A 225,881-nucleotide genomic window follows, 5' to 3' on the forward strand; every position below is an offset into this window, starting at 1 on the left:
CCGGCAGCCAGGGCCCGGGACGGCCGTCCAGCACCAGCAGCCGCCGTACGGCGGGCGCGGACGCCACCGCGCGCAGCGTGTCCGCGAGCGCGGCCTCGGCGAGCGCGGCGGCCTGCGCGGGCGAGAACGGCGGGGTGAGCCGCGTCTTGACCCGGCCGGGGCGTGGTTCCTTGGCGATGACGAGGAGAGTGGTCACCGGTGCCTCCGGAGGCCGGGTCGTGCGGGGCACGGGAGGTTCCGGCCCGCTCGGCGGTGGTGGGTGGGACGCGTCCCGGGCCGCGCGCTCACCGGCGTCCGCCCGCCGCCGTGCGCTCCCGCTCCCCCGCCGGGGCCTCGCGCAGCACCCGGCTCATGTCCCGTACCGCCTGCCAGGTGCCGCGCCAGGTGCCCGTCACCTTGGAGGCGCCGGTGCGCGGCAGATACGGCACGTCGTGCTCGGTGACGCGCCAGCCCGCGTCGGCCGCGCGCACCACCATCTGCAGGGGGTAGCCGCTGCGCCGGTCGGTCAGGCCGAGCCCGAGCAGCGCCTCGCGGCGGGCGGCGCGCACCGGGCCGAGGTCGCGCAGGGCGAGCCCGGTGCGGCGGCGCAGCAGCAGCGAGAGCGCGAGGTTCCCGGCGCGGGCGTGCGCGGGCCACGCGCCCCGCCCCTGCGGGCGCCGCCTGCCGAGCACCAAGTCGGCCCGCCCGGCCCTGACCTCCTCGACGAAGGGCACCAGCAGCGCGGGGTCCAGGGAGGCGTCGCAGTCGCAGAAGCAGACCACGTCGGCGGTGGCCGCGAGCAGCCCGGCATGGCAGGCGGCGCCGAAACCGCGCCGCTCCTCGCGGACGACCGTCGCGCCGAGGGAGCGGGCGATCTCCGCGGAGCCGTCGGTGGAGCCGTTGTCCACGACGAGCGCGCGCCACCCGGCCGGGACGCGCTCCAGCACCCAGGGCAGCGCCCCGGCCTCGTCGAGACAGGGCAGCACGACGTCCACGCCGGAACGGGCGGGAGAGGGGGAGTTGGTCACGGCCTTCACCCTACGAACCCGAACCGGGGCGAACCGGACTTCGGCTCCTTACGAAACGCGGACGTCGGGGCCGGGCCGCGCCCCGCCCGGCGGCGCGGTGCGAGGCTGGAGAACATGCAGCAGCCGTACCCCGCCCCTCGCCCCGGACCCGCCTCCGCACGGGCGCCCGAGGCCACCGGCCGGATCCTGGTCGTCGACGACGATCCGACCGTCGCGGAGATCGTCACCGGCTATCTGGTCCGCGCCGGACACCTGGTGGACCGCGCCGACGACGGCCCCGCCGCCCTCGCCCGCGCCGCCGCCCACTGGCCCGACCTCGTGGTCCTGGACCTGATGCTGCCCGGCATGGACGGCCTGGAGGTGTGCGCGCGGCTGCGCGAACGCGGCCCGGTGCCGGTCATCATGCTCACCGCGCGCGGCGACGAGGACGACCGGGTCCTCGGCCTGGAGGTCGGCGCGGACGACTACGTCACCAAGCCGTTCAGTCCCCGCGAACTGGTGCTCCGGGTGGAGTCGGTCCTGCGCCGCACCCGGCCCGCGCCTGCGGCCGTACCGGCTCCCGCCCCGCTCGCCTCGGCCGGGCTCGCCGTCGACCCGGCCGCCCGCCGCGCCACCAAGCACGGTACGGAACTCGCGCTCACCCTGCGCGAATTCGACCTCCTCGCCTTCTTCCTGCGCCATCCCGGGCGTGCCTTCGGGCGCGAGGAGCTGATGCGCGAGGTGTGGGGCTGGGACTTCGGCGACCTGTCGACCGTCACCGTCCATGTGCGGCGGCTGCGCGGCAAGATCGAGGACGATCCGGCGAACCCGCGGCTCATCCGGACGGTGTGGGGGGTCGGCTACCGGTTCGCGCCGCTCGACGGCCCCGGCGGCTCGGCGGGGGACGCGGGGGCCGGTGAGGGCGCGGTGTCCGGGCTCGCCTCCGAGGAGTCGGGGGGCGACGGTGCCGGGGGCGGGCCGCGTGCGCACGGGGCCGCCGTGTCCGGGGCCGACGCCGACGGATCTTCCGCGACCGGCCCGCGTGCCGACGGCCCCGCCGTCCGCGAGGAGGGCTGACATGCGCGACATGCTGCTCATCGCCCTCTACGCCTTCCTCGCCGCCGCGGCCACCGGCCTGGCCGGGGCGGCCGTCCTGCGGCTCATCCGGCGCCGTTCGCTGACCGCCTCCCTCGCCGTGGTGGCGGGCGTCGGGGTGTTCGCGATGCTGGCGGGCACCATGGCCGTGGCCTGGGCGATGTTCCTGTCCGCGCACGACCTCCGGGTGGTCACCACCGTCGTCGCGATGGCCGCCGTCGTCTCCCTGCTCAGCGCGCTGCTGCTCGGCCGCCGGGTGGTGGCACGCAGCCGGGAACTCACCGACGCCGCGCGCAACTTCGGGGACGGGGACGCCTTCGCCGCGCCCGCCGCCCCGGCCACCGCCGAACTCGACGAGCTGAGCCGCGAACTGGCCGCCACCAGCGCCCGGCTCGCCGCCTCCCGCGCACGCGAGCGCGCCCTGGAGGCGTCCCGGCGCGAACTGGTCGCCTGGATCTCGCACGACCTGCGCACCCCGCTCGCCGGACTGCGCGCCATGTCGGAGGCGCTGGAGGACGGGGTGGCCGCCGACCCCGGCCGCTACCTCCGCCAGATCCGCACCGAGGTGGAACGCCTCAACGACATGGTCGGCGACCTCTTCGAGCTGTCCCGCATCCACGCCGGGACGCTCCCCCTCAACCCGGCCCGGGTCTCGCTGTACGACCTGGTCGGCGACGCCCTCGACGGCGTCGGCCCGCTCGCCCGCGAACACGGGGTACGGCTGGTGGGCGACGGGGTGCAGCCGGTGCCGGTCGAGGTGGACGGCAAGGAGATGAGCCGCGTCCTGGCCAACCTGCTCGTCAACGCCATCCGCCGCACCCCCGCCGACGGCACGGTGGCCGTCGCCGCCCGGCAGGCCCCGGAGGGCGTGGTGCTGACGGTGACCGACGGCTGCGGCGGCATCCCCGAGGCGGACCTGCCGCGCGTCTTCGACACCGGCTGGCGCGGCACGGACGCGCGGACGCCTCCGGCGGGTGCCGGGCTCGGGCTCGCCATCGTGCGGGGCATCGTGGAGGCCCACCAGGGCCGGGCGAGCGTCCGGAACATCCCCGGCGGCTGCCGCTTCGAGGTGACGCTGCCGGCTCCGGCTCACTGAGACCGGCGAGCGCCACGGGGGTCAGCGGGCGTCACGGGGGTCGGCGCGCGTGCGCGAACTCCGCGGAGGCATCAGCGGCCGTGCGCGAACTCCGCCATCCCCTCCGCGAATCCGACCTCCGGCTTCCAGCCCAGCTCGGCCCGCAGCCGCGAGGAGTCGGCGGTGACATGCCGGACGTCCCCGAGCCGGTACTCGCCGGTGACCACCGGCTCCGGCCCGCCGTACGCCCCGGCCAGCGCCCGCGCCAGCTCGCCGACCGTACGCGGCTCACCGCTGCCGGTGTTGTACGCGCTCAGCGTGCCCGGCCGCTCCGGCGCCGCCAGCGCGGTCACGTTGGCGGCGGCCACGTCCCGCACGTGCACGAAGTCCCGCCGCTGGCCCCCGTCCTCGAAGACCCGCGGTGCCGCACCGCGCTCCAGCGCCGAGCGGAAGAACGCGGCGACCCCTGCGTAGGGGGTGTCGCGGGGCATCCGGGGGCCGTAGACGTTGTGGTAGCGCAGCGAGAAGGCGGTGCCGCCCGTGGCGCGGGCCCACGCGGCGGCCAGGTGCTCCTGGGCCAGCTTGGTCGCCGCGTACACATTGCGCGGATCGGCCGGGGCGTCCTCGCCGACCAGGCCGGGGACCAGCGCCTGACCGCAGCGCGGGCACGGCGGCTCGAAACGGCCCGCCGCCAGGTCGGCCTCCGCGCGCGGGCCCGGCCGTACGTCACCGTGGGCCGGGCAGGCGTAACGGCCCTCGCCGTACACCACCATCGACCCGGCGAGCACCAGCCGTCCCACCCCGGCCCGGGCCATCGCGGCCAGCAGGACGGCGGTGCCGAGGTCGTTGCGGGAGACGTACTCGGCCGCGTCGGACACCCCGTCGCCCAAGCCGACTTGGGCCGCCTGGTGACAGACCGCGTCCACGCCGGTCAGCGCCCGGGACACCGCGTCCGCGTCTCGCACGTCGGCGCCGGGATCGTCGCGCACGTCGTACACCACCGGTTCGTGCCCGTGCGCCCGCAGCGCGTCCACGACATGAGACCCGATGAACCCGGCACCGCCGGTGACCAGTACCCGCATACGGCCACGCTAGGCCCGCGCGCCGCCCGGCTCCCGTCGTGACGTCCGTACGTCACGACTCCGTAAGGACGCGGTTCACGGCGTCCACCGCCACCCCGAGGCGTGCAGCGCCTCCGCCCGGTCGACGGCGATCTCCACGCGCAGCCGGGCCTCCTCCTCGTCGCGGAAGTCGGCGGTGGCGGTGTGCTGGGTGGGGTGCTTGCGGTAGAGGGTGCCGGGGGCCGACTGCATCCAGCCGGGGCTGACCGCCTCGCAGCTCAGCACCAGGGCGCCGTCCTCGAAGGCGGGGAGCGCGGGCCAGCCGCCGAGCAGCCGGACCAGGGTGGTACGGGCGGTCAGCGTGGTGCCCACCACCGGCATCTCGCCCCGCTTGGCACCGTCCAGGAGGGCACGGGCGGGCAGCGGGCCGGGCGCGGGGTCGTACGGTCCCGGCACCAGGCTGCCGTCGGGCAGCAGATCCAGACAGGGGGCGACGGTCCAGCTGTAGGCGGGGTGGGCGGTCAGGACCTCGATGTCCCGGGCGAGCGTGGCGGGGTCGGGCAGCAGATCGTCGGCGTCCACGCAGCGCAGCAGGGTGCCGGTGGCGCGGGCCAGACCGAGGGTGCGGGCGCGGGCGGCGCCGCCCTGGCGGCCGGTGCCCCGGGAGATCCAGGGGGCGTCCGGCACGGCGGCCAGCGGGGTGCCGGTACGGCCGTCCTCCTGGAGCACCCACTCAAGGCGCCAGCCCTCGGGCAGCCGTTGCCCGGCCAGACAGTCGTGCAGCTCGCGCAGATACGCGTGCCCTCCGTCGTGGACAGGCGTGAGCACGGTGAGCGTCGGCATGGACGGCGCTTCCCTTCGGCGGGCTCGGTGGGCTCTGAGGCTCTGCAGTCCTCCGGCCTTACGGACGACGTCGGCGGAACCGCAGCGGTTCCGCCGACCCCATCGTGCCCTCCGCAGCGGCTGTCAGCCGAGCGGGGATGTTTCACGTGAAACGGACAAGGTTTCACGTGAAACACCGAACGGGACATCCCCGGCCAGCGTGATCCGGTGCATGACCCGGTGCTGGTCGCCGTAGTCGCGGTTGGCGTAGTGCGCCGTGCTGCGGTTGTCCCACAGGGCGACATCGCCCGGCCGCCAGCGGTGCCGCACGATGTGCTCGGGCTTGGTCAGGTGGGCGTAGAGGATGTCGAGCAGCCCCCGGCTCTCGTACTCGGAGACCCCGGCGATGTGCGAGGTGAAGCCCGGATTCACGAACAGGCCCTTACGGCCGCTCTCGGGGTGCACGCGCACCACCGGGTGCTCCACGGGCACGAGTTCGGTGACGACCTCGCCGTCCCAGAGGTTGCCCTGGCCCTGTCGCCGCTGGGCCAGGTAGTAGCCGAAGGCGCGGTTGCCGTCGTGCACGGCGGTGAGTGTGTCGAGGTGGGCGCGCAGGCCGGGCGACAGCGACTCATAGGCGAGCTGGCTGTCCGCCCAGGTGGTGTCGCCACCGTGCGGCGGCAGGACGACCGCGCGCAGGATGGAGATCGCGGGCGGACGCCGTACGAAGGTGACATCGGTGTGCCACACGTCGGAGAAGCCGTTGTCCTGGCTGTCCAGGGCGTACACCTCCGGTGCCACGTCACCGGAGTCGTGGACCGGGTGCCCGGCGGTGACCTCGCCGAGGCGCCGGCCGAACTCGATCTGCTGGGCGTCGTCGAGGTTCTGGCCGCTGACGAAGAGCACCTTGTGCTCGACCAGGGCCGCGCGGACGGCGGTCACCTCGTCGTCGGTGAGCCGGGCCAGGTCGATGCCGTCGATCTCGGCGCCGAAGCTCGGCCCGAGCTTGGTCAGCGGAAGCTGGACGGCGGTGGCGGGGGAGCGGTCGCTGGTGATGCTCAACGGGGGCTTCCTTTCCTGGAGTTCCGGAAGGGTTCCGGAGGGATTCCGGAGGGGTGCCGTGACGCACGGCTCCCGGTTTCCGTGCGGTCGGGGTCAGGCGGCGGCGGACTTGACGGCGTGCGAGACCCGCGCGCGCAGCTCGGCGAACTCCCGTGACTCGCGCAGCGCGTCGGCGTCCACCCCCGCGCGCGGGAGCGGCACCGGCAGGTCCAGGGCGACGGTCCCGGGGCTCTTGGAGAGCACGACGATGCGGGAGCCGAGGAACACCGCCTCGTCGGCGGAGTGGGTCACGAACACGGTGGTCCGCCCGGTGCGGGCGGTCACCTCGCGCACGTCCTCCTGGAGCCGTTCCCGGGTCAGTGCGTCCAGCGCGGCGAACGGCTCGTCAAGGAGGAACAGCGGATGCTCGGCCGCGAGCGCGCGGGCGATGGCCACGCGCTGACGCTGCCCGCCCGAGATCTCCCACACCCGCCGCCGCTCGGTCCCGCCGAGCCCGACCCGCTCCAGCAGCTCCGCCCGCCGCTCGGGCCACGCGGCGCGCTGGACGCCCGCGTAGCGCAGGGCCAGGTCGACGTTGCCGCCGACCGTGCGCCACGGGAACAGCCGGGGCGTCTGGAACACCACGCCCGCCGCGTGACCGGGCCGGGGCTCGGCGCCCGCCACCCGCACCGCGCCGTCGGTGGGCCGCTCGAACCCGGCGATCAGCCGCAGCAGCGTGCTCTTGCCGCAGCCGGAGGCGCCGACCAGCACCAGGAACTCACCGGCGGGCACCGTGAGATCGACGGGTCCGACGGCGGTGAAGGCGTCGCGCCCCTGGCCGTAGCGATGGCTGACCCGCTCCAGCCGTACGGCCTCCGTGCGGACGTCGTTCCCGGACTTCCCGGACTTCCCTGACTTCGCGGTCAGCTCACTCGAGGCCATCGGGCAGTCCCTTCAGATAGAAGGCCGAGCGGACGGCCCGCTCGGTGGGCGCGGCGTCGATCTGCTTCTGGTCGGCCAGGAAGCGGCCGGTGTCGAGGATGTGGTCGAGCAGCTTGCCGGGGTGCCCCTCGGTGCCGAGCCAGTCGGCGGACGCGACCTGCTCCGGGGTGAGGAACACGCCCTGGGAGAGCTGGGCCTTGGCGTCCGAGGTGCTGATGCCCAGCTCCGTGGCGACGTCCTTGACCGAGTCGTCCGGGTCCGACCTGAGCAGCCGCAGCGCCTCGGCCTCCGCCTTGCGCCAGGCGTCGACCACCTCCGGGGCCTTGGCGATCAGGTCGTCGGACACCACCGAGAGGTCGAGCGTCGGCTTGCCCCCGCTGCCGATCTCCTTGCTGCTGGTCAGCTGGGTTCCGGTCGTGCGCAGCTCGTCCAGCGTCGGCAGCCAGACGTACGCCGCGTCGATGTCCCCGCGCTGCCAGGCGGCCAGGATCGCCTGCGGCTGGAGGTCGACCAGCTTCACGTCGGACGCCTCGAGCCCGGCCTTGTCGAGTGCCGCGAGCAGGCTGTAGTGCGAGGTGGACGCGAACGGCGTCGCCACGGTGCGCCCCTTGAGCCCGGCCACGTCCTTGATGCCGAGCTTCTTGCGCGCGACCAGCGCCTCGTTCTCCCCGGCCACGTCGAGCACGAACGCGACCTTGTACGGGATCGGCGAACTCCCCGCTATCCCCCGCGCGAAGGGGCTGGAGCCGAGCGCCGCGATGTCCAGGGACCTGCCGAGGAACGCCTGGTTGACGCTCGCGCCCGAGTCGAACTTGACCCAGCTGACCGTGTAGCCGGGCAGCGCCTTCTCCAGCAGCTTTCTGTGCTTGACCAGCAGATCGCCGCTGGGGAAGGCGAAGTAGCCGATGCGCAGCCGCTTGCTCTGGCCCGAGGAGGCATCGCTGGCCGAGGAGCAGCCGGTGACGGCGAGGGCGGCGGTGCCGAGCGCACCGGCGAGGAGCAGCCGACGGGAGGGACGGGAGAGGGAGGACGACATGGGGCGACCGTTTCTTTGACGGGGAGGGACGGCGGATCGGAGAAGAAGGAAAGGGTGTTCAGTCCCGTCCGCGCCACGGCACGACGGCGCGTTCGAGGCGGAGCAGCAGGGTGTCGATGACCAGCCCGGACACCCCGATGGCGATGATGCCGACGAGCACGACGGGGGTGTTGTTGTAGTTGGCGGCGTCCTTGACCATGCCGCCGATCCCGGGCAGGCCGTTGACCAACTCGGCCGCGACCAGGGAGGAGTAGGCCACGCCGACGGCCAGCCGCACGCCGGTGAAGGTCTCCGGCAGCGCGGAGGGCACGATCACGTCCTTCACCACGTCCCAGCGCGAGGCGCCGAGCGCGCGGGCCGCCTCCACGAGCGCGCGCGGCACCGCCGCGACGGCCGCTGTGGTCGACACCGCCACCGGCGGGAACGCGGCCACCGCGAGCAGCGTGATCTTCGGTTCCTCGTCGATGCCCAGCCAGATGATGAGCAGCGAGAAGTACGCCAGGGGCGGCAGCGTGCGCAGGAAGGTGATCCAGGGCTCGAACAGCGCGCGCAGCGGGCCGACCGTCCCCATCAGCAGCCCGAAGACCACTCCGGCGACGATGCCGAGCCCGGCGCCGAGCGCGATGCGTCGCAGGCTGATGCCCAGGTGCTCGATCAGCGTGGTGCCGTTGTAGCCGCGCGTCCCGTCGTGCGTGGTGGAGACGTCGACGAATGCCTTCCACACCTTGGCCGGGGGCGGCACCAGCGTCTCGCTCCAGGTCCCGGCCGCCGCCACCGCCTGCCACAGGACGAGGAACAGCAGCAGCGAACCGACCGGCAGCGCGAGCCGCCGCACGCGCGGCCACACGGCACGCGCCCGCCCGCCGCCGGGCACGCCGGGTGTCCCGGGTGTCGTGGGCGTCTTGTCGGGGACGGCTTCGGACAGGGAAGTGGACACGAGGAACCTCCACACGGCACCGGACGACGGCGCTGGAGATCAACAGGAAGGAGCCGGACGGCACCCGCGCGGACACGGGCCGTTCAACGGCCAGGAAAGGAAAGAAAGAGAACGCCGACTACGCGGGAACGCCGACTACACGGGAATCAGCAGCATCCGCGCCGGTGGGGCGAGTTCAGCGACAACACGCGGCCGGGCGTCGGCACAGGTCGATGACCAGGCGTCGCACCAACGGCTCGTGATTCATGGCGCCCATTTGTACAGCAGCCACCCGCGCCCATCAACAGTCCGCCCACTCTGTGGACAGTCCGTCCCACGTCAGAGCAGCGCGCTCGCCCGCAGATGCCCCGCGATCCCCAGCCACCGGTCCGCCGCCGTACGCGCTTCCGGGAGGGTGCCGGGGCGGTCGCGCACCTCGGTGAGGAGTCCGTCGCGCGAGCCCATGCCGAGGGCGTAGACCAGGCTGACCAGGGTCGCGGCGCTCACCGGGTCGCGCCCGCGCAGCCACGCGGCCTGATGGCGGGCGACGGCCTCGCGCAGGAAGGCGTCGGTGGCCTGCCCGGCCGCGACATGACCGAGCGCGCGCACGGCGGCGTACGCGGTGCCACGCGGGACGCCCGGACGCACCGCCAGCGTCTGGAGCAGCCCCCGGTGCCGCCGGTCGCCGAGGACACGCAGCGCCTCCAGGAGCGGCACCGCCACCTCCTCGTCCCGGATCGCCGCGGGCCGCGCCAGCTCGGCGGCGCACGCGTCGGCCAGCGGGGCGCGGTACGGGGTGGCCGCGAGGAGGAACGCGGCATGGAGCCGTACATCGAAGACCGGGCTGGTCAGCGCCTCGCCGACCAGCGTGACCGGCACGGCGGTGCCGCTCGTGCCGTCCGGCTCGACGGACCGGACCCGGGCCGCCACCCGTCGTACGACCGCCTCCAGCGAGGCCGGTGCGGCGCCCGGCGGGGGAAGCGGCGCGGGGGCCCGGCCCAGCAGCGCGCGCAGGTGTTCCGGGTGCGCGGCGGCGACATGGCGGCGCAGCGGCTCGACCTGGTCGCCGACCGGCCCGGAGTCCTGGATGTCGCGCAGCGCGCGGGTCAGCAGCCGTACCTGCTCGGGGTCGAAGTGCCGGTAGCTGACCTTGCGGAAGCAGGCCATCACCGCGCCGCGATGCGCCAGCCGCCCGCTCGGGGCGGTGAGTTCGGCGAGGACGCGCGCGGCGGCGTCCGGGTGGCCGCAGTTGTCCAGCGCGCAGACGATCTCGACCGCCGTCAACCGGGCCCGGCCCGCCGCGAGTTCCGCGCACGCCGCGATGACCGTACGGGCGCCCCGCGGATGGTTCAGCAGCCGGTTCAGGGACTCGAAGCGCAGCAGCCACGGCAGGCCGTCCGCGATCACCATCTCCTCGACGAGCCGTTCCGCGAGCCGGTACCAGGTCCCGGACGGCATCAGCACCACATCGGGCCGTACGCAGATCCCCTCGGCCGGCTGGTCCCAGTCGTCGCCGGTCATCACATCGGCGGAGACGGCCTGTTCGAGCAGGTCCTCCAGGTCGCGGGCGGCGGGTCCGGCGGGGGCGGTGTCGAGGACGGGGCCGGGGGCGAGGTAGCGCCAGACGGTGCGCGCGGTGGCGGTGAGCAGGTTGCGGGGCAGCCCCAGCAGCTCCTCGTACCGCCGCACGGCCGCCCAGGGCACCGGGGTCACGCCCGTCTCCCACCGCGAGACGGTGCTGACGCTCACCTCGCGCCCGTACGCGCCGCCCCGGAACGCCGCCGCGAACCCGGGCAGCGAGCGCAGCGCGGTGTCCTGCCCGAGCAGCCGGTTCACCCGCAACAGCCACGCGACGCGCATCCGCCGCCCCGGCACCCCCGCCGCGCTCCCGCCCCCCAGCGTGCTCATGTCGGACAGTTTGGCAGGAGTGCGGCCACAACGGCCCAAGGGCGGCGAACCTTTGCCGAGGGCAGGCCCCTTGCCGACGGCGGACCTTTGCCGACGGCGGATCGCTGCCGACCGGTGATACCTCAAGTCCCGCCCCGCTCCCCCGCGCGTTGCAGCGCCCGGCGAGCTGTGCAACGCCCCGGTGCGGGGCGCGGGCCGGGCGGTACGAAGGAGGCACCCGCCGCGACGACGACCGGGCGGCGGGCCGGACCAGGGGACAAGGGGAGGAAACCGATGGGGACGGCGTTCGCGCTGACGCACTTTCTCGGGATCGCGGTCGCGATGTGGACCTTCAACGCACGGGCCGGGGGCTCCTTCTGGCACGGGGTACCGCCCCGGCTGATGCTGATCAGCCCCGAGTGGACGGCGGTGAGCATCGGCAAGGCGTTCCTCTGGGAGGTCACGCCGGCCGTGTGGCTGCTGGGCGGCCGGCCGTCCTCGCCCTGGGGCGTACGCGCCGAGAGCCGTTCCGGCCGCGTCACCCGGCTGAGCCCCGCCGAACGCGCCGCCCGCGACCGCGCCACCACCCACTGAGGAGACCACCATGCGCTACACCGGCGACAAGGACGTCCACTGCCCCGACCGCGCCTGCGGCAAGCGGGTCCGCGCGATCCGCTGCCCCCGCTGCCAGGGCAAGGTGAGCGCCTGGACGACGTGCGGGCGGTGCGGGAACTCGGGCTATGTGTGCCCGAATTCGCGGGACGACTTCCACGCGAAGGTGGGGTGAGCGCGGCCCATGGACATTTTCCGCAGACTCTTCGGCCCCGCACAGCTCCCGCCCACCCTGCACGGCTACCAGGCCCCGCCCGGCGCCCTGGCCACCGGCTGGTCCTGCGACGACCCGGAGTGCGGGGGCGGGGGCTGGTTCCCGGACCCGAGGCCCGCGATCCCGCGCCGCTGCGGTCTGTGCGGCAGCGGTACGCACCCCCACCACGCCTGGCCCTGGCAGCACGACGAGCGCCGGGCCGAACTCGACGCCCTGCTGCACCGGGCGGAACACGAGGGCGATGTGCACCGCGCGCCGCTCACCCGGCTGTACCTGATGTGCTGGACGTTCGAGGACCACCTGATGCGCCGCGACCGGGCCACGGCGCTCACCTCCCTGGCCGAGGCGGACGCCCGCCTGCGCAGGGAGATGAAGGAGAACCGCCACCTCACCGAGGGCTCGTTCCGCCTGCTCCTCGTCCTCGGCGCCCTGCGCAGCGGCGACCCGGACATCGCCCTGACCGTCCTGGAACCCTGGGTCACCCTGGCCCACGCCCAGGCCCCCGGTTACGGCACCGACCTGGCCCGCGACAACGCGAGCCGGACCAACTACCGCAGCCTCGTCTCCTCCTGCCTCGACTGGCTCGACGACCCCCGCACCACCACCCACCGGGCCCGCCCCACCGTGACGGCCTGGGCCCTGACGACGGCCCGGGCCCCGCACGTACGCGACTACCTGACGGCCCAGCACCTGGACCGCCTCTCCCAGCTGACCTGACCCCACGGACAGGGGGAGCGGCGCACACCCGGCGGAGCCACGGGGGAGCACCGCCGGGTCAGGTGCGCGCCGCTCCCCCACCCGTCAAGCGGCGGCCCGCCGTGCCACGACGACACTCGCCTCCCGCTCCTCGCACTCCACCACCCACGCGTCGAGCCCGGCCCCGGCGAACATCCCGCGCGTGAGCGGAGCCTGCCGCGCACTGGTCTCCACGAGCAGCCGCCCCCCGGGCGCCAGCCACTCCACCACCCCCTCGGCAAGGCGTCGTTGAACGGCCAGCCCGTCCGCCCCGCCATCGAGACTGAGGACCGGCTCATGGTCACGGGCCTCGGTCGGCAGGGTGGCGAGGGCAGCGCGGGGGACATACGGGGCGTTGGCCACCAGCAGCTCGACCCGACCGCGCAGCACGGCGGGCAGGGCGTCGTAGAGGTCCCCCTCGTGCACGGTCGCCCGGTCCGCGAACAGCGCGAGATTACGGCGCGCGTACGCCGTCTGCACCGGGTCGATGTCGGCGCCGTGCAGCTCGGCCCGCGGCAGCCGCACGGCCAGCGCGGCGGCCAGCGGCCCCGCCCCGCAGCACAGATCCACGACCACCCCCGCGTCCCGCCCCACCCGCAGCGCCTGCTCCAGCAGGAACTCGGTACGCCGCCGAGGCACGAACACCCCCGGCCCCACCGCGATCCGCAGCCCCCCGAACGCGGCCCACCCCACGACATGCTCCAGCGGCTCCCCGGCACACCGCCGCTCCACCATGCCGTCCTCGGACTCCGCCGTCCGCGCCGCGGCATCAAGAATCATCCGCGCCTCCTCCTCCGCGAACACACACCCGGCGGCCCGCAACCGCGAGGCAACAGAGGAAAGAGAAGAAGCGGACCCTACGAAACCCGAAGCATCACCAGCCGCACGAGCGGCATCCACCACCATGTCGTCCACGACAAGCCCTCCAGCAGGGAATCCCGACCATCACCGCGTTGATGGGACTCACCTCCTCGGGCCACCGCCGACCTCCCGCCGACGTACACGCGCGCCCACTATAACGACGCCCTCCTCGGCGAGCACGGTGCGAGGGAGACCGACGCCGAACACGTCGCCGTCGCCCCCGCCATGTCACAGGCGGAGGCGGCCCCGGCCTCGCGCTGCCGCTCGTCGAGCCAGGACCTGACCACCGTCGGGACGTACGCCGAGATGCTGTCCCGCATCGCCGAACCCGCCCTGCTCGGCCTCACGTTGCTCGCGACCCGTGGCCGCGTCAAACGGTGACGGCCGCACCGCGCCTCCCCCCTCCGGAGGACGGGACGCGCGGTGCGGCCCGTCGGCGGCTACCAGGTCAGGGCGTCCGCCGCGTTGTCCTGCCAGTACGTCACCGCGGCGGCGCTGTTGAAGAAGACGCCCCCGTTCGGGAGGTTCAGGGTCTTCTCCTTGGTGGTCGCGGTGCCCTTCTTGTCGGTGAAGAGGACGCCGAGGGTCTTCTCGGTGGCGCCGCCCTCGCCGTCGGGGGAGGACGTCAGGATGCTCGCGTACGCCGACTGGCCCGGCTTGATCGTCACCACGGCCTGCGGCTTGCTGTCCTCGATCCAGGCCAGCGGGGCCTGTGCGTCGGCCCCGGCGCGCAGGAAGGGGGCGTAGTGCGCGTTGCAGGTCGCGGTGCCGGTGTTGGTGGCCTTGAGCAGCAGGTGGTTGATCGGGCGGGAGACCTCGGTGACGGTCAGCTTGGTGTTCGCGGCGGTGCAGGTGACCGTGGACGCCTTGACGGCGGCGGAGGCGGTCGCCCCGGCGGCCTGGACGCCGACGAGGGCGAGCGCCGCGGCGACGACCGCAGAAGAGGCGACACGGGCGGTGAAACGCGTGGTGATACGCATGAGTTGACTGTTCTTTCTGTGCCTGTGGTGTGGGGCCGGAACACGCCTGCGGCGCGGCCCGTGAAGCAGAGCCCAGCGGGGGCCGTCACCGTCTCCGGTGGGGCTCCGTGCTTGGATGGCCCCAGCCTGTGCCACCCGCCGTCCCACCCGCCATTCCACCGGGAGTTTCGGGACGCTGGGATGCTCGCACCGGCTCTGACCTGGGGAAACGTGATCCCTCTGGGATGCGGAACGGGATGCCGAACGGGATGGGGGACCGGTGGGGGCGGCTGACGAGATCGCCGAATTCGCCGCGCTGTTACGCGACTTGAAGCAGCGGTCCGGGCTGAGCTACGAAGCCCTCGCGAAGCGCGCGCACATGAGTACGTCGACGCTGCACCGGTACTGCAAGGGGGAGGGCGTACCCGCCGACTACGCCGCCCTCTCCCGCTTCGCCCACCTGTGCAAGGCCACCCCCGAGGAACTGGTCGAGCTGCACCGGCGGTGGGTGCTGGCGGACGCGGCGCGGGAGCGGGGGCGGAAACCTGCGGTGGAGCCGGTAGCTGACCCGACGGGCGAGCCCGGGAACACCCCTGTGCCCGTAGCCGACCCGTCCCCGGAGGAACACCCGTCCCCGGAACAACAAGAGAAGGCCACCCCCAGCCCCCGTCCTGCCCGCAAACGCTGGATCCCGATCGCGGCGGCCGTAGCCGTCGTGATCGCCGTGTCCACCGCACTCGTACTCGACCCGAAGGACTGGGGAACGAAGCCGACGGCGCACGGCCGACCGACCGGCACCACGACCTCCGCCCCTCAGCCGACCCCCACACCCCACCCCTCGGCATCGCCGTCCCAACGACCGACCGACTCCAGGCCCCCCGCTCCCACCACCCCCGCCCCCAAGCCACCCACCCACCCCACCGACCCCCCGCACAACGACGCCGTCCCTCTCACGGTCAGCACCCGTACCTACGGCTGGGACGACCCCCAGTGCGAGGCGAAGTACCTGATCAACCGGCCCCCCGACCAGGTCGCACCCCCGGTGATGGGCCAGGACGTACCGGGCTGGGTCGCGGCGCACGGCGCCATCGCCGCCGACGAACAGCGGGTCGCGCTCACCGTCCAGGGCACCGGAGACGAGACCGTCGTCATCGAGTCGATGCACGTCGTCGTGGTCGACTCCAGCACCCCGCCCGCCTGGAACGCGTACCTGGGCTCGTCAGGCTGCGGCGGAGGCGTGGAGACGCGGTCCTTCGCCACGGACCTCGACGCCGGCCACCCCGTCATCGTCCCGAAGGCCGGCCAGCGCGGCTTCCCCTACAAGGTCAGCCAGTCCGACCCCGAGGTCCTGTACATCACCGCGGGCGCCGACTCCCACGACGTGCGGTGGTACGTCGACCTCCAGTGGAACAGCGGTGGCCGCCAGGGCACCCTCCGCATCAGCGACCACGGCACCCCTTTTCGCACCACCGGCAGCCACGGCCGCCCGACGTACGAGTTCCCGGTCGGCGGCACCCACTGGTACCGGGTCGCCGAGAACTGACGCGCCGAGAACTGACGTATAGAAAACCGGCGTTGAGGGTGGCACTGCCAGTGGCAGTCTCCCCGGTGCTGCCGTCAAGGAGGACCTGGCCGGTCCGAGCCCCACCCCGGAGCCTGGGGCCATGACCACCGCAGACGGCACCACAAGCACCACCAACACCACAGGCACCACCAGCACCCAAGGCACCACCAGCCCCACCAGCGCCACAGGCACCCCAGCACCCCGCATGCCCGCCCGCCAAGTCACCGCCCTGATAGTCCTCCTGGCGTCCCAGTTCATGATGGCCGCCGACTTCTCCGTACTGAACGTCGCGCTCCCCGAAGTCGGCACCGCCCTCGGCTTCTCCACCGGCGCCCTGCAGTGGATCACCACGACGTTCGCCCTGTGCGCCGCCGGATGCACCCTGGTCCTCGGGCGGGTGGGCGACCACCTGGGACGCCGACGCGTCTTCACCGTCGGCATGGCCGTACTCGCCGTCTCCTCCCTGGTCGGCGGGGTCGCGGAGTCCGCCACGACGCTGCTGGTCGCCCGTACGCTGCAGGGCCTGGCCACCGCCGCCGTCACCCCCGCCGCGCTCGCCCTGCTCACCACCGCCTTCACCGAGCCGTCCCTGCGCACCCGCGCGCTCGGCCTGAACAGCGTGATGATGAGTTCCGGCTTCAGCGTCGGCGCCGTCCTCGGCGGGTTCCTCACGGACGTGTTCTCCTGGCGCTGGGCGTTCTTCATCAACATCCCGGTGGCCCTCGCGGCGATCCTGGTCGTACCGCTGGTCGTCGACGAGAGCAGGGCCGAGCGGCGCGCCCGGATCGACCTGCCCGGCGCCGTCCTCGTCACCCTCGGCCTGTTCACCGGGATCTACGGCGTGACCCGCGTCGGCGAGGAGGGCTTCGACCTGGTCGCGGGCGTCGCGCTGCTCGCCGCCGCCGTACTCCTGGGCGCCTTCTGGGCGGTGGAGAGCCGTACCGCCGACGCCCTGGTGCCGGTGCGGGTGCTGCGGAAGCCCGACCTCGCCTTCGGCAACCTGGCCGCCCTGTTCATCTTCGGCGGCGAGACCGCGCTGATCTTCTTCACCGGCCTCTACGTCCAGGACGTGCTCGGACTGTCGTCCCTCGTCGCCGGACTGGTCCTGCTCGGCATCGGCCTGGGCCAGATCATCGCCGGTACGGTCGGCCCGCGCCTCCTCCAGCGCGTGCCCCCGCGCACCCTGCTCGGCCTCTCCCTCTTCCTCCAGGGCGCGTTCATGCTGCCCGTGCTGTGGGCCACCGCCGACTCGCGCTGGCTGATCCCGCTGATCGCCACGCAGTTCGTGAACGCCTTCTTCTCCATGACGGCGGCCCTGTCCTTCATGGTCATCGCCACCTCCTCCGTCGGCTCCGACCTGCAGGGCATGGCGACCGGCATGGCCACCCAGAGCCAGCAGACCGGCATCGCGATCGGCATCCCGCTGATCAGCGCGGTGTTCGCGGGGGTCGTCGGAAGCGGGACGGTGACGGCCGCGGAGGAGCTGAGCGGCATCCGTACGGCGGTGGGGGTGGCGGGAGGCTGCCAGGTGGCCGCGGGCCTGCTGCTGTGGAGGGCGCTGCGGAGCAGGACGCTCTCCTGATCGGCCGGGACTTCATAATCGGGGGGATGGAGCAGATCGTGAACACGGACCTGGGCGGCTATCTCCGGCAGATGCGCGAGCGGGTACGGCCCGAGCAGACGGGCCTCCAGACCTTCGGTTCCCGGCGGGTTCCGGGGCTACGACGCGAGGAGGTGGCCACGCTCGCCGGGGTGAGCCAGACGTACTACACCCGCCTGGAACAGTCCCAGACCGCCCACGCCTCCCCACAGGTCCTGCTCTCCCTCGCCCGCGCCCTCCGACTGAGCCCCGACGAACGGGACTACCTGCTGAAGATCGGCACCCCGCTCCAGAACCCCCAGGAACGAGCGCCCGGCGGCGACCAGGTCAGCCCCGCCACGCGCATGCTGGTGAAGTCACTGGGCAACGTGGCGGCAGCCGTCCTGAACCACCGCTGCGACATCCTCAGCTGGAACCCCCTCTACCACCGCCTCCTCGCCCCCCACCTCGACTTCACCGCCCCCGACCACCCCGCCCAGCGGCCCAACGTCATCAAGCTGAACTTCCTCGACGCCACCGTCCGCTCCCTCTACGCGGACTGGCCCGCCGAGTCGGAAGCCAACGTCACCTACCTCCGCTTCCTCTCCGGCAACCACCGCCACGACCCCCAACTCGCGGAACTCATCGGCGAACTGACCATCCACAGCGAGGAATTCACCTCCCTGTGGTGCCGCCAACGAGTCTCCAGCTGCATCGAGGGCACCAAACTCCTCACCCACCCGACCGCAGGCACCCTGGAACTCCTCTACCAATCCGCCCACCTCCAGGACGGCAACATCCTGAAGCTCTACTACGCCGAACCGAACTCACCCCACGAGACGGCCCTCCAACTGCTGACGACCGACGACGACCGATCCTCAGGCCGCTGACCTGGGAGAGCGGAGTTCACGACCTCGGCAGTCCGTCCAGTGGCAGGCTCTTGACAACCTCCCACCGGTAACTCCGCCCCTCGCGCCGCAGCTCCACCAACTGCACCTCCCGGACGTGCAGGTCGACCGGGGGAAGGTCGCGCAGTGCGGTGACGGACTCGATCACCGGGGCGGCGAGGCGTGGGCGGTTGTTGTAGGCCAGGCTCAGGTGCGGGCGGAACAGGGCGGTCGGCTTCTGGGGGGTGAGGTCCCGCGACGTCATGGCTTCGCCGAGTGCCGCGTGCAGTGCCAGTACCGGGAGCCATGGTGCGACCGTCAGGCGTACGGCTCCCCGAGAGCCCGCGAGCGGGACGGCGCGCAGGCGGAAGGCCGTCGGGAGGAGAGGGAGCGCCGCGGTGATGACGTCGTCGAGGAGGCCGGGTGGGAGCGCCCCGGCCGGGCCGACGCGCGTGAGGGTGATGTGCAGTCCGTCGGCGGGCACCGGGTCCAGGCCGAGCGGAGCGAGATGCCGCTGGCAGCGACGGGCGAGATCGGCCAGCGCGGGGCTGTCGGGAAAGGTGAGCATCCAGTAGTACGACCGTGTCCGCGCCGTCCAGCCGGGCCGGTCCCAGTGATCGACCATGGTCTCCACGGCGTCGAAGGCCGCCTGGTCGTGCGCCGTGATCACCGCCGGGTCGCGCAGGTCGGTCGGCGGCCGGGCGGGGAAGGCGGCGGGATCGGGGCTGAGCGGTATGTGCGGCCAGGGCACCCGGGCGACTCCTTCACGATCCCCCTGCCGCGGCAGGGGGAGCTGACAGCCGAACAACAAGAAAGGCCCCGGTCGATGACCTGGGCCTTCATGGAGCGGGTGACGAGAATCGAACTCGCGCTCTCAGCTTGGGAAGCTGATGTTCTACCATTAAACTACACCCGCGTAAGACGGACATATTGAGCAAATCGCCCCGATGTCCGAACGCTCGCTCACTGTACCCCATCCCCCGCCCCGGCCGCCCGGACCCCCGCGTGTCGGGGGTGTATCGCGGTACGGGGGTGCGGAGTTGGGGCGTACGGTGGGGGCTTCGGAGAGGGCTCGGGTGAGGGCGGAGTGCCGCCTGGAGGGGCTTCCCGGTCATCCCGTAATGTGGCTTTTGTCGTCGGGGTTGATGGCCCGACGAGGCTCCTGGGGAAGGGACTTGAGGGACTTGATGGAACGCACCGTCGTCCGCTGCGTGGACGGCCACGTCTTCAGCACCGCTTCGTTCCCGATGCAGCAGGCCGAGCGGCTCGGCCCCGGCCGGCTCCTGCGGTGCCCGCGGTGCGCCCGGCTCCGCAGCGTCGTACCGGTCACGCTCGAGAAGCGGTAGTAGCAAGCGGTAGTAAGCAGCAACCGCGGTAACAACAGAACAGGCATCTGCGCGGCCGTCTCCACCCCCGGAGACGGCCGCGTTGCGTAGCCGCCCGGATACGCCCCCGTACACGCCCCCGCCACGATTGTCCGCCCTCCGCACCCCTTGCGTATCCTCGGGACGTGCTTCTCTCAGACAAGGACATCCGGGCCGAGATCGACGCCGGACGGGTGCGGATCGATCCCTACGACGAATCCATGGTGCAGCCGTCCAGCATCGACGTGCGCCTTGACCGCTACTTCCGGGTGTTCGAGAACCACCGGTACCCCCACATCGACCCCTCCGTCGAGCAGACCGACCTGACCCGGCTGGTCGAGCCCGAGGGGGACGAGCCCTTCATCCTGCACCCCGGTGAGTTCGTGCTGGCCAGCACGTACGAGGTCATCACGCTCCCCGACGACCTGGCCTCCCGCCTGGAGGGCAAGAGCTCGCTCGGCCGCCTGGGCCTGGTCACGCACTCCACCGCCGGGTTCATCGACCCGGGCTTCAGCGGCCATGTGACCCTGGAGCTGTCCAACCTCGCCACCCTGCCGATCAAGCTCTGGCCCGGCATGAAGATCGGCCAGCTCTGCATGTTCCGGCTCAGCTCGCCCGCCGAGCACCCCTACGGCAGCGAGCGCTACGGCTCCCGGTACCAGGGCCAGCGCGGCCCGACCGCCTCCCGCTCCTATCTGAACTTCCACCGGACCCAGGTGTGAGCATGAGCGGCATACGGGAGAACCTGACCTACGAGCGCTTCGGCGAGGCCGTCCGCGAGCTGGCGCAGACCATCGCGGACGACGGCTACGAGCCGGACATCGTGCTGAGCATCGCCCGCGGCGGCGTCTTCGTGGCCGGTGGCCTCGCCTACGCCCTGGAGTGCAAGAACATCCACCTGGTGAACGTGGAGTTCTACACCGGCGTCGGCACCACCCTGGAGATGCCGGTCATGCTGGCGCCCGTCCCGAACGTCATCGACTTCTCCGACAAGAAGGTCCTGATCACCGACGACGTCGCCGACACCGGCAAGACGCTCAAGCTGGTGCGGGACTTCTGCCTGGAGACCGTCGCCGAGGTCCGCACCGCCGTCGTCTACGAGAAGCCGCACTCGCTCGTGAAGTGCGAGTACGTCTGGAAGCGCACGGACGCCTGGATCAACTTCCCGTGGAGCGTGCTGCCTCCGGTGCGCAGGCAGGGTGAGCCGGTGACGCCGTCCAAGGACGCCCTCTGATCTCGGCCGAGGACCGTCGGCCGTCCGAGGACCGCGTCGCCCGCATGCGCCTCGGTCAGGCGCGGCGCACCTTCACGCCGTTCGCCTCGAAGTCGTAGACGCTGTTGTTGATGCGCAGGCCGTCCACCGCGCCGGTCCACAGGTAGTCGCGGCCCTTGCCGACGGCCGCCGTGTAGATGACCGGTGCCGCGCCGCCGTCGTTCAGCGACGCCTTGACCTGCGCGAACGTGCAGGGGGCGGCCTGGGTGCAGGCGGTCTCGCCGCCCGTCAGGTACCAGGTGCCGGTGGTGGTGGCGTCCAGGTAGCCGCTCCAGCGGTCGGTCGTGGTGACCGGCCCGGGCACCCACACCAGCGTGGAGTACGTGTCACCAGGGTGGGCGGCGACGTTCGGGTTGATCTCGAACTTGATGTTGGGCAGGTTCCGGGGACCGCCGTACGAGACGTTCTCGCCGGTCTGGAAGACGCGGAAGCCGACCTGGGTGAGGCCGAGCACCGGCTTGCCGTAGAAGTCGACCTCGTTGCCGAAGTCCACCTTCTCGCTGGGCGGCGTCAGCGAGGTGGAACGGTCCGCCACCTCGATGCCGAGGCTGCCGGTGCCGAAGGGCGGGCGGGCGGCGGCGCCGGTGACGCCGAACGACCCGTAGGGGCCCTCCCGCAGCGCGGCCACCGGCGAGCCGATGGTGTTGCGGGTGATGACACCCCAGTGGTCCGCGCTGGTTCCGCCCCCGGTGCCACCGGCGGCCGTGGCCGGTACCTGGAGGGCCGTCGCGGCGAGGGCGGACAGTGCGGCGATCGTGAGCGCCTTTGCGCGGCTCACGCCAAAGCGAGCTTTCACACTCACTCCCTGATTCGTCTCGAAGAAGAGGCACGCGCCGGCTCCTCGGCCGGCGCGGCGTTCTCAACGTATCGGGAGATAAAGGGACATATGGGATCTACATATGCCGTACGGGTGTATGTCGTACGGGTGTTTTTCGAGCGCGTGTCCGCGTGTCGAACTAGAACGTGCCGAGCTTCACGATCGACAGCAGCGCGATCAGCTGGATCGCGGACGCGCCCAGCGCCTTCGGCCACGGCAGGTCGTGGGAGCGGGAGACCATCAGCGTGAGCAGGACGCCCGCGCCGAGCCAGGTCGCCCAGCCGATCGCCTGGACGAAGCCCGCGTCGCCGCCCGCGAACATCGCGAAGACCAGCCGGGGCGCGTCCGTGAGCGACATGATCAGCATGGACAGGCCGACGGTCGGCTGCCAGTTGCCGTTGCCGCCGAGCTGGCGGGCCAGGGTGTGGGTGACCACGCTCAGCACGAAGATGCTGAGCACCATCGCGACGGCGGTGACCAGCACGATCGGTATCGCGTTGGTGAGCGTCGCGCCGATGGCCTCCGCGCGGGCGCCGTCGAAGCCGAAGACGGCGAGCAGGCCGTAGAGGAAGGTGACGATGAGGGCGGGCCCCCACATCGTGTAGTCGCGCATGCGCAGGAAGGTCTGGTTCGGGGACAGGACGATCCCCTTCAGCAGCTCCTTCCAGTGCAGCGGCGGGCCGATCGGGCCCGCGGGCTCGGCGGCACCGGCGTGGTAGGTCTCGCCCTGGGTGTAGCCCGCGGCGTCGTCGACCGAGAACGCCTGGGTGTGGCCCGGGTTGTCGGCCGCGTAGGGGTCGTGCGGCGCGCGCTGCCCCGGGTGGTGGCCGCCGTCACCGAAGTACTCCGGGCCGTCGGCGGGCGGGCCCGGGTAGCCGTACGACGGGCCGCCGGGGCCCGGCTGTCCCGGCCGGGGGTACGCCTGCTGCTGCGGGTACGCCGGGCCGCCCTGCGGGTAGCCGTACGACGGTCCCTGCTGTCCGTGGCGCGGGGCGGGTCCGCCGCCGTACGACGGGCCCTGCGGCGCCTGCTGTCCCTGCGGGGAGCGATGGTCGTGGTCCCCGCGTCCGATCCTGAATCCAGCCACCCGTCGAACGTACCTGGTCCGCGCCGGTCACGGGCCGGGCCCAGGGTGCTGGACCCGGCTTTGCGGCCGACCTGTGACATCCCCTAAGGGACCGTCAGGGGTGGAACCAGGGGTGGGTCAGGGATTCAGTTCGCGAAGGAGGCGCCCAGTTCGGGGGTGCCTGAGGTGGAGATGCCTGCGTCGCCGACGTTGGTGAGGTGGGAGCCGGTTGCGGTGATCTTCGTGCCGGTGGAGGGCAGGTAGGTGACCGAGCCGTTGCCGCTGTTCTCGTCCGAGCCGACGACCAGGTCGGCCCTGCCGTCGCCGTTGACGTCGTCGAGCTTGACGTCCATGCCGAAGTGGTCGTTCTTCTCGTCGCTGCCGGGGACGCCCGCGGTGCTCTGGGCGAGGGCCTGGCCGCCGGAGGTGGTGTTCACGCCGCTCGGGGAGCCGTACAGGACGGTGACCTGGCCGGTGTCGGTGACGCCGCCGAGGTTCTCGAAGGGGCTGCCGATCGCGATGTCCTGGTAGCCGTCGCCGTTGACGTCGCCGAGGTCCAGGTCCCAGCCGAACTCGTCGCCCTTCTCGGAGCCGCCGGGGACGTTGCCGGTGTCCTGGTTGACCACGGCGGTCGAGGCGGGGCCCGAGGCGGACCCGTAGGTGATGTTGACGCGGCCACCGGTGGAGGCGTCCGGGATGGTGGTGCCGTCGTCCAGCGTGCCCGCGTCCCAGCCGACGCCGCTGACGATGTCGCCGTAGCCGTCGCCGTTGATGTCGCCGATGCCGGTGACGATGCCGGACCTGAGCGTCTTGACCGAGGACGCGCTCAGGCCACTGGCGGTGCCGGGCAGCCAGTAGTTGGTGTTGAAGCCGTAGGCGGTCTTGGTCTCCCAGCCGTTGACCACGAGGTCGCTGCGGCCGTCGCCGTTGACGTCACCGGCGACGAGGTGCACCGGGCCGAAGGAGTAGTCGGCGGTGCCCGGGTGGATGGGCAGCTTGAAGGTGGAGCGGGTCGGGGCCGTGCCGGAGGCGGTGAAGCCGCCCCGGTAGACGTAGAGGGTGGCGGCCGTGCTGCCGACGACCAGGTCGGCCCTGCCGTCGCCGTCGAAGTCGCCGGAGGCCAGGGTCTGGCCCCACTTGTCGTGCGAGCTGGGGGCCGGGTCGGCCAGGGTCACGCCCTTGCCGGTCAGACCGCTCTTGGAGCCCCACAGCAGGGCGACGGTGCCGCCGTTCGCGTCGGAGCCGACCTTCTCGCCGGGGGTGCCGACGGCGAGGTCGTCGTAGCCGTCGCCGTTGAAGTCGCCGTAGGCCTGCGCGTAGCCGAAGCCGTCGTTCGCCTCGGAGGTGCCGGGGACGCCCGCGGAGTTCTGGCTGAGGGTGGTGTGCCTGGCGCCGGAGACGCCGGAGGCGCCGCCGTACAGGACGGCGACCTGGCCGGCCTTCTTGAGCCCGCCGACGTAGCTGCCGGGGGTGCCGGCGACGATGTCGCCGTAGCCGTCGCCGTTGAAGTCGGCGTGCGCGACCTTGACGGAGTCGGCGGCCGAGGCGGACGCGGCGGCGAAGGTGAACAGACCGCCCGTCAGCGCGGCGGCGGTGGCCGTCGCGAGGGCGAGCCTGTGAGGTGCGTACATGCGGTTTCTCCTGCGGCATACAGGGGACGCCGGGTCGGGCATCCGCAGTCGAATGAGGCCGCCCGCCGCGCTCCCCCTCGGTCCGCCCGAGGGGGGCTGCGCGGCGGTCGGCGATCATGAGACCGGCGTCAAGGCGCAAGGGTTGTACTGGAGTTCGGGAAAACTTCGGTCTGCCGTGGCCGGGGGGACGGGTGGGGCGGTCGTGCGCGCCCGTGCGCGCGGGCGCTCGCCGGTGTCGGGGGCGCGTCGCGGGGGCGGCGGGGGCAGGATGGGGGCATGAGCGTAGTCAAGATCAATGTGCTGACCGTTCCCGCCGAGCAGCGGGAGGTGCTGGAGAAGCGGTTCGCCTCGCGGGCCCACACGGTGGAGAGCTCGGACGGCTTCGAGTGGTTCGAGCTGCTGCGGCCGGTCGAGGGGACCGACCAGTACCTCGTCTACACCCGCTGGCGCGACGACGCGGCCTTCCAGGCGTGGATGGAGGGGCCGATGAAGGCGGCCCACCAGGGGGCCGGGGGCGGCGGCGAGGGCGGCGAGAAGCAGCGGCCCGCCGCGTCCGGCTCGACGCTGTGGTCCTTCGAGGTGGTGCAGCAGGCGGCGCCGAAGGAGGCGTAGTTCCTTCCCGGCGGTGAGATTCTGCCGCTGATACGACAAGGTGCCCCCGGCCAGCTGTGGCCGGGGGCACCTTGGTCGTCGTACCGCTTACTTCACCGGCTCGGGCTCCGGCTCGTTGGCGGGCTCGTCGTCCTCGGCCGGGTCCACCGGGGTCTTGACGGACTCCAGCAGGAGCTGGGCGACGTCCACGACCTTGATGGACTCCTTCGCCTTCCCGTCGTTCTTCTTGCCGTTGACCGAGTCGGTCAGCATGACCAGGCAGAACGGGCAGGCGGTGGAGACGATGTCCGGGTTGAGGGAGAGGGCTTCGTCGACGCGCTCGTTGTTGATGCGCTTGCCGATCCGCTCCTCCATCCACATCCGGGCACCACCGGCGCCGCAGCAGAAGCCGCGCTCCTTGTGGCGGTGCATCTCCTCGTTGCGCAGGCCCGGGACCTTGCCGATGATCTCGCGCGGGGGCGTGTAGATCTTGTTGTGGCGGCCCAGGTAGCAGGGGTCGTGGTACGTGATGATGCCCTCGACCGGGGTGACCGGGATCAGCTTGCCCTCGTCCACCAGGTGCTGGAGCAGCTGGGTGTGGTGGATGACCTCGTAGTCGCCGCCGAGCTGCGGGTACTCGTTGCCGAGCGTGTTGAGGCAGTGCGGGCAGGTGGCGACGATCTTCTTGGCGGACTTGGGCTTCGCCGACTCGGGCACGACCTTGCCGTCGTCGTCCATCTCCTCGCCGAAGGCGGCGTTGAGGGACATGACGTTCTCCATGCCCAGCTCCTGGAACAGCGGCTCGTTGCCGAGGCGCCGGGCCGAGTCACCGGTGCACTTCTCGTCGCCGCCCATGATGGCGAACTTGACGCCCGCGATGTGCAGCAGCTCCGCGAAGGCCTTGGTGGTCTTCTTGGCGCGGTCCTCCAGGGCACCGGCGCAGCCGACCCAGTACAGGTACTCGACCTCGGACAGGTCCTCGATGTCCTTGCCGACGACCGGGACCTCGAAGTCGACCTCCTTGGTCCACTCCAGGCGCTGCTTCTTGGCCAGGCCCCAGGGGTTGCCCTTCTTCTCCAGGTTCTTGAGCATCGTGCCCGCCTCGGACGGGAACGCGGACTCGATCATCACCTGGTAGCGGCGCATGTCGACGATGTGGTCGACGTGCTCGATGTCGACGGGGCACTGCTCGACGCAGGCGCCGCAGGTGGTGCAGGACCACAGGACGTCCGGGTCGATGACGCCGTTCTCCTCGGCGGTGCCGATGAGCGGGCGCTCGGCCTCGGCCAGCGCGGCGGCGGGGACGTCCTTCAGCTGCTCCTCGGACGCCTTCTCCTCGCCCTCCATGGTCTTGCCGCCGCCCGCGAGCAGGTACGGCGCCTTGGCGTGCGCGTGGTCGCGCAGCGACATGATGAGGAGCTTGGGGGAGAGCGGCTTGCCGGTGTTCCAGGCGGGGCACTGCGACTGGCAGCGGCCGCACTCGGTGCAGGTGGAGAAGTCCAGCAGGCCCTTCCAGGAGAACTGCTCGACCTGGGAGACGCCGAAGACGTCGTCCTCGCCGGGGTCGGTGAAGTCGATCGGCTCGCCGCCGGAGGTCATCGGCTGGAGCGCGCCGAGGGCGGTGCCGCCGGTGGCCTCGCGCTTGAACCAGATGTTGGGGAAGGCGAGGAAGCGGTGCCAGGCGACGCCCATGTTGGTGTTGAGCGAGACGACGATCATCCAGATGAACGAGGTCCCGATCTTGATCATGGCGACCAGGTAGACCAGGTTCTGCAGGGTGGTCACGCTCAGCGCCTTGAAGGCGAGGACCAGGGGGTACGACGCGAAGTACGCCGCCTCGTAGTGGTCGACGTGGTGCAGGGCGCCTTCGAGGCCGCGCAGGGTGTAGATCGCGAGGCCGATGGTGAGGATGACGTACTCGACGAAGTACGCCTGGCCCGCCTTGGAGCCCGCGAAGCGGGACTTGCGGCCGGGGCGGGACGGCAGGCTCAGCAGCCGGATGACCATGAGCACGGCGATGCCGAGGACGGTCATGACGCCGATGAACTCGATGTACAGCTCGAACGGCAGGAAGTCGCCGATCAGCGGCAGCGTCCAGTCGGCCTTGAAGAGCTGGCCGAAGGCCTGGGCGAGCGTGGGCGGCAGCGTCAGGAAGCCGACGGCCACGAACCAGTGGGCGATGCCGACGATGCCCCACCGGTTCATCCTGGTGTGGCCGAGGAACTCCCGCACCAGGGTCACGCTGCGCTGGTACGGGTTGTCGGTCCGGGTACCCGCGGGCACGGGCTGGCCCAGCTTGAAGTACCGGACGAACTGACCGATGGCGCGGGCCAGCAGCGCGACGCCGATCACGGTCAGGACCAGCGACACGATGATCGCGGCGAGTTGCATGAGGGGCTCCTGAGGCGGCCTCGAAATTACTAAGTGGTAACTTATGCAGTCCGTCTGAGACTACCCCCATCTTCCGCCGCGATGCAGCCGCGCGCGGGGTGACGTGGATCGCTGAGGCTAGCCTTTCCCGGCCCGGGGGGTTCGGGGGGTGGGGGTGGAATTCTCCCACTTGGGGGTGGGGGTGCGGGGACGTGATCGGGCGGCCTGCCGCTCGTCCCGGCCCCCTGCCGGGGGTGGCTTCGGCGGAGGCCGGGGGTGCCGGGGGGTTGCCGCACATCGGCGGCGCCGGACCGGCTCCTGGACGCGGCTCACTGGTACGGCTGGGTGATGCGGGGCGCCGGGAGCGTGCGGGCGATGCCGGGACGGGGCTCGCGTGGGGCGTCGGGCGGTGCCCGAGGTGGCCCGCGGCAGCGCCGCGATGCCCACGAGGGCTCGAACGGGTCCTTCGGCGAGGTGCGGCCGACTCTCCCCTGTCGTGGACATCGTGCCGCGCACCCGCGTTCGGGGGTGGCCCCGCAGCGGCATCGGCACCGAGTGGCCCTGGGGGGTGTCACACCCCGCGCCCCTCAAGATCGGCCTTGTGTCTTCCCGCGCCCGCGCGCGGCAAGGTCAAGGCTGCGCCGCAGCCCCTCCCGTGCCCGCGCCTTACGGCCTCGCCCGCGCCCGGTCCTGAGGATGGTCCGCTGCTGTCACGTCCGCCCCGCTCCTCAAGCGGCCCCCTGCATCCGCATCCACCGGACACCATGGCCCCGGAGTCGGCCCCATCCGCGCCCCACAAGCCAGCCCCAGGCCCTCCGGCACCTCCCGCTTCAAGGCCCTCAAGCTCCCCAGCCGCACCCGTCAAGCCGCCCCCGCATCCGAACCCGCCCCGGAACACGCCCCCGTCAACCCGCCCCCCACACCCCCCCACCTGCGAAGATCCCCCCATCTCGCCCCCGTCCGGAGGGTGTTGCGTGTAGGGGTTGGATAAGAGTTGAGTCTGGGGGGCTCATGTCTGTTGACTCAGGGGGTGAGGAGTGTCATGCTTGAGTCCGTTCCACTCAAGTCAGCTGGAGGAATCAACCATGGCACGTGCGGTCGGCATCGACCTGGGCACGACTAACTCCGTCGTCAGCGTTCTGGAGGGCGGCGAGCCCACCGTCATCACCAACGCCGAGGGTGCCCGGACCACGCCGTCCGTCGTCGCCTTCGCGAAGAACGGTGAGGTGCTCGTCGGCGAGGTCGCCAAGCGCCAGGCGGTCACGAACGTGGACCGGACCATCCGCTCGGTGAAGCGCCACATGGGCACCGACTGGAAGATCCAGCTGGACGGGAAGGACTTCAACCCCCAGCAGATCTCCGCGTTCATCCTGCAGAAGCTCAAGCGCGACGCAGAGGCCTACCTGGGCGAGAAGGTGACCGACGCGGTCATCACCGTCCCGGCGTACTTCAACGACTCCGAGCGTCAGGCGACGAAGGAGGCCGGCGAGATCGCCGGTCTGAACGTCCTGCGCATCGTCAACGAGCCGACCGCCGCCGCCCTGGCGTACGGCCTCGACAAGGACGACCAGACCATCCTCGTCTTCGACCTCGGTGGCGGCACCTTCGACGTGTCCCTCCTGGAGATCGGCGACGGCGTCGTCGAGGTGAAGGCCACCAACGGCGACAACCACCTCGGTGGTGACGACTGGGACCAGCGCGTCGTCGACTACCTGGTCCAGCAGTTCAAGGCCGGTCACGGTGTGGACCTCGCCAAGGACAAGATGGCCCTCCAGCGCCTCCGCGAGGCCGCCGAGAAGGCCAAGATCGAGCTGTCCTCGTCCTCCGAGACCTCGATCAACCTGCCGTACATCACGGCGTCCGCCGAGGGCCCGCTGCACCTGGACGAGAAGCTCACCCGCGCCCAGTTCCAGCAGCTGACCGCGGACCTCCTGGAGCGCTGCAAGACCCCGTTCTTCAACGTCATGAAGGACGCCGGCGTCTCCATCAACGAGATCGACCACGTCGTCCTCGTCGGTGGCTCCACCCGTATGCCCGCCGTCGCCGAGCTGGTCAAGGAGCTGACCGGCGGCAAGGACGCCAACAAGGGCGTGAACCCGGACGAGGTCGTCGCCATCGGCGCCGCCCTGCAGGCCGGTGTCCTCAAGGGCGAGGTCAAGGACGTCCTGCTGCTCGACGTCACCCCGCTGTCCCTCGGTATCGAGACCAAGGGCGGCATCATGACCAAGCTCATCGAGCGCAACACCACGATCCCGACCAAGCGGTCCGAGATCTTCACGACGGCCGAGGACAACCAGCCGTCCGTGCAGATCCAGGTCTACCAGGGCGAGCGCGAGATCGCGGCGTACAACAAGAAGCTCGGCATGTTCGAGCTGACCGGTCTGCCCCCGGCGCCCCGCGGCGTCCCGCAGATCGAGGTCGCCTTCGACATCGACGCCAACGGCATCATGCACGTGACCGCGAAGGACCTGGGCACGGGCAAGGAGCAGAAGATGACCGTCACCGGCGGCTCCTCGCTGCCGCGCGACGAGGTCGACCGCATGCGCCAGGAGGCCGAGCAGTACGCGGAGGAGGACCACCGCCGCCGCGAGGCCGCCGAGACCCGCAACCAGGGCGAGCAGCTGGTCTACCAGACCGAGAAGTTCCTCAAGGACAACGAGGACAAGGTCCCGGGCGAGATCAAGACCGAGGTCGAGGGTGCCGTCGCCGAGCTGAAGGAGAAGCTCAAGGGCGAGGACAGCGCCGAGATCCGCACGGCCACCGAGAAGGTCGCCGCGGTCTCGCAGAAGCTCGGCCAGGCCATGTACGCCGACGCCCAGGGCGCCCAGGCCGCCGGTGGTGCCTCCGCCGACGCCGGTGACGCCAAGGCCGACGACGATGTCGTGGACGCCGAGATCGTCGACGACGAGCGCAAGGACGGTGCCGCGTGACGGAGGAGACCCCGGGCTTCGAGGAGAAGCCCGACGTCCCCTCCGGCGCCACCCCCGAAGACGCCGAGCCGAAGGCCGCCCCCGCGGAGGGGGCGGCCCCGGCCGGGGACGCAAGCCAGGACGTGGCCCTGGTGGCCCAGCTGGACCAGGCGCGCACGGCGCTCGGCGAGCGCACGGCCGACCTCCAGCGCCTCCAGGCCGAGTTCCAGAACTACCGCCGCCGTGTCGAGCGCGACCGGGTCGCGGTCAAGGAGATCGCCATCGCGAACCTCCTGACCGAGCTGCTGCCCGTGCTGGACGACATCGGCCGCGCGCGGGAACACGGCGAACTGGTCGGCGGCTTCAAGTCGGTGGCCGAGTCGCTGGAGACCGTGGCGGCCAAGATGGGCCTGATGCAGTTCGGCAAGGAGGGCGAGCCCTTCGACCCGACCGTCCACGAGGCCCTGATGCACTCCTACGCGCCGGACGTCACCGAGACGACCTGCGTGGCGATCCTCCAGCCCGGGTATCGCATCGGCGAGCGCACCATCCGCCCCGCGCGGGTGGCCGTGGCCGAGCCGCAGCCCGGCGCCCAGACCGTCAAGGCGGAGGACGCCGAGGAGACCGCGGCGGACGACAAGGAGAACGGTGGCCCGGAGGAGGGCTGACGTAATCACGAAGGACAGGAAGGAGGGACGTCGGGGATGAGCACCAAGGACTTCATCGAGAAGGACTTCTACAAGGTCCTCGGCGTCCCCAAGGACGCCACCGAGGCGGAGATCAAGAAGGCGTACCGGAAGCTCGCCCGCGAGTTCCACCCGGACGCCAACAAGGGCAACGTCAAGGCCGAGGAGCGGTTCAAGGAGATCTCCGAGGCGAACGACGTCCTCGGCGACCCCAAGAAGCGCAAGGAGTACGACGAGGCCCGCGCCCTGTTCGGCAACGGCGGTTTCCGCCCGGGTCCGGGCGGCGGCGGCCAGTTCAACTTCGACCTCGGCGACCTCTTCGGCGGCGCCGGTGGCACGGGAGCGGGCGGCGGCGGCCAGGGCGGCTTCGGCGGCGGCATCGGGGATGTCTTCGGCGGCCTGTTCAACCGGGGCGGCGGTGCGGGCACGACCCGTACGCAGCCGCGCCGGGGCCAGGACGTCGACACCGAGGTGACCCTCAGCTTCACCGAGGCCATCGAGGGGGCGACGGTCCCGCTGCGGATGACGTCCCAGCAGCCCTGCAAGGCGTGTTCGGGCACCGGCGACAAGAACGGCACGCCGCGCGTGTGCCCGACCTGTGTCGGCACCGGACAGGTCGCGCGGGGCTCGGGCGGCGGCTTCTCGCTCACCGACCCGTGCCCCGACTGCAAGGGCCGCGGCCTGATCGCGGAACACCCCTGCATGGAGTGCCACGGCAGCGGGCGCGCCCGTTCCTCGCGCACCATGCAGGTCCGCATCCCGGCGGGCGTCACGGACGGGCAGCGCATCCGGCTGCGCGGCAAGGGCGCCCCGGGCGAGCGCGGCGGTCCGGCGGGCGATCTGTACGTCACCGTGCACGTGGGTGACCACCCGGTCTTCGGCCGCAAGGGCGACAACCTCACGGTCACCGTCCCGGTGACGTTCGCGGAGGCGGCGCTCGGCGGCGAGGTGCGGGTGCCGACGCTCGGCGGTCCCGCCGTCACGCTGAAGCTGCCGCCGGGCACGCCCAACGGCCGCACCATGCGGGCGCGGGGCAAGGGCGCGGCGCGCAAGGACGGCAGCCACGGCGATCTGCTGATCACCGTCGAGGTGAGTGTTCCCAAGGACCTCTCGGGGAAGGCTCGTGACGCGCTGGAGGCGTATCGCGAGGCGACCGCGGAGGAGGACCCGCGGGCGGAGCTGTTCGAGGCCGCGAAGGGAGACTGAGCCCCAATGGACACACCCGGCCGTCGCCGTAATCCCTATGAACTGACCGAGGACACCCCGGTCTACGTCATCTCGGTGGCGGCGCAGCTCTCCGGTCTCCATCCGCAGACCCTGCGTCAGTACGACCGCCTCGGTCTGGTCTCCCCGGACCGCACGGCGGGCCGTGGCCGGCGCTACTCGGCCCGTGACATCGAACTGCTCCGCCAGGTGCAGCAGTTGTCGCAGGACGAGGGCATCAACCTGGCCGGTATCAAGCGCATCATCGAACTGGAGAACCAGGTCGCCGCGCTCCAGTCCCGCGTCGCGGAGCTGGAGTCGGCCCTGGACGGCGCGGCGGCCACGATGCGCCAGCGCGAGGCCGCCGTCCACGCCTCCTACCGCCGCGATCTGGTGCCGTACCAGGAGGTGCAGCAGAGCAGCGCGTTGGTGGTGTGGCGGCCCAAGCGCCAGCAGTCCGCCGACTGACAGCCGTTGACAGCCGTGTCCGAAGGGGCCGGGAGGAACACTTCCTCCCGGCCCCTTCGGCATACCCGGTGGCCCAACTCCTCGCAGGGGGCGGTAAGTTGAGGCCATTACGCCGCATAGCGCTGCATCTGGCCGAGTTCGTTCGTTCAGGAGTGCGGAATTGGTGGAGAGCGTGTGGCTGGGGGTCGGAATTTGGTGAAGAGGCGGTGACCTGGGTTTACAGGGAGTGGCGTACGGGTTCGCGATCTCTTCACGTTGTCGACGCAGAGTGATGTTGCCATCTCGTTAAGTTGTATTGCTTGACGGCGGGTAGCGCCTCCAAGTTGTCTTTTCAGACACCCGGGGCGGAAGCATCACCTCCGTGGCCCCCTCCTCTTGAACGCACCTGAAGTGAGCCCTCGCATGCGTCGTATCGCCATATCCGTGGCCGTATCCACGATGTCCCTCTCGCTCGCCGGCTGCGGCGTGCTGAACGCGGCGGGGGACGGCGCGAGCGCCAGCCCGACGATGGGGGACAACGTCACCGTCGGCCTGCTGCTGCCGGAGAAGGCGAACACCCGCTACGACAAGTTCGACTACCCCATCATCGAGAAGAAGGTGGCCGAACTGACCAAGAAGAAGGGCAAGGTCACGTACGCCAACGCGGACGCGAACGCCGCCAAGCAGGCCGAGCAGATGCAGCAGATGATCGACGACAAGGTCAACATCATCCTGCTCGACGCGGTCGACTCGCACGGCATCGCCCCGCAGGTCAAGAAGGCCAAGGACGCGGGCATCCCGGTCATCGCGTACGACCGCCTGGCCGAGGGCCCGATCGACGCGTACATCTCCTTCGACAACGAGCTGGTCGGCGAGGTGCAGGGCCGCTCGCTGCTGGAGGCGCTGGGCCCGGGTGCCGGTCTCTCCGACAAGATCGTCATGGTGAACGGCTCGCCCACCGACCCCAACGCCAAGCAGTTCAAGGAGGGCGCGCTCTCCGAGCTGAACGGCAAGGTGACGATCGCGGACACCTCCGACACCAAGGAGTGGAAGCCGGAGATCGCCCAGGCCCACATGACCGAGGTGCTCAACAAGGTCGGCAAGGCGAACATCGCCGCCGTCTACGCCGCCAACGACGGCATGGCGGGCGGGGTCATCAAGGCCCTCAAGGCCGCGGGCGTCACCAAGATGCCCCCCATCACCGGCCAGGACGCCGAACTCGACGCCGTGCAGCGCATCCTGACCGGCGAGCAGTACATGAGCGTCTACAAGTCCTACCCGGACGAGGCCGAGGCCGCCGCGCAGATGGCCGTCGCCAAGGTCCAGGGCAAGGACATCCAGTTCGACGCCCTGACCCAGGACCACGTGGACAGCCCCACCCAGAAGGACATCCCGGCCCAGCTCGTCCAGGTGAGCGCGCTGACCAAGAGCAAGATCAAGTCCACCGTGGTCGCCGACGGCATCTACTCGGTCGAGGAGATCTGCACCGCCGACTACAAGGCCGCCTGCGCCGCCGCCGGACTCCACTAGTCCTTCCGTCCAGGGCCCCCGGCCGCCGTGCGGGACAAGCCGGTCGGCGCCCCCACCGGCTCCGTCGGGCCGCTCTCCGGGGGTCCGGGCGATTTGGGGGCATACCCGTACTCCGCCCTTCCACAGGCGCGGAGAGCCGTGTTGCGGACCCGCACGGGTCCGCGCATAGTTGCGCTGCGGAAGTGGCAGCAACCGGGGGTGGAATGGTCGATGGCCGGGCACGCGACGGAGGAGCATCCCCACGGCGCCGACCGGCTGTGCGGGCCGGGAGAGCGCGTGTACACCCTCGCCCTGCGCCGGGGCCGGGTGCCGCGCGCGGAGGCCGGACCGGTGCCCTGTCTGCTGGACCTGGCCCTGCTGCACCCCGACCCGGACGACATGGACTGGCTGGTGCCCACCTCCCCGCAGGAGGTCATGTCCCGGCTGCTGCGCGAGCTGTACGACGACGTCACCGAGAGCCGGCGCCGGGTGGGCTCGGCGGTCACCGCCTTCGACCGGTACGCCGGACTCGCCGGTGAACCGGCCGGAAGCGCCGCGCCCGCCGAGGGCACCGCGATCCGGGTCCTGGACGGACTCTCCCGCATCCAGGCCGCGATGGACGCGGCGACCGAGGCGTGCACCACGGAAGTGCTCACCGTCCAGCCCGGCGGCATCCGGCGCGAGGCCGAGCTGACGGAAGGTCTGCACCGGGCGCTGGAACTGCGCGGCCGGGGCGTCAGGATGCGGGACCTCTACACCCATGTCGCCCGGCACGGGCAGGGGTTGCTCACCTACCTGGAGCTGATGGGCGACGCGGTCGAGGCGCGCAGCCTGGACGAGGTCATCGACCGGCTCATCCTCTTCGACCGCACGGTGGCGTTCATTCCGGCCAACACCGACCGCACGATGGCGCTGGAGCTACGGCACCCCGCGCTGGTCGAATATCTCGTGACCGTCTTCGAGCGGCTGTGGCGGCTCGCGATCCCGCTGACCGCCCCGCTGCCCGACACCGGCATCGAGGGCATCTCCCACCGCGAGCGCTCCATCGCCGCGCTGCTCGCCGAGGGCCACCAGGACGCGGTGATCGCCGAGCGGCTCGGCATCAGCGTGCGCACCTGCCGCGCGCACATCGCCCGCCTCTCGGAGACCCTGGGCGCGACGAGCCGTACGCAGCTGGGCGTACGGATCGCCCAGGCGGGCCTGGAGGGGCCGCCGCGCACGGCCGCGGCGGCGGGGCTGGAGCGGGAGGCGTGAGGCGGCGACACGGGGCGTGAGGCGGCCTGGGCGGGGTGTGCGGCGCGTGGGAGGCCGGTCAGTTCTCCTGGTTCAGGATGCCCGACTGGGCGATCAGGAAGCCGAGCTGGGCGCGGCTGCCGCTGCCGAGCGCCTGGGCGAGCTTGGCGATGTGGGCGCGGCAGGTGCGCACGTTCATGCCGAGGCGGCGCGCGATGGCCTCGTCGACATGACCTTCCACCAGCAGCTTGGCGATGGAGTGCTGGATCTCGGTGATGCCGTCGGGGGCGGTCTCGTAGGGGGTGCCGGCGGTCAGCGGGACCGCGCGGTTCCACATGAACTCGAAGACCTTGATGAGGTAGAGGACCAGGCCGGGGTGGCGGACCTCCAGGGCGACCTGGCGGTCGTCGCGTATCGGCACGAAGGCGACCGTCTCGTCGCAGATGATCAGCCGCTCCACCAGCTCGTCGATCGTGCGGTACTCCGCCTTCCCGGCCGCGAACCGGTCGACGTACGCGAGGCGTTCGGGGCTGTAGCGGGCGGTGTGCTGGTACAGGGTGCGGATGCGCACACCACGTTCGATCAGGGTGCGGTCGCGCTCCAGGCCCTCGATGACGCGGCGTTCGGGGTGACGGGCGCTGGGCTGGACGGTCAGCATCTCGGCGCGGCACTGGTCGGTGGCCAGGTCGAGGGCCGCGTTGATGCGGTCCAGGCCCTCCAGGACGGCTATGGAGTGAGTGGGGGTCGCGCCCTGTGCCGTGAGCGCCATGAAGGGCTCGAACGCCTCCGCCAGCTCTATCGAGGTGCGTCTGCGCTCGGAGATCTCCCGCTCGATGGGGTTGAGCCGCTGGGCCAGGGCGATGGACGGGGCGACCGGGCGGAGCAGGTCCGCGTCGTCCAGATCCGGCTGGAGCAGGGCGAATTCCATGAGGCAGGGGGCCTTCTCCGCGTCCGCGCGCGCGATGTGGCCGGTGCGCAGTGCGGTGGCGTACAGCCGTCTTCCCTCCTCGCACAGTTCAGTGAGCGCATGGGGATGTGTCGCATCTGCCGGATTTACTGTCAAATCTCCACCCCCCAGGGTCCTGAACATGCAGGAACATGATGCACTGATTGTGTGGCGATGACGTGCCTGAATGAGCCATCGTCTTATCCGACGGGGGAGTGAGGGGACCTTCAAGTGAGGACGAAGCCGACTATGCGTAAGAGAATGCTTCGCTCGGTGTTTGTCGCCGTCTTCTCCGCCGTTGTGGCCTTCGGGACTCTGAGTGGCCTCTCCGCGGGGAAGAGTGACGTACGGGCGGACAGTATTTGGTCCGTGGTGGCGCCGCATGCGGCGAGTGCGGACGACGCGGGCACGGTGTACAGGCCGAACGACAGTATCTGGTCCTGACATGACGACGCCGCCTGACGACCGTTCCTTCCGGCGAGAGATGGCCACGGCCTACCGGTCCGGCTGGCACTTCATCGACCTGGTCACCGCCATCCCCCACAGTGGTGACTCGTTGATGGTGACGGTGTTCGGCGAACCGGTCGTGGTCACCCGCGACGAGGACGAGGACGTCCGCGCCTATCGGTGCCTGCGCAAACCGCGCGGGGCGCCGCAGCCGGTGCGGTGTGCCGTCCGGTACGGCATGATCTTCGTCAACCTGGACCAGCGCGACCACCGGCTCACCTCCCCGGAGGTCGCCGACCTGAGAACCATCTCGGCCACCCCCCGCAGTGCCTGACGCGATTCCCCCGTCGTAAAAGATCGCTCAGGCGCTTCCCCCCGCAGCGGCGTCACCGTGACCTGAACACGGTGACGCCGCTGCAGTTTCTGCGGATATTTCACCGTATGCCCCACCTGACCAACTGGCCGAAACTGTTCATTGTTGGATTTCAGGGGGGTGTCGGGGACGGGGGGTTCGGGGCGGGGTGGGGGCTTGGCTGGGGGTGTGGGGTGGAGGGTGCGGGGGCGCCTGTGCGGGCGTCTGCGGGGGGCGGTCGGGTGCCGCGGGGGCGGCCGACGCGGGGTGTCGCTCGCGGGGGCGCTGTCGAGTGTGGCGGTGCGCGGGGGCGCCTGCGGGGGTGTGGCCGGGTGCCGCGTGGGTGGCCGACGTGGGGCCGCTCGCGGGGGCGCCGTCGGGTGTCGCGGTGCGCGGGGCCGCCTGCGCGGGCATCTGCGGGGGTGCCGTCGGGTGTGGCGGTGTGAGGGGGCGGGTTCGCGGGCGGTATGAGGGGACGCGGGGTATCGCTCGCGGGGTCGCCGTCGGGTGTCGCGGTGCGCGGAGGTGGGTTCGGGGGCGGCGTGCGGGGATGACGCCGGGTACCGCCGAGGCTCCGCCGACTGCTCCGACGTGAGCGGCACCCAAGGCTCTGCCCCCCTCGGCCCGGGTCGTCCGCGCCGTCTGCTGCGGCCTGGTCGCCGCCCCGGCAATGGGCCTTCCGTCTCGGCCGACTTCTGGCCCCGTACGGCCTCTGCCGACCGCTGGGCTCCGCCAGGTGCCCGGTGCGGGCTTGCCCTGGCTACCTGCCGAGCCTCCTGATCCGGTCCCTGTCGCTTACGGTCCGGGGAGTGAGGTGTGCCGCTGCTGGGTCCTGACTTGGGCTTCCCCGGCCCTGCCTAGGCCCTTTACGGACACATCACGCATGGCGAGCGCCGCGCCTGGCGGTGCCCCTGCCCACGCACAGAGGGCAGCCGTGCCCGTCGATCAAGTCGCTCGAGAGCGGCCGACGCGGGCCTCCCGCAGCGAGCGTGATGACTCCCGCTGTCACCGGCTTTCCCGCCCTGCGGGCTGCCGCAGGGCCCCGGTTGCGGGGCTGTCCCGCCCTGGCGGCGCCGTAACGCCTTCGGCTGGCGGGCCGCCCCGACCCCGTTCGCCGGTGACGTGGAGTCCTGCCCCCTGCCGGGCGTGGTCGTCGCCTGGTGTGCGAACTCGGCGTGCGTGGGCCCCTGACGTGTCGGGCGCTCCGGCTCGGTCGCGTCCTGGTGTCGCCCGCAGCGTTCTCGGCTGCTGTCCGGTGGGGCGGTGAGCGGCGTGGCTCTTGCGGTCGTCGGCTGGCCGACCTCGGTGTCGCCGCGCCTCCTCCGGCGGCCGGGCCTCGGTGCCGGGCGGCGCTGTTGGGCCCGGCGACGCCGATCCTGTCGCCCCGGTGCCCAGCCGACCCTGCCGCCCCGGTGCCCAGCTGACCCCGGCCCCGAGGCATGCCGAACCGCCGGAGGCGGGTGTCAGGCGTGGCCCAGCATGCGGTCCACCGTGATTTCCAGGACGACCCGCGTCGGGTTCTCGCGGGGGACGCGGCCGTAGCGCTCGGCGTAGCGGTGGACGGCGTCGGCCACGCGGGCCGGGTCGGTGACCACGTGGGCGGTGCCCTCCAGGGTGGCCCAGCGGCGGCCGTCGACCTGGCAGAGGGCTACGCGGGCACCGGCGGAGCCCGAGGCGCGGATGTGGGCCGCCTTCGCGGTCGCGGCGTCGGTGATGACGCGGGCCAGGGCGGTGGCGGGGTCGTACGTGACGCCCACCGGGACCACGTGGGGCGTGCCGTCGGGGCGGAGGGTCGTCAGGGTGCTGAGGTGCCGTTCGCGCCAGAAGGCGAGGTACGGCTCGTCGGGATGCAGGGAGGTCATGGCCGAAACCTAGTCAGGTTCAAACGACCTCCGCTTAATTGAGTGCACTAGGCTCAAGTTTGTGTACACTGGTTAAGTCATCAGTAGAAGGACGTGCCGAGGAGGAGAACACGAACGTGGACGCCGAGCTGACCAACAGGAGCCGGGACGCGATCAACGCGGCCAGCCAGCGGGCCGTGACCGAGGGGAATCCGGACCTGACGCCCGCGCACCTGCTCCTCGCGCTGCTCGCGGGGCAGGAGAACGACAACATCACCGACCTGCTCGCGGCCGTCGAAGCCGACCAGGCCGCCGTCCGCACGGGCGCCGAGCGCGTCGTCGCCGCCCTGCCCAGCGTGACCGGCTCCACCGTCGCCCCGCCGCAGCCCAGCCGGGACCTCCTCGCGGTCCTGGCCGACGCGGACCAGCGGGCCAAGGAACTCGGCGACGAGTTCCTGTCCACCGAACATCTGCTGATCGGCATCGCCGCGAAGGGCGGCGCCGCCGGAGAGGTGCTCCAGAAGCAGGGCGCCGACGCGAAGAAGCTGCAAGAGGCCTTCCAGAAGGCCAGGGGAGGACGCCGCGTGACCACTGCCGACCCCGAGGGCCAGTACAAGGCCCTGGAGAAGTTCGGCACCGACTTCACCGCCGCCGCCCGCGAGGGTCGCCTGGACCCGGTCATCGGCCGGGACCACGAGATCCGCCGGGTCGTGCAGGTGCTGAGCCGTCGTACGAAGAACAACCCCGTCCTCATCGGCGAGCCGGGCGTCGGCAAGACCGCCGTGGTCGAGGGCCTGGCCCAGCGCATCGTCAAGGGCGACGTCCCCGAGTCCCTGAAGAACAAGCGCCTGGTCTCGCTCGACCTCGGCGCGATGGTCGCGGGCGCCAAGTACCGGGGCGAGTTCGAGGAGCGCCTGAAGGCCGTGCTCTCGGAGATCAAGGACTCCGACGGCCAGATCATCACCTTCATCGACGAGCTGCACACGGTCGTCGGCGCGGGCGCGGGCGGCGACTCCGCCATGGACGCGGGCAACATGCTCAAGCCGATGCTGGCCCGAGGCGAGCTGCGCATGGTCGGCGCGACCACGCTGGACGAGTACCGCGAGCGGATCGAGAAGGACCCCGCCCTGGAGCGCCGCTTCCAGCAGGTGCTGGTCGCCGAGCCCACCGTCGAGGACACCATCGCGATCCTGCGCGGCCTCAAGGGCCGGTACGAGGCGCACCACAAGGTGCAGATCGCGGACAGCGCGCTGGTGGCCGCCGCGACCCTCTCCGACCGGTACATCACCTCCCGCTTCCTGCCCGACAAGGCGATCGACCTCGTCGACGAGGCCGCGTCCCGGCTGCGCATGGAGATCGACTCCTCGCCTGTCGAGATCGACGAACTCCAGCGCTCCGTCGACCGGTTGAAGATGGAGGAGCTGGCGATCGGCAAGGAGACCGACCCCGCCTCCCGCGAGCGGCTCGAGCGGCTGCGCCGCGACCTCGCCGACAAGGAGGAGGAGCTGCGTCACCTCAACGCCCGCTGGGAGAAGGAGAAGCAGTCCCTCAACCGGGTCGGTGAGCTGAAGGAGCGCCTGGACGACCTGCGCGGCCAGGCCGAACGCGCCCAGCGCGACGGCGACTTCGACACCGCCGCCAAGCTGCTCTACGGCCAGATCCCCGAGCTGGAGAAGGAGCTGGAGGCCGCCTCGGAGGCCGAGGAGGAGGCCGCCCGCGACACCATGGTCAAGGAGGAGGTCGGCTCCGACGACATCGCGGACGTCGTCGCCGCCTGGACCGGCATCCCGGCCGGGCGCCTCATGGAGGGCGAGACGCAGAAGCTGCTGCGCATGGAGGACGAGCTGGGCAAGCGGCTCATCGGCCAGCGCGAGGCGGTGCAGGCCGTGTCCGACGCCGTACGCCGCGCGCGGGCGGGCATCGCGGACCCGGACCGTCCCACCGGTTCCTTCCTGTTCCTCGGCCCGACGGGTGTCGGCAAGACCGAACTCGCCAAGGCGCTCGCGGACTTCCTTTTCGACGACGAGCGGGCCATGGTCCGCATCGACATGTCGGAGTACAGCGAGAAGCACAGCGTGGCCCGCCTGGTCGGCGCGCCTCCCGGGTACGTGGGGTACGAGGAGGGCGGTCAGCTCACCGAGGCCGTGCGGCGCCGTCCGTACACCGTGGTGCTGCTCGACGAGGTGGAGAAGGCGCACCCCGAGGTCTTCGACATCCTGCTCCAGGTGCTGGACGACGGCCGCCTCACCGACGGCCAGGGCCGCACGGTCGACTTCCGCAACACCATCCTGGTGCTGACCTCCAACCTGGGCAGCCAGTACCTGGTCGACCCGGCGCTGGACGACGCGGACAAGCGGCAGCGGGTGCTCGACGTGGTGCGGGCCTCCTTCAAGCCGGAGTTCCTGAACCGGCTCGACGACCTGGTGGTGTTCTCCGCGCTGGACGAGCAGGAGCTGGCCCGGATCGCCCGCCTCCAGATCGACCGGCTCGCCAAGCGGCTCGCCGAGCGGCGCCTCACCCTGGACGTCACCCCCGACGCCCTGGCCTGGCTCGCGGAGGAGGGCAACGACCCGGCGTACGGCGCCCGTCCGCTGCGCCGCCTCGTCCAGACCGCCATCGGCGACCGCCTCGCCAAGGAGATCCTGTCCGGCGAGATCAAGGACGGCGACACGGTCCGCGTGGACCGCTTCGGCGACGAGCTGATCGTGGGCCCGGCGACGGCGAAGACGCTCTGACGGCGGCCCCGCACGGCATGGCGGCCCGTCCCCTTCACGGAAGGGGGCGGGCCGCCGTCGTATTGCCCGTCGGCCGTCTCATTCGGTGAACGCGGAGTACGCCACCTCGGCCTCACCCGCCCTCATGAACCGCACATCCACCTCCGCGCGGTCCGCCCCGAAGCCGTCCCCCTGGCCGAAGCCCAGGCCGAGGCAGAGGTCGTAAGGCGGACGGCAGGTCCCGGACGGCTCCGGGGCGTCCGGATACGTCGCCTTCAGCCAGCTCCGCAGCTCCGCGCGCGGCATCCGGAAGCGGGCGTCGTACTGGGTGTCCTGCCACGACAGGACCGTGCAGCGCGCATCCCGGGCACCGGCGGGCAGCCGTGCCCCGCCGTAGGCGAGCGCCCGCGCGCACGGTACGGCGGTGGGCCGGGGTGCGTCGGACGAGTCCGGGCGAGCCCCCAGCCCGCCAGCGTTATGACCGCCGCCACCCCGATCAGCAGCGGCGCGGACAGCACCAGGACGAGCCCGGCGCGCCCCCGTCCGCTCACCACGACTCCGCGGTGCGGAAGAGGTCCCAGGCCGTCCAGGCGGCCCAGAGGACGAACAGCAGGCAGGCGGTCCACAGGGTCCAGAGGGCCCATCGCCCGGCTCTTGATATGCGCATGTCGGAATCATGACGTACGGGGCGCCGTCCGTCCGGGAACTTCGTGTCCGCCGAGGGCTTACAGGGTGCGGCGGGGCTTGCCAGGGGCCTCCCCTTCTGGGGGAGGATGGCGGTATCCGTACGAAGGGAAAAACACGGTGAGCATCGACCCGTCCTCGATTCCGAACTTCGGGGGCCAGCCCGACCCGCAGCCCCAGGGACCTGTGGGCCCCGTCGTCCCGGATCAGGACCTTGTGAAGCAGCTCCTGGAGCAGATGGAGCTGAAGTTCGTCGTGGACGAGGAGGGCGACCTCGCGGCTCCGTGGGAGCAGTTCCGCACGTACTTCATGTTCCGCGGTGAGGACGAGCAGGCGGTCTTCTCGGTGCGGACCTTCTACGACCGTCCCCACAAGATCGACGAGAAGCCGCAGCTGCTGGAGATCGTCGACGAGTGGAACCGCCGCACCCTGTGGCCGAAGGTGTACACCCACACCCACGAGGACGGCACCGTCCGCCTCATCGGCGAGGCCCAGATGCTGGTCGGCACCGGCGTCGACCTCAACCACTTCGTGTCCTCCACGGTCAGCTGGGTCCGCGCCGCGATCGAGTTCGACAAGTGGATCGTGGAACAGCTGGGTCTGGAGCAGGAGGTCGACGACGCGGAGGACTCGGGCGGGGACGTGGAGTAGGTCTCCCGACCCGTCCCGCGCGGACGAGAGCCCGGCCGGCTCGCCGACCGTCACGGTCGCGGGGCCGGCCGGGCTCATTTCCGGCCTTCTCAGGTACTGGCCGATTGCGGTCAGGTACATTGCCCCTTTGTTGCACGGCCAGTAAGAATCGGCTGTGCAGAAAACGGAGAAACAATACCTGCAACGTCGTCCCATGGCCATGCCCGCAGGAACTCTGGCTGCGAATCCCGAAGTGGTGGAGGCTCTTTCCGGCCTCTCGTTCGGTTCGCTCGGCTCTGCGGAGATCTTCTCCTTTCCCGGACGCAATGACAACTGGTCGGGTGTGACGGACGAAGGCCATGCGATCTTCGTGAAGCAGCTCGCCGGGAAAACACCGGAATCCCTGGCCAGATTTCGCCGTGCTCTCGCGTTCGAGCGGGAAGCGGCTGCCGAACGTATTCCGCATCCCCGGCTTCTCGGCGCGGACGAGAAGAACCGGCTGCTGGTGTTCGAGCTTCTGGAGAATGCCCGGTCCGGTAATGAACTGGCGGCGGACGACGCGTTCACTCCCGGGATTTCCCAGCAGGTCGGCGAAATCCTGGCCGCGCTCCACGGGGCGATGCCTACCGGTGTGCCGGACGTGGTGGACGATCCGCATCCCCTGCCGCCGGTCGCCGAACTCCGGGCGCTGCCTCTCGCGGCCTATCTCTCCGCGTCCGGCGCCTCTCTCCAGGCATGGGCCATGCTCCAGCGGGACGTCCCGCTCGTCAGCGCGCTGACGGCACTGCGGGAGGGGGAGCGCACGACGCCCCGGGTGCCCGGCCACGGGGACTTCCGGCTCGATCAGCTGCTGGTCCAGGATGCGGTGGTCCACCTGACCGACTGGGAGGAGTTCCGGCTCATGGACCCGGCACGCGATGTCGGGGCCTATGTGGGGGAGTGGCTGTACCGGGCGGTCCTCCGCATCCCGGTGACGGACGGCGCGGACACGGCGTTCGGGCAGACCCTCGGGCACACCGAGATCCTCACACGCGGCCAGCAGGAGATCTCCCGGGTGATCCCGCTGGTCACCGCCTTCTGGACCGCGTACCGGGCGCACCGCCGGACCGCCGATCCGGAGCTGGCCACGCGGGCGACCGCGTACGCGGGATGGCATCTGATCGACCGGCTGCTCGCCTCGACGCGGGAGAGCGCCCGGCTCTCCGCGATCGTCCGGGCCGCGGCGGGCATCGGCCGGACCGCCCTGCTCGATCCACAGAGGTTCACCGGCGCGGTGGGACTGGGGGAACAGCGATGACGGCCATCGTCGAACGGGACGGTCTCGGCGCGGGGCTCGCGACCGCGGCGGAGGCCGTCGAGGTCGCCGCCGACGCGCGTACGGCCCGGGTGGGCGCCACCGAGGTGACCGCGGAGGGCCCGGCCGAGATGCGGGCCGTGCTGGCCCGGCGGATGTACGAGATCCTGCACACCGGGCGGGACGCGAGCGGGGATCAGCCGTCCCGCACGCTGCGCGACCGGGAGTTCGAGGCCGAACTGAGCCGGGTGACGCCGCACGACGAGGTGTTTGTGCCCTGTGTACCCGGTGGTGGCGACCGGGTGGTGGAACTCGACGGGCTGCGGGTCCGGGTGCCCGCCGATGTGGAGATCACCGAGACCGGCCCTGGTGCGGCCGGTCTGCGGCTGCCCGCCGCCCGCCCGGCGCTCTCCCCGGGTTTCTTCCTCGCGGACGGCTCCGCCGGGCGTCCGGGACGGGGTGCCGTGCTGCGCGTCTACGTGCGAGTGCCGGACCCGGACGCGGCACGGGAGCTGTGGCGCGGCGTGCTCGGGGCGCTGGAGGAGCGGTCGGTCCGGTACCGCGCCAAGGTCGTCTCGTACGCGGGCGGACTTCCGCGCAACGACGGCCTGGTGGTCTACCTGGGGCCCGAGTCGTACGGAGCGGTGGGCGACATCGCCGCCGCGTCCCGGCGGGCCGGGGCGGCCGGCGGAGGTGCCTCCGCCTTCGCCCGGACCCTGGTGCCCGGAGTGGCGGTGGCCTGGGAACCGGCCGACCGCCGACCGGGGATGCGGGATCTGAGCTTCGGTGAGCACCGCGCGACCGTGCTGGCCCGCGCCTTCACGGAGGCGGCACTGGACGGCCGGGGCCGCCCGGCACCGGGTGAGCTGGCCGCGGCTCTCCGGGCGGCGAACGCCGATCCGCTGGACCCCGCCCGCAACGTGGACTCACCGCCCTGGCCGGACGCCGGACGGGACCTCGGCTTGCTCAAATGAACCTCAAGTGCCTCGAAGCCCAGCCGCCCCATCCTTTACCGTATCTATGAGATCGCTTGGCCTGGTCATTACCAAGTGGTCGGCCTGCTGATTTCGGTGTGTTGCCGTCGGCAGTGCACCGGGGGAATGGAAGGGTGATCCGTATTTCAGTCGACACCTGCGCCACTCGAGCGTACGGGCAGAAATTCGGACGGAACGGGGGCCTGGAGAGGAATCATGTCCATGTGCTCTCTCTCGTCTCTCAGGGCTGCACCATGGGGCAGGTGGCTCGGAGACTGGACATCAGTGACCGCACCCTGCGAAGAATGATGCGGGTCATATGTAGCAATGTCGAGGTCGAGACGCCGATAGAGGCGGTCGTCTGGGCAGTGCGACGGGGTCTGATCTGAAATTTCCACTGTCCGCCATCGGCCGATGTCCGATGGCGGACGTTTTTCTTGTTCCGCACTCCGGTGATCCGGAGACTTGCCGTCGACCGATGTCAGGCGAGAGGAACAGCAATGGCGAGAGACGGAACCGACGGCCTGCGCATCCTTCCCGAACTGGTCCGGGGACGTAAGGCCCTGGTCGGCTCGGCGGTGGTGCTGAGCCTGCTGTCGGCGGCGGCCACGCTCGTACTGCCCCTCCTGGTGCACGACCTCGTGGTCGCCCTCACCGGGGGCCACGCTCTGCTCGGTCCGGTCGCCAGGATGGCGGCGCTCGCCCTCGCGGCCGCCGTGGCCTCGGCCCTCTCCGGATATCTGCTCGCCCGCGCCGGTGAGAGCATGGTCGCGGGGATCAGGTCCGCCGTCGTGGGCCATGTCCTGCGGATGCGGCTGGGCGACGTACGGCGCGAGGGCACCGGCAACCTGGTCGCCCGGGTCAGCTCCGACAGCTCCCAGCTGCGGTCCGTGGTGGACGTGGGCGCCGCCCAGCTGCCCAGCTCCGCGGTACTGGTCGTCGGAACCCTCGTGGTGATGGGCTTCCTGGACTGGGTGCTGCTGCTCGTCGTCGCCGGGACCTTCGCCGTCGCCGCGGCCGGGATCGGTCTGCCGATGCGTGCGCTGCGCCGCGGGGTGGAACGCCAGCAGACCGCCATCGGCCGGATGTCGCAGCAGCTGACCGCCGCGGTGCTGGCGCTGCCGACCATCAAGGCGTTCAAGGCCGAGCGGCAGACGGCGGCGGAACTGTCCGGCAGCGTCGACGGAGCCGCCGCCGCCGCGGTGTCCGTCGCCCGGACCCAGGCGCTCACCGGTCCCGTCATGCAGTTGGGACAGCAGCTGGCGATCGTCGGCACCATGGTGGCCAGCGGGGTGCGGCTGGGCGACGGGACGCTGTCCGCGGGGGACTTCGCGGCCTTCCTCGTCTATCTCCTCCAGCTGATCTCACCCCTGACCACACTCATCGCCGGCGTCGCCCGGATGCAGACCGGGCTGGCGGCACGGGGGCGGCTGGGCAGCGTCCTGGCCATGCCGACGGAGCAGAGCGAGGCGGACGGGGGACGGCACGAGGGCCTCGGCGGGGAGGAGGCACGGACCGCACCGGTGGTTCCGGCCGAGACCCCCGCCGTGGTCTTCGACCGGGTCTCCTGTGCCTACGAAGGCGCGGGCTCCGAGCGGCCCGTCGTCGACCAGGTCTCCTTCACCGTCGGCAGGCGCGGGCTCACGGCGCTCGTCGGCCCCTCGGGTGCGGGCAAGACCAGCCTTCTCTCGCTCGTCGAGGGCTTCCTCCGGCCGACGGAGGGCCGACTGAGCGTCCTCGGCCGGGAGGTGACGGAGTGGCCGCTGGACGAGCTGCGGGACCGGATCACCTACCTCGACCAGGGCTTCACCCTGGTGGAGGGCACGGTCCGGCACAACCTCACGCTCGGCGGCCGACGGCGCCCCGCCGACGCGGAACTCTGGGAAGCGCTCGGCCGCGTGGGGCTGCGGCAGGCCGTGGAGCGGCTGCCGGAGGGGCTCGACACCGAGCTGGGCCGCACCCGGGATCTCTCCGGCGGCCAGCGGCAGCGGCTCGCCGCGGCCCGTATCCTCCTGCGCCCGGCCGACCTGTTCCTCCTCGACGAGCCCACTTCCCAACTGGACAGCGAGAACGAGGAGTTGCTGCGTGAACTGCTGGGCGGCCTCGCGCGCACCGGTGCGGTGCTCGTCGTCGCCCACCGCATCTCGACCGTCCAGGCGGCCGACCGCATCGTGGTCATGGAGGCCGGGCGGGTCACCGCCACCGGCAGCCACGAGGAGTTGATGCGGGACTCCGACTGCTACCGCCGCCTGGTCGAGGGCCAGGCGCTGCACGGGACCTCCGCCGACACCGCCCCGGTGGGGGCACAGTGAGCGGCGTGGACCGGCCCGTGGAGCACACCGGGGCCGCCCCGGCCGGGCAGCCCCCGGCCCTGGGCCTGGAGCGGCTGCTCCTCATCGGCACCGGCTCCATCGGCGCGGCGCACCTGCCGTACTGGGTCACCTGGCTGCGGCTCTACCACCCAGGTGTCGAGCTGCGGATCGTGCTCACCGCGGCCGCCGAGCGGTTCGTCACCCGGCAGGCGCTCGTGCCGCTCGCCCACGCCCCCGTGCTCCAGGACCGGTGGCCGGACGAACCGGCCGAACAGCCGCTCCACGTCGACCTGTCGCTGTGGGCCGACGCCGTGGTGGTCTGCCCGGCCACCCTGAACTACGTCGCCCGCCTCGCCCTCGGCCTGGGCGACAGCCCGTCCGTCCTCGCCCTGCAGTGCACCGGGGCGGCGGTCGCCGTCGCCCCCGCCCTGCCACCGGGCGGCGCGCGGAGCCCGGCCTACCTCGGCCACGTCCGTGCCCTGCGGGAGCGGGACAACGTGGTCGTGGTCCCGCCGGTCCCCGGCCACAGCGCGGCCACCGGCCGTCGCGACGGCTGGCCCGCCGCCCCCCTGCCCGCGGTGCTGCGCGAGGTGGACGCGCTGCGCACCCGGCTCCGTACGCCCTCTCATCCGCCGAGTACCGCCACGAACACGGAGGCAACCGTATGACCACGCAGACCCCGCCCACGACGGCCGAGCACCCGGCGCAGGACCCGGCATCCGGGACGCGGGACAGCGGCGCCTACGGGGATTCGCTCGCCGGGATCTACGACCTGCTCTATCCGGCCGGTCCCGAGGTCGCCCTCGTCGCCGACTTCGTGCACAGCCTGCGCCCGGCCCCGGCGACCCTGCTGGAACTCGGCGTCGGAACCGGCCGGCTGGCCGTTCCGCTGGCCGAGCGCGGCTTCCGCGTGCACGGGGTGGACTCCTCGCCGCAGATGCTGCGCAGACTGGCGGAGAACGACCACACGGGCACCGTCACCAGCAGCGTGGGCGACTTCGCGGCGAGCACGGTCGGACGCCGGTTCGACGTGGTGCTGCTGGCGCTCAACACCCTCTTCATGCTGCCGACCCAGGAGCAGCAGATCGCCGCGCTGCGCAACATCCGCGAGCAGCTGGCCGACACCGGCGTCGCCGTGCTGGAGATGTACGAGCCGATGGTCTTCCACGGGCTGGACGAGCCGTCCGTCAAGGTGCACCACCTGGCGCCGGACTCCCTGGTCGTCGACACCGTGCAGGTGAGCCGGTCCCAGCAGACCGCCCTGGTGGTCCACACCGTCCTCGGACCCGGCACCGTCCGCAAGGTGCCGGAGGTCAGCCGGTACGCATGGCCGTCGGAGTTCGCGCTGATGGCGCGGCTGGCCGGGCTGCGGATCACCGGACGCTGGAGCGACTGGCAGCGGACCCCCGTCACCGAGCAGTCGCAGCGGTACATCTGCGTGCTGGAGCGGGAAGCGTGACGGCCGCGGAGAGCGCCCGGCCCGGTGCGGACGGTACGAAGGACCTGTCCGTCCTCTTCCCCGTGTCGCCGACGGAACCCGGCGCGGTGCTCGACTTCGCGCGACTGGTGGGGAGTTCAGGCGCGCGCAGGCTGTGGCTGGGTCAGTCGCTGACGCTGGAGCCGCACCAGGTCATGGCGTACGCCGCCGGGGCGGGCGTCCGGGTCGCCGTGGGCACCAGCGTGACGCTGGCCCCGCTGCGCCACCCCTACGAGGCCGCGCTCCAGGCGCGCAGCGTCGCCGCGATGACCGGGCAGCCCTACGTCGCCGGGTACGGCGCCGGGGCGCCGGTGTTCCAGTCGGCGCTGCGCGGCGGCCCGTACGCGAGTCCGCGGACGGCCATGCGCGAGTACCTCTCCGTCGTACGGGCGCTGCTCGCGGGAGAGCGGGTGCGGTTCGGCGGTGACTACTACTCGCTGCACGCCGGACTTGTCGGCATGGAGCATCCGCCGGTGGAGGTCGGCGCCGGGGTGTTGCGCCCCGCCATGGCGCGCACGGTCGGCGGCGTGGCCGATGTGGCGATCACCTGGATGACGCCGCCCGGCTATGTGGAGAAGACCCTGCTTCCGGCACTGGCCGAGGGCGCGGAGCAGGCCGGGCGGGAGACGGTTCCCCGGGTGGCGGCGGTGGTCCATGTGGCCGTGGAGCGCGAGGACCGCGACCCCGGCCGACTGGCCCTCCTCGCCGCCTCCGCCCACCTGAGCGCACCCCACTACACCGACATGCTGCGCCGTGCCGGTGTCCCCGTGGACCCGGCCGACCCGGCGGCGGGCGCCCGGATGCTCGTCGACTCCGGGGTTTTCGTCACCGGCACCCCCGCGCGGATCGCCGAGGCGCTCGTCGAGTACCACCGGGCGGGGGTGGACGAGATCGTCCTCAACGCGGCCGGGGTGCTCTTCGGGGAGGGACACGTCGCCGCGCTGACCGACCTCGGAACGGTCCTGGCGGAGTGGCGGCGGCGCGGCGGCTTTGGAGGTGAGTGACCGGGACTCGCCTCTTCTCACGTACGGGACCGGGCTGGTGCGCACCTCCGTGTTCCGCGTGGACGACGGGCGGTTCGCCTGGGAGCGGGCGCCGGGCCCCACGCCGGGCGCCGCCCTGGCGTTCCCGGCCCCCGAGGCGGCGCGCGCGATGGCGGAGGCGGGGCGGACCGGTGGGGTGCGGCCCGCGCTGCCGTCCCGGTGCGGCCGCCCCCACGTCCTGCGCTACGACGTCCCCGGTGTCTTCTCCGCGGCCCGGCTGCTGCGCATGCCCGATCCGGCGGTGCCCGCCCTGGTGGCGGAGGCACTGCGGGGCACCGGGCGGCTGCTCGCCCTGCTGCACCGGGCCGCCCCGGTGGGCGTGGCCGACGGGCCGCCGCCGGGGGTGCGGCGGCTGCGGCGCTGGCTGCGCACCGGCGACGGACCGGGCGCGGCGCCCCGGTTGTACGAGGCGCTGGCGGCGCGGCTGGGTGAGCGCCGGTGGCGGCGGGCCGGGGAGCTGGGCGACTGGACGGTGTGGGAGGGCGGCACACCGCTGCACGGAGCTCCCGGTCTGGGCGGTCTTGTGCCCTCCCCGTACCTGGGCCGGGCCGCGCTGCTGACGGGTGAGGAACTCGCCACCGGGATACCGGAGTTCGACGTGGGCTGGCTGCTGGGCGAGCTGGCCGAGCTGCGCGCCGCCGCCCGGCTCGGCCTCGGTGGCGCCGCGCCCCACGACTATGCGGCCCTGGCGCGGGCCGTCCACGAGGGGTACGGCTCGGCCGCGCCGGACGGGCTCGTGCGGACCGCGCTCGGCGGGGCGGCGGTGCTGCGGGTCCTCACCCATGTGCACGACTTCGCCGCCTACGTCGGCTGGCACGACGACCTCACCGCCTACCTGGAGCTCCTGGCGGATCTCCTTGACTCGGACGGTGCCGCCGCCACGTGCTGGTGACGAACCATTTCATTGAGAAAACTCGACAAAGTGTTGTGTTAACGCAACGCTCTTGTCAGTGTGGTGACACAGGGGAATCTCGACCCAGGGGAAGCACATGCTCGACAAGACAGACGCGATGCTGGACATCGTCGGCATCGGCAAGAGATACGGCAGGCGCCCGGTCCTGGAGGACATGTCGTTCTCCGCGCGGCCCGGCGAGCTGTTCGGGTTCGTCGGCGGCAACGGCGCCGGAAAGACCACGACGATGCGGATCATCCTCGGGGTGCTCGCCCCGGACTCCGGCGAGGTCCGGTGGAAGGGCGGGCCCGTCACCGTCGAGTCCCGCGGCCGGATCGGCTACATGCCCGAGGAGCGCGGCCTCTACCCCAAGATGGGCGTCCTGGACCAGCTCCGCTACCTGGCGGAACTGCACGGCCTGCCGCGCCGCCGGGCCCGCGCGGCCGCACGGCACTGGGCGGACCGGCTCGGTCTCGCCGACCGTCTCGGCGACGAGGTGCAGAGCCTCAGCCTCGGCAACCAGCAGCGCGTCCAGCTGGCCGCCGCGCTGGTCCACGACCCCGAACTCCTGGTGCTCGACGAGCCGTTCTCGGGCCTCGACCCGTCCGCCGTCGATGTGATGACCGAGGTGCTGCGGGAGAAGGCCCACGACGGCGTCCCCGTGCTGTTCTCCAGCCATCAGCTCGACCTCGTGGAGCGGGTGTGCGACCGGGTCGGCATCGTCAGCGGCGGCCGGATGGAGGCGTGCGGCACCATCGGCGAGCTGCGCGGGACGCGCGGCGTCCGCCTGGTCGTGGACGCGCCCGAGGCGCCCGTCGGCTGGGCCGACGGCATCGACGGGGTGCGCGCGGCGCGCCGCGACGGCACCCGCACCCATGTGGAGCTGGCACCTGGCGCGGACGACCAGGCCGTCCTGCGGGCGGCCGTCGCCACCGGGCCGGTGCACGAGTTCGCCCGCGAACACCCGCGGCTGAGCGAGCTGTTCCGGGCGGTGGTGACCGCCTCGGCGGACCCCGGCGACCCACCCGGCGACCGGGCCGCGACGACCCCGCTGAGGAGTGCGGCATGACCGACGCGTCCACCCCCTGCGGACTCTCCCCGGCCCGGGGAGTCGTCCTCGTCGCCCGCCGGGAGATCAGTACCCGGCTGAAGACCAGGGCGTTCGTGGTGAGCACCCTCGGGCTGCTGTGCGCCCTCGCCGTCTACGCGCTCGTCGTGGTCTTCGTCGGTGACGACACCCGGACCGTGGGACTCGACCAGCGGGCCCGGGAGCTGCGGCCCGTGCTGGCGGCCACCGCCGAAGGACAGGGCCAGGAGATCGAGTTCCGGCAGGTGCCGGACCGCGCGGCCGCCGAGGAGCAGCTTCGCGACGGCGACCTGGACGCCTACCTGTACGGACCGCCCGACCGGCCCGGTGTCCTCGTCGAGCGCGCCCTGCCCGACCGTCTCGGCCGTGTCGTCCGGGCCGCCGTGCAGCAGCGGGTGGTGGCGGAGGAGCTGGCCCGGGCCGGAATCGGCCAGGAGCGGCTGAGCGACCGGGCCGAGCGGTCGGCGCCCCGGACCGAGGCGCTGGAGGACTCCCCGGTCGACACCGGTCGGCTGGTCCTCGGTCTCGGCGCGAGCGGCCTGCTCTACCTCTTCCTCGTCCTGTTCGGCATCGTGGTCGCCCAGAGCGTGGTCGAGGAGAAGTCCAGCCGGGTGGTCGAGCTGCTGCTGTCCGCCGTACGGCCCTGGCAGTTGCTCATCGGCAAGGTGATCGGCGTGGGCGTGGTCGGGGCGGTCCAGCTCGTCGTAGTCGGCGGCGCGGCCGTCACGGCCGTCCAGGCCGCCGGTCTCCTGACGCTGCCCGACCTGGGTGTCGGCACCCTGGGCTGGGTGGCCGTCTGGTACGTCCTCGGCTTCTTCCTCTTCGCCACGATGCTCGCCGCGGCCGCGGCCCGCGTGTCACGGCAGGAGGAGGTGCAGTCCGTGGTCCAGCCGGTGATGCTGCTGATGGCGGCGCCCTTCGTGCTCGGGATCAGCCTGCTCACCAAGGACCCGATGCACCCGCTCGTCGAAGCGCTGTCCCTGATCCCGCCGTTCAGCCCGATCCTCATGCCCACCCGCATGGTGATGGGGACCGCGGCGCCCTGGGAGGCCGTGCTGGCGGTGGTGCTGACGCTGGCGGCCGTCGCCGTGCTCGTCCGGTTCGGCGGCCGGATCTACTCCAACAGCGTGCTCCGCACCGGTGCGCGCGTACGTCTCGGCGAAGCGCTCTCCCGGAAGGCGTGAGGGCCCGGCACCCGCCGGGCCCCGAGGAACCACAACTGGAGGAAACCCATGTCCACACCCATCGTGATCGCCATCGCCATCGCGCTGATCATCGCCGTGCTGGCGGGCAACAAGGCCCGCAGGAAGCGCTGACCGGCGCCCCCTCAGCACCATTCCGGTGTCGAGAGCCGATGCGGTGACGCCCCGGAGGCCGCCGCATCGGCGATCACCACCCCGGTGAAGGCGGCGGGGTCGTAGAACTCCACTGCCAGCTCACCGACCTGACGTTCAGTCACCTCATGGAGCCGCCGCGCCTGTTCGTGGAGCCAGGATGGTCCGACGCCCACCTCGATGAGGTTGGCCAGGGCCATCGCCAGGGAGCCCGGCGCCCCCATCGCGGTCGCGGTGGAGCCGATGGCGTAGCGCCGGGCCGACGTGATCTCCGCGGCGGACGGCGGCTCCTGGACGAAGCGCCGCAGCACCCGCCGGATCTCCGCCAGCGCCGCCACGGTGTGTTCCGCCGAGGTGTCCGTCTCGATGACCAGCGTGCCCGAACCGGGCGCGGAGTCGATGCCGGACCGGGCGCCGTACGCGTACGACTTCCGTTCCCGCAGGCTCGTGACGAGCCGGGACGCGAAGTAGCCGCCGAGCACCAGATCGGCCAGTTGCAGCGCAGGGAAGGCGGGGTCGGTGCGGGGCAGCGCCCGCGCGGTGAGCCGGATCTGGCTCTGGGCCGCGCCCGGCCGGTCGTACAGCCGCAGCCCGCCACCGCGCACCGGCGGCGGCCCCGGCGTCCGGGCGGCCGTCCCGCCCCGGGGCCAGTGCCCCAGGGCCTCGGTCACCAGGGCGAGCGCCCGGTCCGGATCGAGGTCACCGGCCAGCACCAGTACCGAGCCCGCCGGCCGTACCGCCGTCTCGTGCAGGGCGCGCAGCGCCTCGACCCCGGTCCCGTCCAGGTGCGTGGGATCGGGGATCTCCAGGGCCGCGTAGGCCTCGCCGAACCGGTGGCGTTGCAGCGCCGCCCGTGCCGCGGCCGCCGGATGGGACCAGGCCACGCGCAGCCGGGCGGCGAGCCTCGCCCGCTCCTGGGCGAGCGCCTGTGGCGGGCAGCGGTATCCGAGCACGGCGTCGGCGCAGGCGTCCAGCAGCACGGGAAGCCCGTCGCGCAGCGCGAATCCCGAGACGATCAGCCGTCGGGCGTCCGTGCCCGCCTGGAGTTCGGCGCCCACATCGGCCAGCGCACCGTCGGCCTCTTCCGCGTCGGGGCGGTGGAACAAGGTCGCGGCGAGCAGTTCGGCGCGCGCCGCGTCGTGCGGTTCCAGCCGACCGCACGGCACGATCAGCCGCAGTTCGACGAGCGGCACCACACGGGTCCGGACGACGACGACCCGCAGTCCGTTGTCCAGGACGGTGTCGATGCCGGGAAGGGGCGGGGGCGGCACCGGTCGGTCCGCCGTGGCGGCGGCGAGGGCGGCGTGCACGGTTCAGGTCCTCCGGAGTGCGCGGGGAGTCGGATCACGGCGGGGCAGGGTGGGGCGGGGCGGGGCGGCCGGGTCAGACCGGTGACGGCGGGGCGGACCGGCCGGGTCAGACCGGTGACGGCTGGGCGGCCGGTTCGATCACCGCCACGGCCCGTCGCCCGGCGAGCATCCGGGCTGCCGCGCGGGCGATCCGCTCCGGGGTGACCGCGCGCACCAGACCGGGCAGCCGGGACGGCAGCGTGCCGTCGCCGTGCAGCAGTTCGGCGCCGCCCGCGGCCCGGGCGCGGGCCCCGGCGTCCGCGGAGCCTCGGTGGAACGCCGAGGTCCAGCGGGCCGTGACCCGTGCCAGCTCCGTCGCGCCGACCGCGCCGCGTGCGACGGCGGCCAGTTCGCCGTCGAACGCGGCGAGCAGGTCCTCGCGACGGCTTTCCTGGCCGTGCACGGCCAGGCAGGCCACCAGGTCCGGATGGCGGGCGTCGAAGGGCACGCCGAACAGTCCGCTCGTCATGGAGACGTCGACTGCCCCGGCCCCGGCCAGCCGTCGCCGCAACCGGCCCGTCCTGCCTTGGGCGAGGACAGCGACGAGCGTCAGGTGCGCGATGCAGGCGTCGGGCTCGGCCGCCGGATCGGGGAGCTGGTGGCCGATGGCGAGCGCGGGCAGCGACACATGGCGGTCCGCGACGCGCACCTCCGGGGCGCGTCCGGAACCGGTGGCCCCGCCGGGAGGTCGGGTGGCCGGAACCGGCCGTGACGGCACGCCGTCGAAGTGCCGCCGCACCAGGGTCCGGGCCTCGGCCGGGTCGAAGCCCCCGGCGATCGTGAGCACCGCGTTGCCCGGCGCGTAGGAACGCGTGAAGAACTCCATGCACTCGGGCACGCCGAATGCGCCGAGACCGTCGACGTCATAGCCGCCGCGGGTGTTTTCCGCGCCGGGGAACAGCGCCCCGGGAAGTATCCAGGGATAGGCGCCGTACGGCCGGTTCACGACGTTGAGCAGCCGCTCCTCGCGTATGACGCGGACCTGGCTGTCGAGATTCTTCTGGGTTATCCGCGGACCGCGCATTCGGTCTGCTTCCAGGGAAAGGACGAGTTCGAGGGCGGACACCGGGATCACCGAGTGATAAACGGTGCAGTCCTGCCGGGTGTGCGCGTCACAACCGCCGCCGGCCGCCTGTACGAGCCGTGGATGTTCTCCGGGGCCGACCTTTCCGCTGCCCTGGAACATCAGATGCTCGAAGAGATGGGAAAGGCCGCCGTACTCCCCGGGTTCGGAGCGGAACCCCACGTCGTAATGGACGGCCACGCCCACGGAGGGGAGATCGCGGTCCGGGAGGAGAAGCACCCGCAGGCCATTGTCCAGAACGAGGCGGTGCGGCCCGGCCGGGCGTTCTCCGATCATGCCGGAACGCTATCCAGGGCCTCGCCGATGACACAACGTCAAGTTCTGTCCGATGTCGGCCAGCTGGGACCGCGACCGAATGCGGACATGTGTCTTGCCTCGTGTTCGAGAGGCTGGAAAAGATGTTCCCGCCGCTTCGGGACACGGCCCGTTCCGTCTCCGGGCGGCGGAAAAGAAACCCACTCATGAAGGGAGTCCCTCATGGACTCGCAGGCTCTTGTCGGCGGTTACGCCGTTTACGCGTCGGCCGAGGAGATCGTGGCGGGTGCCGAGGCGCCCGCCGCGTCGATCACCATCACGGTGACCTCGTCGCAGGCGTGCATCAGTGCCGCCTCGGCGATCAGCGCCGTGTCCATCGACAACACCTTCGACCACGGCTGCTGAGGCACCGATGGACTCGCAGGCTCTTGTCGGCGGTTACGCCGTTTACGCGTCGGCCGAGGAGATCGTGGCGGGTGCCGAGGCGCCCGCCGCGTCGATCACCATCACGGTGACCTCGTCGCAGGCATGCATCAGTGCCGCCTCGGCGATCAGCGCGGTCTCGGTGGGTAACACCTTCGAGCACGGCTGCTGACGGACGGCACACCCGGCACATCTCCTGTGCCATACGGAGCGGGCGCTCGCCGCCGGAATCGGCGGGCGCCCGCTTCGCGCGTTCCAGGGTGCCGTCAGTCCTCACCGTCGTCCAGTTCGTCATCGGGCGGGGCCCAGCCCAGGATGACCGTCGGAAGGGACGCCGCCGCCAGCATCAGGGTGGTCAGCACCCCCGGCGCCCGGTCGAGGACCGCCTCGTCGTTCTGGAACGCGACCAGCATCAGCACGACGGCCATGCCGGACCCGACCGCGAACTGGTACCCGATGAAGCCGACCCGGTTACGGGTCGCGCGTTCGCGTTCGTCGAGGACCTCGGCCGGGCGCTCGGCGACGGCGCGGGTCAGCGACCGCAGGGCCCCCCACAGCAGCAGCCACAGGAACAGCCCGACGATCCACGCGGTGTGGGTGAACGCGCTGCCGTCCGTGACCAGCGAGAACACCAGCATCCCGGCGAGCAGCGCGACCATGGCGGCGCAGAGGCCGCGGCGGTACCTGAGGCGCGCGGGAACCCGGCCGCCGGTCCGGTCGGTGTGCGGCTGGGGCTGGCTCACGTGCTTCCTCCGTCGGTCGACTGGTAGACCTGAGTGGACAGCGGAGCGAAGGGGCGGCGGCTGAACACCGCCTCGACCGGCAGCCCGAAGACCTCACAGATACGGAAGGCCAGGTCGAGGCTGGGGTAGTAGTTGCCGCGCTCCAGTGCGCCGATCGTCTGCGGGTTGACGTCCACGGCGGCGGCCAGCGCCGCCCGGCTGAGGCCGCGCTCGGCGCGCAGCACCTTCAGTTGGTTGTAGATGGGCGGACTGTCGCCACGGCGTACGGGGCTCACACGTCAAAGTGTGCTGAAAACACAACGATGCGTCAAGGTTCCACAACCAGCCCGGGCCCGCTCAGAGCGCGCGCAGCCGTGTGACCGCCTCCTCCAGCACCTCTTCCTTCTTGCAGAACGCGAAGCGGACGAACGGCGCTCCCGCCTCGCGGTCGTCGTAGAAGACGGCGTTGGGGATGGCGACGACGCCCGCGCGTTCGGGGAGGGCGCGGCAGAAGGCGAAGCCGTCCTTTTCGCCGAGGGGGCGGATGTCGGCGGTGACGAAGTAGGTGCCTGCGGGGCGGAAGACGTCGAAGCCCGCCTCGGTCAGGCCGGTCGCGAGGAGGTCGCGGCGGGTGGCCATGGCGCGGCGGAAGTCGTCGTAGTACGTGTCGGGGAGCGCGAGGGCTTCGGCCACGGCGTACTGGAAGGGGCCCGCCGAGACGAAGGTGAGGTACTGCTTCGCGGAGCGGACCGCGCTCACCAGCTCCGGCGCGGCGGTCACCCAGCCGACCTTCCAGCCGGTGAAGGAGTACGTCTTGCCCGCGGAGCCGATGGTCACCGTGCGCTCGCGCATCCCGGGGAACGTGGCCAGCGGGATGTGCTCGGCGTCGTCGAAGACCAGGTGCTCGTAGACCTCGTCGGTGACGACCAACAGGTCCCGCTCTACGGCGAGTTCGGCGATCGCGGCCAGTTCGGCGCGAGTGAGGACGGTGCCGGTGGGGTTGTGCGGGGTGTTGATCAGCAGGAGGCGGGTGCGGTCGGTGACGGCGGCGCGCAGCTCGTCCAGGTCGAGGGTGAAGCGGCCCGCGTCGGGGCGCAGCGTGACGGGGACGCGGCGTCCGCCCGCCATCGCGATGCTCGCGGCGTACGAGTCGTAGTACGGCTCCAGGGCCACGACCTCGTCGCCCGGCTCGAGGAGTGCCAGCAGCGTCGCGGCGATGGCCTCCGTGGCGCCCGCCGTGACCAGCACCTCGGTGTCGGGGTCGTACGTCAGGCCGTACCGGTGCTGCTGGTGCGCGGCGATCGCGTTCCGCAGCTCGGGGATGCCCGGACCCGGCGGGTACTGGTTCCCGCGGCCGTCCCGCAGCGCCCGTACCGCCGCCTCCCTGATCTCCTCGGGGCCGTCGGTGTCGGGGAATCCCTGGCCGAGATTGATCGCGCCGGTCGTCACGGCGAGGGCGGACATCTCGGCGAAGATCGTCGTCCCGAACTCGGCGAGCCGGCGATTGAGGTACGGGCGTGCGCTGGAGGTCATGCGGGCCATCCTGCGCCCCCGCCGGTGGCTTCCTCAACCTGTGTCCACCCCCGGGTCCACTCCGTGGCGGGCGCCCCGGCCGGTCGGCCGCCCGCGCTACGGCACAGGTCAGGGGGTGCTCGCCGGGGTGCTTGCCGGTCGGCACCCTCAGAAGTTGCTCAACTCTGCTTTGGCCGTACGGCGGGGCGGGCATCCCCCGGTCACCGCGCCGCACGGCGCGGTGGCGAGGCGCCCACGGGGGGCCGCTTCGGGGGAACGGAAGGGGGCTGACGCCATGATTCTCGGCATCGTCCTGTTGGTGGCGCTGGTGATCGTCGTGACGAGCGTGGCGAAAACACGCGGGTCGCGGCGCGGGCGCGTTTCGCTGGGCAAGACGCGTGTGCGGTCGGGCCGGTCGGGGTATCGCTCCTCCTCGTCGTCCTCGTCCGACTCCGGGACGAGCTGGTGGGCGACCGACTCCGGCTCAGGCGGCCACCACGGTGGCAGCCACCACTCCTGCGGCGGCGGCCATTCGTCGTGCGGCGGCGGCTCGTCCTGCGGCGGTGGCGGCGGCTGCGGAGGCGGCAGCTGAGGGAGCCCGCCGGGACCACGTGGGCACGACTCCAGCGGCAGCCGGGGGGCGGCGCGTCGCACCGTCTCCGGCGGCCCGCACGGAGGGGGCGCACCGCGTCACCGTGGCGGGGCCTCCCCGCACCCGCCCGTGCGGCCGACGTGGTCCGGGCCCGGAGACCGCGCCCACAGCGCCGATGCGCAGCACGCGCACCCGCTCCGGCCTCACCGCGCAAGCTTGGCGGGTCGGCCGCGCGGAGCCGCCGCGCTCGGCTCCCGCCCAGCGGCCGAACTCGGGCCCCTGCCCAGCTGCCGTCTCCGGCCCTTGTCCGGCCGCCGCACCCGCATCCGGGCCTCACCGCGCAAGCTTGGCGGGTCGGTCACGCGGAGCCGCCGCACCTGGGCCCCTGGCCAGCCGTCGCATCCGCGTCCGCCTCCGGCCGCGCGCCGCGCAAGCGTGGCGGGTGGGCCATGCGGAGTCGCCGCACCCACTCGCACCTGCACCCGCCTCCGGCCGCGCCGCGCAAGCTTGGCGGGTTGGTCGCGCGGAGCCGCCGCACCTGGGCCCCTGGCCAGCCGTCGCATCCGCGTCCGCCTCCGGCCGCGCGCCGCGCAAGCGTGGCGGGTGGGCCATGCGGAGTCGCCGCACCCACTCGCACCCGCACGTGCCTCCGGCCGCGCCGCGCAAGCTTGGCGGGTCGGTCGCGCGGAGCCGCCGTACCTGGGCCCCTGGCCAGCCGCCGCGTCCGCGTCCGTCTCCGGCCGCGCGCCGCGCAAGCTGCGGAGTCGCCGCACCCACTCGCACCTGCACCCGCCTCCGGCCGCGCCGCGCAAGCCAGGCGAGTCGGTCGCGCGGAGCCGCTGCACTCGACCCCCGTCCAGCCGCCGCACTCGACCCCTGCCCAGCCGTCGCACTCGGGCCCCGCCCAGCCCCCGCATCCGACCCCTGCTTGCCCGCCGCACCCGACTCCACCCACCCGCCCCAACACCCCCGCTCAGCCCCTTCGCCACCCCCAGGAGGGGCTGGTTGAACAGTTGAGCTGTGGGGCCCTCTGAGGGATGGAAACCCTACGAAGTTGGGTAAAAACGCTGTGGCACGGCCACAGTTCATGATTCCCTCTAAATCACCACCGCAGCCCTCGGGCGTCCCAAGGACACCCCCCTCCAGCCGGGCCGAGCGGGCCGACCGCCCCGGTGTCCGCCGAGGTGCGCCGGACTGCCCTCTTCCTCATGCGTGTTAGCGGAGCCGATCCATGCTCACGACCCTGAACACCTCCTACACAGATACGCGCGCTGCCGACCTCGCCTGGGCCCTCGGACGCGAACCGCTCCCGGCCCTGGCCACCCTCGATCTCGAACTGAGCGGGGCGAGACTCCAGTTGAGGCTGCTCGGCGCCTCCCACCAGGTCCTCCTCGAAGAGGAGAACGGCAGTTGCTCGGAGACCGTGGCGTGCATCCCCGGCTCCAGCACCCCGCTCCCGCTCGGCGTCGCCAAGCGGATCGGCGACTGGGAGTACGAGTTCGCGGCGCGCGTGGAGATGCTGACGCCGGGCTCGTTCGCGGGCCGCGCCCAGGAGTTGCTGGCCCTGGTCGCCGACCACCCGCACGGTCTTGCCGGTGTCTTCCCCGGCAGCCCGCACGCGTTCACCGCGCTGCTCGCCCAGCGGCAGGGCGGTCAGGTGCACTGGCGCACCTGGCACGCCTACCCGCAGGACGGCCAGTTGGTGGCGACCAGGACCCGCGTCGGGGTGCGCGTGCCCGCCGGACAACCCGGCTGAACCCGGACCCGAGTCAACCCACTCTGGCCGCCGTAAACCGATCGCGCTGCCAGGCACCCGAGTTCCACACGTGTGGGTGACGAAGCGTACGTACGCCGTGACGTAACGTCGCAACGTGATCGAACCCCACGCCCCCGTGTCCCCGGGTGCCCCGCCCTGGGCCGAGCCCGCGTGGCTGCCCGTGCGGCCCGGCACCGGGCGGTTCCTGGTCCTCGCGTGCGTCTTCGTCTGCGCGGCCTGCGGACTGGTGTACGAGCTGGAACTCGTCGCGTTCGCCTCGTACTTGATGGGTGACTCGGTCACCCAGGCGTCCGTCGTGCTGTCCGTGATGGTGTTCGCGATGGGCATCGGCTCGCTCGCCGCCAAACGCCTGCGCTGGCACGCGGCCGTCGGCTTCGGCGCGATCGAGACCGCGCTCGCGCTGGTCGGCGGCTGCAGCGCGATGGCGTTGTACGCGGTCTTCGCGTGGACCGGCGGCTGGGGCGGCATGTGGGCGGACGGACCGCGCTGTCTGCTGGTCGGATTCTCGCTGGCCATCGGGTTGTTGGTGGGGGCCGAGGTGCCGTTGCTGATGGAGCTGATCCAGCGCATCCGGCGCCAGGACGCGGGCGGCGCGGTGGCCGACCTCTTCGCCGCGGACTACGTGGGCGCGCTGGTCGGCGGACTCGCCTTCCCCTTCCTTCTCCTGCCGTTCCTGGGCCAGTTGACCGGCGCGCTGCTCACCGGCTCGGTGAACGTGGTCGCGGGCAGCGCGCTGGTGCTCGGCCTGTTCCGCCACGACCTGAGCCGCCGCGCGCGCTGGACGCTGCTCGCGGTGGGCCTCGCGGTGCTCGGCGTCCTCGCCTCGGCCGCCGCCCTCGCGGGCGACTTCGAGCGGGCCGCGCGGCACGCGGTGTACGGCGGTGACGTACGGGTCGCGCTCCAGACCGACGTCCAGGAGGTCGTCCTCGCCGGGGGCACCGGCGGCAGGCCGCTCGACCTCTTCCTGGACGGGCGCCTCAGGGTCGGCGGCCGGGACGAGCGGCAGTACCACGAGGCGCTGGTCCACCCCGCGATGTCCGGCCCGCACGCGCGCGTGCTGATCCTCGGCGGCGGGGACGGCCTGGCCGCGCGCGAGGTGCTGCGCTACGGCGGGGTCGAGCGCGTGGACGTGGTCGAGCTGGACGCGGGCCTGATCCGGCTCGCCCGCAGCGACCCCGGACTCGCCGCGCTCAACGGGCACGCGCTGGCCGACCCCCGCGTCCACGTCACCACCGCCGACGCGCTCGGCCGACTGCGCCTCACCCCCGCCGGGCGGTACGACGTGGTGATCGCGGACCTCCCCGACCCCGGCATCACCGCCAGCACCAAGCTGTACTCCCAGGAGTTCTACGGCCTCGCCCGCCGCGCCCTCGCCCCCGGCGGCCGTCTGGTGGTGCACGCGGGCCCGGTCACCACCCGCCCCCGCGTCTTCTGGACGGTGGCGACGACCCTGCGCGCGGCGGGCTTCTCCACCTCCCCCTACCGCGTCCTCGGCCAGGACTCCGGCTTCCCCGCGGGCCCCGACCGCTCCGCCGCCCGCGCCGGAACCCCACCCGACTGGGGCTACCTCCTGGCCGCCCCGGGCCCGCTGACGCCCCGCCTCCACCTCACGGGCCCCCGCCCCCGCACGCTGACCGACACCGAGCTGACGGCGGACGCCCGCGCGGCCCGCCGTACGAGAGTGCCGGGACTGGCGGCCTCGACGCTGGCGCACCCGAGGTACTGACCCGAGGTACTGAGGGGGAGCCGTCAGGGAGACGGCCGCACTCCAGGGTGAAAAGCGGCGCCCACTGGGTAGGCTCGGGCGACATGGAGCACCAGGTCTTCGTTCCGGTTCCGGCCGACCGGCTCAGGGAGGCGCTGGCGGACCCTGTGCGGGTGGCCCGGGCGGTACCCGGGCTCCAGCAGGACGCCACCGCCGACCCGCTGACCGGCAGGCTGAAGCTGCGGGTGGGCGGGCACTCGGTGACGTACCGGGGGACGGCCGGGGTCACGCGCCACGAGGACGGCAGTTACACCGTCCAGGGCGAGGCGACCGAGTCCCGGGGCACGGGCAGCGCGGAGTTCACGGTGACCGTACGGCTCGCGGAGGCCGCGGACGGTACGACGGCCGACCTCACCGCGACGGCGACGACCACGACGGGCGCCCGGACGGCCGAACTCCCCGCGGACCAGCTCGCCTCGGCGGCGGCCCGCCTGCTGACCCGTTTCCTGGAGGGCCTGGCCGAGGAGCCGCAGGAGCCGGTCACGCCGCCGGTGCCGGAGACGCCGGAGGAGCTGGAGCAGCCGGAACAGCCGGAGGTGCCGGAGGAGCCCGGTGCCGAGGAGACGGCCGCCGACGCCCACACCTCCGTCTTCGACACCGAGGTCCCCCCGCCCTCCCTCACCCCCGACCCCGCCGAGCCCCCCGCCGGGCCTCCGGCGGAGGCCGCGCACGCGCGCCGCACCATGATCGGCCGCAGCGCCGAAGAGGTGGACCACGCCCCGCCGCGCGGCCGGTACGCCCCCGTACCCGCCCCCCAGGCGGTCACCGCGCACTCGACCCTGCGCTGGGCGGCCCCCGCCGCCGCCTTCGCGCTCGCCTCCGCGATCGTCGTCACCCGGGCGCTGCGCAAGCGCCGTTGAGGCGGCGGCCGGGCGGGGCGGTCGTACCCGAGTAGGGTCGTCCCGTGAGTGACGAAGACATTGTGCTGACCGCGGGTGACGCGGAGGTCGTGGTCCGGCCCGGCAACGGCGGCCGGGTCGCCGGGCTGAAGGTCGGCGGCACGGAGCTGCTGCGCCAGGGCGAGCGGTTCGGCTGCTTCCCGATGGTCCCCTGGTGCGGCCGGATCAGGGACGGCCGGTTCCTGGACGGCGGTGTCGTACGGCAGATGCCGCTCAACTCGCCGCCGCACGCCATCCACGGCACCGCCCGCGACGGCGCCTGGCGCACCGCCCGCGTCTCGGCGGACGAGGCCGTCCTGACGTACGACCTGACCGACCCCTGGCCGCACCCCGGCAAGGTCACCCAGATCGTCAGCCTCGGCGAGGACGGCCTGACGCTGACCATGGCGGTGGAGACGTACGAGGACTCGTTCCCGGCGCAGATCGGCTGGCACCCCTGGTTCAACCGGACGCTCGGCGGCGAGGGCGTGCGCATCGACTTCACCCCGGCCTGGCAGGAGGAGCGCGGCGCGGACCACCTGCCGACCGGCAACCGGATCGACCCGAAGCCGGGCCCGTGGGACGACTGCTTCGGGATGCCCGACGGTGTGGACGTCACCCTGACCTGGCCGGAGCAGCTGGAGCTGCGGCTGACCAGCCGCGAGCAGTGGGCCGTCGTCTACGACGAGCAGGACGCCGCCGTGTGCGTCGAGCCGCAGACCGGGCCGCCCGACGGGCTCAACACCGCGCCCCGCCTGGTCACTCCGCTGGAGCCGCTGGAGGCGTCCACCACCTGGCGCTGGCGCCGCCTCTGAGCCGTCCGCCGCCGTGCCGGTGCCGCCTCTAAGCTGGCGGTATGACGACCGACGCGCGTGGCGAACTGCTGGAACAGATCAAGGACAAGGCCGTGGTGCACGGCAAGGTGACCCTCTCCTCGGGGCTGGAGGCCGACTACTACGTCGACCTGCGCCGCATCACCCTCGACGGCGAGGCCGCCCCGCTGGTCGGCCAGGTCCTGCTCGACCTCACCGACGACCTGGACTTCGACGCGGTGGGCGGTCTGACCATGGGCGCCGACCCGGTGGCCGCGGCCATGCTGCACGCCGCCGCCGCGCGCGGGAAGCGGCTGGACGCCTTCGTGGTGCGCAAGGCCGCGAAGGCGCACGGTCTCCAGCGCCGGGTGGAGGGTCCGGACATCGCGGGCCGCCGGGTGCTGGTGGTCGAGGACACGTCCACGACCGGTGGTTCGCCGCTGACCGCCGTCGAGGCGGTGCGCGAGGCCGGTGCGGAGGTCGTCGCGGTGGCGACGATCGTGGACCGGGCGACCGGTGCCGCGGAGAAGATCGAGGCCGGTGCGGGCGTTCCGTACCGGTTCGCCTTCTCGAAGGATGAACTGGGTCTGGACTGACGGCCCGCCACGGCGTGGACTTTTCCTGGCCTCGCCCGCCAGGCCGCCCGCCGGGCCATGTCTGGAAAGATGGGCACGACGCTGACGTCGTCGCCCCCTGGGTCCAAGTTCAGGGCCGCCACGCAGAACGCCCACCCGCAACACGAGGAGCGGACAGATGCCCATCGCAACCCCCGAGGTCTACAACGAGATGCTCGACCGGGCGAAGGCAGGCAAGTTCGCCTACCCGGCCATCAACGTCACCTCCAGCCAGACCCTGAACGCGGCGCTGCGCGGCTTCGCCGAGGCGGAGAGCGACGGCATCGTCCAGATCTCGACCGGCGGCGCGGAGTTCCTCGGCGGCCAGTACAGCAAGGACATGGTGACCGGCGCGGTCGCGCTCGCGGAGTACGCGCACATCCTCGCCGAGAAGTACCCGGTCAACATCGCGCTGCACACCGACCACTGTCCCAAGGACAAGCTGGACGGTTACGTGCGTCCGCTGCTCGCGCTGTCCGAGGAGCGCGTGAAGGCGGGCCGCAACCCGCTGTTCCAGTCGCACATGTGGGACGGCTCGGCCGAGACCCTGGCGGACAACCTGGAGATCGCCCAGGAGCTGCTTGAGCAGGCCCGCCGCGCCAACATCATCCTCGAGGTGGAGATCACCCCGACCGGTGGCGAGGAGGACGGTGTCTCGCACGAGATCAACGACTCCCTCTACACCACGGTGGACGACGCGATCCGCACCGTCGAGGCGCTGGGCCTGGGCGAGAAGGGCCGCTACCTGCTGGCCGCCTCCTTCGGCAACGTGCACGGCGTCTACAAGCCGGGCAACGTCGTGCTCCGCCCCGAGCTGCTGAAGGAGCTGAACGACGGCGTGGCCGCCAAGTTCGGCAAGCAGTCCCCGTTCGACTTCGTCTTCCACGGCGGCTCGGGCTCCTCGGAGGAGGAGATCCTGACCGCGCTGGAGAACGGCGTCGTGAAGATGAACATCGACACGGACACGCAGTACGCGTTCACCCGTCCGGTCGCGGGCCACATGTTCTCGCACTACGACGGCGTCCTGAAGATCGACGGCGAGGTCGGCGACAAGAAGGCGTACGACCCGCGCACCTGGGGCAAGCTGGCCGAGGCGTCGATGGCCGCGCGTGTCGTGGTGGCGGCGAAGAACCTGCGGTCGGCGGGCAACAAGATGAAGTAGCCCTGCGGGGTTGGTTGTGTGTGGTGGACCCGGGGCCCTTCGGTGGGCGCCGGGTCCTTCACATAGGTGGGCCGCGTCCATGGTGGGCTCGCACATGTGGGCCGGCTCCATGGCGTGTCGGCACATGTGGGTCTGCGGTATATGTGGGGTATGCCCGATGTCCGGCTGGCCTCGCCCCAGGGCAGATGGATCCTGTTCACCACTGTGCTCGGCTCCAGCATGGCCCTGCTGGACTCGACCGTCGTCAATGTCGCGCTGCCGCGTATCGGCCGTGACCTGGACGCGAGTCTCGCCGCGCTCCAGTGGACGGTCAACGCGTACATGCTCACCCTGGCCGGGCTGATCCTGCTCGGCGGCTCGCTGGGCGACCGGTACGGCCGCCGCAAGGTGTTCATGATCGGCGTGGTGTGGTTCGCGGCGGCCTCGCTGCTGTGCGGGCTCGCGCCGGACCCGGCCGTACTGATCGGCGCCCGCGCCCTCCAGGGCATCGGCGGCGCGCTGCTCACCCCCGGCTCGCTCGCGCTGATCCAGGCGTCCTTCCACCCCGACGACCGCAGCCGCGCGGTCGGTCTGTGGTCGGGGTTCGGCGGGGTGGGCGCGGCGGTGGGGCCGTTCCTGGGCGGCTGGCTGGTGGACGGTCCCGGCTGGCGCTGGGTGTTCCTGCTGAACGTCCCGCTCGCGCTGGTGTGTGTCCCCGTGGCGCTGCGGCACGTACCGGAGTCGGACGCGGCGACCTCCGGCGAGGGGGCGCCGCCCGGCCGTTTCGACGTGCTCGGCGCGGTCCTCGGCGCGCTGGCGCTCGCGCTGCTGACGTACGCCCTGATCGAGGCGCGCTCGGCGTCCGTGGGCGTGGTGGTGAGCGCGGTCGCGGGCGTGGCGGCTGCGGTGGCGTTCGTGTACGTCGAGAAGCACCGGGCCGATCCGATGCTGCCGCTGGACATCTTCTCCTCGCGGCAGTTCACGGCGGTCAACGTCGTCACGCTGTGCGTGTACGCGGCGTTCGGCGGCTTCTTCTTCCTAACCGCGCTCCAGCTGCAGGTGGTCGCGGGGTACTCGCCGCTCGAGGCGGGTACGGCCCTGCTGCCGACGACCGTCCTCATGCTGCTGTTCTCGTCCCGCTCGGGCGCGCTGGCCGACAGGATCGGGCCCCGGCTGCCGCTGACGGTGGGGCCGCTGTTGTGCGCGGTGGCGATGCTGATGATGGTGCGGGTGGGTCCGCACGCGAACTATCTGACCGACGTGCTGCCCGCGCTGCTGGTGATGGGCGCGGGCATGGTCACCCTGGTGGCCCCGCTGACCGCGACCGTCCTCGCCTCCGTGGACACCGCCCGCGCGGGCGTGGCCAGCGGCATCAACAACGCGGCGGCGCGGGCGGCGGGGCTGATCGCGGTCGCCGCGCTTCCGCTGCTCACCGGGATGGGCCCGGACGCGTACCGCTCCGCCCCCGCCTTCAACCGCTCCTTCGACCGCGCGATGCCGATCTGCGCGGGCGTACTGGTCCTCGGCTCGATCCTCGCCTTCACGCTGGTACGCCGCCGCCCGACCCCGGACTGCCCGCACCCGGAATGCCGGACGCATGGGAACCTGACGGCTCCGCCGCTGGAGACGGGGCGGGCCGCGGGGAAGGGCTGAGCGGCACCGGGGGTCGCTAGCATCATGTACATGCCGGACGTATGGATCGGTCTCAGCGCCGCCGCGCGGCGGCGGAACTGGTGGCGCACCGGCGCCGTGGCGCTGATCGCGGCCGGTGGGACGGTGGCCGTGGGGCTGGCCGAGCGGGGGCCGGAGCGGTGGTGGTGGACCGGGGGCGTCGGGGTGTTCGGCCTGGTCGCGGTGTTCGACATGGTCGACCGCACCTACGGCCGGGCGCTCGTTTCCGGCACCGGGATCGAGTTCCGCACCTTCGTCAGCCGCCGCTCGATCCCGTGGTCCGAGGTCGCCGGTGTCGAGAAGCGGGCGCGGACGGTGCGGAGCGGCACCTGGTGGTATCTGCGGGTCGTCCGGGTGCGGGGGCGGTCGCTGATGGTGCCCGGGACGTTCACCAACCGGTGGGAGGACGTCGAGCTGGAGCGGAAGCTGGTCGCCGTGCGTGAGCGGTGGGGCCGGGCGGGCGGCGGAGGGGGCCCGGCACCGGGGGCGGGGTGAGCCCCCTGGCGCCTGGCCGCCGGTACGCCGGGGCGGTTACCGCATCAGCTCCTCGTACGCCTCCTCGCTGCTGTCCCGCAGGAACTGGCGGCAGCGCTCCGCCTCGTCCTTCTCGCCGATGGAGTCGGCGGCGCGGGTGAGGGCGGCCAGGCAGCGCAGGAAACCGCGGTTGGGGCGGTGGCTCCACGGGATGGGGCCGTGGCCCTTCCAGCCCGCGCGGCGCAGCTGGTCGAGGCCGCGGTGGTAACCCGTACGGGCGTAGGCGTACGACTCGACCACGCGGCCCGCCTCGAAGGCGTCGTCGGCGAGCATGGCCCAGGCCAGGGAGAAGGTCGGGTACTTCGCCACGACCTCGGCCGGAGCGAGCGAGTCCTCGGCCAGCAGCCGGTACGCGTCCTCGTTCTCCGGAAGGTGAGTCGGCTCCGGGCCGCCGAGCAGGTTCTTGTGCGTCGTCATGGGTGCAGTCTGCCACTGGGGGTGGGGGCGCCGAGTTTCCCTACGGGGGCGCTCGGGCTGCTGGTGGATCTTGGGGGAGGGGTGCCCGGGGTTTTCTTTTCCGGGGGGCGCTCGGGCTGCTCGTGGACCGTTGGGGGAGCGGCGCCCTGGGTCTCCTTCCCGGGCTCTCCCGGGGTCACGCCGACCGCTCGTAGACCGTCACCCGGCGCCCGCGTACCCATTCGTCCGCGACCGGCGTGAAGTACCGCTCCAGCACGTCCCGTTTCGCCCGGTCCCGGCCTCCCGCCACCGGCCGCGCGACCTCCGGGGCGTCCGAGACCAGCAGTATCCGCCGCTCCCGCAGCATCGCGTCCCGTATCCGCCCGGGGGCCGCCTCCACCCCCTTCAGCGTGCCGGACTCCACGGGCCCCTGCGCGAGCGCGATGTCCCGCAGCCCGGCGAAGGCCCCCGGAGACACCAGCGCCGTGTCACGCCGGGCGGCCGGTACGAACAGCACCGCGTTCCCGTCCCGCTTCCACCGCTCCACCCGCCCGGCCACCGCGAACACGTCGTCCACCCGGCTGGCGGGGGCCCGCTTGGCGAGGGAGTACGGCAGCAGCGCCGCGACGGCGACGGCCAGGACGACGGGGACGACGAACGGCGCGGCCCCGGGAAATCGTGGCCGCACCACCCGCACCCCCACCCCGAGCCCGGCCCCGACCAGCACCGCGAGCCCCAACTGGCTGAACAGCACATACCGGTCCAGAAACAACGGCTTGACCAACGAGAGAAACACGAGCCCGACCTGCGGGACGGCGAGGAGGGGGAGACCGACGGCGGCAAGGGAAAGGGGCCGGTGGCCCCGCTGCCCCGCACGAAGGTGCTCCGCGTGGGACCGGTCAGCGGCCGGAAGCTCGTCGCCAGCTACACCCGGCTGTTCCGCACCCGGACGCCCCACGTGCGGCTGCTCCACGCCAAGGGGCCCACCACCAGGCTGTCCCGCGGAAGGCTTTTCCACGCGTCCCGCCTCAGCCTGCTTGGTGCGGAAGCCCCCTGCCTGGGGCTGGTTCGCAGGCATTCCCTCGGCTGTCTGCTCCGTACGCGGTCGCACCACGCGAGGCCGGTCCGCGCCCGGCCGCCCATCGGCAGGCAGCCGCGCGCCGGGCCGTCCCGTGCGAGCTTCCTCCGCGTGCCCCGCACCGGGCTGTTCCGCGCGAGGGCGTCCTGCCTGGGGCTGGTCCGCGTCGGGCGGTCCTTCGCTCGGCTGCCCCGTGCGCAGGTGCGTCACGTGGAGCGGGCTCCCGCCCGGCAGCCCCTCGCCCGCCTGTTCCGGGTGGGGTCGCCCCATGTGAGGCTGGTCCGCGCCGGGCAGCTCACCGGTCGGCTGCTCAGTGAGAGGGCGCACCACGCGAGGTACCTCCGTACCAGCTCGCCCCGCACCACCCCGTTCTCTGCCGAACCGGTCCGCCAGGGCTGCCAGTCCGCCTACTGCCACCAGCACCGCCGGGCCGATCAGCATGTGCCAGGTCAGGGGTGGGATCCAGGAGATCTGGGTGGACTGGTGGCGGCTGAAGAGGATCAGGGGTGCCGTGGCCGCTGCGGCGGCGGCAGAGGCTGTCGACCAGCGGAGCCATGTGGCGCGGTCCGCTCGGGAGAGGGCCAGCGTGAGGGCGTGGGCGGGGAGGGTGAGGAGGGAGAGCCAGTTGAGGAGGGCGCAGAGGAGGAGCGTGGTGCCGTAGAGCACCCAGCGGGTCGTACGGGGGCGGTCGGTCAGCTGGGTCACCAGGAGCAGGGTGGACAGGCCCGCACCGGCGGTGACCAGGGCGTACGGGCGGCCCTCCTGGAGGTAGGACTGCACCGCCGGGAGCAGGCCGAGTGCCAGCCCGGCGGCCAGGCCCGCCCACCGGTCGGCGAGCCGCGTGCCGATGGCCGTCACGCAGGCCGCCGCCACCGCCATCGCCAGGACGGACGGCAGTCTCAGGGTCGTGGTGCCGGGGCCGAAGCAGGTGAAGAGGGCGTGCATCAGGAGGTAGTACAAGGCCGTGCACGGCGTCGACCTGGCCGAGCATGTGCCAGATGTCGGCGGTGTCGCGCAGGGCCACCTGCCAGGTCGCGGCCTCGTCGCGCCACAGGCTGTGCCGCCGGGGCAGACCCCACAGGCCGAGGGCGGTCGTCCACAGCATGGGGACGAGCCAGAGCGGTATCCGGCGCGTACCGGGGGAGGTCATCGGCCGGTGCGGGGGACGGAGCGGCCGGGTCCTGCGGTGCGGCTGGGTCCTGTCGTGCCGCCGGGCCCTGTTGTGCTGCCGGATCGTGCGGTGCCGCCCGGCATTGCCGTGCCGCCGAACCCTGTCGTGCCGCCTGGCCTTGCCGTCCCGCTGTCCGGTCCCCCCGTGCCGCCTGGCGTTGCCGTACTGCCCGGTCCCGCCGTGCCGCCCGGCCCTGCCGTATCGCCTGGCCTTGCCGCGCTGCCCGGTCCCGCCGTATCGCCCGGCCCTGCCGTACCGCCCCCCGGCCCCGCCATCCACATGCGCGCGTGCAGCATCGCGTCCCCCCGCGTTCCCCGTAGCCGTTCGTTCCCCGTGATCCCCGCCGCGACGATAGGTGATCACGTGCGGCAAGGGAATGAGTGTGCGGTGACGGGCGGGGCTCGTGGGGTGGCTGGTGGGGGAGGCAGCTCTTGCCGTATCCGGAGGGATTGCGCAGGATTCGAGCTGGGGACCGGGGCCCCCGTGCCGGCATCGGCAGGGGCGGACCGCTACCCGTAGTTCGACAGGAGACAGCGATGTCCCACCAGGCTCACCCCCCTTCCCAGGCCCCCGAAGAGGCCGCTGAGCCCGAGACCCCGCATCTCGATTTCGCGGGCACGACGCCGTACGAGGACTACGTGCGGGCCGACGTGCTCACCCACCTCCAGCACACCCTCTCCGACGACCCCGGCGAGATGGTCTTCCTGGTGACGACCCAGGTGATGGAGCTGTGGTTCACGGTGATCACGCACGAGTGGGAGACCGCCGCGAAGGCGCTCCGCTCGGACGACGTGCCGACGGCGACGGCCGCACTGAAGCGTTCCGTGCGCGAGCTGGAGGCGCTGAACGCGTCCTGGCGCCCGCTGGCGCAGCTGACCCCGGCCCAGTTCAACTCGTACCGCTCCGCGCTCGGCGAGGGCTCCGGGTTCCAGTCCGCGATGTACCGCCGGATGGAGTTCCTGCTCGGGGACAAGTCGGCCTCGATGCTCGTCCCGCACCGGGGCACCCCGCGCGTGCACGCGGAGCTGGAGAAGGCGCTGCACGAGCCGAGCCTGTACGACGAGGCGGTACGGCTCCTCGCGCGCCGGGGCCACGACATCCCCGCCTCGGTGCTGCACCGGGACGTGTCCAAGCGGTACGAGCCCGCGCCGGAGGTGGAGGCGGCCTGGACGGCGGTGTACTCCGGCGACCCGGACGCCGAGGTCGCCCGCCTGGGCGAGGCGCTGACGAACGTGGCCGAGCTGGTCTGGCGCTGGCGCAACGACCACCTGGTGGCCACCCGCCGCGCGATGGGCGCCAAGGCGGGCACCGGCGGTTCGGCCGGGGTGGCGTGGCTGGAGAAGCGGGCCCGGAACACCGTGTTCCCCGAGCTGTGGACGGCGAGGTCGTATGTCTGAGTCGAGCGAACTGGCGCTGCTGGCGGAGAAGTTGGACGCCGCCGACGAACTGGCCGCGCTGCGAGGGAAGTTCACCCTGGACGACGTGGTCTATCTGGACGGCAACTCGCTGGGCGCGCTGCCCGCGCACGTCCCCGACCGGATGCGGGACGTGCTGTGCCGCCAGTGGGGCGAACTGCGCATCCGCTCCTGGGAGGAGTCGGGCTGGTGGACGGCGCCGGAGCGGATCGGTGACCGGATCGCCCCGCTGATCGGCGCGGGTCCAGGGCAAGTTGTCGTGGGCGACTCGACAAGTGTCAACGTCTTCAAGGCACTTGTGGCCGCCGTCCGGATGGCCGGGGACGACCGCGACGAGATCCTGGTCGACGCGACGACCTTCCCCACCGACGGCTACATCGCCGAGTCGGCCGCCCGCATGACCGGCCGCACGCTCCGCGCGCTCACCCCGGCGGAGATCCCGGCCGCGCTCGGCCCCCGTACGGCGGCGGTCCTGCTGAACCACGTCGACTACCGCACGGGCCGTCTCCACGACCTGCCCGCGCTGACGGCGGCGGTCCATGAGGCCGGTGCCCTGGTCGTCTGGGACCTGTGCCACAGCGCGGGCGCGCTGCCGGTCGGTCTGGACGCGCACGGGGTGGACCTGGCGGTCGGCTGCACCTACAAGTACCTGAACGGCGGCCCGGGTTCACCGGCGTACCTCTACGTCCGCCGCGACCTCCAGCCCCGCTTCGACTCCCCGCTGCCGGGCTGGAACTCGCACGCGGAGCCGTTCGGGATGAGCGCGGAGTACCGGGCCGCGCCGGGTGCGGTGCGCGGGCGGGTCGGGACGCCGGACATCCTCTCCATGCTGGCGCTGGACGCGGCGCTCGACGTGTGGGACGGGGTCGCGGTGGAGGCCGTGCGCGCCAAGTCGCTCGCGCTGACGGACTTCTTCCTGCGCTGCGTCACGGAGTACACGGAGCCGGGTCGGCTCGAGTGCGTCACCCCGCTGCGGCACGAGGAGCGGGGCAGCCAGATCGCGCTGCGCTGCCCGGACGCGGCCGAGGTCATGGACCGGCTGATCGAGCGGGGCGTGGTGGGCGACTTCCGCCACCCTGATGTGCTGCGCTTCGGCTTCACCCCGCTGTACGTGGGCTTCGCGGAGACGGAGCGGGCGGCACGGGTGCTGGCGGGGGCGCTGACGTAGTCCGGCGGGGTCCGGGGGTCGCTCGCGGGGCGGCTCCCGGACTCGCGCGGAGGTACAAAACCGGCAGGTGCTCCCATTAGGTGACCCTGCGTCACATCCGCATGTCGGGGCATGTGTCCGGCCTGGTACCGTCCGGCCAACGGCGGGGTGGGTGGCCGTGACCCCGAGGGGTGGCCGCACCTGTCGGGTGGCCGTACCCGATCCCCGAATCCCGTTCCTTCGCTGAGAGGTTGGACATGCCGGACGACGTCGCCGCAGCCCGCGCCGCCGCCGAGGAGGAGTCGGCGTTCTCGCACGCGCCGGTCGAGCCGGATGCCACGGCCGCGTACGGGGACCACTCCGACCAGGTGATCGACTTCTACGCGCCCCGGACGCGGGCGGCCGAGCCGCTGTCGGCGCCGCTGGTCGTCGTCCTGCACGGCGGTGCCTGGCGCGCCCGCTACGACCGCCGTCACATCACCCCGTTCGCGGACTATCTGGCCCGGCGGGGGTTCGCGGTGGCCAACGTGGAGTACCGGCGCGGGAGTTCGGCGGACGGCGACGGCGCGGGCAGCGACGGCGACGAGGCGGGCCGCTGGCCGGAGACCTTCGACGACGTGGCCGCCGCTCTCGACGCGCTCCCCGTACTGGCCCGTGAGGCGCTGCCGCAGGCGGACACCCGCCGTACGGTCCTGACCGGTCACTCGGCGGGGGGTCACCTGGCCCTGTGGGCGGCGGCGCGGCACGTCCTGCCCGCCGACTCGCCCTGGCGCACGGACCAGCCCGCCCCGCTGCGCGGTGTGGTGGCCCTCGCCCCGATCGCGGACTTCACCCTCGCGGCGAAACTGGAGGTCTGCGGCAACGCGGCGATCCAACTCCTCGGCGGTGCCGATCTGTTCACCGACCGCCTCCCGCACGCCGACCCCTCCCTCCTCCTCCCCACCGGCATCGCCACCACCCTGGTCCAGGGCCGTACCGACCTCGATGTCCCCGAACCGGTCTCCGAGGCGTACGCCGACGCGGCGGCCAAGGCGGGCGAGGTCGTCGGCCTCACGCTCCTGGAGGACGTCGGCCACTTCCCGCTGATCGACCCGGCGGCGGACGCGTGCGCGGTGGTGGCGGAGGAGATCGCCCAACTCGCTTGGTGAGGCGGTGGCGTGCCTCGCTGGCAGCTCAACTGGGCATGCTCCGGGCCTGCTTCCGCAGCAGGAGGGCGAACACCGTGCCGAACCCCGCGAACAGCGCGCCGATGCCGCCGAATATCAGCGGCAGCAGCCACAGGGAGAGGAAGCCGTTGATCCTCGCGTCCTCGGGCGAGTCCGCGCGGTAAAGGATCTCGACCCGCTCTCCCTCCTCGTACGCGGGCGGGTTCGACCCCGCGTCGCTTCGGAACGTCCGCCGCTCACCGTCCTTCGTGGTGAACGCGACCACCGGGTACGCCGAGGGGCCACTGCTCCGCCGGTGCCGCGACACCCCGCTGGAGTGGCCGTCCCGCCACTCCAGCGCCACCACCGTGCCCTGCGCCCGCTCGGCACTCGCCAGATACGAGACGGAGACCCCCGCCACCGCCGCCCCGATCCCGAGGAACAGCACCCCGAACGCGATGAACCCCCGCGCCATCCACCGGAGCCCCTTCTTCCCCAACGCCTTCTTCGCCACGACACCCCTCTCACCGGCAGCGGCCCCTGTGGCCCGCCCGGAGTGATGAGACCGTGAACGCCAGCGGATGATCAAGCGCGCCCGGGCGCCCCGCTACTCCTTGACCGGGTCCGCACCCGGCCGCTTGACCAGCCGGTCGCCGACCGTGACCTCTTTCCAGAGCCGACGGCGAATCCTGACCTTCTTCGACTCGCCGTCACTGAGCCGGAGTTGGACGAAGTGATACATGTTCGAGCCGTCGAGCATGCCTCGGGACTTGTCGGTGACGACGCCTTCCCAGGAGTCGTCCCGTCCGGGTTTGCGGGATGTGAACATGCGGCGAGTCTAGGAAGACGGCCCTCCGCCGGGGCAGTGCCCGGGGACACCTCCTGGGGATGACACCTGTCACCCCGGGAGCGGGGCCATATCTACCGTCGCCGCCGCGCACGGGCTAGCGTCCCCCCATGTCAGCGACCTTCGACCCCGCCTCCCCCGGCTTCCTCGCCGACCCGTACCCCGCCTACGACGAACTCCGGGCGCGGGGGCGGGTGATCAGGTATGAGCCGACGGATCAGTGGCTCGTGCCGCACCACGCGGACGTGTCCGCGCTGCTCAGGGACCGGCGGCTGGGGCGGACGTATCAACATCGGTATGCGCACGAGGAGTTCGGGAGGACGCCGCCCCCGCCGGAGCATGAGCCGTTTCACACGCTCAACGATCACGGGATGCTGGACCTGGAGCCGCCGGACCACACGCGGATCCGGCGGCTGGTGGCGAAGGCGTTCACGCCGCGGACCGTGGAGCGGTTGCGGGGGTATGTGGAGGGGCTGGCCGGGGAGTTGGTGGGGCGGCTCGTCGCGGAGGGGGGCGGGGATCTCGTCGCCGAGGTGGCCGAGCCGCTGCCCGTCGCGGTGATCGCGGAGATGCTGGGGATTCCGGAGGGGGAGCGGGGGCCGCTCAGGCCGTGGTCGGCGGACATCTGCGGGATGTACGAGCTGAACCCGGCGCCGGAGGTGGCCGCGCGGGCGGTGCGGGCGTCGGAGGAGTTCTCGGGGTATCTGCGGGGGCTGATCGCGGCCCGCCGTGCCGACCCCCGCGACGATCTGATCTCCGCGCTGATCGCCGCCCACGACGAGGGCGACCGCCTCACCGAGCAGGAGCTGGTCTCCACCGCCGTCCTCCTCCTCAACGCGGGCCACGAGGCGACCGTCAACGCCACCGCCAACGGCTGGCTCGCCCTCTTCCGCCACCCCGCCCAGCTGGCCGCCCTCCGCGCCGACCACACCCTGATCCCGTCCGCCGTGGAGGAGCTGCTGCGCTACGACACCCCGCTCCAGCTCTTCGAACGCTGGGTCCTGGACGACATCGAGATCGACGGCACCCGTATCCCGCGCGGCGCCGAGCTCGCCCTTCTCTTCGGCTCCGCCAACCACGACCCGGCCGTCTTCGACACCCCCGCCGACCTGGACCTCACCCGCCGCGACAACCCCCACATCTCCTTCAGCGCGGGCATCCACTACTGCATCGGCGCCCCCCTCGCCCGCCTGGAGCTGACCACTTCCATGCGGGCCCTCCTCGAACAGGCCCCCACCCTCACCCTGGCGTCGGAACCGCACCGCAAACCGGGGTTCGTCCTGCGCGGCCTGAACGAACTGGAGGTCTCCGTCGTCTGAGGAGCGTGACCGAGCGAGCGTGACCGAGCGGACCGGCGGAGGGGTGGCACGGATGAGGCAGTACCGAAGGGCGTTCCTGGCGGCAGTCGTCGTGGCGCTGTGCGCGTCCTGCGCGGGGGCGCCCTCCTCGAACGGCGGGGGCGCGGCGGCGGACTGCGCGTACCGCGTCGCGTACGACGGGCGGCAGTACGCGGGCCTTCCCCACGCCGAGTTCGAGGTCGGGGAGAAGCTGGGCCCCGCCGTCCTCCCGCCCTGCGACGACACCCCGAGCGACGGGGACGGTCCGGAGACGCCGGAGCCGAGGACCGCGTACGCGGTGAAGGGGGTGGACCCCCGCATCGCCATCACGCTGGAGGACGCGCCCGGGGGCGTCCTTCTCGTCGCCGTCGACGCGAGAAAGGCGCTGCCACCGGAGGTCGCGAAACTGCTCCGGCGTCAGTGAGGGCGGCGTGTAGTACCTGAGGCGGACCCCTGGAAACCCCTCTGCGAGGGGACGACCGCACCCCCCGCCCCCGCCTACCGTCTCTCACGTGACCGAGACGACGACGCACACGCAGACGCCGCCCCCGCAGGCCGAGGACAGAGCCCGTAGCCCCGAGTTCCGGCTTGCCGCGGGGGCGTTGCGGGGGTTGCGGGAGGATTTGTTCCGGGAGGTCCTGGCGTACCGGCCGATGCCGCGTGCGGCCGTGGACGGTCCGGTGGGGCGGATGCTGCCCGGGCGGCTGAAGGAGTACGCGGGGTGGGCGCCGCACATCGCCGTCGGGGCCCTCGGCGGTCTCGCGGCGCTGGTGTCGCTGTCCCGCACCTACGGCGGCGTGGGCGCCCTGCTGTGCGCGCTGCTGGCGCTCGCGCCGGTGCTGCTCACCCTGGCGCGTCCGGTGGCGGCCTTCTGGCTGTCGCTGCTGGCGACGACGGTGACCGCGGTCGCCATGGACGGCTACTGGGGCGTCTGGCCGTGGCTGCCGGGCAGCTTCCTGTCCCATCTGACCGTGCTCACGGTCGTCGCGATACGCACCCGGCCGCGCACCGCCGCGTGGATGTGGGCGATCACCGCGCTGTACGGCTTCCTCGCGGAGAACGGCTTCGCCTGGCACGAGTCCTCCGACGTCGCGCCGATGCTGTTCCTGTCCGCGCTGATCCTGCTGGCCGTCACCGTCCGGCACACCCACCGCCAGGCCCGCCAGGAGGTGAGCGCGCAGCAGACGGCGACCGCGCACGAACGCTCGCGGCGCACCCTGCTGGAGGAGCGCTCGACCATCGCGCGTGAGCTGCACGATGTGGTGGCCCACCACATGTCGGTGGTCGCCATCCAGGCGGAGGCCGCGCCGTACCGGGTGGAGAACCCGCCGCCGGAGCTGGAGCAGGCGTTCGCCACCATCCGGGAGAACGCGGTGGCGGCGCTGACCGAGCTGCGCCGGGTGCTCGGTGTCGTCCGCGCGGAGGACTACGAGGCTCCGGACGCCCCGCAGCCCACCCTCGCCGACCTGGACACCCTGCTCGCCAACGTGCGGGAGACCGGCCTGGAGGTCGGCAAGACGGTGACCGGCGCGGTACGTGAACTCCCGCAGGGCGTCGAGCTGTCGGCGTACCGGATCGTGCAGGAAGCGCTCAGCAACACGCTGCGGCACGCGCCGGGGGCGACGGCACGCGTCGAAATCGCGTACGTGCTCGGCGGGTTGGGCGTCCGCGTGGTCAACGGGCCGCCGCCCGCGCCGAGTCTGATCAAGCCCTCGCCGGGCGCCGGGCACGGCATCACCGGCATGCGGGAGCGGGTGACCATGCTGAACGGCGAGATGACCGACGGCCCGACGGACGACGGGGGTTACGAGGTCACCGTGTTCCTGCCGGTCCCGGCGCCGGGCACCGACAGCGAGCTGTTCGAGGGCCGGACATGACGATCCGGGTGGTGATCGCCGACGACCAGATGATGGTGCGCGAGGGCTTCTCCGTCCTGCTGAACGCGATGCCGGACATCGAGGTGGTCGGCGAGGCGGTCAACGGGCGCGAGGCGGTCGCGCGGGTACGTGAACTCGCCCCGGACGTCGTCCTGATGGACATCCGCATGCCGGAGCTGAACGGCATCGAGGCGACCCGGGAGATCGTCGCGGCGGACGCGGCGGCGAAGGTGCTGGTGCTGACCACGTTCGACCTGGACGAGTACGTGTACCAGGCGCTGCGCGCGGGCGCCTCCGGCTTCCTGCTGAAGGACGCCTCGGCGCGGCAGCTCGCGGACGCGGTCGCGGTGGTGGCGTCGGGGGAGGCCCTGCTGGCCCCCTCCGTCACCCGCCGCCTGATCCACGAGTTCTCCCGCCTCTCCGACACCCCCCGCCTCATGCCCTCCGCCCACGCGGCCTACGGCGAACTCACCGAACGCGAGACGGAGGTGCTGGTCCTCATCGCGCAGGGCCTGTCCAACGCGGAGATCGCCGCGCGGCTGATCGTCGCGGAGTCCACGGTGAAGACCCATGTCAGCCGGATCCTGGTCAAGTTGGGGCTGCGGGACCGGACCCAGGCGGCGGTGTTCGCGTACGAGGCGCGGCTGGTGACGCCGGGCTGAGCGAGCGCCCGGATACCCTGCGCGGAGCGTCCCCGAGCAGAGTGCGAGCGTGTGCCATGACCCGAGATCTCCACCACGTCGAGATACGACCCGCCGAGGACGGCGTCACGCCGCTGACCGAGGAAGAAGAACTCCGTTACCGCAACCTCCTGTTCAGCGAACTCGGCCACCAGATCTCCGCCCACGGCTGGACCCGCTACCCCGCCCACACCCCGGAGGACCGCCGCCGCCTGATCGCGGTCGCCCAGCGGCTCACCGCCCACTGGGGCCAGGAGGTCTGCTACGAGGCGGAGGACCCGACCCGGTTCCGGCTGTACCTCCGGGGGTTCACCGGATGAGCCAGGACTTCCTCCTCGGCGACGAGACCCTGTGGAACCCGTCCAACGGGGCGGCGCGGCTGTTCTGCCAACAAGTGGAGCTTTTCGAAGCGGAGTTGGGCCTGCCGTCCGGCATCGGCCCCATGCACAGCGACGAGTCCCAGCTCGACCCCTCCCTCTTCACCCCCTTCGTCCACGCCCTCCTCACCCGCCACCGCCACACCAGCCACGCCATCATCCTCACCCTGTCCGAAGGCTTCACCGCGACGGTGCTGGTCCTGGCCGAACGCGCCGGAATCGCCCTGAACTGGGCGGAGTTGGCGGCCCGCCCGCAGGGTGCGCGCAGTGACATACAGGTCGGGGCGAGCACGGGGATGTCGCTGCCCCCGGAACCGGACGCCTGGGCGGCGTCCCTGCGGGAGAAGGCGGCGCACTTGAGCCGGCGCATGCCCCGCTGACCGTCCGCGCCCGCCCCGAGGGCAGGTGCTAGCCGGCCGCCGGTACGAAGACCGTCTCCGACGTGGCCGACTGGAAGGTGTCGTCGGCGTCGAAGACGGCACGGTAATAACCCGCCCCGCTCTCATCGAGGTCCGCGGCGAAATCGTTGCCGTCGCCGCCCCAGCGGGCCTCGACCGTGGTGAGCGTCGACCAGTTCACGCCGTCGGACGAGTGCTGGAGGTGGACCTGGATCGTGGCGGGCGTCCACCCGTCGGGGAAGTCGATGAGCCCCTCGGCATGGACCTGTCCCGCCTCGGAACGGGTGGCCGTGAAGGCCGTGAACTTCGCTCCCCGGTGCACATGGACGACGTCGCTGTTCCCGGTCCCGGCCTGGAGGAACGGGTCGTCGCCGGTGTCCAGCGCGGTCCGGAAGTAGCCGCCCTGCCAGGGGGTGTACTCCATCGTGAAGGTGCCGTCGTCGGCGGTGGTGAAGCGGCCCACGAGGTCGGTCTGCGCGTCGTCGGGCCCGAACAGCACGCCCCCGGAGCGCCCGGCCAGCGGCACCCAGCCGTCGGCGGTCTTCTGCTCGGCCTTGACGCGCAGCGTGACCGGCTGACCGAAGTCGACGTCGGTCGCGCTCACCGTGGACGTGATGCGGGTGGGAGTCTGGTCGACGCCGATGTCGACCGGCTCCGACTCTCCGTACAGCACCGGCGGCGTGCCACCGTCCATGCTGAACACGGCCTGGACGGGCGCGGCGGCGNCGAGCCGTACCGAGGCGGTGAAGTGCCCCCGCGCGTCGGTGGTCACCGTGGTCTGCGTCCAGTAGTCGACATTGATCGCGACCTGGCGGGCGGCGAGCGGCTTCACCTGGCGGGTCGGCCAGCGCCCGTACAGCGTCCCCTCGACCCGCACGTCACGGTGATCCCGGTCGATGGCGGTGCGGTCGACGCCGAGCGTGCCGAACCGCGCGGCGACGTAGTAGGCGAGGTTCCCCGCGGACCGGCTCAGCACATGGCCGCCGTCGGCGTCCGTCACCTCCACGTCGATGCGGTACGAGCCGAGCTCGGGCAGGCGCAACGGCTTCCTGGTACGCCAGTTGCCGTCCTTGGCGGTGCCGGAGAAGAGCCGGAAGTCCTTGGTCCCGACCTCGGCGACCTCGGCGACCTCGGTGTCCGAGGCGTACGAGATCAGGTGCGCCGTGATGCTCGTGATGTCGGCCCCGGAGCGGGCCTGGATCTGCAAGGTCCCGAGGTCGTCCGACACGCTCGACGCGTAGGTGACCTGCGGTGGGTCAGCGGCGTGCGCGGTGGTGACTCCCCCCGTGCCGAGCGCGGCGGCCGTGACGGCCACGGTGATCCATCTGCGTATTCTCCCCAGCGACACGTTCGATCCCCACCCTGACGTGTTCGAGACGGCGGGGCTCCTCCCGGAACGCCCGCCCGGCCGTCCGCTTTTATATCCACCGCTCGGCGTGGGCGCACGGCAATTAGACGCGGCGGGCGGATTCCATGAGGCGCGTCGCGAACTCCTCTACCAGCGTGCGGAGTTCGGCTGGGCTTTCGATCGTGAACGGGTGGTTCAGGGCGGCGAGGGTGGCGGGGAGCCAGGTGAGGTGGGTGACGTGGAGGGTGACGTGGGACCAGGTGTCGCCGGGTGGGGGTGGGGTCACCGTTGCCAGGCCGGGGGGTAGGTGGGGGTGGATGCGGGCGGGGGGTGCCTGGATGCGGAGGGACACCTGGTGGCGGTGGGGGGCGGTGGCGAGGGAGGTCAGGACGCGTTCGGCCGGGTCGATGCCGGGGGGTGGGGTGAAGGTTCCGGGCAGGGGGCGGGCGTCGGTGATGCGGTCCAGGCGGAAGGTGCGGTCCGCGTTGGAGAGAAGGTCCGCCGCTGTGACGTACCAGTGGCCCGCGTGGGCCACGACTCCGTACGGGTGCAGGGTGCGTTCGGTGCGGTGGCCGTCGGCGGCGGTGTAGCGGATCGCGACCGGGTGGTGATGGTGCACCGCGTCGGCGAGCGGGAGGAGGATCGCGGGGTCCGGGGCGGGGGCCGTCTTGGCGGGCGGTTCCGTGAAGGCGAGGGAGCCGAGTACGGCGTCCAGCTTGCGGCGCAGGTGGTGGGGGAGGACCCGGCGGATCTTGGCCGCCGCCGTCTCCCTCGCCGTCTCCCGCGCGGTGTCGCTCGCCCTGTCGCTCGCCGCATCGGCCGCCGTGTCGCCCGCCCTGTCGCTCGCCGCGTCGGCCGCCAGACCGAGCAGCACGGCCAGCGCTTCGTCGTCGTTCAGCATCAGCGGCGGCATGCGGTAGCCGGGGCCGAGCCGGTAGCCGCCGTAACGGCCGCGCACCGACTCCACGGGGATGCCGAGGTCGGCGAGCTGGTGCGCGTAGCGCCGTACGGTGCGTTCGTCGACGCCCAGGCGGCCCGCGAGTTCGGGGACGGTCCGGGTGCCGCCCGACTGCAGCAGCTCCAGGAGGGTGAGGACGCGGGCGAGGGGTCGGGGCATGGCCGGAATTCTCCCGTGGATACCGGGCGGGTTCCGTCCGGTATCGGCCGTAGCGTGCGAGAACGAAGCCACCAGGTCACCGGGCCACCGGACCACCAAGTCACCCGGTGACCAGCCCCTACCGCACAGGAGAACCCCCGTGTTCGTCTCCACCCGCGTCATCACCGACGACGTCCCCCGCCTCGTCCGCTTCTACGAGCGCGCCACCGGCGTGTCCGCCACCTGGGCCACCGAGGACTTCGCGGAACTGAGGACCCCCTCGGCCACCCTCGCGATTGGCTCCACCCGCACGGTCCCCCTGTTCGCGCCCGGCTCCGCCCGCCCGGCCGACAACCACAGCGTCATCCTCGAGTTCCGCGTGGACGACGTGGACAGCGTGTACGCCGACCTGCGCGCCTTCGTGGCGGACTTCGTCAACGAGCCCACCACCATGCCCTGGGGCAACCGCTCCCTCCTCCTCCGCGACCCCGACGGCAACCTCGTCAACTTCTTCACCCCGCCCGCGCCCCGCGCCGCCGCCACCCCCGCCTGACGCGCGCCCCGGCGTCTACGACCGCCGCCGCGCCCCGCCGTACACCTCCTCCGGCACCGCCTCGCCCCACACCGTCTCCGGAGACCCGTCCCCCGTCCCCTCCCACAGCGCGATGTGCTCCATGAAGTGGTCCGGGGCGGCCCCGTGCCAGTGCTCCTCACCGGGCGGGCAGGCGACCGTCTCCCCGGCCCGCGCCTCGAACACCGCGCCGTCCCGCGTCCCGATCAGCGCCACCCCCGACACCACGTGCAGGGTCTGCCCCACCGCGTGGGAGTGCCAGTGGGTCCGCGCGCCCGGCGAGAACCGGACCAGATTCGCCCGCAGCCGGGACGGCGCCTCGCCCGCGACGATCACGTCCCACCACACGTCCCCGGTGAACCAGTCGAAGGGGGCCTTGCTGGTGGCGGTGCGCTCGACGAATTCCATGGTGTTCCTCCAGAGGGTGTGAACGGGTGGGTGAGCACCGGGCCACGCGAGGGCGGGACGCCGGTGGGGCGGGCTCAGTCGGGCATCGGTTCCGCCCACTCCCGGAACCCCTCCCGCCCGAGGTGCAGGGCGTAGAGCCGTTCCGCCAGCGCCTCGGGGCTGGAGTGCTCGGCGTCCGGGCGGATCGCGCCCGGGACGATGAGCTGGGCGGCGTGGATGTTCTCCGGGGCGAGGGCGTCGTGGAGCAGCCGGGCGTACGCGCTCTCGGCGGCGAACGCGACGGAGGTCCCGGCCCGCTCGACATGCGGCCGTACCGCGCTGCCGCCGTTGACGAACAGCAGCGTGCCGCGTCCCAGTTCCCGCATCCCGGGCAGGACCGCCTGGACGCAGGTGACCGGCCCCTTGACCGAGAAGGCCAGCGGCGCGTCGAGGTCGGCGGCGGTGGTGTCCAGGACCGGCTTCATGAAGTCGGCCCGGGGGACGGGGCTGTACTGCAGGATCTCCACCGGCCCCAGCTCGTCGGCGGCGCGTCGTAGCGCCGTGGTGAGGGAGGCGGGGTCGAGGACGTCGGCGGGGTAGCCGCGGGCCCGGACGCCGTCGGCGGCCAGCTCGGCCACGAGGGCGTCGAGCCGGTCGGCATCGCGGGCCAGGAGAGCGACGTCGTACCCGGCCGCACCGAAGCGGCGGGCGGTGGCCAGCCCCAGTCCGGGGCCGGCGCCGACGAGGGCGTAGGTGGTCATACGGGGTCCTCCAGAGGGGGCTGCACGGGCTGCGGGGTCACGGAAACCGGGCTTCTGGGAAAGAGGCCGCGCAGGCCACGGCTTCAGCGCGGCACCGCCTCGACAGCGCCTTGCTCGCCCGCCGAGAGACGAAAAGACGAACGGGGCGGCGGGACGCGCACCCCACGGGACGCGCACCCCACGGGACGCGCCCCCCACGGGACGCGCACCCCGCCACTCCCCCATACAACGCCCCTCCCGCCCCCGCAGCGAGTCACCGGCAAGGGGTGTACCAGCAGTACATCCCTCCCCCCGCCCCCGCGACGTACCGTCGATGCCGTGGACAACCGTGCGGAGGTCCGCGAGTTCCTCACCTCGCGGCGAGCGAAGATCAGCCCGGAGCGGGCGGGGCTGCCGACGGGCAGCAGGCGGCGGGTGCCCGGGCTGCGGCGCAGCGAGGTCGCGGCGCTGGCGGATGTGAGCGTGGAGTACTACGCGAAGCTGGAGCGCGGGAACCTCGCGGGGGTCTCCCCGTCCGTGCTGGAGTCCGTCGCCCGCGCCCTTCAGCTGGACGACGCCGAGCGCGCCCACCTGCTGCACCTGGCGCAGGCCGCCGACGGCTCCGACGCGCTGACCCGCCCCCGGCGCCGGGTGACCCGCCAGTGGGCCCCGAGGAGCAGCCTCCAGTGGACGCTGGACGCGATCACGGCGGGCCCGGCGTTCGTACGGAACGGCCGCCTGGACCTGCTCGCCGCGAACCCGCTGGCCCGCGCCTTCTACGCCGGTCTCTTCGCCGGTCCCGAGCCCCCGAACCTGGCCCGTTTCAACTTCCTGGACCCCGCGTCCCGGCGCTTCTACCCGGACTGGGACCACTTCGCCGACATCTCGGTCGCGATCCTGCGCACGGAGGCGGGCCGCGACCCCCACGACAAGGACCTGCACGACCTCGTCGGTGAACTCTCCACCCGCAGCGAGGAGTTCCGCACCCGCTGGGGCGCCCACGACGTCCGCCGCCACGGTACGGGCACGAAGCGCTTCCACCACCCAGCGGTCGGCGATCTCACCCTCGCCTACGAGGGTCTGGAACTCACCGCCGAGCCCGGCCTGACCCTCACCGTCTACACCGCCGAACCCGGCTCCCCGGCGGAGGAGTCGCTACGGCTGCTGGCGTCCTGGGCGGCGACGGAAGCGGCCACGGGGACGGCGGCGAACGCGGCCACGCAAGACGCCAGGGACGCGACCGGCGCGGGCTGATCACCCGGTCACCGCGCCGCGCCCCGCCCCCTCACCCCGCCAGATCCCGCCGCCGTACCCCCGCCAGCCCCGCCCCCGTCAGCACCACGGCCAGCCCGACCAGCGCACTCACCGGCAGCCACTCCAGCTGTCCGCCGGGGAGCCGGGGCAGGTGGGCGTAGGGGGAGAGATCGAGGAGGAGTTGGGGGGCGTCGAGAGCCGGGCCCACCCAGCCCAGGAGCAGGGTCGCCGAGGCCACCGCCCAGGCCGCCCCGGCGCCTCGGGGCAGCAGGCCGTAGAGCAGGACCGTCACGCCGCCCAGCACCCAGATCGCGGGGAGCTGGATCAGGCAGGCGGCCAGCAGGGCCCCGGGGCGTTCGCCGTAGCCCGCCATGAAGCCCAGGGCGGCCACCAGCATCAGCAGGGTCGCGCCGCCGAAGGCCAGGAGCAGGTGGCCGCCCGCCCAGCGCAGACGGCTCACCGCGCCCGCGAGGACCGGTTCGGCGCGGCCGGAGGACTCCTCGGCGGACAGGCGCAGGACGGACGAGACGATGTAGAGGGCGGCGACCAGGCCCAGCATCCCGGTCATGGCGGACAGGAACGCGTCCTCGGCCCCCGAGCGCCCGCCCATCCGCTCCAGGACCTGCCGTACGCCCGCGTTGTCGCCCATCATGTCCGCCGCGCCCCGGGTGAGGCCGCCGTAGATCACCCCCGCGAGGAGGAAGCCCGTGCTCCAGCCGAGCAGGGCGCCCCGCTGGAGGCGCCAGGCGAGGGCGCCCGCGCTGCCCAGGCGGCCCCGGGCCGGACCGGGCCGGGTGGGCAGGAAGCTCATGCCGAGGTCGCGGCGGGCGGCCAGGGTGAAGGACAGCGCGCCGAGCAGCAGGACCGCGGCCGTGAACAGCAGCAGCACCCACCACCGTTCCCCGGCGTACGGCCGCAGGTTCTCCGCCCAGCCCAGCGGGGAGAGCCAGGTCAGCGGGGACGAGCCGTCCGTGCGGGAGGAGTCCCCGGCCGCGCGCAGCACGAAGGCGGCGCCCAGGACCGCCGAGGTCAGCCCCCGCGCCAGCCGCGCGCTCTGGGTGAGCTGGGCGGCCACCGCGGCGACCCCGGCGAAGACCAGGCCGGTCCCCGCGACGCCCAGCGCGAGCGCCACCGCACCGGCGAGGCCGTACGACGCCATGCCCACGACGAGCAGCAGCGCGAGGACGCCGTTCGCGACCGCTGCCGCCAGCAGGGCGGCGGTCAGGGGGGCGCGCCGCCCGACCGCCGCCGAGGCGACGAGTTCCGCGCGTCCGCTCTCCTCCTCGTCCCGGGTGTGCCGTACGACGATCAGGAGGCTCATCGCGGCGGCGAGCAGCCCGGCGTACACGCCCGCGCGCCAGGCGGTCAGCGCGCCCACGGAGTCCTGGAAGAGGGGTCCGGTGAGGGCGCGCAGCGCGGCGTTGGCGGTCAACTGGTGCCGCAGGTCGGCGCGTTCGGGGGCCGTGGCGTACAGGCTCCGCAGGGTGCCCGGCATGGAGAGGACCATCAGGGCGTTCACCCCGGCCCAGACGGGGATCTGGACGCGGTCGCGGCGCAGGGCGAAGCGGAGCAGGGGGGTGGTGCCGGTGAGGGTGACGGCGCTCATCGCGAGCCCACCCCCGCCTCCACCCCGGGGTCCACCCCGGCCGGGTCGTCCTCGTAGTGCCGCAGGAACAGCTCCTCCAGCGTCGGCGGGGTGGAGGTCAGCGACCGCACCCCCACGGCGGTGAGCGCCCGCAGGACGCCGTCCAGCTGGTCGGTGTCCACCTGGAGGTGGACGCGGTGGCCCTGGACGTCGAGGTCGTGCACCCCGGGGAGTCCGGTGAGGCCGGCCGGGTCGCCGCGCAGCTCCGCACGGACGCTGGTCCGGGTCAGATGGCGCAGCTCCGCCAGCGAACCGGTCTCCACCGTGCGGCCCTTGCGCACGATGGAGACCCGGTCGCACAGCGTCTCCACCTCGCTGAGGATGTGGGAGGAGAGCAGGACGGTACGGCCCCGGTCCCGCTCCTTCGCCACGCAGGACTGGAAGACCTCCTCCATCAGGGGGTCCAGGCCCGAGGTCGGCTCGTCCAGGATCAGCAGGTCCACGTCGGAGGCGAACGCGGCGACCAGGGCGACCTTCTGCCGGTTGCCCTTGGAGTAGGTACGGCACTTGCGGGTGGGGTCCAGCTCGAACCGCTCGGTCAGCTCCGCGCGGCGCCGCTCGTCCAGTCCGCCGCGGAGTCTGCCGTAGAGGTCGATGACCTCGCCGCCGGAGAGGTTGCGCCACAGGGTCACGTCGCCGGGGACGTAGGCGATGCGGCGGTGGATCTCGACGGCGTCGGTCCACGGGTCGTGGCCGAGGACCTGGGCGGCGCCGGAGTCGGCGCGCAGGAGGCCGAGCAGGACGCGGATGGTGGTGGACTTGCCCGCGCCGTTGGGGCCGAGGAAGCCGTGCACCTCGCCGGTGGCGACGGTGAGGTCGAGGCCGGTGAGGGCGGGGGTACGGCCGAAGGACTTGTTCAGTCCGGAGGCCGTGATTGCCTTCGTCATGGAGGCGAACGTACGCTTCTTTCAGAAATTTGTGAAGTTAAGGAATCGTATAAATCAGGGCTAGGGTGGAGACATGACGGAGGCGAGGGTGGAGAGCGGGGGCGGGCGGGGCCCGGAGCGTGATTCGGAGCGCGATCCGGGGCGTGACCCGGAGGTCGTGTCGCGGTTCGTGGAGCGGTTCGCGGCGCAGCTGGTGGAGGCGGGGATGCCGCGGATGCCGGGGCGGGTGTTCGCCGCGCTGCTGGCCTCCGACACCGGGATGCTGACCTCGGCGGAACTCGGTGAGCAGCTGCGCATCAGCCCGGCGGCGGTCTCCGGCGCGGTCCGTTATCTCGCCCAGGTCCGGCTGATCTCCCGCGAGCGCGAGCCTGGTTCCCGGCGGGAGCGCTACCGCGTCCACAGCGACCAGTGGTACGAGGCTCTCACCAACCGGGAGGCCATCATCAAGCGCTGGGAGGACGCCTTCCGTGAGGGTGTCCGCTCCCTGGGCCCGGACACCCCGGCGGGGCGGCGTCTGGCCGAGACGCTGGAGTTCTTCGAGTTCATCGAGAACGACATCGCGGGGATCATGGAGCGTTGGCGCGTCCACCGGGAGAAGCGGGACGCCTGACCCCGGCGGTGTCCTTGACCTCAAGTCCGCTTGAGTTTTTACGGTCGGTCCTGTCCGAGCTGTTCACGACGGAGAGGGAGAACGGCCATGGAGTATTCGCACCCCGACGCCGAGTTGATCCGGCAGCCCATCGGGTACTGGAGCTGGGCCGCCTACGACGCGGTCGTCGGCCGTATCCGCGTCGCCCTCTCGGGGATCGGCATCACCCAGCCGCAGTGGTGGGTGCTCGCGCAGGTCGCGGGGGCCGAGACCCCGAAGACCCGGGGTGAGGTGGCCGGGCTGCTGCGGAACTACCTCGCCACCGGCACCACCACGATGGACGAGGAGATCAACCGCGTCATCGCCCTCGGCTGGGTCACCCAGGACGAGCACGACCGCCTCACCCTCACCCCCGAGGGCCACGCCGTCCACGCGAAGGCGGCGGCCCTCCAGGACGAGCTGTGGGCGGAACGGCACGCGGGCGTGTCCGACGCGGAGTACCTGACCACCCTCAAGGTCCTCCAGCGCTTCATCCACAACACGGGCGGCCACGCCTGGCACCACTGAACCCACCGGCCGGGCCCCGCCCCTGCCGAGGTTGTCCGGAAACGGAGGGGTGGCCGACGGGACGAGCCGGGGAACGATCATCATCGGTTCCGTCGCGGGGCCGCGGGGCGGGGCCACGCCGAGCCGGTGACGCTGCCGGTGACGCCGCCCGATCGCCGCGGGCGACCGCCTGAAGCCGTACCCGGCCCGCCGGGCCGCCTGACAACTTAGGGAGAGACACATGGCCGCGGACACCATCATCGAGTGCGGCAAGGGGCACGTCTTCTGGGGAACCTGGATTCCCGGCGCCTCGCTGACCACCATCCGGCTCGGCCCGCGCAGGCTGGGCCTGTGCAAGGCGGGCCGCCACCTGTCGCTGCTGCGCCGCGTGGACGAGCGGGAGCTGACGGCCGAGCAGCGCGCCACCCTGTTCGACGCGCCGTGACGGGGGTGCACCTGGAGGGGGTCGTCGCCGGGTACCGGGGCCGTCCCGTGCTCGGCCCGGTCGACACCGAACTCGCCCCCGGCGTCCACGCGTTGCTCGGGCGCAACGGCGCCGGGAAGACCACGCTCATGCGGGTCATGGCCGGTGTCCTGCCGCCGATCGCCGGGCGGGTGCTGATCGGCGGCACCGACCTGGCCGCCGACCGCGAGGCGAAGCGGGCGATCGGCGTACTGGCTCACCGGGCCGCGCTCAGCCCGCAGTTGAGCGTGCGGGACAACCTGGAGTTCTGGGCGCGGGTACGGGGCCTGGACGGGGCTCGGCGTGCCGTACGGATACGGGAGGCGGCCGAGCGGTTCGACATCGAGGGGCTGCTCGACCGGCGTACCGCCCGGCTCAGCCGGGGTCAGCTCCAGCGGGCCGACCTGGCCAGGCTCACCCTGACGGATCCTCAAGTCCTGCTGCTGGACGAGCCGTTGACAGGGCTCGACCCGGTCAGCGCGGAGCGCACCCGTGAACTCGTCCGTTCCTGGGGCGCGGACAGGACCGTCCTGTACTCCACCCACAGCGTGCCCGAGGCGTTGACGCTCGCCTCCCGGATGCTGGTCCTCGGCGGCGGGACGCTCACCGCGCTGCCGGTGGCTCAGGACCCGGCGGGCGAGGCGGAGCCGTCCGCGTACGACCTGCGCACCTCGCGCCGTGCCGGGGCCTGGGAACGGGCCGAGGTGGGACCGGACACGACGATCGGCGCGTACATCGCGGGCCTGGTCGCGGCCGGCGTCGAGATCACCGACGTACGCCCCGTCTCCACCGGCACCCCCACGACCCGCCCCACCCTCGAAGCCTCCATCCACCAACTCCTGGACGACCCCTCATGACCACGGACGGAATGCCCTCCGGCGGAATGACCCCGGACGGAACGCCCCCTGGCGGAACGGCTTCTGGCGGAACGCTCCCGGACGGAACGGCCCCTGGCGGGATGGCTTCTGGCGGAACGCCTCCCGACGGAACGGCTTCTGGCGGGATGACCCCGGACGGAATGACCCCGGACGGAACGGCCCCTGGCGGGATGACCTCTGGCGGAACGCTCCCCGGCGGAAAGGTCTCTGGCGGAACGCTCCCGGACGGAACGGCCCCCGGCGGGACGACCACAGACGGAACGACCCCTGGAGGAACGAGCACGAGCGGAATGACCTCTGGTGGAACGCCTCCCGGCGAAACGGCCTCTGACGGAACGCTCCCCGGCGGAACGACCACGGACGGAATGACCCCCGGCGAAACGCCCCCCAGCGAAACGCCCCCCGGCGGAATAACCACCAGCGACCTCCTCGGCGCCCTGCTCATCCGTACCTGGCGTCACCAGGGCAGGCAGGCATTGCTCGTCCCCGCGGCGGCAGGCACCGGTCTCGTGGCCCTGTTGCTCGTTCTGCCGCACGTGTTTCCCGGTGCGGTTCACGGAGAGCTGGTCGCCGCCGACAACGGCCTGGTCGCGGTGGCCGGGCTGCACTCCGCCACGTCCCGCGCGCTGAGCACCGCGCTGCTGGTCGCGCCCACGCTGCTCGGGGTGGCCGCCGCGCTGATCACCGGGGCGGTCAGCCGTGCCGTCGTCTCCGGGGACCTGGGCAGCGGCTCGATGGAGGCGCTGCTGGCCTCACCGGTGCGGCTGCGCTCGGTGTACCTCGCCTACACCGCCTGCGCGCTGATCACCGGCGCGCTGTCCTGGCTCGTGCTCGTCGTCGCCTTCACCGGCCTGGCCTGGGTGGCGCTGACGTGCGGCGGCAGCAGCGTCCGGCTCAGCTCCGGGTACCTGCTGCTGGGGCTGCTCGTCCCGGCGGCCTCCGTGCTGTGGGCCGCCTCCGCCACCGTGTTCACCGGCTTCCGCTGGCCCACCGGCCTGCGCCCGACGGCGGGCCTCGGCGGCGGCCTCGCCCGCGCCGTCGCTCTCCTCCCCGCCCTGGGCGCGACGACGGTCAGCAGCATGCTCCCCGACGCGTACACGACGATCACCGGCTGGTACGTCGGCGGCACCCTGGCCCTGACGGCCGTGCTGCTCGTACTGATGCCACTGGTCTTCCGCGTGGAACGCGTCCTGGAGTAGCCGGGGGTACGGAAATCAGCCGATCCCGCCGCCGACAATCGCACTGACGTACGCAGGGTTACTGGGCACCCAGAAAAGTGACGCGGCAGGCCAGGAGACGGCCCAGGACCTCTCTACCCGGCGGGATACGCCCCGTCTCTACCCGGCGGGAGCCGCCCCGTCGCTGCCCGCCGCCTCCTCCACCCACCGCCGCGCCTCCAAGAGGTTCGCGGCGGTGCCCACAGGCCGGTACGAGAACCCGTCCCACTCCTCCAGCACCCGACCCTCACCGGGCCGCACGTGCCCACCCCCGCCATGCACCGGCCGGTGCCGCCGCTGAACATCCATCGGCGCCCGCCGCCGCTTGTCGTACGCCGCGAGCGGATCGCCCCCGTCCACCCGGGGAACGGCCCGCGACGGCTGATTCGGCGGCCCGGGCCGCGCATGCTTACCCATGCCCTCGACGCTCTCAGGCCGCCCCGCAACGAGATCCGCTACGCGGGCCCGGTACGGGCGGGCAGCATCCAGCAGGCCCTACGACTAGCCGGTCCGGAGACGATCACTCTGCGTATCCACGGCAGCGGTCAGCACCCCCTGCCGCGAAGTGCACCCCCGTCAACAGCCCCCTCAGGAGGACCACACGCCCTAGTGACGCTGGCCGATGCGCCAACTTGACCGGTCACCCCCACAGCCCGCCCCCGGCACCCCCTTCAGCCCCGCAGGCTGCGCCTAGCACCCTTCAGCCCCGCAGGCTGCGCCTAGCACCCTTCAGCCCCGCAGGTCGCGCCCGGCGCCCTCCTCAGCCCTGCAGGTCGCACCTGGCACCCCCTTCACCCCGGCAGACCGCTCCCGGCACCCCCTCACCCCCGAGGCGCCACCCGCCCGCCCCGCCGCTGTGAAGCGCGCCCCTGTCAACGGAACCCCCAGGGGGATCACGCGTCCTGGTGGCGCTGGCCGGGGCGGCAGCTTGACCGGCCGCCCTCGCAGGCCGCCCCCCGGCACCCCCCCTCAGCCCCGCAGGCTGAGCCCGGCACCCCCTTCAGCCCTGCAGCCCGCCCCGGCACCCCTCACCCCCGGAGGCACCCCCACCTGCCCGCCCCGCCGCTGTGAAGCGCACCCGCGTCAACAGGGCCCCCAGGAGGATCACGCGTCCTGGTGACGGTGGTCAGGGCGGCAGCTTGACCGGTCGGCCCCGCAGGCCGCGCCTGGTATCCCCTTCACCCCGGCAGGCCGCATCCGGCGCTCCCCTCACCCGGCACCCCCTTCAGCCCTGCAGGCCACGTCCGGCGTCCTCCTCAGCCCTGCAGGCCGCGTCCGGCGTCCTCCTCAGCCCTGCAGGTCGCGCCCGCCCCCCTCACCCCTGCGGGCCGCACAGGGCACCCCCTCACCCTCGCGGGCCGCCACCCGGCGCCCCTCATCCCCGAGGCACCCCCCCCATGCCCGCCTCGCCGCCGTGAAGCACACCCCCGTCAATAGATCTCCAGGAGGACCACACGTCCTGATGGCGCTGGCCGGGGCGCCAACTTGACCAGTCGGCCCCGCAGACCGCGCCCGGCACCCCCTCACCCCGGCAGGCCGCACCCGGCACTCCCCTCACCCGGCGCCCCTTCGGGCCCCGCAGGCTGCGCCTGGCACCTCCTTCGGCCCCGCAGGTCGCGCCCGGCGCCCCCCTAACCGGCAGGCCGCACCTGGCACCCCCTCACCCCTGCAGGCCGCCCCGGTACCCCCTCACCCCCGAGGCACCCACCTGCCCGCCTCGCCGCCGTGAAGCGCACCCCCGTCAACAGCCCCCAGGAGGACCACACGTCCTGGTGGCGCTGGCCGGGGCGCCAACTTGACCAGTCGGCCCCGCAGGCCGCCCCCGGCACCCCCGCAGACACCCCCCTAACCCCCGCGGCCAGCGGACCCTCACCCCCGAGACCCTCCCGGCACCACCAACCCCCAAGCCCCCTCAGCCACCCGCCAAGTCCGCCGCCGGACCGGACCGGAGGGCACCCCGTCGGCGTGGTAGTGGAAGTTTTCGCCGGTCACGGTGATGGTGTGGGCGGAGGTGGGGAGGGTGGGGGAGGGGTGGATCTGGACCGAGGCGAGGCCGTGGCCCAGGGGGGAGATGGAGACCGTTTCGACGGGGTGGTCCAGGTCGGTGACCGTTTCGCCGTCGAGGTCCACGCGGAGGCGGACCGCCCCGCCGTGCACCACCCGGCGGACCAGGGAGCGGAGCCAGGGATGCCCAGGCAGCACCCCGACCGGTTCCGCGGCCGGGGGGATGCCCAGGCAGCCGAGGACCACCCCGTCGCTGTCGTCCACCAGGAGGTCCAGCCGCCGCACCGAGCCCTCCAGCACCGCCCGCGCCGCGGCCACCGCGCCCGGCGGCACCCCCAGCGACCGCGCGAGTGAAGCCGGGCCCACCGGCACCACCGACAGCGCGCAATCAGAAAGCTCCCGGTGCCGGTGCAGAAGACTCACCGCCCGCACCAGCGCCCGGTCGTCACCCACCACCACCGGCCGCCGAGACCCCCGTCTGCCCAGGACCCGCGCGAACTCCTCGGGAGAGTCCGGCAGGCACACCTTCGCCGCCGCACCCGCGCTGAGCACGTCTTTCGCTATCCGCACGGACTCCCCGTCCCCCTGCCGTGCCGCCGGGTCGATGATCACCAGGAGCTGATCGGACGTCGCGGAAGTCGCCACCTCGGTCCTGCCTCGCTTCCTCGGGTAGCATCTTTGTGCAAGAGCCCCTTGCGCTATTGCGCCAGGGGCTTCGTCTATTCCGGGGCATCCGGTCCGACGGGTTGTGCGGCCAATGACGGTCGCGGGCGGTACGTGGTGACGAGGCGACGAAACCTCTCGCCCACGCCCCGACCTTGGACATGCCCCGCCCGGAAGGGGTGTACGCGCGTGCCCGCACTTGTGCTGCTCGGTGCTCAGTGGGGTGACGAAGGCAAGGGGAAGGCGACCGACCTGCTCGGTGGCTCGGTGGACTATGTAGTGCGCTACCAGGGCGGCAACAACGCCGGCCACACGGTCGTCGTGGGCGACCAGAAGTACGCGCTCCACCTGCTCCCTTCCGGAATCCTCTCACCCACCTGTACGCCGGTCATCGGCAACGGTGTCGTCGTCGATCCCTCGGTCCTGCTCTCCGAGCTGAGCGGTCTGAACGAGCGCGGCGTCGACACGTCGAAGCTCCTCATCAGCGGAAACGCGCACATCATCACGCCCTACAACGTGACGATGGACAAGGTCTCCGAGCGCTTCCTCGGCAAGCGCAAGATCGGCACGACCGGCCGCGGCATCGGCCCGACCTACGCCGACAAGATCAACCGCGTCGGCATCCGCGTCCAGGACCTCTACGACGAGTCGATCCTCCTCCAGAAGGTGGAGGCCGCGCTCGACGTCAAGAACCAGATGCTCACCAAGCTCTACAACCGCCGCGCCATCGCCGCCGAGCAGGTCGTCGAGGAGCTGCTGGGCTACGCGGAGCAGATCAAGCCGTTCGTCGCCGACACCGTCCTGGTCCTCAACCAGGCCCTGGACGACGACAAGGTCGTGCTCTTCGAGGGCGGTCAGGGCACCCTGCTCGACATCGACCACGGCACGTACCCCTTCGTCACCTCCTCCAACCCGACCGCCGGTGGCGCCTGCACCGGCTCCGGCGTCGGTCCGACGAAGATCAGCCGCGTGATCGGCATCCTCAAGGCGTACACCACCCGCGTCGGCTCCGGTCCGTTCCCGACCGAGCTGTTCGACGAGGACGGCGAGGCGCTGCGCCGCATCGGTGGCGAGCGCGGTGTCACCACCGGCCGCGACCGCCGCTGCGGCTGGTTCGACGCGGTGATCGCCCGCTACGCCACGCGCGTCAACGGTCTCACCGACTTCTTCCTCACCAAGCTGGACGTGCTCACCGGCTGGGAGGAGATCCCGGTCTGCGTCGCCTACGAGATCGACGGCAAGCGGGTCGAGGAACTGCCGTACTCCCAGAGCGACTTCCACCACGCGAAGCCGGTCTACGAGACGCTGCCCGGCTGGTCCGAGGACATCACCAAGGCGAAGTCCTTCGCCGACCTGCCGAAGAACGCGCAGAACTACGTGAAGGCGCTTGAGGAGATGTCCGGCGCGCCGATCTCCGCGATCGGTGTCGGCCCGGGCCGCGACGAGACGATCGAGATCAACTCGTTCCTGTAAGGGGACACGTTCCCGCAAGGGGACAAGGAAAAGGGGCTCGCACCGACCGACCGGTGCGGGCCCCTTTTTTCTGCGCGCTCCGGGTCAGGGGCGCTTGCCGGAGACGGTGACCGACTTCGTCTTCTCCAGGTTCTGGGCGTAGTCCACCGAGCGGAACCTCAGCACGTGCTTGCCCTTGCCGTGCACCGTGACCGGGGACGTGTACGTCTTCCACTTGCCGCCGTCGAGGCGGTACTCGGTCCTGGCCACGCCGGAGATCCGGTCCTTGGCGGTCAGGGTGACGCACACGTCCGGGCGGTTGGCGCCGTACCCGGCGGAGCACGGCGCGACGCGCGCCCTGGTGACCGGCGGCTCGGTGTCCAGCGGGAGGTTCAGCTCCGCCTCGCTCGGGGTCAGCTCGTCCTCGCGGGTCGGCGGCGGTACGTCGCCCGTCGCCTCGGTGCGCCCGACCGCGCCGACGCGCAGCAGGACGTTGCTCCAGTCGTCGAAGCCGGTGAGCGTCGTGCGCTGACCGTCGTTGTTGACGTCGAAGCTGACCGGCGCCGTGTCGATCACGCCGTTGCAGTTCCAGTCGACCTGGCCGTCCGCCGCGGGTACCAGGACGAAGGAGCCGCCGTTGCTGCCCGGGCACCAGTGCCGGACGTCGTAGGTCCCGCTGCTCGCGGGGTACGACCGCTCGTCCAGGCTGTTCTCGTCGAGCGAGGTGTTCCGGCGGGAGAGGTCGGTGAGTCCGCTGGTGGTGCCGGAGGTCAGACCGAACTGGTAGAGGTAGTTCATCGAGCTGAAGTACTGCGGCTTGTTGTTGACGTTCTGGTCGCCGCCGTGCTCCAGGTTGAGGTTGTGCCCCAGCTCGTGCAGGAAGGTGCCCGCCTGCTCGGCGACCGTGCCCACCTGGCCCGCGAAGCTGCCCAGGCTGACGATGAGGTCGCTGCCCGGGGTGGGGGCGATGCCGCTGGAGGAACTGCCGGACTCCAGGTTGTGGGCGGAGATGGCGTAGTGGAAGATCGGCGCCCGTCCGGTGCTGGTGAAACCGCCCGTCTGGTTCTTGATCGTGTTGAAGGCGTTCCACTGGTACATGCCGCCCACCGACGTGCCCAGGTTCGTCTGCTCCGGCAACTGCCGGGCCGTGCTCAGGGTGCCCCAGGTCGCGTTGGTCGCGAAGTTCATGATGCTGTCCGGTCCGGCGTCCACGTGCAGGTTGATGCCGGTGGTGGGCGAGTGCCGTGAGTAGGGGGAGTTCGCGAAGGCGTCGACCACCTGCTTGATGGCGGCGGGGGCGAGCGCGTGACTGTGGTTGTCGTTCGCCATCCAGTCGAGCTGGACGAAGATGTCCGGCTTGTCGACCGTGGCGCCCATCCCGGGCAGGTCGATGAACTTCAGCCCCGGCGCGGGCGCGGTGTGGGCGCTGCCGTCGGCGGGGTTGATGTAGATGCCGTTCCGCTTCCAGTTGTCGGGGATGCCGTCGCAGGTCGTGGAGTTGCAGTCGAAGGTGAAGTCGACGGTCGGGTTGATGCCCTGGCCGCCGCTGTGGCTGATCACATAGCCGGACGGGGCCGACTGGGTGTAGGTGGCGTCGCCGACGATGGGTGCGTCCCACCCGATCTGGACCTGGGCGGACTCCCGGTAGACGTTGTAACGGAGGTTCCCCACGTTGCCGTCGGTCGGGCCGCACAAGGTGCTGAGGGTCCACGTGGCGGTGGTTCCCGCGGCGATGCGCTGCGGCAGATTCGCGGGGCATCCGTTGTAGTTGCCGCCCCCCGGGGTCAGATCGCGGTCGCTGTTGTTGATGAACCTCACGGTCAGCATCGTGCCCGCGCGCTGCGCGGCAGCCGACGCCCCGGCTGCCGCCAGCATGAGCAGGGTGACGGCGAGGGCCAGCATGCCCAGCGCCGTGCGCCCTTGGTAACGCTGTGTATTCATGGCGGCACGTTAGGGCGACGCCAGGTGTCTCCCCCGTGCGGCTCGTCGTACGGTCACTCCGCTGGCCGCCCGCCAGGTGCGGGGGGCCGTCCGGCGGGGTGCGATCGGGGTATGAGCGGCGAGCGGGGTGTCTTGTGCCGGGGGCCCTACGGCGGTGAGGGTGTCTCCTCCGGCGGACCCGACTGTGTGGACCCCGCCGTGTTCGAGGTCGTACGGCAGGGGCGGGCGCCGTTGGTGGTGTGCCCGCTGCATCTCGGTCCGTCCCTGTTGGTGGGGACGGGGATTCTGTGGCCGCCGGTGATCAGACTCGTGGGGCGCCCGTGAGGAACGAGGTCCACGCCGTGGAGGAGACGGTGAGGTGGGGGCCGTCGGGGATCTTGGAGTCGCGGACGTGGATGTCGTGGGGGCAGGTGGCGACCTCGACGCAATCGCCGCCACTGTCATTGCTGTACGAGGACTTGTGCCAGGTGTAGGCGGTTTCAACGCAATTGCCGCCGCTGTCGTTGCTGTAGCTCGACTTGAACCACCGCAGGGTGCTGGTCATGTCCGTTCTTCTCCCGCCAACTTCCGGATAAAGCTCAGCGATTCGTCCGGGCTCAGAGCCTGTGACCGGATCTTCGCATACCGGTGGCTGAGACGCGCCACCTTAACGGGATCACTGATGAGGGTGCTCTCGTCCTCAATCTCCAGGTAGACGACGTGTTCGTGATCCTTGGTCACGACCAACACCATGTCGCCTCGGGTGCCTGCATGACTACCCTTCGCGCCCCGGTTCATGGACATCACTTGAAGACTGACGTTGTCCCGCTCGGCATCCTCCAAGAGCGCGTACAGCTGGGCCCGTTGGATGTCCCAGCTTCCTACGGGCCGTCGCAGCGCCGCCTCGTCGAGAATCAGCTCGATCATGGGAGTTGGGTTGATGCGGTCGAAGAGCGCCCTTCGCGCAATGCGTGCGGCAACCAGCTCGTCCACTGTTGCCTCGGCGAGTGGTGGATAGCCGCCTCCGATCAGCGCCCGCGCGTACTCCGGCGTCTGGAACAAGCCAGCGACCACGTACGTCTGGTAGGAGGACAACGTCACCGCCTCCGCCTCCATGAGGGCGAAGTCCTGGAACTGCGGCGGGTACTTCTCCATCAGCATGAGCTTGCGGGCCTTCTCGAACAGGCCCATCCCGTCGCCGATGGCTTTCTCCAGCGCCACCAGCATCGCGTCACTCGCGGGCTGCGCACACGTCTCCACCGCGCTGATGGCGGACGCCGTGTAGCCCGTCAGCTTGCCCAGTTCTTCCTGCGTCAGCCCGTGTTTCTCGCGCAGTGCTTTCGTGAGGAGGGCGACCATGCGCGCCGCGCCACCTGCCTGAGCCTTATTTGCTGCCCGCGCCATTGCGGTCACCCCCGGACTCAACCGAACTCAACCGGTCACCATTACTCACCGCCCGTGCCCGACCGTTTCGAGGTATCGACGGAGAGTCATGGAAAACCGTAGCGCCCACCACTGACACTGTCCCCATGAATACGCAAAGTCACCTGGCGATCCAATGGCTGCCCACCAGCGGCATCCACCTTCGCAGGGCTGGGGTTCAGTTCGACGCCGTCCGGCTGGACGGCGATCCGGGGCGGCGCCTGGCCGACCGGCTGGCGCGGATGACGGGGGGTGAGCCAGGGCCGGTGGTGGAGTCGGGCAGCGGACGCCGGAGCGTGTACTTCCTCGTGGAGCCGGGGAGTACGGCCCATCACGCGTGGCCGCCGGAGGTCACCCGGCTGACGAGCGGGCCGTTCCGGGTGAGCTACATCCCGGTGCCCGCGCTGAACGGGCCGACCTGGCCGCTGAGTTGGCGGTTCCCCCCGACGGCGGCCGACCGGTTCGTGCACACGATGCTGCTGCGCAGCGCCCTGCTGAACAGCCCGGACGCGCTCAGCTGAAGACGATCATCGAGCCCTGGGCGAGGGAACGGGTGGCGGCGGCGTGCAGGCCGAGCCAGACGTGCCGTTCGCGGGCGAAGGGGCTCGGGTCGTAGGGCGCGGGGGCCGCGGCCTCTTCCAACTCGGTCGGTGCTGAAGGCGGTCGGGGAGCGGCCGGCGGGTTGGCGGGGTCGATGCCGAGGGCCGGGGCGATGTGCTCCAGCTCGCGGAGCAGGGCGTGGGTGGAGCCCAAGGGGCCGCCGCCCGCGAGGAGTTCGTCGTTCGACAGCGGGTGCGGGAAGTCCACGGGGACGTACGCACCCGCGTGGTCGTAGTGCCAGACCAGATGGGACTGCTGGGCGGTGGACTCGAACATCTCCAGCAACTGCTCGTAGTCGCCGCCGAGTTCGTCCACCGGGGTGACGGGCAGGCCGCAGACCTGGAGCAGGTGGACGCGGCGCAGGAAGTGCAGGGCGTCGTAGTCGAAACCGGCGACGGGGGCGACGTCGCCGGACAGGCCCGGCATGTACGGGAAGACCGGCACCGAGGGGAGTCCGGCGTCGGTCAGCGCGCGGTTGTAGTGCGCGAGTTCCTCGGCGAACGGGTTGTCCGGGGCGTGGCACAGCACGTCCACGAGAGGGACCAGCCACAGGTCGCAGGCCAAGGAAAGCTCCTCGCACGTCGGGGCGCGTCGGGTGTCGCGGGTGGACAAGCGTAATGCGTGGGGGTCAGGGGGGCGGGGTCCGTGCGGAGGGTGCTTCGGGATCTTCGGGTTCCCTGGTGGGGAGGCCGCGCAGGAGGACGTCCAGATAGAGGTCGAAGCGGGGGGCGCTGGGGCCGATCTCGTGCCCTGCCTGGCGGGCGCCGAGCCACTGGGTGACGCCGAGGCCGAAGACGTACCAGCTCTGTTCCGCCATCTCCTCGTCCGCCCCGGCCAGCCGGAACGCCCGCGTGACGCTGTCGCGGAGGCGGGCGAAGGGGGTGGGGGCGTGGCGGTGGGGGGCGGCGACGCGGGCGGCGAATCCGGGGGCCGACAGGAACTCGTCGTGCATGCGCCAGGCGAGGGTGGTGAGCCAGTCCCGCCAGGTGGCCGCCGTGGGTTCCGTGGTCGGGATGATCCTCTCCACCACCGTCTCGCTGACCAGGTCCATCAGGTCGTCCCGGTTCTTGACGTGCCGGTAGAGCGCGGAGTGCGACACGCCCAGGTCCTCGGCGAGGTCCCGCATCGTCACCGTGCGGAGGTCTCTCTTCAGCGCCGCGGTGACGATCCTCTCGCGGTTCAGGCGGGGTGGGCGGCCGAGTCGGGGGGTTCTGGGGGGTGTGCGGGACGGCTCGGGGTCGGTCACGGCGTCAGTGTACGGAGACTTTTAGTGACCGCTGGTCATTAATGAGTTAGGGTGCCCTTACTTCTTGTCGTGCTTGTGCTCGTGGTGAGGGGTTGGGCGGATGTGGGTCTTGGCCGGGGTGACGGCGCTGGTGCTCGCGGTGCGGCGGAAGGCCGGGGGCGGGGGTGCGTTCGGGGGTGCGGGGGGCGGCACGGTGGTGCTGCTGCTCGCCGCGTTCGCCGTGGCGTTGGGGCAGACCGTCGTCGTGGCCGTACTGGCCGCTTTCGCGCGGGAGTTGGGGGTCTCGGCCACGGGGGCGGGCTGGCTGCTGACCGCGTTCATGCTGGCGTCGCCGTCTCGACGCCGGTCGCGGGGCGGCTGGGGGATCTGTTCGGGTACCGGCGGGTGCTGGTCGGCGGTCTGGTGCTGCTCGTCGTCGGGTCCGTCGTCGCGGGGGTGGCGACGCGGCTCGGCTCCTACCCCGGGGTCCTCACCGGGCGCGTCCTCCAGGGGCTCTCCGGCGGGGTGTTCCCCTGCGCCTTCGGGCTCGCCCGGCAGACGGTTCCCGCGGAGCGGTTGCGGGGGGTCGTCGCCGCGCTCAGCACGATGTTCGGGGTCGGCGGGGCGCTGGGGATGGTCGTCGCGGGGCCGCTGGCGGATGTGGCGGGAGTGGCGGGGGTGTTCTGGCTGGTCGCGCTGCTGGGGGTGCTTGCGCTGGGTCTGGCGGGGGTGTGGGGCGGAGTCGTGGCGTCCCCTCGCGGGGGCGGGCGGGTCGATCTCGGCGGGGCGGTGCTGCTCGCGGGCACGCTGGTGTGTCTGCTGCTCGGGATCAGTCAGGGGCGGGCCTGGGGGTGGTCCTCGCCGGGGATCGTGCTGCTGTTCTGCGGCGCGGTTGTTCTGGGGGCCGGGTTCTGTCTTCTTGAGCGGCGGCATCCTGAACCGCTGGTGTCCCTGCGGTTGTTGACCGGGCGGGCGTTGCTCTCCGTCAACGTCGCGACCGTGGTGGTGAGTGTGGGGATGTTCGCGGCGGTGCTGCTCGTGCCGTTGCTGGCGGCGACCGGGTTCGGGTACTCCGCTTCCCGTACGGGGTTGTTGATGCTGCCGATGGCTGTGTGTATGACCGTCGCGGGGGGTCTTGCGGGGCGGGTGTTGCGGGTGGTGTCGGCGCGGGGGCTTTTTCAGCTGGGGGCGGTTCTGGCGGGCGCCGCTCTGGCGGGGTTCGGGGTGCTGCATTCCCGTGTGCTGGAACTTCTGGTGTGGGGCGGGGTGTTGGGGGTCGGGTACGGGTTTGCCTTCGCCTCGCTGGGTGAGCTTGTCGTGGGGGCGGTCGGGGTGTCCGAGACGGGTTCCGCGACGGGGGTGAACACGATTCTCCGCACCGTGGGGGGTGCGGTGGGGTCGGTGCTGTGCGTGGCGATCCTGGCGGGGTTTTCTTCCGACCCGGGGGAGGGGTACGGGGTGGCGTTCCTGGTCTCTGCGGTGATCGCGCTGTCTGCGGCGGGGGTTACTGTGCGGCGGCGCCCCTGACGGCATGCCTTCGGCGCGGAAGCGGGTTCGCCGTCCGGCGGGTGCGGGGTGCGGGTGCGGATCCGTGGGCGGGGCACCCGGCCTCCGGCCGGGTCTCGGTTCCCACCCGCACCACCCGTACAACTTTCGTCGTCGGGTGCGGGTGGCCCCTGTGGGGGGTTCTCGCCGTCGGCGGGTGCGGGTGCGGGTGTGGGTGGGGGTCAGCTTTCGTTGTCGGGTGCGGGTGGCCCTCGTGGGGCGGATTCGCCGTCGGCGGCTGGCGGGTGGGGGTGGTTCCTGGGGGGCGGTCTCGCCGTTGGCGGGTGGGGTGGGGCTTCCGTTTCTTGGGTTCGGGGCAGGGCGCGGTAGCCCGCTGGGCGCGTATCTTCCAGACTGCTCCGTTCGGCAGGTGGATTCATCCCATAGGTGGAAGCATCCCCTTTACCTATGGGCGGGTGTCGTCCGCTGCATCGAGACTGGTCCGGGATGCGGTGACCGCATGGTCCGACCCGGTGCATCCCCGCTCAGAGCAAGGGGAATGTCATCCGTAAGAGGAAGTTTCGTCTGACCGTCGCCCTGCTTGCATCCCTGATGGTCGGAGGGATCTCGGCCTCGGCAGCGACTGCGTCCATCCGAGACAGCCGTCCAGCGGAGGGCTCTGCCTCACAGGTAGGTGCCGTGGATCCGATGCCGGGTGTCGCGCCCCCCGGCTCCGACGGAACCGCGGTCTATCTGGACGGTGCCGGCCACCCGATGGACATGGGTACAGCCAGGGCGTCCGGCGGTAGCCGGGAAGCCGCGGCGCTTGGATGTACCCCGGTCAGTGGCAGGGACAACCCCCACCGGTCTGCCACTGGGGTGGCGGTATCGGGCCATGGGTGGTGGAAGAAAGGGAACTGCAGCAGCGACCGCGCCAAGGTGTTCAACTGCCTGTATGAGTGGTACACGGACAACAGCTGGCGTCAGCAGGCATGTTCACCGACGAAGACGCTCAAGCCCGGCGGTGGAAGCACCCAGCGCACGGCGGCCCGTCATGACTGCCGCGACACCGAGCGAACGTCGTGGCGCAACCACGTGGACGTCGACGTCGTCGGGGAGATCGACACCGCGGAGAAGCCCATGAACCAGGCTGAAGTGAACTGCCGGGTGTACTGAAAACCCACATCGGCCCGCCCGGAGAGGCATACCGGGGGCCCCGGCAGGACCATGGAGGACCACGTGTCGGAGCAGGACGCCACCGCAGGGCCGGGCATCGCGCCGACGTCCCTGCGTACGGCGGGCACCATGTTCGCCGCTCTCTACGGGGAGTCGGACCCGTACCCCTGGCACGATCCCGGGTCCGAGCACGACGCGTACCAGTTGTTCTACCAGCGGTCGCTGGCCATGGGGTGGCTCGACGAGCGGGCGGGCGAGGGTGAGGCGCCCGGGCTCTGGGGGATGAATGATGCGGGGTGGGGTCATCCCCGCGATGACTTCGGGACGGATCTCGTCTCGTGGTTTCAGGTCGAGGCGAGTGCCGTGGCGGATGATCGGCCGTTGCCCGTGCAGCCGTTTCTGCGTTGTGCCTGGGATGTCACGGTGCGGCTCGGGGTGGTGCGGCTCGGGGCCGTGCAGGTGCTTCTGCCGGTGCAGGGGGTCGATGCCGGCGTGCGGCCGCCTCAGGCGGCCGTGCCGTCCTTGGGGACGGTCGACTGGTTCGGGGAGGGCGACCCGGGGGCGCGGGCAGTGGTGACGGTTCGTGTCGACAGTGGTCAGGATCCGGCGGTCTCCGCGGTGGGGCCACAACTGGTCAGCTGTCTGGGGCAGTTGGATCAGGGCCTCTTCGGGTTCCGGGCGGACGGAGCCGCCGCCCCGGACCCCGCGCCGCCCTTCGACGACAGCTTCTGGAACGGGCCGTCCCGGCACGCCCTGACGCTGCGCGGCGAACTCCCCGAGTGGTCATGTGACGCCGTCGGCTGGGTCGCCGAGACCGTCGCCGACTGTGCCGCCCGCCTCGGCGTCCGCACCCCCCTGCTGCTCACCGTCACGCGAAACTGAGTCGCTCCCCCGCGAGGGCGCTGCCAGCTTCGCGGCCGTGATCGTGTACCCCCTGTGGCATGTGGGCCACCAGAACGAGGCCGGCGAGAACGGCTCGACCGTGCACGTCGATCAAAACGGCGTCTTCTGCGACGAGTTGGACGGCGACGACGTCAAGCTGCTCGGCATCTACTCCAGCCCCGAACGAGGACGAGTGGACGGAGGGCTTCGTCCGGGTCATGCCGGGCGAGTAGACGTCACGCGTCGGGGGCCCGCCGGTGGCTCAGCACGTTGACCACCTTGCCGTTGGGGTCGCGGACGAAGAAGCGGCGTACTCCCCAGGGCTCGTCCTGGAGGGGGTGCAGGACCTCGGCACCCTGGGCGCGCACGGCCGCGTACGCCGCGTCCACGTCGTCCACCTCCACGCTCAGGTCCGGGACGACGGGCGCGGTCGCGTCCTTCGTCATCACGCTCACCTGCGCGGTCGGGTTCGCCGGGGAGGCCAGGGTCAGGATCCAGCCGTGGTTCATGACCTCCTCGAAGCCGAGGAGGCCGTAGAAGGCGCGGCTCTCCTGGAGCGCCTGCGACGGGATGGTGGGGACGACGCGGCGGACGGTCATCGGGGCTCCAAGTCCTGGGGCGGCGGGGGGCTTTCCGGAAAGTGTCGTCGCGTTGTCGGGTGGCCGGGGCGGTTGTCGGGCACGTGTCGGGGGTTTGTCGGCCGGGCTTGGGAGCTTGGGGCCATGAGCACTCACGTCACGATCATCGGTGCGGGACTCGGCGGCCTCACGCTCGCCCGCGTCCTGCACGTCCACGGCATCCCGTCCACCGTCTACGAGGCGGAGCCCTCCCCGGAGGCGCGCGCCCAGGGCGGGCTGCTCGACATCCGCGACTACAACGGCCAGCTCGCGCTGCGCGACGCCGGTCTCCACGACGAGTTCCGCGCCCTCATCCTCGAAGGGCGCCAGGCGACCCGCGTCCTGAGCCGGGAGGGCGAGGTGCTGCTCGACCTGCCCGACGACGGCACGGGGCCCCACCCCGAGGTGCCGCGCGGTGAGCTGCGGCAGCTGCTGCTCGACTCGCTGCCGGAGGGCACCGTGCGGTGGGGGCACAAGGTCACCGGGGTCCGGGGGCTCGGCGGGGGCCGTCACGAGGTGGCCTTCGCCGACGGCACCGCCGTGGAGACGGAGCTGCTGGTGGGCGCGGACGGCGCGTGGTCGCGGGTACGGCCGCTGCTGTCCGGCGCGATACCCGAGTACACCGGCGTCTCCTTCGTCGAGACCCATCTGCTCGACGCCGACACCCGGCACCCGGAGAGCGCCAAGCTCGTCTGCGACGGCTCCACGATGATCCTCGCGCCGGGCAAGGGGGTGCTGGTGCACCGGGAGCGGGGCCGGAGCCTGCACACCTGGGTGATGCTCGTCCGGCCGCGCGACTGGTTCGACGGGATCGACTTCTCCGACTCCGACTCCGCCTCTGCCTCGGCGCTCGCGCGGATCGCGGGCGAGTTCTCCGACTGGGCGCCCCAGCTCACCGCGCTCGTCGCCGACGGCGACACCGCGCCCGTGCCGCGCCACATCCACTCCTTGCCCGCCGAACACCGCTGGGAGCGGGTGCCGGGCGTGACACTGCTCGGCGACGCGGCCCACCTCACGGCGCCCAACGGGGAGGGCGCCAACCTCGCCCTCTACGACGGCGCCGAACTCGGCAAGGCGATCGCCGCGCACCCGGGGGACGTGGAGGGGGCGCTCGCGGCGTACGAGCGGGAGATGTTCCCGCGCAGTGCGGCTGCCGCGCTGGAGGGGGTGGATCTGCGCGAGATGCTGGGCGAGGAGACGCCGTACCACCTGATCAGGATGTTCACGGAGTAGTCACTCCGCCGCCAGGCGCTCCACCAGGGACAGGGAGTGCGCGTTGGCTTCCGCCACGATCGCGCGGGCCACCTCCGCCTCCCGCCGGGACAGCGCGTCGATGAGGTCCGTGTGGCCCGCCCACAGCCGTCCGCGCACCTCGTGCGGCTCGGGGCGGCGGCGCAGGTGCTGGACCGCGCAGACCCAGGAGCGCAGGCGGAGGCGGTGGAGGAAGTCGGCGAGGTAGGGGTTGCCGAACAGGACGCTCAGCTCGCGCCAGAAGCGGAGGTCGTAGCCGACGAGGACGGTCAGGTCGCCCGCCGCGTTCGCCCGCTTCGCCTCCTCGCCCCGGCGCCGTACCGCCGCCAGCGCGCGCGCCGTGCACGGGTCCTCGGGGTGCGCGAACGCGGTGTGGCCCTCCAGCAGCGCGCGGAACATGCCCTCCGTGATCAGGCTGCGGGCCTCGATCATGGAGCGGTAGTCGGCCAGCGAGTACTCCGGGACGCGGAAACCCCGGTGCTGGTCCGCCTCAAGCAGGCCCTGCGCCGACAGATCCACCAGCGCCTCACGGACCGGCGTCGCGGAGACCCCGTACTGGTCCGCTATCTCCTTGACCGTGAACGCCCGCCCCGGCCGCAGCCGCCCCGCCAGCACCTCGTCCCGCAGCGCGTCCGCGATCTGCTGACGGAGAGTACTGCGCGTCACGCCACCGATGGGGGCCATCGTCCGGGCGTCTCCTCACACGATCGGGCGCGGTCGTCGTACCTGCTTGCCGGTCTGCTCACTCTTGCTTACGAGCAAGAAACCTTACGCGTTCGATCCCGCCCCCCGTCAGCCGTGGTCCACCCACCGGACTTCCCCGTCGACGGTGGTGGTGGAGGGAACGAGACCCAGCCCCCGCGCCACCGCCATCGAACCCGTGTGACCTGGGTGGATGTACGCCGCGAGCGGCCCCCACCCCGCCGCCCGCAACCACTCCGCCATCGCCCCGGCCCCCTCCCGCGCGTACCCCTCCCCCTGATACGCCACCCCCGTCACCCACGCCAGCGCCGCCTCCGCACCACCCCCGGGCACATGCCTCAGCGTCGCCTGCACGGTCCCCACCAGCCGCCCGTCCCCCCTCCGCCGCACCAGCCAGTTCAGCCAGCCCTGGCCGCCGTCGGGGGAGCGCCCCTCCGCCTGCCGGACATAACGCGCCTCCAGCTCCGCCAGCGTGCCCGGCACCCCACCTGTCCAGGTGTGCAGCCGCACGTCGTCCAGAAACACGAACGCCTCGCGCGCGTGGTCCGGGCGGAGGGGTTCCAGGTGGAGGCGGGGGGTGGTCAGGGGGGACGGGATGGAGCCAGGGCACGGGCACGCCTCGGGGTCTGGGGGGTATAAGGCTGGAAAACAGCGCCGACCGCGTCAGCGATGGTGGGCGAGGAAGATGTGGGCGCGCTCGTCCAGCTCGGTCGCCGCTCGGACGCCTCGGGTCCGGTAGGGACGGAGGTCGGAGCGCAGGGAGCGGACGGCCTTGAGGGTACGGGCGGACTTCACTCCCGCCATCGTGTCGATCGCCCGACCCCAGGTCGCGCACGCCTGTTCGATATTGTCCTGCTTGGCCAGCTGCTCGGCCTGAGCGACCAGGTCGAGGGCGATGATCCGCGCGTATGTCGTTCCCGGGCGGCTGGCCGCGGCGGTGGCGTACTGCCGGGCGGCGTTGTGCCGGTCGCCGAGGGTCTCGAACACCTTCGCCGTGCGGGAGTGGACGGTGGCCGCCGGCGGGCCCCACACCAGTGCCCAGAACGGGACCTCGTCCCCGGTGCCGCCCGCCAGCGCGGTCTCGGCGAGCTGGACGTCGGCGAGGGCGCGGCGGGCCTGGCCGGTCTTGGCGAGCGCGTGCGCGTGGGTGACGGCGAACAGCGCCTCGACCTGTCGGCCGACGTAGCCCCTGGCGCGGTCCCAGCCGGTCTCGGCCAGGGCCAGGCAGTGCTCGGGCCGGTGCAGCTTCATGCCCTGCTGAGACATCGTGCGCATCACGAACCCGTCCTGCCCGGGGACGCCCGAGGCCCGCGCGAGGGCGAGGGACTGGAGGTAGTAACGCTGGGCGAGGCCCTGCTCCCCGCTGTCGTACGCCTTCCAGCCGCACAGGTGGGCCGCTGCCGAGGCGACCGAGAGCGCGTCGGCGCGGACGTCGTCGTCGGCGAACCGGCCCCGGCACAGCTCGGCGACGTCGGTGATGAGGTACTGCGCGAACGCGGCTCGTCCGTGCTGACCGCCGTGGCGCTCGTCCATGTCCATGAAGAGCTTCACCACGTCGCGGACCGCGACCACGTCGGCGTGCCCGACGACTCCGCCGCCCCTGACCGTGCGGGTGCGGGCGGCGGCTTCCTGGACGGCCTGGAGCGGCAAGGCCGCCGCGGCCATGGAGTAGGCGGAAGCGGACAGGAATCGGCGGCGGTGCACGTCGGCCTCCCCGATGGCGGTGAGCGTCTCGATGGGATCGAAGTCCAGCGTCAGCCCGATGCCGTTCCCCTCCGGGCGGTTCGGCGCCCTGGACCCAGTGAGGTACGGCCGACTTGTTGGTACCCAGGGGCAGGCCGCTCTCCGACGCTACGGCCTTCACGGCGCGGGCTACGCCGTCGTACGGCAGGCCGGACTCCTCGATGAGTGCTTTGAGCTGGTGGTTCGCAGTGCGCTGGCTCATGGCGTCCTGCCCTCGTACACCCGTTGGACAGCTTCGCGCGCTGGAAACGGTACCCGCCAACTCCCTTGCTCGGTCCCCCGATTGAGTAACTCGGTGATGTTCCGTCAACGGGCTCGGTCGAGAAGAAGCGGTGACACCGCCCGCTACGAGGACAAGGCCGCCGAGACCTCGGACCAGGGCCGGTTCGAGGACTGACCTGGCGGCATCGCCCGTAAGGCACCACACCAGCGTCACCGGGGCCCGCGCCCGGCCGAGAGCCGCGCGGGCCCCGTCGTATGCCACCCGGCGAGAAGGGAGAACAGCGGGATGCTGACGTTATCGGTCGACTTGCGGACCGACCCGGGGCCGTGGGAATGGCGAGGCGACGAAGAGGGCTGGGGCCGCGGAACGGCCCGTATCCGGCCGCTGGCCCACCCGGCACTGGAGGCGCGGGCGGTCACCGACGGCACCCGCACACTGTTCGTCGTACGGGAGAAGGCCGCCGGCCGCCCCGCTCTGCTGCGCTCGGTCTCCCCGGCCCGGGTCGACGAGGCGGTCTACGGACGCGCGCTGAAGGAGTGCCAGGACTGGCCGCTCCAGGGCATCTGGATCGAGGCCGGCCCGCAGGGACTGCGCCTGACGACAGGGCTCGGCGGGGTGTGCCCGCTGTACCTCGCGCACGACGGCGGGCACCTGGCCGGCTCGTGGCAGCTGATGGACCTGCGCGACCGTCTCGGTGCGGACCGGTTGGCGGAGAGGGAGGTGATGCGGCTGCTGACCGGCTTCCCCCGCTACGGGCACGACACGCTGTTCACCACGGTCAAGCGGCTGTCGGAGCGCTCCACCGCGTACGCCGACGCCGAGGAACTGCGTCTGGTGTACCCGGCGGCGGCCGAGCACGCCCAGCCCTCCGAGCTGGCGGACCGCATCGGTGAGGCCGAACTCGTCAGAGCCTTCGAAGCGTTGACGGATCACGTGTTCACCAAGCGGCCCGTCGCGGCGGGGCAGACCGCGGCCCAGTTGTCCGGAGGGATGGACTCCACCAACCTCGCCATCTCCCTCGCCCTGGCTCACCCCGGGGCGATCACACCGTGCGCGATGCTCATCGGCGGTGCCGCCGGGCCCCAGCAGGAGGCGCGGCGCCGGGTGATCATCGAACAGACCGGGTTCGCCCCCGACGTGACCGTGCGGGCCGCCGATCATCCGGCGCTGTCCCCGGGAGGACTGCGGCGCTCCCGGGCGGAGGCGGTCAGTCCGCTGGACGAGCCGCATCTGGAGGCCGCCGACGCGCTCGCCCAGGTCCTGCGCGCCCGGGGCGTCCACACGGTGGCGGCCGGGTTCGGCGGCGACGAGGTCGCTCGCACCCGCCGCACCGCCGGTGCGCCCGCGCGGACGCCCGCCGCGCCGTCCTGGTGCGGCGAGCGGGTGCGCGACCTGCTGGGGGAGGTGGACACCTCCATCTCCCCGGCCACCGTGGCGCCGGAGACCGCGCTGATCGCCCTGGAGGTCGCGACCCCGCTCATGGCCCGGCGCGGCCTGTGGACCGTCGCCCCGTTCACCGACGCGGACATGGTCCGCTTCGGGCACCGTCTGCTGGCCCGGTGGAAGACGGACAAGCACCTGTTGCACCGGCGGCTCGCCGCCCGCGGCCTGCCCGCGGAGGTGGTGAACCCGCCGCTGCGGGAGAACTTCGGCCCCCTCATGAACGCGGCCGTGCACCGCCATGCGACCGGGCTGCTGCGCGGCTGGGGCAGGGAACTCCACCTCATCGAGCAGGGCTACCTCGACGCGGCCGTGCTCGCCGAGACCGTCGAGCGGGCCGCTCTCAGCCCCGAGGACGCGGCGCCGTACCGTACGGGCCTGTACCTCGTCACCGCCGTCGAGCTGGCGCTGCGGGCGCTGTAGACACCTCCGTCACCGGCTGGGCGACTTCGGCGCAATCGGCCCCGTACGCCCTGCCGGTCCCGCGAGGATGGGGCGGGTGACCGACTCCTCGCCCGCCCCGCGCCCTCCCACCGCCCCGCCGCAGCAGGTCGGCTACCGGCCCGACCCGCACGCCGAGGACATCGCGAGTGCCACCTGGTGCCGGATGGCCGCCCGCCTCCCTCAGACCCTCGCCGCCGCCGTACGGCTCGGCTGGGCCGCAGACCGTCCCGCGATGCTCTGGCTGGGCCTGTGCCAGCTCGCCGTCGCCGCCTCCGCCGCCGTCGCCCTGGCGGCGCTGCCCGGCGCGATGAACCACCTGTTCGGCGGCGGGGACGTCGCCGCACGCGTGACGGCCGCGACCCCCGCGCTCATCGTCGCCGCCGTGGCCACCGCCGTCCGGGTCGGCGCCGACGCGCTCGCCGTCTACGCCGCCACCCGCCTCGGCCCCGAAGTCGCCACCGAGGCCGACCTCCAGATCCTCGCCGCCGCCCCCCGGGTCGAGCTGGAGGCGTACGACCGGCCCGGGTTCACCGACCGGCTCCAGGCCGCCGGCAAGGGCGCGGAGGCGACCGAGGACCTGATCGGCGACGCACAGGCCATGGTCTCCGCGCTCGCCCAGCTCGTCGCCGCGGCCTCGGTGCTCACGGTGCTGCATCCGCTGCTGCTGCCCCTGTTGCTCCTGGCCGTGGTGCCCAAGGGTGCCGCCGCGGTGAGCACCGCGCGCATCAGGCACCGCGCGGACTTCCAGAACATCTCCGACAACCACCTGCGCCACCTGTTGCGGTACTACTCCACCGACCGCCGCACCGCCGCCGAGGTCCGGGCGGCCACCATGTCCGGCTTCCTCCAGCGCTGGTACCGGGAGATCACCGACCGGATCAAGGCCACCCACCGGGCGGCGGCGCCCCGCGTGCTGCGCGTGACGCTGGCGGGCTCCGCCGTCGGCGGTCTGATGCTGGCCGCCACCTGGGCCGCTCTGGGCTGGCTCGCCGCGAGCGGACGCATGGACCTCGCTGTCGCGGCGACCGCCGTCGTCGCCGTACGGACCTGTACCGGGGCGCTGACTTCGCTGGTGATGGCCGCGGCCCGGATGTTCCGCACCAGCCTCTACCTGGAGGACTGGCAGGCTTTCCTGCGCCGTGCCACGGCCCTGCGTGCCGAGCGCGGCACCAGGCGGATCGCTGCGGACGGTCCCACGGTGATCGAGGCGGCGAACGTCACCTACGCCTACCCCGCGGCCGCCGCCCCGGCGGTCGACTCGGTCAGCCTCACCCTGCACCGGGGCGAGCTGATCGCGCTGGTCGGTGAGAACGGCTCGGGCAAGACCACCCTGTCCCGCCTCCTCACCGGCCTGTATCTGCCCACCTCGGGGACGGTGACCTGGGACGGAACCGATCTTGCCGAGGCCGACCCGGCCGGTGTGTGGTCGAAGGTCGGACTGGTGCCGCAGGACTACACCCGCTGGCCCATGGACCTGCGCGCCAACATCCACCTCGGCCAGCCCCGCGCCGACGACGACGGCCCGCTCCTGGAGGCCGCCCGCGCGGCGGGCGCGGACAGTGTCGTCGACACGTCCCCGTACGGGCTGGACACCCTGGTCGCGAGCTCGAACTGGGGCGGCGCCGACCTCTCCGGCGGGCAGTGGCAGCGGATCGCGGTCGCCCGCGCGTTCTACCGGGACGCCAGGATGCTGATGCTGGACGAGCCCACGTCCGCGATGGACCCACGCGCCGAGAACCTGGTGATCCGCCGGTTCAGGCAGCTCGCCGAGGGAAAGGCGGCCGTCTTCGTCACCCACAACCTGGAGAACGCGCGGATCGCGGACCGCGTCATCGTCCTCGACCACGGCCGGGTCGTGGAGTCCGGGACGTTCGACTCCCTGCTCGAAGCGGCAGGCTTGTTCGCCGAGCTTTACAAACTCGCTCAGGACAGGTGACATCTGCGCCGGTCGCAGGGAGGCAGGGGCGTCACCGGGGGCGGTCCATCAGGTGGGCGAGGCCGTCCAGGATGCGGTGCAGGCCGAAGGTGAAGGCGTGTCCGGGGTCGTACATGCCCTGGTGGGCCGCGCCCGCCGCGCTGCCGACGCGGGCCGCGAGGGGGAAGCGGGCGGGGTCGAAGACCTTGGCGAGGAGCGGTTCGTTGGCCTCCCACCACTGCGCGTCGGACAGGGCGCTGTCGCGGGTGGCGGCCTTGGTGTCGAGGGTCGCGTGGGCGACGGAGCGGACGAAGTCGAGCAGGAGGGTGAGGGCCGCGTCCATCTCCACGTCGTCGAGACCCAGACCGTCGAAGGCGGCCAGTTCGTGTTCGTACTTGGCCATGAGGCCGGGGCCCAGCGGGGGGCGCGCGGTGGACATGGTCGCCACCCAGGGGTGACGGTCGTACAGGTCGCGGTTCTCGCGGGCGACGGCTTCCACTTTCTCGCGCCAGGGGGCGGCGGCACGGTCGCCGCGCGGCATCCGCAGGTAGACGAAGTCCAGCATGAGGTCGAGCAGTTCGGCCTTGCCCGGGACGTAGGTGTAGAGCGTCATGGGGGTGACGCCCAGGCGCTGGGCGATGTTCCGCATGGTCAGGGCGTCCAGGCCCGCGGAGTCGGCCAGCTCGACGGCGGCCTGGACGACCGCGTCCACCGTCAGGCCCTGCTTGGGGCCGCGCCGGGAGTCCTCGCGCCCCGATGCGCCTCCCGGCATGCGCCACAGCAGTTCCAGAGTGCGGGCCGGATCACTTGCGCCCCGTTGTTCCTTGACCATGGGCGTCATTCTCCCGGCCGATCCCGCCAGGGAATACTCTGTATGTCGTACAGTATACGTTGTACAGAGATTGACTCCGGCTACCAGGGCAGGCCATGAAGATCACTTCCAGCGCCATCTGTCTGACCGTCGACGACGTCCCCGCCTCCGCCGCCTTTCTGACCCGGCACTTCGGCTTCGGTGAAGCCATGGCCGCCGAGGGCTTCGTCTCGCTGGCCCGCGAGGACGCCCCCAACGTCGTGTTCCTCCGGCGCGGGATCGAGGTGCTGCCCGAGGGCTTGCGGGAACAGCACGCGGCGGGCGTGATCGTCGCGTTCGTCGTCGCCGATCTGGACGCCGAGTACGAGCGGCTGCGGAGCGAGGGCGCCCCCATCACCCTGCCGCTGCGCGAGGAGCCGTGGGGAGAGCGCCTGTTCCAGGTCACGGACCCGAACGGCGTCGTCGTCCAGCTCGTCGCCTGGGCGGACCCCGAGCACCTGTGACGGCCTCGGGCCGACCGCCATGTGGGCGGTCGGCCCGAGAGGTGCGGACACGGGGTCCGGCCGGTGTTCTGGGGTGAGGTCAGCCCGCCATGTGGGCGTCGGTCGTGTTCAGGGCCGTGTCCAGGGCGGACAGGCCCTCCTTGAGGTCTTCCTCGGTGATGTTGAGGGGCGGGACGATGTGGGTGCGGTTCATGTTCACGAAGGGCCACAGGCCGTGCTTCTTGGCGGCGGCGGTGAAGGCGAGCATGGGGGCGTTGGAGCTGCCGGAGGCGTTGTAGGGGACCAGGGGTTCGTGGGTCTCGGTGTCGCGGATCAGGTCCAGGGCCCAGAACATGCCCGTGCCGCGCACCTCGCCGACGCTCGGGTGCCGCTCGGCCAGCTCGGCCAGGGCGGGGCCCAGGACCGTCTCGCCGAGGCGCTTGGCGTTCTCGACGATTCCCTCCTCCCGCATCACGTTGATCGTGGCGACGGCCGCCGCGCAGGCCAGCGGGTGGCCTGAGTAGGTCAGGCCGCCGGGGTAGGGGCGCGTGGCGAAGGTGTCCGCGATCTCCGGGGAGATGGCCACGCCGCCGAGCGGCACGTACCCCGAGTTCACGCCCTTGGCGAAGGTCATCAGGTCCGGGACGACGCCGAAGAGGTCCGCCGCGAACCACTCGCCGGTACGGCCGAACCCCGCCATCACCTCGTCCAGGACGAACACGATGCCGTGGCGGTCGCAGATCTCGCGGACCCCGGCGAGATACCCCGGCGGCGGCACCATGATCCCCGCCGTGCCCGGGATCGTCTCCAGGATCACCGCCGCGATCGTGCCGGGCCCCTCGAAGGTGATCGTCGTCTCCAGGTGCTCAAGGGCCCGCGCGCACTCCTCCTCCTCGGTCCGCGCGTAGAACCGCGAGCGGTAGAGGAACGGCGCCCAGAAGTGGACGACACCCGCCGTGCCGCTGTCGGAGGGCCAGCGGCGGGGGTCGCCGGTGAGGTTGACCGCCTGCTGGGTGCCGCCGTGGTACGAGCGGTACGCCGAGAGCACCTTCGGACGCCCGGTGTGCAGCCGGGCCATGCGGATCGCGTGCTCGACCGCGTCGGCGCCCGCGTTGGTGAAGAAGATCTTGTCCAGGTCGCCGGGGGTGCGCTCCGCGATCAGCCGGGCCGCCTCCGAGCGGGCCTCGACGGCGAACGCGGGCGCGAACGTCGTCATCTTCGCCGCCTGCTCCTGGATCGCGGCGACGACCTTCGGGTGCTGGTAGCCGATGTTGGTGAAGACCAGCCCGCTGGTGAAGTCCAGATAGCGCTTGCCCTCGTAGTCCCAGAAGTACGAGCCCTCCGCGCCCGCCACGGCGAGCGGATCGATCGCGGCCTGCGCGGACCAGGAGTGGAAGACGTGGGCGCGGTCGGCGGCCTTCACGGCGCGGCCGAGAGCGGGGTCGGGGGTCGCGTACGGCTGTGGCTGTGCCTGCGGCTGTGACGTCATGCCCGGGAGGGTATGCGGCGCGAGGTGGCGCGCGACATCGGCGCCCTGCCTGCCGGGTGGCCCCACCGCGCGACAGACTGTCGGTTTCCCGCCCGTCCCCGCGACCACGCCCCTGGCCCGGCCCGCCCCACTATTCTCGGAACCCGCGCACGTCCGGGTGATCCCCCGGGTGCGCCTGGGCTGCGCGTACGGGGGTGCGCGCCTTGGGGGAGGGCGGGGCTGTCGTGGACCGTTGGGGGCCGGAGGAAGTCGAGCACGGGGCGGTGGGCGACGGCGACCACTGGCCGACCGCCACCGGTGGCGGCCAGGGCCCCTACGGCCACCCCCAGGCCCACTCCTACGGCCCACCGACCCCACCCGCTCCCCGCCGGGGCCGGGGATCCACCGTCCTCCTCGTCGTCGTGGCCCTGGTCGTCGCCCTCGGCGCGGGCGGCTCCGTCTACGCCCTGCTCCAAGAAAACAGACCCACCGCCACCCCACCGGTCGACACCAACCCGGAGGACTCCGTCCCCACCGCCTACGTCGGCACCTGGCTGTCCGACGGCCACCGCCTGACCCTCACCCGGGGCCGCCCCGGCGACCTCGTCCTCACCCTGGTCACCGACACCCCGGCCCGCCCCTGCGTCGCCACGGCCCGCCTCGCCGCCGTCACCCCCACCGCCCTCCACTTCACCGCCCCCACCCCGCACCTCCCGACCTGCACGGCCACCCCCCTGACCACCCTGACCCTGCTCCCCGACGGCCGGGTGAGCGGCGGGGGGCTGATGTTCAGACGAGCCGCTTCTCCAGCAGGGTGACCGCGTAGGGGCTGCCCAGGCCGCCGTCCTTGGCGGACTGCTCGCCCACGACCGCGTAACCGGCCGCCTCGTAGTACCGCCGCAGCCGGGCGTTGTCCGCCAGGCAGTCCAGACGGCACCGGGTCCGGCCCGACGCGGCGATACGGCGCTCCGCCTCGGCCAGCAGCAGGCGCCCGGTGCCCGGGGGCGCGGTGCGGCGGTCGGTCATCAGGCGGTGCACATAACCGGCGACCGGCGGCTGCGGACCCCAGGCCGCCGGGTCGTCCCACCACAGCTCCCAGGCCCCCGCGACCGGCCCGCCGGGCCCGAGGGAGGCGATCCAGACCTCGCCGTCCGCGAGCCGGGCCCGGAAGTGGTCCTCGCCCAGCTGGCCCGGCTTCCACTGGTCGATCCCCCGGCCCGCCTGCCAGCGGGCGGCGTCGTCCCGCAGCCGTACCAGCGTGGGCAGGTCCCGCTCGTCCGCGCGCCGGAAGTCCAGGCCGGTCAGGAGGGCGCGGCGCAGCGCGGCCACGAGGTCGTCGTCCACACCGAGCAGATCGCGGGCGTACTCCCGGACCGAGCCGTACTTCGCGGTCAGCGCGTCGAGGAACAGGCGCATGACCTCCGCCGGTGCCCGGTTGTGGCCCGGCCAGGTCGCCACCTGGCCCGGGTGCTCGGCCCGCCAGTCGGCGACCAGGCGCTCGGTGGCGTGCTCGGTGAGCGTGAAGTCCGCGACGATCTCCGGCTCCGCCACGCCCAGCAGGGCCAGGACGAGGGCGGCCAGCAGCCCGGTGCGGTCCTTGCCGGACGCGCAGTGGAACACCACGGGCCCGTCGGCGGACGCGATCACCTCCAGGGCCCGGCGCAGCTCGGCGGTCCCGTCGTGGGCCACCTCCAGATACTTCCCGGCGAGGAACGGCCCCGGCTCCACCTCCGGACCCTGCCCCGGCTGGTCGTAGGGACGGTGCTCGACGCTGAGGTTGAGGTACGTGAGCGAGGCGTGCTCGGGGACACGGCCCCGGGCCTCGATCTCCCACGGATGGCGCAGGTCGATGACCGTACGGACGCCCAGCGCGAGGAACCGCTCCCAGTCCGCGCCGCCGAGCTTGCCCAGCGAGTCGGAGCGGAACAGCCGCCCCCAGCGCACCACTTGGCCCTTCCCGGCCGAATAACCGCCCAGGTCACGGAAGTTGTGCAGTCGCTCGAAACCTATGTGTCTGTCCACGAGCGGGCACTCTACGGTCGCGACGTCCCCCGTCCGCTCCGGCGCGCCCCCGCATGACCGAGGTCCGGCCCCTGGTGCGGGACCGGACCTCGGGTTCAGGCAGTGGTGGGGATCAGGCGGCCCGGTGGGTGGCCTTGGTGAGGCGGCCGTAGGGGTCCGGGGTGGGCGTGGGGGTGGGGGGCGGGCACGGGATGTCCGTGTTGGTCACCGTGCAGGTGGCGTGGGTGCCTGGGGGGAGGGTGACCGTGTTGGCGGTGACCGGGAGGGGGCCGTCGGCGGCGGTGCAGGACCAGGGGGAGGAGGTGTAGCCCTCGGGGCCGGTGGATTCGGTCAGGCGGTAGGTGCCCGCTGTCACCGTTCCCGTGGCGCCGCCGGGGCCGGTGAGGCGGTCGGGGCCGGTGGCGGTCAGGGTCCAGTCGGTGGGGATGGCGGTGCCGCCGTGGGTGTTGACGACCTTCTTCTCCAGGGTCAAACGGGCTTTGCAGGTCACGGTGTTGGTGACGGTGAGCCGGTTGTGCTCGGCCGTCAGCGTGGTCCGGTACGGCAGCGGGGCGGCGGCCGGGGGAGCCGTCCACCTCGGTGACCCGGCTCCGGGTCAGCTCGCAGTCGTCGGGCAGGGTGACGTCCTCGCTCACGGTGGCTTCCTCACCCCGGTCGTAGCCGGTGCGGGGGGTGCCCCAGGGCTTGCGGGGTGGCAGTGGTCCCGTCCGGGCCGGTCAGGCTCAGCGCGGCCTCGTACCCGTCGGGCTGGTCACCCTTGGCGTACGACGTGCCGTCGATGCTCCCGTGCTTGTCCACGGTGAGGTCGGCGGACTCCGCCGGAGTGGCATCGGGCCGGTTGTAGACGACGCAGGAGACACCGCCCTGGCGCTGGAGGTCCACCGTGAACCCGGTCGGCCCGGAGTTGGTCACCGGCACGGACGTGCCGTCGTCCAGGTTGGTGCAGACGGCGTTGGCCCCGCCGCGCTCCGGTCACCGCCGGTGCGGACCGTCACCACCGAGGTCGTCGCCGTCGGGGCGGGGACCTCGGCCCGGGCCGCGGGGGCCGCCGGAGCGGCGAAGGCGGCCGGAGCCGGGAGGCTCGCCGCGCCCCCCCCGCGCCGAGCACGGCTGTCAGTACGCCCACCGTCCGCAGGACTGAGGCGGTCAGTCGCGGGTTCGCCCGTCCACTTGGGCCCGCGACGCGGGAACGCCCGACCCGCTCCAGCGCCTCCCCCTCGGGCCCGGCGCCGATTCGCCTGTCCGAGGGCACGCCGCGAAAGGCGGGGCGATCACCTCGGCTCCGGGGGCCGCTGGCGCGGCATGTTCGGGCGGGGGGCCGGGTGGGCGTGCAGCGGGCGGGGCGCGGGGACCGAGGGGTCGGGGCGCGGGAGCCGGGGTGTGGTGTGCGGGGTCAGCGGGGAGGGGGCCGCCCGGAACTCGGACATCCAGTCGGAGGTCTCGGCCCGGACCAGGTCCGTCACGTCCTCGCAGAAGCGGCGCAGGACGCCCAGACAGCGGTCGGCGGCCTCGCCCGCGGTGCCCTCCGCCGGGCCCAGGACCTCCCGCACGCACTCCGAGGCCCACTCGAACTGGAGGGTCTTCAGGCGCCGTTCGACCGCCTGCGCCGTGGCGATGTCACGCATCCAGCCCGAGGTGACACCGAAGTAGCGGTCCAGGCCGGTGCAGGCGAGGGCCAGCACGAACGCCACGTACCCCCAGGGCGCCAGGCCCGGGACCGCGCGCGTCAGATCCAGGAGCGGCAGCACACCGCCCGTCGCCACCCCCACCGTCGTCCCCAGCCGCAGCAGACGGGCCGTGCGGCGGCGCCACAGCCGGTCGCGGAGATACCACGCCGCCGTGCGCAGCGCGCCGTCCTCCACCCAGCGGTACAGCTCGTCCAGCCGCTCCGCCGGTTCCCCCCAGTCGCCCAGCGGGAACGCCCGGCCCGTCAGGTCGCCCGCCCCGGTCGTGCCCCCGCCCCACCCGTCCTGCGGCGGACCCTCGGGCTGCATCTCCGCCTGACCCACCCGGCACTCCCTACTGAAACCGACCCACTCCATGACGCGCGCGCCACCCTTCCTACCGCCCAATGGGTGGCCAAGTGGTGGCTTTCCCGGGCAATCCGCCCGTAAGAGGGTCTTGATCAGGTATAGGGCCGGGGTCCTTCTCACCCGAAAGAGTGGCGGGGCGAGGGCCGCCCGGAGCACGTAGGCTCGTGCCAGAGCGGCGTACGCGACGCCGGTACGGACAGGAGCTGATCGTGATTCCCGGTGGTGGCCAGCCCAACATGCAGCAGTTGCTCCAGCAGGCGCAGAAGATGCAGCAGGATCTCCAGCGGGCCCAGGAGGAACTGGCGGCCACGGAGGTCGACGGCCAGGCGGGCGGCGGTCTCGTCCGGGCCACCGTGACCGGCTCCGGCGAGCTGCGCGGCCTCAAGATCGACCCGAAGGCGGTCGACCCCGAGGACACCGACACCCTCGCCGACCTGATCGTCGCGGCCGTGCAGGCGGCCAACGAGAACGCGCAGACCCTCCAGCAGCAGAAGCTCGGCCCGCTGGCCCAGGGGCTCGGCGGCGGTGGCATCCCCGGTCTGCCGTTCTGACGCCGGGGCAACTACCGTACGTACCGAAAGGTCTCCAGGAAAGGCAGTCCGTTGTACGAAGGCGTGGTCCAGGACCTCATCGACGAGCTGGGGCGACTGCCCGGCGTCGGTCCCAAGAGCGCGCAGCGGATCGCCTTCCATGTGCTCCAGGCCGAGCCGACGGACGTCAAACGGCTCGCCCAGGCACTCCTGGAGGTCAAGGCCAAGGTCCGGTTCTGCGCGGCCTGCGGCAACGTGGCACAGGAAGAGCTGTGCGGCATCTGCCGCGACCCGCGCCGTGACCCGTCGGTCATCTGCGTGGTCGAGGAGCCCAAGGACGTGGTCGCCATCGAGCGCACCCGTGAGTTCCGGGGCACGTACCACGTCCTCGGCGGCGCGATCAGCCCCATCGAGGGCGTCGGCCCGGACGACCTGCGCATCAGGGAACTCCTGGCCCGGCTCGCGGACGGCACCGTCACCGAGCTGATCCTCGCCACCGACCCCAATCTCGAAGGCGAGGCCACGGCGACGTACCTCGCCCGCATGATCAAGCCCATGGGTCTGAAGGTCACCCGCCTGGCCAGCGGCCTCCCGGTCGGCGGAGACCTGGAATACGCGGACGAGGTGACCCTCGGCCGCGCCTTCGAGGGGAGACGACTCCTAGATGTCTGACGCCACGCTGCACGCCACGACGCAGAACCCGGACGACTTCGCGGTCCAGGTCGCCGACCAGGTCGAGAGCTTCCTGGTCGCGGTCACCGAGGTGGCGAAGGGGGACGAGCCCGGCTCGACGGTCCCCTTCCTGCTCCTGGAGGTCTCCCAGCTGCTCCTGGCGGGCGGCCGGCTCGGCGCGCACGAGGACTTCGTGCCCGACGAGCGCTACGAGCCCGACCTCGGCCCCGAGCCGGACGTCGACGAGCTGCGCGAGAACCTCGCCCGGCTGCTGGAACCGGTCGACGTCTACTCCGAGGTCTTCGACCCGTACGCGCCCAGCAAGGCACCCGTGCCCGCCCGGATCTCGGACGACATCGCGGACCTCATCACCGACCTGCGCCACGGCATGGCCCACTACCGCGCGGGCCGCACCACCGAGGCCCTGTGGTGGTGGCAGTTCTCCTACTTCTCCAACTGGGGCCCCACCGCCTCCGCCGTGCTGCGCGCCCTGCAGTCCGTCCTCATCCACGTCCGCCTGGACCAGCCCCTGGAGGAGCTGGACGGTCTCGACACCGACCAGGAACCCATGGGCGACGACCTCCTGGAACGGGAGGCGGGGCGCGTCATGGAGGAGGAGATCGGGACGCCGCTCGGTATCCGGCAGGGCGGCTGAACCCCGGCTGACCCCGGCTGACCTCCGGTTGATCCCCGGGGAGCCCGTGCGTTGTGACGCGGGGCACTTTCCGCGTGATGCCCGGCGGGCTGGGCAGGTTCGGATCGGGCATCCGGTGTCTCACCATGCGGGAGCACGGTGGTCGATTTCGGACGCTCGATAGACTGAGCCGACATAAACGAACCGAGCGAGGAGCGCACGTGGGCCTTGTCGTGCAGAAGTACGGAGGCTCCTCCGTAGCCGATGCCGAGGGCATCAAGCGCGTCGCCAAGCGGATCGTGGAAGCGAAGAAGAACGGCAACCAGGTGGTTGTCGTCGTTTCCGCGATGGGCGACACGACGGACGAGCTGATCGATCTCGCCGAGCAGGTTTCTCCGATGCCTGCCGGACGTGAATTCGACATGCTGCTGACCGCCGGAGAGCGTATCTCCATGGCCCTGCTGGCGATGGCGATCAAAAACCTGGGCCACGAGGCCCAGTCGTTCACCGGCAGCCAGGCAGGCGTCATCACCGACTCGGTCCACAACAAAGCCCGGATCATCGACGTCACGCCCGGCCGCATCCGCACCGCGCTCGACGAGGGCAACATCGCGATCGTCGCCGGGTTCCAGGGCGTCAGCCAGGACAAGAAGGACATCACCACGCTGGGGCGCGGCGGGTCCGACACCACGGCCGTGGCGCTGGCCGCCGCCCTCGACGCCGAGGTCTGCGAGATCTACACCGACGTGGACGGCGTGTTCACCGCCGACCCGCGCGTGGTGAAGAAGGCCCGGAAGATCGACTGGATCTCCTTCGAGGACATGCTGGAGCTGGCCGCGTCCGGCTCCAAGGTGCTGCTCCACCGCTGCGTGGAGTACGCCCGCCGGTACAACATCCCGATCCACGTCCGCTCCTCCTTCAGCGGACTCAAGGGCACGTGGGTCAGCAGCGAGCCGATCGAGCAAGGGGAACAGCAGGTGGAGCAGGCCATCATCTCCGGTGTCGCGCACGACACCTCCGAGGCCAAGATCACCGTCGTCGGCGTGCCGGACAAGCCGGGCGAGGCCGCCGCCATCTTCCGTACCATCGCGGACGCCGAGATCAACATCGACATGGTGGTGCAGAACGTGTCGGCCGCCTCCACGGGCCTGACCGACATCTCCTTCACCCTGCCGAAGACCGAGGGCCGCAAGGCCATCGACGCCCTGGAGAAGAACCGCCCCGGCATCGGCTTCGACTCCCTGCGCTACGACGACCAGATCGGCAAGATCTCCCTCGTCGGCGCCGGGATGAAGACCAACCCGGGCGTCACCGCCGCCTTCTTCGAGGCGCTGAGCGACGCGGGCGTCAACATCGAGCTGATCTCGACCTCCGAGATCCGCATCTCGGTCGTCACCCGCGCCGACGACGTCACCGAGGCCGTGCGCGCCGTGCACACCGCCTTCGGCCTGGACTCCGACAGCGACGAGGCCGTGGTCTACGGAGGCACGGGCCGCTGATGAACACGGGCCCCAGCCGCCCCGCCCTCGCGGTCGTGGGGGCGACCGGCGCGGTCGGGGCCGTCCTGCTCCAGATCCTGTCCCAGCGCGCCGACGTGTGGGGCGAGATCAGACTGCTCGCCTCCCCGCGCTCGGCGGGCCGCAAGCTCACCGTGCGCGGGGCGGAGAGCGAGGTCGGCGCGCTGGGCGAGGACGCGTTCGACGGGATCGACATTGCGGTGTTCGCCGTACCCGACGAGGTCGCGGTGCAGTGGGCGCCGCTCGCCGCCGCGCGCGGCGCGGTCGTGGTGGACACCTCCGGCGCCTTCCGGGCCGACCCCGAGGTGCCGCTCGTCGTCCCCGAGATCAACCCGCACGCCGTGCGCAACCGGCCGCGCGGCATCGTGGCCAGCCCCGGCGGTACGACCCTGTCGATGATCGTCGCCCTCGGCGCGCTGCACGCCGAGTACGGCCTGCGCGAGCTGGTCGTTTCCTCGTACCAGGCGGTCAGCGGGGCCGGGCGGGCCGGGGTGGAGACCCTGCGCGCCCAGCTGTCCCTGGTCGCCGGTACGGAACTCGGCGGCGCCCCCGGTGACGTACGCCGGGCGGCGGGCGAGCTGACCGGGCCGTTCCCGGAGCCGGTCGCGCTCAACGTGGTGCCCTGGGCCGGGTCGCTCGGCGCGGACGGCTGGTCCTCGGAGGAGCTGGGGGTGCGGGAGGAGTCCCGCAAGATCCTCGGCCTGCCGGACCTCCCGGTCGCGGTGACCTGCGTGCGCGTCCCCGTCGTCACCGTCCACTCCGCGACCGTCCACGCCCGCTTCCAGGACGAGGTCACCGTCGACGGCGCCCGCGAGATCCTGGCGACCGCGCCCGGTGTGGTGCTGTGCGACGACCCCGAGGCGGGTGAATTCCCCACCCCGGCGGACGTGGTGGGCACCGACCCGACCTGGGTCGGCCGGGTCCGGCGGGCACTCGACGACCCCACGGCGCTCGAACTCTTCGTGTGCGGCGACAACCTGCGCAAGGGCGCCGCGCTCAACACCGCCCAGATCGCGGAGCTGGTCGCCGCCGGGAATCTGTAGGAATGGTGGGGGAACCCGGTGGATTCCGTAGGATTATTTTAAGAAATGTGGCCGGAACCATGGTCCACATCACTTGTCCCCCGCCGCCCCGGCAACAGAGGATTTCCTTCCCGCCCTCCGCAACCGCGTGAGGGCGGGAGGCGTCTTTGCGGTCACCGCGTGGGGGCGGGGACGCGGAGATTCCGGCGCGGAGCGCCGTGACGGGGGGCGGGTGACGCCCGTTCGACAAGGACACAGGGGAAGAGCGGGATGCATGGCGGCACTTGAGGAACCGTCGGTCGTCGCACATGTGACGCCCGGCACGTACAACCCTTGCGGGGGTGCGCGTGTCCAACTGGCGTGGCAGAGGTACTCGAATTCGCCCCCATGCTCTTCGAGCAGGGCGTATCCCCAACGGCAGGCGGCGCCGGTGCGCTCCGTCCGCCCCGCGCCGTCCTCCGGCCGCGCGCGTTCGGCGACATGCCGGTGATCGCGCCGATGCCCGCAGGGCGGCAGACCCGCATACCCGGCCAGCGCGACGGCTCCGACGACCAGACGGCCGACGCGGTCGCCGGTACGACCGTCGACCATCTCACCGAGACCTATCGCGCGCACTACCGCTCGCTGCTCGGACTCGCGGCGCTGCTGCTCGACGACACCGCGTCCTGCGAGGACGTCGTGCAGGAGGCGTTCATCCGCGTCCACTCCGCGCGCAAACGGGTGCGTGACCCCGAGAAGACCCTGGCCTACCTCCGGCAGACGGTCGTCAACCTCTCCCGCTCCGCGCTGCGTCGGCGCATCCTCGGCCTGAAGCTCCTCTCCAAGCCGATGCCCGACATGGCGAGCGCGGAGGAGGGCGCCTACGACCAGCTGGAGCGCGACTCCCTCATCAAGGCGATGAAGGGCCTTCAGCGCCGCCAGCGCGAGGTCCTGGTGCTGCGCTACTTCGCCGACATGACGGAGGCCCAGGTCGCCGCGACGCTCGGCATCTCGCTGGGCTCGGTCAAGGCGTACGGCTCCCGGGGCATCGCCGCGCTGCGGGTGTCCATGGGGGCGAAGACATGAGCGGCGATCCGCTGCGCGACCTGAGCACCGGCCACGACGACACGCCTACGCACGCTGGGAACGGAACTGTGAAGCACGGCCCCGAAGAACGCGAGACGCCTGCGGCGGCTTCAGCGGCATCCGAGCCCACCGGGGCTCCGGGGGCGACGGCTGAGACGGCTGAGGCCACGGACATGCGCGAGGCTTCCGGCGCGGCTGCGGCTGTGGGGGCGGCTGAGGTGGCTGTGCCTGCTGAGGCGACTGAGGCGGCTGAGATGGCTGAGGGCTCGGAGGCGGCTGAGGGTTCGGAGGCGGCTGAGGCGGCTGAGGCGGCTGAGGACTCGGAGGCAGCTGAGGGTTCAGAGTCAGCTGAGGTGGCTGAGGGTTCGGAGGGGTCCGGGGTCGATGAGGCCGCCGGGGCATCCCGGGCCGTCGTGGCGTCCGAGGCTTCCGGGACCGCTGGTGCGGCTGAGTCGCCCGAGGCTCGCGAGGTGCCCGTGGCTTCCGGTGCGGCTGAGCGGTCCGGGGCGCCCGAGTCCGCCGAGACCGTCGTGATGCCCAAGTCCGCCGAGTCCGCCGAGGCGTCCTCCGCCGCGAAGGCCCCCGAGGGCGCCGGGAAGCCGGACGAGCAGGCGACGCAGCGGCTGACCCAGAAGTCGGCCGAGCAGCCGACCCGGGTGCTGCCTCAGACCCCGGGCGAGCGGGCGGACGAGCAGGCCACTCGGGTGCTGCCGCAGACCTCGGCCGAGCGGCCGACCGGGGTGCTCTCCCAGGCCCCGGCCCAGCAGCCGGACGAGCAGTCCACCCGGGCGCTGCCGCAGACCCCGGACGAGCAGCCGACCCAGGTGCTGCCCCAGGCTCCGGACAAGCAGCAGGACGAGCAGGCCACCCGGGTGCTGCCCCAGACCCCGGGCGAGCGGCCGACCGGGGTGCTCTCCCAGGCCCCGGCCCAGCAGCCGGACGAGCAGTCCACCCGGAAGCTCACCCCGACCCAGGCCGACGCGTCGGCCGGTGAGGCCGCCGGGCAGGTATCCACCGATGGGGACGGGCTTGCTGAGTTGGCTCGGCTTGTTGGGCTGGATGAGTTGTCGGGGCTGGGCGAGGTCGGGGGGGCGCAGGACGTGGAGTCCGGGCTCGGGTCGGACGAGGTGGCGTTGCGGCGGTTGCTGCACTCCGCCGTGGACGACATCGCGCCCCGGGACGGTTCGCTGGACCGGCTGCGGCGGGCCGTACCTGCGCGGCGGGCCAGGAAGCGGCAGGCGGCCGTGGGCATGGCCGCGGCGGCGCTGTTCATCTGCACCGCCGTACCCGCCCTGGTGCACGTCTCCAACGCGGGCGGCACCGACCCCAACACCGCCATGGCGGGCCAGTCCTCCGACGCCCAGGGCACCCAGGGCAAGAGCAAGAGCGGCGGCGGCGCCACCGAGGGCACCGGCGGCCAGGCGGGCACCACCGCCGGGCAGCACGGCAAGGACGGCGACAAGGACAAGCCGGGCAGGAAGCACTCCGGCGGCGACGGCTCCACCGGCGGCACCGACCCCTCCGCGACCCTCGCCTCCGGCGCCCCGGTCTGTACGGCGGGCCAGCTCGGCGCGACCGGCGGCACGGACGGCCCCGACTCCTCCGGCGTCGTCTACGGCACCTTCCGCGTCACGAACACCTCCGGCACCGCCTGCACGGTCACCGGCACCGGCTTCGTCGGCGCGACGGCCCAGGGCGCGGCCGACCCCGCGAAGGTCACCGCCGCCCTGCACGTACCCGGCGACGCGGCGGCGGGCCTGCCCGCGCCCGGTCTGGTCGTGTCCACGCTGGTGCTGCAGCCGGGCGCGTCGTACGCCGAGAAGTTCGGGTTCGTGCCCTCGGAGACCTGCCCCGTCCAGGGCGGCGCCAACGGCGGCACCGGCGGAGGCGACCCCACGCCCGACCCGACCCCGACTGGCGGCCAGGACGGCAGCGCGAGCGGCGGCACGGACAACACCGGCGCGGAGGGCGTGGCACCGCAGCTGGTGATGGACGGCGCCCCGGCCGACGGCAGCGTGCTGGTGACGTACAGCGGGGCCGGCGGCTCGCCGAGCGCGTCCGCGACGGTCCCGAACGCGTGCGCCGGGACGGTCTACTTCACCGGGATGGTGCCGGGAGCCTGAGCCACGGGCTCGGCGTCCTGCTGCTGCGGCGGCAGGATGCCGAGTTCCGCGTCGCGCACGGCCTCCGCCTCGCGGCGCAGCAGCCGGAACCACATGAAGATCACGAACCCCGCGAAGACGAACCACTCACCGGTGTAGCCGAGGTTCTGGAACGCCTTCAGATCGAGCCCGGTCCCGGCGGGCGCGGTCGCGGGGACCGCCTTCATCCCCGCGTCGGCCTTGTCGAGCGTCACCCACGCGTCGTAGAGCCGGTCCGGCACCAGGTTGACCAGCGAGGCCGGGCTGATCGCGCCCGTCTGCCCGGCGGGCAGCCCGCCCTGGGCGCTGACGCCGTTGTCCCCGGGGGTCTCGGGCGCCTGGAGCGCGCCGGTCACGGTGACCTCGCCGGTGGGCGGCGCGGGCGCGGTGTGCGCGTCGGCCTTCCCCGGCAGCCAGCCGCGTACGACGGGCAGGGACTGGCCGGTGCCGGTGCGAAGGAGGGTCAGCACGTAGTACCCGGTGCGGCCGTCGAGCTGCCGGTCCGGGACCAGCAGCTGCTCGCCGTACCGCCCGCTGGCGGTGACCCGCTCGCCGGAGGTCCGTTTGTCGACGGGCAGCATCGTGGCGAGCGGGTGTGCCGTCCCGCCACGGTCGGAGGTGGCCTGCTCGGTGGCGGTGCGGGAGTCCTGCACCCGCCCCTCGAACCGGCTCAGCTGCCAGGACCCCATGAACACGCAGAACGGGACGGCGAGCAGCACGAAGACGTTGATGCCCCACCAGCGGGGTGTCAGCAGAAACCGGTACACACCCCAACGGTACGGCGGCCCGCCCACGCGCCCTCGCCGGGGGCCCACGTGCGCATCCGCCGACGCGGGATTCCCGGGTCGGGGATGCTAGGGGCATGAGTGAAGCTGTGGAGATGCCCGACTGGGAGAAGCGGTTCCGGGCGCCGCGCGTCTCGCTGCCCGACTGGGCCGAGGACGCGCCGGAGCGGTCGCTGTTCGTGTCGAACGCGACCGGCACCTACGAGCTGTACGCCTGGGACCGTGCGAGCGGTGATCAGCGGCAGGTGACGGACCGGCCCAACGGTACGACCGACGGGGTGCTCACCCCGGACGGTGCGTGGATCTGGTGGTTCGACGACAAGGACGGCGACGAGTTCGGCGTCTGGCGCCGCCAGCCCTTCGCGGGTGGCCCGGACGAGCCCGCCGTGCCCGGCCTCGAGCCCGCCTACTCGGCCGGGCTCGCGCTCGGCCGGGACGGGCGTACGGCGGTCGTCGGGCGGTCCACGGACGAGAACGGGACGACGATCCACCTCGCGCGCTCCGGTGAGGAGCCGGTGCTGCTGTACCGGGACCGGGAGTCCGCCGGGGTGGGCGACCTCTCGCACGACGGCTCGCTGATCGCGATCGAGCACACCGAGCACGGCGACGCGATGCACGCGGCGCTGCGGGTCGTGCGCACCGACGGCAGCACGGTCGCGGAGCTGGACGACACGCGCGGCGGCACCGAGGAGCTGGGTCTTGAGGTGCTGGGGTTCGCGCCGGTCGACGGCGACACCCGGCTGCTCATCGGGCACCAGCGCCGGGGCCGCTGGGAGCCGCTGGTGTGGGACGTGGCGACCGGCACGCAGACCGATCTCGCGCTCGACCTGCCCGGCGACGTGGCGGCCGAGTGGTACCCGGACGGCGGCGCGCTGCTGATCTCGCACGGCTTCGAGGCGCGCAGCGAGCTGTTCCGCTACGACCTGGCGGACGCCACGCTGACCCGCATCCCGACCCCGCCGGGCACGGTCTCGGGGGCGACGGCGCGTCCCGACGGCAGCGTGGAGTACCTGTGGTCGTCGGCGGCCGAGCCGCCGGTGGTGCGGTCGACGTCCGGGGGTGTGGTCCTGGACCCGCCCGGCATGAAGTGCCCGCCCTCGGTCGCGGTGGAGGACGTGTGGGTGGAGGGCCCGGGCGGCCGTATCCACGCCCTGGTCCAGAAGCCTGCGGGCGCCACGGGGCCGTTGCCCACGGTCTTCGACCTCCACGGCGGTCCCACCTGGCACGACAGCGACTCCTTCGCCGCCGGACCGGCCGCCTGGGTGGACCAGGGGTACGCGGTGGTCCGCGTCAACTACCGGGGCTCCACCGGCTACGGCCGCGCCTGGACCGACGCGCTGAAGCACCGGGTCGGCCTGATCGAGCTGGAGGACGTGGCCGCGGTACGCGAGTGGGCCGTCTCCTCCGGCCTCGCCGACCCCGAGCGCCTGGTCCTCACCGGCGGCTCCTGGGGCGGCTACCTCACCCTCCTCGGCCTCGGCACCCAGCCCGAAGCGTGGACGGTCGGCATCGCGGCGGTCCCGGTCGCGGACTACGTCACGGCGTACCACGACGAGATGGAAGCCCTCAAGGCCATGGACCGCACCCTCCTGGGCGGCACCCCCGAAGAGGTCCCCGACCGCTTCGCGGCCTCCTCCCCCCTGACCTACGTCGACCAGGTCAAGGCCCCCGTCTACATCTCCGCAGGCGTCAACGACCCCCGCTGCCCCATCCGCCAGATCGACAACTACGTCGACCGCCTCCGCGACCGCGGCGCCGCCCACGAGGTCTACCGCTACGACGCGGGCCACGGCTCCCTGGTCGTCGACGAACGAATCAAGCAGGTGTCCTTGGAGATGGACTTCGCCCGCCGGCACCTGGCGAGCCGGACCGGGTGAACCCCCACGGGGCCGGCGGGACTCAGCCCAGTTCCGCCAGGCCCCGGCGGGTGGCTGCGATGATCACTCGGTCGCCCTTGTGGAGGACGTAGTTCGGGGGGACGTCGGGGTAGCCCTCCAGGGCGAGGACGCGCCAGGTGCCGGGGCGGAAGGCTTCGGCGAGGGTGTGGCCTTCGAGTTCGGGGTGGCCGGTGACCTCTACCGAGGCGAACAACAGGACCCGGCGTTCCACCGGGAAGGCGCCCAGGACGCGGCGGCCGAGCATCGCGCCCGCGAAGGCGGGGGCCGACAGGTAGGTGACGCTGCGGCTGCGGGTGGTGGCCTGGGGGTGGGCGGCGCGCAGGGTGCGGTAGACGGCGGTGGCGAAGTCGTCGTCGTAGAGGCGCAGGACGACCCGTACGTTCGGGCGCAGCGAGCGGGCGTAGAGGGCCGCCTCCAGGTTGGTGGTGTCCACGCTGGTCACCGCGAGCAGGGCGGAGGCGCGGTGGATCTTGGCCGCCTCCAGGACGCCCTCCTGGGTGACGTCGCCGAGGACGACCGGGACACGGAGGCGCCGCGCCACCGCGAGCCCGCGCGCCTCGGGGCCCGACTCCACGCACACCACCGGGATGTCCAGCTCCCGCAGCCGTACCAGCACCCGGGTGCCGATCTTGCCGAGCCCGAGCAGCACGACATGCCCGCCCAGCCCGCGCGGCGGCTTGCGCAGCGCGCCCACCGTACGGAACGTGCCGAGCCCTTCGAGGACCGCCGCCAGCAGCACCGGCAGCAGCAGCAACCCGGTGAGCCCGGACAGGAGTTGGAGGATCTGGCGGCCGAGCGGCTGCCCCAGCGCGGGCTCGTCGATCGCGAACAGGTCGAGCAGCGTGAGATAGAACGCGCCCAGCGGATGGATGCCGGTGACGAGCCACAGCGCCACCGCCAGCGCGATCACACACGCCGCGAGCCCCGCCAGGGACCACCGCAGCCGGGGCGAGAACAGCGAGGCCAGCGGCGGTACGACCCCCATCCCGAGCCCCGCCCCGGCCGCCTGCCCGGCGCTCGAACTGACCTGTTCGAGCACGATCCGGGACCGGTCCCCGGCCTCCCGTACCTCGTCGTCGTCGGGCAGCATCCGGGGCCGCTGTTCACCGGAGCCGTCCGCCGCCTCGGCGGGCGCGAGCAGCGCGAGGGTGCACAGCCCCGGCGCCCCCTCCGGCGGAGCCGCCCGCTCCACCGCGCGCAGCATCAGCCCGTCGGTGTGCACGACCCGGCTGGTCCCGGTGAGCGCGGTGGCCGCGAGCGCGGGCGCGGCCGTGTCGGCGTCGGACAGCACGGTCGTCGACCCGTCGGGCAGCCCGAGTTCGTCGTCCCCGGCGGCCAACGCGGCGGCCTGATCGAGCAGTTCCTCGATGTGCTGCCCCAACCGCCGGTTGTAGAGCCGCAGGACGAGCCGGACGCGCGGGTTCAGCCGCCGCGCGGTCAGCGCCGCCCGGATGTTGGTCTCGTCGTCCTCGTACACCAGTGCCAGCGCCGCCGCCCGGTCCACCCCGGCCTCGGCCAGCACGGCCTCGGTGGCCGCGTCGGCCTCCAACCGCCGCTCGCCGTACGAGCGTTGAGGCGCGGGCGGTGGCACGGCCGCGTTCGCCCCGGCCCGCCCCACCGCCGCGTTCACCACCCTGTCGAACAGCGCCGCCGACGCCGACCGGGGCGGCCCGATCGTCGGCGGCCCCGTGTCCGCGCCCGGCGGTACGACCAGGACGACCTGCTCGCCGTAGACTCCGCGCAGTTCGGCGGTCAGCCGGCGCGCGAGCCCGTCGTCGCCGCACACCACCATGTGCCCGGACGCTCCGCCCGTACCACCCTGCCCAGGAATGCTCCCCACGAGGGAAAAGAGTGCCCCAAGGAGCGGCCCGGTTCCAGGGATGGCGTGAACGGGCGCGCCCCGGGGTGCGTACCGCCCCGAAGGAGTACCGATCCGGAGGGAACACCCGTGGCCATCACCGAGGACGCCCCGCCCACGCGCGCGGGCGGTGCGGGGGAGCCCGGCGGGGAGGGCCGCCCGCGCCTCAGCTCGCCGCTCGTCCTGACCCTGATCCTGCTGCTCGCCGTCCTCGCCCAGTCCCCGATCCGGGGCGCGCTCGGCACCCCGGTGATGCAGAGCTGGACGACCGTCTTCGTGGCCGTCACCGTCCAGGCGCTGCCCTTCCTCGTCCTCGGCGTGCTGCTCTCGGCCGCGCTCGCGGTGTTCGTGCCCGCCTCCTTCTTCGCCCGGGCGCTGCCGGACAGGCCCGCGCTCGCCGTACCCGTCGCCGGACTCGCGGGCGCCGTCCTTCCCGGCTGCGAGTGCGCCTCGGTGCCGGTCGCGGGCGCGCTGGTGCGCCGGGGGGTGACCCCGGCCGCCGCCTTCGCGTTCCTGCTGTCGGCGCCCGCGATCAACCCGGTCGTCCTCACCGCGACCGCCGTCGCCTTCCCGAACGACCCCGAGATGGTCGTCGGCCGCTTCGTCGCCAGCCTCCTCGTGGCCTGCGCCATGGGCTGGCTCTGGCAGCGCCTCGGCCGCACCGACTGGCTGCGCACCCGCGCCCACGGCGCCCACGAGGGCGCGACCAAGGGCGAGACGTTCTGGAACTCCGTACGCCACGACACCGTCCACGCGGGCGGCTTCCTGGTGCTCGGCGCGATGGCCGCCGCCACGCTGAAGGCCGTCGTACCGGCGACCTGGCTCCGGCTGGCCGCCGACAACCCGCTGGTGGCGGTGCTCGCGCTGGCCGCCCTCGCGGTCCTGCTCTCCATCTGCTCGGAGGCGGACGCGTTCGTCGCGGCCTCGCTGACCCAGTTCTCGATGACGGCCAAGCTCGTATTCCTGGTGGTGGGCCCGATGATCGACCTCAAGCTCTTCGCCATGCAGGCGGGCACGTTCGGCCGCGGCTTCGCGCTCCGCTTCGCCCCGGCCACCTTCGCGGCGGCGATCGCGGGCGCGGTCCTGACCGGGGCGGTGCTCCTGTGAACCGGCACGCCCAGGCGGCGGTCCTCTTCCTCCTCGGCGGCGCCCTGCTGCACGCGGGCACGACGGATCTGTATCTGCGGTACGTCAAGGCGGGACTCCAGCCGCTGCTGCTCGCGGCGGGCGCGGTGCTGATCGTGACGGCGGGGGCGACGGTCTGGTACGAGCGGAGGCGGACGAAGTCGGCGTCGGCGAGCGGGAGTTCGGAGGACGCGGACCACCCGGAGCACGGGGAACACGAGGCGCACGAGGCTCACGAAGGCCACGCCCACCCCGAACCCAACGTCTCCTGGCTCCTCGTCCTCCCCCTCCTCGCCCTGATCCTCGTCGCCCCGCCCGCCCTCGGCTCGTACAGCGCCCTGCGCACCGGCACCGCGCTCCAAAAGCCCTTCGGCTACGACCCGTTGCCCGCGAGCGACCCGGTCCCGCTGAGCGTGGTGGACTACGCCTCCCGCGCGGCGTACGGCCACGGCCACACCCTGCACGGCCGCGCCGTACGTGTCACCGGCTTCCTGTCCCTGGACGGCTCCGGCAGGCCCTACCTCGTCCGCATGGCGCTCAACTGCTGCGCGGCCGACGCCCAGCCGGTCAAGATCGCCCTGACCGGCCAGCTCCCGCCCGTCCTGCGCCCGGACGCGTGGCTGGAGGTGAAGGGCACGTACACCCCGAAGCTGACCCACGACCCGGTCAACGGCGGCCCGATCCCGTATCTGAAGGTCACGTCCACCAAGCCGGTGCCGACACCACGCGACCCGTACGACGAGACCTGGAACAAGTAAGCGTGAGTGACGCGGGTCACACCCGACCATGTCACGCCCCGGCGCCGCCCTCCGTCGTAACCGTGTATCCATCGGAAACGGCATCAGGGAGCACGGCATGGAAGCCCGACTCAACGTCTTCGCCAACCCGATCTCCGGCAAGGTCATCAAGCATCTCAGCGCCGCCGGGCGCGCGGTCTCCGAGTCCGCGCTGCCCGCCTCCACGCAGGAGCTGGTGAAGATCCGCGCCAGCCAGATCAACGGCTGCGCCTTCTGCCTCGACATGCACACCAAGGAGGCCGTGCACGCGGGCGAGACCCACCAGCGGCTGCACCTGGTCGCCGGGTGGCGCGAGGCCACCGTCTTCACCGACGCCGAGCGCGCCGCCCTGGAGCTGGCCGAGCAGGGCACCCGCATCGCGGACGGCGCCGGGGGCGTCCCGGACGAGGTGTGGGCGAACGCGGCCAAGCACTACGACGAGGAGCAGCTGCTCGCGCTGGTCACGCTCATCGCGCTCATCAACGCGTACAACCGGATGAACGTGATGATCCAGCTGCCCGCCGGGGACTACCAGGTGGGCCAGTTGGCCTGAGCGGATTCGCCCGAGCGGAACCTGTGAGACGGCGTGTGCGCCCGGTCGCGCGCACGCCGCTCGCATAAGGTCGGCCACACCCGACATCCGGAGTGAAAATGGGAAAAACGGATGAACTGGTGGGTGTGGCCGACGGGACGGCGACGGTCGTGGCCGCCCCGCCGGTGCGCACCGCCGTCGTACCGCCCCGGCGCGGGCCCCGGCCCGTCACCGCGGCCCTCGTCGCGGCAGCCGTCCTCGGCATCGTGGTGCTGCTGCTCGGCGGCGCCGGATGGCTCGACCAGCCCGCCGTCCAGGCGTGGCGCACCATCTGCCTCGCCATCGCCGTCCAGGCGCTGCCCTTCCTGCTCCTCGGCACCGCCCTGTCCGGCGCCATCAACGCCTTCGTCCCCGCCGACCTGTTCACCCGGGTCCTGCCCAAGCGGGCCGCGCTCGCGGTGCCGGTCGCGGGCATGGCCGGGGCGGTCCTGCCGGGCTGCGAGTGCGCCTCGGTCCCGGTGGCGAACAGCCTGATCAGACGGGGTGTCACCCCGGCCGCCGCCTTCGCCTTCCTGCTGTCGGCGCCCGCGATCAACCCGGTCGTCCTCACCGCCACCGCCGTCGCCTTTCCGGGCAACCCCGCGATGGTCGCCGCCCGGCTGCTCGCCTCGCTGGCCACCGCCGCCGTGATGGGCTGGCTGTGGCTGTACTTCGGCAAGGAGAAGTGGCTGCGCCCCGCCGTACGGCACACCGGACACCAGCACGGGCACAGCCGCTGGACCGAGTTCCGGCACGGCTTCCAGTACGACTTCCTGCACGCGGGCGGCTTCCTCGTCCTCGGCGCGATGGCCGCCGCCACCTTCAACGTAGCCGTCCCGCGCTCCGTCCTCGACACCTTCTCCGGCTCCCCCTGGCTGGCGGTGCCCTTCCTCGCCGGACTCGCCGTGCTGCTCGCGGTGTGCTCGGAGGCGGACGCGTTCGTGGCGGCGTCCCTCACGGGCTTCTCACCCATGGCCCGGCTCACTTTCATGGTGGTCGGCCCCATGGTGGACCTGAAACTGATCGCCCTTCAGGCGGGCACGTTCGGGCGCGCGTTCGCGCTCCGCTTCTCGGCGGCGACGACGGTCGTGGCGGTCGCCGCGAGCGTCCTGGTCGGAGGGGGACTGCTGTGAGACGGACCGTCCAGAGCGCGCTGCTCATGCTGACCGGCGCGGGCCTCCTCCACTCCTCCCTCTTCACGACGCTGTATCTGCGGTACGTGAAGGAGGGGCTACGGCCGCTGCTCGTGGCGTCGGGGGTGGTGCTGATCGTGCTGGGGGTGGTGAACCTGGTGCTGGAGCTGCGGGGGCGGTCGAGGGGTGGCCGGGCGGGTCACGGGCACGCGGAGGACGGGCATGCGGAGGGCGGGCACGGCCACGCGGACCACGGCGATCACGGCCACGACCACTCCCGCGCCCCCAAGGTCGCCTGGCTCCTCGCCCTCCCCGCCCTCAGCCTCCTGATCTACGCCCCACCCGCCCTCGGCGCCTACACCGCCTCCCACGCGAGCACGAAGTCCGCGCCCCCGGTGCGGCAGACCCGCTTCGAGCCGCTGCCCGCGTCCACGGCCCCGGTGCCGATGACCCTGACCGGCTTCACCAACCGCGTCCAGCAGGACCCGGCGAAGTCGCTCGCGGGCCGCGCGGTCCAGCTGTCCGGCTTCGTCACGCCGGGCGGCGCGGACGGCGGCTGGTATCTGACCCGGATCATCTTCACCTGCTGCGCGGCCGACTCCCAGACCGTGAAGCTCCGTATGTACGGCCCCGAGGCCCCGCCCGCCAACACGTGGCTCTCGGTCACCGGCACCTGGCACCCGGCCGGAGCCCTCGGCACCAAGTCGGCCGCCGCCGGGCTGGACGTCCACGAGACCCACCCCATCGCCCAGCCGGTCAACGCCTACACGGACGATCTGCCGCTGACCGTCGGCTCGTAAAGCCGTAGAGCCGTAGAGCCGTCGGGGTCCGCCGGTGACGTGGTCACTCACCGCGGGCCCCGGGTAGGCTGGGTGACCTGCCGTGCCCTCGGGGTGCGGCGCGGCGGTGGGGCTCGCCGTACCCGAACCGCGGCATCGACGCCGCCAACAGTCCCTGCTTGCGATGGAGTGTGCCCGCGTGCGCGGGCCCCGGGCGAGTAGGGAGACGTACGTTCATGACAGCATCGCGACCCGCCACGACGAGTGAACCCGTGGACCCCGACGTGGATCTGCGCGTACCCCGCGAACGCGCGCGGTCCTGGCGGGCCCAGGCGCCCGTCGTGGCCGTCGTCTCGGTGGGCGGCGCGATCGGCGCGACGGCGCGGTACGCGGGTGCGCTGCTGTGGCCCACGGCCGCCGACGGGTTCCCGTGGACCACCTTCGTGATCAACGTGACCGGCTGTGCCGTCATCGGCGTCTTCCTGGTCCTCGTCAGCGAGGTGTGGACGGCCCACCGCCTGCTGCGCCCGTTCTTCGGCACCGGCGTGCTCGGCGGTTACACGACCTTCTCGACGTACGCCGTCGAGATCGAGCGCCTTGTGGACGCGGGCGAGGCCCGCACCGCCCTCCTCTACCTGGCCGCGACCCTGTTCGCGGCCCTCGGCGCGGTCGCGCTCGCGGTCACCGCCACGCGCCGCATCCTCGCTTGGAGGCAGTCATGACGGCGACACGGCTGACCGGAGACGCCCTGCGGGTGACGATCTTCATCGGTGAGCACGACACGTACCACCACAAGCCGCTCTACAGCGAGATCGTCCACCGCGCGCACGCGGCCGGGCTCGCGGGCGCGAGCGTCTTCCGGGGCATCGAGGGCTTCGGCGCGACCTCCCTGATCCACACCGCCCGGCTGCTGTCCATGAACGAGGACCTGCCGGTGGCCATCGTGATCGTGGACACGGAGGAGCGGGTGCGGGCGTTCCTGCCCCAGCTGGACGAGCTGGTGTCCTCGGGACTGGTGATCCTGGACGACTGCGAGGTCATCCGCTACGTGGGCAAGGAGAGGCACGCGTGAACTGGCTGCTGGTGATCGTCGGAGGCATGGCGGGCGCCCCGCTGCGCTATCTGACCGACCGGTTCGTGCAGAAGCGGCACGACGCGGTGTTCCCCTGGGGCACCTTCACCGTCAACGTGATCGGCTGCTTCATCCTCGGCCTGCTGACCGGCGCGGTGGTGGCCGGGGCGGCCTCCAGCAACGTCCAGCTGCTGCTGGGCACGGGCCTGTGCGGCGCCCTGACGACGTACTCCACCTTCTCCTTCGAGACCCTGCGCCTGGCCGAGGACGGCGCCCGCTTCCTCGCCGCGGCCAACGTGGTCGCGAGCCTGGTGGCGGGGCTGGGGGCGGCGTTCGTGGGGACGGCGGTGGCGGAGGCGATCTGGGTCTGAGGGGCGGGGGCGGTTTACGGGGGCTTGCCTGCGGTCAGACGACGTCGCCTGCGGCGCGGGGGTTGGCGGGGTCCGGCGGTGCCTGCCGCGCTGTCCGGCTGTGCCCGGCCCGGCGGTGCCCGGCCCGGCGGTGCCCGGCCCGGCCGTGCCCGCCGCGCTGCCCGGCCGTGCCCGGCCCCGCCGTCAGGCCGTGTCCAGGCCGTCCACCAGCCGGTTCAGGAACCGGTCGAAGGTCGCCTCCGGGGTGACCGGGCGGACCGGCGCGGCCAGCGCCTCGGCCAGCTCCGGGTGGTGGCCGTCGGCGGCCATGGCGGCGAGATAGCGGGCCTCGGCGGCGTGCGGGGCGGGTGAGTCCGAGGCCGCCGCCCGGGCCAGCTCATGGCGGACATGCCCGGCCACGAAGGCCGTGAGCTGCGCGAACACCTCCAGCCGGGCCGCGCCGTCGAGCCCGCTCGGCCGGAGCGCGGCGAGGGCGTGTTCGAGGAAGTCCAGGGCGCGCGGTCCGGAGGTGGGCCGGGCGAGGAGGGTGGCGGCCAGCCAGGGGTGGCGCAGCATGAGCGCGCGCTGCCGGTGGGCCAGCGTCTTCAGGTCGGCCCGCCAGTCGCCGGTGAGCGGGTCGGTGAGCGGCAGCTCGCCGCAGACGTGGTCGGCCATCAGCGCGAGCAGGGTCTCCTTGTCGGGGGCGTAGGTGTACAGCGACATCACGCCCGCGCCGACCTCGGCGGCGACCCGCCGCATGGTGACCGCGTCCAGCCCCTCCGCGTCCGCGAGCGCGACGGCCGCCGCGGTGATCGCCGTACGGCTGAAGACGGGCCGCCGTCCCCGGCGCGGCTCGGCGGACCCCAGCCACAGCCGCTCGGGGTCGACCCCCTGGGCGCCCCTGCCGTGCGGCCCCTTGTCCTGCGGCACGCTTCCCCCGCTCCCTTCCCGCACCCCCTGCACCGGACTGTCCGAGGTCATCCAAGCACCCCCCTTTCTCGTACACGGTACGGGATCTATTTTCGTACGCAGTACGGAATCAGGAGGGGAACGATGAGGAGGGGAACGATGACGTCCGCCACTGCGCGCGCGGCCCGCCCGGCCGGAGCGCGCCCGCCGCTGCCCGCGCGCCTGCTGCGCGCCACCTTCCGGGGCCTCCCGGCGAAGCGGCACCCCGTGGGGTACGACCCCGCGCTCCCGGTGCCCGCCGCCGACGGCGGCCCGCTGCTCACCGACCACTACTTCCCGCGCGCCGAGGGCGACTTCCCCACCCTCCTGATCCGCTCGCCCTACGGCCGGGGCCTGCCGTGGTCCGCGATGTACGGTCTGCTCCTCGCCGAACAGGGCTTCCATGTGGTCGTCCAGAGCTGCCGGGGCACGGGCGGCTCGGGCGGCACCTTCGACCTCTGGCGCAACGAGCCCGCCGACGGACAGGCGGCCGTGGCCTGGCTGCGTCAACAGCCCTGGTTCGACGGCAGATTGGGCACGGTCGGCCCCAGCTACCTCGGCTACACCCAGTGGGCGCTCGCCCTGGACCCGCCGCCCGAGCTGAAGGCGATGGTGATCCAGGTCGGCCTGCACGATCCGTACGCCCTCTTCCACACCGACGGCGCGCTGCACCTGGAGAACGCGCTCACGTGCGGGGCGGGCATCGCGTATCAACACCGGGGCGCGCTCGCGTTCTTGAGAGCCACCCTGCGCCTGAAGCGCCGCCTGCGGGACATCACCACGGCCCGGCCCCTGCGCGGCGCGTACCGGCCCGCTCTCGGCGAACTCCCCTGGCTGGACGACGTGATGACCAACCCGGACCCCAACGACTCGTACTGGACCGGCGCTTCACTGGCCCCGGCCGCCGATCGCCTCCGCGTCCCCACCGCCCTCGTCACCGGCTGGCACGACGCCCTCGCCGACCAGACCTTCGCGCAGTACGCCCGCCTGCGCCGCGCCGGATGCGAGACCGCCCTGCTCGTCGGCCCCTGGACCCACGCCTCCGCCCTCCAGCGGGGCTGGCCGGAGGTGTTCACGGAAAGCCTCGCCTGGCTGCGCGCCCACCTGTGCGGGGACCGCTCCGGGCTGCGGCCGACGGGGGTACGGGTGCATCTCGGCGGCACATGGCGGGACGTGGACCAGTGGCCGCCGGAGGCGGGGGCGGAACCGGGAGCGGAGTCGGCGCCGGTGCCGGAGCCGATCGCCTGGTACCCCCTCCCCGGCGCCCACCTCACCCACCAGCCCCCGGTCGACAACTCCCCGGTGGCGTCCTTCCGTTACGACCCCGACGACCCCACCCCCTCCCTCGGCGGCCCCCTGCTCTCACCGGGCGCCGGACCCCGCGACAACCGCTCCCTGGAGGCCCGCGCCGACGTCCTCACCTTCACCGGACCGCCGCTCACCGAGCCGCTGGACATCCTGGGCCCGGTCACCGCCCGGATCGGCGTCTCCACCGACACCGGGCACGCCGACGTCTTCACCCGCCTGTGCGACGTCGACCCCGAGGGCCGCTCCGTCAACGTCTGCGACGGCCTCGGCCGGGCCCGTACGACCGGCGACGCCCCGGCGCGGCTCACCGTGCCGATGGGCACCACCGCCCACCGCTTCCCCGCCGGACACCGCGTCCGCTGGCAGCTCAGCGGCGGCGCCCACCCGCGCTACGCCCGCTCCCCAGGCACCGGCGAACTCCCGGCCGACGCCACCGAGTTCGTACCGGCCCGCATCACCCTGCACGCGGACTCGGCACTGACGCTGCCCCGGTATCAGAGCCCGAGGTCCGACAACCCCGGGTGAGCGTCGGGCCGTCGGCCGAGCGGCCAGTGGTACGTGCGCTGATCCTCGCTGATCGGCAGGTCGTTGATGGAGGCGAGGCGCACCCGCATGAGGCCGTCCTCGTCGAACTCCCAGTTCTCGTTGCCGTAGGACCGGAACCAGCTGCCCGAGTCGTCGTGCCACTCGTACGCGAACCGCACGGCGATCCGGTCCCCGGTGAAGGCCCACAGCTCCTTGATCAGCCGGTAGTCCAGCTCGCGGGCCCACTTGCGGGTGAGGAAGGCGACGATCTCGTCCCGGCCGCGCAGGAATTCGGCGCGGTTGCGCCAGCGGCTGTCGGGCGTGTAGGCGAGGGCGACCTTCTCCGGGTCGCGCGAGTTCCAGCCGTCCTCGGCGAGGCGCACCTTCTCGACGGCGGTCTCGCGGTTGAAGGGAGGAAGGGGCGGGCGGGTGGCCATGGGCACTCCAGGGGCTGGGGTGCCCCATTCCACCGCGCGGCGGGCAGTGATCGCATCCGGCGGCGGGCAGTGATCGCACCCGATGGGCGGGGTGGCCGTCGCCTTTTGCCGGGGCGGCTGTCGCCCGTTGGCGGGGCGGCCGTCCGGAGTTGCGACGCTCCCCGCGCGCGAGACGATGGAAAAACGGCCGTGCGCACCACGTCACCCGCACGACGATCCCGATTCCCGATTCCCGATCCGCTCGCGCGGAACCCCACTCGCCGAGTCAGGAGCCGAAGCATGTCCCACCACACCCCGCAGCACCTCCTGGTCCTCGAACAGGAGGCCCAGGACCTGGCGGACGCCACCGCCGCGCACCCCCGCATCTACGAGGTCCCCCCGGAGAACGGCCGCGAGATCCTGGACGATCTCCAGTCCGGCGAGGGCGTCCCCAAGCTCGCGGTGCAGGAGGAGTGGATCACGGTCAACGCGGGGGAGTACGGCCCCGTACGCACCCGGATCATCCGCCCCGAGGGCGCCACCGGCACCCTCCCGGTCGTGCTGTACATCCACGGCGCGGGCTGGGTCTTCGGCGACGAGACCACCCACGACCGCCTCGTCCGCGAACTGGCCGTCGGCGCACAGGCGGCCGTGGTCTTCCCGGTGTACGACCGCGCCCCCGAGGCCCGGTTCCCGACCCAGATCGAGCAGAACTACGCGGTCGGCAAGTGGATCGCGGAACACGGCGCGGACCAGAACCTGGACGCCGCCCACATCGCGGTGTGCGGCGACTCGGTCGGCGGCAACATGGCGACCGTCTTCGCCCTGATGGCCAAGGAGCGCGGCGACGTGGACCTCGCCGCGCAGATCCTGCTCTACCCCGTCACCGACGCGAACTTCGACACCGAGTCGTACGAGCAGTTCGCGGAGGGCTACTACCTCACCCGTGACGGCATGCGGTGGTTCTGGGACGCGTACACCACGGACCCGGCCCAGCGCGCCGACGTCCACGCCTCCCCGCTGCGCGCGGACCTCGACCAACTCAGCGGTCTGCCCCCGACGTTGGTCATCACCGACGAGGCCGACGTGCTGCGCGACGAGGGCGAGGCGTACGCCGCCAAGCTCCGTGAGGCGGGCGTCGACGTCACCGCCGTCCGCGTTCTCGGCACGGTCCACGACTTCCTGATGCTCGACACCCTGCGCGACTCGCAGGCGACGCGGGTGGCCCGCACCCTGGCGATCGAGGCGCTGCGCAGGGCCCTGCACTGACGGCACGCACCACGCGAGGCCGGGCGGCCCTGCCGCGTGCGGCGCCGCCGTTACCGTGTCCGGCATGAACCAGCCACAACCCGCCGGAAACGGCCGGTCCTGGTACCGCCCCATGGTGGCCCGGCCCACCGACGAGCGGCACCGCACCGCCACCGTCCTGGAGCTGTTCTTCGACCTCTGCTTCGTCACCGCGGTCGCCGAGTCCGCCGCGGCGTTCGAGCACGAGCTGGCGGGCGGCCGGGTGGGACACGGAGTGCTCGGCTACGCGCTCGTGTTCTTCGCGATCTGGTGGGCGTGGATGAACTTCACCTGGTTCGCCTCCGCCTACGACACGGACGACGTGCCCTACCGCGTCCTCACCCTGATCCAGATCACCGGCGCCCTCATCATGGCGGCCGGCGCGGCCAGGGCGCTGGAGGACTACGACTTCGCGGTCGTCACCTACGGCTATGTCGTGATGCGGCTCGCCATGGTCACCCAGTGGCTGCGCGCGGCCCGCTCCGACCCCGGCCGCCGCCGCTCCAGCCTGCGTTACGCGCTCGGCATTCTCGTCGTCCAGATCGGCTGGGTGGGCCGCCTCGCGCTGCCGCACGGCCTGGGCCTGCCCTCCTTCCTCGTCCTCGCCGCCGCCGAACTCGCCGTACCGGCCTGGGCCGAGCGCGCCGTCCGCACCACCTGGCACCCGCACCACATCGCCGAGCGGTACGGCCTGTTCACCCTCATCGTGCTGGGCGAGTCCATCACCGCGGCGACGGCGACCGTCCGCACCGCCCTCGACACCACCGTCTCCCTCGGGGACATCGCCCCGCTGGTCATCGGCGGCATCCTCACCGTCTTCGCGATGTGGTGGCTCTACTTCACCCAGGACGCCGCCGAACGCCTGACCTCCCTGCGCATGGCCCTGCTGTGGGGCTACGGCCACTACGTCGTCTTCGCCTCCGCGGCGGCCGTGGGCGCGGGACTCGCGGTCGAGATCGCCCACCTCACCGGCCACGCCCACCTGAGCCGGGGCGCGGTGGCGGCGGCGTACACCGTCCCGGTGGCGCTGTACCTGCTGGTGCTGCGCCTGCTGCACCGCCGGGGACGCGCGGGCGCGCTGGACGCGCTGTGGACAACCGGAATCCTCGCCGTCCTGGCAACGACCTTCACCCCGAGCCCGGTACTGGCGACGGGCTGCGTGATGTCGGCACTGGTGGGGGCGGTGGTGGCGCTGGGGGAGCGGCGGCGGCGGGGGTGACCTTCCTGGCGGCCCACGGCGAACGCCGCTTGGCGGCAGCGGTGGACCGCAAGGGGACACCGGTCAGGCCGATGACGGCACTCCCCGCAGAAACTCCCTGATCAACCCGCTCACCACCTCAGGCTGCTCCACCGTGCTGCTGTGCCCGGCCCCCGGCACCACCTCAAGCCGGGCCCCCTGCACGGCCGCCGCGATCCGCTCCGACTCGACGGCGGGAGTGGCGACGTCATCCGCCCCGACGGCGACCAGCGTGGGCACGGTGATGCGACCGAGTTCGTCGCTGATGCCGGGCCGCTCGACCACCCCGAGCACGGCCCGACGTATCCCCGCCCGCCGACAGCGCCGCAGCCGCCGTACCCACTCCTCGACCACGGGTCCGCTGCCCGGCGACGCAAGGAACTCGGGCCCGAACATCTCCGCCTTGACCCGCCCCAGGACAGGCCGCACCCCGGTGACCCGATAGACGTTGGCCAGCAGCCGATACTCCCCGACCTTCGCGGCGTCCTCTTCCCCCGCACTGGTGTCGAGCAAGGTGAGCGACCGAAGCACCTCCCCATGCCGGGCCGCGATCCGCAGCCCGACGAACCCGCCCATGGACAGCCCGACGTAATGAACGGCCCCGAGCCCCAGCCGCCCGATCAACGCGACGGCATCAGCGGTCAGGGTGTCCATGTCGTACCCACCCGCCGCCGCCGGACTCTCCCCCTGCCCCCGCCAGTCGACGGTCACACACCGATACTCCCCCCGCAACGCCTCCACCTGCGGATGAAACATCCACCCACTGAAAAGCAGCCCATGCCCGAACACGACAACAGGCGCCTCAGGCTTCCCGGGCGGCGCCCCGCTGTCGGTGTAAAAGACGGAAGCACCATTGACGTCGATCAAGGGCACGCGCGGGCTCCTTCACGCTCAAGAGATGACAGCCGAGCGTAGGGACGCAGGGCCCGATGCTCAACGCCCGTATGCAACAGGGCCGTTCGACCGCCCCTCCACGGCCGACACCCCACCCCGCCGATACCCCACCCACAACCGCCCACCCACGTCCCCCAACACCTCATCGACAACGCCCACGAGCACCTCATCCCGCCCGTCAAGCACGTCTTTCACTCCCCGACGCAACCGCTCCCCCAACCCCGGGGCGGCAATGTCGAGCCGCCGAGCAAGCCACTTCCCACTCCCACGCCAGGACCGCCGCACAACAAGAGCCAACTCACCGGTCCGCCGAGCAAGTTCAGTGGCAATGAACAACCGCTCACTCTGATCCCGACTCCCCGCGAGGTCATCCAGCAGATCAGTGATGGCGTACCGCAGATCCTCAACTTCCTCACCGCTCACGTCAGGCGGCCCCGCATCGACCAGCTCCCGAGCCCGAGCCCCGATCCGCGCTCCCACCCCATCCACATCGAACAACAACTCCCCTTCAGCACACATAAAAAGCAACGGCGACCGCCCCTGCCCCACCTCCCGCCCCACATACGCTTCCCACGACGACTCGGTATGCACAAACATCTCCACCGGCCACCCCCACCCCCGAAAACTCTCCCGATACGGCGCCGGCACCCCATGTAGCAAAACGACAACGTCAAGATCCGACATCACCGTCCGCCACCCCGTAAGAACACTCCCCCCAAGAAACGCAGCCCGAGCCCCGGGGTGCCGCTCCAATACCAACTCCCGCGCAACCTCCACCAGCTCCATCCGGCAACTATCGGCGCTCCACCCCCCACCCGCAGGGGTTTTCTGATCGCAGCGAGCCGCAGGAGGGCGCCTCCATGAGCGACCAGCCGTCTGGGCAGACAACAAGCGGGGGCCGGAGGCTAGTTGGTTTTTATGGGACTCGCACACGCGATACTCAAGATCATCGAAGACGAGGACCTGAGAACCCGGGACGGATGGCGCGCCTTCGGCGGAGTCTCTCTCTTCGTGATCGGCAGTCTGGCTCTCCTCGTTTTCATGGACGCACCGGCCCACGCATGGTGGGGGTACATCCTCCTGGTGGTCGGAGCCGTGGCTCAGATCTACGCGGGGGCGACCTTCATCGACGCTGTCACCCCACGACGCCGTAACGCCAGCCGTCCAGGCATTGGAAGCGGGTCCGCCCGCTGAGCCGAACCGACACGGTGACCATGGACGGGGATCTTGGGAGACGGGGCCGGGCTCGAAGCGAAGGCCGCGCGGCAACGCCAGAGGGGCCCTCTCCGACCAGGTAAGGGCCCTCTGACCTGTTGCTTGGCTGTCGGGGTGGCGGGATTTGAAACCCTCCGGATACGTGACGCGGATCACTCGAAAATCCCGGGTGGGGATTGCCGGTTCATGGCGTTGCGACGCCCGAGAGGGGACAGGCTCGCAAATCATCAGCCGGAGGCACCGCTCATGACGCCCGAAGCTTTCGAAGAACCGCAGGCACTGGAAGCGGCGGCACCGCCTGCGGCTGTCCCGCCCCGCGAGACCGATGTGTCGGAGACGGAAGAAGCCGAGGACCTCGACGCCTTTTACGCTCGGTACGGCCTGGTCAGGCGGTGGCGGGCACTTCCTGAACCGAAGCCCGTACCCATTGATCCACAGTCCACTCACGGCCTCCCCGTATTGGGTGAGGACGACCTCATCGCGTACGGGGGCGATGGGGGAGTCCGCGACAGCTCTTACTTCTATTTCGGCAACGAAAGGGACGGTGGACGGCTGCTGGCGGGACGCTTGTTCCTGGACAATCCTCGACTCGAACTTGGGCAAATCGTCCACACGTGGACAGAGGGGGAAGTTGACCGCTCATGGAGTCGAGCGGTCCCCAGCTCCCCAGGGGCTCGTGCGGAAGCCCGTGAAGCCACGCTCGCGGCACGAGCCGTGGAAGCACGAAACGAGGCGGCGCTCGGCAACACCGAACTCATCGAGAAGTTCATGGCCATCGACCTCGGCCTGTGGCGGGGAGCCCGCTGGCAGGAACCGGTGACCACGGCTCTCCTGGGTGACTGGGCGAGCACCCTGTACACGCACGGCACCATCCGCCGGGGGGCCCTTTCCCGGCTGATGTGTGAGGTGAGGGAGATCCATCGACAGCTCACGCCACTGTGGCGTCGGCGCTGTGCCGGAGGGCGGCTGCTCAGCCTCGATGTCCCCGTTCTGGAGAATGGGCTGACTCTCGCCGACCTTGTCGCAGGAGGGCCTGATCCGGCCGACATCCTTACGGGGGCGCTGCCTGATGATCCGCGTGTGCTTGCCGTGCTGGACCAGATGTTCCCGAGCGAGAGGGCTGTCGCGCTCGCCTGGTCCCGTTCGGGGACGTCGAGTTGGACCGAGGCTGCTGCCACGGTCTTGGCCCTCATCTCGCAAGCGTACGTACAGGGTGACGCCGAGGCTCTGGGTGAGCGAGTACGTCGCAAACTCAAGCGGCTCGGTCGCCGTGCGGGTCACAGCCGTGACGGCGAGGAGACGCCCCGTATCCGAGCGGCCCAGTCGCCTGCTGTCGGCCGAGCCGAGGACCGTGCGGCGGAAGCGCCCTGCCCTGGCACTTCAGCTGTCGCCATCGTTCGCCCGCCCCGGGAGTCGAATCCCGAGGTCGGCTCCCGCGAGCGGTCCCCCTCCAAGAGCGCACCCAGCTGACACCCACCCGCCCCCGGAAACCACTCAGGGGCCCGACCCGCTAAGCGGATCAGGCCCCTGACCTGGTACTACGGCGTCGGGGTGGCGGGATTTGAACCCACGACCTCTTCGTCCCGAACGAAGCGCGCTGCCAAGCTGCGCTACACCCCGGTGTCGCTGCTGTCGCGGCGACGACGTTTACTTTAGCCCACTGGGGGCCGGAGGCGAAATCCGGTTTCGGGTGGGGTCAGACGCGGCGGCGGGTGGGGGTGGGGCGGGTGTGGTCGAGGGCGATCAGGAGGAGGGCGAGGGCGTAGATCGCGAGGCCGATCAGGAGGGCGTTGGCGAGGGTGCTGCGGTAGCCGTGGGTGGCGGCGTCCAGGAAGGGGTAGAGGTAGCGGCCCCGTAGGTCTCCCGAGGGGATGAACAGCGCGCGCGTCAGCGTGAAGATCAGGTACGCCAGCGGGAACACCAGCCACGCCGCCGCCTGGCGCAGATGCAGCCGGGGCGCCGGGGTGAACAGGAGCCAGTCCAGCAGGGCCGCCAGCGGCAGCAGGGTGTGCAGGATCTGGAGCGCGCCCCACTGGGCGTGCCAGCGTTCCGGGATCGCCGACGTGCCCGTCATCGAGAACGGGGGCGTCGTATGGGCGAGCAGCACGTGGTACGTCAGCGCGCTCGTCACCATGTAGAGGAGCGCCGCTCCCGACAGTCCCGAGGGAAGCGCCCGCCGTGCCCGCCACGAGCGCGACGCCGACAGGAACATGACCACCGCGAGCAGGATCGCCGCCTGGACGCCGAAGTAGCTCAGGATGCGGGACGGGGCGCCGATCATGAGTTCCAGGGTGATCCCGGCCACCGCGAGCAGCGCGGTTCCCAGCCGGAACAGCGCCACCCAGGGGCGCCGGATCGGGGCCACCACCGCCGTCACCGGCACCGGTGACGGCTGGAGCACGGGCGGGCTGGGGATCGCCGGCAGGTCGGGGATGTCCCTGGGTATCGGTGCGGTCATGCCCTCACGCTAGGCATAAGGGGTGAAAGGGGCTATTTGGCGTACTCCGGGAGAGGTACGCCGTAAGCCCCGAGCAGCCCCGAGCAGCCGTAGCCCCCCAGCCGTCGTGCGCCCCTAGGGGGCGTCCCCCTAGCTCCGCCCCACCAGCGTCAGCAACGTCACCTCCGGCGGACAAGCGAACCGCACCGGCGTGTACCGGTTCGTCCCGCACCCCGCCGACACGTGCAGATACGACGTCCGGTCCGCCACCGAGTGCGTCGACAGCCCCTTCACCCGGTCCGTGTCCAGGTCGCAGTTGGTGACCAGCGCGCCGTAGAAGGGGATGCAGAGCTGGCCGCCGTGGGTGTGACCGGCGAGGATCAGCGGATAGCCGTCCTTGGTGAACGCGTCGAGCGTGCGCAGATACGGCGCGTGGACCACGCCCATCGAGAAGTCGTGCCCCGGCGTCGGTCCTCCGGCCACCCGCGCGTACCGGTCGCGCTTGATGTGCGGGTCGTCCAGGCCCGTCAGCTCGATCGAGGCGCCGTCGATCTTCAGGGTTCCCCTGGTGTTGGTCAGGTCGAGCCAGCCCGCGGAGTCGAAGCCGTCCCTGAGGTCCTCCCAGGGGTTGTGGACGACGCCGGTGGCGGGCGCGTTGCCGTTCAGACCGTGGCGCCCGCTGGCCTTCTCGAACAGATAGCGCGCGGGGTTGCGCAGCTTGGGGCCGTAGTAGTCGTTGGACCCGAAGACGTACGCGCCCGGGAACTCCATCAGCGGTCCGAGCGCGTCCAGTACCTCCGGGACGCCCTCGGGGTCCGAGAGGTTGTCGCCGGTGTTGATCACGAAGTCGGGCCGCAGCCCCGCGAGCGACTGCAGCCAGCGCCGCTTCTTGCCCTGGCCGCTCACCATGTGGATGTCGGAGACCTGGAGCACCCGCAGCGGACGCATGCCCGGCGGCAGGACCGGCACCGTCACTCGTCGGAGGCGGAAGGAGCGGGCCTCGAACCCCGCCGCGTAGGCCACTCCGGCGGCGCCTGCCGCCATGATCCCCAGGGGTACTCCGTATCGCGCGCGCATACGACCATCGTGTCAGACCCCCGCGCGACGGCGAGACCGGGAGCCCTTCGGCGCGAAGGGTGTTCGGGCCGCCGCGGCAAGGGGAGTTCGGGCCGGAAGGACGCCGGTGAGCACGCCGGGAAGGACGGCGAGCCCGGGCCGCCTAAACGGGGCGCGCCCCGGACGCCGTACCTGCGACAATCGGACCATGACCACCACGCTCAAGGCGAAGCTGCACGACGACCTCAACGCCGCGATCAAGGACCGCGACGAGCTGCGTTCCTCCACGCTCCGGCTGACCCTGGCCGCGATCTCCAAGGAAGAGGTCGCGGGCAAGGAGAAGCGCGAGCTGTCCGACGACGAGGTCCTCAAGGTGATCACCAAGGAGGCCAAGAAGCGTCGCGAGGCGGCCGAGGCGTTCGCGCAGGGTGGTCGTGCCGAGTCGGCCGAGCGGGAGAAGGCGGAGGGCGAGATCCTCGCCACGTACCTGCCCCGGCAGCTCTCCGACGACGAGCTGCACGCGATCGTCGCCCAGGCCGTCGAGGAGGCCAGGGCCGCCGGTGCCGAGGGCCCGCGCGCCATGGGTGCCGTCATGAAGATCGTGAACCCGAAGGTCGCCGGTCTGGCCGAGGGCGGTCGCGTCGCCGCCGTCGTGAAGAAGCTCCTCCAGGGCTGAGACAGCTCCGGCCGGAGCGACACCCCTGATACGACTCCGGAGCGACACCCCCTGATACGACTTCGGGGCCGCACCCCCTGCTCACGCAGAAGGTGCGGCCCCGAAGCCGTACGCGCCTCAGTTCCGGCGCCCGCCGTTCGCCCCGCCGTTACCCTGCCCCTGCGTCGGGTTCTGGGGCGCCGAGAAGGTCGGGTTCGGGCCGCTGGGGGTGCCGCCGCCGGTGGCCGCGCCGGTCGCGCCGCCGCCGGGCGTACCCGTGGTCGTCCCGGGCGTGCCGCCCGGCGTCCCCGTGCCGCCGCCGGTGGTCAGCCCGCCGAAGAGGCCGCCGATCAGACCGCCGCCGCCCGGGTTGCCCCGGTGCCCGCCGCCCGTACGGCCGTTGTCGCCGCCGTTGTCCCGGCCGCCGTCCCTGCCGTGGTCGTCGTCATCGTCGTCCGGGATGTCGATCAGCTTGAAGTCCGGGGCGGCCTTTCCGACGAGGGCGCCCGCCATGGCGTCCTTCCAGATCGGGCCCGGGACCTCGCCGCCGTAGACCAGCGGGCGGTAGACGCCGCCGATGGTGACACCGGCCATCTTCACGTTCTGCTGGGCGCTGCCGACCCAGACCGCACCGGCCAGGTTGGGCGTGTAGCCGACGAACCAGGCGTTCTTGCGCTCGTCCGTCGTACCCGTCTTGCCCGCGCTCTCGCGGTCGGTGAGGCCCGCCTCCTTACCGGTGCCGGAGTCGACCACGCCGCGCAGCAGCGTGTTCACCGTGTCCGCGGTCTTCTCGCTCATCGCCCGCGAGCAGGTCGTCTTCGGGACCGGGAGCGAGGTCTCCTCGGTGCCGGACTTCCGGGTGATCGACTCGATGGCGACCGGCGTGCAGTAGGTGCCGCGCGAGGCGAAGGTCGCGTACGCGCTCGCCATGGTCAGCGGCGACAGGCCGATCGAGCCGAGCGCGATGGACGGGGTCTGCGGGAGCTTGGAGCCGTCGCCCTGCACCACGTGCATCGCGTCGGTCATCTTCACCACCGGGCACAGCCCGATGTCGGAGATGAGCTGCACGAAGTAGGTGTTGACCGACTTGGCCATCGCCTCCTTCATGCGGTACGGGCCCTTCTCGGACTCGTTCTCGTTCTCCACGGGCTCGTGCTTCGTGTTGCGGTACACGGTGCTGCCGCAGCCCTGCACCGGGCTCGGGTACTCCATCTTGTACGGCGAGGAGTACGACTGGGTCGGCGGCTTGCCGCCCTCGAGCGCCGCCGCCGCCACGAACGGCTTGAACGTCGAGCCGGTCGGGAAGCCGAAGTTGGAGCCGCCGTACGCCTTGTCCACCGAGAAGTTGTACTCGGTCTCGTCCTTGGCGTAGCCGAACGGCTTCGACTGGCCCATCGCCAGGACCTTGCCGGTGCCGGGCTCGACCAGGGTGGCGGCGGCGGCGACCTTGTCGGCCTTGTAGACGTGGTCCTTGAGCGAGGCCTGCACGGAGTCCTGGGCCTGCGGGTCCAGGGTCGTACGGATCGTCAGGCCGCCCTTGTTCCAGAGCTTGGCGCGCTCCTCGCGGGTCTTGCCGAAGGTCGGGTCGGTCAGGAAGACGTTCTCGACGTACTTGCAGAAGAACGCGGAGCCGCGCGTCGCGGTGATGCAGCCGTTCTTCGGCTGGCTGACGTGCAGCCCGAGCGGCTTGTCCATCGCGCGGTCGGCCTCGGCCTCGGAGATGTCGCCGACCTCGGCCATGCGCTGGAGCACGGTGTTGCGCCGCTTGGTGGCCTCGGCCTCGTCGTTGACCGGGTCGTAGCGGCTCGGGGACTGCACGATGCCCGCCAGCAGGGCGGACTCCTGGAGGTTCAGGTCCTTGGCGTGCTTGGAGAAGTAGCGCTGGGAGGCGGCCTCGACGCCGTACGCCTGCTCGCCGAAGAACGTGATGTTGAGGTAGTTCTCCAGGATCTTCTTCTTGCCGAGCTTCTCCTCGATCTGGATCGCGTACTTCAGCTCGCGGACCTTGCGGCCGAGGGTCTGCTGGGTGGCCTGGGCGACCTTGGTGGGGTCGTCGCCCGCCTCCTCGATGAAGTAGTTCTTCACGAGCTGCTGGGTGAGCGTGGAGGCGCCCTGGGCGACCCCGCCCTCCTGCGCGTTCTTGTTCAGGGCGCGCAGCACGCCCTTGAGGTCGATCGCGCCGTGCTGGTAGTAGCGCGAGTCCTCGATCGCGACGATCGCCTTCTGCATGTACGGCGAGATGTCCTTGAGGTCCACCACCGTGCGGTCGCGCGAGTAGACGGTCGCGATCTGGTGGCCCCGGCTGTCCAGTATGGTCGTGCGCTGGCTGAGCTGAGGGCTCTTGAGGTTGGCGGGGATGTCGTCGAATCCCTGGACGGAGCCCTTCGCCGCGAGGCCCAGCGCGCCCGCGGCGGGCAGCGCGATGCCCGCGAGCACCGCCCCCGCCAGCACACTGACACCGAGGAACTTGGCGGCCTGCTGCGTCGTCGAGAGGCCACCGCCGGAGCGCTTCTTTGGCATGGGGGCAGCCTAATCCGTACTGATGAGCGTTCCGATGGACCGACAGTCCTTCGGAATGTTCGGGTGCAGGATCGTGACGTACGCCGGTGGCACGGGGGCGCCACGGGAGCACGCGGGCGTCATGGCATGGCGCGGCGGGGCGCGTCCCTGTTCATTCGCCGGACACGCGCACAGGCATTGGCCTAAGCTGCTCTCAACTGTCACAGCGGTGCGGTCATGGAGCAATACGTCCGGCGACCCCGAATCGTTCCGGGAGTGCCCCCACTTCCCGGCGGGGCGTGTCCGAATCCGCCTCGTGTGTCACCGGACGCCCCTTGTGGCGCACCAGGATCGTCCCGCTTCGCCGGGATGATCACGCATGTCGTCAGCTCACTCCTCCGGGTGATCTGCCGCTTACCCATAGTCCGTTCGGGCCATTCAAGATTGGGCCCGAAGGGGGTGTTGCGCTGTCCGCGCCTTCCGTAACGTCCTCAACTGGCGGCGGTGAATATGCCGCTGCCGCCGTGGGGGAGCCTCGATTCGGGAGAGGACGGCGCCGGTATGGGCTGGGTTACCGACTGGAGTGCGCAGGCCGCCTGCCGCACTACCGATCCGGATGAACTGTTCGTTCAGGGAGCAGCGCAGAACAGGGCGAAAGCGGTGTGCACCGGGTGCCCGGTGCGGACGGAGTGCCTGGCGGACGCGCTGGACAACCGTGTGGAGTTCGGTGTGTGGGGAGGCATGACGGAGCGCGAGCGCCGCGCCCTGCTGCGCCGGCGCCCCACCGTCACCTCCTGGCGGCGGCTGCTGGAGACCGCTCGTTCGGAGTACGAGCGCGGCGCGGGAATCGTGCCCCTCGACAACGACGAGGTGTACGAGAACTACGCGGCGGTCAGCTGAGGTCTTGCCTCCGGCATAGGCGGCGGAGGGTGCGGCGACCGCTTCCCCTCGCCCGCAGGCGTGCGGCGGCGGCCCGCTTCCGTGGGTACGCCCGCTTCCGTGGGTACGGCGGCTGGTCCGCCCCTCAAGGCGCCGTCAGGTCAGTTCCGTGCGGCCCTCGGAGAGACGGTCTCCGATGTCGCGCAGGCCCGCCAGGTCGTGTACGTCGCCGGGAAGGGCCGGGACCTCGACGAGCGCCACCTCGGGGTGGCGGGAGACGAAGCGGTCCCGGGTGCGCTGCTCGCGTGCGAGCAGCTGCATCCGGTCGGCGTGCAGCCTGAGCAGGCCCGCCGTCAGCTCGTCGACGGACCGGTCCGGATCGGTGGCGGGGGAGCCTGCGCCGGGGGCCGGTTCCTCGGACGGAGCGGAGTCTGAACTTCCGTACATGTCGGGAGAGTTACGAGATCCAGCTTTCCCGTCCCCCTGATCGACAATGCCGTCCTCCGCAAGATTTTCCGCGGCAGCGAGCGCCCGCTCGGCCGACAGCCGTCCGGCGCCGCTCGCGTGCACGCGGTTGAGGACCAGCCCGACCAGCGGCATCTTCTCCGCCGCCAGGCGCTCCACGAAGTACGCCGCCTCGCGCAGCGCGTCCCGCTCGGGCGCGGCGACCACGAGGAATGCCGTACCCGGCGCCTGGAGCAGCTTGAAGGTGGCGTCCGCGCGTGTACGGAAGCCGCCGAAGGTGGTGTCCATCGCGGAGACGAAGGTCTGTACGTCCTTCAGGAGCTGACCGCCCAGCAGCTTGCCGAGCGTGCCGGTCATCATCGACATGCCGACGTTCAGGAAGGCCATTCCCGCGCGTCCGCCGAGCTTGGCCGGGGCGGTGAGGACGCGGATGAGGCGGCCGTCCAGGAACGAGCCGAGCCGCTTGGGCGCGTCCAGGAAGTCCAGCGCGTTGCGGGAGGGCGGGGTGTCGACGACGATCAGGTCCCACTCGTCCTTGGCGCGGAGCTGGCCCAGCTTCTCCATCGCCATGTACTCCTGCGTGCCCGCGAAGCCGCCGGAGACCGTCTGGTAGAAGGGGTTCGCCAGGATCTGGGCGGCCCGCTCGGAGTCCGCGTGCGCCTCCACGACCTCGTCGAAGGTGCGCTTCATGTCGAGCATCATGGCGTGCAGTTCGCCGCCCGGGCCGTCCTCGGGCCCGGCGTCGGGGCGGCGGTCCTCGGTGCCCTTGACCCGGCGCGGCACGTTGTCCAGCGAGTCGATGCCCATGGACTGGGCGAGCCGCTTGGCCGGGTCGATGGTCAGGACGACCACCTTGCGGCCCCGCTCGGCCGCGCGCAGCGCGAGCGCCGCCGCCGTCGTGGTCTTGCCGACCCCGCCGGAGCCGCAGCACACCACGATCCGGGTCTCGGGGTCGTCCAGGAGGGCGTCCACGTCGAGCACGCGGGCGGGGGGCAGGCCGGGGCGCTCGCCGTCCTCGGCGGGCGCTCCGGCGGCCTTCGGCCGTGCCGGGTCCGGACTCATGACAACCCCTGCTTCCGCAGCTCGGTGGCGAGTTCGTACAGGCCCGCGAGGTCCATGCCCTCGGCGAACAGCGGCAGTTCGCGCATCGGCAGGCCCAGCTCGGCGAGGACCGCGCGCTGCTCCTGCTCCAGCGCGTACCGCTCGGCGTACTCGGCGGCCTGGTGCAGCAGCGGGTCGACCAGCCGCTCGGCGTTGCCGCCCCGGCGGGCGCCGCCGAGTCCGGCCGAGGACAGCGCGCGGGCCACGGCGGAGTGCGAGACCGTGCGGGCCAGTTCCAGGTCGGCCGCGTCCAGCACCTCGGGGCGGACCATGTTGACGATGATCTCGCCCACCGGGAGCCCCGCCGCGCGGAGTTCGGCGATGCCGTCGGCGGTCTCCTGGACCGGCATCTCCTCCAGGAGGGTCACCAGGTGCACGGCGGTCTCGGGCGACTTCAGCACCCGCATCACGGCCTGCGCCTGATTGTGTATCGGGCCGATCTTGGCGAGGCCCGCCATCTCGTCGTTGACGTTCAGGAAGCGGGTGATGCGGCCGGTCGGGGGCGCGTCCATCACGACGTGGTCGTAGAGGAACGCGCCGCTCTTGTCCTTGCGGCGCACCGCCTCGCACGCCTTGCCGGTCAGCAGGACGTCCCTGAGCCCCGGCGCGATGGTGGTCGCGAAGTCTATGGCGCCCAGTTTCCGCAGGGCGCGGCCCGCGCCGCCGAGTTTGTAGAACATCTGGAGATAGTCCAGAAGGGCCTGTTCGGGATCGATGGCGAGTGCGTACACCTCCCCGCCCCCGGGAGCGACGGCGATCTTCCGCTCCTCGTAGGGCAGCGCCTCGGTCTCGAAGAGCTGTGCGATGCCTTGCCGGCCCTCGACCTCCACGAGAAGCGTCCGCTTCCCCTCGGTCGCGAGGGCCAGCGCGAGGGCGGCGGCGACCGTCGTCTTGCCGGTCCCGCCCTTGCCGCTGACGACCTGGAGCCTGCTCACGTCTTCGAGACTAACCAGTCCGGGCCACAGCCACGCGGGAGGCTGTGGATAACAGCGACTACAGTCGGCCCCATGACCAAGTGGGAATACTCGACCGTGCCGCTGCTCGTCCACGCCACGAAGCAGATTCTGGACAACTGGGGCGAGGACGGCTGGGAGCTGGTCCAGGTCGTGCCCGGACCCAACCCGGAGCAGCTCGTCGCCTACCTGAAGCGCGAGAAGCAGGCGTGAGCGCGGTGGAGGCCCGGCTGGCCGAACTCGGGCTGACCCTGCCCGAAGTCGTGCCGCCGCTGGCCGCCTACCAGCCGGCCGTGCTGTCCGGTCCGTACGTGTACACCGCGGGCCAGCTGCCCATGGTGGACGGGCAGCTGCCGGTCACCGGCAAGGTGGGCGCCGAGGTCACCGCGGAGGAGGCCAAGGACCTCGCCCGCACCTGCGCGCTGAACGCGCTGGCCGCCGTGAAGTCCGTCGCGGGTGATCTGGATCGCATCGCCCGCGTGGTGAAGGTCACGGGCTTTGTGGCCTCCGCGTCCGACTTCACCGGCCAGCCCGGCGTCCTCAACGGCGCCAGCGAACTGCTCGGCCAGGTCCTCGGCGACCGGGGCGTGCACGCCCGCAGCGCGGTGGGCGTCGCGGTGCTGCCGCTGGACGCGCCCGTGGAGGTCGAGATCCAGGTGGAGCTGCTTCCGTAGGCCCGGAAGTCCGGGTGGGAGCCGCTTCCCCGGTCCTTCACCGGTCCAGGGGGAGCCGCTTACGTAACACCCACGTCAAACCCCTCGCACGACCCCCGGCCACCTCTCGAACATTCGCTCTGTCCGGGATAGCCTCCGGCCATGGCGAACGGTCAGTGGTACCCCCCGGAGTGGCCGGACCGCATCCGCGCGCTCGCGGACGGCACGCTCACTCCCGTGGCGCCCAGGCGGGCGGCGACCGTCCTGCTGCTGCGGGACGCGCCGGGCGGCCCTGCCGTGCACATGCTGCGCCGACGCGCCTCCATGGCTTTCGCCGGAGGCGCGTACGCGTATCCGGGCGGCGGCGTCGACCCGCGCGACGACGACCGTGAGATCGGCTGGGCGGGCCCCTCGCACGCGTGGTGGGCCGACCGGCTCGGGGTGGACGAGAACGGCGCGCAGGCCGTCGTCTGCGCGGCCGTGCGGGAGACCTTCGAGGAGGCGGGTGTCCTGCTCGCCGGGAGCGGCCCCGACGCGGTCGTGGGCGACACCAGCGGCGACGACTGGGAGGCCGACCGCGCCGCCCTGATCGCCCACGAGCTGTCCTTCGCCGAGTTCCTGGACCGCAGGGGCCTGGTCCTGCGCTCCGACCTGCTCGGCGCCTGGACCCGCTGGATCACCCCGGAGTTCGAGTCCCGCCGCTACGACACCTGGTTCTTCGTCGCCGCGCTCCCCGAGGGCCAGCGCACCCGCGAGCCCTCGGGCGAGGCCGACCGCACGGTGTGGACGCGCCCCGGGGAGGCCGCCGCCGGGTACGACCGGGGCGAGCTGCTGATGCTGCCGCCCACCATCACCACCCTGCGCCAGCTGCTGCCGTACGGCACCGCCGCCGACGTGCTCGCGGCGGCCCCGGAGCGGGACATGACCCCGGTGCTCGCGCGCGCCCGGCTGCAGGGCGACGAGATCGTGCTGAGCTGGCCGGGGCACGAGGAGTTCACCAAGCGCGTCCCGGCGGCCCCCGGCGGAGGTGCCGCATGACCGACGCCGCCGTACTGCCCGGACAGCCCCGGAACGTCGTCAGCTCGGGCCCCGCGACCGAACGGGCCGTCAACGTCCTCGCGCCCAACGCCTCCGCCATGACCCTGGACGGCACCAACACCTGGATCGTCGCCGAGCCGGACTCGGAGCTGGCCGTGGTCATAGACCCCGGGCCGCTGGACGAGGGCCATCTGCGCGCGGTCGTGGACGCGGCGGAGCGGGCCGGGCGGCGCATAGCCCTCACGCTGCTCACCCATGGCCACGCCGACCACGCCGAGGGCGCGGGCCGCTTCGCGGAACTGACCGGCACGCGCGTGCGTGCCCTCGATCCGGCGCTGCGCCTGGGCGAGGAGGGCCTGGCCGCCGGAGACGTGATCACCACCGGCGGGCTCGAACTGCGGGTCGTCCCGACCCCCGGGCACACCGCCGACTCGCTGAGCTTCCATCTCCCGGCCGACCGCGCGGTGCTGACCGGCGACACGATCCTCGGGCGCGGCACGACCGTGGTGGCCCACCCCGACGGCCGTCTGGGGGAGTACCTGGCCTCCCTGCGGCGGCTGCGCTCGCTCACCGTGGACGACGGCGTGCACACCGTCCTGCCGGGCCACGGACCCGTCCTGGAGGACGCCCAGGGCGCCGTCGAGTTCTATCTCGCCCACCGCGCCCACCGCCTCGCCCAGGTCGAGACGGCCGTGGAGAACGGCCACCGCAGCGCGCCCGAGATCGTCGCCCACGTCTACGCCGACGTGGACCCCTCGCTGTGGCCCGCCGCCGAGCTGTCCGTCCGCGCCCAGCTGGACTACCTGGGCGAGCACGGGCTGATCTGAGCACCCTGTTCCCCGCGAGCGGAGCGGGACCGTTTCGCCGACCTGGCCCGCGACGCTTCAGGAGCGTCCGGAGTGGGCCGGGGTGCCCCGGCCGGGCAACCGCAGCGGCTTCGCCCCGCCGCACCCGCGAGCGCGGCCACGATCTGATCCGCGCTCAGGGCGCCCTCTCCTCCTCGCGGAGGACCTTCTCGCCGTGCACGCGCGCGTACTCGGCGGCGAGCCAGGGGCCGAGGTCGTCCACGTACAGCCGCAGCACCCCCGCGTCCCCGGCGGGCTCACGGCCGTAGCGCGCCGCCACCCGCATCGGCGCGGCCCGCTCCGGGTGGTACGCCCCGAAGACCTCCGCCATCTCGCCCAGGTCGCTCGTCCAGCCCCGCCAGCGGGGCATGACCAGGGTGAAGCCGGTGCGCACGAGGTGCCGGGACATGAAGCGCACCAGCGGTCTGCGGGCCTCCTCGGTGTCCGGCGCCGCCGCGATCCGGGCCCGCCAGCGGGGCAGCAGCCGGGCGAGGTCGCCGTTGGTCTCGCGGGCCAGCAAAGAGGTCGGGCGGTAGCGGGGCAGCAGGGCGGCCAGGTCGTCCCCGAGCAGCGGGGTGCACAGGCAGGCCACGAACCAGCCCAGGTCGTGCCGCTCCGCCTCGCTCAGCAGCCGCTCCCGGCCGTACAGCAGGGTGCCCACGCCGTCGATCACGCCGTACTCGCGGTCCAGGGCCGCGCCGAGCGCGTGCGCGACGGTCCGGTCGGCCTCGGTCGGCTCCGCGCGCAGCGCGACCAGCAGGTCCAGGTCGCTGCGGCCCTCCCGCGCGGTGCCGCGCGGGATCGAGCCGTAGAGGTAGGCGCTGTCCAGCCGGTCGCCGTAGGCAGCGGCGAGACGGTCGCGCGCGGCGGCCACGACCGGGCCGAAGGCGGGCGGCACGCGTGCGAGAGAGCCCTCACGCGCGATGAACCCCTCGGGGTCGAGGCCGTGCGGGGCGGGAAGGCGCAGAGGCTCGGGCATACCCCGCACTCTGCCGCGCTGGGGCGGTCGCGATCAGCCGAATTACGGCGACGGCGACGGGCCGTTCCGGGGGGACGGCGCTGGGCCGCTCCCGGGCGATGACGACGGGTTGCTCCGGGGCGATGTCGCAGGGTTGCTTCGGGGCGATGTCGACGGGCCGTTCCGGCCGGGGTGATGACGCCGGGCCGCTCCGGGGGGGGGCGATGGCGCCGGGCCGCTCCCGGGCGACGGCGCCAGGTTGCTCCGGGTGATGACGGCGGGCCGCCCGTCGACGGCCGCGACTAGGCACCCGCTGATGGTCGTGCCGAGCCGCCCGCTGACGGTCGTGCCGGGCCGCCCGCCGATGGTCGTACCGGGCCACCCGTCACGCCCGCGCCAGGCCACCCGTCGGCCCACGGGAAAGGGCCCCGCCGTCCGGCAGAGCCCTCGTCACCGCGTATGTCGGGTCAGCGCGAGCGCTTCGCCAGGCGTTCCACGTCCAGCAGGATCACCGCGCGCGCCTCCAGGCGCAGCCAGCCGCGCTGGGCGAAGTCGGCCAGCGCCTTGTTCACGGTCTCGCGGGAGGCGCCGACCAGCTGGGCCAGCTCCTCCTGGGTGAGGTCGTGGACGACGTGGATGCCCTCCTCGGACTGCACGCCGAAGCGGCGGGAGAGGTCGAGCAGGGCGCGCGCGACGCGACCGGGAACGTCGGAGAAGACCAGGTCCGACATGGCGTCGTTGGTCTTGCGCAGCCGGCGGGCGACCGCGCGCAGCAGGGCGGTGGCCACCTCGGGCCGCGCGTTCAGCCAGGGCTGGAGGTCGCCGTGGCCGAGACCGAGCAGCTTGACCTCGGTCAGCGCGGTGGCGGTCGCCGTGCGCGGGCCGGGGTCGAAGAGCGACAGCTCGCCGATCAGCTCACCGGGGCCGACGACGGCCAGCATGTTCTCCCGGCCGTCGGGGGAGGTGCGGTGGAGCTTGACCTTGCCCTCCGTGACGACGTAGAGCCGGTCACCGGGGTCGCCCTCGTGGAACAGGGAGTCTCCACGGGCGAGAGTCACCTCGCTCATGGAGGCGCGAAGCTCCGCGGACTGCTCGTCGTCGAGAGCCGCGAAGAGCGGGTTGCGCCGCAGAACGTCGTCCACGAGTTCTCTCCTTGTCGACCTGCTCAGGGGATGGTTCTCCCCCACGTGCCAGGGGACCGTGCTCCCCATTTTGCCGGACGGTCCAAACAGTGTGATCTGTCACAAGGATGCCGCACACGTGTCCCAACGTGAGCGGCAGGGGTCCAATCGGGGGCTGATCCTCCGGGTCCGGGGCGGATGTCGGTGCCGGGCTTTAGGCTGGCCGGGTGTCCAAACAGCCGGTGAGAGCACAGGCCGAGGGGGCTGAACGGGTGACCGCGCGCCGCGATTCCGCCGTGGGCGAACAGGGTTCCGATGGAAGTGGCAAAAAGGTGAAAACCGTAAAAAAGGCTCCGGCGAAGAAGGCCGAGAAGACCGGCTCCCGCATCCCCGGCACGTCCGGCACCGGCGAGTCCCACACCGCCCTGGTCCGCCGCGCCCGCCGGATCAACCGCGAGCTGGCCGAGGTCTACCCCTACGCCCACCCCGAGCTGGACTTCGAGAACCCCTTCCAGCTCGTGGTCGCCACGGTCCTGTCGGCCCAGACCACCGATCTGCGCGTCAACCAGACGACCCCGGCGCTCTTCGCCAAGTACCCGACCCCCGAGGACCTGGCGGCGGCCGACCCGCAGGAGGTCGAGGAGATCCTGCGGCCCTGCGGCTTCTTCCGGGCCAAGACGCGCTCGGTCATAGGACTCTCCAAGGCCCTCGTGGAGGACTTCGGCGGTGAGGTGCCCGGCACGCTCGAAGACCTGGTCAAGCTGCCCGGAGTCGGCCGCAAGACCGCCTTCGTGGTCCTCGGGAACGCCTTCGGACGGCCCGGGATCACCGTGGACACCCACTTCCAGCGGCTCGTGCGGCGCTGGAAGTGGACCGAGGAGACCGAGCCCGAGAAGATCGAGGCGGCCGTCGGGGAGCTGTTCCCCAAGAAGGACTGGACCGACCTGTCCCACCACGTGATCTGGCACGGCCGCCGCATCTGCCACGCCCGCAAGCCCGCCTGCGGCGTCTGCCCCATCGCCCCGCTCTGCCCCTCCTACGGCGAGGGCGAGACCGACCCGGAGAAGGCGAAGAAGCTCCTCAAGTACGAGAAGGGCGGCTTCCCGGGCCAGCGGCTCAACCCGCCGCAGGCGTATCTGGACGCGGGCGGCATCGCGGCCCCGCCGCTGGGGGCCGGATGACGGCAGGCACACGGGGAGCACGGGCACGGGCGACGGCGAGGGGGCGGGCATGACGTACACGCGGGACACGCACGAGGGGCCGGTGGCGCTGCGCCGGGACGGGCTGCCGGGCTGGCTGGAGCCGGTGGCACGCGCCGCCGAGACGGTCCAGCCGCTCCAGCTGAGCCGCTTCCTGCCGCCGGAGAACGGCTCGGGCCGCCAGTCGGCCGTCCTGATCCTCTTCGGCGAGGGCGAGCGCGGCCCCGAGCTGCTGCTGATGGAGCGCGCCGGTTCGCTGCGCTCGCACGCGGGCCAGCCGTCCTTCCCCGGCGGCGCGCTCGACCCGGTGGACGGCGACCCGAAGACCGACGGGCCGCTGCGGGCCGCGCTGCGCGAGGCCGAGGAGGAGACCGGGCTCGACCCGGCGGGCGTACAGCTCTTCGGTGTGCTGCCCGCGCTCTACATCCCGGTCAGCGAGTTCGTCGTCACGCCCGTCCTCGGCTGGTGGCGCGAGCCCAGCCCGGTCGGCGTCGTCGACCCCAACGAGACCGCGCGGGTCTTCACCGTCCCCGTGGCGGATCTCACGGACCCCGCCAACCGTGCCACGGCCACCCACCCGAGCGGCCACCGCGGCCCGGCATTCCTGGTCGAATCGGCCCTGGTGTGGGGCTTCACCGCCGGGGTGATCGACCGGCTGCTGCACTACGCGGGCTGGGAGCTGCCCTGGGACCGCTCCCGGCAGGTCCCGCTCGACCGGCGGTCGTGACAGGGTGTCCGTGCGGTGTTTTCCCCGGGGGCACGACATCGGCGGACCTGCCGCCGCTCCCCGGGCCCCCGGCCGAGCCGCCGGGGCCGGAGCGAAAGTGATGGGGCGGGTCCAGAAGCGGTGAACGTGCTCGACATCCTCCTGCTTGCCGCGGCGGCCTGGTTCGCCGCCGTCGGCTACCGCCAGGGCTTCGTCGTCGGCATCCTGTCGGTGACCGGCTTCCTCGGCGGCGGTCTCGTCACCGTCTACGCGCTGCCGGTGATCTGGGACGCCCTGACCGGTGGCCGCGAGGTCGGCACCGCGCTCGCCGTGGTGGCCGTGGTCGTCGTCATCGTCGTGGCCTCCGTCGGCCAGGCCCTGACCACGCACCTCGGCGGTCGGCTGCGCCGCCACATCACGTGGTCACCGGCGCGTGCCCTGGACGCCACCGGCGGCGCGCTCGTCAACGTCGCCGCGATGCTGCTGGTCGCCTGGCTGCTCGGCTCCGCCCTCGCCCAGACCACGCTGCCGACGGTCGGCCGCGAGGTGCGCGACTCCCGGGTGCTGGTCGGCATGGACCAGGTGCTGCCGGGTCAGGCCGACATCTGGTTCAAGGACTTCACCTCCGTCCTCGCGCAGAACGGCTTCCCGCAGGTCTTCAGCCCGTTCTCCAGCGAGCCCATCCAGGAGGTCCAGCCGCCCGACCCGGCCCTCGCGAGCAGCGCGGTCGCCGTGCGGGCCCAGCGCTCCATCGTCAAGGTCACCGGCACCGCGCACAGTTGCGGCAAGGTCCTGGAGGGCACCGGCTTCGTCTTCGGCGACCGCCGCGTGATGACCAACGCGCACGTGGTGGGCGGCGTCGAGGAACCCACCGTCCAGATAGGCGGCGAGGGCCGCACGTACGACGCCACGGTGGTGCTCTACGACTGGCGGCGCGACATCGCCGTCCTGGACGTGCCCGACCTGAAGGCGCCCGCACTGCGGTTCTCCACCCAGGACGCCGACGGCGGCAAGGGCGCGATCGTGGCCGGGTTCCCGGAGAACGGCTCGTACGACGTGCGCGCGGCGCGCGTGCGCGGGCGCATCACGGCCAACGGGCCGGACATCTACCACCGGGGCACCGTCGCCCGCGATGTGTACTCGCTCTACGCCACCGTCCGCCAGGGCAACTCCGGCGGCCCGCTGCTCACCCCCCAGGGGAAGGTGTATGGCGTGGTGTTCGCCAAGTCGCTGGACGACGCCGAGACCGGCTACGCCCTGACCGCCGACGAGATCCGCACCGACATCACCAAGGGACGCACCGCCACCGAGCAGGTGGGCACGGACAACTGCGCCCTGTGAGGCTCTGTGCGGGGGCAGGCGGCCTTCGGCTGCTTCGGCCGCTTCAGCCGCGCGGGTGGCGCAAACGTACCGAGACCCAGCGGGCCCGGCGGCGCAGGATGCGCGGAATTCCCACCCTCGGGTCCGCTTCCGCCAGTTGCGGTGTCCCTCGCCGCGCCGGACCAGGTCCGGCGAGAGAGCGGCGGTCGCGGGGTGCGTCACTGTAGTCGTGCGTCCAGCCCATACCCCGACGTGTGCCCCCGCCCCAAGGTCGATAACCGCTTCCGCGCCCACCGATCGGCCTATGCGCGAGGCATGTGGCCGTTCGGCGGACAAGTGTTCAGGAACGGTCGGGAAAAGGGACACCCGGCGCGCCCGTACGGTCACCGGTCCGGTTCGGGGTCCTTCAGCCAGTTGACCAGCTCGGTGGAGAACGCCACCGGGTCCTCCTCGTGCGGGAAGTGCCCCAGCCCGTCGAACAGCCGCCAGCGGTACGGCGCTTCCACGTACTCGCCCGAACCGGCCGCGCTGCGCGTGCGCGTGACGGGGTCGAGGGAACCGTGCAGATGCAGCGTGGGCACCCGCACCGGACGCTTCATCCGGCGGTTGAACTGGATGCCGTCGGGCCGCGCCAGCGAGCGCACCAGCCAGCGGTACGGCTCGATGGAGCAGTGCGCGGTGGACGGGATGCACATGGCCCGCTGGTACGTCTCCACGTCCGCGTCCTCCGGCAGGCGCGGCCCGGACCAGTCCCGGATCAGCCGCCCCACCAGCGCCCCGTCGTCGGCGGTCAGCCGCCGCTCGGGGATCCACGGCCGCTGGAACCCCCAGATGTACGAACTGGCCGCCGTCTGCCGGGTGTCCCGGAGCATCGCCGCCCGCCAGCGCCTCGGGTGCGGCATCGACACCACGGCGAGCCGCCGCACCAGCTTGGGCCGCATCGCCGCGGCCGTCCACGCCAGATAGCCGCCCAGGTCGTGGCCGACCAGGGCGGCGTCGGGCTCGCCCAGCGAGCGGATCACACCGGTCACGTCGAGCGCGAGGTTGGCCGGGTCGTAGCCGCGCGGGGTGCGGTCGCTGCCGCCGACACCGCGCAGGTCCATGGCGACGGCGCGATAGCCCGCCGCGGCGAGCGCGGACATCTGGTGGCGCCAGGTCCACCAGAACTGCGGGAAGCCGTGCAGCAGCATCACCAGGGGTCCGTCGCCGAGTTCGGCGATGTGGAAACGTGCGCCGTTGGCGGCGACGTCCCGGTGGGTGACCTGCTCCCCGGAGGGGATGCCGATGCGTACGGCCGAGGCGGCGGCGGGTTCCGTCATGAGGACGAGCGTGCCACAGCCTTGCGCCCGCGTTCGGCCGGAGGCAGCGCGCGCGGGTGCTGCGGGCCGGTCACGCGCGGGTGCGGCTTGGCCTTCTGGAGCACGCCCGCCGACTCCTTCATCGAAGCGGCCACCTTCTGCGGGCCCTTGCTCTTCTTGGCCTTCTTGGCGAGCATCAGGCCGACGAGCGCGAGCAGCAGGGCGAGCAGCACATTGGCCGCGAAGGAGAGCAGGAAGCAGAGCGCGAGGTTCCAGTTGCTCCAGGTGCGGATGCCGTACGCCAGCGCGAAGTTGAGCATCGGCAGGGAGAACAGCAGCAGCGCGCCCGCCACCGAGAACGAACCGCCGCTCATCGCACCGCGCTTGACGTCCTGCTTGAGCTGCGCCTTGGCCAGGGCGATCTCGTCGTGCACCAGCGCCGACAAGTCGGTCGACGCCGAGGCGAACAACTGGCCGATGCTGTGTTCGGCGCCGACCGGGCTGCCGTCGGGTGCGCTCATCGCGTTCTCCCTCTGAAAGTGGTGCCGTCTTGGTGTACCGCTTGGTTTGTACCGTCTCGTCAGATCATGCCGGACGACTGTTCTCCTCGCCTGCCCCGCCGGGTACTTCCGCACGCGCGCGCCGCGCGGCGGCGGCCTTCTCGGCGGCCAGTCGGCGGTGCTCGGCGGCCCGGCGCTCGTGGATCGCGGCCATGCGCAGGTGGTAGGCCGGATCGTCCTGCTCGTAGACGTCGGGGATGCCGTCCTCGTCCTCGTCGCGCTCCTCGTCCTCGCACAGCCCGCGGTACTTCGCATTACGTACCTTCAGCAGCACGGTCGCACAGATGGCCGCGATCAGCGATCCGACGAGGACGGCCGCCTTGACCTCGGCGGTCAGCGCGGTGTCGCCCTCGAAGGCCAGCTCGCCGATCAGCAGCGAGACGGTGAAACCGATCCCCGCGAGCGTCGCGACCGCGAACACGTCGGCCCACGCCAGGCCCTCGCCGAGCGTGGCCCGGGTGAAGCGCACGGTGAGCCAGGTGCCGCCGAAGACACCGATGGTCTTGCCCACGACCAGGCCGAGCACCACGCCGAGCGTCTCCGGCCGGGTGAAGACCTGGACGAGCGCGCCGCCGGAGACCGGCACCCCGGCGCTGAACAGCGCGAACAGCGGCACCGCGAGCCCGGCCGACACCGGCCGCACCAGATGCTCGATCCGCTCCCCGGGCGAGTGCTCCTCACCCTCACGGGTGGTGCAGCGCAGCATCAGCCCCATGGCGACGCCCGCGATGGTGGCGTGCACCCCGCTGCGGTACATCAGTGCCCAGGCCACCAGCGCGAGCGGCACGTAGACGTACCAGCCGCGTACCCCCTTGCGCAGCAGCAGCCAGAAGACGGCCAGGGCGGCGACGGCCCCGCCGAGCGCGGCGAAGTCGATCCGGCCGGTGAAGAAGACCGCGATGATCAGGATGGCGAAGAGGTCGTCGACGACGGCGAGCGTGAGCAGGAAGGCGCGCAGCGCGCTGGGCAGCGAGGTGCCGATGACCGCGAGCACGGCGAGCGCGAAGGCGATGTCGGTGGCCGTGGGCACCGCCCACCCGGCCAGCGAGCCGCCTCCGGTGAGGCTGGTGAGGGTGTAGACCAGCGCGGGTACGGCCATGCCGCACAGCGCCGCCGCCACGGGCAGCACCGCCGCTCTGGGGTCGCGCAGGTCCCCGGCGACCAGCTCGCGCTTGAGTTCCGCCCCGGCGACGAAGAAGAACACGGCGAGCACGCCGTCGGCCGCCCAGTGCGCCACGGAGAGATTCAGGCCGAGCGCTGCGGGGCCGAGGTGGAAGTGGCTGACGGCTTCGTAGCTGGCGTGCAGTGCCGGGACGTTCGCCCATATGAGGGCGGCGATGGCCGCGACGAGGACGAGGACTCCGCCCACCGTCTCGGTGCGCAGCGCGTCGGCCACGGCGGTCCGCTCGGGCAGCGACAGGCGTCCCAGGGCCCGGCGGGTGGCGTTCGGGGTGCGGGGCGCGGTCATCGCGGGGGCCTTCCGGTCGTGGGCAGGGCGAAACACCTGCCGACCAGACTTCCCGGCACACCTCGGGCACGGCTGTACGTACCCATTTTGTTTACTTTACCTAAGGTCGGGGGGTGGTGCATCCCCGCGTGGATCGTGTGCGTACGGGGCCGTACGCGCGAGGGGGTGCCCGGTGCTTCTCGCGCACCGGGCTCCCTCGCGGCCCTGCCGCCTAGTCGTCGCTGGGCTTGGACGGCATCCGGCTCTGGATGAGCGCCATGACCGTGGAGTCGGCCAGGGTCGTCACGTCACCCAGCTCGCGGTCCTCCGCCAGCTCGCGCAGCAGACGGCGCATGATCTTGCCGGAGCGGGTCTTGGGCAGCTCCACGACCGGCTGGACGCGCTTCGGCTTGGCGATCGGGCCGAGCGTGGCGCCGACGTGGTCGCGCAGCTCGGCGACGAGCTTGTCGTCCTCGGTCACGTTCCCGCGCAGGATCACAAAGGCGACGATGGCCTGGCCCGTGGTCTCGTCCGCCGCGCCCACGACCGCCGCCTCGGCGACCGCCGGGTGCGAGACGAGCGCCGACTCGACCTCGGTGGTGGAGATGTTGTGCCCGGACACCAGCATCACGTCGTCCACCCGGCCGAGCAGCCAGATGTCGCCGTCGTCGTCCTTCTTGGCGCCGTCGCCCGCGAAGTACTTGTCCGGGAAGCGCGCCCAGTAGGTGTCCAGGAACCGCTGGTCGTCGCCCCAGATGGTGCGCAGCATCGACGGCCACGGCTCGGTCAGGACCAGATAGCCGCCGCCTCCGTTCGGCACCTCGTTGCCCTCGTCGTCCACGACCGTGGCGCTGATGCCGGGCAGCGGGCGCTGTGCGGAACCGGGCTTGGTCTCGGTGACACCGGGCAGCGGCGAGATCATCATCGCGCCGGTCTCGGTCTGCCACCAGGTGTCGACGACCGGGGTGCGGTCGGCGCCGATGTTCTTGCGGTACCAGATCCACGCCTCGGGGTTGATCGGCTCGCCCACCGAGCCCAGGACGCGCAGCGAGGTCAGGTCGAACTGCGCGGGGATCTCGTCGCCCCACTTCATGAACGTCCGGATCGCCGTCGGCGCGGTGTAGAGGATCGAGACGCGGTACTTCTCGACGATCTCCCAGAACCGGCCCTGGTGCGGGGTGTCCGGGGTGCCCTCGTACATCACCTGGGTCGCGCCGTTGGCCAGCGGGCCGTACACGATGTAGGAGTGCCCGGTGACCCAGCCGACGTCGGCCGTGCACCAGTAGACGTCCGTCTCCGGCTTGAGGTCGAAGACGGCCCAGTGGGTGTACGCCGCCTGGGTGAGGTAGCCGCCCGAGGTGTGCAGGATGCCCTTCGGCTTACCCGTGGTGCCCGAGGTGTAGAGGATGAAGAGCGGGTGCTCCGCCCCGAACGCCTCCGGGGTGTGCTCGGTCGACTGGCGTCCGACCAGCTCGTGCCACCAGACGTCCCGCTCGGCGTCGAAGGCCACGTCCTGCCCGGTACGGCGCACCACGAGCACGTGCTCGACCGATCCTGCCTTGGCGACCGCCTCGTCCACGGCGGGCTTGAGCGCGGACGGCTTGCCGCGCCGGAAGCCGCCGTCGGAGGTGATGACGACCTTGGCGTCCGCGTCCTTGATGCGGGTGGCCAGCGCGTCCGCCGAGAAGCCGCCGAAGACGACCGAGTGCGCGGCGCCGATGCGGGCCGTGGCCAGCATCGCGATCGCGGTCTCGGGGATCATCGGCATGTAGATCGCGACCCGGTCGCCCTTGCGGACACCCAGCTCCAGCAGCGCGTTGGCGGCCTGGGAGACCTCGTCCTTCAGCTCCGCGTAGGTGATCGAGCGGCTGTCGCCCGGCTCGCCCTCGAAGTGGATGGCGACCCGGTCGCCGTTCCCGGCCTCGACATGGCGGTCGACGCAGTTGTAGGCGACGTTCAGCTCGCCGTCCTGGAACCACTTCGCGAACGGCGGGTTCGACCAGTCCAGCGTCTCGGTCGGTTCCTTGGCCCAGCTCAGCCGCCGGGCCTGCTCGGCCCAGAAGCCGAGCCGGTCAGCCTTGGCCTGTTCGTACGCCTCGGCCGTGACGTTGGCGTTCGCCGCCAGGTCAGCGGGCGGCGCGAAGCGGCGCTCCTCCTTCAAGAGGTTGGCCAGGCTCTCGTTGCTCACGACATCTCCCTTTCCCAGGGTGTCCGTTGTGTCCCGGGCCACACCTCATCAGACCAGGAGGCCGATGACAAGGGTGGGCCGCAGAATTGGTTTAGACCTTTCTGCGGCTCACCCGGAGCGGCGGCTCACGCGGGACCGCAGACCTCTTCCACCTCTCTCATGTCCTCTCTGACGTCGTGGAACACCCCTTTTTCCGCCGGGCCGCCCAGCAGATAGGCCCGCGCCTCGCCCACGTGGAAATACATCCCGTGCAGCTCCAGCGCACCGGCCGCCAGGGCGCGGGCCACCGACTCGTGCGCCCGCAGATGCGCCAGTTGCTGGACCACGTTGGTCAGGCACAGCCGCTCCACCGCGTCGGCGGCCGGGCGCTCCGCCAGCCGGGGCGCCGTGCCCTCGGCGGCGGCCATCCGCTCCAGGCTCGGCAGCCCGTACCGCAGCCAGCGTCTGAGCGGACTCGGGGCAGCGCCGGGCTCCGCCGTCAGCAGGGCCTGCATCGCTCCGCACCCGGAGTGCCCGCACACCGTGATCGAGCGGACCCCGAGCACGTCCACCGCGTACTCGATGGCGGCGGCCACCGAGTCGTCGGTGTGCTCCTCACCCGGGGGCGGGACCAGGTTTCCCACGTTGCGCACCACGAAGAGGTCGCCGGGGCCGCTCGCGGTGATCATCGAGGTGACCAGCCGGGAGTCGGCACAGGTGAGGAAGAGCTGCGAGGGCCGCTGCCCCTCCCGCGCCAGCCGGGCCAGCTCCTCGCGGACCAGCGGGGCGGTGTTCCGCTGGAACGAGCTGATGCCACGGGCGAGTTCGTGGGGGTAGGTGTCGGAGGCCGGGATGTCGGGGACCGGGGCGTCGGAGGCGGAGGCGGAGGCGGAGGCGTCGGAGGCGGGGGCGCCGGGGACGGTGTCGGGCGCGACGGCGGAGCTGAGGTCCGCGCGTCCCGGCTCCGGGCCACCGGCCGTCCCGGGGGAGCCCGCGCCCGGTGCACCTCTTCCCGGTCCGCCTCTTCCCTGGGCGGCTGTTCCCTGTGCGCCTGTTCCATGGGTGTCTGTCCTCCGCGCACCCGTCCCTCGCCGACCCGTGTTTTCCGCCGAACCGCCGGACGGCATCGCGCACTGGTGGTTGCGCCACGGTGTCCAGGGGCGGCAGCGGCAGGCGGTGGAGGGTGCCTCGGGGGAGTGGAACGTGCCGTGTCTGCCGGTCAGTTCGGCCGAGCCGCCGCGCACGGTGTGGGAGGTCCGCCAGTCCTGCAGCGCCTCGTACGCCGCGTGGTCCATGAACGAGCCGTCCAGCTCCACGACCGCGCGGGCGCCCTGGGGTACACGGTGCAGGGTCCTGCTGAGCCGGGGCACGGCGAGGAACGTCAACTGGCCGCGCACCTGCACATGGTGGACCCCTTCCCTCTCCTCGTGCGTGATGCGGGTGTGGGTGAGGCGGCGCAGCGCGAGGAAGACGGCCACGGCGATCCCGAGAAGGACGCCCTCCAGGACGCCGAGGACGACGACGCCGAGCGTGGTGGCGGCGTACACCGGGACCTCGCGGTGGCGGTTGACCGTGCGGATGTGGTGCAGGGACACCATCTGGATGCCGACGGCCATCACCAGGGCGGCGAGCGCGGCGAGCGGGATGTGCTCCAGGAGCGGGACCATCAGCAGCGTGGCGATCACCACGAGGCCGCCGTGCAGCATCGTGGAGTTCCGGCTCACCGCGCCCGCGTTCACGTTCGCCGTGCTGCGGACGGCCACTCCGGCGACGGGCAGGCCGCCGAGGGCGCCGGAGACGATGTTGGCCGCGCCCTGACCGAGGAGTTCGCGGTCGAGGTCCGAGCGGCCGAGCCGGGCCTGGGCCCCGGTGCGGGCGGCGGCCATCTTGTCCACGGCGACCGCGCCGAGCAGTGACTGCACGCTGCACACCAGGGTGGTGGTGAGCACGGCGGCCACGATGCCGAGCGCAGGACCCTCGGGCAGCCCGGCCAGCGCGTGGCTGCTCCAGGAGGGCAGGTCGACGCGGGGCAGGCTGAGCCCGGCGAGCAGGGCGGCGGCCGTGGCCCCGGTGACCGCGACGAGCGGGGCCGGGACCTTGCGCAGCAGGCGCCCCGGTTCGCCGGGCAGCCGGGGCCAGGCCAGCAGCAGCGTCAGAGTCAGCGCGCTCACCGACACCGCGGCCGGGTCCAGCTGCGCCAACTGGTGCGGCAGCGCGCGGAGGTTGGTCAGCACGGAGCTGTCCGGGTTGCCGCCGAGCACGATGTGCAGCTGGGCCACGGCGATGGTGACGCCGATGCCCGCGAGCATCCCGTGGACCACGGCGGGGCTGACCGCGAGGGCGCCGCGCGCCACCCGCAGGCAGCCCAGGCCGAGTTGGGCGAGTCCGGCGAGGACGGTGATGCCGCAGGTGGCCCGCCAGCCGTACCGGTGGATCAGGTCGGCGGTGACCACGGTCAGTCCGGCGGCCGGGCCGCTGACCTGGAGCGGGCAGCCGCCGATCCGCCCGGCGACGATCCCGCCGACGGCGGCGGCGACCAGACCGGCCTGCAGGGGAGCGCCGGTGGCGAGCGCGATGCCGAGCGAGAGCGGCAGGGCGATGAGGAAGACGGCGACGGAAGCGGACAGGTCGGCACCCTCGAGGGCGAAACGGCGGCGCCGGGGTGGTCGGTCGGTGGGTGGCGAGTGGGAGTGAAGGCGAGTGGGGGCGGTGGCTGACATGGTGTCCCGTCTCCTCCGGGGCTACGCGGTCGCGGACTTGCGGTGGCTCGCCCGTACTCCGCCGTGTGACGGCGGGAAATGGGGCGGGTGTTCGGTCGCGGCCGTGGGTCACGGCGTGCAGCGGCGGGATGAATCAAATTTCGGTAAATGAATCGTAATGACACGTAAATGTCCCGCATAGTCTTTCGAGGCAAATGGCGCATATCTCCACTCGCCAGAGTGAAGAGGGCATTCCATCGGCTTGTCTTACTAATTCCTTCTCGGCCCCGTGCGACCTTGGCGGCGCCGTCGGGGCGAACCCGGCGCACCCGCACAAAACGCCGTCGTCAGCTCGCCCGAGAGAAGCGCCTGAGAGAAGGAAGAAGGTGGGCGGAACATGGCCGCCACCCAGAGGATCGCCGTCTGTGCCATGGTCGCCGCGGCCGGTGCCGCGTCCCTCGCCGGCTGCGCCGCCGGCTCCCCGCCCGCGAAGGAGGGTGCGCCCGGTCCGCAGCAGGGGGTCGCCGCCCCCAAGAGCGTGGTCCGGCTGATCGGTGACGGCTCCACCGCCTACACCGGGTCGCAGCCGCACCTGCCCAGGCCCGAGAAGCTGAAGCCCGGTCAGCAGCCACCGCAGTTCGTGGTGTTCTCCTGGGACGGCGCCGGGGAGGACAGCCAGAAGCTGTTCTCGCACTTCCGCAAGGTCGCCAAGGACAACCACGCGAACATGACGTTCTTCCTCAGCGGCGTCTACATGCTGCCGGAGGCCAAGCGCGACCTCTACAAGCCCCCGCAGCACTCGCCGGGCCGCTCCGACATCGGCTTCAACGACGACCAGGGCATCGCCGACACCGCCAAACAGGCCCGCCTCGCCTGGCTGGAGGGCAACGAGATCGGCACCCACTTCAACGGCCACTTCTGCGGACCCGACGGCGGCGTCGGCCAGTGGTCGGTGGACGAGTGGAAGAGCGAGATCAGCCAGGCCAAGCAGTTCGTGAAGACCTGGAAGACCAACTCGGGCCTGAAGAACGCCTCCCCGCTCCCCTTCGACTACGACAAGGAACTCATCGGCGCCCGCACCCCCTGCCTGGAGGGGCAGAAGAACTTCGTGAAGGCGGCGAGCCAGCTGGGCTTCCGCTACGACTCCAGCGGTGTGAACAACCAGCTCTGGCCGAAGAAGAAGGAGGGCCTGTGGGATCTGTCGATGCAGCTGGTCCCCTTCCCCGGGCACACCTTCGAGCAGCTGACCATGGACTACAACTTCATGGTCAACCAGTCCGGCACCCAGACCCAGGGCGACCCCGACAAGTTCGGCATCTGGGGCGACGAGATGCGTGACGGCCTGCTCAAGGGCTTCGACCGCGCCTACAACGGCAACCGCGCGCCCCTGATCATCGGCAACCACTTCGAGTCCTGGAACGGCGGCACCTACATGCGGGCCATCGAGGACGTGGTGAAGACGGTGTGCGGCAAGCCCGACGTGCGCTGCGTCTCCTTCCACGAACTGGCCGACTGGCTGGATGCGCAGGACCCGCAGACCCTCACCAAGCTGCGCACCCTGGAGGTCGGGGAGGCGCCCAAGCAGGGCTGGGCGTCCTTCCTCTCCGGCCGCCCGGCACCGGCGCCGAAGGGCGTGCCCGGGGCACCGGCGGCCAAGCAGTAGACGCCGGCCGGGCGGTGGGTGCCGCCCGGGCCGTGGACGTCAGGCGGGGGTGGCGACACCCTCGCCCAGCACGAAGCCGGGGTCGATCTGCGCCGCCAGGTCGGCCCCGGTGCGCTCGTTCCCCCAGGACTCGGCGTTCCTGAGGTGGAAGTGCGCCATCTGACGGGTGTAGTGCTCCCAGTCGCGCAGTGCGTACGTCGCGTCGGCGGCGCTCTTCAGCCGGTGCAGCGCGGCCGCGTTGGTCTCCTCCAGGAGCCCGAAGCGCGGCGGGCGCCCCTTCTCCATGGCGCGCACCCAGTCCGAGTGCCCGACCGTCACCAGCAGGTCGTCCCCGACCTCCTTGCGCAGGAAGTCGACGTCGTCCTGGGCCTGGACCTTGTTGCCGACGACCTTCAGCGTGACGTCGAAGTCGCGGGCGTACTCCTTGTACTGGCGGTAGACCGAGACCCCCTTCCGGGTCGGCTCGGCGACGAGGAACGTCATGTCGAAGCGGGTGAACATGCCGGAGGCGAAGGAGTCCGAACCGGCGGTCATGTCCACCACCACGTACTCGTCGGGGCCGTCGACGAGGTGGTTCAGGAACAGCTCCACCGCTCCGGTCTTGGAGTGGTAGCAGGCGACCCCGAGATCGGCGTCGGTGAAGGGGCCGGTGACCATCAAACGGACGGCGCCGCCGTCGAGTTCCACCGGGCGCGCGCAGGCGTCGTAGATCGCGTTGGGCTCCCGCACCCGGACCAGCCGCGAGCCCTCGCCGGGCGGGGTCGTCTTGATCATCGTCTCGGCGGAGGCGATGCGCGGGTTGCTGCCGCGCAGATGGTTCTTGATGAGCCGCAGCCGGTCGCCCATGGCGGGCAGCGCGGCGGCCTCCGCCTCGTCGAGGCCGAGGGCGGGGCCGAGGTGCTGGTTGATGTCGGCGTCGATCGCGACCACCGGGGCTCCGGCGGCCGCCAGATGGCGGATGAAGAGGGAGGAGAGCGTGGTCTTGCCGCTGCCGCCCTTCCCGACGAAAGCAATTTTCATGTTCACGAACGGTAGTCGCTTCATCGCTTTCCGTGTCAGGAAGTCCGGGGAAGACCACTCCTTCGTGGGGTGGCCGTCCGGCGGTCGCGAGGCATCCCCAGGGGTGCGGGTCCGGGTCACGGGCGGACGCGTAGGGTCGTACGCATGAGTACGACTGGTGCGACCGCCGACCCGCTCGCCGCCCTGGGATCGCTGCCCGGTGTGGCCGACTCCGTGGAGTCCGTGCGCAAGGCCGTGGACCGGGTCTACGGGCACCGGATCATGCGGCGCCGCAGCAACGCGATCACCTCCGAGGCCGCGCTGCGCGGGGCGCGTGGTTCGGCCGCGCTGTCCGGTGCCGACTGGGGCCTGGAGGAGGTGCGGCGGCGTACGGACTTCAGTACGGACGCCGAGGCGCGCGTCATGGGCGCGGCCCTCCGGCTGACCGCCGAGGCGGGCCAGCTGCTGTCCATCTGGCGGCAGTCCCCCCTGCGGGTGCTGGCCCGGCTGCATCTGGTGGCGGCTGCGAGCGACGGCGACGAGGTGGGCCGTCCGCGCCGCGCCGGTGAGCGGGCCGACGAGCCGCTGATCGAGCTGCCGCTGCCGGACGCCCCCGAGGTCTCGGGCCGCCTGGACGGCCTCGCGGACCTGATCATCGCGGGCAGCTCGGCGCCCGCCCTGGTGACGGCCGCCGTGGTGCACGGTGAACTGCTCGCGCTGCGCCCCTTCACCTCGCACAACGGGCTCGTCGCCCGCGCCGCCGAGCGCATCGTGCTGATCGGCAGCGGTCTGGACCCGAAGGCGGTGTGCCCCTCCGAGGTCGGCCACGCCGAACTGGGGCGCGCGGCCTATCTGGGGGCGCTGGAGGGCTACGTCTCGGGCACTCCGGACGGCATGGCGGCCTGGATCGCGCACTGTGGCCGCGCGGTCGAACTCGGCGCCCGTGAGTCGACGGCGGTGTGCGAGGCGCTTCAGCGCGGGGCGGCCTGAGCGAGGCCGGACGCGGGGCGGCCCGCACAGGGTTGCGGCGGTACGAATCCTTCTCGTACCGCCGCTGGCATGTTCACCCGGGTTACCAAGCGTCCTCGTGTGTTGCTCATCAGGTCGGGGTGCTTTGCCCGGCCCTGGTGCAGCAGGCCCGTAATCGACGGTCCGACGTCGCGTGGGTGCCCAGTGTTCATGCGAGGTCCGTAAGGCCAAGTGCGTAGTAACAGGGAATCCTCGCGGATGTCCTTTGGTCTCGCGGGCCGTTGACTCCTTTGTACTGCAAAAGGGGAGAAATCGGAACCCCTGGCCGCACTTCTTTACTTATGAACCCATCTCGGATTTCAGGTTTGATTCCCGGGCGAACCGGTGTGAGGCGGGAAGAAACGGTCAGGCGGTCGCCGTGCGGCGCCGGTTGGCGTACCAGACGAGGCCGGCCGTGGCCGCCGCCGCACCCACGGCCGCCATCGCGACGAGCGCGGGGCGCGGCGGGACCGAGAGGGTGGGCAGCCGCTGCTTGAGCCGGACCGGCTTGCGGAACTCCAGGACCGGCCAGCCGCGCGCGACCGCCTCGCGGCGCAGTGCGCGGTCGGGGTTCACGGCGTGCGGGTGGCCCACCGCCTGGAGCATCGGCAGGTCGGTCACCGAGTCGCTGTAGGCGTGGCTGCGGTCGAGGTCGTAGCCCTCGGACGCGGCCAGCTCGCGGACGGCCTCGGCCTTGGTGGGGCCGTAGGCGTAGTACTCGACCTCGCCGGTGTAGCAGCCGTCCTCGCCGACGACCAGGCGGGTGGCCACCACGCGGTCGGCGCCGAGCAGTTCGCCGATCGGCTCCACCACCTCGGCGCCCGAGGTGGACACGATCACCACGTCGCGTCCGGCGGCGTGATGGCGCTCGATGAGCGAGGCGGCCTCGTCGTAGATGATCGGGTCGATCAGATCGTGCAGGGTCTCGGCCACGATCTCCCTGACCTGCCGCACGTTCCAGCCGCGGCACAGCGTGGACAGATACTCGCGCATCCGCTCCATCTGGTCGTGGTCCATACCTCCGGCCAGGAAGACGAACTGGGCGTATGCGGTGCGCAACGCCGCCCTGCGGTTGATCAGTCCGCCTTGGTAGAAGGACTTGCTGAAGGTGAGTGTGCTCGACTTCGCAATGACCGTCTTGTCCAGGTCGAAGAAGGCCGCTGCGCGGGGCAAGGAGTGGTTTTCCACGTCCCTGAGCATAGGCGCCCACCATTCGGCGTAAGGTGTGGCGCGTGGGTTTGCCTGAGAAGCCTCTCGGGTACACCATGGAAGTCACGGATCGTTCGCGACCGTGCTAACCCGGTCCGGCTCCTCCCCCCCCGAGTCGGACCGTGGGGACGACCCCCGCTCTCCCCCCCGGCGGGGGTCGTCGCATGTCCAAGTGGGGTTTCTCCTTCCTTTTCCGGTGTGGATCCGGTGGCGGCCGACGGCTGGCCGCCCTTTCGTCATGCCCATGATTGATTACGTACGGTAATCATCAGAGTGCGCTGTGGAAGTCGTACACGAACCGTGTGCGCGTCACTGGTTTGAGTGACGGAGATATTCACAGGCCCTTCGGCATCCACAGTTTTCGACCAAGATCCACATCATTTCCGGGTTCGCCGCATCGTGATTCCACCGCGCTCCGGAGCGGGCCCCCTCGATGGCCTGATCGCAATGCCCGGACGCGTATGGCCGGTTCCTATCGGCCGTTCATATGGAGACCTTTACCGGTTCTCCACAACTCGGGGAATCGCGTGGCCCGAGGGGACCGCGCGCACCACGCAGCGAAAGGGAATCCGCCATGACCGCAGCCGTCACCCACGATCCGCCACCGACCGCCGGAGACCGGACACCCCGCCCGCTCATCGTCACCGAGGACGCCCTCCTCCTGGACGACCTGCTGCGCCTGTGCGCGGCGGCGGGCGCCACACCCGAGGTCCACCACGGCGTCCCCGGCCACGGCGGCTGGTCGGCCGCCCCGCTCGTCCTGGTCGGGGACGACGCCGCCCGCCGGGTGCGCGGGGCCGCGCGCCGCAGAGGAGTGGTGCTGGTCGGCCGCGACCAGGACGACCCCGATGTGTGGAAACGCGCCGTCGAGATCGGCGCCGACCACGTCCTGATGCTGCCCGACGGCGAGCAGTGGCTCGTCGACCGCATCGCGGACGTGGCCGAGGGCGTCGGCCGCCCGGCCCTCACCGTCGGGGTCATCGGCGGCCGGGGCGGCGCCGGGGCCTCCACCCTGGCCTGCGCCCTCGCCGTCACCTCCGCCCGCGAGGGCGTGCGCACCCTCCTGGTGGACGCCGATCCGCTGGGCGGCGGACTCGACGTGCTCCTCGGCGGCGAGAGCGCGGAGGGCCTGCGCTGGCCCGCCTTCGCCGCCTCGCGCGGCCGGGTCGGCGGCGGCGCCCTGGAGGAGTCCCTGCCCGCGCTGCACGCCCTGCGGGTGCTCAGCTGGGACCGGGGCGACTGCGTGGCCGTGCCGCCCCAGGCCGTCCGCGCGGTGCTCGCCGCCGCCCGGCGACGCGGCGGCACGGTCGTCGTCGACCTCCCGCGCCGCCTGGACGACGGGGTCGCCGAAGTCCTCGCCCAGCTCGACCTGGCCCTGCTCGTCGTCCCGGCCGAACTGCGCGCCATGGCCGCGGCGGGACGCGTCGCCTCCGCCGTCGGCATGGTCGTGCGCGACCTGCGCGTCGCGGTGCGCGGACCGTGCGCGCCCGGACTCGACGACCGCGAGGTGGCCCGGCTGCTCGACCTCCCCCTGGCCGGCACCGTCCCCCTCGAACCCGCGCTCACCCGCCCGCGCGCCACCGCCAAACCGCCCGGCGCGAACGGGCGCGGCCCGCTGGCCCGCTTCTGCGCCGCCTTCTGGGAGCAGGCCCTGGCCGAGACGGGAGGCCCCCGATGACCCTCCCCGGACTCGACCGGGCCGACGGCGCGGCCCTGCTCGACGGTGTCCGGCGCCGCCTGGCCGAGAGCGGCGCCGAACCCACCCCCGCCCGTGTCGCCCAGGCCCTGCGCGAACAGGGCCGGGTCCTGGGCGACGCCGAGGTCCTGGGCGCGGCCGAACACCTGCGCTCCGAACTGGTCGGCTCCGGCCCGCTGGAACCGCTGCTCGCGGACCCCGCGGTCACCGACGTGCTGGTGACCGCCCCGGACCGGGTGTGGGTCGACCGGGGCGGCGGCCTGGAGCTGACCCGGGTGACCTTCCCCGACCCGGCGGCGGTACGACGCCTCGCGCAGCGGCTCGCCGCCGTCGCCGGACGGCGCCTGGACGACGCGCGGCCCTGGGCGGACGCCCGGCTGCCCGACGGCACCCGGCTGCACGCCGTGCTGCCCCCGGTGGCCGTCGGCTGCACCTGCCTCTCCCTGCGGGTGGTGCGGCCCCGCGCCTTCACCCTCGCCGAACTGGCCCGCGCAGGCACCCTGCCACCCGCAGGCGACCGGCTCCTGCGCGCCCTGCTGGACGCCCGGCTCAGCTTTCTCATCAGCGGCGGAACCGGCTCCGGCAAGACCACGCTCCTGAGCGCGCTGCTCGGCCTGGTCGGACCCCGGGAGCGGATCGTGCTCGCGGAGGACTCGGCCGAGCTGCGACCCGACCATCCGCACGTCGTACGGCTGGAGACCCGGCCCGCGAACCAGGAGGGCGCCGGTCTGGTCACGCTGGAGGACCTGGTCCGGCAGGCGCTGCGGATGCGGCCCGACCGGCTGGTCGTCGGGGAGGTGCGCGGGCCCGAGGTGGTGCATCTGCTGGCCGCGCTCAACACGGGCCACGAGGGCGGCTGCGGCACCGTGCACGCCAACGCGGCGGGCGACGTACCGGCCCGGCTCGAGGCACTGGGCACGGCGGCCGGGCTCGACCGGGCCGCGCTGCACAGCCAGTTGGCGGCGGCGCTGTCGGTGGTGCTCCATCTCGTGCGCGACCGGACCGGACGGCGCCGGATCGCCGAGGTGCACGTCCTGGAGCGGGACGCCTCCGGCCTGGTGCGGACGGTGCCCGCACTGCGGTGGGGCGAGCGGGCGTTCGTCGCCGAGCGGGGGTGGTCACGACTGCGGGAGCTGCTGGGCGGCGGGCGCTTTCAGGGACTTGAGGACCGCGAGCACGGTCGCGGCGACGGGAGTGGTGGCGATGGCTGAGGTCGGCATGGGCGAACTGGGCACGGGCGCGGCGCTGGTGTGCCTCGCGGGCCTCGGGTGGACGTACCGCACGCGGCAACAGGGAGTACGGCGGGCGCGGTTGCTGCTGACGGGCGGCGGGACGGTGGCGACCGGGCCGCCTTCCCTGGAGCGGGCCGTGGCCGAACTGCGGCGGCGGACCGGCAGGTTGGGTGCCGAGTGGTGGTCGCTCGCGGCCGGGCTGCTGCTGGCCTTCCTGGGCGCGTCGGTGATTCCGGTGGTCGCGGGGGCTGTCGGGGTGCCGCTGCTGCGCAGATTGCGGATCGCCGGACAGGCCCGGAGGGCCGAGGAACGCCGGGCGGAGGCGGTGATCGCCCTGTGCGGGGCGCTGGCCGGGGAGGTGCGCGCGGGACGGCAGCCCGGCGAGGCGCTGCTGCGGGCCGAACGGGACTGCGGCGGGCTGGGTGAGGCGCAGGCCGCCGTGATCGCCGCCGCCCGCTTCGGCGGGGACGTGCCGGGGGCCCTCGCCCTCGCGGCACGGCGGCCGGGTGCCGAGGGACTGCTGGGGCTCGCCGCGTGCTGGCGGGTCGCCGTGGACCAGGGCGCGGGACTCGCCGACGGCCTCGACCGGCTGGACGGCGCCCTGCGCGCCGAACGCGACCAACGGGCCGACCTCCGCGCCCAGTTGTCCGGCGCCCGCGCCACCGCCCTGCTGCTGGCCGCGCTGCCCGTGCTCGGGCTGCTGCTCGGCGCCGCCATGGGCGCCCACCCGCTGCGCGTACTGCTCCACACCGGGGCCGGACTCGGCTGTCTGGCGGCCGGGGCGGTGTTCGAGGCGGCCGGGGTCTGGTGGTCCCACCGGATCGTGCGGGGAGCGGAGGCGACATGAACGGGGAGTTCGTCCACAGGCTGGGGGTGACGGTGTGCGTGGCGTCGGCTCTGGCGTGGGTGGCGTGGCGGGTGGACGCGGCTCGGCGGGGGCGGCGGGAGAGGCATCGGGCGGCGGGGTTGGTGGCGGGTGCCCGGGGCGGCGGCGGTGCGAGCAGTGCCCGCGGACGGACGAGGGTGACCGGTGTGCCGCCGACCGTGCCGGTGCTCGGGAGCGGGCACACGGCCGGTGGACTGCCGGGCGCTGTACGACCGTGGCTGCCCCTCCTCGGCGCGGCCGGTGGGGCGTGGGTCCTGGTCGGCGGGGTCGCGGGAGCCCTCGTGGGGCTCGGTGTGGCGGCGGGGCTGTGGCGATGGCGTCGCGAGAAGGGCGCCCGGCAACCCGCCGAGACGGTCGACAGGGCGGCAGCCGCCCGTCAACTCCCCCTCGCAGCAGAGCTGCTGGCAGCCTGCGTCGCGGCCGGAGCCGAACCCGTGGTCGCCGCGCAGGCGGTCGGGGACGCCCTCGGCGGGCCGGTCGGGGACGCGCTGGCGCGGGGTGCGGCCGAGGTACGGCTCGGCGGTGAACCGGCGGGCGCCTGGCGGCGGTTGACCGCGCTGCCGGGGGCGGGACGGCTCGCCCGGCTGCTGGAGCGGGCGTCCGAATCGGGGCTGCCCGCCGCGGCCCCTGCGGCCCGGATCGCCTCGGACGCGCGGGCGGAGTCGGCCCGCGCCGCCACGACCCGGGCCCGTCGGGCGGCCGTGCTGATCTCCGCGCCCGTGGGGCTGTGCTTCCTGCCCGCCTTCATCGCCATCGGGGTGCTGCCCGTAGTGATCGGGCTGGCGGGCGGGGTGCTGGGAGGAGGTGGTCGCTGAGGAGGGAGCGTGAGTGATTCCGACCGTAAGCAGGACCGAGCAGGCTGATCAGAAAGGGACTTGAGATGCGACAGAAGGCAGGACGGGTGTGGCGGCGGCTGCGGCAGCGGTGCCGCGAGGACGCCGGAATGGTGACCTCCGAGTACGCCATGGGGATCATCGCGGCGGTCGGGTTCGCGCTGCTCCTCTACGAGGTCGTCACCAGCGGGCAGGTCAAGGCGGAGCTGCAGGGCATCGTGAAACGGGCGCTCAGTGCGCACACATGAGCCGCGCGGCGACCGGGGGTTCGTGACCGCCGAGTCGGCCATGGCGCTGTCCGTGCTGGTGGCGTTCACCATGACGCTGGTCTGGGGGCTGCTCGTGGTCGCCGCCCAGATCCGGTGCGTGGACGCCGCCCGCGCGGGCGCCCGGGCCGCCGCCCGGCAGGACCCGGATGACGCGGTGCTGCGGGCGGCCCGCGAGACGGCGCCGGACGGCGCCGAGGTGAGCGTCGGCCGGGAGGGCGGCCGGGTCAGGGTGACCGTGGTGGCCAGACCACCGGTGCTGAGCGGGCTGCCGTTCGACGTACGGGAGGAGGCGGTCGCCGATGCGGAGGAGACCGTCGGCGCCGGGGAAGCCCCGGCCCGGGAAGGAGGCGGGTGATGAGGTGGCGGGACGGTACGGCTCACCGGGGCCGGGGAGACCAGGGCTCCGCGACCGTCTGGAGCCTCGGGGCCGTCGCGGTGCTGTGCGTGGTGTTCGGTGCGGTGCTCGCCCTCGGGCACGCCGTCGTCGTACGGCACCGCGCGGCCGGCGCGGCGGACCTCGCGGCGCTCGCGGCGGCGGACCACTGGGCCGAGGGCGACGTGGCGGCGTGCGCCCGGGCCGAGCAGGTGGCCACGGCACAGGGCGCGCGGCTCGTGCGGTGCGTGCTCTCCGGGGAGATCTCGGACGTGAGCGCGGGCGTGGGACGGGGGCCGTTCACGGCGGAGGTCAGATCCAGGGCGGGTCCGGCGACGGATTCCACGGGGCCGGTGCCGGACCCCGGGGCGCCCGCCTCGCCGCCCTCTCACTCACCGACGCGCTCCCCGGCGGGCTGAGACCCGGCCTTCTCGGCCCCTGCCGCGTCTGTGCGGCTGGCCCCGGCCGCGACCTCGGGGCCTGCCGTCCCGGCGGCCTCCGCCTCGGCCCGGCTCACCTCGACGCCGCTCACCTCGGTGCCGCTCGCCCCGGCCTCCGCAGCCCCGGCCTCCGCAGCCCCGGCCTCCGCAGCCCCGGCCTCCGCAGCCCCGGCCTCCGTGGCCCCGGTACCCGCGCCCTCCGCCTCGGCCGCCCCCCGCAGCAGCACCCCCAGGAGCCGCACCGCTCCCCGCTTGTGCAGGGGATCGTTGCCGTTGCCGCACTTGGGGGACTGGATGCAGGACGGGCAGCCCGCGTCGCACTCGCAGGAGGCGATGGCCTCGCGGGTGGCGGTGAGCCAGGAGCGGGCGGTGTGGAAGGCGCGTTCGGCGAAGCCCGCACCGCCGGGGTGGCCGTCGTAGACGAAGACGGTGGGCAGCAAGGTGTCGGGGTGGAGCGGGACGGAGACGCCGCCGATGTCCCAGCGGTCGCAGGTGGCGAAGAGGGGCAGCATGCCGATGGAGGCGTGTTCGGCGGCGTGCAGGGAGCCGCCGAGGATCTCCGGGCTGATCCCGGCCTGGTCGAGCTGGTCCTCGGTGACCGTCCACCACACCGCGCGGGTGCGCAGCGTCCGCGGAGGAAGGTCCAGTTTCGCCTCGCCGAGCACTTCACCGGTGATCAGGCGGCGGCGCAGGAAGGAGACGACTTGGTTGGTGACCTCGACGGAGCCGTAGCACAGGCGCCCGGCGCCCCACGGGATCTCGGTGTCCGTCTCCAGGACGGAGATCGAGGTGGTGTCGCGGGCGACGGTGGAGTAGGGCGGGTCGGCCCGTTCCACCAGGGCGACGGAGTGCTTCAGGTCGAGCGAGCGCACCAGATAGGTGCGGCCCTGGTGGAGGTGGACGGCGCCCTCGTGGACGGTGGAGTGCGCGGAGCCCGCGTCCACCGTGCCGAGCAGATGCCCGGTGCCCTCCTCCACGATCTGCACCGGGGGTCCGCCCTCGCCGCGGATGTCGGTCAGGTCGGCGGCGCGCTCGCGGCGGGTCCAGTGCCAGGCGCGGGTGCGGCGGCGCAGCAGCTTCGCGGCCTCCAGCTGGGGCAGCAGCCCGGCGGTCGCGGGGCCGAAGAGATCGAGGTCGGCCTCGGTGAGCGGGATCTCGGCGGCGGCGGCGCACAGGTGCGGGGCGAGGACGTAGGGGTTGTCGGGGTCCAGGACCGTGGACTCCACAGGGCGGTCGAACAGGGCCTCGGGGTGGTGGACGAGGTAGGTGTCCAGCGGGTCGTCGCGGGCCACCAGCACCGCAAGGGCGCCCTGTCCGGCCCGGCCCGCGCGGCCCGCCTGCTGCCACAGGGAGGCCCGGGTGCCCGGGTAGCCCGCGATGACCACCGCGTCCAGGCCCGAGACGTCCACGCCCAGCTCCAGGGCGGTCGTGGCGGCCAGACCGAGGAGTTCGCCGGAGTGCAGGGCGCGCTCCAGGGCGCGGCGTTCCTCGGGGAGGTAGCCGCCCCGGTAGGCACGGACCCGTCCGGCCAGCGAGCGGTCGACCTCGGCCAGCCGTTCCTGGGCGATGACCGAGATCAGCTCGGCGCCGCGCCGGGAGCGGACGAAGGCGACCGAGCGCACGCCCTGGACGGCGAGGTCGGTCAGCAGGTCGGCCGTCTCGGCGGTGGCGGTGCGCCGCACGGGGGCGCCCTTCTCGCCGTGCAGCTCGGTGAGCGGGGGCTCCCAGAGGGCGAAGACGAGTTCGCCGCGCGGGGAGGCGTCGTCGGCGACCTCGACCACCGGCAGCCCGGTCAGCCGCCCGGCGGACACGGCGGGCTCGGCGGAGGTGGCGGAGGCGAGCAGGAAGACGGGGGAGGAGCCGTAGCGGGCGCACAGACGGCGCAGCCGTCGCAGCACCTGGGCGACGTGCGAGCCGAAGACGCCCCGGTAGGTGTGGCACTCGTCGATCACGACGTACTTGAGCGACTTCAGGAAGGAGGACCAGCGGGGGTGGGCGGGCAGGACGCCCCGGTGGAGCATGTCGGGGTTGGTCAGCACGTAGTTCGCGTGCTGGCGGACCCACTCGCGTTCCTCGAAGGGGGTGTCGCCGTCGTAGACGGCCGCGCGCACCGCCGTGCCGAGCGGGTCGGCGAGTTCGCGCACCGCGCGGCACTGGTCGGCGGCCAGGGCCTTGGTGGGGGACAGGTACAGGGCGGTCGCGCCCCGGCCGTTCGGCGCCTCGGAGCCGTCCAGGAGCGCGGAGAGCACCGGGACGAGATAGGCGAGGGACTTGCCGGAGGCGGTGCCGGTGGCGACGACCACCGAATCGCCGTCCAGCGCGTGCTCGGCGGCGCGTGCCTGGTGGGCCCAGGGGTGCTCGATCCCGCACGCCTCGACCGCCGCGACGACCTCGGAGCGAATCCGGTCCGGCCAGACGGCATGGCGGCCCGCGCGCGGGGGCAAGTGCTCCGTATGAGTGATGCGCGCGGATCTGCTCGGGCCGGAGGCGAGCCTGCCCAGGACCGCCCCCGGGGACGGGTGGGACGCCGGGTCCGGCTGGGATCGGTCGGGTCGGTGATTCTTGGCCATCGGCACCGAGTGTGTCACCGGCTTGACGGACAATGGAGCCAAGGCGTCGTGCACACCTGCCGGTAAGTGATTGAATGCCATCGCGGCTGGCGTTGCGTCCCGGGGGCCGCAAGCCGAGATGTCCCGAGGGACGACCGCTCGATAGCAAGGTGCTGGAGGTTCCGTGGACCTGTCCCTGTCGACCCGTACCGTCGGCGATCGCACGGTCGTCGAGGTCGGTGGCGAAATCGATGTGTATACCGCGCCCAAGCTGCGCGAGCAGCTGGTCGAGCTGGTGAACGACGGGAATTTCCACCTCGTCGTCGACATGGAGGGCGTGGACTTCCTCGACTCCACCGGTCTCGGCGTGCTGGTCGGCGGCCTGAAGCGGGTGCGTGCCCACGAGGGCTCGCTGCGCCTGGTCTGCAACCAGGAGCGCATCCTGAAGATCTTCCGCATCACCGGCCTCACCAAGGTGTTCCCGATTCACACCTCGGTCGAGGAAGCGGTGGAGGCCACCGACTGACGACGGACCGTTCGCCGAGTCCGGGCCCCGCGGCCCGGACCCCGGTGGGTCCTGTCCCGCGCCGTGTGCCGGGGCACAGAAGTACAGCGTGGGGTGCGGGCTTTCGGCTGCCCCGCCCCCGTGTCGCACGCCCGTAGTAGCGAGGGGGATGCATGGCCACCGTCGAACTCCGCTTCAGCGCGCTGCCCGAGCACGTCCGTACCGCCCGCCTGGTGGCGGCTGCGGTGGCGCGCCGGGCCGGAGTGGACGAGGCCGTGCTGGACGAGGTCCGGCTCGCCGTGGGCGAGGCCTGCTCCCGCGCCGTCGGGCTGCACCAGAGCGGGGGCATCACCGCACCGGTGAAGGTCGCGCTGATCGAGGAGGAGAAGCTGTTCTCCATCGAGGTCGGCGACGAGGCCCCGCATCCGGTCGCCGCCGAACGGGTGGCGGGCGGTCCCGCGTCCGACGCGGACGTGGAGGCCGAGGAGGACGAGATGGGCCTCGCGGTCATCAGCGGACTGGTGGACGACGTCAAGGTCACCACCGGCGCGGACGGCGGTCTGATCCGCATGTCCTGGCCGACGGTGCCTCCGGTCACCCCGCTTCTCTGATCCCACCCTCGCCGCACCCGCACCACCACCCAGGGCCCTGCCGAGCAGGGCCCTTTGTGCTGCCGTCCCGCGCCCCTCCCGCGCGCTCCCGCGCCGCCCCGGAATTCGTGAAGGAATTCACGAGTAATTCCGATCAAGGAAAGCCCCCGCCGGAACGCTCCCGAACGCCCCGGAACACCATCGGAACGCCCCCGGAAATGCCTCAGCGCTATTACGCCGTTCGGGTTCTCGGTCCTTGTTCCGGTCCGGATCATTTGCTAAAGACCATGTGCCGGGCAATTCTGTTTACCGTGCCCTGTGCTGATCATCAAGAGCTCAGCCCAAGCCTCAAGGAGGACGAATGGCGGGGCTTTCCCTCCCTCAGCCGGATCACTCCATACCCCTCGCGGCAGCGGTCCTGACCGACGACAACCGGATCATGGTCGCGGTGATCGCGGCCGTCGCCGTGGCCGCGCTCGTGGTCGCGGGCGTCCTGGTGCGCCAGGTGCTGGCGGCCGACGAGGGCACCGACTCGATGAAAGAGATCGCGGAGGCGGTCCAGGAAGGCGCCAAAGCGTATCTCGCACGCCAGCTGCGCACTCTCGGCGTATTCGCCGTGGCCGTCTTCTTCCTGCTTCTGCTGCTGCCCGCCGACGACTGGAATCAGCGGGCCGGGCGATCCGTGTTCTTCCTGATCGGCGCGGTGTTCTCGGCCGCCACCGGTTATATCGGCATGTGGCTCGCCGTCCGCAGCAATGTGCGCGTCGCCGCAGCCGCGCGGCAGGCGACTCCCGCGCGGGGCGAACCGGAAAAGGATCTCACCGTCGTATCGCACACGGCGATGAAGATCGCATTTCGCACGGGCGGCGTCGTCGGCATGTTCACCGTCGGCCTCGGCCTGCTCGGCGCCTCCTGCGTGGTGCTGGTCTACGCGGCCGACGCGCCCAAGGTGCTGGAGGGCTTCGGCCTCGGGGCCGCGCTCATCGCGATGTTCATGCGCGTGGGCGGCGGCATCTTCACCAAGGCCGCCGACGTGGGCGCCGACCTGGTCGGCAAGGTCGAACAGGGCATCCCGGAGGACGACCCCCGCAACGCCGCGACCATCGCGGACAACGTGGGCGACAACGTCGGCGACTGCGCGGGCATGGCGGCCGACCTCTTCGAGTCGTACGCCGTCACCCTGGTCGCCGCGCTGATCCTCGGCAAGACCGCCTTCGGCGACGCGGGTCTCGCCTTCCCGCTGCTGGTGCCCGCCATCGGCGTGGTCACCGCCATGATCGGCATCTTCGCGGTCGCCCCGCGCCGCGCCGACCGCAGCGGCATGAGCGCGATCAACCGGGGCTTCTTCATCTCGGCGGTGATCTCCCTCGTGCTCGTCGCCGTCGCCGTCTTCCTCTATCTCCCCTCCCGGTACGCGGACCTGAAGGGCGTCACCGACGCCGCGATCCTCGCCAAGGACGGCGACCCGCGCGTCCTCGCGGTGGTCGCCGTCGCCATCGGCATCCTGCTCGCCGCCGTCATCCAGCAGCTCACCGGCTACTTCACCGAGACCACCCGGCGCCCGGTCCGCGACATCGGCAAGACCTCGCTCACCGGCCCGGCCACCGTCGTGCTCTCCGGCATCTCCATCGGTCTGGAGTCGGCGGTGTACACCGCGCTGCTGATCGGGCTCAGCGTGTACGGCGCGTTCCTGCTCGGCGGCACGTCGATCATGCTCGCGCTGTTCGCGGTGGCGCTCGCGGGCACCGGGCTGCTCACCACGGTCGGCGTGATCGTCGCCATGGACACCTTCGGGCCGGTCTCCGACAACGCGCAGGGCATCGCCGAGATGTCCGGCGACGTCGAGGGCGCGGGCGCCCAGGTGCTCACCGACCTGGACGCGGTCGGCAACACCACCAAGGCCATCACCAAGGGCATCGCCATCGCCACCGCCGTCCTCGCGGCAGCGGCGCTCTTCGGGTCGTACCGGGACGCGATCACCACCAATGTGCGGGACGTGGGGGAGACGCTGACCGGTCCCGGGGCGCCGCTGACCCTGTCCATGGACATCTCCCAGCCCAACAACCTGGTCGGCCTGATCGCGGGCGCGGCGGTCGTCTTCCTCTTCTCCGGACTCGCCATCAGCGCCGTCTCCCGGTCGGCCGGTTCGGTGGTCTACGAGGTGCGGCGGCAGTTCCGCGAGAAGCCCGGGATCATGAACTTCACGCAGAAACCGGAGTACGGCCGCGTCGTCGACATCTGCACCAAGGACGCGCTGCGGGAGCTGGCCACCCCGGGTCTGCTCGCCGTCATGGCGCCGATCTTCATCGGGTTCACGCTCGGTGTCGGCGCGCTCGGCGCCTACCTCGCGGGCGCCATCGGCGCGGGCACCCTCATGGCGGTGTTCCTCGCCAACTCCGGCGGCGCCTGGGACAACGCCAAGAAGCTCGTCGAGGACGGCCACCACGGCGGCAAGGGCAGCGAGGCCCACGCGGCCACGGTGATCGGCGACACGGTGGGCGACCCCTTCAAGGACACGGCGGGCCCGGCCATCAACCCGCTGCTCAAGGTCATGAACCTGGTCTCGCTGCTCATCGCGCCCGCGGTGATCAAGTTCTCCTACGGCGCCGACAAGAGCGTGGCCGTACGGATCGTGGTCGCGGTGCTCGCGCTCGCGGTGATCGTCGTCGCGGTGTACGTGTCCAAGCGGCGCGGCATCGCGGTGGGCGACGGGGACGACGAGGACGAGGGCGAGATATCCAACTCGACGCCCCCGGCGGTCGTTTCGTAGGCGGCGTAGGGACGGTCCGGTCAACGGACGGGCGGGCGGTGCGTGCTGACGTACCGCCCGTCCGTCGTGTGTGGGGACGGCGTCCTCCCCTTCCTGTGGGCATCCGCACGCCGTGAGCCTTCTCTCCTGCGGTGCGAAGCATGACAAAAGCCGACGTAGGGGGCGTTCGCCGGGGGGAAGGTGTGGTCCGCCGTGTAGATTCCGGGGGCCGAGAGCCAGGGAAGGGACCGATCCTGTGAACAAGAAGCTCGCGGCCGCACTGTCCGGCGGTGCGGTACTGATAGTCGCGCTGACCGGATGCGGCGGCAAGAGCGAAGGACCCGACCCCAAGCTGGGGGTCTGGGCCAAGTCGGTGTGCGACGCCGTACCCGCTCAGGACAAGAAGATCAGCGCGGCGAACGCGTCCATCGCCAAGATCGCCTCCGACAGCGACCTCGCGCCCAAGGACGCCAAGGAGACCTACTCCCAGGCGTTCCAGGACATGTCCGAGGGCTACAAGGCGATCGCCGACGCCATCAGCGGCGCCGGTGCGCCCCCCGGGGTCGAGGAAGGCGCCAAGCGCCAGCGGGACGCGGTCAAGAACCTCAACGACCTCTCCGCGTCGTACGCCGACCTCAAGAAGAAGGTCGACGACCTGGACACCAAGGACCAGGGCGAGTTCGCCAAGGGCCTGCACGACGTCGCCGACCGCACCAAGGCGATCGGCAAGCAGAGCGACAGCGGCACCGAGGCGCTCAAGCGCCTGGAGCAGGGCGACGTCCGCGAGGCGATCGCGGAGCAGGCCAGCTGCAAGGCCGCGGGCTCGGCGTCGGCGTCCGCGCAGGCGGGCTGACGGCGCCCGCCCCGGCCGGGCGCGCGGCGAAGCCGCTCCCGCCCGGCGCCCCCGCGCGCTGCCCGGCCGCCCCGGCCGGGCGACACCGGTCACCCCGGCGCGGCGGGCCACAATGGGGACGTGACTGACACCGGCTCCGCTCCCCTGCCCGCCGCCGACCGACCCGGCACCACCGCCCAGCTGCGCGACGCCCTCCTCGCGGCCTCCTTCACCGCCGACGGTCTGCTCGACCTGCTCGGCGCCCCCGCGTACGCGGCGCTGGCCCGCAGCGAGACCGTGCCCGCGCTCCGCGCGACCCGGGGTGAGACGCCGCTGGAGGCGCTGGTGCGGCTCTTCCTGCTCCAGCAGCCCGTGCCGTCCGCGCGCCTGGCCGGCGTCCTGCCCGTCGACGACGCGGTGGACGCGGGCTGGCTCACGCGCGTGGGCGACGACGAGGTGGCCGCGACGGTGGACGTACGGCCCTACGGCGGTCCCGACGGCGAGGACTGGTTCATCGTGTCCGACCTCGGCTGCGCGGTCGGCGGCGCGGGCGGCATCGGCCAGCGCGCCGAGAACGTCGTCCTCGGGGTGGGCGGCGCCTCCACGACGCTGGCCGGGATCACCGTGCGCACGCCTGTCGGCTCCGCGCTCGACCTCGGCACCGGCTCCGGCATCCAGGCGCTGCACGCCGCCCAGCACGCCACGCGCGTGACGGCCACCGACCTCAACCCGCGCGCGCTGCACATCACCGCGCTCACCCTCGCGCTCTCCGGCGCGCCCGCCGCCGATCTGCGCGAGGGCTCGCTGTTCGAACCGGTGCGCCAGGACGAGACGTTCGACCTGATCGTCTCCAACCCGCCCTTCGTCATCTCGCCCGGTGCCCGGCTCACCTACCGGGACGGCGGGATGAGCGGGGACGATCTGTGCCGCACGCTCGTTCAGCAGGCGGGGGACCGGCTGAACGAGGGCGGGTTCGCGCAGTTCCTCGCCAACTGGCAGCACGTGGAGGGGGAGGACTGGCAGGAGCGGCTCAGGTCGTGGGTGCCGCGCGGGTGCGACGCGTGGATCGTGCAGCGCGAAGTGCAGGACGTCACGCAGTACGCCGAGCTGTGGCTGCGGGACGCCGGGGACCACCGCGAGGACCCGGCGGAGTATCAGGCGCGGTACGACGCCTGGCTCGACGCGTTCGAGGCGCGCAAGGTCAAGGGGATCGGCTTCGGCTGGATCACCCTGCGCAAGACGGCGGCGGCCGAGCCGTCCATCGTCGTGGAGGAGTGGCCGCACGCGGTCGAACAGCCCCTCGGCGACGCGATCCGCGCCCACTTCGAGCGCGTCGCCCACTTGCGCGAGCACGACGACGCGGCCCTGCTGGAGGGGCACTTCAGGCTGGCCGCCGAGGTGGTCCAGGAACAGGTCGGGCTCCCCGGTGCCGAGGACCCCGAGCACGTGGTGCTCCGTCAGCACCGGGGCATGTGCCGTGCCACCAAGGTCGACACCATCGGCGCGGGCTTCGCGGGCGTCTGCGACGGCACGCTGAGCGCGGGCCGCATCCTGGACGCCATCGCCCAGCTGGTCGGCGAGGACCCGGTGGCCCTGCGCGACCGCACCCCGGCCCAGATCCGGCTGCTGGTGGAGCAGGGCTTCCTGGAGCCGGTCGGCCGACCGGCCGCCTGACCACCCGGCCGACGGACACGGAAAGGGCGGACACGGCAAGGGCGGACACGGAAAGGGCGGGTACGGCTGCCGTACCCGCCCTCCCCGTGCCTGCGTAACCGCCACCCGATCTTCGCCGTACGCCCCGGGCACCACGCCGCGCCGGAAAGCGGCTGGAGAACGGCCGGAAAAGTGTGCTCCGCCACCCCCGTCCCGCCCCGGCGGAGCCTGTCGTTCACCCGGACGTCGCCGCCCTGTCGATCGCCCGTGGCACGCTCCCCGCGCCGAAGCGGGACGGAGCGGGAAGAGAGGGGCGGGCGGGGTATGGAGAGCGGTCCGGCGGTGTTCGCGGGAGTGGTGTTCGCGCTGTTCGGAGGGGGTCTGCTGGTGTGGACCGGGGTCCGGGTGCGGCGGCGGGAGCCGGTGGCCCACGGGGTCGGGCAGACCACCTCGGCCACGCTTGCCGTGGTGGGCGGGGCCGTCGCGCTGGGGCTGGCCGCGTACTGTCTGACGCGTCTCTGAGATCCGGGGCGGAGCGTCGCGCTCCGGACGCGGGCCGCGGACCGAGCGGGGACTCCGGGCGGCAGGAATGCCGGTAGTCGGGTTACCGTTCGAGTGGCCGTTGTGGGCTTTTCCCGTTTGACACGGGGGCGGGATGTACCGTCACACTCCGCAGCGTCACACGTGCCAGAAGCACGCCGCGACCCCGGGACCAAGGCCCTGGGGAGGCCCAAGCGTCGACCGGAGAGAAGAGCGAAGTTGTCCCCGACCAGCGAGACCGCACAGGGCGGCCGCCGACTCGTCATCGTCGAGTCGCCTGCCAAGGCGAAGACGATCAAGGGTTACCTCGGCCCCGGCTACGTAGTCGAGGCCAGCGTCGGGCACATCCGGGACCTTCCGAACGGCGCCGCCGAGGTGCCCGACAAGTACACCGGCGAGGTCCGCCGCCTCGGTGTGGACGTCGACCATGACTTCCAGCCGATCTATGTGATCAACGCCGACAAGAAGGCGCAGGTCAAGAAGCTCCGGGACCTGATGAAGGATTCCGTCGAGCTGTTCCTCGCCACCGATGAGGACCGCGAGGGCGAGGCCATCGCCTGGCACCTCCAGGAAGTCCTCAAGCCGAAGATCCCCGTCAAGCGGATGGTCTTCCACGAGATCACCAAGGACGCGATCCGCGAGGCCGTCGCCAACCCGCGCGAGCTGAACAAGAAGCTGGTCGACGCCCAGGAGACCCGCCGCATCCTCGACCGCCTCTACGGCTACGAGGTCTCGCCGGTCCTGTGGAAGAAGGTCATGCCGCGCCTGTCGGCCGGGCGTGTCCAGTCGGTGGCCACCCGGCTCATCGTCGAGCGCGAGCGCGACCGCATCGCCTTCCGCTCCGCCGAGTACTGGGACCTGACCGGCACCTTCGCCACCGGCCGCGCCGGTGACCCCTCCGACCCGTCGTCGCTGGTCGCCCGGCTGCAGACGGTCGACGGCCGCCGTATCGCGCAGGGCCGCGACTTCGACTCCCTCGGGCAGCTCAAGAGCCCGAACACCCTCCACCTGGACGAGGTCAGCGCGCGCGCTCTGGCCGCCGCCCTGGAGACCACCCGGTTCTCCGTGCGCTCGGTCGAGTCCAAGCCGTACCGCCGCTCGCCGTACGCCCCGTTCCGTACGACCACCCTCCAGCAGGAGGCCAGCCGCAAGCTCGGCTTCGGCGCGAAGGCGACCATGCAGGTCGCCCAGAAGCTGTACGAGAACGGCTACATCACCTATATGCGTACCGACTCCACGACGCTCAGCGACACCGCTGTCGCCGCGGCGCGTGCGCAGGTCACGCACCTCTACGGCGCCGACTACCTCCCGCCGCAGCCGCGCACCTACGCGGGCAAGGTCAAGAACGCCCAGGAGGCGCACGAGGCGATCCGCCCCTCCGGCGACCGCTTCCGCACCCCGGCCGAGACGGGCCTGACCGGCGACCAGTTCCGGCTCTACGAGCTGATCTGGAAGCGCACCGTCGCCTCCCAGATGAAGGACGCGATCGGCAACAGCGTCACCGTCAAGATCGGCGGCACCTCCGCCGACGGCCGGGACGTGGAGTTCAGCGCCTCCGGCAAGACGATCACCTTCCACGGCTTCCTCAAGGCCTACGTGGAGGGCGCCGACGACCCGAACGCCGAGCTGGACGACCGCGAGCGCCGGCTGCCCCAGGTGGCCGAGGGCGACCCGCTGGCCGCCGACCAGATCACGGTCGACGGTCACGCCACCAAGGCCCCGGCCCGCTACACCGAGGCGTCCCTGGTCAAGGAGCTGGAAGAGCGCGAGATCGGCCGCCCGTCGACCTACGCGTCGATCATCGGCACGATCCTGGACCGCGGCTACGTCTTCAAGAAGGGCACGGCCCTGGTGCCGTCCTTCCTGTCCTTCGCCGTGGTCAACCTGCTGGAGAAGCACTTCGGCCGACTGGTCGACTACGACTTCACCGCTCGCATGGAGGACGACCTCGACCGCATCGCGCGCGGTGAGGCCCAGTCCGTGCCGTGGCTCAAGCGCTTCTACTTCGGCGAGGGCCTGGAGGCCTCCGGTGCCGCCGCCGACGCGGGCAACGGCGACGGCGACCACCTCGGCGGCCTCAAGGAACTGGTCACCGACCTGGGCGCGATCGACGCCCGCGAGGTGTCCTCCTTCCCGGTCGGCGACGGCATCGTGCTGCGCGTGGGCCGCTACGGCCCGTACATCGAGCGGGGCGAGAAGGACACCGAGCAGCACCAGCGCGCGGACGTCCCCGAGGACCTGGCCCCGGACGAGCTGACCGTCGAGCTGGCCGAGGAACTGCTGGCCAAGCCCAGCGGCGACTTCGAGCTGGGCGCCGACCCGGTCACCGGCCACCAGATCATCGCCAAGGACGGCCGCTACGGCCCCTATGTCACCGAGGTGCTTCCCGAGGGCACCCCGAAGACCGGCAAGAACGCGGTCAAGCCGCGCACGGCCTCCCTCTTCAAGTCCATGTCGCTCGACACGGTCACCCTCGACGACGCCCTCAAGCTGATGTCGCTGCCCCGCGTGGTCGGCACCGACGCCGAGGGCGTGGAGATCACCGCGCAGAACGGCCGCTACGGCCCGTACCTGAAGAAGGGCACGGACTCGCGCTCGCTCACCTCCGAGGACCAGATCTTCACGATCACCCTGGAGGAGGCGCTGGCGATCTACGCCCAGCCCAAGCAGCGCGGGCGGGCCGCCGCCAAGCCGCCGCTGAAGGAGCTGGGCGAGGACCCGGTCTCCGGCAAGCCGGTCGTGGTCAAGGACGGCCGCTTCGGTCCGTACGTCACCGACGGGGAGACCAACGCCACCCTGCGCTCCGGCGACAGTGTGGAGGAGATCACCCCGGAGCGCGGCTTCGAACTGCTCGCCGAGAAGCGGGCCAAGGGCCCCGCCAAGAAGACGGCGGCGAAGAAGGCCACGGCCAAGAAGACGGCTCCGGCGAAGAAGACCGCCGCCAAGAAGACGACGGCGAAGAAGACGACCGCCAAGAAGACGACCACGGCGAAGAAGACCGTCGCCGCCAAGAAGACGGCCTCTTCCGGCTCCTCCGGCACGGAGGACTGAGCCTCCGGGACTCCTCCCGTACGCCCCGGTACCGCCCGCGCGCGGTGCCGGGGCGTCGGCGTGTCGTCGCGATGTGAGCACCCGGTGTACGTCCAGGGGCAGAGCGGGACCGAGGGGGCAAGGAGGGCATGGGTGTCAGCGGCTGCGGATAGGCTGAACGCATGACGCGAGCCGAGCAGCCAACGGCCCCCACCCCAGCACCGGACGACGCACTGGTCGCGGATTCCCGCGAACGCGCCGTCCGTTCCCTGCTGCGCCGACCGGACCTGCGGCGCCTGTGCGGCGCACACCTCGTGAGCGGTACGGGCGACGCCCTGGCCCTGCTCGTGCTGGTCCTCCTCGTCCTCCAGGCGGCGGTCGCCCAGGGCGCCTTCGGCGGGGGGTACCGGGGCGTGGCCTTCGCCGTCGCGGTCGTCTTCGCGGTGCGCGTCCTGGCCACCCTGCTCTTCGGCGCCGTCCTGCTCGGCCCGCTGAGCACCCTGACCGCGCCGGGCGGCCCGCTCGACCGGCGCTGGACCATGGTCGGCGCCGACGGTGTGCGCGCCGCGCTGCTGCTCGTCGCCCCGCTGTGGATCGACTGGACGCCGGACAACGCGCTGGCCGTCCTGCTCGTCACCGCCTTCGTCACCGGTGTGGCCGAACGGCTGTGGACGGTGTGCCGCGAGAGCGCGGCCCCCGGTCTGCTGCCCGCACCGCCGCCCGAGGGCGCGACCGTGCGCCCGCTGCCCGACCACCTGGAGGCCCTGCGCCGCCTCGCGCTGCGCACCGGCTTCCTCGCCGTCCCGCTGGCGGCTGCCGCGCTGGTCGTCGCCTCCCTGTTCAACAACCTCCTTGCCACCGGCATCACCTGGTTCGACCAGCACCACGCGGCCCTCGCGTCGTACGTGGCGGCCGGACTCTTCGCCGCCTCCCTGTCCGTGCTCAGCGCCCTGAAGCTGCCCGGTGTGCGCACCCCGCGCGCGCGGTCGCCGCTGGAGGGCCTGCGCCGCCCGCGCACCGCCGCCGGTGTGGACAAGGGCCGTACGGGCGCCGTCCTGCCGCTCGTCATCGCCTGCGCCGCCGTGGCCGGGTCCATCGCCGCCGCCGTCGCCGTGTGCGTGCTGCACGCCACCGACCTGGGTGGCGGCCCGGTGCTCTACGGCCTCCTGGTGCTCGGCCTGACCGGCGGTGTCGGCGTCGGCGTGCGCACCGCGCCCGCGCTGCTGCCCTCGCTCTCGCGCCGCAGGTTCCTCGCGCTGGCCATAGCGCTCACCGGCATCGCCCTGCTGGCCGCCGGTCTCGTCCCGGACGTCACCACGGTGCTGCTCCTGGTCACCCTGGCCGGTGTCGCCGCGGGCGTGTCCGCGAACACCGGGCACGCGCTGCTCGACCAGGAGACCGAGGAGTCCCGCCGGGGCCGGATCACCGAGCACCTGCACGCGGTGGTCCGCGTCTTCATGGCGCTCGGCGTCCTGATCGCCCCCGTGGTCGCCGGGCTCATCGGCCGCCACCGCCTGGAGAGCGGTCGCTTCGTCTTCGCGCACGGCGGCGCCTCCTTCACCCTGATGCTGGTCGGCGCGCTGCTGCTGCCGATCGCCGTCCTGGTCCTCGCCAAGGTCGACGACCGCTCCGGCATCCCGCTGCGCCAGGACCTCAAGGACGCCCTGCTCGGCGGGGACGACCCGGTGACGGCCCCCGCGACGAACGGATTCTTCATCGCCCTGGAGGGCGGCGACGGCGCGGGCAAGTCCACCCAGGCCGAGGCGCTGGCCGAGTGGATCCGCGGCAAGGGCCACGAGGTCGTCCTCACCCGCGAGCCGGGCGCCACGCCCGTCGGCAAGCGGCTGCGCTCGATCCTGCTCGACGTGTCCTCGGCGGGCCTGTCCCACCGCGCGGAGGCCCTGCTCTACGCGGCCGACCGCGCCGAGCACGTGGACACCGTCGTACGGCCCGCCCTGGAGCGCGGCGCGGTCGTCATCTCGGACCGGTACATCGACTCGTCCGTCGCCTACCAGGGCGCGGGCCGCGACCTGTCCCCGACCGAGATCGCCCGCATCAACCGCTGGGCCACCCACGGCCTGGTCCCGCATCTGACCGTGCTGCTCGACGTGCCGCCGGAGACCGCCCGCGAGCGGTTCACCGAGGCGCCCGACCGCCTGGAGTCGGAGCCCGCCGAGTTCCACGCGCGCGTGCGCTCCGGCTTCCTCACCCTCGCCGCCGCCGACCCCGGCCGCTATCTGGTCGTGGACGCGGGGCAGGAACCCGAGGCCGTCACCACCGTGATCCGGCACCGGCTCGATGTCGTCCTGCCGCTCTCCGAGGCCGAGATCAAGGCCCAGGAGGAGGCCCGGAAGCAGGCCGAGGAGGAAGCGCGCCGCAAGGCCGAGGAAGAGGCCGCGCGCAAGGCCGAGGAGGAGCGCCTGGAGCGCGAGCGCCAGGAAGCGCTGGCCCGGCTGCGCGCCGAGGAGGAGGAGCGCAAGCAGCGCGAGCTGGAGGAGGCCCAGCGCCGCGAGGCCGAGCGCCAGGCGGAGGAGGCCAGGCGCCGGGCCGAGGAGGCCCACCGGCGCGCCGAGGAGGAGCGGCAGCGGCTGCTCGCCGAGGAGAAGGCCCGCGCCGCAGAGGAGGCCCGCCGCAGGGCGGAGGAGGAGCGCCGCCGCCGGGAGGCCGAGGAGGAGGCCCGGCTGCGCGCCGAGGCCGAGGCCCTGCGCCTGGAGAAGCAGCGCAAGGCCGAGGAGGCGCTGCTGCGCGCCGAGGAGGCCCGCAGGCACGCGGCCGAGGCCGCCGCGGCGGCCCAGGAGGCGGCCCGCCGCCGGGGCGCCCCGCGCCCCGCGGACCGGCCCGCGCCCCCGGAGGCGACGACCATGCCGACGCCCGTGATCTCGCTGAACAAGGACGACGCGCCGCGTTCCGCGCCCCGCGCGGTGGACGAGACGGTCCCGACCCCGGTCATCGACCCGAACGCCGACCGTACGGCCGTGCTGCCGCCGGTGCGCGACGAGCGCCGCGAGTCCGAGGTGACGGCCGAGGTGCCGCGTCCCCCGGCGGGCGCCACGGACGAGACGGCCGTACTGCCCCAGGTGCCGTCGAACGACGAGACCGCCGTCCTGCCGCCCGTGCGCGGCGACGGCCGGCCGAGCCGGGTGCCCTCCGGCTACTTCCGCGACGAGCGGACCGGCGCCGACGACAGCACCCGCGAGATGCCCCAGCTCGACGCCGACGGCCGCCCGCGCCGCCCGCGCCCCGACTGGGCCGAGGAGACCCCGCTGGACGACCTCCCGTCGCTCGCGGACGAACTGCTCGGCTCGTACGACGAGCGCGCGTACGGGGCGCCTGACGAGGACGAGGACAGGCGGGGCCGCAACCGGCGCCGCTGAGCGGGCTGGTCCACCGGACGGGGCGGCGCCCCCGGAGCTGTCGCACGGCTCCGGGGGCGCCGCCTTTCCACCGTGTGCCCGGCGCTCGTTTTCGGGGTTGTCGGTGCTCGCCCGCACAATGGAGACCGGACAGGCGCGGTGTGACGGAAGGACGGCGTGACCCATGACCGTATGGGACGACCTCGTCGGGCAGGAGAAGGTCGCCGCGGTGCTGGAAGGCGCCGCGCGGGACGCCGACGCGCTCGTCACGGCCGCCTCCGCCGCCGAACCGGTGCCGGAGTCGTCACGGATGACCCACGCCTGGCTGTTCACGGGCCCGCCCGGCGCGGGCCGCAACCAGGCGGCGCGCGCCTTCGCCGCCGCCCTCCAGTGCGTGAGCCCCGACCGCGCCCTCGGCGGAGTACCCGGCTGCGGCTTCTGCGACGGCTGCCACACCGCGCTGCTCGGCACCCACGCGGACGTCACCCCGGTCGCCGCCGTGGGCGCGGAGATCCTGGTCAGGGACATGCGCGACACGGTCCGCAAGTCCTTCACCGCCCCGGCGAACGGACGCTGGCAGATCATCCTCGTGGAGGACGCCGAGCGGCTGAACGAGAAGTCGGCCAACGCCGTCCTCAAGGCCGTCGAGGAGCCCGCCCCGCGCACGGTGTGGCTGCTGTGCGCGCCCTCCATCGAGGACGTGCTGCCCACGATCCGCTCCCGCTGCCGTCACCTGAACCTGCGCACGCCTCCCGTGGACGCCGTCGCCGACATGCTGGTGCGCCGCGACGGCATCGAGCCCGAGGTCGCCGCGGCAGCCGCCCGCGCCACCCAGGGCCATGTCGACCGGGCCCGGCGCCTGGCCACCGACCCGGCGGCCCGCGAGCGCCGGGCCACCGTGCTCAAGCTGCCGCTGCGCCTGAGCGAGGTCGGCGCCTGTCTGAAGGCCGCCCAGGAGCTGGTCGACGCCGCCGCCGAGGACGCCAAGCAGCTGGCCGAGGAGATGGACGGCAAGGAGTCCGAGGAGCTGAAGGCGGCGCTCGGCGCGGCCCAGGGCGGGCGGATGCCGCGCGGCACGGCGGGCGTCATGAAGGACCTGGAGGACATGCAGAAGCGCCGCAGGACCCGTACGCAGCGCGACAGCCTCGATGTGGCCCTCGGCGACCTCACCGGCTTCTACCGCGACGTCCTCGCCCTCCAGCTCGGCTCCCGCATCGCGCTGGCCAACACCGACGCCGAGGACGCGCTCGACCGCATCGCCCGCTCCAGCTCCCCGGAGTCCACCCTGCGCCGCATCGAGGCGATCTCCGCGTGCCGGGAGGCCCTGGACCGCAATGTGGCTCCGCTGCTGGCGGTGGAGGCGATGACGATGGCGCTGCGGGCGGGGTGAGGCGGTGCGGTGTGGTGCGGGGTGAGGCGGTGCGGGGCGGGGTGATCTGGCGCGCGGGGCGCGTGACCGGCGGGCGGCGCCGTCCTCCGTACGAGGCACGCGTCGCACCCAACGTGTCCACGCCATCGCGCAGGGTTACGCTCGCCTGATGCAGACCGAGCCTTCTCCGCGCCGGTACTCCCGGACGCTGTCCCCGGGGCCGCGCGCGCCCCGCACCGCCGGCACCCGTGCCCGCGCCACCGCGGCTCTCCTCGCGGCAGCCGCGCTGCTGCTCACCGCCTGCTCCGCCACCGGTCCGGGCGACGCCTCGGCCGCCGGTACGGTGCAGGCGGCCGTACTGCCCCCGCTGCCCCAGGCGACCCCGGCCGCGCTCGCGCCGTACTACGCCCAGCGGCTGACCTGGCGCGCGTGCGGTGCCGCCGGTTTCGAGTGCGCGACGATCAAGGCGCCGCTCGACTACGCCAAGCCCGGCGACGGCGACGTCCAGCTCGCCGTCGCCCGCAAGAAGGCCACCGGCAAGGGCAAGCCGCTCGGCTCGCTGCTGGTGAACCCCGGCGGCCCGGGCGGCTCGGCGATCAACTACCTCCAGCAGTACGCGGCGCTCGGCTATCCGGCCGAGGTCCGCGCCCGGTACGACATGGTCGCCATGGACCCGCGCGGGGTCGCGGGCAGCGATCCGGTCGAGTGCCTGGACGGCCGCCAGATGGACGCCTTCACCGAGACGGACCTGACCCCCGACACCTCGAAGGAGACGGACGCGCTGGTCACCGCGGACCGCGACTTCGCGGAGAGCTGCGGCGCGCACTCGGCGCGGCTGCTGCGGCACGTCTCCACCGTCGAGGCGGCCCGCGACATGGACATCCTGCGGTCCCTGCTCGGCGACGAGAAGCTGAACTACGTCGGCGCCTCGTACGGCACGTTCCTGGGCGCGACGTACGCCGGGCTGTTCCCGCACCGCACCGGCCGCCTGGTGCTGGACGGCGCGATCGACCCCTCGCTGGACGCGCGCCAGGTGAACCTGGACCAGACGGCGGGCTTCGAGACGGCCTTCCAGGCGTTCTCGCGGGACTGCGTGAAGCAGGCCGACTGCCCGCTCGACAGCAAGGACCACACGCCGGACCAGGTCGGACAGCGCCTGCAGTCGTTCTTCCGGCAGCTCGACGCCCACCCCCTCCCGGCGGGCGACGCGGACGGCCGCCAGCTGGGCGAGTCGCTGGCGACCATCGGCGTGGTCGCGGCGATGTACGACGAGGGCTCCTGGGAGCAGCTGCGCGAGGCGCTGAACTCGGCCATGGACGACCACGACGGCGCGGGCCTGCTGGCGCTGGCCGACAGCTACTACGAGCGCGACGCCAAGGGCCACTACAGCAATCTGATGATGGCCAACGCGGCTGTGAACTGCCTGGACCTCCCGCCCGCCTTCTCCGGGCCTGACCAGGTGGAGAAGGCCCTCCCGGCGTTCCGCAAGGCGTCCCCGGTCTTCGGCACCAGCCTCGCCTGGGCCTCCCTGAACTGCGCCTACTGGCCGGTCAAGGCCACCGGCGCCCCCCACCGCATCGAGGCCAAGGGCGCCGCCCCCATCGTGGTCGTCGGCACCACCCGCGACCCGGCGACCCCCTACCGCTGGGCCCAGTCCCTCTCCCGCCAGCTCACCTCGGCCCGCCTCCTGACCTACGAGGGCGACGGCCACACCGCCTACGGCCGCGGCAGCGCCTGCATCGACACCGCCATCGACACCTACCTCCTCAAGGGCACCCCGCCCACCCAGGGCAAACGCTGCACCTGACCACCCCACCGGCCCCCGCCCGGGGGCCGGTGCGACCACTCCCCGAACCTGTGTAGACTTACCGACGTTGCCGCGCACCCCGGTGCTCGCGCAGCACGCCGCTTTAGCTCAGATGGCCAGAGCAACGCACTCGTAATGCGTAGGTCTCGGGTTCGAATCCCGAAAGCGGCTCAGCGAAAGCCCAGGACAGAAACTCTCTGACCTGGGCTTTTTTGCTTTCCAAGATCAGTCCGTGGTGGCGGAACACCCTCTCGGGGCACCATGATCGCCACCGGTGGACAGCCGGTGGACGGGCGTGGCGGTGGCCCCCGGTGCCGGGGTCGTGGAACCGACGGCGAACCGGGTCAGGATCCAGGCCGCGGCGCCCAGCACGGTGGCGACCGATGCCCAGGCGAGGTCGGAGTGCAGCAGTGCGGCACTGGCCGCGGCCACGCCCGCCATCGACTGCTGGAGGAAACCGCACAGGGAGACGGCGTAGGCGCCGTGGGTCCGACGGCTGCTGACGGCGGTGGCCATGCTGTTGGGGAACAGCACGGACTGACCGAACGTGGTGACGCAGTACAGCCCGACGAAGGCCACCAGGGCGCCGGTCTGCGGCAGTCCGGGCACCGACCACAGCACGATCATCAGCACACCCGTGGCGGTCATCACGAGCGCCCCGGCGGTCATCAGCCGGCCCGAACCCGTCCTGGACACCAGGCGGTTGACGGTCATGGCACCGGCGAAGTAGGCCAGGCCGAGCAGCAGACCGAGGCTTCCGTACTGGTCGGTGGCGAGCCCGAAGTGCTGCTGGAAGACGAACGGGCTGACCTCCTGGAGCAGCACGATGGTCGCGAACCCCGCGCCTCCGGCCAGTGCGGGCAGCAGGAACGCGCGCTGCCCGCTGATCTCGAGGCAGATCCGCAGCACTTCCGACGGCCGCTGCACGGCTCGGGCCGACTCGAACGGCACGGTGAACGTCAGCGCCGCGGCGAGTGCGCCGACCACGGCGAGGACCACGAAACCGGCCTCCCAGTGGGCGTACCTGCCGATCAGGCCGCCGAGGAACTGGCCGCCGCCCATCGCCGTGATGAACGCGATCGACAGCACCGACAGACGCCGGGCCAGTTCGTCGCCGTTCCAGCGGTCGCGCACCAGGATGCGCGCGATGATCGCGGCACCGCCCGCGCCGATGCCCTGTAGTGCGCGCAGCACGAGCAGTGCCTCGGGAGACCGGTTCAGCGTGATCGCCGCGCTGGTGAGCACGAACACCGCCAGCGAGGCCAGCAGCGGGGCCCGGCGGCCGTAGCGGTCCGCGGCCATGCCCCACAGCACCACGGGAGCGGCGGCGCCGATCACGAAGGCCGAAATGGACAGGGCCGCATAACTGCGGGACATTCCGAAGTCGTGCGCCACGGTCGGCAGCGAAGGCAGATAGATGGTGGTCGCCATCTGCGCCATGAAGACCAGCAGACAGGACAGTGCCATGAGGCGCCGGTTCACGCTCTGCGGCGCCTCCGGATTTTCTCCGGCCTTTTGCTCACCCGTGCCCGGATAAACCTTCAGCTCAGTCATTCTTGCTCCGCAGATCATTGACCAGACGGCCGAAATGTTCGATGTCCGCACGCGTCATGTCGGCACGGATCATGATGCGCAGCCCCGCCTTTCCCTGGGCGATGACCAGGAGTCCATACGGGCCCGGTGAACACAGAGATTCGCAACTGGGCGTAGCGAATGTCAACGGATTCGACCGGCAATGTTCTGCCGGTCGGTGCGTGGGACAGAAACGCTCGAGAAATCCGTACCGGCAAAAATCTGCCGGTTTCCCGACCGGAAAATCTTTGCCGGTCGACGGCTGTTGAACACGCCGTCGGCATCGATGAGAAGGGGATGCGCGGCCGTGGGGGCGGTCTGCGGAATCAGCCGTCCTGGCGGTTGATGAAAGTGAGCCGGAGGCCGGGGTAGCCGACGGGATGCAGGACGTGGGTGACCACGTCGATGGAGTGCGGGGCGAAGCGGGGGAGGGTCAGGCGGAACGTGTGTCCGTCCCGGTTGGCGATGATCACTGGACCGGCGTCCCAGATCCGTCGGCACTCGAGGTCGGCGAGCGCGGTCCGCAGGATGTCCCGCAGTTCGGGATGGCCCGGGTACTGCGCCATGCCGTAGCGCAGCATCGCGAGGTAGGCCCGCGCGTGCCGCGGCCAGTCGGCAAGTTGCTCCCGGGCTTCGGGGTCGGTCAGCCCCCAGCGGATCAGGTTCGCGCCGGGAACCCGCACCCAGGGGAACCACTCCGCCATCGCCGTGTTGTGTCCGAGCACGTTCCACGCGTTGTCGGTGAGATAGACGGGCTGCGTGGGCTGAAGATCCAGCAGTCGGTGCAGCGGCGCCAGATCGACACCGTCCATGGCGGAAACGGCGGGGAAGGGTTCGCCGCCCGCTGCGTAGAGGAAAAGGGTCGCCCGTTCGTCCGCGCACAGCTGCAGCGCGTTCGCCAGCGCGTTCAGGGTCCTGGCGTCCAGCCGGGGTATGGCCCCTCGTTCGAGGTTGCGGTACCAGCGTTCGCTCATCCCGACCTCGGCGGCCACCTCCACCTGCGGGAGCGGCTTGCCGAGGTTCATCTTGTGCCCGGCTCGCGCGCGCCAGGCACGCAGGAGGACGGCGAGGCTCAACGCTTCTTCCGGCAGCTCCACGAGGCCGGTCCGGTCTGCGGAGTTGTCGTGCTGCACGAAAGTGGGCCTCTGCTCTGAACTGCTTCCCCTGGCCTCAAAGAGTAACCCGGCCCGCCCGGCAGGCGCCGGGGCGCGGCACAGAACCCCAGGTCACATGGCAATCGGCCCGGGGTTCCCGCCCTTTCCGGCGCGGCGCCTACTTCGCGTCCGCGTAGCACTCCACCACCGCCGTCGTGAACGGGAGGCGGACCGGGGTGTCGCCGAAGGTCAGGCGGGCGGCCAGGGCCGAGGCGTTCTGGATGGCCTCGATGATCTGGTCCGTTTCCTTCGCGGGGCAGTGGACGATCACCTCGTCGTGCTGGAAGAAGACCAGTTCGGCGGCGAGGGGGGCGCAGGTGCGGCGGAGGGCGGCCAGGAGGAGGAGGGTCCAGTCGGCGGCGCTGCCCTGGACGACGAAGTTGCGGGTGAAGCGGCCCCGGGCGCGGGCACCGCCGCCGTCGGGGGCGGGGGAGTCGTCCAGGGGGATGCCCGCCTCCTCCGCCGCGTCCGGGGTCGCGGTGGCGGGTGGGCAGGTGCGGCCGAGCCAGGTGCGGACCAGGCGGCCCTCCTCGCCCGCGCGGGCGGCCTCGTCCACGTAGGCGACGGCCGCGGGGAAGCGGCGGCGCAGGGCGGCGAGGTTCTTGAGGCCGTCGCCCGAGGTCTGGCCGTACATCGCGCCGAGCACCGCGAGCTTGGCCTGTTCGCGGTCGCCGGAGAAGGCGTGGTCGGAGACGGACTGGTAGAGGTCGCTCTCCCGCGAGGCCACCTCCATGAGCGCCGGGTCGCGGGAGATCGCCGCCAGGACGCGGGGTTCCATCTGGTCCGCGTCGGCCACCACCAGCCGCCAGCCCGGGTCGGCCACCACCGCGCGCCGGATCACCTTGGGGATCTGCAGCGCGCCCCCGCCGTTCGTCACCCAGCGGCCGGTGACCGTGCCCCCGGCCTGGAACTCGGGGCGGAACCGGCCGTCGCGCACCCAGTCGCGCAGCCAGGACCAGCCGTGCGCCACCCAGATGCGGTACAGCCGCTTGTACTCCAGGAGGGGTGCCACCGCCGGGTGGTCCACGGAGCGCAGCTCCCAGCGGCGGGTGGAGGTCACCTTGATGCCCGCCTTCGCGAACGCCCTGATCACCTCGGCGGGCAGGTCCGGCCGCACCCGGTGGCCGAAGGCCGCCGACACCTCGTCCGCCAGCTCCGCGAGCCGGCGCGGCTCGCCCCCGCCCGTGTACCGCTCGCCGAGCAGGTCGCGCAGCACCTCGCGGTGTGTCTCGGCGCTCCAGGGCATGCCCGTGCGGTTCATCTCGGCGGCCACCAGCATCCCGGCCGACTCGGCCGTGGTCAGCAGATGCATCCGGTCCGGGTGCGCGGTGCGGTCGTGTCTTCGGTGCTGGTCGGCGTAGACCTCCAGGAGGTCCTGGAGCGGCATGCGCGTGGTCGCCGGTTCGAACAGGGACGACTGCGCGCCCCGGTCCGCCGGGCGCTGCGGCGGGTCGGGCGGCACGGGGCCGCCCCGGAGGCGGGCCAGGGCCGCGGCGGCCGAGCGCGGCTCGCCGTGTCGGCCCTCGTGGCCCAGCAGAAGTGTCTCGGCGTCCTCGATGTCGTAGCACCGCTCGACTCGCACCCCCGTGGCGAGCAGTCGCGGGTAGACCTCGGCGGTCGACCGCCACACCCAGCGCGTCACCTCCGGGCGGCTCCGTACCGCCTCGGCGAGATCGCTCTCGCGACGCACCGGACCGGCGGGCAGCCCGTCCGGACCGAGGGGGGCGACGTCCACGCCACCGTCCTCGGCCGGAGCGAGTGCCCACCGGTCGGCCATGTACGGGAGTGTGCCAGGGGGGTCTGACAATGGCTCTGACCTGCGGGGCAGCTGGGGGAGCGGCCCCTGCGGAGGCGTCCGCCTCACGCGGTCGGCCCCGCGCCGCGCCCCCGCCCGGCGCGGTCAGCCCTTCGCGTCCCCCTCCGCGTCGTCCGGATGCACCGCCGCCTCCGCAGCCGCCGACACCTCCTTCTTCTGCGCCAGGATCGCCGCCAGCACCCGGGTGACGTACTGCTCGCTCGCGTCCTTGGTGATGCCGAGCCCGCTGAGGACGCCCTCGCCGTTCTCGTGCTCCAGCAGGGCTAGGAGGATGTGCTCGGTGCCGATGTAGTTGTGGCCGAGCCGCAGCGCCTCGCGGAAGGTCAGCTCCAGGACCTTCTTGGCGTCGGGGCCGTAGGGGATGAGGTCGGGGACGTCCTCCGCCTCCGGCGGGAGCGCGGCGGTCGCGGCCTGTCGTACGGCGTCCAGGAGCACGCCCTGGTCGATGATCGCCTTCGCGGCCAGACCGTCCGGCTCGGCCAGCAGCCCGAGGACCAGGTGCTCGGGGCGGCCCTCCGGGTTGCGGGCGGCCACGGACTCGTTGTGCGCGGCCATGACGACGGCTCGCGCGCGGTCGGTGTAGCGGCTGAAGCCCTGGCTCGGGTCGAGATCCGCCGACTCCTTCGCGACGAACCGCTTCTGGGCCGCCTGCCGGGTCACGCCCATGCTCTTGCCGATGTCGGTCCAGGACGCGCCCGAGCGGCGGGCCTGGTCCACGAAGTGGCCGATCAGATGGTCGGCCACGTCACCGAGGTGATCGGCGGCGATCACCGCGTCCTGGAGCTGGTCGAGGGGTTCGGGGTGCACCTTCTTGATGGCCGCGATGAGGTCGTCGAGGCGCACGGATGACGTGATGTTGGGGTTGGTCGCCATGTGTCAACCGTAAGTTGACACCTCCTCACAGTCAACCGAAGGTTGACACGTGTTCGGGGGTGCGGCGGATTTTCGGACAAGGAGTCTCCTGGAATCGCCTGTCCACAGCCTGTGGACAACTTTTGGCGGGCTGTCGGTCCGGCGTGGCACGATCGACGGCGTGACCAGCACTGCCAGCACCGTCGAGCGCGCTTTCCGGGCCGCCCTCTACGACGACACCGACTCCGGCCTCGACACCGGCGCCTCCCTGCTCGCCGCCGACCCCGCCGCCGACGCGGAACTCGACCGGCGCGGCCGGGAGTTCGTCGCCACGGCCTGGCGGCGCGGCTGGCAGCCCGCCGATGTCGTACGACTCGTACGACGCGAGCTGGACGACCTCCACCTACGGCTCGTCGCCGCCCTGATCCAGGCTCAGGCGGGTGACGACCGGGCGCGCGGCCACCGCTGGGCCGCGCAGCTCGACGCCCTCCGCGAGCACACGGCCGCGCCCGCGCGCGGAAGCGACCGGTTCTCGCACGCCACCGCCGTCCTGGAGCTGTACCGGCTGCTGCTGCGGCTGCCCGCCCTGGAGCCGCTGGAGGAGCCCCGCCGGGCCGCGAGCCCGGAGGCGTCCCGCACCCTCGGCCGGATCCGCGCCCTGCTCGCCAAGGCCGAGGCCACCCCCTACCCGGAGGAGGCGGAGGCCCTGACCGCCAAGGCGCAGGAGCTGACGGCGCGCTACAGCGTGGACGAGGCGCTGCTCGCCGCCGCCGCGCCCGCGCCGGACGCGCCCGGCGCCTGCCGGATAGGCGTCGAGCCGCCGTACGAGCAGGCCAAGGCCGTCCTGCTGGACGCGGTCGCCCGCGCCAACCACTGCCGCGCGGTGTGGAACGAACCGCTCGCCTTCTCCACGGTCGTCGGTTTCGAGGCGGACCTGGAGGCCGTCGAACTGCTCCACACCTCGCTGCTGGTGCAGGCCACGCACGCGATGGCCAAGGCCGAGGCGGCGCAGCGGGCGGGCGGACGCAAGCGCACCAAGACCTTCCGGCAGTCGTTCCTCGCGGCCTACGCCCACCGCGTCGGCGACCGGCTCGCGGCGGTCGCCGAGACCCAGGTCACCCAGGACCTGCTCCCGGTGCTGGCCACCCGGGACATAGCCGTGACCGACCGGATGGAGCGCCTGTTCCCCGAGACCACCACGACCCGGCTGCGCGGGGTCAGCGACGCGGCCGGGTGGACGGAGGGCGCCCGCGCGGCGGACGAGGCGCAGGTACGGGCCCGGCGCCGACTGGACTGACGGCCCCGGCCGAAGCGACCGCCCCTGACCGACTCCGGCCGACCTGACCGACTCCGACCAACCCTGACCGACTCCGACCGACCCGACCGGCCCCGGCCGACCCGTACGGCGTCCCTCAGTCCCCGACCTGCTGGAAGGCGCTGACCGACGCGTCCGGGGTGGTCTCGCCGGTCTTGGCCGCGACCGTGCCGTACTTCCACGGGAAGCTCTGCGGCTCGCCGCCGCCCGGCAGGGTGATCTCCATGGTGGCCGCCTTCGCGCCCTTCGCCCCGGCGTCCGCGCCGCGCACGTAGCTGATGGTGAAGGTGGCCGAGTCGCCCTTGGCGAGCTTCAGCTTCTGCGCCGTGGCGCCCTCTTGGACGGGCAGCTTCGCCGTCCTGCCGTCCTGGTGGAGGGTGACGCCGGGGAAGTGGTCCAGGGTGCAGGGCGCGCTCTGGTTGGTGATGCTCACCGGCACCTGGCCGCTGTCCCCGGCGGCGGGGGCGACGCTCGCGGAGCCGACCTGGAGGGAGACCGCACCGGCCGCGCAGGCCGTACCGGCCTTGCTCTCGGAGCCGCCCGCCTTGCTGCCGCCGCCGTTGTCGCAGGCGGTCAGGGCGAGAGCGGCGGCGAGGGCGGTGAGGGTGAGCGGAATGACGCGCATGAACTGGTCCCATCGAGGTCGTGACGGTCTCCCCGCATCATCGCCCCTGCGCGCACCACCCGAGCACGCGCCCCCGGCGGATTCACCGCTTCAGGCAGGATTCCGGGCGGCGCCGGGCGCGGGACGCCCGGACCACGTATGGACGTCCCCGGACGGCCCCGCGACTCCGTCGGCCGGCCCGACCGACTCCGGCGGTCATCCCCGTGGACCGCCCCCGGCTACCCCAGCCCCGAAGGCAGCTCCGACGGGAACCCCGAGGGCAGTGTCCCGCCCTCCGCCCTCGTGTACGTCTCCTTCTCGGGCCGCCCGGACCAGGTGATCTTCAGGGAGTTCTTGGTCACCGCGTCGACCATCCCCGTGCTCCGGTGGCCGGAGTCGCCCTTGCAGGTGAGGCGGACCATCCGCATGTCCGCCTCCTCGCCCGCCGTGCCGCTGCACACCGCGCCGCCGGTCGCGAAGAGCCCCGCCTGCTTGCCGGTGATCACCAGGGCCACGATCTTGCCGCCGCTGGTGGTGATCCAGCTGCCCTGGATCTCCGCGACCGCGCCCGCGCCCCCGCCGCCGTCCTCCGAACCGTCCCCGGTCGCCGAACCACCGGCCGTGGGCGCAGCGCTCGCCGTGGGAGAGCTGTCCGTGGAGTCGTCCCCGCCACCCCCGCCGCACCCGGTCAGCACCAGCGCGCCGACCACCCCGGCCGCCACCGCCCCGACCCGCAGGCGCGCCGCACCGGTCCGCGAGCGCTCCGCACCCGCACGCGCCGCCCCGACGCACCCCCGCACCGCACCCATACCCGTCCCCCTGCCCCTCGCCGTAGCCGTAGCCCCAGTCACGTCACGCTCCCAAGCCGTAGCGGGTCGCCCGGGGCGGGAGCCCGCGGACCGCGCAGCAAGTTACCAGCCGTTACCCCCGCGCAGGCGGCCGGAATTGACCGCCCGGCCGGGGGAACAGGAACAGCCCGGCGCGCGTCTCTACCTGGGGCGTGAACAGGGCGGCATGCGCCGTCGTATCCCGGGCAGGCGGGAAGGGCTTCGGTAAAGCGGTCGTCAAAGCTGTAATCGCGGGAACACCCCGCGCGCACGTGCATCTGCTCATTCACCTGCATGTGAACAGGGTTATGATCCGGGTCGGTTGACCGCAGCATCTACTGACCACAGCACCAATGACCACGGCCTTTGCGGCCACATCAGACAGTGCACCACCGGGGAGCGAACCTGTGGACCACTCCGTTGACAGCGTGTACGGGTACGACGTGTACAACGGCATGGCTGCCACGCAGCTGGTCGGCGTGGCCTGGCAGAAGAGCAGGCACAGCAACTCCCAGGGCTCCTGCGTCGAGTTCGCGCGCCTGCCCGGCGGCGAGGTGGCCGTCCGCAACTCCCGCTTCCCCGACGGCCCCGCCCTGGTCTACACGCGTGCGGAGATCGAGGCCATGCTCCTCGGCATCAAGGACGGCGAGTTCGACCACCTGACGGCGAGCTGACAACCCGCCCGTACGGCACGGGCGTTGGCAACGATGTCGGGAACGACGAGCGAGCCGCGCCCGGTTCAGCCCGCCGGTTCCCCCGCGGGCAGCAGGAACAGCGCCCACACCATCTTGCCGTCCAGCGCGCCCGCCAGCGGATGCCAGCCCCAGCCGTCCGCGAAGGAGTCCACGAGGAACAGCCCCCGGCCCGACTCGGCGGAGAAGTCGTCGGACTCGCGGGGCACCGGGGTCTCGTGGCTGGGGTCGCGCACCGCGCACACCAGCCGCCCCGGCCAGCGCATCAGATGCAGCCGCACCGGAGCGCTGTGCTCCACCGCACGCTCAGCGGCGGACGCCGCGCCCCCGACGCCCCCGTCCGGCCGCCCCGCACCGGGCAGCGCGTGCCGCAGCGCGTTGGTGACGAGTTCGGAGACGACGAGCGCGATGTCCTCGGCGCGCGCACCCACGTCCCAGCGCTCCAGCGTGGCCCGGGTGAAGCGCCGGGCCTCGCGCACCGCTTCGTAGCGGGCGGGCAGGGCGCAGGAGGCGGCCTCGGAGACGGTGCCGGGGTCCAGTGGCGGAAGGCCCTGCCGTAACGGCTTGAGCATGGTCGATCCATTCGTTCCCATGCGAGGCACTCCCGGGAATTCGCGGTCGTTGCGATGCAGCGGTGGCGCGGCCCCATGGTTTCGGATGCGCACAGCAGATGCAAGGGCAGATGCACGTGCACGAGGCCGAATTGCGCCCGCGCGTACCGCTTCTTGGCCATTTTTTCCGCCATCTTGGCCCCCACTTCGGTCCAGGACCGTGACCCTGGCATAGGAGAAACGGTTGACCTCTTTCCGTTTCTGTAACCGAACGAGTACTGCTCGAAGTGTTTTAGTGGCAGACTGCGGCATCTGAAGACGGTTGGGGAGGCTGGCGAAGTGAGCGCGGGAGAGCCCGGATCGGTGGTGCGGCGGATGCTGCTCGGCTCGCAACTCAGGCGGCTGCGGGAGGCGCGCGGCATCACGCGCGAGGCGGCGGGGTACTCGATCCGCGCCTCCGAGTCCAAGATCAGCCGGATGGAACTCGGCCGCGTGAGCTTCAAGACCAGGGACGTCGAAGACCTGTTGACGCTCTACGGCGTCGACGAAGAGGCGGAGCGCGAGTCGCTGCTCTCCCTCGCCCGGGAGGCCAACGTGGCGGGCTGGTGGCACAGTTACACCGACGTGCTGCCCAGCTGGTTCCCCACCTACGTCGGCCTGGAGGGCGCCGCCCACCTCATCCGGGTCTACGAGGTCCAGTTCGTGCACGGCCTGCTCCAGACCGAGGAGTACGCGCGCGCGGTGGTCCGGCGCGGCATGAAGGGCGCGAGCACCGCCGACGTGGAGCGCCGGGTCGCGCTGCGCCTGGAGCGGCAGAAGCATCTGCTGGCCGAAGACCCGGACGGCGCCCCCGAGTTCCACATCGTCCTGGACGAGGCCGCCCTGCGCCGCCCGTACGGCGACCGCGAGGTCATGCGCGGCCAGGTGAAGCATCTGATCGAGGTCTCCGAGCGGCCCAACGTACGGCTCCAGGTCATGCCGTTCGGCCTCGGCGGGCACTCCGGGGAGAGCGGCGCCTTCACGCTGCTCAGCTTCCCCGAGTCCGACCTGTCCGACGTGGTCTACGTCGAGCAGCTGACCAGCGCGCTCTATCTGGACAAGCGCGAGGACGTCATCCAGTACGAGCAGGCGCTCAAGGAACTCCAGCAGGACAGCCCCGGACCGGCCGAGAGCCGGGACATCCTCCGGGGCATCCTTCAACTCACCTGAGAAAAATGGACTGTTGACGGGCCCGCGCGGCCTCGGTCGCCCGTGTGCGTCAGTACGATTGCCTGTGATCAGAACCCGGCGTGGCAGTGTCGTCCGCTAGCGAGTGAGGGATCACATGGCGTCCTATTTCGAGGAACTGGCCCAGCAGTACATCGACGGTGAATGGCGTACGGGGAGCGGTTCCTGGGACGTCATCGACTTCAACCCCTACGACGACGAGAAGCTGGCCTCGATCACGGTCGCCACCGTCGAGGAGGTCGACGACGCCTACCGGGCCGCCGAGCGCGCCCAGAAGAAGTGGGCCGCGACCAACGCCTATGCCCGCCGCACGGTGTTCGAGCGGGCGCTCGCGCTGATCGAGGAGCGCGAGGAGGAGATCGCCGAGCTGATCGTCGCCGAACTCGGCGGCACCCGTGTGAAGGCGGGCTTCGAACTGCACCTCGCCAAGGAGTTCCTGCGCGAGTCGATCCACCTGGCGCTGCGCCCCGAGGGCAGGATCCTGCCCTCCCCGGCCGACGGCAAGGAGAACCGCGTCTACCGGGTGCCGGTGGGCGTCGTGGGCGTGATCAGCCCGTTCAACTTCCCCTTCCTGCTGTCGATCAAGTCGGTCGCCCCGGCGCTCGCGCTCGGCAACGGCGTCGTCCTCAAGCCGCACCAGAACACCCCGATCGCGGGCGGCACGCTGATCGCGAAGCTCTTCGAGAACGCGGGGCTGCCCGGCGGACTGCTCAACGTCGTCGTGACCGACATCGCGGAGATCGGGGACGCCTTCATCGAGCACCCGGTGCCCCGGGTCATCTCGTTCACCGGCTCCGACAAGACCGGCCGCCATGTGGCAACCGTCTGCGCGGCCCACTTCAAGCGCGCGGTGCTCGAACTCGGCGGCAACAGCGCCCTGGTGGTGCTCGACGACGCCGATCTGGACTACGCGGTGGACGCGGCGGTCTTCAGCCGGTTCGTGCACCAGGGCCAGGTGTGCATGGCGGCCAACCGGGTGCTCGTGGACCGCTCGGTGGCCGAGGAGTTCACCGAGAAGTTCGTCGCCAAGGTCCGCTCGCTGCCGGTGGGCGACCCGCGCGACCCCGGCACCGTCATCGGCCCGGTCATCAACTCCACCCAGGCGAACTCCCTCGCGCAGGTGGTCGAGCAGGCCGTGGCCGAGGGCGGCACCGCCCTGGTGCGCGGCACCGTCGAGGGCAACCTGGTCGCGCCCAGCGTGCTCACCGGGCTGCCCGAGGGCTCGCCCCTGCTGCGGCAGGAGGTCTTCGGCCCGGTCGTCTTCCTGGTGCCGTTCGACGGCGAGGAGGAGGCGGTACGGATCGTCAACGACACGCCGTACGGGCTCAGCGGCGCCGTCCACACCGGGGACGTCGAGCGCGGTGTGGCCTTCGCGCAGCGGATCGACACCGGGATGTTCCATGTGAACGACGGCACCGTGCACGACGAGCCGCTGGTGCCGTTCGGCGGCGAGAAGCACTCGGGCGTCGGCCGGCTGAACGGCGAGACGACCCTGGAGGCGTTCACCACCACCAAGTGGATCTCGGTCCAGCACGGGCGCAGCGGCTTCCCGTTCTGAGCCCACGGGCTCCTTCAAGCCCCTTCCGGCCGCTGAGAGGCCGATCCGCAGCCGATCCGACACGACGCCACGGACCATCGAGGACAGGATCCGACCTCGATGGTCCGTAGCGTCTGTCGTGTCAGGGCAACGGACCCGGAGAAGGGCGGACGACCATGGTCACGCACGTACGAGCCGAGGCGGCGGACGACGAGCGCGGGGCACTGCTCGCGTTCCTGGAGGAGCAGCGCGGCGGCATCCGCCGGTCGGTGCTGGGGCTGACCGAGGAGCAGGCGCGGTCCCGGCCGAGCGCGAGCGAGCTGTCGCTCGGCGGGCTGCTCAAGCACGTCGTGGAGATGGAGCGGACCTGGATCGCCCGCGCCCGCCAGGAGCCGCCCGCGATCCACCGGGACCAGTCCAACTGGCACGAGTGCTTCCAGCTGGTGGGGGACGAGACGGTCGCCTCCCAGCTCGCCCTGTGGGAGGAGGCGGCGGCCGACACGGAGAAGCTGATCCGCTCCGCGCCGAGCCTGGACGAGACCTTCCCGCTGCCCGAGGCCCCCTGGTTCCCGCCGGGCGAGCGGGTCTCGCTGCGCTGGGTGTGTCTGCACCTGATCCGCGAGACGGCCCGGCACGCGGGCCACGCCGACATCGTCCGCGAGTCGCTGGACGGCAAGACCGCCTTCGAGCTGGTGGCCCTGGAGCAGCAGCGGGGCCAGGCTGGGTGACCGCCGCACGGCACCCGGCCCGGGTCCGCCCGCACTGACGGAACGCCCGCTCAGCGGTGGTGGAACCCCGTCGCCAGCTGCCTGTCCACCGTCGACGGCCTCTCCTGCCGCCGCAGCGCGGGCAGTTCGCGGGCCAGGTCCGCCAGGAACAGGTCCGCGAGGTCGTGGGAGAAGCCGTTGCGGCAGACCACCCGCAGCACCGACAGGTCCTCCCGGTCGGGCGGGAAGGTGTACGCCGGGACCAGCCAGCCGTGCTCGCGCATCCGCCGGGAGACGTCGAACACGTCGTACGCCGTGATGTGGTCGGCGGTGGTGAACGCGAACGCGGGAAGCTGGTCGCCCCGGGTGAGGAGGCGGAAGTCGCCCAGCGCCTCGATGCGGTCGGCCAGATGACGGGCCACGTCACGGGTGGACTGCTGGACGGCGCGGTAACCCTCGCGGCCCAGGCGCAGGAACATGTAGTACTGCGCGACCACCTGGGCGCCGGGCCGGGAGAAGTTGAGGGCGAAGGTGGGCATCTCGCCGCCCAGGTAGTTCACCCGGAAGACCAGCTCCTCCGGCAGCGCCTCGGTGTCGCGCCACAGGGCCCAGCCGACGCCGGGGTAGACCAGACCGTACTTGTGGCCCGAGGTGTTGATGGAGGCCACGCGCGGCAGGCGGAAGTCCCAGACCAGATCGGGGTCGAGGAACGGGGCGATCATGCCGCCGGAGGCGCCGTCGACGTGGACCGGGATGTCGAGCCCCGTGCGTTCCTGGAGGGCGTCCAGTTCGGCGCACAGCTCGGCTATCGGCTCGTACGACCCGTCGAAGGTGGAGCCGAGGACGCCCACGACCCCGATGGTGTTCTCGTCGCACAGCCCGGCCGCCTCGCGCGGGTCCAGGTGGAAGCGGTCGCCCTTCATGGGCACCGTGCGCGCCTCGACCTCCCAGTAGTCGCAGAACTTCTCCCAGCACACCTGGACGTTGACGCCCATCACGAGATTGGGCCGCGCCCCCGGGTAGCGGTCGGCGTTCTTCTTGGACCAGCGGCGCTTGAGCGCGAGTCCGGCGAGCATCCCGGCCTCGCTGGAGCCGGTGGTGGAACAGCCCACGACCGCCGAGGGGTCGGGCGCGTTCCACAGCTCGGCCAGCATGGCCACACAGCGCCGCTCCAGCTCGGCGGTGCGCGGGTACTCGTCCTTGTCGATCATGTTCTTGTCGGCGCACTCGGCCATCAGCACCCCGGCCTGCGGCTCCATCCAGGTGGTGACGAAGGTGGCCAGGTTCAGGCGTGCGTTGCCGTCGAGCATCAGCTCGTCGTGCACCAGCTGATAGGCGGTGGTGGGCGGCAGCGGGGAGTCCGCCAGACGGTGCGTGGGCGGCGCCTCGGTCATCCCGCTGACGGGGTTGGCCTCGCCGAAGAACGGGTTGACCGACATCTTCCGCTCGTCACGCTTGCCGGAACCTTTGTGCAGAGCCATCGTCATGCCTCCATACGGGGGATTCAGCGGACCGGGGTGCCGTCCGCGCGGAGCTGCATCTGCGGCCGCCCGGTCACCAGCAGCCAGGCGGGCAGCGAGGCGACGCACAGCAGGGCGAGGATCGCCGGGGAGGCCACCAGGACGGCGGCCGTGAACAGGCTCACCCAGCCCTGCCGGGTGATCGCCAGGAGCATGCCCAGCACGCCCGTGGCCACGCCCAGCGAGGGCTGCACCGCCGGGACCAGCGCGTGTGCGCACAGGCCCACCGCGGCCCCCACGAACACGGCCGGGAAGATGCGCCCGCCCCGGAACCCGCAGGACGCGGCGACGACCAGCGCCGCCGCCTTCACCACCGCCAGCACGGCGTACTGCCCGGCCGTGCGGCCGTCCGGGTCACGGGCCAGCTCCGCGACCTCGGACAGCCCCTTGAACAGCGTCAGATGACCGCCCGCCGCCGCGAGCGCCCCGAGCACCACGCCGCCCGCCGGAAGCATCAGCATCGGGTGCCGCAGCCGCTTGAAAGCCCGGTGGACGTACGGGAAGACGTGCACCGCGCACAGGCCGAGCAGCGCCGCCGCCGAGGCCACCACCATGGCGGCCGGGACGTCGGCCCAGCCGGGGCGGCCGAAGGGCGGCAGGCCCAGGTCGAAGGTCGGCTCGGCCACCAGAGTCGTCGTCATGGCGCCGAACGCGGCGGCGGTCAGCGGCGCGAAGAGCTTGTCCCAGAGCCGCCCGGGCAGCGGGCGCCCGGCCAGCGCCTCGGAGATGACCAGCGCCGCCGCCACCGGCGTGCCGAACAGCGCCCCGATCGTGCCCGCCTCCGCCAGCACCGGCCACAGCGTGCCCGGCGCCCTCGGCAGGAAGCGGCTGCCCAGCCACATGGTGAGGCCGACGTTCACGGCGATGATCGGGTTCTCCGGGCCGAGGCTCGGACCACCGGCCAGCATCAGCGCGGTCGCCAGCACCAGCCCCGGCAGCACCACCGGGGGCAGCACGGGGGCGTCGAGACCGAGCGTGGCCGGATCGGGACCGGCGTGGCCCGGCACGAGCCAGACCACCAGCCCCACCGCGAGGCCCGTGGCGACCAGCATGACGAACATCCACGCCACCGAGTACCGGCCGATCCCCAGGGCGTCCGGCAGCGGCCCCCACAGCACGTGCTGGAGCCGTTCCGCCGCCGCGCTCACCCCGACGAAGACCAGACTCGTGACCACCCCCACCAGCACGGCGGGCAGGATCAGCGGGAGCAGGGCACGCGCCGGAGCCGGGGAGGTCGGGCGCGGCTGCCGCGCGGTGTCCTGGGCCACGGGCACACGATAAGCGGATCAAGCGGACACAACATCCCGAAGTGGATCGGGCTTGCACCTCACGCGACGTGAGGCACGAGCGTGTTCCCCGGGCGGTGACAGGCGAGGACGGGAGCGGGACGTGGGGTACTCGGTGGGACAGGTCTCGGGGTTCGCCGGGGTCACGGTGCGGGCCCTGCACCACTGGGACGAGATCGGACTGCTGGTCCCCGGCGAGCGCACCCACGCCGGGCACCGGCGCTACACCGACGCCGATCTCGACCGGCTCCAGCGCATCCTCTTCTACCGGGAACTCGGCTTGCCCCTGGACGAGGTCGCCGTCCTGCTCGACGACCCGGACGCGGACCCGCGCACGCATCTGCGTCGCCAGCACGAGCTGCTCACCGCCCGGATCGAGAAGCTGCGGCAGATGGCCGCGGCCGTGGAACACGCCATGGAGGCACGCAGGATGGGCATCGACCTCACCCCGGAGGAACGGTTCGAGGTGTTCGGGGACAAGGACCCCGAGCAGTACGCGGAGGAGGCGGAGCAGCGCTGGGGCGGCACCGAGGCGTACGCCGAGTCACAGCGCCGCGCCGCCCGCTACACCAAGGACGACTGGAAGCGGATGAAGGCCGAGGTGGACGACTGGTCCGCCCGCTACGCCGCCCTCATGGCCGCGGACGAGCCGCCCACCGGCGACGCCGCGCTCGCCCTGGCCGAGGAGCACCGCCTCCACATCGACCACTGGTTCTACCCCTGCCCGCCCGCCATGCACCGCTGCCTGGGCCAGATGTACGTCGCCGACGAGCGCTTCAAGGCGTTCTACGACTCGATGCACCCGGGCCTCGCCGAGCACCTGTACACGGCGATCACCGCGAACGCGGAGCGGCGGGAGCGGGAGGACGCGGCGCAGGACGCAGGGGAGAACGCGGGGGAGAGCGCGGCGGAGTAGGCCGCACGGAGTCCCGCCGGTCCTGGCCCGGGGTGTCACTCCCGGGCCAGGACCACCGCCGTGCCGTACGCGCACACCTCGGTGCCGACGTCGGCCGCCTCCGTGACGTCGAAGCGGAAGGCCACGACCGCGTTGGCACCCCGCGCGCGTGCCTGCTCGACCAGCCGCTCCATGGCCTGGTTGCGGGTCTGCACCAGCGTCTTGGTGAGCCCCTTCAGCTCGCCGCCGATCATCGACTTCAGCCCGGCGCCGATCTGGCTGCCCAGATGCCGCGACCTGACGGTGAGGCCGAAGACCTCGCCGAGCACGCGCTCCACCCGGTGCCCGGGCACGTCGTTCGCCGTCACGACCAGTACGTCCGGCTCGGGCCCCTGGCCGCCGCCGTAGTCATCGAGTCCCATGACCCACAGCTTTGCCCCAGTCGCCGCACAGTGCATTCTGGAACCACCGGTGGAACCTGAGCCGGTCACGACGCGTTGATAGCTTTGTGCGGCCGCACATGACGTCACAGCCGCCCTCACCCCTCAGGAGCCCGGACCGTTATGACTCTTGCACTGGGCCCGAGCTGGCTCGATCCCGGAAACCTGCTCAACACGTACGGCATCTGGGGCCTGCTGCTCATCGTCTTCGCGGAGTCGGGTCTCCTCATCGGCTTCTTCCTGCCGGGCGACTCGCTGCTGTTCACCTGCGGTCTGCTGATCACCTCCGGGGACCTGGACTTCCCGCTGTGGGGGGCCATCGCCCTGATCTGCGTCGCCGCGATCCTCGGTGACCAGGCGGGCTACATGTTCGGCAAGAAGGTGGGCCCGTCCCTCTTCAACCGCCCGGACTCACGCCTGTTCAAGCAGGAGAACGTCCTCAAGGCGCACGAGTTCTTCGAGAAGCACGGCCCCAAGTCCCTGGTCCTGGCCCGCTTCGTGCCCGTGGTGCGCACGTTCACGCCGATCATCGCGGGCGTCAGCGGGATGAAGTACCGCTCCTTCCTGGTCTTCAACGTCATCGGCGGCATCCTGTGGGGCGCGGGCGTCACCCTGCTGGGCTCCTGGCTCGGCAACATCGCGTTCGTCAAGGACAACATCGAGGCGATGCTCATCCTCATCGTCCTCATCTCGGTCGTGCCGATCGCCATCGAGTTCCTGCGCGCCCGCTCCAAGGAGAAGAAGGCCCGCGCCGAGCAGCCCGAGCAGTCCGAGCCGGTCCAGGCCGCGCACCAGCAGCCGTACCCGCAGCCCCCGGCCATGGACGACGCGACCACCCGCCTGCGCCGCATCGAGCCCGAGCCGCACGAGCAGCCCCGCCACCCCGAGCAGCAGTACTGGCCGCAGGACTACGGGCAGCCGCAGCCCCAGCAGCCGCAGCCCGCGTACGGCAACCAGCCCAACCAGCCCTACGGCCACGGCGGTTACGCCGACCAGGGCGGCTACGGACAGCAGGGCGGCCAGGAGCCGTACTACGGCCAGCAGCCCCAGCAGCGGCCCCCGTACGACGGCCAGGGCTACGGCGACCCCCAGCAGCAGTACCCCTACGGCTACGACCAGGGCGGCCACCGCGCCCCCTGACGGCCCACGCGCGGCGGGCCGGGGCCTCAGAAGCCCCGGGTCCGCTTCGCCGCCCGGCGCTTGCCCGCCGAGCCGACCCGCAGGAACAGCCGGAAGAGTTCCGAACCGAGGTTGACGCCGATCGCGATGGCCATGGCGAGCGAGACCGCCTTGGCCAGCGACACCAGGCCCTTGTCGATCTCGTTCTGCGCGATGGACAGCAGCCCGAAGTAGGTCGCCGAACCGGGCAGCAGCGGACCGATCGCCGCCGTGGTGAACGGCAGCGCGGACGCGAACTGATAGCGCGACATCAGCTGTCCGAACAGCCCCACCAGGCCCGCCGCCACAGCCGTCGAGGCCACCGGTGAGAAACCACCGGCGACATGCATCGCGCCGTACACCGACCAGGCCACACCGCCGTTGAGCGTCACCCACAGGACCGTCGCGCGCTCCTGCTGGAGCAGGATCGCGAAGGTGAACGACAGCACCATGGAGGCCGCGATCTGGAGCAGGGGCCGCTGCGAGATGTGCAGCGCGGTGTCCGGGTTCAGCCGGCCGCCGATCTGCACGCCGAAGTACAGGACGGTCAGCACGCCGATGACGATGCCGACGAAGAAGTACATGACTTCGAGCAGGCGCGCGGACGCGGTGATGTAGAAGCCCGTCAGACCGTCCTGCACGCCCGCCACCAGCGCCCGTCCGGGCAGCAGCGCGAAGAGTCCACCGGTGACCACCGCCGACGCCTTCAGATCCACGTTCGCCAGCGCGAAGGCCACGCCGATCGCGGCGGGCGGCATCGCGGCCACCGTGAACTGGTAGAACTCCGGCAGCCCGCGCCCCGCGCACAGCCACGCCAGGCGGTCGCCGAGCATCGCGCCGACCGCCGCCGCGATGAACACGATGACGTCACCGCCGACCAGCACCGAGGCCGCGCCCGCGAGCAGACCGCTCGCCAGGGTCAGCGCCCAGCCCGGGTAGGGGTGCCGGTTGCGCCGGATCTCCGCGAGGCGGCCGTACGCCTCCTCCAGGGAGACATGGGCCTCGGCGTCCGTCAGGTCGTCCACCAGGCGGAACACGGCCGCGAGGCGGGTGTAGTCGGTGCCGCGCCTGCGGACCGTGCGCGAGGCGGTGATCGGGTCCTCGACCAGGGACGGCTGGTAGGAGATCGACAGCAGCGTGAAGGTGACGGTCGGCTCGCAGCGGTCCAGGCCGTAGGAGCGGCACACCGCGAACATCGCGGCCTCCACGTCCTCGGCGCCCTCGCCGCCCGCGAGCAGCAACTCGCCGATACGCAGGGTCAGGTCGAGCACGCGCGGGACGGCGGGGCCGTCCTCCTCGGCACGCGCCATCGGCTCCAGGGCGGGGCGGTCCGCCACCGGCATCCGGAGCATGGTGCGCATCCGGTCCTGCCACGGGGCGTCCGTGATCAGGGTGAGCATCGGGACGCCGGTCGCCGGGGTGAAGGCGGGCGGGGCGTGCCGCGCGCTGTAGGTGTGCGGCGTGTTGAAGGCCGAGCCCTCCGGCTCCGGCACGGGCGTCTGCGGGGTGTCCAGACCCTTCGGCAGGGAGAACTCCGAGGTCGTCTCCGCCTCGGCGGCCCGGTCCAGGTCGAGCCCCTCCGGAATGGCGAACTCGGACGTGATCTCCGGGTCGTACCGCGCCTCGTCCGACCGGGGCTTGCGGTCCTCCGCCTCCGACACCTCTCACACCGCTTCCTGAACGACGCATTCCGTTAGGGCCAGTATGCGCATGATCACGCGAGCGGGCCGCGTCACCCCCTGCCGGGGTGACGCGGCCCGCTCGCGGAAAAGTCGGCCGGGGTCAGTGGCCGCCGGTCTCCTTGAAGCGCTTGTACGACCGCTCGATCTCCGCCTCGGCGTCCGTGCGGCCCACCCAGTTGGCACCCTCGACCGACTTGCCGGGCTCCAGGTCCTTGTAGACCTCGAAGAAGTGCTGGATCTCCAGGCGGTCGAACTCCGACACGTGGTGGATGTCGCGCAGGTGCTCCACGCGCGGGTCGGTCGCCGGGACGCACAGCAGCTTGTCGTCGCCGCCCGCCTCGTCCGTCATCCGGAACATGCCGATCGCGCGGCACTTGATCAGGCAGCCCGGGAAGGTCGGCTCGTCAAGAATGACCAGCGCGTCCAGCGGGTCGCCGTCCTCGCCGAGGGTGTTCTCGACGAAGCCGTAGTCGGTCGGGTAGGCGGTCGAGGTGAAGAGGCGACGGTCCAGGCGGATCCGACCGGTCTCGTGGTCCACCTCGTACTTGTTCCGCGAACCCTTCGGAATCTCGATCGTGACGTCGAACTCCACCGGTGGCTCCTCCATGATCAGGACATAGTTCTGGTGATTAAGTGTCCCTCACGCAGGAGTGTGATCGCGAAAGGGGCTGGTGGTCGTGCCGGAGCTGAGACCTTGGCGAGCCGTAGGACCGCAGGTGGCACGGCTCGCGAACACCCTGCGGCCCCCTCTGGCGCGCGCGACGGCGGCCGTCCGGCCGCGGATCGCGCGGTTGACGGACGCCGTACGGACCGCGGCACCCCGCCCGGCCCGGACGCCCAACGCCCGGACCCTGCGGTACACCGCGGGCGCCGCCACCGCGGGACTCGCGCTGGCCGCCGCAGCGGTGGCCCTCGCCGGTCCCTGGGACGCCACCGGTCAGCGTACGGCCGAGCGGGACCGGGCCGTCGCCCTGGAGCTGCCGGGTGGCGCAGATCACGGTGGCGCGGCCGTCGCCGCGGGCGGTGCGAAGCCCGCGCCGAGCGCCCCGCCCGTGCTGACGGGGCTGGGCGGCGCCGTACCGGCCGCGCAGACCGGCAAGGACCCCGGGAAGGCCCCCGGGACCGGCGCCGGGAAGGACCCCGCCAAGGGCGGCAAGCCGCTCGCGGAGGTCCTGGAGCCCCTGCTGGACGCCCCCGCGCTCTCCGCCGGGCACGCGGCGGCCGTCGTCGACATGAGCACCGGCAAGCGGCTCTACGGCGCCGACGGCGACAAGGCCCTCACCCCCGCCTCCACCACGAAGATCGCCACCGCCGTGGCCGCGCTGTCCGCCCTCGGCCCGGACCACCGCCTCACCACCCGCACCGCGCTCGAACCCGACACCCGGGAACTGGTCCTGGTCGGCGGCGGCGACCCCACCCTCACCGCGCACAAGTCGCCCGGCCAGTGGGCCAGCCTGCGCACCCTGGCCCGGGACACCGCCGTCGCCCTGGAGAAGCGCGGCATCCGCAAGATCACGCTCTCCTACGACACGACGCTCTTCTCCGGGCCCGCCCTGCACCCCATCGGCGTCAACGACAACCTCGCCCCCGTCACCGCGCTCACCGCCGACGAGGGCCGCACCGACGGCTCCGACCACGGTCCCGTGACCCGGGTGGCCGACCCGTCGGCCGAGGCGGCCCGCGCCTTCGCCGGGTTCCTGAAGGACGCCGGGATCACCGCGACCCCGCCCGGCCCCTCCAAGGCCACCGGGCGCGCACAGACCCTCGCCAGCGTCTCCTCGCCGCCGCTGTCCGACCTGGTCGAGCGGATGCTGACCAACAGCGACAACGACATCGCCGAGGCCCTGGCCCGCCAGACCGCCCTCGCCTCCGGGCGCCCGGGCAGCTTCGCGGGCGGCGCGCAGGCCATCGCCGCCCGGCTGACCAAGCTCGGGCTGCCCATGAAGGGCGCCGCCTTCCACGACGGCAGCGGCCTCAACCGTGACGACCGCCTCACGGCCGACCTCCTGACCTCGCTGCTCGCCAAGGCCGCCGACCCGGCCCGCCCCGGCCTGCGCCCGGTCCTCACCGGCCTGCCCGTCGGCGGCTTCACCGGCACCCTGGCCGAGCGCTACACCGACGGCGCCGCAGGCGTCGTCCGCGCCAAGACCGGCACCCTCACCGGCGTCAACACCCTCGCGGGCACCGTCGTAGACGCCGACGGCCGCCTGCTGTCCTTCGCCTTCCTCGCCTCCGACACCACCGACCCCGAGGCGGCGCAGTCGGCCCTGGACCGTACGGCGTCAGCCTTGTCGGCCTGCGGCTGCGGTTAGCGCTCCGCGCGGGCGGTGGGGTGACCTGGCCAGAGTGCCTGACCGCAGGGCGCTGTTGGTGGCTCGGGCGGACTTGCCGGAGGGCGGGGTGCGTGACGGCGGCTCCGGGCGGGCGGGGTGTCCTGGCCTCGGGTGCCCCACCGCACGCGCCCCTGCGCGGGCCCGCCGGGCGCGGGCCCGTACCGCCCGCCGCGGTCCCGCCCAGCGCCCCCTGCTCACCGGGCCCTGCCCATCGCGCGCCCCGTCAGCCGCGTCCCACTCACCGCACCCTGTCCGCCGCGTCATCTGCCGCGCCCCGCTCACCACGCGCCCCGCCCAGCGCGCGCCCCGCTCACCCCCGTCCGCCCACCGGGCCTCCCCCTGCCAACGCGACCCGGCCCGCGCGCCCCGCGCACCTGCACCGGTGCCCCCGCGCACCCCACGCAGAGCCCCCGTACAGCCTGCCCGGAGGGCCGCCGCTCACGTACCGTTGACGCATGACGAGCTTCGGTGGGACCGCATCTTCCGGGATGGTCGACTGGAACCTCGCGGTGGCGACCGCGACTCGGCTCGTGCGGCCCGGGCCGGAGGTGAGCCGGGACGAGGCGCGGGCCGTGGTCGCGGAGTTGCGGCGGCACGCGAAGTCCTCGGAGGCGCATGTCCGGGGCTTCACCCGGATGGGGACCGAGGACGTGCACGACACCCCGGTGCTCGTGGTCGACCGGCCCGGCTGGGTGCGGGCCAACGTCGCCGGGTTCCGGGAGATCCTGCGGCCCCTGCTGGAGAAGATGCAGGAGCGGCGCGGCAACGGCCCGGGCAACGCCGTCCTCGGCGCCGTCGGCGGCAAGGTGACCGGCGTCGAGCTGGGGATGCTGCTGTCGTTCCTGTCCTCGCGCGTCCTCGGGCAGTACGAGACCTTCGCCCCCGCCACCGCCGACCTCCCGGCCGCGGGCGCCCCCGGCGGGGGACGGCTGCTGCTCGTCGCGCCGAACATCGTCCACGTGGAGCGCGAACTCGACGTGGAGCCCCATGACTTCAGGCTGTGGGTGTGTCTGCACGAGGAGACCCACCGCACCCAGTTCACGGCCGTGCCCTGGCTCCGTGACCACCTGGAGGGCGAGATCCAGTCCTTCCTCGCGGAGACCGACGTCGACCCGGTGACCTTCCTCGAACGCCTCCGCGACGCCGCCCAGTCCCTGGCGGGCGGACGCCCCGAGGGCGAGGAGGACGACGGCGGACGCTCCCTGGTGGACCTGGTGCAGAGCCCCGCCCAGCGCGAGATCCTCGCCCGCCTCACCGCCGTGATGTCCCTCCTGGAGGGCCACGCCGACTTCGTCATGGACGGCGTCGGCCCCGACGTGGTGCCCTCCGTCGCCGAGATCCGCGAGAAGTTCCAGCAGCGCCGCGCCAAGGGCGCCTCCCACCTCGACCTCGCCCTGCGCAAACTCCTCGGCCTGGACGCCAAGCTGCGCCAGTACCGCGACGGCGAACGCTTCGTACGCGCGGTCGTCGGCGAGGTCGGCATGGACGGCTTCAACCGCGTGTGGACCTCGCCCAACACGCTGCCCACCAAGGCCGAGATCGCCAAACCGGCCGACTGGGTCGCCCGCGTGCACGGCAGGACCGACTAGCCCGGCCCGCGCCGGCCCGCGCACCACGAGCACGCGCCATGAACTCCCTCGAACGGACGGCAGGACGACGGCAGGCGGACGCCGTTCCTATCACCCGTCCGAGGGACCGTCAGCCATGCGTAGGCGTGCGATGCTCGGGGAAGGGCCCGCTTCTGTCACCATCGACGCACTCTGAGTGACCGAACCCGGGCTCACTCCCGAAACTCCATGAAGGGAACCGGACATGGGGCCCCACCCCGCGGTCGCGGCGATACGCCTGGCGGTCCGCCGCGTACTGCACGACGTCATCACCGAACACAGCCGCCGCCCCGAGGCGGCCACCGCCCTCGCACCGGCCGGCCGCACCGCCCACGACGCGGGCCCGCCCGCCGAGCAGGGCGCGCCTCCCCTCGTGCTCGTCGCCTGCTCCGGCGGCGCCGACTCCATGGCCCTCGCCTCCGCCCTCGCCTTCGAGGCCCCCCGCCTCGGCGTGCGCGCCGGTGGCGTCACCGTGGACCACGGACTCCAGGAGGGCTCGGGGCTGCGCGCCGACGAGGTCGTCCTGCGCCTGCGCGAGCTGGGCCTCGACCCCGCCCTGTCCGTCGCCGTGACCGTCGGCCGCGAGGGCGGCCCCGAGGCCGCCGCCCGCGACGCCCGGTACGCCGCGCTGGACGCCGTCGCCGAACGCCAGGGCGCCGCCGCCGTCCTGCTCGGCCACACCCGCGACGACCAGGCCGAGACCGTCCTGCT

Annotated in this window: 212 protein-coding genes and 3 tRNA genes (2 of these 215 running past the window's edge); 127 read left to right on the forward strand and 88 right to left on the reverse strand. The window is 72.4% G+C overall.

The features are described from left to right. Together B079_RS0120850 and B079_RS0120855 are read right to left on the reverse strand one after the other, a co-directional pair. Positions 1-196, reverse strand: the start of a protein-coding gene (locus B079_RS0120850; protein WP_018547775.1) for a TIGR04282 family arsenosugar biosynthesis glycosyltransferase. It extends 422 nt beyond the left edge of the window; only the first 196 of its 618 coding nucleotides appear in the window; the start codon lies at positions 194-196; its stop codon lies off the left edge, out of view. Positions 197-284: 88 nt separating this feature from the next. Then, complete coding sequence (locus B079_RS0120855) at positions 285-1,016, reverse strand: glycosyltransferase family 2 protein (protein WP_018547776.1); 732 nt, start codon at positions 1,014-1,016, stop codon at positions 285-287. Positions 1,017-1,121: 105 nt separating this feature from the next. Between B079_RS0120855 and B079_RS32450 the strand changes: the two genes are divergently transcribed. Both B079_RS32450 and B079_RS0120865 read left to right on the forward strand, forming a co-directional pair. Continuing rightward, the gene (locus B079_RS32450; RefSeq protein WP_018547777.1) at positions 1,122-2,063 is read left to right on the forward strand and encodes a response regulator transcription factor; all 942 of its coding nucleotides are present in this window, start codon (positions 1,122-1,124) and stop codon (positions 2,061-2,063) included. A 1-nt stretch (position 2,064) separates the two neighbouring features. Next, a complete protein-coding gene (locus tag B079_RS0120865; protein ID WP_018547778.1) occupies positions 2,065-3,177 on the forward strand; it encodes a sensor histidine kinase in 1,113 nt (370 codons plus the stop codon). Positions 3,178-3,248: 71 nt separating this feature from the next. Here B079_RS0120865 and B079_RS0120870 read toward each other — a convergent pair whose 3' ends face one another. From B079_RS0120870 to B079_RS0120900, 7 genes are all read right to left on the reverse strand, one after another. Then, positions 3,249-4,238: an NAD-dependent epimerase/dehydratase family protein gene (locus tag B079_RS0120870; RefSeq protein ID WP_018547779.1), complete on the reverse strand. Its 990-nt coding sequence runs from the start codon at positions 4,236-4,238 to the stop codon at positions 3,249-3,251. Between the two features lie 75 nt (positions 4,239-4,313). After that, positions 4,314-5,060 carry a hypothetical protein gene (locus B079_RS0120875; protein WP_018547780.1) on the reverse strand — a complete coding sequence of 249 codons (747 nt, stop codon included), beginning with the start codon at positions 5,058-5,060 and terminating at the stop codon, positions 4,314-4,316. 123 nt (positions 5,061-5,183) lie between these two features. After that, the gene (locus tag B079_RS0120880) at positions 5,184-6,101 is read right to left on the reverse strand and encodes a TauD/TfdA dioxygenase family protein (protein WP_018547781.1); all 918 of its coding nucleotides are present in this window, start codon (positions 6,099-6,101) and stop codon (positions 5,184-5,186) included. A 93-nt stretch (positions 6,102-6,194) separates the two neighbouring features. Further along, entirely contained in the window at positions 6,195-7,022 is an 828-nt protein-coding gene (locus tag B079_RS0120885; RefSeq protein ID WP_018547782.1) for an ABC transporter ATP-binding protein, read from the reverse strand. Next, complete coding sequence (locus B079_RS0120890) at positions 7,009-8,058, reverse strand: ABC transporter substrate-binding protein (RefSeq protein WP_018547783.1); 1,050 nt, start codon at positions 8,056-8,058, stop codon at positions 7,009-7,011. Before B079_RS0120890 ends, B079_RS0120885 begins: the two co-directional genes overlap by 14 nt. Positions 8,059-8,116: 58 nt before the next feature. Beyond that, a complete protein-coding gene (locus B079_RS0120895) occupies positions 8,117-8,932 on the reverse strand; it encodes an ABC transporter permease (protein WP_018547784.1) in 816 nt (271 codons plus the stop codon). Positions 8,933-9,313: 381 nt separating this feature from the next. Then, entirely contained in the window at positions 9,314-10,882 is a 1,569-nt protein-coding gene (locus B079_RS0120900) for a transcriptional regulator (protein ID WP_106432352.1), read from the reverse strand. Between the two features lie 273 nt (positions 10,883-11,155). Between B079_RS0120900 and B079_RS0120905 the strand changes: the two genes are divergently transcribed. The 3 genes from B079_RS0120905 to B079_RS0120915 are packed head-to-tail and all read left to right on the forward strand — an operon-like array spanning position 11,156 to position 12,404. Beyond that, the gene (locus tag B079_RS0120905; protein WP_018547786.1) at positions 11,156-11,455 is read left to right on the forward strand and encodes a hypothetical protein; all 300 of its coding nucleotides are present in this window, start codon (positions 11,156-11,158) and stop codon (positions 11,453-11,455) included. Between the two features lie 10 nt (positions 11,456-11,465). After that, positions 11,466-11,648 (forward strand): hypothetical protein, encoded by a 183-nt coding sequence (locus B079_RS0120910; RefSeq protein ID WP_018547787.1) that lies wholly within the window; start codon positions 11,466-11,468, stop codon positions 11,646-11,648. 9 nt (positions 11,649-11,657) lie between these two features. After that, a complete protein-coding gene (locus B079_RS0120915; protein ID WP_018547788.1) occupies positions 11,658-12,404 on the forward strand; it encodes a hypothetical protein in 747 nt (248 codons plus the stop codon). An 84-nt stretch (positions 12,405-12,488) separates the two neighbouring features. On the opposite strand, the gene B079_RS0120920 is transcribed toward B079_RS0120915, so the two are convergent. Next, positions 12,489-13,328: a putative protein N(5)-glutamine methyltransferase gene (locus B079_RS0120920; RefSeq protein WP_051095245.1), complete on the reverse strand. Its 840-nt coding sequence runs from the start codon at positions 13,326-13,328 to the stop codon at positions 12,489-12,491. A 180-nt stretch (positions 13,329-13,508) separates the two neighbouring features. Between B079_RS0120920 and B079_RS35270 the strand changes: the two genes are divergently transcribed. Continuing rightward, complete coding sequence (locus tag B079_RS35270) at positions 13,509-13,664, forward strand: hypothetical protein (protein ID WP_018547790.1); 156 nt, start codon at positions 13,509-13,511, stop codon at positions 13,662-13,664. 59 nt (positions 13,665-13,723) lie between these two features. Here B079_RS35270 and B079_RS0120930 read toward each other — a convergent pair whose 3' ends face one another. Continuing rightward, a complete protein-coding gene (locus B079_RS0120930; protein WP_018547791.1) occupies positions 13,724-14,263 on the reverse strand; it encodes a DUF4232 domain-containing protein in 540 nt (179 codons plus the stop codon). 259 nt (positions 14,264-14,522) lie between these two features. Here B079_RS0120930 and B079_RS0120935 point away from each other — a divergent pair, with 259 nt between their 5' ends. The 3 genes from B079_RS0120935 (at position 14,523) to B079_RS0120945 (ending at position 18,275) form a co-directional block, all read left to right on the forward strand. Next, positions 14,523-15,785: a helix-turn-helix domain-containing protein gene (locus tag B079_RS0120935; protein WP_018547792.1), complete on the forward strand. Its 1,263-nt coding sequence runs from the start codon at positions 14,523-14,525 to the stop codon at positions 15,783-15,785. A 121-nt stretch (positions 15,786-15,906) separates the two neighbouring features. Continuing rightward, complete coding sequence (locus tag B079_RS0120940) at positions 15,907-17,388, forward strand: MFS transporter (protein WP_018547793.1); 1,482 nt, start codon at positions 15,907-15,909, stop codon at positions 17,386-17,388. A 26-nt stretch (positions 17,389-17,414) separates the two neighbouring features. Next, the gene (locus tag B079_RS0120945) at positions 17,415-18,275 is read left to right on the forward strand and encodes a helix-turn-helix transcriptional regulator (protein ID WP_037801763.1); all 861 of its coding nucleotides are present in this window, start codon (positions 17,415-17,417) and stop codon (positions 18,273-18,275) included. Positions 18,276-18,291: 16 nt separating this feature from the next. Here B079_RS0120945 and B079_RS0120950 read toward each other — a convergent pair whose 3' ends face one another. Then, positions 18,292-19,023 carry a 2'-5' RNA ligase family protein gene (locus B079_RS0120950; RefSeq protein ID WP_018547795.1) on the reverse strand — a complete coding sequence of 244 codons (732 nt, stop codon included), beginning with the start codon at positions 19,021-19,023 and terminating at the stop codon, positions 18,292-18,294. Between the two features lie 91 nt (positions 19,024-19,114). Next, positions 19,115-19,188 (reverse strand) — tRNA-Gly (locus B079_RS0120955). 271 nt (positions 19,189-19,459) lie between these two features. On the opposite strand from B079_RS0120955, the gene B079_RS35540 reads away from it, so the two are divergent. The 3 genes from B079_RS35540 to B079_RS0120970 all read left to right on the forward strand — a co-directional run bounded on the left by B079_RS35540 (position 19,460) and on the right by B079_RS0120970 (position 20,870). Continuing rightward, positions 19,460-19,618, forward strand: a complete 159-nt coding sequence (locus B079_RS35540; RefSeq protein WP_018547796.1) for a hypothetical protein — start codon at positions 19,460-19,462, stop codon at positions 19,616-19,618. 164 nt (positions 19,619-19,782) lie between these two features. Further along, positions 19,783-20,358, forward strand: coding sequence for a dCTP deaminase (gene dcd / locus B079_RS0120965; protein WP_018547797.1), 576 nt, complete (start codon positions 19,783-19,785; stop codon positions 20,356-20,358). A gap of 2 nt (positions 20,359-20,360) precedes the next feature. Further along, positions 20,361-20,870 carry a phosphoribosyltransferase gene (locus B079_RS0120970; RefSeq protein ID WP_026248908.1) on the forward strand — a complete coding sequence of 170 codons (510 nt, stop codon included), beginning with the start codon at positions 20,361-20,363 and terminating at the stop codon, positions 20,868-20,870. Between the two features lie 55 nt (positions 20,871-20,925). Here B079_RS0120970 and B079_RS0120975 read toward each other — a convergent pair whose 3' ends face one another. The 3 genes from B079_RS0120975 to B079_RS0120985 form a co-directional block, all read right to left on the reverse strand. Next, positions 20,926-21,687 (reverse strand): hypothetical protein, encoded by a 762-nt coding sequence (locus B079_RS0120975; protein WP_018547799.1) that lies wholly within the window; start codon positions 21,685-21,687, stop codon positions 20,926-20,928. A gap of 178 nt (positions 21,688-21,865) precedes the next feature. Beyond that, positions 21,866-22,813, reverse strand: coding sequence for a YIP1 family protein (locus B079_RS0120980; RefSeq protein WP_018547800.1), 948 nt, complete (start codon positions 22,811-22,813; stop codon positions 21,866-21,868). Between the two features lie 125 nt (positions 22,814-22,938). Then, positions 22,939-24,423: an FG-GAP and VCBS repeat-containing protein gene (locus tag B079_RS0120985; RefSeq protein WP_018547801.1), complete on the reverse strand. Its 1,485-nt coding sequence runs from the start codon at positions 24,421-24,423 to the stop codon at positions 22,939-22,941. Positions 24,424-24,699: 276 nt separating this feature from the next. Here B079_RS0120985 and B079_RS0120990 point away from each other — a divergent pair, with 276 nt between their 5' ends. Next, positions 24,700-25,035, forward strand: a complete 336-nt coding sequence (locus tag B079_RS0120990) for an antibiotic biosynthesis monooxygenase family protein (protein ID WP_018547802.1) — start codon at positions 24,700-24,702, stop codon at positions 25,033-25,035. An 87-nt stretch (positions 25,036-25,122) separates the two neighbouring features. Here the strand turns inward: B079_RS0120990 and B079_RS0120995 are convergent, their stop codons facing one another. Further along, positions 25,123-27,405 (reverse strand): (Fe-S)-binding protein, encoded by a 2,283-nt coding sequence (locus B079_RS0120995; RefSeq protein ID WP_018547803.1) that lies wholly within the window; start codon positions 27,403-27,405, stop codon positions 25,123-25,125. A 1,064-nt stretch (positions 27,406-28,469) separates the two neighbouring features. Between B079_RS0120995 and dnaK the strand changes: the two genes are divergently transcribed. The 6 genes from dnaK (at position 28,470) to B079_RS0121025 (ending at position 35,392) form a co-directional block, all read left to right on the forward strand. Then, a complete protein-coding gene (gene dnaK / locus B079_RS0121000) occupies positions 28,470-30,314 on the forward strand; it encodes a molecular chaperone DnaK (protein WP_018547804.1) in 1,845 nt (614 codons plus the stop codon). Then, positions 30,311-30,961 carry a nucleotide exchange factor GrpE gene (gene grpE / locus B079_RS0121005; RefSeq protein ID WP_018547805.1) on the forward strand — a complete coding sequence of 217 codons (651 nt, stop codon included), beginning with the start codon at positions 30,311-30,313 and terminating at the stop codon, positions 30,959-30,961. The genes dnaK and grpE overlap by 4 nt, the downstream gene beginning before the upstream one ends. Before the next feature lie 36 nt (positions 30,962-30,997). Further along, a complete protein-coding gene (gene dnaJ / locus B079_RS0121010) occupies positions 30,998-32,185 on the forward strand; it encodes a molecular chaperone DnaJ (protein ID WP_018547806.1) in 1,188 nt (395 codons plus the stop codon). A gap of 6 nt (positions 32,186-32,191) precedes the next feature. After that, positions 32,192-32,650: a heat shock protein transcriptional repressor HspR gene (locus tag B079_RS0121015; protein ID WP_018547807.1), complete on the forward strand. Its 459-nt coding sequence runs from the start codon at positions 32,192-32,194 to the stop codon at positions 32,648-32,650. A 402-nt stretch (positions 32,651-33,052) separates the two neighbouring features. Then, positions 33,053-34,159, forward strand: coding sequence for a sugar ABC transporter substrate-binding protein (locus tag B079_RS0121020; RefSeq protein ID WP_026248909.1), 1,107 nt, complete (start codon positions 33,053-33,055; stop codon positions 34,157-34,159). Between the two features lie 210 nt (positions 34,160-34,369). Continuing rightward, positions 34,370-35,392 (forward strand): helix-turn-helix transcriptional regulator, encoded by a 1,023-nt coding sequence (locus B079_RS0121025; RefSeq protein ID WP_018547809.1) that lies wholly within the window; start codon positions 34,370-34,372, stop codon positions 35,390-35,392. Between the two features lie 58 nt (positions 35,393-35,450). On the opposite strand, the gene B079_RS0121030 is transcribed toward B079_RS0121025, so the two are convergent. Continuing rightward, a complete protein-coding gene (locus B079_RS0121030) occupies positions 35,451-36,461 on the reverse strand; it encodes a helix-turn-helix transcriptional regulator (protein ID WP_078496027.1) in 1,011 nt (336 codons plus the stop codon). 301 nt (positions 36,462-36,762) lie between these two features. Between B079_RS0121030 and B079_RS0121040 the strand changes: the two genes are divergently transcribed. Further along, a complete protein-coding gene (locus B079_RS0121040; RefSeq protein ID WP_026248910.1) occupies positions 36,763-37,098 on the forward strand; it encodes a hypothetical protein in 336 nt (111 codons plus the stop codon). A 1,481-nt stretch (positions 37,099-38,579) separates the two neighbouring features. On the opposite strand, the gene B079_RS0121045 is transcribed toward B079_RS0121040, so the two are convergent. Further along, positions 38,580-38,978: a pyridoxamine 5'-phosphate oxidase family protein gene (locus tag B079_RS0121045; protein WP_018547813.1), complete on the reverse strand. Its 399-nt coding sequence runs from the start codon at positions 38,976-38,978 to the stop codon at positions 38,580-38,582. A 116-nt stretch (positions 38,979-39,094) separates the two neighbouring features. Here B079_RS0121045 and clpB point away from each other — a divergent pair, with 116 nt between their 5' ends. Further along, positions 39,095-41,692, forward strand: coding sequence for an ATP-dependent chaperone ClpB (clpB, locus tag B079_RS0121050; protein ID WP_018547814.1), 2,598 nt, complete (start codon positions 39,095-39,097; stop codon positions 41,690-41,692). Positions 41,693-41,770: 78 nt separating this feature from the next. On the opposite strand, the gene B079_RS33340 is transcribed toward clpB, so the two are convergent. Next, positions 41,771-41,977: a hypothetical protein gene (locus tag B079_RS33340; RefSeq protein ID WP_018547815.1), complete on the reverse strand. Its 207-nt coding sequence runs from the start codon at positions 41,975-41,977 to the stop codon at positions 41,771-41,773. Between the two features lie 498 nt (positions 41,978-42,475). On the opposite strand from B079_RS33340, the gene B079_RS0121060 reads away from it, so the two are divergent. From B079_RS0121060 to B079_RS0121110, 10 genes are all read left to right on the forward strand, one after another. Then, the gene (locus tag B079_RS0121060; protein ID WP_018547817.1) at positions 42,476-43,006 is read left to right on the forward strand and encodes a YbjN domain-containing protein; all 531 of its coding nucleotides are present in this window, start codon (positions 42,476-42,478) and stop codon (positions 43,004-43,006) included. Between the two features lie 154 nt (positions 43,007-43,160). After that, positions 43,161-44,282: a class V lanthionine synthetase subunit LxmK gene (lxmK, locus tag B079_RS32460; RefSeq protein WP_158685035.1), complete on the forward strand. Its 1,122-nt coding sequence runs from the start codon at positions 43,161-43,163 to the stop codon at positions 44,280-44,282. Beyond that, complete coding sequence (locus B079_RS32465; protein WP_018547819.1) at positions 44,279-45,253, forward strand: T3SS effector HopA1 family protein; 975 nt, start codon at positions 44,279-44,281, stop codon at positions 45,251-45,253. Before lxmK ends, B079_RS32465 begins: the two co-directional genes overlap by 4 nt. Before the next feature lie 500 nt (positions 45,254-45,753). After that, positions 45,754-47,565, forward strand: a complete 1,812-nt coding sequence (locus tag B079_RS0121080; protein WP_018547821.1) for an ABC transporter ATP-binding protein — start codon at positions 45,754-45,756, stop codon at positions 47,563-47,565. Positions 47,566-47,570: 5 nt separating this feature from the next. Beyond that, on the forward strand, positions 47,571-48,233 hold the full coding sequence (locus B079_RS0121085) for a flavoprotein (protein ID WP_234016833.1): 663 nt from the start codon (positions 47,571-47,573) through the stop codon (positions 48,231-48,233). Further along, on the forward strand, positions 48,230-49,024 hold the full coding sequence (locus tag B079_RS35975) for a class I SAM-dependent methyltransferase (protein WP_018547823.1): 795 nt from the start codon (positions 48,230-48,232) through the stop codon (positions 49,022-49,024). Before B079_RS0121085 ends, B079_RS35975 begins: the two co-directional genes overlap by 4 nt. Continuing rightward, the gene (locus B079_RS0121095) at positions 49,021-50,046 is read left to right on the forward strand and encodes an LLM class flavin-dependent oxidoreductase (protein WP_018547824.1); all 1,026 of its coding nucleotides are present in this window, start codon (positions 49,021-49,023) and stop codon (positions 50,044-50,046) included. Before B079_RS35975 ends, B079_RS0121095 begins: the two co-directional genes overlap by 4 nt. A 37-nt stretch (positions 50,047-50,083) precedes the next feature. Further along, positions 50,084-50,977, forward strand: coding sequence for a hypothetical protein (locus B079_RS33345; RefSeq protein ID WP_158685036.1), 894 nt, complete (start codon positions 50,084-50,086; stop codon positions 50,975-50,977). A 97-nt stretch (positions 50,978-51,074) separates the two neighbouring features. Next, positions 51,075-52,046: an ABC transporter ATP-binding protein gene (locus B079_RS0121105; protein WP_018547826.1), complete on the forward strand. Its 972-nt coding sequence runs from the start codon at positions 51,075-51,077 to the stop codon at positions 52,044-52,046. Then, on the forward strand, positions 52,043-53,248 hold the full coding sequence (locus B079_RS0121110) for an ABC transporter permease (RefSeq protein ID WP_018547827.1): 1,206 nt from the start codon (positions 52,043-52,045) through the stop codon (positions 53,246-53,248). Before B079_RS0121105 ends, B079_RS0121110 begins: the two co-directional genes overlap by 4 nt. Positions 53,249-53,391: 143 nt before the next feature. Here the strand turns inward: B079_RS0121110 and B079_RS32480 are convergent, their stop codons facing one another. Both B079_RS32480 and B079_RS0121125 read right to left on the reverse strand, forming a co-directional pair. After that, entirely contained in the window at positions 53,392-54,708 is a 1,317-nt protein-coding gene (locus B079_RS32480) for a M16 family metallopeptidase (protein ID WP_018547828.1), read from the reverse strand. Between the two features lie 106 nt (positions 54,709-54,814). Next, positions 54,815-56,107, reverse strand: a complete 1,293-nt coding sequence (locus B079_RS0121125; RefSeq protein WP_018547829.1) for a M16 family metallopeptidase — start codon at positions 56,105-56,107, stop codon at positions 54,815-54,817. A gap of 201 nt (positions 56,108-56,308) precedes the next feature. On the opposite strand from B079_RS0121125, the gene B079_RS36605 reads away from it, so the two are divergent. Together B079_RS36605 and B079_RS36610 are read left to right on the forward strand one after the other, a co-directional pair. After that, positions 56,309-56,491 (forward strand): LxmA leader domain family RiPP, encoded by a 183-nt coding sequence (locus B079_RS36605; RefSeq protein WP_199779943.1) that lies wholly within the window; start codon positions 56,309-56,311, stop codon positions 56,489-56,491. 7 nt (positions 56,492-56,498) lie between these two features. Beyond that, on the forward strand, positions 56,499-56,681 hold the full coding sequence (locus tag B079_RS36610; RefSeq protein ID WP_199779944.1) for an LxmA leader domain family RiPP: 183 nt from the start codon (positions 56,499-56,501) through the stop codon (positions 56,679-56,681). 94 nt (positions 56,682-56,775) lie between these two features. On the opposite strand, the gene B079_RS0121140 is transcribed toward B079_RS36610, so the two are convergent. From B079_RS0121140 to B079_RS0121150, 3 genes are all read right to left on the reverse strand, one after another. Beyond that, the gene (locus B079_RS0121140) at positions 56,776-57,252 is read right to left on the reverse strand and encodes a hypothetical protein (RefSeq protein ID WP_018547832.1); all 477 of its coding nucleotides are present in this window, start codon (positions 57,250-57,252) and stop codon (positions 56,776-56,778) included. Next, the gene (locus B079_RS0121145) at positions 57,249-57,527 is read right to left on the reverse strand and encodes a helix-turn-helix transcriptional regulator (protein WP_018547833.1); all 279 of its coding nucleotides are present in this window, start codon (positions 57,525-57,527) and stop codon (positions 57,249-57,251) included. The genes B079_RS0121140 and B079_RS0121145 overlap by 4 nt, the downstream gene beginning before the upstream one ends. A 61-nt stretch (positions 57,528-57,588) precedes the next feature. Continuing rightward, positions 57,589-58,773 (reverse strand): pyridoxal phosphate-dependent aminotransferase, encoded by a 1,185-nt coding sequence (locus tag B079_RS0121150; protein WP_018547834.1) that lies wholly within the window; start codon positions 58,771-58,773, stop codon positions 57,589-57,591. A gap of 265 nt (positions 58,774-59,038) precedes the next feature. Here B079_RS0121150 and B079_RS34125 point away from each other — a divergent pair, with 265 nt between their 5' ends. From B079_RS34125 to B079_RS0121190, 9 genes are all read left to right on the forward strand, one after another. Further along, entirely contained in the window at positions 59,039-59,335 is a 297-nt protein-coding gene (locus tag B079_RS34125) for a hypothetical protein (RefSeq protein WP_078496030.1), read from the forward strand. Between the two features lie 1,231 nt (positions 59,336-60,566). Continuing rightward, the gene (locus tag B079_RS0121155) at positions 60,567-61,091 is read left to right on the forward strand and encodes a DUF2617 family protein (protein ID WP_018547835.1); all 525 of its coding nucleotides are present in this window, start codon (positions 60,567-60,569) and stop codon (positions 61,089-61,091) included. 115 nt (positions 61,092-61,206) lie between these two features. Then, positions 61,207-62,838, forward strand: coding sequence for a polyamine aminopropyltransferase (locus tag B079_RS0121160; protein ID WP_018547836.1), 1,632 nt, complete (start codon positions 61,207-61,209; stop codon positions 62,836-62,838). Between the two features lie 83 nt (positions 62,839-62,921). Then, complete coding sequence (locus tag B079_RS0121165; RefSeq protein WP_018547837.1) at positions 62,922-63,737, forward strand: SRPBCC family protein; 816 nt, start codon at positions 62,922-62,924, stop codon at positions 63,735-63,737. 44 nt (positions 63,738-63,781) lie between these two features. Further along, positions 63,782-64,570, forward strand: a complete 789-nt coding sequence (locus tag B079_RS0121170) for an aldose epimerase (protein WP_026248912.1) — start codon at positions 63,782-63,784, stop codon at positions 64,568-64,570. Positions 64,571-64,611: 41 nt separating this feature from the next. Further along, positions 64,612-65,163 carry an orotate phosphoribosyltransferase gene (gene pyrE / locus B079_RS0121175; RefSeq protein ID WP_018547839.1) on the forward strand — a complete coding sequence of 184 codons (552 nt, stop codon included), beginning with the start codon at positions 64,612-64,614 and terminating at the stop codon, positions 65,161-65,163. Positions 65,164-65,320: 157 nt separating this feature from the next. Then, the gene (fbaA, locus tag B079_RS0121180) at positions 65,321-66,343 is read left to right on the forward strand and encodes a class II fructose-bisphosphate aldolase (RefSeq protein ID WP_018547840.1); all 1,023 of its coding nucleotides are present in this window, start codon (positions 65,321-65,323) and stop codon (positions 66,341-66,343) included. 150 nt (positions 66,344-66,493) lie between these two features. Then, complete coding sequence (locus tag B079_RS0121185) at positions 66,494-67,975, forward strand: MFS transporter (protein ID WP_018547841.1); 1,482 nt, start codon at positions 66,494-66,496, stop codon at positions 67,973-67,975. Between the two features lie 30 nt (positions 67,976-68,005). Continuing rightward, positions 68,006-68,488, forward strand: a complete 483-nt coding sequence (locus tag B079_RS0121190) for a hypothetical protein (protein WP_026248913.1) — start codon at positions 68,006-68,008, stop codon at positions 68,486-68,488. 36 nt (positions 68,489-68,524) lie between these two features. Here the strand turns inward: B079_RS0121190 and B079_RS0121195 are convergent, their stop codons facing one another. Both B079_RS0121195 and B079_RS35980 read right to left on the reverse strand, forming a co-directional pair. Beyond that, positions 68,525-68,944 (reverse strand): DUF3151 domain-containing protein, encoded by a 420-nt coding sequence (locus B079_RS0121195; protein WP_018547843.1) that lies wholly within the window; start codon positions 68,942-68,944, stop codon positions 68,525-68,527. A gap of 175 nt (positions 68,945-69,119) precedes the next feature. Further along, positions 69,120-70,946, reverse strand: a complete 1,827-nt coding sequence (locus B079_RS35980) for a glycosyltransferase family 39 protein (RefSeq protein ID WP_234016834.1) — start codon at positions 70,944-70,946, stop codon at positions 69,120-69,122. A gap of 762 nt (positions 70,947-71,708) precedes the next feature. Here B079_RS35980 and B079_RS0121205 point away from each other — a divergent pair. From B079_RS0121205 to B079_RS0121215, 3 genes are all read left to right on the forward strand, one after another. Beyond that, positions 71,709-72,569 (forward strand): tryptophan 2,3-dioxygenase family protein, encoded by an 861-nt coding sequence (locus B079_RS0121205; protein ID WP_018547845.1) that lies wholly within the window; start codon positions 71,709-71,711, stop codon positions 72,567-72,569. Next, the gene (kynU, locus tag B079_RS0121210) at positions 72,562-73,755 is read left to right on the forward strand and encodes a kynureninase (protein ID WP_018547846.1); all 1,194 of its coding nucleotides are present in this window, start codon (positions 72,562-72,564) and stop codon (positions 73,753-73,755) included. The genes B079_RS0121205 and kynU overlap by 8 nt, the downstream gene beginning before the upstream one ends. Positions 73,756-73,991: 236 nt before the next feature. After that, on the forward strand, positions 73,992-74,882 hold the full coding sequence (locus tag B079_RS0121215) for an alpha/beta hydrolase (RefSeq protein WP_018547847.1): 891 nt from the start codon (positions 73,992-73,994) through the stop codon (positions 74,880-74,882). A 25-nt stretch (positions 74,883-74,907) separates the two neighbouring features. Here the strand turns inward: B079_RS0121215 and B079_RS32500 are convergent, their stop codons facing one another. Together B079_RS32500 and B079_RS0121225 are read right to left on the reverse strand one after the other, a co-directional pair. Beyond that, positions 74,908-75,354: a DUF3592 domain-containing protein gene (locus B079_RS32500; protein ID WP_051095249.1), complete on the reverse strand. Its 447-nt coding sequence runs from the start codon at positions 75,352-75,354 to the stop codon at positions 74,908-74,910. A gap of 132 nt (positions 75,355-75,486) precedes the next feature. Beyond that, the gene (locus B079_RS0121225; protein WP_018547849.1) at positions 75,487-75,708 is read right to left on the reverse strand and encodes a DUF7489 domain-containing protein; all 222 of its coding nucleotides are present in this window, start codon (positions 75,706-75,708) and stop codon (positions 75,487-75,489) included. Positions 75,709-75,836: 128 nt separating this feature from the next. On the opposite strand from B079_RS0121225, the gene B079_RS0121230 reads away from it, so the two are divergent. The 6 genes from B079_RS0121230 (at position 75,837) to B079_RS0121255 (ending at position 80,377) form a co-directional block, all read left to right on the forward strand. Beyond that, a complete protein-coding gene (locus tag B079_RS0121230) occupies positions 75,837-77,045 on the forward strand; it encodes a cytochrome P450 (RefSeq protein ID WP_018547850.1) in 1,209 nt (402 codons plus the stop codon). Between the two features lie 52 nt (positions 77,046-77,097). Beyond that, complete coding sequence (locus B079_RS32505; RefSeq protein ID WP_018547851.1) at positions 77,098-77,487, forward strand: DUF6281 family protein; 390 nt, start codon at positions 77,098-77,100, stop codon at positions 77,485-77,487. Between the two features lie 88 nt (positions 77,488-77,575). After that, entirely contained in the window at positions 77,576-78,940 is a 1,365-nt protein-coding gene (locus tag B079_RS32510; RefSeq protein ID WP_037801718.1) for a sensor histidine kinase, read from the forward strand. Then, entirely contained in the window at positions 78,937-79,602 is a 666-nt protein-coding gene (locus B079_RS0121245; RefSeq protein ID WP_018547853.1) for a response regulator, read from the forward strand. The genes B079_RS32510 and B079_RS0121245 overlap by 4 nt, the downstream gene beginning before the upstream one ends. Before the next feature lie 56 nt (positions 79,603-79,658). Next, on the forward strand, positions 79,659-79,940 hold the full coding sequence (locus B079_RS0121250) for a hypothetical protein (RefSeq protein WP_018547854.1): 282 nt from the start codon (positions 79,659-79,661) through the stop codon (positions 79,938-79,940). Further along, positions 79,937-80,377 carry a DUF6086 family protein gene (locus tag B079_RS0121255; protein WP_018547855.1) on the forward strand — a complete coding sequence of 147 codons (441 nt, stop codon included), beginning with the start codon at positions 79,937-79,939 and terminating at the stop codon, positions 80,375-80,377. Before B079_RS0121250 ends, B079_RS0121255 begins: the two co-directional genes overlap by 4 nt. Positions 80,378-80,405: 28 nt before the next feature. Here the strand turns inward: B079_RS0121255 and B079_RS0121260 are convergent, their stop codons facing one another. Both B079_RS0121260 and B079_RS0121265 read right to left on the reverse strand, forming a co-directional pair. Continuing rightward, the gene (locus tag B079_RS0121260; protein WP_018547856.1) at positions 80,406-81,710 is read right to left on the reverse strand and encodes a hypothetical protein; all 1,305 of its coding nucleotides are present in this window, start codon (positions 81,708-81,710) and stop codon (positions 80,406-80,408) included. A gap of 136 nt (positions 81,711-81,846) precedes the next feature. Then, the gene (locus B079_RS0121265) at positions 81,847-82,860 is read right to left on the reverse strand and encodes a helix-turn-helix transcriptional regulator (RefSeq protein WP_018547857.1); all 1,014 of its coding nucleotides are present in this window, start codon (positions 82,858-82,860) and stop codon (positions 81,847-81,849) included. 139 nt (positions 82,861-82,999) lie between these two features. On the opposite strand from B079_RS0121265, the gene B079_RS0121270 reads away from it, so the two are divergent. Then, the gene (locus B079_RS0121270) at positions 83,000-83,392 is read left to right on the forward strand and encodes a VOC family protein (protein ID WP_018547858.1); all 393 of its coding nucleotides are present in this window, start codon (positions 83,000-83,002) and stop codon (positions 83,390-83,392) included. A gap of 15 nt (positions 83,393-83,407) precedes the next feature. On the opposite strand, the gene B079_RS0121275 is transcribed toward B079_RS0121270, so the two are convergent. Further along, on the reverse strand, positions 83,408-83,818 hold the full coding sequence (locus tag B079_RS0121275; protein WP_018547859.1) for a cupin domain-containing protein: 411 nt from the start codon (positions 83,816-83,818) through the stop codon (positions 83,408-83,410). Between the two features lie 74 nt (positions 83,819-83,892). Further along, entirely contained in the window at positions 83,893-84,558 is a 666-nt protein-coding gene (locus B079_RS0121280) for an SDR family NAD(P)-dependent oxidoreductase (RefSeq protein ID WP_018547860.1), read from the reverse strand. A 318-nt stretch (positions 84,559-84,876) separates the two neighbouring features. On the opposite strand from B079_RS0121280, the gene B079_RS0121285 reads away from it, so the two are divergent. After that, on the forward strand, positions 84,877-85,791 hold the full coding sequence (locus B079_RS0121285; RefSeq protein ID WP_018547861.1) for a helix-turn-helix transcriptional regulator: 915 nt from the start codon (positions 84,877-84,879) through the stop codon (positions 85,789-85,791). A 31-nt stretch (positions 85,792-85,822) separates the two neighbouring features. On the opposite strand, the gene B079_RS0121290 is transcribed toward B079_RS0121285, so the two are convergent. Continuing rightward, positions 85,823-87,397, reverse strand: a complete 1,575-nt coding sequence (locus B079_RS0121290; protein ID WP_018547862.1) for an ABC transporter permease — start codon at positions 87,395-87,397, stop codon at positions 85,823-85,825. Further along, entirely contained in the window at positions 87,394-88,323 is a 930-nt protein-coding gene (locus tag B079_RS0121295) for an ABC transporter ATP-binding protein (RefSeq protein WP_018547863.1), read from the reverse strand. Before B079_RS0121295 ends, B079_RS0121290 begins: the two co-directional genes overlap by 4 nt. Before the next feature lie 73 nt (positions 88,324-88,396). On the opposite strand from B079_RS0121295, the gene B079_RS0121300 reads away from it, so the two are divergent. From B079_RS0121300 to B079_RS0121320, 5 genes are all read left to right on the forward strand, one after another. Then, positions 88,397-88,933, forward strand: a complete 537-nt coding sequence (locus B079_RS0121300; protein ID WP_018547864.1) for a GbsR/MarR family transcriptional regulator — start codon at positions 88,397-88,399, stop codon at positions 88,931-88,933. A gap of 87 nt (positions 88,934-89,020) precedes the next feature. After that, entirely contained in the window at positions 89,021-89,479 is a 459-nt protein-coding gene (locus tag B079_RS0121305) for a MarR family winged helix-turn-helix transcriptional regulator (RefSeq protein WP_018547865.1), read from the forward strand. Between the two features lie 220 nt (positions 89,480-89,699). Then, the gene (locus tag B079_RS32515; RefSeq protein WP_018547866.1) at positions 89,700-89,903 is read left to right on the forward strand and encodes a hypothetical protein; all 204 of its coding nucleotides are present in this window, start codon (positions 89,700-89,702) and stop codon (positions 89,901-89,903) included. Beyond that, positions 89,900-90,778: an ABC transporter ATP-binding protein gene (locus B079_RS32520; protein ID WP_051095217.1), complete on the forward strand. Its 879-nt coding sequence runs from the start codon at positions 89,900-89,902 to the stop codon at positions 90,776-90,778. The genes B079_RS32515 and B079_RS32520 overlap by 4 nt, the downstream gene beginning before the upstream one ends. Before the next feature lie 386 nt (positions 90,779-91,164). Next, complete coding sequence (locus B079_RS0121320; protein ID WP_018547868.1) at positions 91,165-91,998, forward strand: hypothetical protein; 834 nt, start codon at positions 91,165-91,167, stop codon at positions 91,996-91,998. 138 nt (positions 91,999-92,136) lie between these two features. Here B079_RS0121320 and B079_RS36355 read toward each other — a convergent pair whose 3' ends face one another. Together B079_RS36355 and B079_RS0121330 are read right to left on the reverse strand one after the other, a co-directional pair. After that, positions 92,137-92,433 (reverse strand): DUF6087 family protein, encoded by a 297-nt coding sequence (locus B079_RS36355; RefSeq protein WP_026248914.1) that lies wholly within the window; start codon positions 92,431-92,433, stop codon positions 92,137-92,139. Positions 92,434-93,885: 1,452 nt separating this feature from the next. After that, complete coding sequence (locus tag B079_RS0121330) at positions 93,886-94,665, reverse strand: diacylglycerol kinase family protein (RefSeq protein ID WP_018547870.1); 780 nt, start codon at positions 94,663-94,665, stop codon at positions 93,886-93,888. A gap of 207 nt (positions 94,666-94,872) precedes the next feature. Here B079_RS0121330 and B079_RS0121335 point away from each other — a divergent pair, with 207 nt between their 5' ends. Continuing rightward, the gene (locus B079_RS0121335; RefSeq protein WP_026248915.1) at positions 94,873-96,156 is read left to right on the forward strand and encodes an adenylosuccinate synthase; all 1,284 of its coding nucleotides are present in this window, start codon (positions 94,873-94,875) and stop codon (positions 96,154-96,156) included. 84 nt (positions 96,157-96,240) lie between these two features. On the opposite strand, the gene B079_RS0121340 is transcribed toward B079_RS0121335, so the two are convergent. The 3 genes from B079_RS0121340 to B079_RS0121355 form a co-directional block, all read right to left on the reverse strand. Then, entirely contained in the window at positions 96,241-98,076 is a 1,836-nt protein-coding gene (locus B079_RS0121340; protein ID WP_158685038.1) for an OmpL47-type beta-barrel domain-containing protein, read from the reverse strand. A gap of 301 nt (positions 98,077-98,377) precedes the next feature. Further along, a complete protein-coding gene (locus B079_RS0121350) occupies positions 98,378-98,620 on the reverse strand; it encodes a DUF397 domain-containing protein (protein ID WP_018547874.1) in 243 nt (80 codons plus the stop codon). Next, positions 98,617-99,459: a helix-turn-helix domain-containing protein gene (locus tag B079_RS0121355; RefSeq protein WP_026248916.1), complete on the reverse strand. Its 843-nt coding sequence runs from the start codon at positions 99,457-99,459 to the stop codon at positions 98,617-98,619. Before B079_RS0121355 ends, B079_RS0121350 begins: the two co-directional genes overlap by 4 nt. A 125-nt stretch (positions 99,460-99,584) precedes the next feature. Between B079_RS0121355 and B079_RS0121360 the strand changes: the two genes are divergently transcribed. Then, positions 99,585-99,998 (forward strand): hypothetical protein, encoded by a 414-nt coding sequence (locus B079_RS0121360; RefSeq protein ID WP_018547876.1) that lies wholly within the window; start codon positions 99,585-99,587, stop codon positions 99,996-99,998. On the opposite strand, the gene B079_RS0121365 is transcribed toward B079_RS0121360, so the two are convergent. The 3 genes from B079_RS0121365 to B079_RS35995 form a co-directional block, all read right to left on the reverse strand. Further along, entirely contained in the window at positions 99,991-100,641 is a 651-nt protein-coding gene (locus B079_RS0121365) for a hypothetical protein (RefSeq protein ID WP_018547877.1), read from the reverse strand. The genes B079_RS0121360 and B079_RS0121365 overlap by 8 nt on opposite strands. A 64-nt stretch (positions 100,642-100,705) precedes the next feature. After that, a complete protein-coding gene (locus tag B079_RS0121370) occupies positions 100,706-101,323 on the reverse strand; it encodes a TetR/AcrR family transcriptional regulator (protein WP_018547878.1) in 618 nt (205 codons plus the stop codon). A gap of 57 nt (positions 101,324-101,380) precedes the next feature. Beyond that, positions 101,381-101,644, reverse strand: a complete 264-nt coding sequence (locus B079_RS35995) for a hypothetical protein (protein ID WP_018547879.1) — start codon at positions 101,642-101,644, stop codon at positions 101,381-101,383. Between B079_RS35995 and B079_RS32525 the strand changes: the two genes are divergently transcribed. From B079_RS32525 to B079_RS0121385, 3 genes are all read left to right on the forward strand, one after another. After that, a complete protein-coding gene (locus tag B079_RS32525; RefSeq protein ID WP_267880476.1) occupies positions 101,624-102,829 on the forward strand; it encodes an MFS transporter in 1,206 nt (401 codons plus the stop codon). The two genes, B079_RS35995 and B079_RS32525, sit on opposite strands and share 21 nt — an antisense overlap. Positions 102,830-103,486: 657 nt before the next feature. Next, on the forward strand, positions 103,487-103,963 hold the full coding sequence (locus tag B079_RS36000) for a hypothetical protein (protein WP_234016835.1): 477 nt from the start codon (positions 103,487-103,489) through the stop codon (positions 103,961-103,963). A gap of 63 nt (positions 103,964-104,026) precedes the next feature. After that, on the forward strand, positions 104,027-104,845 hold the full coding sequence (locus B079_RS0121385; RefSeq protein ID WP_106432361.1) for a hypothetical protein: 819 nt from the start codon (positions 104,027-104,029) through the stop codon (positions 104,843-104,845). 236 nt (positions 104,846-105,081) lie between these two features. On the opposite strand, the gene B079_RS0121395 is transcribed toward B079_RS0121385, so the two are convergent. Continuing rightward, positions 105,082-105,444, reverse strand: a complete 363-nt coding sequence (locus tag B079_RS0121395) for a VOC family protein (RefSeq protein WP_018547884.1) — start codon at positions 105,442-105,444, stop codon at positions 105,082-105,084. Between the two features lie 123 nt (positions 105,445-105,567). Between B079_RS0121395 and B079_RS0121400 the strand changes: the two genes are divergently transcribed. Next, a complete protein-coding gene (locus tag B079_RS0121400; protein WP_018547885.1) occupies positions 105,568-106,695 on the forward strand; it encodes an FAD-dependent oxidoreductase in 1,128 nt (375 codons plus the stop codon). Here B079_RS0121400 and B079_RS0121405 read toward each other — a convergent pair whose 3' ends face one another. The 3 genes from B079_RS0121405 to B079_RS32530 all read right to left on the reverse strand — a co-directional run bounded on the left by B079_RS0121405 (position 106,696) and on the right by B079_RS32530 (position 109,119). Further along, positions 106,696-107,397: a GntR family transcriptional regulator gene (locus tag B079_RS0121405; RefSeq protein WP_018547886.1), complete on the reverse strand. Its 702-nt coding sequence runs from the start codon at positions 107,395-107,397 to the stop codon at positions 106,696-106,698. Positions 107,398-107,505: 108 nt separating this feature from the next. Continuing rightward, positions 107,506-107,940, reverse strand: a complete 435-nt coding sequence (locus B079_RS0121410) for a GNAT family N-acetyltransferase (protein ID WP_018547887.1) — start codon at positions 107,938-107,940, stop codon at positions 107,506-107,508. Positions 107,941-108,078: 138 nt separating this feature from the next. Further along, positions 108,079-109,119, reverse strand: coding sequence for a hypothetical protein (locus B079_RS32530; RefSeq protein ID WP_018547888.1), 1,041 nt, complete (start codon positions 109,117-109,119; stop codon positions 108,079-108,081). 547 nt (positions 109,120-109,666) lie between these two features. Between B079_RS32530 and B079_RS0121425 the strand changes: the two genes are divergently transcribed. After that, on the forward strand, positions 109,667-111,244 hold the full coding sequence (locus B079_RS0121425; protein ID WP_018547890.1) for a hypothetical protein: 1,578 nt from the start codon (positions 109,667-109,669) through the stop codon (positions 111,242-111,244). Positions 111,245-111,311: 67 nt separating this feature from the next. Then, entirely contained in the window at positions 111,312-113,201 is a 1,890-nt protein-coding gene (locus tag B079_RS0121430) for an ATP-binding cassette domain-containing protein (protein WP_037801720.1), read from the forward strand. Positions 113,202-113,232: 31 nt separating this feature from the next. On the opposite strand, the gene B079_RS0121435 is transcribed toward B079_RS0121430, so the two are convergent. Further along, on the reverse strand, positions 113,233-114,012 hold the full coding sequence (locus B079_RS0121435; RefSeq protein WP_018547892.1) for a TetR/AcrR family transcriptional regulator: 780 nt from the start codon (positions 114,010-114,012) through the stop codon (positions 113,233-113,235). Between the two features lie 95 nt (positions 114,013-114,107). Here B079_RS0121435 and B079_RS0121440 point away from each other — a divergent pair, with 95 nt between their 5' ends. Then, positions 114,108-114,494 carry a VOC family protein gene (locus B079_RS0121440; RefSeq protein ID WP_018547893.1) on the forward strand — a complete coding sequence of 129 codons (387 nt, stop codon included), beginning with the start codon at positions 114,108-114,110 and terminating at the stop codon, positions 114,492-114,494. Between the two features lie 79 nt (positions 114,495-114,573). Here the strand turns inward: B079_RS0121440 and B079_RS0121445 are convergent, their stop codons facing one another. Next, positions 114,574-115,962 carry an aspartate aminotransferase family protein gene (locus B079_RS0121445; RefSeq protein WP_078496034.1) on the reverse strand — a complete coding sequence of 463 codons (1,389 nt, stop codon included), beginning with the start codon at positions 115,960-115,962 and terminating at the stop codon, positions 114,574-114,576. 224 nt (positions 115,963-116,186) lie between these two features. Between B079_RS0121445 and B079_RS0121455 the strand changes: the two genes are divergently transcribed. Continuing rightward, the gene (locus B079_RS0121455; RefSeq protein ID WP_158685040.1) at positions 116,187-116,759 is read left to right on the forward strand and encodes a hypothetical protein; all 573 of its coding nucleotides are present in this window, start codon (positions 116,187-116,189) and stop codon (positions 116,757-116,759) included. Here B079_RS0121455 and B079_RS0121460 read toward each other — a convergent pair. The 4 genes from B079_RS0121460 to B079_RS0121475 all read right to left on the reverse strand — a co-directional run bounded on the left by B079_RS0121460 (position 116,731) and on the right by B079_RS0121475 (position 119,972). Then, positions 116,731-117,963: a tyrosine-protein phosphatase gene (locus tag B079_RS0121460; protein ID WP_026248918.1), complete on the reverse strand. Its 1,233-nt coding sequence runs from the start codon at positions 117,961-117,963 to the stop codon at positions 116,731-116,733. The two genes, B079_RS0121455 and B079_RS0121460, sit on opposite strands and share 29 nt — an antisense overlap. 112 nt (positions 117,964-118,075) lie before the next feature. After that, positions 118,076-118,453 (reverse strand): hypothetical protein, encoded by a 378-nt coding sequence (locus tag B079_RS36005; protein WP_234016837.1) that lies wholly within the window; start codon positions 118,451-118,453, stop codon positions 118,076-118,078. 155 nt (positions 118,454-118,608) lie between these two features. Next, positions 118,609-118,881: a hypothetical protein gene (locus B079_RS36010; RefSeq protein ID WP_018547898.1), complete on the reverse strand. Its 273-nt coding sequence runs from the start codon at positions 118,879-118,881 to the stop codon at positions 118,609-118,611. Between the two features lie 353 nt (positions 118,882-119,234). After that, positions 119,235-119,972 carry an SLATT domain-containing protein gene (locus tag B079_RS0121475; protein ID WP_018547899.1) on the reverse strand — a complete coding sequence of 246 codons (738 nt, stop codon included), beginning with the start codon at positions 119,970-119,972 and terminating at the stop codon, positions 119,235-119,237. A 233-nt stretch (positions 119,973-120,205) separates the two neighbouring features. On the opposite strand from B079_RS0121475, the gene B079_RS0121480 reads away from it, so the two are divergent. From B079_RS0121480 to B079_RS36015, 7 genes are all read left to right on the forward strand, one after another. Continuing rightward, positions 120,206-120,547: a YbaB/EbfC family nucleoid-associated protein gene (locus tag B079_RS0121480; protein ID WP_026248919.1), complete on the forward strand. Its 342-nt coding sequence runs from the start codon at positions 120,206-120,208 to the stop codon at positions 120,545-120,547. A gap of 51 nt (positions 120,548-120,598) precedes the next feature. Beyond that, positions 120,599-121,198 carry a recombination mediator RecR gene (recR, locus tag B079_RS0121485; protein ID WP_018547901.1) on the forward strand — a complete coding sequence of 200 codons (600 nt, stop codon included), beginning with the start codon at positions 120,599-120,601 and terminating at the stop codon, positions 121,196-121,198. Continuing rightward, entirely contained in the window at positions 121,191-121,853 is a 663-nt protein-coding gene (locus B079_RS0121490; RefSeq protein WP_018547902.1) for a DUF5063 domain-containing protein, read from the forward strand. The genes recR and B079_RS0121490 overlap by 8 nt, the downstream gene beginning before the upstream one ends. Before the next feature lie 200 nt (positions 121,854-122,053). Further along, positions 122,054-123,331: an aspartate kinase gene (locus B079_RS0121495; protein ID WP_018547903.1), complete on the forward strand. Its 1,278-nt coding sequence runs from the start codon at positions 122,054-122,056 to the stop codon at positions 123,329-123,331. Further along, positions 123,331-124,392 carry an aspartate-semialdehyde dehydrogenase gene (locus B079_RS0121500; RefSeq protein ID WP_018547904.1) on the forward strand — a complete coding sequence of 354 codons (1,062 nt, stop codon included), beginning with the start codon at positions 123,331-123,333 and terminating at the stop codon, positions 124,390-124,392. The genes B079_RS0121495 and B079_RS0121500 overlap by 1 nt, the downstream gene beginning before the upstream one ends. A gap of 339 nt (positions 124,393-124,731) precedes the next feature. Continuing rightward, positions 124,732-125,436, forward strand: a complete 705-nt coding sequence (locus B079_RS0121505; RefSeq protein ID WP_420705781.1) for a SigE family RNA polymerase sigma factor — start codon at positions 124,732-124,734, stop codon at positions 125,434-125,436. A gap of 470 nt (positions 125,437-125,906) precedes the next feature. Continuing rightward, the gene (locus B079_RS36015; RefSeq protein ID WP_234016838.1) at positions 125,907-127,559 is read left to right on the forward strand and encodes a hypothetical protein; all 1,653 of its coding nucleotides are present in this window, start codon (positions 125,907-125,909) and stop codon (positions 127,557-127,559) included. Here B079_RS36015 and B079_RS0121515 read toward each other — a convergent pair. Further along, on the reverse strand, positions 127,529-128,344 hold the full coding sequence (locus B079_RS0121515; protein ID WP_018547907.1) for an SURF1 family protein: 816 nt from the start codon (positions 128,342-128,344) through the stop codon (positions 127,529-127,531). The genes B079_RS36015 and B079_RS0121515 overlap by 31 nt on opposite strands. Positions 128,345-128,439: 95 nt before the next feature. Between B079_RS0121515 and B079_RS0121520 the strand changes: the two genes are divergently transcribed. Then, positions 128,440-130,239: a prolyl oligopeptidase family serine peptidase gene (locus B079_RS0121520; protein ID WP_026248922.1), complete on the forward strand. Its 1,800-nt coding sequence runs from the start codon at positions 128,440-128,442 to the stop codon at positions 130,237-130,239. A 22-nt stretch (positions 130,240-130,261) separates the two neighbouring features. Here B079_RS0121520 and B079_RS0121525 read toward each other — a convergent pair whose 3' ends face one another. Continuing rightward, a complete protein-coding gene (locus B079_RS0121525) occupies positions 130,262-132,052 on the reverse strand; it encodes an NAD-binding protein (RefSeq protein ID WP_018547909.1) in 1,791 nt (596 codons plus the stop codon). Positions 132,053-132,208: 156 nt separating this feature from the next. On the opposite strand from B079_RS0121525, the gene B079_RS0121530 reads away from it, so the two are divergent. From B079_RS0121530 to crcB (B079_RS0121565), 8 genes are all read left to right on the forward strand, one after another. After that, positions 132,209-133,225, forward strand: coding sequence for a permease (locus B079_RS0121530; protein WP_018547910.1), 1,017 nt, complete (start codon positions 132,209-132,211; stop codon positions 133,223-133,225). Then, complete coding sequence (locus B079_RS0121535; RefSeq protein WP_018547911.1) at positions 133,222-134,001, forward strand: TIGR03943 family putative permease subunit; 780 nt, start codon at positions 133,222-133,224, stop codon at positions 133,999-134,001. The genes B079_RS0121530 and B079_RS0121535 overlap by 4 nt, the downstream gene beginning before the upstream one ends. A 97-nt stretch (positions 134,002-134,098) precedes the next feature. Further along, positions 134,099-134,572 carry a carboxymuconolactone decarboxylase family protein gene (locus B079_RS0121540; RefSeq protein ID WP_018547912.1) on the forward strand — a complete coding sequence of 158 codons (474 nt, stop codon included), beginning with the start codon at positions 134,099-134,101 and terminating at the stop codon, positions 134,570-134,572. A gap of 98 nt (positions 134,573-134,670) precedes the next feature. Next, a complete protein-coding gene (locus B079_RS0121545) occupies positions 134,671-135,723 on the forward strand; it encodes a permease (RefSeq protein ID WP_199779945.1) in 1,053 nt (350 codons plus the stop codon). Beyond that, positions 135,720-136,523 carry a TIGR03943 family putative permease subunit gene (locus B079_RS0121550; RefSeq protein ID WP_018547914.1) on the forward strand — a complete coding sequence of 268 codons (804 nt, stop codon included), beginning with the start codon at positions 135,720-135,722 and terminating at the stop codon, positions 136,521-136,523. Before B079_RS0121545 ends, B079_RS0121550 begins: the two co-directional genes overlap by 4 nt. A 215-nt stretch (positions 136,524-136,738) precedes the next feature. Further along, complete coding sequence (crcB, locus tag B079_RS0121555) at positions 136,739-137,224, forward strand: fluoride efflux transporter CrcB (protein ID WP_026248924.1); 486 nt, start codon at positions 136,739-136,741, stop codon at positions 137,222-137,224. Further along, positions 137,221-137,574, forward strand: coding sequence for a DUF190 domain-containing protein (locus B079_RS0121560; protein WP_018547916.1), 354 nt, complete (start codon positions 137,221-137,223; stop codon positions 137,572-137,574). Before crcB (B079_RS0121555) ends, B079_RS0121560 begins: the two co-directional genes overlap by 4 nt. Then, positions 137,571-137,945 (forward strand): fluoride efflux transporter CrcB, encoded by a 375-nt coding sequence (crcB, locus tag B079_RS0121565; protein ID WP_018547917.1) that lies wholly within the window; start codon positions 137,571-137,573, stop codon positions 137,943-137,945. Before B079_RS0121560 ends, crcB (B079_RS0121565) begins: the two co-directional genes overlap by 4 nt. A gap of 183 nt (positions 137,946-138,128) precedes the next feature. On the opposite strand, the gene B079_RS0121570 is transcribed toward crcB (B079_RS0121565), so the two are convergent. Then, positions 138,129-138,854 carry a TetR/AcrR family transcriptional regulator C-terminal domain-containing protein gene (locus tag B079_RS0121570; RefSeq protein ID WP_018547918.1) on the reverse strand — a complete coding sequence of 242 codons (726 nt, stop codon included), beginning with the start codon at positions 138,852-138,854 and terminating at the stop codon, positions 138,129-138,131. A gap of 138 nt (positions 138,855-138,992) precedes the next feature. On the opposite strand from B079_RS0121570, the gene B079_RS32540 reads away from it, so the two are divergent. Next, positions 138,993-140,705 carry a CocE/NonD family hydrolase gene (locus B079_RS32540; RefSeq protein ID WP_018547919.1) on the forward strand — a complete coding sequence of 571 codons (1,713 nt, stop codon included), beginning with the start codon at positions 138,993-138,995 and terminating at the stop codon, positions 140,703-140,705. Here the strand turns inward: B079_RS32540 and B079_RS0121580 are convergent. Then, on the reverse strand, positions 140,675-141,142 hold the full coding sequence (locus B079_RS0121580; protein WP_018547920.1) for a DUF1348 family protein: 468 nt from the start codon (positions 141,140-141,142) through the stop codon (positions 140,675-140,677). The genes B079_RS32540 and B079_RS0121580 overlap by 31 nt on opposite strands. A 279-nt stretch (positions 141,143-141,421) precedes the next feature. Here B079_RS0121580 and B079_RS0121585 point away from each other — a divergent pair, with 279 nt between their 5' ends. Next, positions 141,422-142,390 carry an alpha/beta hydrolase gene (locus B079_RS0121585; RefSeq protein WP_018547921.1) on the forward strand — a complete coding sequence of 323 codons (969 nt, stop codon included), beginning with the start codon at positions 141,422-141,424 and terminating at the stop codon, positions 142,388-142,390. A gap of 64 nt (positions 142,391-142,454) precedes the next feature. Beyond that, a complete protein-coding gene (locus B079_RS0121590; RefSeq protein WP_026248925.1) occupies positions 142,455-143,627 on the forward strand; it encodes a low temperature requirement protein A in 1,173 nt (390 codons plus the stop codon). Between the two features lie 63 nt (positions 143,628-143,690). Here B079_RS0121590 and B079_RS0121595 read toward each other — a convergent pair whose 3' ends face one another. Next, the gene (locus B079_RS0121595) at positions 143,691-144,518 is read right to left on the reverse strand and encodes an alpha/beta fold hydrolase (protein ID WP_018547923.1); all 828 of its coding nucleotides are present in this window, start codon (positions 144,516-144,518) and stop codon (positions 143,691-143,693) included. 60 nt (positions 144,519-144,578) lie between these two features. Continuing rightward, positions 144,579-145,325: a nucleotidyltransferase domain-containing protein gene (locus B079_RS0121600; RefSeq protein ID WP_018547924.1), complete on the reverse strand. Its 747-nt coding sequence runs from the start codon at positions 145,323-145,325 to the stop codon at positions 144,579-144,581. A 675-nt stretch (positions 145,326-146,000) separates the two neighbouring features. Between B079_RS0121600 and B079_RS35285 the strand changes: the two genes are divergently transcribed. After that, entirely contained in the window at positions 146,001-147,224 is a 1,224-nt protein-coding gene (locus B079_RS35285; protein WP_158685041.1) for a hypothetical protein, read from the forward strand. Positions 147,225-147,300: 76 nt separating this feature from the next. Here the strand turns inward: B079_RS35285 and B079_RS0121615 are convergent. The 3 genes from B079_RS0121615 to B079_RS0121625 all read right to left on the reverse strand — a co-directional run bounded on the left by B079_RS0121615 (position 147,301) and on the right by B079_RS0121625 (position 149,268). Then, positions 147,301-147,374, reverse strand: a tRNA-Pro gene (locus B079_RS0121615). 76 nt (positions 147,375-147,450) lie between these two features. Next, positions 147,451-148,212 carry a Pr6Pr family membrane protein gene (locus B079_RS0121620; protein ID WP_018547927.1) on the reverse strand — a complete coding sequence of 254 codons (762 nt, stop codon included), beginning with the start codon at positions 148,210-148,212 and terminating at the stop codon, positions 147,451-147,453. Positions 148,213-148,341: 129 nt separating this feature from the next. Continuing rightward, positions 148,342-149,268, reverse strand: coding sequence for a metallophosphoesterase (locus B079_RS0121625; RefSeq protein WP_026248926.1), 927 nt, complete (start codon positions 149,266-149,268; stop codon positions 148,342-148,344). A 187-nt stretch (positions 149,269-149,455) separates the two neighbouring features. Here B079_RS0121625 and B079_RS0121630 point away from each other — a divergent pair, with 187 nt between their 5' ends. Beyond that, positions 149,456-149,923: a GatB/YqeY domain-containing protein gene (locus B079_RS0121630; RefSeq protein ID WP_018547929.1), complete on the forward strand. Its 468-nt coding sequence runs from the start codon at positions 149,456-149,458 to the stop codon at positions 149,921-149,923. 117 nt (positions 149,924-150,040) lie between these two features. Here B079_RS0121630 and B079_RS0121635 read toward each other — a convergent pair whose 3' ends face one another. After that, complete coding sequence (locus tag B079_RS0121635) at positions 150,041-152,422, reverse strand: transglycosylase domain-containing protein (protein ID WP_018547930.1); 2,382 nt, start codon at positions 152,420-152,422, stop codon at positions 150,041-150,043. Between the two features lie 540 nt (positions 152,423-152,962). Here B079_RS0121635 and wblA point away from each other — a divergent pair. Then, a complete protein-coding gene (gene wblA / locus B079_RS0121640; RefSeq protein WP_018547931.1) occupies positions 152,963-153,301 on the forward strand; it encodes a transcriptional regulator WblA in 339 nt (112 codons plus the stop codon). Positions 153,302-153,436: 135 nt separating this feature from the next. On the opposite strand, the gene B079_RS0121645 is transcribed toward wblA, so the two are convergent. Further along, a complete protein-coding gene (locus B079_RS0121645) occupies positions 153,437-154,807 on the reverse strand; it encodes an ArsA family ATPase (RefSeq protein WP_018547932.1) in 1,371 nt (456 codons plus the stop codon). Beyond that, complete coding sequence (locus tag B079_RS0121650; RefSeq protein WP_018547933.1) at positions 154,804-155,781, reverse strand: ArsA-related P-loop ATPase; 978 nt, start codon at positions 155,779-155,781, stop codon at positions 154,804-154,806. The genes B079_RS0121645 and B079_RS0121650 overlap by 4 nt, the downstream gene beginning before the upstream one ends. Before the next feature lie 72 nt (positions 155,782-155,853). Here B079_RS0121650 and B079_RS34670 point away from each other — a divergent pair, with 72 nt between their 5' ends. From B079_RS34670 to B079_RS0121670, 4 genes are all read left to right on the forward strand, one after another. Continuing rightward, positions 155,854-156,012 (forward strand): DUF4177 domain-containing protein, encoded by a 159-nt coding sequence (locus B079_RS34670; RefSeq protein ID WP_018547934.1) that lies wholly within the window; start codon positions 155,854-155,856, stop codon positions 156,010-156,012. Continuing rightward, a complete protein-coding gene (locus tag B079_RS0121660) occupies positions 156,009-156,473 on the forward strand; it encodes a RidA family protein (protein WP_018547935.1) in 465 nt (154 codons plus the stop codon). Before B079_RS34670 ends, B079_RS0121660 begins: the two co-directional genes overlap by 4 nt. Positions 156,474-156,614: 141 nt before the next feature. Continuing rightward, positions 156,615-157,490: an NUDIX hydrolase gene (locus B079_RS0121665; protein WP_018547936.1), complete on the forward strand. Its 876-nt coding sequence runs from the start codon at positions 156,615-156,617 to the stop codon at positions 157,488-157,490. Beyond that, on the forward strand, positions 157,487-158,317 hold the full coding sequence (locus B079_RS0121670; protein ID WP_018547937.1) for an MBL fold metallo-hydrolase: 831 nt from the start codon (positions 157,487-157,489) through the stop codon (positions 158,315-158,317). Before B079_RS0121665 ends, B079_RS0121670 begins: the two co-directional genes overlap by 4 nt. A 154-nt stretch (positions 158,318-158,471) precedes the next feature. Here B079_RS0121670 and B079_RS0121675 read toward each other — a convergent pair whose 3' ends face one another. Together B079_RS0121675 and B079_RS0121680 are read right to left on the reverse strand one after the other, a co-directional pair. Next, a complete protein-coding gene (locus B079_RS0121675) occupies positions 158,472-159,314 on the reverse strand; it encodes a nucleotidyltransferase domain-containing protein (protein ID WP_018547938.1) in 843 nt (280 codons plus the stop codon). Positions 159,315-159,760: 446 nt separating this feature from the next. Then, complete coding sequence (locus B079_RS0121680) at positions 159,761-160,435, reverse strand: Crp/Fnr family transcriptional regulator (RefSeq protein ID WP_018547939.1); 675 nt, start codon at positions 160,433-160,435, stop codon at positions 159,761-159,763. Positions 160,436-160,710: 275 nt separating this feature from the next. Between B079_RS0121680 and nth the strand changes: the two genes are divergently transcribed. The 3 genes from nth to B079_RS0121695 all read left to right on the forward strand — a co-directional run bounded on the left by nth (position 160,711) and on the right by B079_RS0121695 (position 163,660). Then, entirely contained in the window at positions 160,711-161,595 is an 885-nt protein-coding gene (gene nth / locus B079_RS0121685) for an endonuclease III (RefSeq protein ID WP_420705784.1), read from the forward strand. Between the two features lie 49 nt (positions 161,596-161,644). Beyond that, on the forward strand, positions 161,645-162,340 hold the full coding sequence (locus B079_RS0121690; protein ID WP_018547941.1) for an NUDIX hydrolase: 696 nt from the start codon (positions 161,645-161,647) through the stop codon (positions 162,338-162,340). 120 nt (positions 162,341-162,460) lie between these two features. After that, entirely contained in the window at positions 162,461-163,660 is a 1,200-nt protein-coding gene (locus tag B079_RS0121695) for a MarP family serine protease (RefSeq protein ID WP_018547942.1), read from the forward strand. 43 nt (positions 163,661-163,703) lie between these two features. Here the strand turns inward: B079_RS0121695 and B079_RS36020 are convergent, their stop codons facing one another. From B079_RS36020 to B079_RS0121720, 6 genes are all read right to left on the reverse strand, one after another. Then, a complete protein-coding gene (locus B079_RS36020) occupies positions 163,704-163,883 on the reverse strand; it encodes a hypothetical protein (RefSeq protein ID WP_078496036.1) in 180 nt (59 codons plus the stop codon). Positions 163,884-164,022: 139 nt separating this feature from the next. Continuing rightward, entirely contained in the window at positions 164,023-164,958 is a 936-nt protein-coding gene (locus tag B079_RS0121700; RefSeq protein WP_018547943.1) for an alpha/beta fold hydrolase, read from the reverse strand. Beyond that, complete coding sequence (locus tag B079_RS0121705; protein ID WP_018547944.1) at positions 164,955-165,458, reverse strand: phage holin family protein; 504 nt, start codon at positions 165,456-165,458, stop codon at positions 164,955-164,957. The genes B079_RS0121700 and B079_RS0121705 overlap by 4 nt, the downstream gene beginning before the upstream one ends. A gap of 64 nt (positions 165,459-165,522) precedes the next feature. Continuing rightward, a complete protein-coding gene (nhaA, locus tag B079_RS0121710; RefSeq protein ID WP_018547945.1) occupies positions 165,523-166,965 on the reverse strand; it encodes a Na+/H+ antiporter NhaA in 1,443 nt (480 codons plus the stop codon). A 211-nt stretch (positions 166,966-167,176) separates the two neighbouring features. Beyond that, positions 167,177-169,132 (reverse strand): acetate--CoA ligase, encoded by a 1,956-nt coding sequence (acs, locus tag B079_RS0121715; protein ID WP_018547946.1) that lies wholly within the window; start codon positions 169,130-169,132, stop codon positions 167,177-167,179. Positions 169,133-169,257: 125 nt separating this feature from the next. Next, positions 169,258-171,831, reverse strand: coding sequence for a SulP family inorganic anion transporter (locus B079_RS0121720; protein WP_018547947.1), 2,574 nt, complete (start codon positions 171,829-171,831; stop codon positions 169,258-169,260). A gap of 376 nt (positions 171,832-172,207) precedes the next feature. Here B079_RS0121720 and B079_RS0121725 point away from each other — a divergent pair, with 376 nt between their 5' ends. After that, positions 172,208-173,473, forward strand: coding sequence for a hypothetical protein (locus B079_RS0121725; RefSeq protein ID WP_018547948.1), 1,266 nt, complete (start codon positions 172,208-172,210; stop codon positions 173,471-173,473). A 39-nt stretch (positions 173,474-173,512) separates the two neighbouring features. Here the strand turns inward: B079_RS0121725 and B079_RS0121730 are convergent, their stop codons facing one another. Continuing rightward, on the reverse strand, positions 173,513-174,493 hold the full coding sequence (locus B079_RS0121730) for an ATP-binding protein (RefSeq protein ID WP_158685042.1): 981 nt from the start codon (positions 174,491-174,493) through the stop codon (positions 173,513-173,515). A gap of 144 nt (positions 174,494-174,637) precedes the next feature. Here B079_RS0121730 and B079_RS0121735 point away from each other — a divergent pair, with 144 nt between their 5' ends. Further along, positions 174,638-175,462: a Fic family protein gene (locus B079_RS0121735; protein WP_018547950.1), complete on the forward strand. Its 825-nt coding sequence runs from the start codon at positions 174,638-174,640 to the stop codon at positions 175,460-175,462. Positions 175,463-175,846: 384 nt separating this feature from the next. On the opposite strand, the gene B079_RS0121740 is transcribed toward B079_RS0121735, so the two are convergent. Then, complete coding sequence (locus B079_RS0121740; protein ID WP_018547951.1) at positions 175,847-176,680, reverse strand: HAD family hydrolase; 834 nt, start codon at positions 176,678-176,680, stop codon at positions 175,847-175,849. A gap of 583 nt (positions 176,681-177,263) precedes the next feature. Between B079_RS0121740 and ssd the strand changes: the two genes are divergently transcribed. From ssd to B079_RS0121775, 7 genes are all read left to right on the forward strand, one after another. Next, on the forward strand, positions 177,264-178,367 hold the full coding sequence (gene ssd, locus B079_RS0121745) for a septum site-determining protein Ssd (RefSeq protein WP_018547952.1): 1,104 nt from the start codon (positions 177,264-177,266) through the stop codon (positions 178,365-178,367). Continuing rightward, positions 178,364-179,596, forward strand: a complete 1,233-nt coding sequence (locus tag B079_RS32550; protein WP_018547953.1) for a TadA family conjugal transfer-associated ATPase — start codon at positions 178,364-178,366, stop codon at positions 179,594-179,596. The genes ssd and B079_RS32550 overlap by 4 nt, the downstream gene beginning before the upstream one ends. Then, positions 179,589-180,464 (forward strand): type II secretion system F family protein, encoded by an 876-nt coding sequence (locus B079_RS0121755; RefSeq protein ID WP_018547954.1) that lies wholly within the window; start codon positions 179,589-179,591, stop codon positions 180,462-180,464. Before B079_RS32550 ends, B079_RS0121755 begins: the two co-directional genes overlap by 8 nt. A gap of 185 nt (positions 180,465-180,649) precedes the next feature. Beyond that, on the forward strand, positions 180,650-181,318 hold the full coding sequence (locus tag B079_RS32555) for a type II secretion system F family protein (RefSeq protein WP_420705782.1): 669 nt from the start codon (positions 180,650-180,652) through the stop codon (positions 181,316-181,318). A gap of 65 nt (positions 181,319-181,383) precedes the next feature. Beyond that, positions 181,384-181,584, forward strand: coding sequence for a DUF4244 domain-containing protein (locus B079_RS34155; RefSeq protein ID WP_078496037.1), 201 nt, complete (start codon positions 181,384-181,386; stop codon positions 181,582-181,584). Between the two features lie 40 nt (positions 181,585-181,624). Further along, complete coding sequence (locus B079_RS32560) at positions 181,625-181,960, forward strand: TadE family type IV pilus minor pilin (protein ID WP_078496054.1); 336 nt, start codon at positions 181,625-181,627, stop codon at positions 181,958-181,960. Next, on the forward strand, positions 181,960-182,397 hold the full coding sequence (locus B079_RS0121775; protein WP_018547958.1) for an Rv3654c family TadE-like protein: 438 nt from the start codon (positions 181,960-181,962) through the stop codon (positions 182,395-182,397). Before B079_RS32560 ends, B079_RS0121775 begins: the two co-directional genes overlap by 1 nt. On the opposite strand, the gene B079_RS0121780 is transcribed toward B079_RS0121775, so the two are convergent. Further along, positions 182,367-185,069 (reverse strand): DEAD/DEAH box helicase, encoded by a 2,703-nt coding sequence (locus B079_RS0121780; RefSeq protein ID WP_234016839.1) that lies wholly within the window; start codon positions 185,067-185,069, stop codon positions 182,367-182,369. The genes B079_RS0121775 and B079_RS0121780 overlap by 31 nt on opposite strands. 82 nt (positions 185,070-185,151) lie before the next feature. On the opposite strand from B079_RS0121780, the gene bldG reads away from it, so the two are divergent. The 11 genes from bldG to B079_RS0121835 all read left to right on the forward strand — a co-directional run bounded on the left by bldG (position 185,152) and on the right by B079_RS0121835 (position 201,566). After that, positions 185,152-185,493 (forward strand): anti-sigma factor antagonist BldG, encoded by a 342-nt coding sequence (gene bldG / locus B079_RS0121785; RefSeq protein WP_018547960.1) that lies wholly within the window; start codon positions 185,152-185,154, stop codon positions 185,491-185,493. A 152-nt stretch (positions 185,494-185,645) separates the two neighbouring features. Then, positions 185,646-186,083 (forward strand): ATP-binding protein, encoded by a 438-nt coding sequence (locus B079_RS0121790; protein ID WP_018547961.1) that lies wholly within the window; start codon positions 185,646-185,648, stop codon positions 186,081-186,083. 340 nt (positions 186,084-186,423) lie between these two features. Beyond that, the gene (locus B079_RS0121795) at positions 186,424-188,832 is read left to right on the forward strand and encodes a sodium-translocating pyrophosphatase (protein ID WP_018547962.1); all 2,409 of its coding nucleotides are present in this window, start codon (positions 186,424-186,426) and stop codon (positions 188,830-188,832) included. A gap of 235 nt (positions 188,833-189,067) precedes the next feature. Next, the gene (locus tag B079_RS0121800) at positions 189,068-189,664 is read left to right on the forward strand and encodes a hypothetical protein (protein ID WP_018547963.1); all 597 of its coding nucleotides are present in this window, start codon (positions 189,068-189,070) and stop codon (positions 189,662-189,664) included. A 120-nt stretch (positions 189,665-189,784) separates the two neighbouring features. Then, on the forward strand, positions 189,785-191,317 hold the full coding sequence (locus tag B079_RS0121805) for a DUF7059 domain-containing protein (RefSeq protein WP_018547964.1): 1,533 nt from the start codon (positions 189,785-189,787) through the stop codon (positions 191,315-191,317). Positions 191,318-191,620: 303 nt separating this feature from the next. Continuing rightward, entirely contained in the window at positions 191,621-191,818 is a 198-nt protein-coding gene (locus B079_RS35290) for a hypothetical protein (RefSeq protein WP_018547965.1), read from the forward strand. Between the two features lie 237 nt (positions 191,819-192,055). Then, complete coding sequence (topA, locus tag B079_RS0121815; protein ID WP_018547966.1) at positions 192,056-194,887, forward strand: type I DNA topoisomerase; 2,832 nt, start codon at positions 192,056-192,058, stop codon at positions 194,885-194,887. A 161-nt stretch (positions 194,888-195,048) separates the two neighbouring features. After that, entirely contained in the window at positions 195,049-198,240 is a 3,192-nt protein-coding gene (gene tmk, locus B079_RS0121820; protein WP_018547967.1) for a dTMP kinase, read from the forward strand. A gap of 163 nt (positions 198,241-198,403) precedes the next feature. Next, a complete protein-coding gene (locus tag B079_RS0121825) occupies positions 198,404-199,609 on the forward strand; it encodes a DNA polymerase III subunit delta' (protein WP_018547968.1) in 1,206 nt (401 codons plus the stop codon). A 148-nt stretch (positions 199,610-199,757) separates the two neighbouring features. Continuing rightward, positions 199,758-201,395 carry an alpha/beta hydrolase gene (locus B079_RS0121830; protein ID WP_018547969.1) on the forward strand — a complete coding sequence of 546 codons (1,638 nt, stop codon included), beginning with the start codon at positions 199,758-199,760 and terminating at the stop codon, positions 201,393-201,395. A 97-nt stretch (positions 201,396-201,492) separates the two neighbouring features. Continuing rightward, positions 201,493-201,566, forward strand: a tRNA-Thr gene (locus B079_RS0121835). Between the two features lie 54 nt (positions 201,567-201,620). Here B079_RS0121835 and B079_RS0121840 read toward each other — a convergent pair. The 4 genes from B079_RS0121840 to B079_RS0121855 form a co-directional block, all read right to left on the reverse strand. Continuing rightward, entirely contained in the window at positions 201,621-202,949 is a 1,329-nt protein-coding gene (locus tag B079_RS0121840; protein ID WP_234016840.1) for an MFS transporter, read from the reverse strand. 344 nt (positions 202,950-203,293) lie between these two features. Continuing rightward, the gene (locus tag B079_RS0121845) at positions 203,294-204,100 is read right to left on the reverse strand and encodes a helix-turn-helix transcriptional regulator (RefSeq protein WP_018547971.1); all 807 of its coding nucleotides are present in this window, start codon (positions 204,098-204,100) and stop codon (positions 203,294-203,296) included. A gap of 139 nt (positions 204,101-204,239) precedes the next feature. Further along, a complete protein-coding gene (locus B079_RS0121850; RefSeq protein WP_026248929.1) occupies positions 204,240-205,898 on the reverse strand; it encodes a bifunctional 3'-5' exonuclease/DNA polymerase in 1,659 nt (552 codons plus the stop codon). Between the two features lie 123 nt (positions 205,899-206,021). Next, positions 206,022-206,810, reverse strand: a complete 789-nt coding sequence (locus B079_RS0121855) for a Clp protease N-terminal domain-containing protein (protein ID WP_018547973.1) — start codon at positions 206,808-206,810, stop codon at positions 206,022-206,024. A gap of 160 nt (positions 206,811-206,970) precedes the next feature. On the opposite strand from B079_RS0121855, the gene B079_RS0121860 reads away from it, so the two are divergent. After that, on the forward strand, positions 206,971-208,086 hold the full coding sequence (locus B079_RS0121860; protein ID WP_018547974.1) for a DUF2786 domain-containing protein: 1,116 nt from the start codon (positions 206,971-206,973) through the stop codon (positions 208,084-208,086). Positions 208,087-208,201: 115 nt separating this feature from the next. Here the strand turns inward: B079_RS0121860 and B079_RS0121865 are convergent, their stop codons facing one another. Next, positions 208,202-208,729, reverse strand: coding sequence for a DUF4232 domain-containing protein (locus B079_RS0121865; RefSeq protein WP_018547975.1), 528 nt, complete (start codon positions 208,727-208,729; stop codon positions 208,202-208,204). 218 nt (positions 208,730-208,947) lie between these two features. Continuing rightward, positions 208,948-209,517, reverse strand: coding sequence for a hypothetical protein (locus B079_RS32565; protein ID WP_234016841.1), 570 nt, complete (start codon positions 209,515-209,517; stop codon positions 208,948-208,950). A 473-nt stretch (positions 209,518-209,990) separates the two neighbouring features. On the opposite strand from B079_RS32565, the gene B079_RS0121875 reads away from it, so the two are divergent. After that, positions 209,991-210,209, forward strand: a complete 219-nt coding sequence (locus B079_RS0121875; RefSeq protein ID WP_420705785.1) for a DUF397 domain-containing protein — start codon at positions 209,991-209,993, stop codon at positions 210,207-210,209. A gap of 65 nt (positions 210,210-210,274) precedes the next feature. Here B079_RS0121875 and B079_RS0121880 read toward each other — a convergent pair whose 3' ends face one another. Beyond that, entirely contained in the window at positions 210,275-210,820 is a 546-nt protein-coding gene (locus tag B079_RS0121880; protein ID WP_199779947.1) for an ATP-binding protein, read from the reverse strand. Between the two features lie 333 nt (positions 210,821-211,153). Here B079_RS0121880 and B079_RS0121885 point away from each other — a divergent pair, with 333 nt between their 5' ends. The 3 genes from B079_RS0121885 to B079_RS0121895 all read left to right on the forward strand — a co-directional run bounded on the left by B079_RS0121885 (position 211,154) and on the right by B079_RS0121895 (position 214,270). Beyond that, a complete protein-coding gene (locus B079_RS0121885) occupies positions 211,154-211,987 on the forward strand; it encodes a helix-turn-helix domain-containing protein (protein WP_018547978.1) in 834 nt (277 codons plus the stop codon). Positions 211,988-212,102: 115 nt separating this feature from the next. After that, a complete protein-coding gene (locus B079_RS0121890) occupies positions 212,103-213,563 on the forward strand; it encodes an aldehyde dehydrogenase family protein (protein ID WP_018547979.1) in 1,461 nt (486 codons plus the stop codon). Between the two features lie 155 nt (positions 213,564-213,718). Further along, positions 213,719-214,270 (forward strand): DinB family protein, encoded by a 552-nt coding sequence (locus B079_RS0121895; protein ID WP_018547980.1) that lies wholly within the window; start codon positions 213,719-213,721, stop codon positions 214,268-214,270. A 50-nt stretch (positions 214,271-214,320) separates the two neighbouring features. Here B079_RS0121895 and B079_RS0121900 read toward each other — a convergent pair whose 3' ends face one another. Together B079_RS0121900 and B079_RS0121905 are read right to left on the reverse strand one after the other, a co-directional pair. Continuing rightward, entirely contained in the window at positions 214,321-215,730 is a 1,410-nt protein-coding gene (locus B079_RS0121900) for a glutamate decarboxylase (protein ID WP_018547981.1), read from the reverse strand. Positions 215,731-215,753: 23 nt separating this feature from the next. Continuing rightward, positions 215,754-217,037: an ion channel protein gene (locus B079_RS0121905; RefSeq protein ID WP_018547982.1), complete on the reverse strand. Its 1,284-nt coding sequence runs from the start codon at positions 217,035-217,037 to the stop codon at positions 215,754-215,756. 121 nt (positions 217,038-217,158) lie between these two features. Here B079_RS0121905 and B079_RS32570 point away from each other — a divergent pair, with 121 nt between their 5' ends. Then, positions 217,159-217,971, forward strand: coding sequence for a MerR family transcriptional regulator (locus B079_RS32570; protein WP_018547983.1), 813 nt, complete (start codon positions 217,159-217,161; stop codon positions 217,969-217,971). Between the two features lie 35 nt (positions 217,972-218,006). On the opposite strand, the gene B079_RS0121915 is transcribed toward B079_RS32570, so the two are convergent. Then, on the reverse strand, positions 218,007-218,372 hold the full coding sequence (locus tag B079_RS0121915) for a YbjQ family protein (protein ID WP_018547984.1): 366 nt from the start codon (positions 218,370-218,372) through the stop codon (positions 218,007-218,009). Between the two features lie 141 nt (positions 218,373-218,513). On the opposite strand from B079_RS0121915, the gene B079_RS0121920 reads away from it, so the two are divergent. After that, positions 218,514-219,530 (forward strand): DedA family protein, encoded by a 1,017-nt coding sequence (locus B079_RS0121920; protein ID WP_018547985.1) that lies wholly within the window; start codon positions 218,514-218,516, stop codon positions 219,528-219,530. A gap of 26 nt (positions 219,531-219,556) precedes the next feature. On the opposite strand, the gene B079_RS0121925 is transcribed toward B079_RS0121920, so the two are convergent. Together B079_RS0121925 and B079_RS0121930 are read right to left on the reverse strand one after the other, a co-directional pair. Continuing rightward, a complete protein-coding gene (locus tag B079_RS0121925; RefSeq protein ID WP_018547986.1) occupies positions 219,557-221,209 on the reverse strand; it encodes a threonine/serine ThrE exporter family protein in 1,653 nt (550 codons plus the stop codon). A gap of 121 nt (positions 221,210-221,330) precedes the next feature. Continuing rightward, positions 221,331-221,822: an inorganic diphosphatase gene (locus B079_RS0121930; RefSeq protein WP_018547987.1), complete on the reverse strand. Its 492-nt coding sequence runs from the start codon at positions 221,820-221,822 to the stop codon at positions 221,331-221,333. A 124-nt stretch (positions 221,823-221,946) separates the two neighbouring features. Between B079_RS0121930 and dacB the strand changes: the two genes are divergently transcribed. The 3 genes from dacB to tilS all read left to right on the forward strand — a co-directional run. Continuing rightward, positions 221,947-223,542 carry a D-alanyl-D-alanine carboxypeptidase/D-alanyl-D-alanine-endopeptidase gene (gene dacB, locus B079_RS0121935; RefSeq protein ID WP_018547988.1) on the forward strand — a complete coding sequence of 532 codons (1,596 nt, stop codon included), beginning with the start codon at positions 221,947-221,949 and terminating at the stop codon, positions 223,540-223,542. 476 nt (positions 223,543-224,018) lie between these two features. Further along, positions 224,019-225,152 carry a zinc-dependent metalloprotease gene (locus B079_RS0121940; RefSeq protein ID WP_078496038.1) on the forward strand — a complete coding sequence of 378 codons (1,134 nt, stop codon included), beginning with the start codon at positions 224,019-224,021 and terminating at the stop codon, positions 225,150-225,152. A 223-nt stretch (positions 225,153-225,375) separates the two neighbouring features. Beyond that, positions 225,376-225,881, forward strand: the 5' portion of a protein-coding gene (tilS, locus tag B079_RS0121945) for a tRNA lysidine(34) synthetase TilS (RefSeq protein ID WP_018547990.1). It continues 565 nt past the right edge of the window; only the first 506 of its 1,071 coding nucleotides appear in the window; its start codon is at positions 225,376-225,378; its stop codon lies off the right edge, out of view.

It is taken from the genome of Streptomyces sp. LaPpAH-108, from assembly GCF_000373625.1.
Classification (GTDB): Bacteria; Actinomycetota; Actinomycetes; order Streptomycetales; family Streptomycetaceae; genus Streptomyces.

Excerpts from the sequence above, each read along its gene's own strand:
- B079_RS0121890 (WP_018547979.1), top strand. The coding sequence starts at position 212,103 with ATGGCGTCCTATTTCGAGGAACTGGCCCAGCAGTACATCGACGGTGAA.
- B079_RS0121340 (WP_158685038.1), bottom strand. The coding sequence starts at position 98,076 with ATGAATACACAGCGTTACCAAGGGCGCACGGCGCTGGGCATGCTGGCC.
- B079_RS0121790 (WP_018547961.1), top strand. The coding sequence starts at position 185,646 with ATGGCCACCGTCGAACTCCGCTTCAGCGCGCTGCCCGAGCACGTCCGT.
- B079_RS0121755 (WP_018547954.1), top strand. The coding sequence starts at position 179,589 with ATGGCTGAGGTCGGCATGGGCGAACTGGGCACGGGCGCGGCGCTGGTG.
- B079_RS32450 (WP_018547777.1), top strand. The coding sequence starts at position 1,122 with ATGCAGCAGCCGTACCCCGCCCCTCGCCCCGGACCCGCCTCCGCACGG.
- B079_RS0121165 (WP_018547837.1), top strand. The coding sequence starts at position 62,922 with ATGGAGCACCAGGTCTTCGTTCCGGTTCCGGCCGACCGGCTCAGGGAG.
- B079_RS0121875 (WP_420705785.1), top strand. The coding sequence starts at position 209,991 with ATGGCTGCCACGCAGCTGGTCGGCGTGGCCTGGCAGAAGAGCAGGCAC.
- B079_RS36605 (WP_199779943.1), top strand. The coding sequence starts at position 56,309 with ATGGACTCGCAGGCTCTTGTCGGCGGTTACGCCGTTTACGCGTCGGCC.
- B079_RS0121255 (WP_018547855.1), top strand. The coding sequence starts at position 79,937 with ATGAGCCAGGACTTCCTCCTCGGCGACGAGACCCTGTGGAACCCGTCC.
- B079_RS0120885 (WP_018547782.1), bottom strand. The coding sequence starts at position 7,022 with ATGGCCTCGAGTGAGCTGACCGCGAAGTCAGGGAAGTCCGGGAAGTCC.
- B079_RS0121625 (WP_026248926.1), bottom strand. The coding sequence starts at position 149,268 with ATGCGCGCGCGATACGGAGTACCCCTGGGGATCATGGCGGCAGGCGCC.
- pyrE (WP_018547839.1), top strand. The coding sequence starts at position 64,612 with ATGACGACCGACGCGCGTGGCGAACTGCTGGAACAGATCAAGGACAAG.
- B079_RS32505 (WP_018547851.1), top strand. The coding sequence starts at position 77,098 with ATGAGGCAGTACCGAAGGGCGTTCCTGGCGGCAGTCGTCGTGGCGCTG.
- B079_RS0121520 (WP_026248922.1), top strand. The coding sequence starts at position 128,440 with ATGAGTGAAGCTGTGGAGATGCCCGACTGGGAGAAGCGGTTCCGGGCG.
- B079_RS0121730 (WP_158685042.1), bottom strand. The coding sequence starts at position 174,493 with ATGAAAATTGCTTTCGTCGGGAAGGGCGGCAGCGGCAAGACCACGCTC.
- B079_RS0121080 (WP_018547821.1), top strand. The coding sequence starts at position 45,754 with ATGGCGAGAGACGGAACCGACGGCCTGCGCATCCTTCCCGAACTGGTC.
- B079_RS0121190 (WP_026248913.1), top strand. The coding sequence starts at position 68,006 with ATGCCGGACGTATGGATCGGTCTCAGCGCCGCCGCGCGGCGGCGGAAC.
- B079_RS0121775 (WP_018547958.1), top strand. The coding sequence starts at position 181,960 with ATGAGGTGGCGGGACGGTACGGCTCACCGGGGCCGGGGAGACCAGGGC.
- B079_RS0121395 (WP_018547884.1), bottom strand. The coding sequence starts at position 105,444 with ATGACCGTCCGCCGCGTCGTCCCCACCATCCCGTCGCAGGCGCTCCAG.
- B079_RS0121245 (WP_018547853.1), top strand. The coding sequence starts at position 78,937 with ATGACGATCCGGGTGGTGATCGCCGACGACCAGATGATGGTGCGCGAG.
- B079_RS0120875 (WP_018547780.1), bottom strand. The coding sequence starts at position 5,060 with ATGCCGACGCTCACCGTGCTCACGCCTGTCCACGACGGAGGGCACGCG.
- B079_RS0121840 (WP_234016840.1), bottom strand. The coding sequence starts at position 202,949 with ATGACTGAGCTGAAGGTTTATCCGGGCACGGGTGAGCAAAAGGCCGGA.
- wblA (WP_018547931.1), top strand. The coding sequence starts at position 152,963 with ATGGGCTGGGTTACCGACTGGAGTGCGCAGGCCGCCTGCCGCACTACC.
- tmk (WP_018547967.1), top strand. The coding sequence starts at position 195,049 with ATGACGCGAGCCGAGCAGCCAACGGCCCCCACCCCAGCACCGGACGAC.
- B079_RS35270 (WP_018547790.1), top strand. The coding sequence starts at position 13,509 with ATGTCACAGGCGGAGGCGGCCCCGGCCTCGCGCTGCCGCTCGTCGAGC.
- B079_RS0121580 (WP_018547920.1), bottom strand. The coding sequence starts at position 141,142 with ATGGCCACCCGCCCGCCCCTTCCTCCCTTCAACCGCGAGACCGCCGTC.
- B079_RS0121110 (WP_018547827.1), top strand. The coding sequence starts at position 52,043 with ATGACCGACGCGTCCACCCCCTGCGGACTCTCCCCGGCCCGGGGAGTC.
- B079_RS0121265 (WP_018547857.1), bottom strand. The coding sequence starts at position 82,860 with ATGCCCCGACCCCTCGCCCGCGTCCTCACCCTCCTGGAGCTGCTGCAG.
- B079_RS0121400 (WP_018547885.1), top strand. The coding sequence starts at position 105,568 with ATGAGCACTCACGTCACGATCATCGGTGCGGGACTCGGCGGCCTCACG.
- B079_RS0121435 (WP_018547892.1), bottom strand. The coding sequence starts at position 114,012 with ATGGTCAAGGAACAACGGGGCGCAAGTGATCCGGCCCGCACTCTGGAA.
- B079_RS0121540 (WP_018547912.1), top strand. The coding sequence starts at position 134,099 with ATGGAAGCCCGACTCAACGTCTTCGCCAACCCGATCTCCGGCAAGGTC.
- B079_RS0120890 (WP_018547783.1), bottom strand. The coding sequence starts at position 8,058 with ATGTCGTCCTCCCTCTCCCGTCCCTCCCGTCGGCTGCTCCTCGCCGGT.
- B079_RS0121665 (WP_018547936.1), top strand. The coding sequence starts at position 156,615 with ATGGCGAACGGTCAGTGGTACCCCCCGGAGTGGCCGGACCGCATCCGC.
- B079_RS0121040 (WP_026248910.1), top strand. The coding sequence starts at position 36,763 with ATGACGACGCCGCCTGACGACCGTTCCTTCCGGCGAGAGATGGCCACG.
- B079_RS0121525 (WP_018547909.1), bottom strand. The coding sequence starts at position 132,052 with ATGGTGGTGTGCGGCGACGACGGGCTCGCGCGCCGGCTGACCGCCGAA.
- B079_RS0121225 (WP_018547849.1), bottom strand. The coding sequence starts at position 75,708 with ATGTTCACATCCCGCAAACCCGGACGGGACGACTCCTGGGAAGGCGTC.
- B079_RS0121560 (WP_018547916.1), top strand. The coding sequence starts at position 137,221 with ATGACGGCGACACGGCTGACCGGAGACGCCCTGCGGGTGACGATCTTC.
- B079_RS0121125 (WP_018547829.1), bottom strand. The coding sequence starts at position 56,107 with ATGATCGGAGAACGCCCGGCCGGGCCGCACCGCCTCGTTCTGGACAAT.
- B079_RS0121355 (WP_026248916.1), bottom strand. The coding sequence starts at position 99,459 with ATGGCGCGGGCAGCAAATAAGGCTCAGGCAGGTGGCGCGGCGCGCATG.
- B079_RS0121275 (WP_018547859.1), bottom strand. The coding sequence starts at position 83,818 with ATGGAATTCGTCGAGCGCACCGCCACCAGCAAGGCCCCCTTCGACTGG.
- B079_RS0121305 (WP_018547865.1), top strand. The coding sequence starts at position 89,021 with ATGGAGTATTCGCACCCCGACGCCGAGTTGATCCGGCAGCCCATCGGG.
- B079_RS36020 (WP_078496036.1), bottom strand. The coding sequence starts at position 163,883 with ATGGGCTGGACGCACGACTACAGTGACGCACCCCGCGACCGCCGCTCT.
- B079_RS35285 (WP_158685041.1), top strand. The coding sequence starts at position 146,001 with ATGACGCCCGAAGCTTTCGAAGAACCGCAGGCACTGGAAGCGGCGGCA.
- B079_RS35995 (WP_018547879.1), bottom strand. The coding sequence starts at position 101,644 with ATGAACGCGGTCAGCAGCCAGCCCGCCCCCGTGGCCGAGACCCCCAAC.
- B079_RS0121830 (WP_018547969.1), top strand. The coding sequence starts at position 199,758 with ATGCAGACCGAGCCTTCTCCGCGCCGGTACTCCCGGACGCTGTCCCCG.
- B079_RS0120920 (WP_051095245.1), bottom strand. The coding sequence starts at position 13,328 with ATGGTGGTGGATGCCGCTCGTGCGGCTGGTGATGCTTCGGGTTTCGTA.
- B079_RS0121620 (WP_018547927.1), bottom strand. The coding sequence starts at position 148,212 with ATGACCGCACCGATACCCAGGGACATCCCCGACCTGCCGGCGATCCCC.
- B079_RS0121670 (WP_018547937.1), top strand. The coding sequence starts at position 157,487 with ATGACCGACGCCGCCGTACTGCCCGGACAGCCCCGGAACGTCGTCAGC.
- B079_RS0121865 (WP_018547975.1), bottom strand. The coding sequence starts at position 208,729 with ATGCGCGTCATTCCGCTCACCCTCACCGCCCTCGCCGCCGCTCTCGCC.
- B079_RS0121360 (WP_018547876.1), top strand. The coding sequence starts at position 99,585 with ATGAATACGCAAAGTCACCTGGCGATCCAATGGCTGCCCACCAGCGGC.
- B079_RS0121885 (WP_018547978.1), top strand. The coding sequence starts at position 211,154 with ATGCTGCTCGGCTCGCAACTCAGGCGGCTGCGGGAGGCGCGCGGCATC.
- B079_RS0121780 (WP_234016839.1), bottom strand. The coding sequence starts at position 185,069 with ATGGCATTCAATCACTTACCGGCAGGTGTGCACGACGCCTTGGCTCCA.
- B079_RS0121030 (WP_078496027.1), bottom strand. The coding sequence starts at position 36,461 with ATGTTCAGGACCCTGGGGGGTGGAGATTTGACAGTAAATCCGGCAGAT.
- B079_RS0121205 (WP_018547845.1), top strand. The coding sequence starts at position 71,709 with ATGTCCCACCAGGCTCACCCCCCTTCCCAGGCCCCCGAAGAGGCCGCT.
- dnaK (WP_018547804.1), top strand. The coding sequence starts at position 28,470 with ATGGCACGTGCGGTCGGCATCGACCTGGGCACGACTAACTCCGTCGTC.
- B079_RS0121740 (WP_018547951.1), bottom strand. The coding sequence starts at position 176,680 with ATGCTCAGGGACGTGGAAAACCACTCCTTGCCCCGCGCAGCGGCCTTC.
- B079_RS0121855 (WP_018547973.1), bottom strand. The coding sequence starts at position 206,810 with ATGGCGACCAACCCCAACATCACGTCATCCGTGCGCCTCGACGACCTC.
- B079_RS35980 (WP_234016834.1), bottom strand. The coding sequence starts at position 70,946 with ATGCACGCCCTCTTCACCTGCTTCGGCCCCGGCACCACGACCCTGAGA.
- B079_RS0121445 (WP_078496034.1), bottom strand. The coding sequence starts at position 115,962 with ATGACGTCACAGCCGCAGGCACAGCCACAGCCGTACGCGACCCCCGAC.
- B079_RS0121900 (WP_018547981.1), bottom strand. The coding sequence starts at position 215,730 with ATGGCTCTGCACAAAGGTTCCGGCAAGCGTGACGAGCGGAAGATGTCG.
- B079_RS0121015 (WP_018547807.1), top strand. The coding sequence starts at position 32,192 with ATGGACACACCCGGCCGTCGCCGTAATCCCTATGAACTGACCGAGGAC.
- B079_RS0121405 (WP_018547886.1), bottom strand. The coding sequence starts at position 107,397 with ATGGCCCCCATCGGTGGCGTGACGCGCAGTACTCTCCGTCAGCAGATC.
- B079_RS32465 (WP_018547819.1), top strand. The coding sequence starts at position 44,279 with ATGACGGCCATCGTCGAACGGGACGGTCTCGGCGCGGGGCTCGCGACC.
- B079_RS0121250 (WP_018547854.1), top strand. The coding sequence starts at position 79,659 with ATGACCCGAGATCTCCACCACGTCGAGATACGACCCGCCGAGGACGGC.
- B079_RS35975 (WP_018547823.1), top strand. The coding sequence starts at position 48,230 with ATGACCACGCAGACCCCGCCCACGACGGCCGAGCACCCGGCGCAGGAC.
- B079_RS32540 (WP_018547919.1), top strand. The coding sequence starts at position 138,993 with ATGACGTCCGCCACTGCGCGCGCGGCCCGCCCGGCCGGAGCGCGCCCG.
- B079_RS0121025 (WP_018547809.1), top strand. The coding sequence starts at position 34,370 with ATGGCCGGGCACGCGACGGAGGAGCATCCCCACGGCGCCGACCGGCTG.
- B079_RS0121635 (WP_018547930.1), bottom strand. The coding sequence starts at position 152,422 with ATGCCAAAGAAGCGCTCCGGCGGTGGCCTCTCGACGACGCAGCAGGCC.
- B079_RS0120970 (WP_026248908.1), top strand. The coding sequence starts at position 20,361 with ATGAGCGGCATACGGGAGAACCTGACCTACGAGCGCTTCGGCGAGGCC.
- B079_RS0121185 (WP_018547841.1), top strand. The coding sequence starts at position 66,494 with ATGCCCGATGTCCGGCTGGCCTCGCCCCAGGGCAGATGGATCCTGTTC.
- B079_RS0121545 (WP_199779945.1), top strand. The coding sequence starts at position 134,671 with ATGGGAAAAACGGATGAACTGGTGGGTGTGGCCGACGGGACGGCGACG.
- B079_RS0121690 (WP_018547941.1), top strand. The coding sequence starts at position 161,645 with ATGACGTACACGCGGGACACGCACGAGGGGCCGGTGGCGCTGCGCCGG.
- B079_RS0121490 (WP_018547902.1), top strand. The coding sequence starts at position 121,191 with ATGTCTGACGCCACGCTGCACGCCACGACGCAGAACCCGGACGACTTC.
- B079_RS0121645 (WP_018547932.1), bottom strand. The coding sequence starts at position 154,807 with ATGAGTCCGGACCCGGCACGGCCGAAGGCCGCCGGAGCGCCCGCCGAG.
- B079_RS0121720 (WP_018547947.1), bottom strand. The coding sequence starts at position 171,831 with ATGTCAGCCACCGCCCCCACTCGCCTTCACTCCCACTCGCCACCCACC.
- crcB (WP_026248924.1), top strand. The coding sequence starts at position 136,739 with ATGACAGCATCGCGACCCGCCACGACGAGTGAACCCGTGGACCCCGAC.
- B079_RS0121915 (WP_018547984.1), bottom strand. The coding sequence starts at position 218,372 with ATGGGACTCGATGACTACGGCGGCGGCCAGGGGCCCGAGCCGGACGTA.
- dnaJ (WP_018547806.1), top strand. The coding sequence starts at position 30,998 with ATGAGCACCAAGGACTTCATCGAGAAGGACTTCTACAAGGTCCTCGGC.
- B079_RS0121290 (WP_018547862.1), bottom strand. The coding sequence starts at position 87,397 with ATGAGCGCCGTCACCCTCACCGGCACCACCCCCCTGCTCCGCTTCGCC.
- B079_RS0121600 (WP_018547924.1), bottom strand. The coding sequence starts at position 145,325 with ATGGAGCTGGTGGAGGTTGCGCGGGAGTTGGTATTGGAGCGGCACCCC.
- B079_RS0120990 (WP_018547802.1), top strand. The coding sequence starts at position 24,700 with ATGAGCGTAGTCAAGATCAATGTGCTGACCGTTCCCGCCGAGCAGCGG.
- B079_RS32515 (WP_018547866.1), top strand. The coding sequence starts at position 89,700 with ATGGCCGCGGACACCATCATCGAGTGCGGCAAGGGGCACGTCTTCTGG.
- B079_RS0121705 (WP_018547944.1), bottom strand. The coding sequence starts at position 165,458 with ATGAGCGCACCCGACGGCAGCCCGGTCGGCGCCGAACACAGCATCGGC.
- B079_RS36610 (WP_199779944.1), top strand. The coding sequence starts at position 56,499 with ATGGACTCGCAGGCTCTTGTCGGCGGTTACGCCGTTTACGCGTCGGCC.
- B079_RS0120930 (WP_018547791.1), bottom strand. The coding sequence starts at position 14,263 with ATGCGTATCACCACGCGTTTCACCGCCCGTGTCGCCTCTTCTGCGGTC.
- B079_RS0121295 (WP_018547863.1), bottom strand. The coding sequence starts at position 88,323 with ATGACGAAGGCAATCACGGCCTCCGGACTGAACAAGTCCTTCGGCCGT.
- nhaA (WP_018547945.1), bottom strand. The coding sequence starts at position 166,965 with ATGACCGCGCCCCGCACCCCGAACGCCACCCGCCGGGCCCTGGGACGC.
- B079_RS32560 (WP_078496054.1), top strand. The coding sequence starts at position 181,625 with ATGGCGCTGTCCGTGCTGGTGGCGTTCACCATGACGCTGGTCTGGGGG.
- B079_RS0120995 (WP_018547803.1), bottom strand. The coding sequence starts at position 27,405 with ATGCAACTCGCCGCGATCATCGTGTCGCTGGTCCTGACCGTGATCGGC.
- B079_RS0120945 (WP_037801763.1), top strand. The coding sequence starts at position 17,415 with ATGGAGCAGATCGTGAACACGGACCTGGGCGGCTATCTCCGGCAGATG.
- B079_RS34125 (WP_078496030.1), top strand. The coding sequence starts at position 59,039 with ATGATTCTCGGCATCGTCCTGTTGGTGGCGCTGGTGATCGTCGTGACG.
- B079_RS0121300 (WP_018547864.1), top strand. The coding sequence starts at position 88,397 with ATGACGGAGGCGAGGGTGGAGAGCGGGGGCGGGCGGGGCCCGGAGCGT.
- B079_RS0120940 (WP_018547793.1), top strand. The coding sequence starts at position 15,907 with ATGACCACCGCAGACGGCACCACAAGCACCACCAACACCACAGGCACC.
- B079_RS35540 (WP_018547796.1), top strand. The coding sequence starts at position 19,460 with ATGGAACGCACCGTCGTCCGCTGCGTGGACGGCCACGTCTTCAGCACC.
- B079_RS32500 (WP_051095249.1), bottom strand. The coding sequence starts at position 75,354 with ATGGCGCGGGGGTTCATCGCGTTCGGGGTGCTGTTCCTCGGGATCGGG.
- B079_RS32550 (WP_018547953.1), top strand. The coding sequence starts at position 178,364 with ATGACCCTCCCCGGACTCGACCGGGCCGACGGCGCGGCCCTGCTCGAC.
- B079_RS0121320 (WP_018547868.1), top strand. The coding sequence starts at position 91,165 with ATGACCCCCGGCGAAACGCCCCCCAGCGAAACGCCCCCCGGCGGAATA.
- B079_RS0121735 (WP_018547950.1), top strand. The coding sequence starts at position 174,638 with ATGAGTACGACTGGTGCGACCGCCGACCCGCTCGCCGCCCTGGGATCG.
- B079_RS0121880 (WP_199779947.1), bottom strand. The coding sequence starts at position 210,820 with ATGGGAACGAATGGATCGACCATGCTCAAGCCGTTACGGCAGGGCCTT.
- B079_RS0121675 (WP_018547938.1), bottom strand. The coding sequence starts at position 159,314 with ATGCCCGAGCCTCTGCGCCTTCCCGCCCCGCACGGCCTCGACCCCGAG.
- B079_RS36355 (WP_026248914.1), bottom strand. The coding sequence starts at position 92,433 with ATGGGTAAGCATGCGCGGCCCGGGCCGCCGAATCAGCCGTCGCGGGCC.
- B079_RS0121045 (WP_018547813.1), bottom strand. The coding sequence starts at position 38,978 with ATGACCTCCCTGCATCCCGACGAGCCGTACCTCGCCTTCTGGCGCGAA.
- B079_RS33340 (WP_018547815.1), bottom strand. The coding sequence starts at position 41,977 with ATGCCGCGCGCGGAGCTGCGGAGCTGGCTGAAGGCGACGTATCCGGAC.
- B079_RS0121280 (WP_018547860.1), bottom strand. The coding sequence starts at position 84,558 with ATGACCACCTACGCCCTCGTCGGCGCCGGCCCCGGACTGGGGCTGGCC.
- B079_RS0121155 (WP_018547835.1), top strand. The coding sequence starts at position 60,567 with ATGCTCACGACCCTGAACACCTCCTACACAGATACGCGCGCTGCCGAC.
- ssd (WP_018547952.1), top strand. The coding sequence starts at position 177,264 with ATGACCGCAGCCGTCACCCACGATCCGCCACCGACCGCCGGAGACCGG.
- B079_RS34155 (WP_078496037.1), top strand. The coding sequence starts at position 181,384 with ATGCGACAGAAGGCAGGACGGGTGTGGCGGCGGCTGCGGCAGCGGTGC.
- B079_RS0121020 (WP_026248909.1), top strand. The coding sequence starts at position 33,053 with ATGCGTCGTATCGCCATATCCGTGGCCGTATCCACGATGTCCCTCTCG.
- B079_RS34670 (WP_018547934.1), top strand. The coding sequence starts at position 155,854 with ATGACCAAGTGGGAATACTCGACCGTGCCGCTGCTCGTCCACGCCACG.
- B079_RS0120915 (WP_018547788.1), top strand. The coding sequence starts at position 11,658 with ATGGACATTTTCCGCAGACTCTTCGGCCCCGCACAGCTCCCGCCCACC.
- B079_RS0121425 (WP_018547890.1), top strand. The coding sequence starts at position 109,667 with ATGCTGACGTTATCGGTCGACTTGCGGACCGACCCGGGGCCGTGGGAA.
- kynU (WP_018547846.1), top strand. The coding sequence starts at position 72,562 with ATGTCTGAGTCGAGCGAACTGGCGCTGCTGGCGGAGAAGTTGGACGCC.
- B079_RS0121585 (WP_018547921.1), top strand. The coding sequence starts at position 141,422 with ATGTCCCACCACACCCCGCAGCACCTCCTGGTCCTCGAACAGGAGGCC.
- B079_RS0121895 (WP_018547980.1), top strand. The coding sequence starts at position 213,719 with ATGGTCACGCACGTACGAGCCGAGGCGGCGGACGACGAGCGCGGGGCA.
- B079_RS0121195 (WP_018547843.1), bottom strand. The coding sequence starts at position 68,944 with ATGACGACGCACAAGAACCTGCTCGGCGGCCCGGAGCCGACTCACCTT.
- B079_RS0121105 (WP_018547826.1), top strand. The coding sequence starts at position 51,075 with ATGCTCGACAAGACAGACGCGATGCTGGACATCGTCGGCATCGGCAAG.
- B079_RS0121850 (WP_026248929.1), bottom strand. The coding sequence starts at position 205,898 with ATGGCCGACCGGTGGGCACTCGCTCCGGCCGAGGACGGTGGCGTGGAC.
- B079_RS0120905 (WP_018547786.1), top strand. The coding sequence starts at position 11,156 with ATGGGGACGGCGTTCGCGCTGACGCACTTTCTCGGGATCGCGGTCGCG.
- B079_RS32565 (WP_234016841.1), bottom strand. The coding sequence starts at position 209,517 with ATGGGTGCGGTGCGGGGGTGCGTCGGGGCGGCGCGTGCGGGTGCGGAG.
- B079_RS0120865 (WP_018547778.1), top strand. The coding sequence starts at position 2,065 with ATGCGCGACATGCTGCTCATCGCCCTCTACGCCTTCCTCGCCGCCGCG.
- B079_RS0121590 (WP_026248925.1), top strand. The coding sequence starts at position 142,455 with ATGAACCAGCCACAACCCGCCGGAAACGGCCGGTCCTGGTACCGCCCC.
- B079_RS0120900 (WP_106432352.1), bottom strand. The coding sequence starts at position 10,882 with ATGAGCACGCTGGGGGGCGGGAGCGCGGCGGGGGTGCCGGGGCGGCGG.
- B079_RS0121440 (WP_018547893.1), top strand. The coding sequence starts at position 114,108 with ATGAAGATCACTTCCAGCGCCATCTGTCTGACCGTCGACGACGTCCCC.
- B079_RS0121215 (WP_018547847.1), top strand. The coding sequence starts at position 73,992 with ATGCCGGACGACGTCGCCGCAGCCCGCGCCGCCGCCGAGGAGGAGTCG.
- B079_RS0121940 (WP_078496038.1), top strand. The coding sequence starts at position 224,019 with ATGACGAGCTTCGGTGGGACCGCATCTTCCGGGATGGTCGACTGGAAC.
- B079_RS0121630 (WP_018547929.1), top strand. The coding sequence starts at position 149,456 with ATGACCACCACGCTCAAGGCGAAGCTGCACGACGACCTCAACGCCGCG.
- B079_RS0121725 (WP_018547948.1), top strand. The coding sequence starts at position 172,208 with ATGGCCGCCACCCAGAGGATCGCCGTCTGTGCCATGGTCGCCGCGGCC.
- B079_RS0121430 (WP_037801720.1), top strand. The coding sequence starts at position 111,312 with ATGGGGCGGGTGACCGACTCCTCGCCCGCCCCGCGCCCTCCCACCGCC.
- B079_RS0121795 (WP_018547962.1), top strand. The coding sequence starts at position 186,424 with ATGGCGGGGCTTTCCCTCCCTCAGCCGGATCACTCCATACCCCTCGCG.
- B079_RS0120910 (WP_018547787.1), top strand. The coding sequence starts at position 11,466 with ATGCGCTACACCGGCGACAAGGACGTCCACTGCCCCGACCGCGCCTGC.
- B079_RS0121700 (WP_018547943.1), bottom strand. The coding sequence starts at position 164,958 with ATGACGGAACCCGCCGCCGCCTCGGCCGTACGCATCGGCATCCCCTCC.
- B079_RS0120870 (WP_018547779.1), bottom strand. The coding sequence starts at position 4,238 with ATGCGGGTACTGGTCACCGGCGGTGCCGGGTTCATCGGGTCTCATGTC.
- B079_RS0121350 (WP_018547874.1), bottom strand. The coding sequence starts at position 98,620 with ATGACCAGCACCCTGCGGTGGTTCAAGTCGAGCTACAGCAACGACAGC.
- B079_RS0121920 (WP_018547985.1), top strand. The coding sequence starts at position 218,514 with ATGACTCTTGCACTGGGCCCGAGCTGGCTCGATCCCGGAAACCTGCTC.
- B079_RS0121150 (WP_018547834.1), bottom strand. The coding sequence starts at position 58,773 with ATGGCCCGCATGACCTCCAGCGCACGCCCGTACCTCAATCGCCGGCTC.
- B079_RS0121230 (WP_018547850.1), top strand. The coding sequence starts at position 75,837 with ATGTCAGCGACCTTCGACCCCGCCTCCCCCGGCTTCCTCGCCGACCCG.
- fbaA (WP_018547840.1), top strand. The coding sequence starts at position 65,321 with ATGCCCATCGCAACCCCCGAGGTCTACAACGAGATGCTCGACCGGGCG.
- B079_RS0121825 (WP_018547968.1), top strand. The coding sequence starts at position 198,404 with ATGACCGTATGGGACGACCTCGTCGGGCAGGAGAAGGTCGCCGCGGTG.
- B079_RS0121500 (WP_018547904.1), top strand. The coding sequence starts at position 123,331 with ATGAACACGGGCCCCAGCCGCCCCGCCCTCGCGGTCGTGGGGGCGACC.
- B079_RS35290 (WP_018547965.1), top strand. The coding sequence starts at position 191,621 with ATGGAGAGCGGTCCGGCGGTGTTCGCGGGAGTGGTGTTCGCGCTGTTC.
- B079_RS0120985 (WP_018547801.1), bottom strand. The coding sequence starts at position 24,423 with ATGTACGCACCTCACAGGCTCGCCCTCGCGACGGCCACCGCCGCCGCG.